Genomic DNA, 230,686 nt, shown 5'->3' on the forward strand with positions numbered 1-230,686 from the left:
GCTCCAAGCCTCACACATTCAATCAGAATTTCATAATGGCGTTCGGGTGACCGCACGAGAGCACGTAGTAGACGTAATGAAAGCCATTGGCGAAACTCGCTTCAGCATTGAAGCCGCTTTTTCATGCGGGCTGCCAGAATCGCCTATGTATGGTGCTAAAATTCGAGTGCGCAGTGGTAATTTCGTCACCGCTATGCCGCGCGGCGTACTCGATGGTATCGACTATCAGCTCACCGGAAAAGTCCGTAGTGTCGACGCCGATGCTATTCAAAAACAGCTTATCGATAGTGCACTAACGCTCGTGTCACCTCTAGGCTATTCCTTTACCGGCGAAGCGTTTAATTTAAGTTTCGCCGATGTCGCAATTCATATTGCCACTGCCTTGAAAGCCGACAAACTCATTGCCTATAACGACGACGGCCCTATTATCGATAAAGCCGACAAACAATTTCGTGAACTGACCTTACTACAATGCGAGCGTTTTTTGGTGGAGCAACAACACCACACTCGGTCCAATACCTATTTTGCTTTACGTGCTTGCCATAAGGCTTGTGACGGCGGCGTATCTCGCGCCCATGTGGTATCGTCAAATGAGGACGGAGCACTTCTCAAAGAACTCTTTACACGCGATGGCTCCGGCACCATGGTTTACCGTGATAGCTATGAAACAATACGCCGTGCCCGTATCGAAGATGTCGTCGGCATACTCAATTTAATTGAGCCACTAGAGCAAAAAGGTATTCTCGTGAAGCGCTCTAGAGAGCGCCTCGAGACTGAGATTAGCTTTTTCACCGTTATGGAAAAAGATAATTTAATTGTCGGCTGTGTTGCACTCTACCCCATAGAAAACGAAACGGCAGGTGAACTCGCCTGTGTTGCTATTCATCAGGAATACCAGAGCGGCGGTCGCGCCGCAAAGCTACTGACCCACATTGAACGGCAAGCCACAAAACTAAAGATGACACGCCTCTTCGCTCTTACTACCCAAACCGCCCATTGGTTTTTAGAGCAGGGTTTTCAAGAGAGTACACTCGACAATTTGCCTGGCGAACGTAAAGCGCTGTATAACTACCAACGCAATTCCAAAATCCTCGTTAAAAACATCTCTCCTTAGCCTTTCTAATACGGCAGTCGTGCAATCGCACTGCCGTATACTGCCTGCAGCATTCACATTCTGATCAATTACCCTCACGACGACTCAAGGCTTTCCGGCAAAGTAGAGGTTTATTGCCTAGACTTTACTCAACCTAACGTCGATTGCAGGCCTATGCACCAAAGCCCAATCGGATAAACGTCGCTTGAGCAAACTGCGCATGAACCCTTTGTTAGACCCGTCCGGCAGCCAAGAATTACGGCAGATCGATATCGTTAAGATATACAGTAATAAACGCTGTTTAGTCATTGATGACTTCCCTGAAATTCGAGGTTCTCTCACGCGCATGCTGCGTACCTTCGGCGTTCATACTGTAGATACCGCCGCCAATGGTGAAGAAGCTATAAAGGCCTGCGGCAAGCGAAAATACGATATCGTGCTGTGCGATTACAATCTTGGCGCGGGAAAAGATGGCCAGCAAATACTTGAGGAAGTCCGTTATCTTCGCGTGCTGCTTATGACCAGCCTATTTGTAATGATCACAGGCGAGTCATCACGTGAGATGGTTCTGGGCGCACTCGAGTGCCAACCCGACGATTACATCACCAAACCGTACACTCAGCAGTCCCTCAAGGTTCGCCTCAACAAAGCCATAGTTCGGCATGAATCGTTACAACATATCAAGAATTTTATTTCCGACGGACAATATCAGGACGCACTAGACAGCTGTAACGAATTAATTAGCCAAGGCAGTCGCTATGCCGGCGACTGCCTAAAAATGAAGGGCCAGTTACATTTTCTACTCAAACAACTTAAAGATGCTAAAAAACTCTACGAAAGTGTAATTTCAAAAAAACCCGTTATTTGGGCAAAACTGGGGTTAGGCAAAACCCAACTTGAGTTGGGTAATTTAGATGCAGCGGAAGAAGTGCTTAACTCCATTATTAAAGAAGATGATCGCTATATTGAAGCCCACGACCTGTTGTCTGAAGTGCATTCGCAACGAAAGGACATAGTAGGCGCACAACATGCTACGGAAAACGCGACACGGATCTCACCAAAATCGGTTTTACGGCACCGCCAATTGGCAAAACTCGCGGAATATAATCACGATGAAGAGACGGCCCTCAAGTCCCACCAACATGCCATTAAATGGGGTTTAAATTCTTGTCATGAGTCCGAACAGGATTATTTCAATTACGCACGCAAGGTATCAGAAGTTATACAGGGCGACGAGTCTACAGACGCTAAAATGCTAGGCAGGCAAGCCTCTAGTTTTCTCGATCGCGCACGAAAACGCTATGCTGACAAACCCGAAGTTGTCGCCCAAGCCCAGATGGTTGAAACGCAAGTACTTTTAGGGCTAGGCGATAAAGCAAAGGCCAAAGCTTCCGCCGACAAAGCCAAAAAATTGTTTAAGAACTTAGCCTCACCGCCCGTCGAAACCAGCCTCGAGATGGCGCGCACCTACCAAGCAATGGATGCAGAACAAGACGCTCAGAACTTATTGGTAAACCTAGCCGCACGACATGCAAAAGATACCTCCGTTATGCAACTGATCGACGGGATAAGCGCAGAACCAATCAGTGATGCTGGAAAAATAGTCGCCTCCAAACTCACCAAAGATGGTATTTCATCGTACGAAAAGAAATCGTTCGATTCCGCTATCGATGTATTTATAGAAGCGCTTTCCACCTACCCTCGACACAGCGGCTTGAATCTCAACCTTATTCAGGCGGTTATTGCGGACACTGAATCACATGGTTTTTCAGAACGTTACGAAAAATTGTGTCGACGCAGTTTGCGTGCCGTGGGCAAAATTAGTGGCGACAATAAACAATATAAACGTTATAGTTTCCTGCTAAAGCAAGTGCAAAAACACTACCCCAACGCTGTGACAAGCTAACCGAACAAAACACACCCAAAGACGAAATGTTACGGTGTTTCTGCTATCCTTCGCCCCCACACTAGCTAGTATGTTTCGAGGATAGACCTAATGCCCCAATATCGTTCTAGAACCACAACTGCCGGCCGCAATATGGCGGGCGCCCGCGCGCTTTGGCGAGCAACGGGCATGAAGGATGACGACTTTCAAAAGCCTATAATTGCTGTGGTTAATTCCTTTACTCAATTTGTGCCGGGCCACGTTCACTTAAAAGACATGGGGCAATTGGTTGCTCGAGAGATCGAAAAAGCGGGCGGCGTAGCCAAAGAATTTAATACCATCGCCGTCGATGACGGTATTGCGATGGGGCATGATGGCATGCTTTATAGCTTACCAAGCCGCGATATTATCGCAGACTCGGTAGAGTATATGGTCAATGCCCATTGCGCCGATGCGATGGTATGTATTTCTAATTGCGACAAAATCACACCGGGAATGTTAATGGCCGCCATGCGTTTAAACATCCCAGCCGTTTTTGTTTCCGGCGGGCCAATGGAAGCCGGCAAAACGAAGCTATCTGAGCACGGTTTGGATTTAGTCGACGCGATGGTTATTGCCGCTGACGACTCAGCTTCGGATGAAGACGTTGCCGAATACGAGCGTAGCGCATGCCCAACCTGTGGCTCTTGTTCAGGTATGTTTACCGCAAATTCAATGAACTGTCTCACAGAGGTTTTGGGGCTTAGCTTACCAGGTAACGGTACCATGCTAGCAACCCACGCAGACCGAAGAGCGTTATTTGAACGTGCCGGCCATTTGATTGTTGATATCACTCGCGACTTCTACGAAAACGATAACTACGCCGTACTGCCACGAAACATAGGTAGTAAAGCAGCGTTTGAAAACTGCATCGCACTCGATATCGCCATGGGCGGCTCCACCAACACCATATTACATTTGCTGGCCATAGCCCAAGAAGGAGAAATTGATTTTAATTTGGAAGACATCGACCGACTGAGCCGAGTCATACCCCAGTTATGTAAAGTCGCGCCCAATACACCCAAATACCACATCGAAGATGTCCACCGTGCAGGTGGTATAATGGCGATTATTGGTGAGCTAATGCGTGCCAACTTAATCGACACAAGCGTGCCCACTGTACACTCGAAAACTCTAAAAGACGCTATCGAAAAATGGGATATTAAATCCACCAATGACCCCGCCGTAAACAAATTTTACAGCGCAGGGCCTGCCGGTATTCCAACACAAACCGCGTTCAGTCAAGCCACTCGATGGCCAACACTCGATGGCGATCGTGCGCAAGGGTGTATACGCGATCTAGAGCATGCCTTTAGCTTGGAAGGTGGTCTAGCCGTACTTTATGGCAACATCGCACTCAATGGCTGTGTTGTAAAAACAGCGGGGGTAGACGACGAAAACCTTATATTCGAAGGCCCCGCACACATAACCGAATCCCAAGATGACGCCGTACAACATATTTTGGATGGTAAGGTTAAGGCCGGTTCCGTTGTCATCGTGCGTTACGAAGGCCCGCGCGGCGGCCCAGGCATGCAAGAAATGCTTTACCCAACCTCCTATTTAAAATCGAAGGGCTTAGGAAAATCCTGCGCCTTACTCACGGATGGCCGTTTTTCGGGTGGTACTTCTGGGCTATCCATTGGTCACGTTTCTCCTGAAGCGGCGGCCGGCGGCGCAATTGGCTTGGTAGAAACAGGCGATATCATTCACATCGATATTATTAAGCGTACCATCAACGTAAAACTCTCTGAAGAAACGCTAGCAGAACGGCGCATCCAGCGAGACAAGATTGGCTGGAAACCGGCCGAAGAGCGACCACGTAAGGTATCAGCAGCGTTAAAAGCCTACGCCATGCTCGCGACTAGTGCCGATATGGGGGCCGTACGTGATTTAAGTAAGCTTACCTAAGCGAAGTAGAAATCACTCGCATAGTCCACCGGCTGTGCGAGTCTCCATTACACTTTCTTTACCTTCTTATCCTCTTCAGTATCCCTCAATTCCCACGCCCTCCAATTCCGCTACCCAGTTTGGGCTACGTGTGTTTTATGCGACGAGTGACTTCATGCTCAGCAACAAAATACTGTCCTCAACGGTAATCGTCTCTTTAAATTCGTAAATTACACACAAAAAAAGGGAGCGATTAGGCTCCCTTTTATCGGTCAAGAAATTAAGGACTGAACGACTTTAAGTTTCTTTTTCCAACTGTTTCTGACGGTACTCCTCACGCTCAGCATGAGCCAACCAACTTTCAGCAAAACGCTTGGTGCGCTTGTCTTTTTTGGCCTTTTTGAAGTACGTAATCGCGTCAGAGAATTTGTCCAATTCCATATAGGCAACACCGATATTAAGGTTAATATCGCCTTCACGATCTAAATCACCCTTTTTCAGCGCATCTTTACCAGCCTTAATGGCATTTTCACTATCGTCAACATCCAAATAGAGCCCCATCAATACACCGTAGAGATCGCCATCATCCGATAACTTCGCTGCCTCAGCCATTACAGGAATCGCTTTACGCTTCTCTTGCGATAAGCTCCACGACTTAGCCAGAGTCTCAAGGTTTTTCTCGGTACGCTCAACAATCTTATCTTTCATGCCTTTCGCAAGGATAATGCCCGCCCGATAGGGGTAATCGTTTTGCAACATAAGATAAGCTAAGTTCAATAACTGCTGCTCTCTATTTAAACCACCTGAGATATACGACGCTTCTAAGACCGCTAACTGCTTATCAATCTGCTCCAGTATGCCGTATACACTGGCCAGCTGGTGATGATAAGAATGCTTAGGGTAATGACGAACCATTTTTAATAATACGGGTTCCGCAGCACGATAATCTTCTTTTTCGAGATGAAGCGCTCGCTGTAAGCTATACCAAGCCTCTTTAGCGATTTTGCCTTTACCCTCGACCATTTTAACAGCGGTATTAATAGCTTTCAGTGCACAAACTTTATCGTCCATCTGATAGCAAATACTGGACTTAAGGTAGTAGACATCGTCACCAATGGTTTCAGAAAGGCTCATCCATTCGTTTAGGCGTTTTAATGCATCTGGATAATTTTCCAACGAAAACTGCAGTTGTGCCAAAGTAAAACGAACCTGCAACTCTAGCCCCCAAGATATATTAGGAGACTGTGCTATAACCTTATCGTAATACTCAATAGCGTTCTCTGTTTCCTCAAGTGAGTAGTAGATCCAGCCGTAATAATTATAAACCTGAGCTAATTCGTACTGATTACACTTAGTACACCCTTTCTCAATTTTTTTAAGCTCAGCCAAAGCACCACGAAAATCGGCAGGAGGCGTAACACCGTTTTCATCCGCCTCGGGAGCAGCCAACGCTGTAACTTTGGTCAATTTCTTATAAAACGTTTCGCTTAATCCTGGCAGCTTACGCTTTTCTCGAGGCGTTGCCTGCGCTAAAGCCTCGGAGACCAGCAGGCTATCAAAGCCCGTAGAATTCAAAGCTTTATCGATAGCGACTGGCGCCAAGAAACCCGTAACAGCAACCGTAAGCAGCATTGAATTAACAGCGCGCACGGATTTGGCAAAAAATAAATTCATCATGCTAATCACCTGTTAATCGTCTTTAGCCATTTGGAAGGTAAAGCGGTTCCGAACGCCTGCAACTTCAATGGGCTCACCGTCAATAACCTTGGGCTTATACTTAAATTTCTGAGCAGCTTTTACTGAAGAGCTAGAAAAGACATTTTGTGGGCAATCCACAACTTTAACGTCTCGTGTTTCACCCGTAACCGTCACAGTGTATTCAACCGTACAGTATCCTTCCAAACCGCGATTAGCTGCTCGCGCAGGGTACTTGGGCGCTACCTTAACAATCGGTAAGTAATCACCGTCTCCAGAAAACCCGCCAATACCGGCAATTTGAACACCTGTATCAATTTGAGGGGCAAACGAAATGTTAGTTTCAACATCCGGCGTCTCAAATTCTGGCTCTGGTAAATCGGGTGGTGGCTCTTCTGGCTCGTCGGGTTTGTCAGGCTTACGGGTATCGTATTCAGTTGTGATTTCCCGATCAGGCATTGTTATTTCTGGGATTCTGAATTCCTGAACCTCTTCAGGTTCAGTCATGTTGCGTAGAATAAGAAAGTGCATCAACAGCAACAACCCGAGAGTGACAAGCGCCGCCGGAACCAAGGATGATAATAATCTCGCTATACTCATTTGGAGTCCTACTTGTTCTCTGCGGAAACCGACACATCTGCTACACCGGCTTCACGAGCCTTCTGAGCAACTTCAGTCAGTGTCTTGATGTTGGAATCGCTATCAGCTTGAATAACAACTGCGCCCTTGGGGTTTTCCGCCAAAAGCAGCTGTATCTGGGTTTTCACCTGACGCGGATCAACTTCATTTTTATTGATCCAGATTTCGTTCTCGTCGTTAATCGCTATCAGAATATTCGCATTCTTTTTATGGTTAGCGGTTGAAGCGTCGGGACGATTTACCTGAATACCGGGTTCTTTAATAAAAGACGCAGTTACAATGAAGAATATCAACATGATAAAAACCACGTCGAGCATAGGTGTTAAATCGATCCCACCTGTTTCTTCATCTGCTTTTGTATTCCTGCTCATGGCTTCTCTCTTAATTCAGGCCAAAAATATGATGTTACCTTAGTGGTCCATCGTCAGTTGGTCTTCGAGCAAATGATTTTCACGTTCAGCAATTCGATTCACCAAAGTGGTACCGAATACACCGGACAATGCTGCCACCATGCCAGCCATCGTAGGGATGGTAGCGCGAGACACGCCGGAGGCCATCGATTTAGCATCGCCACCGCCGGTTACAGCTAGAACATTAAACACTTCAATCATGCCAGTAACGGTACCCAGTAGCCCAAGAAGAGGACAAAGGGTAACCATAACGCCGAGCAAATTGAGATTTTGATTAATTTTATCTGCTGCACGAAAAATCAGTGCTTTACGAATCTGGCGGGAGTTCCAAGAATTACGCTCAGCGCGCGCTTCCCAAACATCAACAGTACGGCTTCTTACCGCACCGAGTGCTCCCTTATAAAACCAGAGACGTTCGAAGATTAAAGTCCACATGGCGAACGCCAGTGCGGCGATCCAGTACAGAATAGGTCCGCCTGACGCCACAAAGGCTTTAATGGCTGCGAGTGCTTCCATCAATGCCAGCATGTCTATCTCCTCTCGTAAATCAGTTTACTGACGGCGGCTTTAGCTACCGTCAGCACCAAGGGTAATTACTTATTTTCAGACTTTTCAGCGATTAGGCCAGCACTTTCTTCTTCAAGTACATGAACAATACGCTTCGCCTTACCGTTAAGGAATGTGTGCAGCAATACCGTAGGAATTGCGACAACTAGCCCTAATACAGTCGTAACCAATGCACCCGAAATACCACCTGCCATCGCTTTAGGATCGCCAGCACCAAATACGGTAATTGCTTGGAAGGTCACGATCATACCGGTTACGGTACCCAATAGACCCAACAAAGGAGCAACCATTGAGATAATCTTGAGCATGTTCAACCCGCTTTCAATGGGCGGAACTTCCTTCAAAATAGCCTCTTCAAGCTTTAACTCTAAGGTTTCAGTATCAGCTTTAACATTGTCTGCAGACACTTTTAATACGCGACCCAGAGGGTTATCAGTATTAGCTGTGTTGGATTTAAGCTGACGATTAACTTTGCTGCTCAAACCACTCAGTACAACAAAACGGAACAAGGCTAACAATAAGGCAAATGCACCTACACCCGAGATGATGTAACCAACCAACTTACCTTGATGCCAGCGCTCAATAATTGAAGGGCTGTTGATCAAGGCAGACATAAGTGAACCGCCTGCTGGACCAGTAGGGTCAATACCCACACGAGTAAAGCCAGATGTTGCGGCCTGCAACTCTGATGCAGCACTCAACAAGGAGCCAGCGGGCTGACGAGCCAATTCATTAAGCGTGCCGCTCTTAGTTTCGTACGTTAAATAACGACCATCAGAGACAAGGTTGTAATTACCGATACGAACAACTTCACGCTCAGACTTGTTACCTGCTGGATCCGCTACAGTTGCTGTAAATTTCACAACCTTGGCAGATTCAATGGTTTCACGTTGAAGCTCATACCAAAGGCGCTCGATCTCATCGATAGAAGGCAATTTGGTTTCGCTGTTCATCTTGTCGATCAATTCATTGATGAACACAGTACGGCCGGGTAACTGAGCACTTACGATAGAAGTATCGATAGCACTACGTAAATCGCCCGCAGTAGAGGTTAGGTGACCGAATAGCTCTTTCAAAGAACCAAGACGCTCGTCTAGCTGCTTGCGCTTAGCCAGAACCATCACTTCTTGTTCTTTATATTCGTTTTCTAAACGCTCAGAACGCTGCTCTTCAGCCAGTTTTTCGGCTTCGCTTTGCGCTAACAAATTTGCCTGATTATTTTTCTGTTTACGAAATTGCGCTTCGCGCTGGCGATGCTCTTTCGTTTCAGAAATTTGGCTATTTTTTACCATCTGCAACAGTTCTTCCAAAGAAGAAGCTTTATCAGACTGCGCAGACACACTGCCAGACAATGCTATTGCGCCTGCAGCGGCAAATGCGATTAATGTTTGTTTAAAAGTCATTTTCATTGTGCTGCCTCCGGAGCCAGTACGGGTAACGCTAGAACATCAATAGATGCCTGCTTCTTAGCGATACGTATGCCTTTCAATATGGCTGCACGGTATTCACCAGCGTCCAACTCAACAAACGCGCCCTGACTCTTGTCATAAGCACCTGAAAGCTTGGTATCAGTGGTTTGGTACATCAAAGCAACACGACCAACAACAAGCATGTTCACTTGACGCTCTTGACCACCTACTTCGAGGCTATCAACGTAAGTGTCTAACTTACGGCCATATTCAGCTTCAATATTGTAGGCTTCAAGAATTTGACGAAACTTCTCAGCAACAGAGATATCAGCACGATCCTGATTTCTACGTAAGTTGCTAACACGATCTAAACGCTCTTCCGAGTGAAAAGGCACATCTAACTGTACGAACTGCTCCAAACCATCGAGCATACGCAAGATGAGAGGTTGGATCTGACGTTCAATAACGGTGACTTGATCGATTGAAGCGTTAAGGTCGGAAATAACCTGACGCTGGCTAGCCAATTGTTTATCCAGCTGGGTGTTGTACACCTTTAAGCCAGCGATTTCTTTATTTACGATTTTATACTTCTGCAACAAGCTAGCGGCTTCTGCCTGAAGTTTATCGACACGTTTTTGAGACTGCTGGCCAGCAGTCGTTTTAACCTGGCTTACCTTAATAATGGTATTCAGGGTTTGATCTGCTTGCGCAGCGCCAACGAAAAGCGCGCTTGCAGAAAGTACTGTGGTTAACGCCACAGCCTTGATTCGCTGCTTGTTCATAAATCCCCCAACTCGGGTGCGTACAGTGAAAAGATTGCAACCAGATTAAACAATAAAAATCGTTTTTATCCAGAGTGTTTTATAAAAGGTTGAGACTTGCTGATTGTCAGAGTTGCGCATTTTAATAAGACCGCTCGTAAACATTCAAACACAAAAAAAAAACGCACAATTACGGATCAGTAAAATATAACCAAAAGTAACACTTGCAGTAATGGTTTCAAGCTAGAGGTAACACTTCGGTAACACAAGTTCACAATTTAAGCGTCACGGCAGTGACCCACTTAACAACTCGAAACCACCCTAGCGAAAAGTGTATCCTCAGTCTAGCAACTATTTGCACGCTTTAGCGTTACAAATGAATATGGGTAAGGATTCACCCCATCAGCCTCGTGATTCTCCCGTGCTTGCTCTACCCACTGCTCTTTATCAATGGGTGGAAAGTGCACATCGCCTTCGATATCGGCATGCACCTCGGTTAAAAATAAGGTAGCTACCTGAGGTAACACTTGGCGATAAAAGTCAGCGCCTCCTATCACCATTACCGTATTTACACCGGACGCCGCTGCCTTTTCACGGCCGACCGTTATCGCCTGCTCCAACGAATGCGTTACCGCAACGCCCTCTGCGCTCCAACCTTGCTGCCGTGTAACCACGATATTTGTGCGTCCCGGTAGTGGCTTACCGATAGAATCGAACGTATTTCGGCCCATAACGATCGGAAAACCCATTGTTGTGCGCTTAAAATGCTGTAGATCTTTGGGTAACCGCCAAGGCAGATCGTTATCGCGGCCAATTGTGCCATTACGCGCAACCGCAACGACAATAGCTAGATCAATAAATGGCTCTTTATTCATGTTTTTTGCCCCAATACTCCACTAAATTATCATCAGTACCGAAGACTAAACCGATATAGGCGCAGCGATATGCGGGTGCGCCTGATAATGCTGCAGCTCGAAGTCTTCGAACTTAAAGGCAAAAAGGTCTTTCACTTCTGGGTTTATAGACATTACAGGAAGAGGTTTAGGCTCACGCTGCAACTGCTCGTCTACCTGCTCGAGATGATTAAGATATAGATGGGCATCCCCAAACGTGTGCACAAAATCGCCCACATCCAAATTGCATACTTGAGCAACCATCATAGTAAAAAGTGCGTAAGACGCAATGTTAAAAGGCACCCCCAAAAAGATATCGGCACTGCGCTGATACAACTGGCAGGATAACTTCCCGTTCAATACATAGAATTGAAACAGCGTATGGCAAGGTGGTAATGCCATTTTGCCCTGCTCTACATTCGCTTGAGGCGAAATATGTTCGTCGGGCAATACCGATGGGTTCCACGCAGAGATAATGAGCCTACGAGAATCTGGATTGGTTTTAATTTGCTCTATCAATTGGGCCATCTGATCAATAGAGGTTCCATCGCCCACCGCCCAAGACCGCCACTGCGCGCCATAAACAGGCCCTAACTCTCCTTCTTCCGTGGCCCATGCATCCCATATTTTTACGCCGTTATCGCTTAAATAACGTATATTCGTTTCGCCTTTTAAAAACCAAAGGAGCTCATGAATAATGGATTTTAAATGGCATTTTTTGGTTGTGACTAAAGGAAAACCATCCGCTAAGTTGAAGCGCATCTGGTAGCCAAACACGCTAATCGTGCCAGTACCGGTTCGATCTTCCTTACGCACGCCCGTATCACGCACGTGCTTCATTAACTCTAGATATTGCTGCACTGATTACCCTCTACATCTCATCGCGCTTTTTTTGCTTTAACCAATGCCGACACGTGCGCTTCGCGGCGGTAGGCTAAGAATATAATCAAGCCGCCCACAACAATCATGGGTAGCGTCAATAATTGGCCTCGCGTAAAAACATCGAAGACATCAAAACCAATATGCGCATCAGGCTGGCGGTAGAATTCTATGAAAAAACGAAAACAACCGTACAAGACTAAAAACATCGCACCTACGGCCGCTCGCGGCCGAGGCTTGCTGGAATACCAAAACAACAAAAGAAACAAAGCCATACCTTCCAGAGAAGCTTGATACAGCTGCGACGGGTGCCGCACTAATGCCTCAGGGTCATTGGGGAATATCATTCCGATATTGGCGGTTGTTTCTCGCCCCCATAACTCTTGGCCAATAAAATTGCCGATACGACCAAAAAATAATCCTAGGGGCGCTAGCGGCACCATAAAATCCATTAGATCAAGTACGTTGACCTTTATTTTCTTGGCATACAACATCATTGCGCAGGCAACACCGAGCATGCCGCCATGAAACGACATGCCGCCTTCCCAAACGCGAAAAAGCCAAAGTGGGTCATCCAAGAACGCGCCGAAATTATAGAAAAACACATAACCTGCTCGACCACCCATTACCACGCCCATCGCACCGTAAAAGATCAAGTCTTCAACATGGCTACGCTTTAAAGCGGTATGCGGTTTGCTCGCTCGATATAACCCCAACCCCCAGGCAGCAGCAAAACCAAACAGGTACATCAATCCGTACCAATGGACATCTGGCAGTGAAACGGTTTTACCAAAAACGGTATAGGTACCGAGGGAAATTGCAACAGGGTCTATTTCGGGATAAGTCAGCATTCGTGGCCACACCAAAGGATAATAAAAAGGATGCTTTTAGGCGGCCAGATAATAACAGACCGCTGCAACCTTATGCGACCCGTTAGGTGTCTGCGTCATCATCGTTCATTGGGCGCACTATGCGGGTGAGACCTGTGCGGCGCAAATTAGCATCAATACAGCGGGTTATAGATTCGGTGTCGGGCAACAGCATCACTTCCGCTAAAAGCTTTTCAGCTTGCTGTAACGTAACGCTACGCACTACAGATTTCACCTTTAAAAGGCTCGTCGCACTCATAGATAGTACATCGTAGCCCATCGCCATTAGCAGCAACGCTGCGGCAGGCTCTCCTGCCAGCTCACCACAAATACTCACAGGCACGCCTTGGCTATGAGAATCTTTTACAATTTGTTGCAGCGCCCTCAACACCGCCGGGTGCATAGAATGGTACAAATCGGCTACACGTGGGTTATTGCGGTCAACCGCTAATAAATACTGCGTTAGGTCGTTACTGCCAACCGATAGAAAATCTACACGTGCGGCAAAATCTCTCACCTGATACACCGCACCAGGCACTTCAATCATCACCCCCAGCGGCGGCATTTCTATCCTATGCCCCTCTTCTTTTAATTCATCATAGGCGCGATAAAGTAACATTTGGGCTATCTCGAGTTCATTTATGTTGCTGACCATCGGCAACATAATACGCAAGTTATCCAGGCCTTCACTCGCTTTAAGCATTGCTCGAATTTGGACCAAAAAGATTTCGGGATGATCCAACGTAACGCGTATGCCGCGCCAGCCCAGAAAGGGATTTTCCTCTTCGATAGGGAAATAAGGCAATGATTTATCTCCACCTACATCAAGCGTTCGCATAGTGACTGTGTGTGGCGCAAATGCCGCTAACTGATCGCGATACGTTTGACGCTGCTCCTCCTCACTCGGAAAACGGTCACGCAACATAAAGGGTATTTCTGTTCGATAAAGACCAACGCCTTCCGCTCCACGCTCTAGCGAGATCATCGCATCAGCCATTAAACCGGTGTTGACCCAAAGCGCCACTCGATGGTGATCGATCGTTTCACAGGGCAAGTCCTTTAGTGATTCCAAGCCAGCAAATAGCTCAACATCCTCATCAACAATGGCTTGATACTGCGCTTTCATTCTGTCGGTAGGGTCGCAATAAACACTACCACGATAACCATCAACAATAACTTCTCGACCATCCAAACGCGTAAAGGGAAGGTCTACCGCCCCCATAACCGTTGGAATACCAATCGAACGAGCCAAAATAGCGATGTGCGAGTTACTCGAGCCTTTCGTCGACACAATGCCCGCTAACTTGCCCTCCGGCACCTCTGCCAATACGGACGCGGTGAGGTCTTCACCAACCAAAATGGTATTGTCGGGGTAAATTTGTTCAGTTTTAGAGGATTGCTGTAAGTAGGCCAGTACACGGCTACCTAAATCGCGCACATCAGACGCACGCTCGCGAAGATAAGGGTCTGGCATACTCGAAAATATTTTGACATGTTCCAGAATAACCTCGCTCCACGCATAAGGCGCGGCTAAGCCACTCATAATTTTTTCGATGACTTCGCCACCAAGCGCGGTATCGTCGAGCATGCCAATATAAGCATCAAACAATACCCGCTCTTCTTTGTTGAGCCTATTTTCGAGCTCACTGGCGAGCTTCTTAATATCCGATCGAACAGCCGTTAGCCCCTGCTGGAAGAACGCCAACTCCTCTTCGATTGCATTACAGGTTTGATAGGGTACGGAATTTAAATCGGCTAGAGGTGAGACCACAACACACTCACCAATTGCGACGCCCGATGCTCCCGGTGTACCGATAAAACGCGCTTCTGTTCGAGGGCCAATGGAACGCAGAGCGCCCGTCGCCTCGGCATGGGCGATAACAGCGGCTAACTGAGCCGACATAGTAATGAGAAATGCTTCCTCACCCTCATCGAACTTGCGTTTTAGACGCTGCTGTACAACCAGAACACCTAAAATTTGACGCCTATGAATAATAGGCACCCCTAAAAAGGCACTGAAACGCTCTTCACCCGTTTCAGGAAAATATTGAAATTTAGGGTGAGACTCAGCATCGTCAAGATTCAACGGTTCCTCACGAATAGCCACGTAACCCACAAGGCCTTCATTGAGCCCAAGCTTCACTTGGCCCACCGCGCTTTTATTAAGCCCCTCGGTGGCCATCAAAACAAAATTGTTATTCGCACTACGCAAATAAACGGAACACACTTCAGTGTGCATTGCGGCTTGTACCCGCGTCACAATAATTGCGAGAACTGACTGAAGATCAGCGGCGGCGTTGACCTCCTGTACAATGCTGCGCAGCGAATTCAGCATGCGGGTTCCTGAACAGAAAGCACTAACCGATTATGCGCTGGCGCTAGCTCTTTCAACGCGCGCCTATATACCTCACGCTTAAACGCCACCACTTTAGATAATGGGTACCAATAACTCGACCAGCGCCAATCATCAAATTCCGGCGGGCCACCGGCATTGAGTTTTACACGATCGTCCTCACCGTTGAGTTTCAGTAAAAACCATTTTTGCTTCTGCCCCACACACAAGGGCTGTTTCTGTCGAACCAACCGATGCGGTAATCGATACCGAAGCCAACCTTGTGTCACCGCAAGAATATCAACATCACTCTCTACTAGACCTACCTCTTCATAAAGCTCTCGATACAGCGCTTCTTCTGGCGACTCAGACTCGTTAATACCGCCTTGCGGAAATTGCCACGCATCCTGGCCACCGATACGGCGCGCCCATAAAACATTGCCGCTACCATTGGCAAGCACAATGCCGACATTGGGACGAAATCCATCGTTATCGATCACGTAATACCTCTCCTTTCAGGAACACATAGTGGTGGAGCGATTAAGGCGAGATCTTAGAGAAAACCAACAACGTGCCGGTAATAATTGATGTGTGTTTCCCAAGCACGCCGGCAAGAGCTGCCCGACACGCCCCACAACTATCAAAGACACTTTCAAAGATTTCGCCCAAATATTGTTATAATCGCCAGCCTATTGTTTCACAAACTAGCAATTCTCAGCAATTAACGCTCCGCCTTTGCTGGCAAGCCCTTGCTGAGTCTCCTCTTTTCCCTAAAGTGTAGTCACGGGAGCCACTTTTGAGTTTAGCAATTTTTGACCTCGACAATACCCTTATTGCTGGGGATAGCGATCACGCGTGGGGCGAATTCCTTATTGATCAAAATATCGTCGATAGCGGGCAATTTCAACGCGCTAACGACCAATTCTATGCCGACTATGTCGCAGGTACGCTCGATATCGATGCGTATCTACGTTTTGCGCTTACGCCTTTGGCTCAATTTTCATTGCCTGAACTCGCACAATTACATCAATCGTTTTTTACCGCCAAAATTGCACCAATTATGCTGCCCAAAGCCGAGGCGCTGATCACAGAACATCGTGCGAAAGGCGATAGAATACTCATCATTACGGCAACTAATCGATTTGTCACCGAACCCATCGCCAAAGCGCTCGGCATACATGAAATGCTTGCCAGTGAAGGCGAAATCGTTAACGAACGCTATACCGGCCAGCCCACAGGGACCCCCTGCTTCCAACACGGCAAGGTGACACGATTAACGCAATGGCTGAAAGATAATAACGAAGATCTTGAAGGCAGCTATTTTTACAGTGATTCAGTAAACGATTTGCCACTGCTAGAACGCGTTCAGTACCCTATAGCAGTAGACCCTGACGAACGCCTCAAGCAAATTGCCCAGCAACGTAGCTGGCCCATAGTCAGCCTCCGTTAGCATCGCAGGCCAACTCACTCGTCGATAGATACAACTCAAGGATCTCCCATAACATGGAACTTCGCCACGCTAGCCTTTTGATTCTAGGTGTTCTCACGCTGTGTTTATGCGGCTGCGAGCCCAAACAGAAAGCGGCCGAAACTCAACCTTCCGCCAGTGCCATCGACGACCCTCAAATCGCTCACATAGCGGCGACCCAGTCGCTGTGGGCGTCTGGGAGCAAAACGCTCCAAGCGGTTCTCGCGTACAGTACAACCCTGAATGAAGAACTCGACCTCTTCATCGCCAACCCCACCGAGGCGAAGCTAATCTCCGCTCGTAATGCGTGGGCAAAAGCAGAGCTCGCCTACCAACACTTTTACTTTTTTAGCCAGTTCGGCATCACCGAGCCTCAGATTTTCGCAGACCTCGCAAAATCATGCTTTGCCATAGGCGCAAGCCCTATTCAACCCGGGTACTTAGACTATTTTAGCTCCTACCCATACTCGGGATTAGTGCACGATATTAGCGTCGAACTAACGCCACAAGCCCTGCAAGAACAACACGGTATGACCGATATCGAAGATGTTGTTCTGGGTTTATACGCGATCGAATTTATATTATATGGTGAAACGAAAATGCGGCCCGTAAGTGATTTTACCCCCGATCTAGTACTCACCACCGCTCAAAAAGAAACGGGTTTTAAAGGTATTGAAGAAACACCCAATAATCGACGCCGCGCGTTACTGCAACTGCAGGCCAACCAGCTAAGCCAAGACCTTAAAACCCTCATAAGCCAATGGCAAGCCACCGATAACGGCTCCATGAAGGCGGGCTGGGAACAACTCCCCTATAGCGCCCGCAAAATGACCATTTACAAAACCTTCGAGCGCACACTCACGCAACTACTTCTACGTACCGCTATTGCCACACCGCAAAGCGATCAGGCCTATGACGAGGCTACAGCGCAAGATAATGCCCGTCATATCGCCTCGAGCATTCAATCACTGTATGCCGCCTTTCCTTGGATCGCAGAAAAGCAACGGGCAGTAATAAGCACTCACCTACACAATGCCGAAGCACTACTGCAAACCCTAAGTGAGCAGCCAACACCCGATAGTCGCCAATGGCAACAAGCCTACCAGGCACTCAAACTCACTATGGATACTCATTTGGGCGCAAGTTAAACTTTTTCGGTGAAGCCTGTGGAGGCAAGCTAGACTAAAAAAGGTACTCATATTGGCCCCTAACCCCGCCTTAAGCCTCACTTGCCCCACAGGTTTACAATGTCCGCAGAGCTTACTCAGGAACAAATACAAAAAATTCTGCAAGGAATCGCCATCCCTCCTCAGCCTCAGGTAATGGTCGATCTTCAAATGGAACAAATTAGCCCTAACTGCAGCATTAAAGAAATTGCACGGCTTATAAGCCAAGATGTTGGCCTTTCTGGCAGTATCCTTAAAACCGTGAACTCCCCGCTTTATAAGCACTCGAACACCATCACCTCCATTACTCAGGCCGTGAATTTACTCGGCGTTAACAGCGTCGTAAACCTAGTGAACGCTCTCTCAATCAAGGGCGCCTTAACCGATAACGATATTATTGCCCTCGGCCGCTTTTGGGATACAGCAATGGACATTGCCGTTACCTCCTCCGTAATTGCCAAACAAATTGGTGTCCCCAACCCAGAAGAAGCGTACACATTAGGGCTATTCCACAATTGTGGAATACCCTTGCTCATGTCGCGGTTTTCACATTATTCAGAAGTGCTTGCTCAGGCATACTCATCCAAAAATCGCGGCGTTACAGAAATAGAAAATGACCTTATTAACACTAACCATGCCGTGGTTGGCTACTACGTTGGTAAATCGTGGAACCTGCCTCGCCATCTTTGCGAAGCGATTCATGAGCATCACCAAATCACCAAAATATTTTCCGACGAACGTGCCAATAGCCGTAAAAAAACACTGCTCGCCATACTAAAAATGGCCGAACACATTTGCGGCAACTACCGGCTACTCGGCCAACAAGACGAAGATTTTGAATGGAACAGAGTCTGCGAAACCATATTGATCTATACCGGTATTAGTGAATACGAATACAACAATTTAGAAGCACATGTATCAGAACTTGGCTTAGGGGGCAGCGACTACTATAGCTAAGGATTTCGGTCGTCAAGCCGATACCCCCATACGGCAAGAAAGTACGCGACGTAAACCGACCACTAGACATAACGCTGGCATCAAAAGCCACCCAAGATTGCTTTTACTCATTGATACCCTAGACTCAAATAAAACGGCCTCTATCAATGTTTGCAGCAATCACGCCCAATTAACTCGAGGGATTTTCGCTTGGATCTTCTGCGCAACCTTTCAATTAGAACCAAAATCCTTTTAATCCCCATTGTGGGCGCTCTCGGGTTTTTCACTTACTTATTTGCCAGTATTTACCTGGTCAGTGGCTCACTGGATATTTTACGAAGCGCCTACGACAAACAGCTCCCGCTATTACAAATGGCGGAGGCAAACCGAGCACGGGTTAAAAATCTTCAAGAAACACTCGCATTTGCCGTTTCTTCAGCCGAAATGGATGTACTCGAAAACGCCGAGACCATGGCCGAAGAATTACGCTCGGATATTGAAGAATCAAAAAACATTGATATCTCCTTAGCCCCAGATTTAGTGGAAATAGGCCTACTATTTGACGACTACTACAACATCGCCTACAACATCTCACTGGGCATGATCGATGGCTCCATCGACTTCTCTACGGTTGCAGGTAAAAGCGCCAAAATGACCGATGCGCTGGAACGCCTCAAAGAGCGTCTCGACGCCTTCCACAAAGAACGTTCACACACCTTCGACCAAGCGTTTGTCACGGCACAAGAACAAGCCAGCAAAATGTACTCCATTGGTATGATTCTCGGCATAGGTACCAGCCTATTGCTCATTATTGTAGGGGTGATTATTAGCAATATGATTAAAGGCAGTATCGATAGAGTGATTGTTCGCCTTAAAGATATCGCAGAAGACAACGGCGATTTAACCGTTCGCCTTGCCACTCGCCACAACGATGAAATTGGCGAAATGGTAAAATGGTTTAATACCTTCATGGATAAACTACAAACGGTCATGCACAAAATCGTTGAAACGGCACCGCCATTAGCGAACTTGGCCACCGATGTGAATAAGCTTTCTGGCAACATTACCGAAACGCTCGCACAACAAAACCACAGCGTTGAAGAAAGTAAAAACAATATTGAGCTCATGAGCCATAGCGTTGGCAGCATCGCACAAAACGCCGCCGAAGCGGCAAACGCCGCACGCATTGCCGACGAAGAAGCTACGAAAGGGCAAACTATTGTAGCCAACACCGTTAGCGGTATTCAAAAATTATCCAAGAGTATTGGCGAAGCCTCCAATGTAATTACCAAATTAAAAGAAGATACAACCAGTGTAAATGTGGTGTTAGACGTTATTAAAGGCATCGCAGAACAAACCAACTTACTCGCACTCAATGCCGCCATTGAGGCCGCACGCGCCGGTGAGCAAGGCAGAGGTTTTGCCGTGGTGGCCGATGAAGTTCGCGGGTTAGCGTCACGCACACAAGAATCAACAGCCGAAATTAATACCATCCTTGCACAGCTTCAAACCGCCTCCCAAGCAGCGGTTGGCACAATGGAAGAAAGTACCTCCGCAGTAGAACGTTCAGTATCTGAGGCCAACCTGGCGGGCCATAGCCTGCAAACCATCACCGATACCGTCAACACTATTAACGCCATGAACGAACAAATCGCCAGTGCAACCGACGAACAACAAAGCATCTCGAATGAGCTTGTCGATGAAGCTGAACGTATCAGAGAGCAAACCGCCACTACCGCCGACTCAGCCGTGCGCTTAAATGGCGTAAGCGACGAGCTAAATTCTTTGGCATCGAACCTCGAACAGATCACCCGACAGTTCAAAGTCTAGAAGCACTAATCACTCCCCGTCCATACGCCACATAGTATTCGTACAACACGAATGCTATGTATTTTCTCGTTAACGAGTCTCGTCATTCGCGCAGACGATAAAAAACACCACAAGGCAGTGCCAGTGCGAAAAATAAGAATAAGAGTAGGGTGAATAGCCAGTTACGTGGAACTGGAACTGGAACTGGAACTGGAACTGGAACTGGAACTGGAACTGGAACTGGAACTGGAACTGGAACTGGAACTGGAACTGGAACTGGAACTGGAACTGGAACTGGAACTGGAACTGGAACTATAAGGCTAGCACTGTGCCAACCTTATACAAACGTTTTTTTAAAAAGTTGCTACAACGCGAACGTTATCGGCCACCGATCCAGCGTCCACGAAACCAATCATATTGGGATTTGTTGCTACAAGCTGAAGAATTTCACCGTCAGATTCAAACTCCTTCGGAGGCGTTCCTTTTCCGGTAAAAACCAACTTCGACCAATACGACTTTAGTTGGCTTGCCGATTTATCCAAAACTTTGCTATTAAATTCCGACGTAACTTCGGCCCCTTCCGCACGACCGAGTGGCAATACCGCCCCGCCGCTAGGAAACGTTTTTACTTTACCTAGAAATATTTTCGTCACGTCTTTATCAGCAAAAGCATCAGCGTTGCTCGGATGAACAATAACGGCAACCTCTGCCAACGTTGAATGGCTTACCATTAAAAACAACACTGAGGATAAAACTATCGATCTTTTCATTCATATTCTCCTAAAACATTTACAACCGCCAAGGGAGTTGCACAACAGTGCTAAACCCGCCATTAAAAATGGCAGCCGAGGCATAAGCTGTTTTTTACGCTATGGGTTTGGTTGTGGTTTCGGAGGCGTTACCTTTCGCAACAACAGAAACAACGGGCTGCAAGTAACGAACGGCTATGAATCCTTCATCGGCTGTTGGTTTATCTTCGAAGCTTAAAAGAAAGTGTAGTACTCAATACTCTATTCTTACACCTACTTACACGAAAAAAGCTGTTTTTATTGGCTAAACAGTATCGTTCAAACAAGCAATATCAGTACAACACCACGGCCCACTACAAAGGGGCTTATTATCGATAGCCATAGCATTGCTACAAAAAATCATTAAGCACTTAGATAAGCGCCGTTTGCCGGGCAAACAACAACCGTCAACTCGGCTAAAATAATCGTGATAAAGTGCTCCAGCACCATAGTAACAACATGCAATAAGTCCATTGATCAATTCCTTTTAAACACGGCACTACATTTAACAACATAGTTATCGACCAACAATTAAAAGGCTAAGCCTACATCCATCACTCAAACAACTATTCAAGCATTAAATTTAGGGTAGATAACGCTCTGCTTTTCCGCCAATTATTTTTCGTGAATTGTCGTTATATACAGCACTAAAACGACAAAGCCCCGTAACTATTCATTACAGGGCTTTGCTAGAAAGAGCATAATACTGATTGAAAAATAGAGTAAAAGGCTATCGACTATCACGCGCTCCGTAGAATGGCATTTAATGCCGATAACCTACTCAAGCGGCTCATACTGAAAACCCTTATACAAGACAGTAAAAATTGAGTTTATTACCATCTAAATCTCTACAATAACCGCAAAAATAGCTCCCATCTCTAAGACCAGGCTTACCTTCATCCGAGCCGCCTAACGCTAAAACTTTTGCGTGCATAGACGTTACCGTTTTTTCATTCCCAACGTTAAAAGCGATCATTGTGCCATTACCATAGGTGGCCTCCTGCTTGTTAAACGGTGTGACAACGGCAAAAAGCTGCCCTCCTTCTGGCATACTCCAACCAACAAAACGATCATATTCGTGCACTTTCTTACACCCAACGAGCCCGAATACTTCATCGTAAAATTCAACGGCTTTCGTAATGTTGTTTGTTCCAAGCGTAACGTAACCTATCACATTTAATTCCTTTTAATGGCTGCATTCTTGTATATAAAACATGAAAAACATAACGCGACGCTAATAATGCCTAACAAACACTGCATCCATTTCGCACAAAGCAGGGTTTAACCAAGGTTACCGGTAGTTCACGTTTACGAACCTGCACTACCGCATTTTCACCAAACGTCACAGGTACTCGCGCAAGTGCTATCGAATGCCCTAATGTGGGTGAAAACGTACCACTGGTAATCACGCCCGCCTGCGCCACCCCGTCGGCCACAACCCGCTGACCTTCGCGTAAAACCCCTTTTTCTGTCATCAGCAAACCAACTAATTTAAAGCCCATACCTGCTGCCTTTTCGGCTTCAAGCTTGTCACGACCAATAAAATCTCGCTCTTGAGGCTGCCACGCGACAGTCCACCCCATATTGGCCACCAATGGTGATGTTGTCTCATCCATCTCGTGGCCATATAAATTCATTCCCGCCTCCAAGCGCAGGGTATCGCGTGCACCCAAGCCACACGCCCGAACACCCACATCGGCAAGTGCTCGCCAAAACCCAACCGCTTCAGCATTAGGCAAAAGAATTTCGTAGCCATCTTCACCGGTATAGCCTGTGCGCGCAACAAACCAATCTTGACGGCCCATTTCGGTTAGAAAAGCCCCCTCAAAAAGCCCCAAGCCCTCTAGTGGGCTTTCATCCACCAACAGGTGTACTTTGGCTCTCGCTTCAGGCCCTTGCACCGCAATCATAGCCAGCTGATCACGTTCCATAATACTGACATCGTAAGTACTTGCCTGCTGCGTAATCCACGCGAGATCTTTTTCACGCGTTGCGCAATTCACCACCAAACGGTAACCAAAGGCCATGCGGTACACAATAAGGTCGTCTATCACACCACCGTCTTTATTTAGCATTCCGGTATAAAGCGCCTTGCCGTCATGCTTAAGTTTTGCAACATCGTTTGCCAAAATATACTGTAAAAACGGTGTTACCTGCCCACCCTCTATATCGACAACCGTCATATGCGATACATCAAACATACCAGCGAGTTCTCGTACCGCGTTATGCTCCTCTATTTGTGAGCCATAATTTACGGGCATATTCCACCCGCCAAAATCGACCAGCTTACCGCCCATTTCGCGGTGAACATTTACCAATGGTGTTTCTTTTAACATAGCTATCTCTCTGGCGATTAAATTATGCCACGCATTGTACAGCCTCTTTATCCACAAGTCTGAACCAGAAACCTACATTCGGGCGTAAAAAAACGCCTTTACCCTACATGAAGATACCGGCTACTACCTGAGTATTGGTACACGCATTAACAACTTTACGCCACACGTAACCTATGGCGTAAAAGAAGTGATACCTACAGAGCCCACGTTTTTAGAGGCCGTGCCCAGTGGGCTAAGCCCCCAAATAGATGGCTTAGCGGGGCTCACGCAAGCTGTCTTTAGTTCCACCGCAAGAGAAAACACCTATTACGTAATCGGCTTACGATGGGATTTTCACCCCTCCGCCGCATTCAATATTGAGTATAAATCGCAGAAAGATTCCATCCCAATCGACGAAACGAATAACCTTCTTCGTTTCTCAGTATCAACCGTTTTTTAATTTATAGGCTTTCGTACAGTGCTCAAAAAACGATTAAATAGCCTTAAGCTCTGCTGGCACCTTTCGGCACTTAGGAACCACGGCTTTCCGTAAGCAACGTTTACGCAGGCACAAAAAAGCCCAGACAATCGCTGGGCTTTTTTCATTCAGGCGGCTTAATTATGCATCGGCTTCGATAGTCTCCTTGTAACCATCGGCGGTCAATGCGCCATCAAGCTCACCTAAATCGCTGGGTTTCACCTTAAAGAACCAACCATCGTCAAAAGGCGATTCATTAACCGTTTCAGGAGCTTCTTCCAGCAAAGGATTGACCGCAACCACTTCACCACTAACAGGTGAATAAATATCGGAAGCGGCTTTAACCGACTCAACCACACCAGCTTCTTCACCGCCGTTCACTGTCGAGCCCATTTCGGGAGCTTCTACATATACAACATCACCTAACTCCGCTTGCGCGTGATCAGTAATACCAATAGTAACGGTGCCATCTTCTTCCACCCGAGCCCACTCGTGGCTGGGCAGGTACTTCAATTCGGATCGAATTTCGCTCATGCTGGTTTCCTTTAAAGGTTCAAACGTTCAATAGGCGCTATTTTAGGGCTAGACAGACCACTTTGTATAGCTGTCGGCAACAACTGTTGTAGCGCATAGCCGCAATACCTAGCGGTTTAACACCAAAACGCCATCACCCGTTGATGAGATGCCCCGCTCACAGTAATGTTGCAGCCCCTACTATCAGCCCCCTATATCACCTACTAAGTAACAACGCGCAAGCCTCTGCCCCATAGAGCAGCCACTAGCCTAGCGTTGCCCACACTCATTCGTACAACCGAAACGCCGTCGAATAAAATTGGTAAATATGGTACAACGCAGCTCCCTTAATACGCACGATGCTTATGCCTTCTTTCGCTGACAAACTCCTCACTTGGTTCGACCAATTCGGGCGCAAAAACCTCCCGTGGCAAACACCCATCCACCCCTATCGGGTATGGGTGTCTGAGATAATGCTGCAACAAACGCAAGTTGAAACCGTAATACCGTATTTCAACCGTTTTATGGAGCGCTTCCCCACTATCGAATTGCTCGCAGCAGCGCCACAAGACGACGTACTCCACCTATGGACGGGGCTCGGCTATTACGCTCGCGCACGCAACCTACACAAATGCGCACAACGCGTGGTGGAAGAATTTAACGGGCAAATGCCAAAAGACGCCACAACACTAGAAACCCTATCGGGTATTGGCCGCTCCACAGCTGGCGCCATAGCGAGCATCGCCTATAAACAACCAACCGCCATACTCGATGGCAATGTAAAACGCGTACTAGCACGTCAGTATGCCGTAGAAGGCTGGCCAGGCAAGCCCGCCGTAATGAAAGTATTATGGCAGCACGCCGAAACGCACATGCCTACACAACGCTGTAGAGATTACACCCAAGCCATTATGGATTTAGGCGCAACGCTGTGTGTTCGCAGCAAACCCTTGTGTACAAAGTGCCCTGTGAGCCAAAGCTGTGCGGCAGCACAACAAGGTAACCCGCAAGATTACCCCGGTAAAAAACCCAAAAAAACGTTACCCGTTAAAACCGTACAAATGCTCCTATTACGCAATGCCGATGGCCACATACTGCTCGAACAGCGCCCGCCTACCGGCATATGGGGAGGCCTCTGGAGCCTGCCAGAGCTAGCGTTGGACAAACCCTTCCAAGATTATACAACCGAACATGTGGGCGACATTAACACGCACACCCAATGGGCTAAAATGCGGCATACCTTTAGCCATTACCACTTAGACATTCACCCCGTTATCGTAGAGGTAGGGCCGCTGCGCAGTAAAGTAATGGAGAACAATCGTCAGCTTTGGTATAACCTGCAAAAGCCCCAATCACTAGGCTTAGCGGCACCTGTAAAGAAATTGTTAGCCCAACTTGATTCACTGCTATAACTGGTCAATCGTCATCCCAGAAGAAAACCTCGGCTTTATTGCCGGCCAGCACCCACAAGGAACCCCTATGTCACGCACCGTATATTGTCGTAAGTACAAACAAACGTTAGAAGGCTTACAGGCCCCTCCCGTGCCCGGCCCCAAAGGCCTAGACTTATTCGAAAACGTGTCGCAAAAAGCCTGGGGAGAATGGCTCAGCCATCAAACAATGCTTATCAACGAAAAACAATTAAGCCTCATGGACATGACCGCTCGCACCTATTTAGGCGAACAAATGACCAAGTTTTTAAGCGGCGATGAATACGACGCAGCCGACGGCTACGTGGCGCCAGAGTCGTCCCTAAATAAGTAACCAATAATTTCCTTCAAAACCTTGACTCAAGCCCCGCAGACAGGTTTAATACGCGGCCTTCGCAGCAGAGCTTTCTAGGTTCTAAAGCGCAAGATTTGCCCGGATAGCTCAGTCGGTAGAGCAGGGGATTGAAAATCCCCGTGTCGGTGGTTCGATTCCGCCTCCGGGCACCACATTAAAAAACCCAGCAATGTTAAGTTGCTGGGTTTTTTAATGTCTGAGTTTTCGTATTTGCTCACTTGATTAAGAATCATACTTTCGGCCACCTTGCGCATAAATTGTCAATCGCAGCCATTTTCATTGGCAAGGGTGCGCGGCACCGTAGGCTTGTCCTTGCCAATGAAAATGGCTGCGATTGATTTATATCAGCGCGAAGGGATTGAAGACATGACAGGCCGCAAACGGCCAGAAGAGGACATTGGGTGTCAACTTTTTTTGGGGAACTTGGTCATCTAATGCCTGCATTTTCGGCTGGTTTGGAATGTAGCGAAAAAGCAATCCGACAATATGTGTTTGTTAGCTGAAATAGCCTGACAAGCAGTCAACTGCATCACTCCCCTGAGACCCTTTTCTAAATCTCTTTTGCTCTTCAAAATCCATGCTAGGCAATAAGTGGATCAACCGGCTGCCAATGAATCAATAATACCCCCAATCTGCTAGCTGTACCCATAGCGAGTTCTTTGAGTCAATCTGGGAAACACTTTTGAGCTTTAATGGAAAATTGAGAGTGGTTATTTCAGCCTCTCGCGAGGGGTTTACATTTAGCACGCGGCCAACTGTAATTCGCCCTTACTTGGTGCGGTAACGCACACCAACAACATAATCGCCCCAAGTTGATGCGTTTCTTACATGCAGGCCCTATGAGCGAGACCGCACACCACCGGCAATGACGGCACACAACACGCTTATTTAAGGGCACCTTCGTAAGCCTGCGACGCTTAATCATGATCAAAACGCCGATTAGAAAACTAAGGGACAATGCGCGTGCGCAAAGAGCGGTCATTTTCAGCGTCCCTAGACCTATTCTGGTGCGCATGACAAAATAGTTACTCAGATGACAGATTGTGGTTCAATTATTGCGAGATATCTCTAGCTAGTGCCCGTACAGCGCGTATTTAGCACAAGTGTCAGCACCCTATTTGGATAAAGATTTTTATACGTCAATCAACTCGCTGATACAGGCTGGGAGTATCGCCACCTACCGAGAGTAGGTACGTTGGCCCCATAACAAACATTTATTGTATTTGGAAAAAAATATGAGCGGAAATGAATCTCGGCTTCAAGCCATACACGCCATCAATAATTCAGTCGCGGCTGAGGTAGGCATGCCAGAATCTTTACAGTCCATCTGGGCATGCGACGTTTTTAATCTTGCTTCAATGGAAGAAAAGCTTTCAAAAAGCGCCTTTAAAGCAATGAAAAAAACCGTGCAAACCGGTGCACCTCTGGACGCAGCAACCGCTGATGTCGTTGCTATGGCAATGAAAGACTGGGCGATTGAAAAAGGCGTTAAATTCTTTTCTCATATATTTTATCCCATGACGAATGCCACTGCTGAGAAGCACGATGGCTTTATCGTGACCAATTTCGACGGTAATGCCATTAACGAATTTTCTGGCAAACTACTGATTAAAGGTGAGCCGGATGGCTCCTCTTTCCCGAACGGCAGTTTACGTATGACCAATGCCGCACGTGGTTATACCGCATGGGACCCGTCAAGCCCCGCCTACATTATGCATACCGCCAATGGCGCCACCTTAATGATCCCCAGCGTATTTATGTCTTGGACAGGTGAAGCGCTAGATAAAAAAATTCCGCTGCTACGCTCTAACGCTGCCATGAACAAAGCGGCTCAAAAAGTATTAACGTTAATGGGCGAAAAAAATATTGCCACGTTAAATTCTAGCTGCGGTGCCGAGCAGGAATATTTTTTGGTAGATGAAAATTTTGCCAATGCGCGGCCTGATTTAATCCTCGCTGGACGTACATTGTTTGGTGCGCCTTCTGCAAAAGGTCAGCAATTCGACGATCATTACTTTGGTGCAATCCCTGCGCGCGTGCAGGTTTTCATGCAAGATTTTGAAGACCAACTCTATCGTCTAGGCATACCCGCCAAGACGCATCACAACGAAGTAGCACCCGGCCAATTCGAAATTGCCCCTTATTACGAAGCCGCCAACGTTGCGGCGGATCACCAACAATTATTAATGACGGTTATGAAAATGACCGCCAAAAAACACGGCTTTGTAGCCTTATTACACGAAAAGCCATTTGCAGGCCTTAACGGTTCTGGTAAGCATGTCAATTGGTCGGTGGGGAATGCTACCCAAGGTAACCTGCTCGACCCCGGCAATACTCCAGAAGAAAATCTCAATTTCTTATTGTTCTGTGGCGCCGTTATTCGCGGCGTACATTTGTACGGCCCCTTGTTACGAGCCGTAATTGCCTCTGCAGCCAACGACCATCGTCTAGGCGCTAACGAAGCACCACCAGCGATACTCTCGGTGTATCTCGGCGACCAGCTCGAAAAAGTTTTTCTGGATATTAAAGAAGGCAATCTCAAACCGACCGTCAGCGGCGGCGATATGGATTTAGGCCTTTCACAAATTCTAAGCTTTCAGCGCGACCCCGGTGATCGAAACCGCACATCACCTTTTGCGTTTACCGGTAACCGTTTTGAATTCCGCGCTGTAGGCTCTTCTCAGTCCGTCTCTGGCCCCTTGGTTGCAATGAATACCATGCTCGCCGATTCATTAGAATGGATTGCGGCCAAACTTGAATCCTCAATATCCGGCGGCATGGATCAAACTGCGGCCGTCATTCATGTATTGAAAGCCTTAATGGACGAGCACGGCAATGTTATCTTTGGTGGCGATGGTTACTCATCTGAATGGCACGAAAAGGCCGTTAACGAGCGCGGCTTAAAAAATATTCCCACCACCGCCGACGCCCTACCGGCATTTTTAGACCCTTCAGTTGTGGAACTATTCTCGAACACCGGCGTACTGACACCAGTAGAACTAAAAAGCCGATACGAAGTGTATTCCGAGCAATACATCCTCTCAATAGAGGTAGAAGCCAAGCTAGTGGTCGATATGGCAACAACCTCCATCTACCCTGCTGCCGTCAGCTACTTATCGGTGATTACGGAATCGCTTAACGCATCTGCGTCATTGGGGCTGGGTTTAGATGCTAGCGTGGCAACAAAACTTGCAGACAATATCAACGGCATGATGGCTAGCGTTGAAAAACTCTCTGCCGCAATAGCGGTTCACGATTTTGACTCTGAAAAATCACACATGGAGTATTCCGCAAAAACAATTCGTCCATTAATGGATGAAACCCGCGCGTTTGCCGATACTCTAGAAACATTGGTTGCCGACAAATTTTGGCCACTGCCTAAATATTCAGAAATGCTATTTATTAAGTAGCCGTTAAAGTAAGCATCATCCAGAGTTGGGCCGCAGAAATGCGGCCTTTTTTTGTTTTCTCTTTTCTGAAACAATGTTTTTTAGAGAATACATACCGAGCAGTTAAGGCAACTAAAATTGCCTTCGGCATTGATGTGGGAACACAAACTACCCTAAAAAACTTACCCTAAACAATGCCCTAACACCTTCTGATCAAATTCGAAAAATATTAGGTCTCTCTGTGAAAAAGTAAGCCTGTGAGGCCACGTCTCACTATTTCCCTCTGATTCCCCCCACAAAAAAGCCCCGCTATGAGCGGGGCTTTAGGGTAAGACTACATAAAATTAAGTTCTCATACAGTCTTCATGAACGGTTTATCGACCTAGATAATCCATTAACCAATCCATTGCTGGACGCTGCTGGCCATTGCTTTGAATTAAGCCTGTGCCATCACGCCATGTAGAGCCAACAACATAGCCCCACAAGGTAATGCCAACAACATCTGGGTGGTTGTAGAATACAGGGAACTGTTCTTGCATAACCTGTAGCTGTTGCTGATCACCGGTTTCTTCAATGTCGTATTCAGAGATATACATTGGCAGACCAAGCGCCGCAATTTGGTTAAGGTTGTTTTCCAATTCAGAAAGTGACATTCCCGCTAAACCGTGTGCTTGCATACCAATGGCATCCACAACACCCGCATTAACAGCCGGCTGTGCCATTTGAATAAACTCACTGGTGTTCCAGCGCAGTACGTTGTAGTCATTCAATATCAAAATGGAGTTTGGGCAATACTGTCGAGCAAGCTGGAACGATTTAATGATCCAATCATTACCAAAGGCGTCACGAGCAAAATCTGCTGGTGCATGTCCTGGTGTTGATTCGTTAACCACGTCAATCATTTCAGTGTCAGGGTAACGCTCACAGTAGTCACGAATCCATTCTTCAATTTCTTCGGCTTTTTCAGTGTTGCTTAAGTTGTTGATCCAACTTGGGAATTGACTACCCCACACCAAGGTGTGCTGCTTGAACGGAATATTGTTCTGCTTGGCGTAGTTGTAGGCTGCATCGAGACCACTCCAATTGTAGTTATCTCGTGAGCTTTCCACCGAGCCCCACTTACCCTCATTTTCTGGCGTAATTTGATCCCAGTATTGCGTAAAGTCTGAACGTACGCTGCCGCTGGTTGTAATATTACCAACAAAAAATGCTGGAAAACTTGGGTTGCCGTTAGGCGTTGAACTGCTAGAGCTGGAGCTGCTTGAACTAGAGCTGCTGGAGCTTGAAGAGCTGCTAGATGAACTAGAGCTACTAGACGAACTGCTTGAACTAGAGGATGAAGAGCTTGAGCTCGTACAACTACTAATTACGCCGCCACTGCCGCCTTGGCCTTCACAAGTGGTTCGACCGATACAGCTCTGATTATTTTCATAGCCCCAACCGGAATCTTGATTAGTGCACAATGGACGTGGGTCGTCTTGATACCATTTGCATTGCTCTTCGCATACTTCGCCACCCGTAGAGCTAGATGAAGAGCTGCTGCTTGAGGAGCTGGATGAACTGCTGCTTGAAGAGCTAGATGAACTGCTGCTTGAAGAGCTACTAGAAGAGCTACTAGAAGAACTACTAACGGAAGAACTAGACGAGCTACTGGATGAAGTGCCGCCGCAATCGCCTACGGGACCACCATCGCCATCTTGCTGACCATTACAGGTATCAAGGCCGATACAGCTCGCACTATTTTCCCAGCCCCAGCCAGAAGTTTGATCTTGACACATTGCCCATGTAGCGCCATACCAATTACATTCACAAGCGCTTTGCGCTTGTACCTGTGACGATAAGAAAAAAGGCGATACAAACATCATGGCTACTGCCAGACGTATATATTGAGTAAATGGGATATTATTCATTATTAGTACCCAGTGTTTAAAAAATTATTAGTGAAATGAAAATTTAATTACAACTAAAGAATTAATCGTATAAGGGTTCGAAAAATTCGTGTCCAGAGTATACGTCAGTCCAGTTATTGTCCAAACAAACATAAGGGATTTGATAATCTATTATCGCTCATTCAATTTTATTTGACGTGCGCCTCACTATTTTTTGCGCTTTTACAATTTCATAACAGCAACGATTTACGCTATTTTTACGGCGTATTCAACGCTTATTCGGATATTCTATTCCCCTAAGAAATTAGCCTTCAACTATAAATTTCACAAGACTCTATAGTTAGATTAAACCTAGAAAATGCTAGATTATATTTTCATGTTTTTTGTTTTTTTCATTTCAAAAAATTCACAACGTTCACGATTTGTTTTTCCGTCTCTATATTCTTTTACTCTCGATACAACACAGCCATGCTTTCATGTTGGATTTGGTGCCAAAAAAGCGCTTCGGTCACACCCCAATACCTCTGTCAGGTAAAAACACATTGCATCGAATATCACTCTCTTCATGTCGACTACATTTATATTTTATTGTTTTTTATTAGCCGTTATATTTTTTGTATGGCTAGCTCGGCTATAGAAGAAGCCACTTATCGGAGAGCGGTTACGGCATTATAAAATGCCGTATAGCCTTATTCGAATACTTATATCCACTTTTTACATGGCGACATCAGGCAACGTGTAACTTGCGACAAGTGGTATTTAAGTGTCGGTTACACAAACCCTCTCGTCGACTCGATATTAGCGCTCACGTTACTGAATAGGTATTGTATTAAAATCACGGTAGCGCGCCACTTCCTTTCCATCTCGAATCACAACAAATGTTGGCAACGCTGTTATTTGATAGCGAAAAAATAGCGCATTACTTTTATCAATCACTAAAGGGTGCTTGACGTTAAATTTATGTCGGTATTGCGCTAAGGCTTCATCATCTGTCCATAGCCGTGATAAAACGCTGTGTAGCGTTAACGTTTTAGGTAACCTGGTGTAAGCGTCGTTAATATCTAATTGATTTTGAATACACGCTTGTGATGTTTGAGGACGGGATTTTTCCAAGTACCAATGACACCACGCGGCACTAAAATACAAAATATGAGTGGCCGTTGTAGCAAAATCTATATCGATATCGCCTTCCGTTTCGTTAAAGCGTTCACTGCTCAAGAATTCTAGTGGCGTATTACTGGCAAGAAGCGCGAGCTTTCTGTCCACATCACTATTCGCACTATGGCCTGCATGCACTACGTTTAGCTCCTTATCCAGTAATAGGTGGTAAGGCGTTCCCTGAAAACGGAAATGCTTGGCTAGCGCCCCTTTGCTATCGATTGCTTGGGGCATCGTTAAACCATATGTTTTTATGGCGCTCTGTACTGTGTCTACCGTGTCTTCTAGGCCAACATTCACCGATATAAATTCAATATCGCTACCGTACTGTTCAAAAGAATGTTGGAAATGAGGCATTTCTTTCAAACAGGTTTGGCACCACGAGGCCCAAAATTTTATGTAGAGTGGCTTCTTACCACGATAATGTTCCAGTGGTACATGCTCCCGTTCAATAAAGGGAATCTCTATGATTAGTGTGCGCTCACTAATGGCTGCAGCGTTTAAAACACTGGCAGCAAGCAGTATGAGGCTTACCGCTAACACGCACAGTACCTTCATGATGCGTTCCTTTTTGTGCCCCTTAACAGGCGTTTTAGAACATCATCTTTATCGATAAAATGGTGTTTTAATGCGGCCAGAATATGCCCGGCTAACACCGCGATTAACACATAACCCAAGACGCTATGCGCCCATTGGCCCATGTCGGACAGCATTGCGTTCCTTATCACCACCTCACCGGTTTCTGCTGAGTATTCATTCGAAGGAAAGATGGGTATCGAAAATAGCCGAAAACCATGACCGCTTGCCGCCGAATAAAGCATGCCGGTAATCGGGATTAAGCAGCACAGTAATAAAATGAGCGCCTGAGCCCATTCAATTAACAATGCTTCTATTTTCGAGCGCGCCGGTTGTCGAGGCCTAGGGTAAATGAATCGAAAACATAAGCGTGCAATGATGAGCAAACTCGCAATTAAACCAAACGATTTATGTACGTTGTACATTCCCCATGCTTCCCACCTCACCATGTAAACGCCTAGTGCTAGCAGGCCCAATATTAAGACAGCATTAGCCCAATGCAAAATGCGCGTTGCAGGATGCCAATCAGCTATTTTCATGCGGTAATTCCTCAGTAATGAATAGGCTCACTACCGTACCGAGGCACACCCGTATGAACTACTGAGATAGGCTGGTTAGGCTATTACTGGGACGAACAAACCGCTTCTGGGACAGACGGTGGGACGAATTGCTTAAATGTTTGCCAATAGCTTTTGCTAATATTGACGCGTTCACCCGTATTCAGCTCCACTTGGCGCTGAGAGTTGGACTGTACGTGAATAGCCTGAATGGCTTGCTTATTGACTAAACGGCTGCGGTGTACGCGCAGGAATAATGGGGAGGGTAAGCAGGCTTCGAGCTGCTTCATGGTGGAACGCAAAAGGTAGGTAGACTCGGGCGTTATTATATCCACGTAATTGCCCGAGGCTTTAATCGACGAAATATCACTAATTTGGAGCAAGGTTTCCGTATTACCTTTGCACACCCGTAAGCTATCCGATGCCGAAAACTGCATTGAGACTTGCTTGATGTTGTCGCCATCCGTCACGCAGCCTTGGGCAGTTCTGGTGGAGTAAAGCACCCAAAAATGCCAGCTAATGATGACCACACAATAGGCATATACATGCTGAGGTAGATAATACACAAGGCTACTAACCAACGGGCCCTCGCCTTGATAAACCGCCAAGCCAGTTCTACTCACCAACGCAAGGGGTACCAGGATGACCGTTAAACCACAGTACAACGCAAAAGTTTTCTTATTGTGCCGTTCGGTTGCGGATAAATGCCAAAGGCTAAGGCTATGAGTTAACACTGGCGTGATGACCAACCATGGAAACCATTGGCTCACAGACCACAGCATCATCTGGCTTACCGTCCACGGTAAGGACGTGACAAATTCATGGTAGACAGGGCAATACACCGTTTGAATGGCTAAAAACAATGCCCATAACCCGTACGACCACTTGAGCTGCTGTAAATCAATATGCCGAAATGAAAGAATAAACCACATGGCCACTTTGCCTTGCCGTAAGAAAGAGCGGGCTATTCTAGAAGGCTATTGGAACGAGAAGAAGGCTTTTATACGGAAAATTTTAGCCGTGCACTCGCTTCCCTATCACCCACTGCGCCTTAGTAAGAATACAATCGCAATTGTTGTAACCCCCAGTATTGCTAAGGAAGGCGCAAATGGCGGCCTTGATGGCTCTGGTCACCATTCAAACGACGCCCTGCTTGCCATTCTCGGCCTATAAACACGCCTTCGTACAACGTTTCTATACCCACTCGTTGCTGTTTGGTTGGATGGCTAAACGTGATAACAACGCCACTGCCTCCAACATAAAAATCGTGTTCGCCGGTTTGAATAATGATAGCCCCTGAATGATCCCACGCCGGCGCCTTTGACGCGGCATTCCAACCAAGTGTTAAGTCATGTTTTATTGTGAACCGGTAATCACCAAAGTCTCGCGTGGTTTCGGGCTGCTCCTTCGTTAACCACACACCCGCAATAGCGTCAGAACCCTGATGCTGTGTAATGAGCGGCTGTAATTGATGAATAATGTTATAGCTGTGTGTTAGGTTTTCCGCTTTAGCGGTCGCTGTAGATTCAATAGAAAAAGGCGAAAAACCTAACGTATTGTAATGCCCAAAGGCAAATAGCGCCTTCGCACCCACCTCAGGGGTAAATCGAATTTCAGGTATCAGCAATGCATCGCCCTGCTGTGTATAGAGATCATTCCAATATTGGAACCGCGGGTTATAGAAATCGGGCACTAATAAATCAATTGCGGGTGCGCCGGCTTTCCACACATCCATTAGATGAGGCAATGGCCCACCGCTTGGGTAATCACCGGGTAACACATTTGGCCGATTAAGCGCCGCATTAACAAACATGGGTAGTGGGTAACGCTTTTTGCCTGCAGTTGCTACGACATTGGTGTAACGTGCAAAATGCCAAGCGGTAAAAATTTCTTCTGTTGCAATTCCAACCCCAAACACCTCTTCCCATCTCCCTGCCTCAGCATAGTTGGAGGATTTCCACGCGGCCAACAATGACGGGGTAAGCGTAGATTTATGCTTTAATAAATAATCCATTAACGCTGTTGGCACCGGTTGATGATAGGCTTCCGTCGCAGCAGCAGAATGGTCTCGCGCGCTAGGTAACATCCCTATTTCATTTTCCACTTGCACCATAATCACCGTACGGTGTTTGCCGTCTATTTTTTTCAGGAAAGCCATTAGATTTTCAAACGCGTTCGCATCTGCCATTGCATTGTGCGTCGATAACGCGGCAAGAATTTCTTGTGGCTTTCCTTCGTGGCTAATACTACGTTCAAATCGCGTGGTGTTGCCCTTAACCCAACTCGGTACGTAACTCGACATACTGTTTTTCCAGCTTCCGAACCACAGTAGAACCACTTTAATTTTTTCCGCGCGCGCGCGTTCAACCAATTTTTTAACCAACAAAAAATCAAACTGGCCTTCAACAGGCTCAATGCTTTCCCAATAAACGGGCGCAAGCAGGGTATTAACATTCATCGCCTTTAATTTTGGCCAAATTGGCTCCATATAAGCCATGCTAGACGCACTGGAGTTACCCAGTTCACCGCCCAAAATAAGATAAGGCTTACCCTCCACAAGTAGTTGCGTTTGCGTGTCGGTTACGACCAGCTCTGGCAAAGGCTTTGCCACAACGACACTTGAAAACATCACCGTAATTAGCCACACGTTTATTGCTAAATCTTTTATTATTCGCGTTACCGGTCGACCCAAAATAAATATCATGAGAAATAATTGCTCGATTGAATGACTGTTAGCCCAACACACAAGACTTGCTGCACCGTGACATAGCCCCGAATTGTTTTCAATACTGGCCCACTAATGTTTTACGCTACGACGGCGATACCCAGCACCCACACACCGCAAGAACCTTTCGCCTGCGAGCACTTGCGCGCGTGAAGCGTTTTCAACAGGGGAGCTGTTCAGGCTTGGTTAAGGTGTATTACGTTTTAATAGACGCTTGAATGGGAATTCCCCTTTTTTGGACGCCGATTATCGGAGATATCACCATGTTAAAGCACGTTACAGCCCTTGTAGGATTACTGCTCGCGGGGTTAATAATGCCCGTTGCAGCCACCGCTCAGCATGATGACGCGATACCCCAACCCACATTAGACCAGTTACTAGCCCCGATTGCGCTTTATCCCGATACGGTACTTTCACATATTTTAATTGCCGCAACATACCCGCTAGAAGTGGTAGAAGCCGAGCGCTGGACCCGTGCTAACGAGGGCCTAGATGGCGAGGCAGCATTATTGGCCGCCGAACAAAAAAGCTGGGACCCAAGTATTATTGCGCTGGTACCATTCCCTCACATTCTGCAGCGTATGAGCGAAGATTTAAGCTGGACCCAACAACTGGGCGACACGTTTCTACAGGCCGAAAACCGCGTATTGGATACGATCCAAACGTTGCGCCAACGCGCCTATGCCGAGGGAAATCTCAATTCTTCCGACTATCAGCAAGTTAATCACGACAATGGCAATATCATTATCGAACCCATACAACGTGAGGTTGTTTATGTCCCTTACTACGACACCCGCGTAATTTATGGCACCTGGTGGTGGCCCTCCTACCCTCCCCATTATTGGGCACATCACCCTCATCATTCTCGTTATGGGGCCCATTATTCAGGGCTAACGTTATGGACACCAAGCCTACACATTCGCCTCGGTGGATTTTATGGGGGTGTTCACTGGCACCATCGGCAAGTCATGGTGCTGCCTTCGCATACTCGCCACCGCCTTTCAACAAATCGCCAAGTGATTTACCACCAACAAGCGCGCCGCTGGCAGCACAACCCTGAGCATCGTCGCAGCGTAAGTTATCGCTCACCAACTGTCGCTCATCGCTATCGCACGTCCACGGCACAACGGTCCTCACAGATAAGGCCTTCGGGTGCTCTCACCCGCACGCCTTCACCCGTGGTACGGGTACGACAAAGCGGCATTCCATCTGAACAAAAACAGTTAGCGGTACGCGAGCAGTTACGCACCGCTACGCTTCCCGTACAAACGCATCGCGATAATTTGCGCACCTCACGCTTATCACCCGCGCGTGTGCAGGCTAGCACCACTGCGCCAACTACACGACAGAACACTCCCCGCACTCCCGCAACCACAGAGCTTCGCCAAACCGTTTCACGCAATACAGACAGAGTTCGACAAACCATGAGTAATAGTGAAAGGCTATCCCGCACGAATACAACCCTTCAACGTGCTCAGCCCACGCCAACGGCTCGACCAGCGCAACGCCAGCAGACACCCCAAAACACGCCTGTACAACGTAGTGTGACGCCACGACGAACAACACCACAACGCGCAACGCCGTCATCACAACCCTCAACACGTACCACACCTCATCGGCTACAGCGCTAAGTTATCGGTGAGTTCACATTGGTAATGATTTTTACGTAAAAAAAACGCTACGCGCACAAAGGCATAGCGTTTTTTAAATGAGCATGTCACGTATGACCGTTCGTGTGGTGTGTCGCTATAAGCCTACACGAGATGGTAATAGGGCTTCGCAATCTTGGCTATTAACCGGTAGTACCGCTGCTTGTTCAAAACCGTTTGCCGTATCCCAGTTTCTTATATCGCCGTCAAAGTCGAAACGTAGCGCAATACGCGCGTCGTCGCCAACCCCTACTGTACCACCTGGTTTTATAATGGCTTGATACGTTGCACCAAGAAAGGTGATGGTAATAAGCAGGCTGTAAGACTCGTCGCTCACACTGCTCGCCCCCAATAAACTCCAAAAACCGTCGATATATTCACCACGGGTATTGCCTTCTCCTAGGCTGCCATCAGTGCTCGCGTCCTCTATGTATTTCACGCAGGCTTGCAACCCACCTGCCAGCGCGTTCTGTTCGCCCGTAAAAAATAACGCAACCTCAATATCTTTCAAGCTGTTAGGCCCAAAGCCAAGATCGGGGTCAGATAAGCGCACGGTGGTACCTACAACGTCAGAAAACGCTTGTGCGCCTTCGGGTAAACGCACGGCTCTATCAAAATCATCTGCGGAAATAAAATCGTCCCCGGTGAAATCGTTATGCCGAAGCTCCGAAACAAACGAATCGGCGCCGCTTAAACTGCCAGTAAGGCTAACGACGGCTTCACTGTTTTCAGGTTCGGTAATAAAATTAATGGCGTTATCAAGGCTAAGGTCTGTACTGCCTATTTCATCTAGACCTTTTACCACCACCGTTTCGATTAATCTTACACCGCCGATAATCTCTTCTATTGTGGTGGCGGGAATTTCGGTATTAAAAATTTCATTTACTACAACAGGAATCGTTTGGGTAATATCAATAACACGGCTAAACCCGTTTGGCACTTCTACCGAACCCATATCGGGCGGAAGGTCAAATTCGCGTAACGTGTAAATATCGCGTATAGACGCTTCGGCGCTGTCCAAAATAGACGCCAAGCTTGCTTCACTTTGTAGTACCGTATTTAAATCGGTGTTGGGTATTACCAACTGCTCCGCTAGGCTGCGGTATACCGACTGGCTCGCATCATTAGGCGTGCCCAAATTATTGCCAATCTCGCTGTAAACATCGGTAATTCGATCCGACATTAACGATACTGATTTATGCACGGTGAGTGCCTTATTCAACAGTGAAAGATTAAAGCTGTCAGCATGCAGATAATCGATATCGAGGTCGCCATCCTCTAACCCCAAAGATAACAATAATGCTGATTGCGTTTCGGAGTCGTCCAGCACGGTAACCAACGTTGACAGGGGCGTTATGAGTATGTCGTTTTCAACACCAAAATCCACTCGACGACTCATTTGCCCAAAGAATGGCTCGCCTGTAAGAATGTCATAGCCGCTATCAATTCGAATGGTAAAATTCGCAATATCAGTTGTTAAATTAAGGCAGTATTGCTGTAAATTAGCACTCGCGCCTGCAGCACAATAGTCCGTATCGGTGTTGGGGTTATAACTGAAATAGCCTTCGTTATCCGTAAAGGCAAAGGGCTCCCACGGGTCGCGGGTACCATTATTGTTGGTATCCACAAATACCGTCGCGCGCGCAAGATACCCATCGATTACTCGGCCGGTAAGCATTGTATTGATATTCGCTTGGGTACCTTCATCTTGCCCCGAGCCGCCACACGCCACCATACCCACACACAGCCCTGATAAAGATACACACTTCAGGGCTCTAATAATTGCTACTGATTTCTGATTAGCCATTGAATACACCACTTATTTACTACCATTAAAATTTCTGTTGAAAGCCAACCGAAAAACCAAACGTTCGCGGCACGGTAACCTCATCCACCACCACACTTTCAAGCCCCCATGAGCCATCCAGTGTCAACCGACTAAAAAATGTCAGCCCAATATTGACGGTACTCAGTTCGGAACCCGCCATATTTTTACGAAATCCCGCACGCCAATCTGGCCACCAATTACTCTTGGTCTGATAGTCGGTTGCGAGGGTTAACCATTGGTTTTCATGGCCGATAATATCTTCATAAACGGCCATTTCCATTTCACCGCTAATAGACCAACGACCCGTCAAACTGTAAACACCGTCTAGCGTTGTTAGCGCATGCCGCGTGTGCTTTTCTTGCGATACAATTTCACCAATAACCTGGATAAAATAGGCCGCGGTATCGCAGTTACTACGCTCAATGCTGCCAGGATCAAAACCGTCACACTCCACGCCAATTGCGCCATAGTTATAGGTTGGTGAATTTATATCAGTAATTGTTAGGCCCGCTCGATAACGCGGAGCTTGCAGCATCAGCCCTATATCTAACCCAACATTGGTGGTACTTTCCATATTCTGATCGTAGCTGTCCTGTACAACATCTTCTATGGCTTCGCCATTAAGCTGTTGTAACGCGATAATTTGTTTACTTAACTCCATGCGAACAAAATTAATTTTCACGCCGCCATAAAGCTTAAGTTTTCCCTCCTCTCCCATCGTCGCCAGCTCTTTGCTCAAGCCCGCTGATAGTCGTGTTTCTAGCCCACTCTTAAGATAAGCCGATGTATTAGTGGCAAACTTTCCGTTTTGAGAGTCGTAGATTAGCTCATCATCTAAAATACTCATTCCAATATTTGCGCCGTAATTAAAATCTGCGAATAACGTGGCATCTAAAAATTCTGCTCGGTAATAAAAGGGCGAGAGTGGAGCGGTGAGCCCAAGGCTTGTTTTGCTATAACCGCTTTCACCCATTTCAACTAGCACGTTATTAAAGCGATCCAACACTTCCTCAATGGGTTCATCCACCGAGGCAGGGTCGTCCAGAATATCGATAAGCTCATCAAGATCATCGATAAAATTATCGACCTCGCCTAACTCATAGGTATTCCAAACTGTCGGTAAATAATTGAAGCGAAAATTGTTGTTTTCGCTTACCGCCAAAGAGGCCGCTGCTGGATTCTTGCTTGCTACATGTATAGAAAATGAGGAGGGAATATTACCCGTAGTGTGATTCGCACCAATAAAAAGACCGTTTGAACCCGCGATAACATTCTGTGCACTGCTAATAACTAATACTGTGAATAATACTTTTTTCACGCCCAATCTTCCTTTCATGTGATGAAAACATCCGTTAACAGAAAAGAGTCTAGACGGTTGACGATGATAAGCGGCGCCTCTTCTAAGGGATATGCAAAATCAATCTGGATCCTTAATAAGGCCCCTATGTTTCATATAACCCTATAACTTATCTATCTAGAGCGGTATTTTTTAGTACCATTTCCCTCTTATCTTTACACAGTGGTTTATTTCTAATCGTGATTGTAGCGTCACCCTATACCGACTTTATCAGCACTACGGCACCCGCATTACCCACACTCATCACCTAGGTCTATACTTTACGCTAAGTATACGTTTTACCGCTTCATTCTCGCCGGTCAGGAACCTCTATTAATGCCACAATTTTTTCGCAACCTTGTCGGTTTACTGGCACCTTTGTTGTCCTGCTTGAGTTTTTCAACGCCTGAACGACCACTTATTACCTTGCATACCTCGCTTGCCCCGCCCTACCAAGTACTTTCAAAGGGGGCACTCACAGGGAGCTCTGTAGAAACTATCACGTGTATTTTTGGCAAGATGAACCAGCCTTTTGACATAGAGGTGGTGCCGTGGAATAGAGGCGTAAACTATTTTAAGCGTGGTAGAACGGATGGGTTATTTATCGCAATGGAGTCAACTGAATTAAATGTTGCAGGCAAATTATCTGACCCATTGGCCCTCGAAAAATGGTATTGGTATTTTCGCGATAAAGATATTGCTCATAGGCTTAGCGCTAACCCTTCTATTGCAATCGGTGCCATTTTAAGCAGTAATCAACATTTATGGCTTACTGGCCGGCACTACGTGATTAAAAATGAGGTGACCGAAACAGAACAATTACTGCATTTACTCGCGATAAACCGTATCGATACCTTTCTAGCAGACAGTAGAACTTTTCATGAGGAGTCTATTCGCTTCGGTGTCGCACCCAACCAAATATTTTCTCGTTTTTCACGTTACATGCCGTTGGGCATTTATTTTTCAAACGATCTATTAGCAAAAGACCCACAATTTTTGGCGCTATTTAATAGCCTTATACCAGCCTGCTCTCCACTAGTGATGCACTTGGACAGCGGTGAAAAAGCACAACTGAAACAACAGTCTGAGTGGGTATTAAACCTGCTGAATCAAGACTCTACTATTTTTCGATCTCTTCACGACAGCAATAAGGCCATTTCTGCGCCTCAGTATCAACACAACGATAATTTATCTGGCTACATTCAACGACAATACGTCGATGTGTTTACGTTGGTTTCTGAGATTACAGTTTACGATTTACACGGAACAACCATAGCCTCTAGTGGGCATTCCAAGGGCCATAAAATGACACCATCGCTCACAGATCTTTCCCTTAGTACACACAGGAAGGGTGAAATCACTATAATGCCTATTCGGTTTCACCACTCCACCCATAGTTTTCAGTCTGCGGTTCACACAGGTTTGTTCGACTCACAAACAAACACGCGCATTGGCACTATTGTGTTGGGTATAAATGTAGAAAAAGCACTCACTCAAGATTAGAGAGTTAGATCATCGAACGCTACGAACAAATTTGGAAAACAATACAAACCGTACCTTTTGGCACGGTAGCCAGTTATGGTCAAATTGCCACACTGGCTAACCTGCCTGGCCGCGCAAGGTTGGTGGGGCATTGCATTAGTCAAGCACCCGCTTCATGGGCGTTACCATGGCATCGAGTTTTACGTGCATCGGGTCAACTGGCGTTTGCTGAACACTCCAAAAATGGAGTAAGGCAAAGGGATTTATTACAAAAAGAGGGCGTTGAGGTGGTCAATAATAGGGTGGCCATGAGGGCCTTTCAGTGGGCGCCCAATCTAGAAGATTTTTTTAAGCTAACACACGATAGTGAAACGACGTTTACGCCGCTTTAACACAATTTCGGCCATCGTTCTTCGCGCAATACACGGCTTCATCGGCGGCCTTAAATAGATGATCAAAATTATCGTTAATGTCTGATAGTTGCGCCACACCAAAACTAGCCGTTAACTCAAGCCCTGCTGGTTTTTCGTGTTGAATACTCGCGCGTAATTCTTCTGCTTTTCGTAGCGCATTATCTAAGTTGCAGTGGCCTAAAAATACAATAAATTCTTCGCCGCCTATACGAGCAACTATATCTTCTGTTCTGCATTTATCTTGCAGTATTTTTGAAACAATCTTTAGTACTTCGTCGCCTTTATCGTGGCCCCAAGTGTCATTGACTTTTTTAAAGTGATCAACATCCAAGACTATAATGGAGTACGGAATATTGTGCCTTCTAGCTTCCTTTATACGACCATTCACCTGCGTAGCCATATAGTGACGATTGTATAAACCTGTCAGTTGATCATGCATGGCCAAATACTGCATTTCTTCACGCTGCTGTTCGACCATATCTAGCAGGCGTTTGTATTTTATAAGGTTTTCGGTACGCACGGTTAAATCTATTGTTTCTATAGGCTTTACTAAATAATCGTTAGCACCCGCGCGTAGAAATTCATATTTTCGCGCTGGGTCATCGAGTGCTGTTGTGGCAAGTACGGGTGTACGGTGCCATGGGTGGTCAACCCTCCTCACTTCATTAATAAATTCCATTCCTGTCATTTTTCCTTCAAGAAAGAAATCAACCACAATAACTTCTGGGTCGTAGTCTTTTGCATGTTTTAACGCTTCTTCTGCGGAAGTAAAACAATCACAATGGCAATGGTGTGACTCCAATATGGCCTTCAATACTAGTTGCTGGGGAAGGTCATCCTCAATAATAATGACACTATTCTCATTTTGCTTTGAATAGGCACCTCTCGATAAAAATTGATCGATATAGGTTTTGAACTTTCCTATTTCCGCACGAGAGAATATTTGGGTAAAACCAACAGCGTAATAGCTCTTATCGGCGTCGCTATTATTGGTGGTTAGAAGCACAAGGGGAGTATGCGCGTAGTTTTTAGCTGTACGTAAGGATAACGCAAAATATTCTGGCTCGTCATTTAGCGCAGCACTGGAGACAACAATTAAAGAATAAGGTGAATCGGTAGAATTGAGTTTTTCTAACGCTTCAGTTGCGTCATTAACAAATTCTGCTTTTATATTCGCTTTCTTAAAGATATCAGACAAAATAGCCTGAGCAGTTCGTGTATTCTCGACTATTAACGCAGTATTTTTAACCAAAACTGGTTGCTCATAAGTGTAATTTCACGACCCTCGCTTTTACACGTATTGGATCGTATCCATACCATTAAGATTGGCAACACTATCAATAAGTCAGACCAACAATTGCCAACGCACTTTCTATAAAGTACTTATAGGAGATTAGTCGTCCCAGGGGAGGTTATCAAGCATCTCTCTTCGACTACTGATCATCTCCTCGTAAGTCTGTAAGGTACTTAAGTCTAACAGTTCATCCCTAATGCGTAAGCGTTCTAACTGGCGCTCTAGACAGGTTATTTCTCTTACTAGCTGCTGCTTCATTAGCGACGTATTATTATACGCCACACTGAGGTGCTGCATCTGATGTGCGCGGTTCATATCCCTTTCTTCCGTCGTTGTATTAATGAAACCTATTCAGGCTTTTTTATAGCGTGAAAAGTGATGATGCCCTGCGTCTTGCGCTGGTCAGTAAAGCATAGACAAACTACGTCGCGGGAACTGCGACGGGTTTACACTAATTAACGCTAAGAAAATTTGAAGCGCCACTTTTTTCTTCTTAGAAATTTGGCGTTAATACCCAATATCACTAAAGAGGATAGTTCTGGCATCAGTAATCACTTAACAGGCAAAACCCTGCATTACTGTGCCAGCAAGAGAGCGTGCCAATTAAAGTGCATATCCCCTATTACATAAAAATTGGGGTTTAGCATATTGGCTTTGGTGTTATACAGGAGGGGTTCTAAATCTGTAGTCATAACGGCGCCGCCTGCGGCTTCAACAATCGCTTGTGCGGCGGCGGTGTCCCATTCACAGGTGGGCGCTAACCGTGGATAAAACATCGCCTTTCCTTCGGCCACCATACACAGCTTTAGGGAGCTACCAATACTGCTAATGGCAATAGGCCCCAAGGCATACTCTATTTTTGATATAAGGTTACTGACGGCTTCCGTACCATGGCGACGGCTCGCCACCACGGTAAAATTGGCTTTGGATTGTTGCAAGGCTGCTATGGTCTCACAGTGTATCGGCTGGATATTGCCTTGCTGGCCGCTTGATTTCCATGCGCCAAGCCCCCGAATACTGCTATACACCACATTAGGCACCGGCACGTAGACCACTCCCATAACCGCAACGTGATTATCGATAAGCGCAACATTAACAGTGAATTCGCCATTACGATGAATAAATTCTTTAGTACCGTCTAACGGGTCGATCAGCCAATAACGGGACCATTGTTTGCGCTCGTCGAACGCAGGGATATTCGCTTCTTCAGACAATATTGGTATACCGGGCATTAGTTGCGCCAAGCCTTGCATTAAGATGCTGTTTGATGCGAGATCAGCACGTGTTACGGGCGAGTCGTCGCCTTTGGTTTGAATATCGTAGTTCTCGGGTGAACGGTAGATCTCAAGAATCACCTGTGCAGCGGTGCTACAGAGTTCGATAACGTTATGCAGTAATACCTTGTCAATAACCGCGGTCATTCGCCAGCCGATCTTTTCGCAAACAACGCTTTAACCATGTATAGGGCCGCAATGGACCGCGCTTCGGTTAAATCTTGTCTCGCAACCAGCGTATCTAGTTCAGACAACCGAAACGTTTCCACCTCCAACGGCTCCGGCTCATCTCCTTCAGCCGTTTCAGGGTATAGGTCTTCGGCGAGCACCACTTGAGTATGATGTTGCATATAACTTGGCGACTGGCTAAAACATTTGAGTAAACGCAGCTTTTTTGAACCGTAGCCTACTTCTTCCATTAACTCTCTATTGGCCGCCGCTATAGCCTCCTCACCGCGCTCCACACGTCCCTTGGGCAAACCGAGTTCGTAATCTTCGACGCCAACACCGTACTCTCTAATGAGCAAAACTCTATCTTCATCCAGCATTGGGACTATAATCACCGCCGCGCTACCGCTAGACGCAAGACGTTCGTAGGTACGCTCTTCTCCATTACTAAAGCGTAGTTCGACCTGCTGTACGCGAAACAAGCGGCTGCGAGCAACGTCTTCACAATTGAGTATTTCGGGTTTTACCGGCATATTAAACTTCCATTACGAAGGGTTGGGCATTATAGCAATGATTGACTGGAGCACGATCGATACCGTTTTACTTGATATGGACGGTACACTCTTAGACCTACACTTTGATAATTATTTTTGGCTCACTCATCTACCTATGCGGTATGCAGAAGCCCATAACGTGAGTGAAACCGAGGCGAATCGGTTTTTAATGGAGCATATTCGACTCTACGAGGGTAGCTTACAATGGTATTGCTTAGACCACTGGTCTGAATTGGTCGACATGGATATTCCGGCACTAAAACGCGAAATCCAAGAAAAAATTAGAATTCGCCCCTATGCGGAAGATTTCCTTATTGCCTTGCGACAGCACCATAAGAAACTTGTATTGATTACTAATGCGCACCCCAAAGGATTGGCCTTAAAGCTGGACGTCACAGAAATAGATCGACACCTTGATATTGTTATTTCGTCGCACGATTACCAGTTACCAAAAGAAGATATTCGCTTTTGGCACGCCTTACAAGCGCAGGAAAAATTCGACCCTGCTCGTACAGTTTTCATTGACGATACACCTAGAGTACTCGCTATGGCTCAAGAATACGGAATTGCACACTTAGTGTGTATCAATAAACCCGACAGCCAAAAGGCGTCGCAAAGGTCCGAGAAGTTTCTCGACATTTGTCATTTTGATGAAATAATGCCGCCTTCTCGGTTCACTGAGTTCACTTAACTGTTATGGAAAAAGTTCGTATCGACAAATGGCTATGGGCCGCTCGCTTTTTTAAAACGCGTAGCCTCGCTAAACAAGCTATAGAGGGTGGTAAGGTACATCTTAATGGTGCGCGCGTAAAACCAAGCAAAGAAGTTGAATTGGCAATGCAGCTCACTATTCGGCATGGCTGGGATGAAAAGGTCGTCGATGTTATAGCGCTTTCTGACCAACGGCGAGGCGCACCCGAAGCCGCACGTCTCTATACCGAGACTGCGGCTAGCATTACCGCAAGAACCGTTAACGCAGAGCAACGAAAAGCATCTGGCAGCCTGCGCAGCGATACAAAGCCCACCACAAAACAACGCCGGCAAATTCACCGGTTTAAACGTATTAATACCGAAGACACACCATGACCGACACAATACCGCACGACCAAACCCACCGATTTACGTTTAACAATACCGATATACGCGGCCAAATCGTAACGCTCTCGCAAAGCTATAGAGATGTTTTATTACAACAAACACTCCCAAGCGTACTGCTACCGATATTAGGCGAATTTATTTCGGCTGTTGCATTACTAAGTGAAACGCTAAAATTTGATGGGACTTTAACACTTCAAGTGCGTGGCGACGGCAACGTACCGCTCATCATGGCTGAAGCCACAAACACGGGCCATATACGCGGAATACTCAGAACAAATCAAGCGCTAAGCCCTAACAATACAGTGCCAAGTAATGATGTATTCGATACCTCGAGCCTGCGCTCTCTTGTAGGCTCTGGCGTGCTGACACTCACAGTAGATCCAACAAATGGCCAGCGATACCAAGGTATTGTGCCGCTTGAAGGGGATCATTTGGGTGACTGTTTGGCCCATTATTTTGAGCAGTCCGAGCAACTTCCCACACGTATATGGTTATTTGCAAATGACACACACTGTGGCGGCCTTATGCTTCAAAGCCTGCCTGCACAACAAATTAAAGACTTAGACGAACGCGAACAATTATGGTCAACAAGCGCGCAGCTTGCCGGTACACTTAATCAAGAAGAGCTTTTCTCGCTAAGCCATGAACAAGTGTTGTATCGGCTCTTTAACGAGTTCGAATGTCACTTTTTCCCCGCGCGAGACATAACGTTCAAATGCAGCTGCAGCCGTCAGCGCAGTGAAAACGCTATTGTATCGCTTGGCCGTGAAGAGGCGTTTCAAGTATTAAATACCCAACAAAAAATTTCAATCGACTGTCAATTTTGCGGCAAGCACTACGCCTTTAAAAAAGCGGATATTCAAACGATATTTGGAGATTCGGACGCGGCCTTACATTAGCGTAAAACACGCATAAAAAAGCGCCAGCCCAGAAAAGGGAAAGCGCTTTTTTATTTCTAAGCTTTCGCTTGCGTTAACGCTCGGAGCCAAGACAACAATTACTCTACTAATATACCAGTCTCTAGGCACGCCTTTTCAATGGCCGCAATATTTGGAAGTGTAAATTCTTCTAGCCCCAATTTTATATGCATATCATCGTATGCTTTAACCGCTTCTGAAGTATTTTCCACAATATCTTTTTCATGAATTCTCACCATTCGCGGAATACCTTGTGTCGGTATAGCCACAAAAGCAAGGCGCTCATCAACACCCGTATTATTTAAAACGGCCATGCGACCCTGCGGATTAAGCGGTGTAACAGACCCGCCATTAAGACCTTCGTAAGAAACGACAGGTACTTTGATATTTCGCCACTCGTAATAACCGAGCAACCAAGGTGGAGCGTTGTCGATTGCAGTAAGAGGATGCATGGAAGCCATCTCGGCCACGCTAACGGTTGGCAGTATTAATATATTGTCGAGCAACGGAACCAGTAAACAGGGAATTTCCGGGCCCTCAGACGCAACGGCTATAGCACCTTCACTCATAATTCTATTCCCGATTTCTCATTAAATAATGTAACAAACTCTACCCGAAACTCAACCTGTTAAAGGCTAAGCCAATGATAACGTAGCACCAATATGACGGCCATATACGAATTGCCTAGCCAGTATTTCTGGCGAACCTTGGAACGTTACAACTCCCGTTGCCAGCGCCGATGCTGGCATTGAATCTACCGTACAGCTTGCTGGGGATTGAACCCACACTACACCACCAGAGCCTTTCATAAAACTACAACTCTGCGAGCCATCATCACCCATACCTGAAAAAATGATGCAGCCACTTCGTTTCCCATAATTACGCGCCACTTTTGCCATTACTTGATTTGCAGAAGGTTGATAGGGCCCTTCCCAAGCGCCCACTAACGGCGTGATTACCCCTGTGGCATGAATACTAACTTGGTCACTGGGCGAAACCACATAAATACTTTTTTCGAGCAAAGGCTGCGATCGATCACATTTGTATACCGCCCATTGGGTATTACTTTGAATAGCTTTTTGCAGAGTGGGTGATATTTCGGGATTGATGTGCTGGACGTAGAGAAAGGCAACGCCCGTTAAATTTTCGGGCAATGTTTTCAAAAACCGACCGACGGCTTCCGGGCCACCGGTGGACGCCGCCAACACCCATATCTCACGCGCTTTTTTTGCGTCTCCAACGGGCCTATTGGACATTCCGGTGCCCGCGCACAATTGAATTTTTTCAGCGAACCGGTTGAGACGTTCGGCTACCCCTAGCTCGCTATAACTTTCAATATCGTCATATATAACGGGAACATCATACGTCTCTAATATTTCCATTAATTGTACTGATTTATCGTGCTGCAAATCTAAGCGAACAACCCACACTTCTACGGCTGAAATATTATCTAAACATCCGGTACTGGCCCGAATAGTTTCAGCGATATCATGACCTGACCCATGAACAAGATCAGTTAAATCGTCAAGCTGAGCGGTGGTTTCCGCTAGTAACCCAAATTTTAGGGCGTGGACTGCCAAGGGGTTAGGTCTTTTTTTCTAGGGCAAGCAAATCGTTAATGCCGGCTAACAACGATTCTTCTTGATACGGTTTACCCATATATCCGTTAACACCAAGCTCCATCGCACGATCGCGGTGCTTATCACCCGTTCGAGAGGTAATCATAATAATAGGTATACCTTTCCAACGACTTGAAGTGCGAATGTTTTTCGCTACTTCAAAACCATCCATACGCGGCATTTCTATATCGAGCAACATTAGATCGGGGGTTACATCTTGCAGCACTCGCAAAGCATCTACACCGTCTTTGGCGGTAATAACGTTGAAGCCTTCTCTCTCTAAAAAACGTGTCGTAACTTTACGTACCGTTACAGAGTCATCCACTACCATGACCGTTTTAGTCACATATTCCGGCGCGTCAATAAGGGCCACGGAAGGCGCGGTTTCTAATTCAATAATACTGGCCTTGGCCATTTCTTTACGTACAAGCGCATGCGGATCCAAGATAACGACCACACTACCGTCGCCCATTAAGGTTGCACCCGATAAGCCCTGTACGGCACTGAATTGAGAACCGAGGCTTTTTACAACAACTTCACGGCTACCCATTAGGTTGTCGACTTGCACTGCCATTGTATTTTCAGCAGAGCGCACCAGTAGTACGGGAAGCGGTAAGGCTTGCCCTTCTAATTTAGGTGTTACGTCTGCATTTAGCATTGCACCTAAATAACGAACTTGATAATTCTCGCCAGCGTATTCAAATCGCGCATCTTCGCTACTGTAATAATGCTCAAGTTCAAAGGGGCTAACACGTACAATACCCTCGATGGTATTAAGCGGTACTGCATAGTGATCTAAACCAATTTCAACCATAAGCGCGCGATTTACCGATACGGTAAAAGGTAAACGCACAACAATTTCGGTGCCGCGACCCCACTCAGAATTAATAACAACAGAACCACCCATTGCTTTAATTTCGGAAGACACTACATCCATGCCCACACCACGGCCTGATATTTGCGTAACTTGTTCGGCAGTACTGAAACCAGCATGCAGAATAAACTGCATAATATCAAAATCACTAAGTTCTGAATCGTTAGCCATTAGGCCACGTTCAATCGCTTTTTCTCGCACTCGACGTAGATCTACACCGCGACCATCATCCGCCAAGCGAAGCAGTACATCGCCACCTTCTCGACCAAGAGTTAAAACGATTCGACCCGTTTCATTTTTTCCGGTCTCTAGGCGTTTATCCGGCATTTCAATACCGTGATCCACGGCGTTTCGTAACATGTGCTCTAGTGGTGGAACCATTCGCTCTAGTACAGATCGGTCCAATTCACCTTCGATATTGTCTAGCTCGAAACTAACGTTTTTACCGAGTTCGCCCGCCACTTGACGAACGATTCGGCGCAGGCGTGGTACCAAACGTGAGAAGGGCACCATACGCGAACGCATTAAGCCTTCTTGCAACGTGGTATTAATACGAGACTGCTGAAGCAATAAGGTTTCTGTATCGCGAATATTGTCAGTTAACGTCATCCGTAAATCGACAAGATCGGAAGCGGACTCGATTAATGAGCGAGACAGTTGCTGTAACTGGGAGTAACGATCCATTTCAAGAGGGTCAAACTCTTCGTGAGCCGCCAACTGTTCTTGTCGAAATAATACCTGTGCTTCCGTTTCAATATCGAGCCGACGCAACTGTTCTTGCAAACGCGCTATCGTCGAATCGATATCATCGAGTGAATGCCCAAAATCACTGACTTGCTGCTCAATTCGAGCACGACTTATCGACGTTTCACCGGCCAAGTTAACAAGCTCTTCCAATAGATCGGAGTTAACTTTTACAACTTCTTGCGGCCCAGGGGGCTTTCGTAACGCGGCTTGACCACCACCCGTTTGGGCGGAAGGCATTTTAAAGCCCGATGGTTCTTCGCTGGCCTCTCGTGGCTTTGGCGCAAACGGTACAACATTCGAATCTTCAGTTTGAGGCCGAGCAATGGGCGCAGCTTCAGCCTCTCTCGGCTCAACGTCTACGCTCTCAGATATCGCATTATTACTCAGGTTTTCAGTATCAGGAATTTCGTCATTTTGAAGCGACCCTTCAGTTTCTACATCTACGCCTGCTACAACAACACGATTAAAATCGCCCGACATGAATTGCTGAATCGCGCGAACACCACTGAGCACTTGATCCTGAAAGGCGTGCATTTTAGGGAAAAACACATCATCGATATCATTTAAATCGGAGCTAATTAGAAAGGTTTCATAATCATGCGTTAACTCTCCAAGGTTGTTCATACCCGACAAGCGAGCACCACCTTTAAGCGTATGAAGAACTCGCTTAATCTGTTCTGGGCTTTCAACGTTTGACCAATCTGATTCCCAAGCGTGGACGGCTTCGTCGAGTTCTTCGATTAACTCTTCAGCTTCTTCAAGAAAGACTTCCAAAATATCTTCATCGAAATCTTCGTGGGTTGTATCGATACTATCGAGTAACCCAGGGATATGAGCGGAGGTAATTAGCGTGAGCGCTTCTGAGGCCGCGTTAATATCAGCGTCTACAGTTTGGTTAGGAGCAGGAATCTCGGCTTCGGATACGTCAGCAACAGGCTCCTGATCGAATCCCTTCTGCTCAACGGCATCCGTAGTATCACCAAGTTCGTCGTTCTCAACATTATCGAGACTGATTTCTTCTGTGATGATATCGGCATCATCTTCTACATTAGTATCGATATCGTCCAAGACCAAATCAACAGAGCGTTCAATGTCTTGCTCTGTGCTCTCTGGAATAATATCGAAAGATGTATCGTCAACGATTTTTTCAGTTTCTAGTGGTAAATTATCGTCACTAACAATTTCGTCATCGCTATGATCTTCAGCAGTCGATCGCTGCTCACTTTCGTCCAACGCGTCGTTAGATGCATGACGAATGGGCGCCATCGAGCCGGTATGAATTAACGACGCCAATGCCGACGTTATTTCCTCTGACGGAGGTACTACATTTTGACCTGCGGCGACGGCATCGACCATATCCAATAAAGCATTATGGCCTGCGCCCATAATGCCAAAGAAATCTTCATTCGCTTCTAATTGGCCCTGCTTATACTGTTCATATAAAGTACGTAACTGAGCGCTTACACCCGCCATATCACTAAGGTTCGCTTGGTGGGCACCGGCCTCCAGCGTTGTAAGCTCGCGTACAACAAGATCAATATGGCCATTACTGCTGCCACTGGCTTGCCAATCGCCAAGAAGCTGCTCTGCATCTAGTAGAAGATCCATTTCCTCTGCCATAAAAATAGAAAGTAAACGAGGGTCTACCGTTTGCTGACCATCTTTTTGCATTTCTTTTAAACGGATCAAATGCCCTACTGCAAGTTCACGTAGCTCAGCCGTACGGGCAACAAATTGCTGAAGACGCGGAATGTCCACACTTTCGTGGCTTTCAATTTGACCGAGAGCAATACGGGTATAACTTACAGCATCCCGATATAACTGAAGAATATCGGCGTTGATATCTTCTTGATAGGTAATTAACTCTTTAGCAAAAGATTCTAGTGGCTCTGCCATAGCGGCAATTGGCGTTACTTGCGCCATCTTAGCACTGCCTTTGAGCGTGTGAAGTGCCCGCTGAAAGTCATCGCTTGGAGGAGAATAAATTGGCGCTTCTGCTTCCATTTTTCCGATGAAAGCTTCCATTGTTGCTAAGTGCGTCGCAGCCTCTGATGAGAAAATTTCCCATAAAACCAAATTATCATCGTCATCATCAATACTTAGTGCTTCAACATCTCTCAGGGTTGCAGCGGTACTGTCTTCTTCATCGACAACGGAGTTTTCTACCGGAGCCTGTTGAACCTTATTAGATAAGTCTGGAAGCGGTACATCCCCGCCTTCTGGAATGCTGGATAATTCCGCTGGCACATTACCTTCCGCCATAGCGGTAGCCCAAACTCTATATTGCTCAGTAAGCGCTTTATGAGGATTTGGTTTTTTGTGTGCAAAGGCATTAATTAATTCTGGCAGAACATTTATGACCAATTCAATAATATGGCCATGTGCGGCTTCGTTACGCACTGCTTTTTCGATAACGCGGTTCAGTATATTTTCAATCGACCAAGCGAGTTCGCCAATATCGTGAGCCTCCACCATTCGACCACTACCCTTCAAGGTATGGAAGGCACGACGAACAACGACAAGCGCATCTTGATCCTGATGATTAGCTTTCCAAAGAGGGAAGTACTCGTCCAGGGTGTCTTTTACTTCTCCCGCCTCTTCGATAAAGATTTCAATAATCTCATCGTCGATATCACTGTCGGCCTCTTCATCCAAACTAATTTTATCGAGCGATACAACCGCTTCAGGAGGGCTGATGGGAGGTTCAGCGACCGTTGAGACAGGTTGCTCTTGCTCAATTTGAGGTTGTACGTCCGACACCTCAACAGTAGGCGCTGACGCCTCTATTGCCGTTTCAACTACAACGCTATCACCCACAATATTACTAGCGAAGGAGCTCGGCTTAGACGAACCTGTTTCTTCAACAGGTTCATCCAAAATACCGCTACCACTGACGGGATATCCGAGCTGAGCAACGCTATTTGCCGCTACATCTAGGAGCGTCTCTATCTCTTCGTCCATATCACCCAGCAAACGCTCAAGGTAATATTCTAAACTGGCTATGGCATCTGCAAGCGTGTCTAACTGCTCCCAGCCTGGGTTTTCATCGCTATTAAGCAACCGCTCTTTAATATATTGGCTACAAGATTCAAGTATTGCCGCAGGACGCGACAATGGGATCATCTCCAAACCGCCACGGATATTATGCAGTAGGCTACCGACATTCAATAAATGGCTTTTATCCCACTTCGATGAAATGTACTCAACAATAGCGTCTTTAGCTTGCTCTAAACCATGCTGACATTCTTTTAATACCGTAATCTTCGCTTGGTCAATTTCGATTTCTCGTTCGTTAACGTTTGCAAGATCTCGGTTTGTTCCAACAACTTTTGCGATCGCTTCTAAACGGTGTTCTATTTCAATAATTTTACCCGCAACATCTAATATCACGGCTTCATCAAAACTATTTTGCTGGCTTATTTCTTCAAGAATTTCGGCTTGTATATTGACCTTTTTACGTAAATCACCAATACCCAATACCGCCAATGTGTCAGCAACTCGCTTAACAATTGGCAGTATCTCTTTAATGTCTTCTGGCGAACCATGCCCAGAGAGCGATAAGTCTAAAACATGTTTAATAGAATTAATTTCATCGCTTAACGCAACCACAACCGAGCGAATGGCTTCCGGATCTGGTGCTGACAGTGAATCGCCCTCACCTTCTTCACCAATACTGACGCCGTCTAATAAGGCTTCGGAAAGAATATATCGCTGTTTTACCCGATTAACTTTCTTTCCACCGCTTTCGGCTTTTGCCACATAATACAAAAGGTTTTTCAGTAAACTTTCGCGCGGCATAAAATCTAAAGAGCCGGGCGCTTTCTCACCCAATACCCGCAGTTCGCGCGCGAGGTGACGAAGTAGCCCTCGTACAGCAACACTTAACGCTATATCACCACGCAACAAACCTTCAATTAATGCCGCTGAAACTTCCCATACAGGAAAGCAAGCAGTACCTTGCGTAAGCGCCTCCATGCGACTAAAAACCTTATCGAGATAATTAAGGTTTTCATCAACCTTTATGTCTCTCAATACACTGGCGGCTGCAAACTGGTACATTTCACGCAATTTCTTTAGGACTTGCGTGAGTTTTGATTTGTCTTTGGTGATGGGGTGGCGCGTGCCGTAAAGCTCTTTAACAATGCGCAAGTTCGGCGAGAACAGATTAGTCTCACTCAAATAGCTTTGGTTTCGCACCGCCCGCAAATCATTAAGCAATGGCAAGACTAAACTGGGGTGATCTTCTTTTTGAGTTTTAACATGATCGAGATAGATAGGGAGCTGTAACAAGGCTCGCATAAGCACTTCTTGTGCTTCGGGTTCGCTTGTCACTTTGTGGTCCATTAGCGATTGCGCTAAGTGTTCCATCTCCTCCGCTAAAAGCGAGGCACCATGAAACTCCACCATCTGCAAACTGCCATGCACCTGGTGAATATGGGTTAAACAAAAACGTATGCGTGTGGAATCCTTTGGGTCTTCCACAAATGCTTCTAGCGCTTGACGTGCGTCATCGAGAGTTTCACTGATCTCTCCAATCACCCAGTCTAACGCGGCAAAATTACGTTTATCTCCCATAGATGGAGCCCTGTACAACGTGTCTTATCTCAAGTAAACGCATTAGGCGTCCACCGATTTTTTAATATAGGCTTGTACTTCATCTGCCGGCGCACGGGACATTTCTGGATGAGACCAATCAACCACCTCACCTAGACCGACTACTAATACGCCGCCCGGCTTCAAACGTTCTACAAAGGCATTCATAATTTCATGACGCAACCAACGTCGAAAATATATCAGCAAGTTTTGGCAAAAAATAATGTCCTGCACCATGCTCGGCATTTCATTGATATTGAGCACATTTGCATGGTTAAAACACACGCGATCTTGCAGTTCGGGTGATATTAAATATCGTCCATTATCTTGTTGCGTAAAATAACGTTGCCTAATCGCTGGTTCCATCATTTCAACTTTACGCTGTGGAAAAATACCATTGCGCGCTATCGTTAAAGCTGCGCGGCTGATATCAGTAGCAGTTACTCCGTAGTACGGGTCTAAACCCGCAGATTCGAAGGTGTCACTAACAATCATTGAAAGCGAATAAGGCTCTTCTCCTGAAGAACACCCAACGCTCCACACTTCAAATGATTCGCTTAAGGTGTTCTCAACAATCATTCGCTTCAAGCAAGAGTGAACATAATCAATCGATGGACGATGACGAAAGAAACTAGTTTCTTTAACCACGAGCCGATCGATAAGTACAGACCATTCCATCATGCCCGACACGCCGTCGATAACACGATTGTAATACTGCGAATAGTCAGTTTGACCCAGCTCACGCATACGCATAGTCACTTGCGTTTGCAAAAAAAACACGCTGCTGATCACTGAGACAAATCCCGGCACGATCCTCCAGTAATTTGCTCCACTGCTCAAACTGCCTATCACTTAGGTCTGGTGCTGCCTGTAAAGACCAAATCATTCAAGTTAACCAATATTGGGATCAGATCTGCGCACCAGCGCTTTTTTCCTCTTCCTCTAATGCATGTAGCAAAGTAGGATCGGCGTCAACGTCGAGTACATCGTCTAGTGAAAGGTCAACGACGTCATCGTCACCCAAGGTTGCGACATCAAGGTCGGAATCCGCCTCAATATCCATTTCATAACCGTCATCACCGGCGTGTTCGTCAAGCTCATCAGGAAGCTTAAAGCCCGATACAGAACCTCGCAGCTCGACCGCCATTTCTGACAGATTACCAATCGAGGTAGCGGTAGCATTAGTACCTGCAGATGTTTGCGAGGTAATTTCCTGAATCACGTTCATCGTATTGGAGATGTGTCCGGCTGATGAAGCCTGTTGACGTGCAGCATTCGAGATATTCTGAATCAATTCTGCAAGACTCGCCGATACTGCCTCAATCTCTTCAAGTGCTACACCCGCATCTTGTGCTAGGCGAGCTCCTCGTACCACTTCCGAGGTTGTTTGCTCCATTGATATAACGGCTTCGTTAGTATCGTTCTGAATGGTTTTAACCAGCGCCTCAATCTGCTTTGTTGCCGTTGCAGAACGTTCCGCAAGACGCTGTACTTCATCCGCTACAACGGCGAAGCCTCGACCCGCATCGCCGGCCATCGATGCCTGAATAGCGGCATTAAGTGCAAGAATGTTTGTTTGGTCAGCAATGTCATTAATCAACGATACAATGTCACCAATTTCCTGGGAAGATTCACCCAGTCGCTTAATTCGTTTTGACGTATCTTGAATCTGTTCACGAATAGTATCCATACCATGAATAGTATTCTGTACCACTTTTGCACCATTATTTGCGATCGATACCGACCGCTCAGCAACACCGGCTGATTCCGCGGCGTTTGCTGATACTTGGTCAATGGTAACCGCCATTTCATTTACAGCTGCGGATGCACCGGCAATTTCTTGCGCCTGATGCTCAGAAGCCTCAGCAAGGTGCAACGCGGTTTGCTGCGTTTCTTTCGAGCCATCCACAACGCGCTCGGACGTTTCGTTAATGCGCGAAACAAGTACCCGAAGTTGGTCAATGGTGTAGTTGATGGAGTCGGCAATCGCACCGGTAAAATCCTCGGTTACTGTTGCAGTGGTCGTTAAGTCACCATCGGCCAAGTCAGCCAGCTCATCTAGTAATCGTAAAATAGCGTTCTGGTTTCTTTCGTTAGTCTCGGCTGTACCTTTCGCTCGCTGATTAGTGTTTCTAACCCATGAAAAGCCAATCAGCAGAAGAACCGCTAACCACGCAGCACTAATCCCAATTAACAGGTTGTTACTCCAAGCTCGGTTATTGGGTAGTTCAACGATGCGATCCGATAATGCGCCAAGTGACTGGAGAACAAGTGGGCCGTCATCAAGGATATTGTTAGTGGCCAATCGCGCTTTAAAGAGTGCCGGAGAGGCTTCGAAAATCTCTCGAACTGAACCACTTACAAACTCAAACAATTCTGTCACTTCATCAAGCGACGATATGGCTTCGGCATCAGTTACTTCTGAGATGCTCATGGCTACATCACCAGATTTCATGCCACCAAGCACCTTCCCGAACAAGCTCGCATCGAGGTTAAACTGATCCGCTGCTCGGTCAGCATCATCACCACCACGTAGCATTTTATCGACGTTTCGACCGATACGTTCGGCACGCCAAGACTGCATCTGGGCAACAGACACCTGATCCGCCGGCGCGCTATTTTCTAGCAGGATTTCTACAATATTATTGTGTTCAGCCTGAAGCTCAGGGAGCGATTCGTTCAGGGTTGTCGCCACATCATGTAGAAAGATAATTGTATCTTCATTTTCGGTAATCACCTGCGAGCCCTGTTTTACACGGCTCCACACACCATCAAATGCAGCAATTTCCTTCGACAACACAATACGTGTTTGAGGGTCAGCGGCTTTCAATTGTGCCCATGATTGCTCCATGGTGACCACAACATCGCGCAGCTCACTAAAAGCAGACTCATCACCTGATGTCGCCTCTCGAGACAGCGAAGCCAAACGAAACGAAGACGCACGCAAGTTACTTGCGTTCTGCAAGTAGCCTTGATCACGCTCAGCGTTGGTAAATAACTGGTAAATAGCCAGACCAATAAGGGCCGTCAAGACTATTAACCCTGCAATCAAACTCGCCAATACCGGATTGGCTTTTGTCCGAGCCAAAAGGCCCGCGGAATCACTCTTCATACGACGCTCCCAAGCGAATGTATGGTTCTATCCAGCGCGCAATAGCGCACCCCGAAAAGCAATAACACCCCCACTAACTTTAAGACCAAGAGGAGCGCCAACAATATTGTTGGGCCCGGCCACCCACTAACAGGCAACCAGGTAAATCACTAATTACTTTCTTTGCCACAGCAATCGTTAAACGACAGCTGCGTTGTTAAATCTAGAGTCAGAGGCTAGCTTCGCCATACTGAATACAGGCCAGAGGTTATCATCTGAGTCGCGATATGAACCGTCGACAAAGCCTTCCATACTTTCTGGCAGAATCGCGGTGCACTCACCATAACTGTCGGAGGTAAAGTGCTGCATACCAAACGCCATATCAACGACAATACCGCTGTATAGCTCGTCGGTTTCCAGCACTAATACGCGATGATTTTTTTTGCTACTGGTAATGACACCACCGAAAAAATGCGGCAAATCGAAAAGCGGCAACAAGCGACCACGAACATTAGAAAGGCCAATAACCCAAGAATGTACGCCCGGCAAGCGGGTAGACCCCGGAACTTCCATTAGTTCGGCGACATGACTCATGGGAGCAACAAATTTTTGCCCCATAATAGAAAAACCAATGCCACTCCAACGTGGAGCAGAATCTCTCTGAGCGGGAAGGCCACGCGCCGATTCTCGACACTTTACAACGAGCTCAGTAAGCGCTTGATAAGCCGACCTACTCACAGATCAAGCCTCCATTTGCACATGCTGGCTGGCCCGAGGCACACATAGCAGAAGCGTTAAATAACACCCTGATACGGCCTTAGCCGCCCACCTTAGTAATAGTGGAGAACAATTCTTTCTCATCGATAGGTTTGGTTAGATACGCCTTAGCGCCCTGACGCATTCCCCAAACGCGATCCGTTTCTTGATCTTTGGTGGTTACAATAATAACGGGGATATGGGACGTTTCAGCGGCTTTGCTCAACTGACGAGTCGCCTGAAACCCATTCAAGCCGGGCATTACAATATCCATTAGAATTATGTCGGGAATTTCAGCTTTCGCTGTGGCAACACCCTCTTCGCCATTAACGGCGGTAATCACGGTGTGGCCGTTTTTTTCCAGCATTCCCGTTAATTTATAAGTTTCTGTTGGCGAGTCGTCAACAATCAGTACTTTGGCCATACTTCCCCCGAAGGTTATCAAGGCATGTGCAAGAGTTAAATTTTCGATCCTTCAGCTTAGCTGGCTCGAGCCACTTTTACGTGGGTCTCGATAGCGCCAATCAGCTCACCCTTGCTGAATGGTTTTGTTAAGTATTGATCTGAACCAACGATACGACCTTTGGCTTTATCAAAAAGGCCATCTTTACTCGATAGCATTATTACGGGTGTCGATTTAAATTCGCTATTATTTTTAATTAACGCGCAAGTCTGATAGCCATCAAGGCGAGGCATCATAATATCCACAAAAATAATACTGGGCCGGGTGTCTGCGATCTTCGCTAAGGCATCGAAGCCATCAGTGGCCGTAACCACTGTACAACCGACCTTTTTCAACAATGTTTCGGCCGTTCGACGGATGGTTTTACTGTCATCAATAACCATCACTTTCAAGTGTTCAAGATTGACGTCCATAAAGTGACCTTGCTTAAATTCGTCTATAAGGATGAGGAGTATAGCGCCACACACTTACTATTACTAAAGTATGAAATAACTTTTAACATAGTTTTCCAGTGTAATCCATAACCGCTTGAAAAAAATAGAATTCTACGATTTTTGCTCGACACCTCAAAAGACACAATTGAGCTATCAACTTTCGAGCCTTACCTTTTATAATCGTCCAAGATTAATGCTTTCGCCAACCCAAGAAAATAATCCTGGAGCCTGACGTTGAACAACAAACTTGCTATCGGTGTGGTTATGGACCCCATTGCCACCATTCGCTATCACAAGGATACAACACTAGCCCTTCTATTAGCGGCGCAGGAACGGGGGCACACCCTGTATTATATGGAAATTCAAGATTTACACCTTGATCAAGGCAAAGCTTGCGCCAAAATTTCTCCGCTTACGGTACACGAAGATGCGCTCAAGTGGTACCAACTAGGTGAAAGCGTCATACGCGAGCTCAGTGAACTTGATGTTGTGCTTATGCGAAAAGACCCGCCTTTCGACAACCAATATATTTACGCTACCTACATTTTAGAGAGCGCGGAAAAGCTGGGTACTTTAATTGTTAACAAACCACGGAGCCTACGTGACTGTAACGAAAAGGTATTCGCTACTGAATTTCCACAGTGCTGTCCACCCGTTTTAGTCGCCCGAGACGCTGAACTTTTACGCAGCTTTCATGAACAGCATAGCGATGTTATCTTCAAACCGCTGGACGGAATGGGCGGAACGGGAATATTCCGCTGCCGAAAGGACGACCCGAACGTCAGTGTTATTTTAGAAATGCTCACCGAGACGGGTGAAAGCTTTATCATGGCGCAGAAATTCATTCCCGACATCAGCAATGGTGATAAGCGAGTACTCGTAGTAAACGGTGAAGCGATTCCCTACTGCCTTGCAAGAATTCCCGCAAAAGGAGAAACACGCGGTAATTTAGCCGCCGGTGGACGAGGTGTCGCTCAACCACTCAGTGATCGAGATCGCTGGATTGTCGCTCAAGTTGCGCCTGCACTGGTCGAAAGAGGCTTGATGTTTGTCGGTTTGGATATTATTGGCGATTACCTCACCGAAATTAATGTCACCAGCCCCACTTGCGTGAGAGAAATCGATAACGCTTACAACACAAATATTGGTGCCACCTTAATTGCCGCCATTGAAGCAAAACGAACCCCTTAAGGTACGCATGGCCACTTATTCAGAAACGACAAGCGGAGACCGCCTAAGTTTTACGCTATTTTTGGCCGCTGCCGTCCACGCTATGCTTATTTTTGGCATCAGCTTTACGCTCGACAGGGGTCAGAAGGTCGCGCCTACGCTCAATATCACCCTGTCTACTCACAGAGATACGGTGGCGCCAGACAAAGCCGACTTTCTAGCGCAACACAACCAACAGGGTAGCGGCACGGGCGCTGAAATCAAAGAGCTCACCACAATCGCTCCTTCAGAAATTGCTGACACCAATATTCGCGAGATCAACCCAATTGCCCAACAAAAAGCAATGACGCAGAGCCGTAGCGCCACTCAGTTGCTTGCCTCTACGCACGCACAAGAACGAAAAGTTGCACAACAGACCGACCCAGACCGAGACGTTCATAGCGAAGAAAAAACAGGAGAAACGTTCGACGCCCCTCTCGCCAATCCTGAACTTGCAAGCCTACAAGCACAGCTAGACAAGTTAAAGCAGGCTGAAGCACGCAAACCTAGGGTTAGACGGCTTATTTCGGTTGCAACCAAATCCTCTCACGATGCAGCCTATCTGAATAAATGGCAGCAAGATATCATCCAGGTGGGCAACAGTAACTTCCCAGAAGAAGCCTTGGACAAAGCGATATTTGGCTATTTGCGTATGGCGGTATTAGTCAATCGCGACGGTACTGTCGAAAATATTGAAATCCTACAGTCGTCGGGCCACAGAATACTCGACGACGCCGCCCAACAAATTGTTCGCCTCGCAGCACCTTTCAGCCGCTTCCCGCCTGAAATCCAGAAAAATGCCGATCAACTCGAAATTATTCGCACATGGAAATTTGAGATTACAGGGTTAAGCACTACCCAGTAAACCTCGTGCCAAATAGCCGACACGTGGCCTTCGATTGCGACCATCAATCGAATAATTTCACGACGATGCTTGTTTTATTCTGCGCCCACCTCATACTAAATGGATGCAAGAGAACCCTTGGAACACCTCAGAACACCCCGAAAGCTTAATCGAGAGCCCCGATAGCTTGCGCGATCACTTTTTGATAGCCATGCCCGCTCTCACAGACTCCATCTTTTCGCATTCTGTTACCTATATCTGCGATCACAGTGATCAGGGCGCAATGGGTATAGTGATCAATCACCCCCTTGAACTAAAGCTCAGCGATGTATTCGATCAGCTGGATATCGATTACCAACCCCCGCTAGGGCTCCCTCGCGTGCTAGCCGGCGGCCCAGTTAACACGCAACGTGGCTTCGTTCTCCATCGTGATGAAGGAATCTGGGAGTCAACACTGCGTATCACCTCAGAAATAAGCCTTACCGCTTCCCGCGATATCGTCACCGCTATTGCTAAGGATGAAGGCCCCAAACACGCCCAGTTTGCACTTGGCTACGCTGGCTGGGCTCCCGGACAGCTCGAAGAGGAGATTAACGATAACGCTTGGCTCGTTGTTCGTGCCGATACCGGAATAATTTTTGACACCCCCGTTGAGGAGCGATGGGGCGCTACTGCCAAGCAACTTGGTATTGATCTTAATCTCATTTCATCTACGGCAGGCCATGCTTAACACTAAACCCCAGTCAATTCTCGCCTTCGATTTTGGTACACGCAGCATAGGTGTTGCATCAGGCCAAACACTTACTCAGTCAGCGGGGGAACTTCCAGCACTGAGAGCCAAAGAAGGTATTCCCGACTGGCTAGAACTGGAAGCTCTTTTAACCGAATGGAAGCCAGATATAGTGGTGGTCGGCTTGCCGGTTAACATGGACGGCAGCGAGATGGAGATGACACGTAGAGCGAGAAAATTTGGCAACAGAATAAACGGGCGCTTTGGCTACACCGTAGCCTTTACTGATGAACGCTTATCCACGCACGAAGCCAAAGCGCAAGCAGCCAAAGCTGGCCACAAAGGCAACTACCGCGAAAAACCTATAGACTCTCTAGCGGCTCGCATTATTCTGGAGGGATGGCTAAACGAACACCCGCTGATAAGTGCCGATTAAATCTTACATTCATACTAGAAACGGCGAGAACGGCTCCCCTCATCGTCCTGAATAGTAAGCTCATCAGCCGCATTTGAGAGGTAATCTGCGTCACTTTCAGAACCTAACTTAATCATCAACCGAAGATCATTGGGCGAATCTGCGTGAGAAAGTGCATCTTCATACGTAATTTCACCCGCATCGTAGAGTTCAAACAGCGCCTGATCATATGTTTGCATCCCCAGTTCAGTCGATTTTTTCATCAACTCTTTCAACTCATGCACCTGCCCTTTACGCACTAAATCCTGCGCTAGAGGTGTATTCAAAAAGATCTCCAAACAGGCTCTTCGCCCTTGCCCGTCGGGCGTCGGTATCAGTTGCTGTGCAACAATTGCACGCAAGTTAAGCGATAAATCCATCCATAGCTGCGAATGCCTGTCCGCAGGGAAAAAATGAATAATACGATCCAACGCTTGGTTCGCATTATTCGCATGCAATGTTGCCAAACAGAGGTGCCCTGTTTCCGCAAACGCAATGGCATGATCCATCGTTTCGCGCGAACGAACCTCCCCAATTAAGATAACGTCGGGAGCCTGGCGTAGCGTATTTTTCAGCGCGACCTCAAACGAGGCGGTATCAATACCAACCTCTCGCTGGGTAATAACACACCCCTGGTGCTGATGTATAAACTCAATTGGGTCTTCGATTGAAATAATATGGCCTTTAGAGTTTCTATTTCGATGCCCAATCATGGCAGCCAAAGACGTCGACTTACCCGTCCCCGTGGCGCCCACAAATAACACCAATCCACGCTTAACCATTGCAAGTTCTTTGATAGATTCTGGCAGGCCCAAATCATCAATTTTAGGAATTTGAGTTTCAATACGCCGCAAAACCATGCCAGCCAAATTACGCTGATAAAATGCACTGGCACGAAAACGGCCCACACCGCGCGCGCTAATCGCGAAGTTGAGCTCTTTTGTTTCCATGAATTCCTTTCGTTGCTTTTCGTTCATCACGCTCAACACCGTCTCACGCGATTTTTCGGGTGACATTGGCGTTGAGGTTACCGGCAAAATTTTGCCGTGCAACTTCATTGACGGCGGCACACCTGCAGTAATAAACAAATCTGATGCGCCTTTTTCAACCATCAACGATAACAAACGATCTAAATCCATGGAGATTCCTTAATACAGCAAATAATTAACAAGTGCACTGCCATACTCTCTCAGCTCACCTCTATACACAATGCTTTTCCTGCGCATTATAGCGCTAGAAACTCTCTGGCATTTTCGCTTTTTCTTTAGCTACATCCCGATTCACAATTCGACGCTCAACGAGATCCGCCAAACACTGATCCATCGTTTGCATCCCCAATGCACTACCTGTTTGAATTGCTGAGTACATTTGAGCCACTTTATCTTCGCGAATCAGGTTTCGAATCGCCGGTGTACCGCGCATAATTTCATGCGCGGCCACTCTGCCGCCCCCAGCTCGCTTCATTAACGTCTGTGAAACAACCGCTTCCAACGATTCCGATAGCATCGAACGCACCATAGATTTCTCATTAGCAGGAAAAACATCAACAATTCGGTCGATGGTTTTTGCCGCCGAAGTAGTGTGCAATGTGCCAAAAACCAAATGCCCGGTTTCGGCTGCCGTCAGCGCCAGCCTAATCGTTTCAAGATCTCGCATCTCGCCCACAAGAATAATATCGGGATCTTCTCGTAAAGCAGAGCGCAAGGCTTCGGCGAAACCATGGGTATCACGGTGTACTTCCCGCTGGTTCACTAGGCATTTTTTACTTTCGTGCACAAATTCAATGGGATCTTCAATGGTAAGTACGTGGTGGTATTTATTCTCGTTGATATAATCAATCATGGCCGCCAGCGTTGTAGATTTACCCGAACCCGTAGGGCCTGTAACCAATACGAGACCACGCGGCACCGACGATACATCGCGAAAGACTTGCCCCATTCCTAACTCTTCCATTGTGAGAACTTTAGAGGGAATCGTACGAAACACCGCCGCAGAACCGCGATTTTGATTAAATGCATTCACTCGAAAACGCGCAACGCCAGGAACTTCGAACGAAAAGTCCGTTTCCAGAAACTCTTCGTAGTCCTTACGCTGTTTGTCGTTCATAATCTCATAGATTAATCCGTGAACCTGCTTATGCTCCATTGGCGGCAAGTTAATTCGACGTACATCCCCGTCGACACGAATCATCGGTGGAAGGCCTGCGGAAAGGTGTAAATCCGAAGCGCCCTGTTTGGCGGAAAAAGCCAGTAATTCAGTAATATCCATACACAACCCTTTATTAGCGTTACACTTCGCCGCCGGGTAGCGTTTTTACATCAGCGGGAAGACGTTGGAATTCGTTTCACTCGGAAGCCACGTTTTTCGTTCGCAAGCTTCTGAATAAGTAAGTATATGCACAACATAGTCGACAAGATAACCGAAGTTAACACACGAATTGAAAAAGCGGCATTGATTGCCAATAGAAATTCGCAAGACATCACACTATTAGCCGTAAGCAAGCGTCAGCCTGACCAGCACTTACTAGAGGCTTATAGTGCTGGTTTGCGACACTTTGGTGAAAACTACGTACAAGAGGCCATCGCTAAGATTGAACGCCTGCACTTAAAGCAGGCTATTTGGCACTTTATTGGCCCCATCCAAAGCAACAAGACCAAAGTGATCGCTGAACATTTTCATTGGGTGCACTCAGTGGACCGTTTGAAAATCGCTCAACGCCTAAACGATCAGCGCAACCCTGCTCGAGGCCCCTTAAATATATGCTTACAAATCAATATTGATAACGAAGCCAATAAGGCGGGTATCAATATTGAACACGCAAGCGAGCTTGCCCTTCAAATGACAACACTCCACAACCTACGCTTGCGCGGGCTAATGACTATTCCTCAAAATAGCGTAACACCAGCGCAGTCGTGCGATGCCTTTAACCGCATGCAAACGCTCTTTCAACAACTGAAAACACATCAGCCCCTCGCCCACATGGACACCCTCTCTATGGGGATGTCTACAGATATGGAGCCCGCTATATCGCAAGGCTCTACGATCGTACGCGTGGGTACCGCCCTGTTTGGGCCGCGATCTGGGCCATAATGACTGAGGATTAAATTATGACATATCACTTAAGCAAGCTTTGCTTACTTACCCTTACCGCGCTTGCCTTAAGCGGATGCGTGACCCTTCATAACGGCACAACAAAGGCCGAAAAACAGCAAGCCATCTTGCAAATGAAGAATGAGACCTTATCTCAACTATTCAAACTAAAACCACACACTCGGTCACAGCTAAACGCCGCCCCCGGTTACGCAGTTTTTAGCAACGCCAACGTGAACTTAGTACTAGCCAGTTTTGGCGGCGGATATGGTGTGGTTAAAAATATGTCGACGGACCAACACACCTATATGAATATGGGTGAAGTCGGTGTCGGTTTTGGCTTTGGTGCTAAAGATTTTCGTATCATCATGGTCTTTGATAGCGCAGAAGTGATGAACAAGTTTATTGAACAAGGGTGGCTCTTTGGAGGGCAAGCCGATGCAGCCGCCAAAGCATCTGATAAAGGCGCCGCCGTAGGCGGTGAAGCGGTAGTGAACGGCATCACCGTCTATCAGCTCACGGAGACAGGTCTCGCATTACAAGCTACCGTTAAAGGGACTAAATTCTGGAAGGCCAGCGACCTTAACTAAATGGCCTAACGTTCTTCTCGATACGACACACTCCATACATTACAACTAAGAGCCTATTTAAGCATTATGTCAGAATCAGCAACCGCGACAACTTCAGCCGCTCCCACCATAGCCTTTATTGGCGCCGGTAATATGGCTAGCAGCATTATTGGCGGCTTGGTAGCCAACGGTCACCCTTCGACCAATATAATCGCCAGCGACCCCACTGTGGGCGCATTGCAAACACTTGCCGACACCTACGGCATTCAAACCACCACTGACAACGCCGTAGCAGTTAAGCAATCCGACGTTGTGGTGTTATCCATCAAGCCCCAAATTATGCAAATTGTTTGCGAATCGATCGTCGATTACATTTCACCAGAAACACTGACCATCTCGATTGCGGCAGGCATTAATTGCGCAAGCCTGAAACTTTGGCTGCACAAAAAGCAAGCTATTGTGCGGTGTATGCCCAATACACCCGCTCTTGTCCAAGCCGGCGCAAGTGCACTATTTGCCAACAAGCGTGTGAGCGAAGCACAAAAGACTATAGCCGAGCATATTCTGGCCGCAGTAGGTACCGTAAACTGGGTTGCAGCTGAAACCGATATTGACGCCGTTACGGCAGTTTCAGGTAGCGGCCCTGCTTACTTCTTCTTGCTCATCGAAGCGATGATTGACGCCGGCGTAAAGCAAGGGCTTAGCCGAGAAACAGCCACAACCCTTGCAAGCCAAACCGCTTTTGGTGCGGCCAAACTCGCTTTAAACAGTGAGGTTGATGTTGCTGAACTGCGCCGCAGGGTAACGTCACCAAACGGTACTACTGCCGAGGCAATTGCCTCTTTTGAAGAAAACGACTTCCGCTCAATTGTCGAAAACGCCATGCTCGCTTGCGCTGACCGCTCACGCGAACTCGCCAAAGAATTAGGTTAAGCTCATTATGAATCCTTGGATCGAAATAGTGGTTCTTGTCATCGATACGCTTGCGTCACTGTACCTATCTTTTGTGGTCTTACGCTTTCTATTGCAAGTTGCGCGGGCCGATTTTTATAATCAATTTTCACAGGCTATTGTGAAAGTCACCAATCCATTGCTTATTCCGTTACGCAAGGTTATTCCCGGCGCGGGAGGCATAGACATAGCCTCTATAGTGCTCGCACTGTTACTGCAGCTGGTAATCGGAGAATTACTGGCCATTATTGTTGCGCAACAATGGATCAACCCGCTCCAGATGACCCTTTGGGGGCTGATAGGGCTACTAAAATTATCAACCTATATTGCCTACATTTGCCTTATTGTTTTAGTTGTCACCAGCTTTATTGCTCCCCACAGCAGCCACCCCGCTCTAGTATTGGTTCGCCAACTCATGGACCCTATACTGAACCCCGTTAAACGGATTATTCCGCCTATGGGTGGGCTTGATTTCTCCGTGCTTTTTGTATTTTTGGGCCTCACCGTGCTGCAAAAAATGCTCGATATTTTTGCCAGCAATGTTGGCCTGGTACCACTTGTAGTAATCGGATACTAACGAAGCTTAGGACCCAACAATTACCATCACTCTAATTAATTTGTGCCGGATCATTACCGGCATGAATAAGATAGCGTAAGCTAGCACCTTCTATTGTGCAGGGTTCGCTCTGCCTTCACCTAGACTATACGACACATCTAAGCCAGACAAATGCCAGAATCACTGCCAGAAAACTCCGTCGGACTTGTAGAACCCCACACCTATCACTTTGACGAACCACTGTCTTTAGCCTGTGGCCGAGATCTCGACAGCTATGATCTCGTGGTCGAAATGTACGGCACACTCAACGCAAACAAATCAAATGCCATTCTTATTTGTCACGCACTTTCCGGCCATCACCACGCTGCTGGCTACCACAGCATGGAAGACCGCAAAGCCGGTTGGTGGGACCACTATATTGGCCCCAACAAACCTTTAGATACGAATAAATTTTGTATTGTTTCGCTAAACAACCTCGGCGGCTGCCATGGCTCCACCGGCCCTACATCCCCAAACCCTGCAACGGGTAAACCCTGGGGTGCAGACTTCCCCAATTTACGCGTACGCGACTGGGTAAATTCTCAAGCACGACTCGCCGACCGCATGGGCATCCAAAAATGGGCCGCAGTTGTCGGTGGCAGCATGGGGGGAATGCAAGCCATGCGCTGGGCGCTAGAGTTTCCAGAGCGGCTCGACCATTGTGTTGTGATAGCCGCGGCAATGAAACTTACCGCTCAAAACATTGCCTTTAACCATGCCGCACGGCAAGCTATTTTGACAGACCCTGAGTATCATCAGGGCAATTACATTACCGAAGACACCGTACCCACTCGTGGCCTATCGATTGCCCGAATGATTGCTCACCTTACCTACTTATCCGACGACGGCATGGGTAAAAAATTCGGTCGAGATTTACGCTCCGGCTCGTTTGAGCAAGGCATAGAAGCACCTGTCGAATTTCAAATTGAAAGTTATTTACGATACCAAGGTGAAACTTTCTCCAAAGTTTTTGATGCAAACACTTACGTTTTAATGACACGCGCGCTGGATTATTTTGATCTAGCCCGTGAATACGACGACAACCCCGTCACAGCCTTCAAAAATGCACTGTGCAAATTTTTAATTATTTCATTCACCTCGGACTGGCGTTTTTCGCCAGAAAGATCAAAAGAAATGGTAAATGCTTTAATACGCGCTGACCGCGACGTGGTTTACGGTGAAGTAGAATCCTCTTTTGGGCACGACGCTTTTTTAGTCCCCGATCAACCGCGATATTGGGATTTGTTTACCCGGTATATGGAAAAAATTGAGGTGACTCAATAATGCGTATCGACCATGATATTATAGAAGGCTGGATAGAACCTAACTCTCGCGTACTAGATCTTGGCTGCGGCGATGGTTCCCTCTTAAAAAAATTAGCTGCACAAAAAAACATACACGGCTATGGTATTGAAATAAACTCCGAGAATATTTTACGCTGCATAGCGAATGGCGTTAACGTCATTGAACAAAACCTCGACGAAGGCTTAAGTGATTTCGACGACCAAAGTTTCGACACCGTTATTATGTCGCAAACGATCCAAACCATGCAGTACCCCGACAAAGTACTACAAGAAATGCTACGCGTCGGCCGCCAATGTATTGTCACGTTCCCTAATTTCGGCCACTGGAAAGCCCGATTCCACTTAGGTATTAACGGCCGTATGCCCGTATCAGATTTATTGCCCTACGAATGGTATAACACGCCTAACATCCATTTTTGCACATTTACCGACTTCGAAATACTCTGCGAAGCCCATAATGCAAAGCGCTTAAACAGAGAAGTTATTGGTGGCAATAAACAAGGTTCACTACTGCAAAAATTTCATCCTAATTTATTTGGCGTTACCGCCCTTTACCGACTAACACAATAACCTTATGACACATTACTTTTATTCTATTATTTTTGCGATAACATGCTTCATTAGCAGCGCCAGTATCGCTGAAACAAATCTCCAAGGCAGCCAAGTTTCCGGCGATTACGAAATCCACTACAGTGTTTTTCCTAGTAATTTTTTACTGCCCGACGTCGCAGCTGCGTACAAGATTAAACGCAGCCAATACGAAGCACTGCTTAATATTTCAATCACCCCTCGAGGCGAACACGGTGGCCACGCAGCCAACATTACCGGCACTGTCACCAACCTATTACAGCAACAAAAAATACTGGAATTTACCGAAATTAAAGAAGCCACGGCAACTTATTATCTAGCGCCCGTAAGAATTTCAGGCAAAGAAGTGGTGAATTTTACTATAGACGCACGTTTAATTGAGGGTGACGTGCCGTTAAACGCCCGCTTTAGCAGCGAGCTTGTTTCACAATGAAACAGCAAGTTGTTTTAGCCAGCGGCAATGCGGGAAAATTACGCGAATTTTCTAGGCTGCTCTTCCAGTGTGATTTTGAAGTACTCCCACAATCCGCTTTTAATGTACCCGAAGCCGAAGAAACGGGCCTCACGTTTGTGGAAAACGCAATATTAAAAGCACGTAATGCTTGCGCACATACCGGGTTACCCTCTATTGCAGACGACTCAGGCATTGAGGTTGATGCACTGCTAGGTAAACCAGGCATTTACTCTGCTCGATTTTCGGCCAATTGGCTTGGCGAACCTGCGAGCGACACACGCAACAACCTCTATTTACTAGACCAACTAAACACCATCACCGAACGTAAAAATCGAAGCGCGCGCTATCAATGCGTATTAGTTTACCTGCGCCATAAAGAAGACCCCACGCCCATTATTTGTCAGGGTAGCTGGGAGGGGTTTATCTTGGATGCGCCAACAGGCGCTGAAGGCTTCGGCTACGATCCATTATTTTATGTGCCCGAATTTGATTGCAGCTCGGCCGAGCTGGATAAAGACTTAAAAAATAAAATTAGCCATCGTGGCAAGGCATTACAAACGCTATTAGAAGCCATTAAAACGGAAAAAATTTAAATTCCATAAGCTTACTTAAGAACAAAAAGACTCAAACCAAGAGGTGCACGAGTCATTCAGTTCTCGCGCAGGGGAAATTATAGTCTGTTCTTCGTTGCCTGATCTACAATAGGCATAAATAATAACGGACAAGTCTAAAAGGGATTTTAAAATGAACTTACCTCTTACCAGTAAAGTTTAAATTACTAGCCAGCGCACTGTTTATAGTCAGTATTTCCTCACTAGCCTCGCCATTACTCGCATCCGAGCCCGAAGAGGGTCCCTCATCAATAGGATATAAAACGATAGAAGAGAGCGTATTGAGTGCTCTAGCAAGAGAACAATTACGTCAACAATTTGCTGCCGCCGCCTATGCCGAAACGCAAAGAGGAATAGGCGGCGGCAAACGCGGCATCTCAGCAAACGCAAGAGAATGAGAATAAACTTTCAATCTGCTTAAATTCAGCCAACGGTAGCTTACAAGGGTGCAAGTACAACGCAAAGACAAGATTGGTTAAGGACTTAAGGTCATGCTCAAGTTTGGCCGCAGGTTTTAGTGGCACCCTAGTTCTCAGTAGCGGTCCAATATCAATCAGTGTCGAAGGAAGCGTACAACCTTACGTCAATCAATGTAACCTCGTTGCCCAACCGACCGAAGAGGCCAATACAGCAAACTGTACGTATATGGGCCTTCCCCTATTCGGGTGGCTAGATTTCTGGCATCAGGTCCAGCCCGCCGAGATGAAATAAAATTGCAGCCTTAAAACGGGCCTTATGCCTAAAACCTTTCGCTTTTACTTTTAGCATTTTTATTCTGCTATTTATACTTTCTGCACCAGCATTATTCTTTTTATTTACGATGGCGTTTATTATCCCCCATAGATTCTTCTTTATGCTTTTAGCTACCGATTTTATAGGATTGAGGCGGCTTCTTATCGCCCAGCTGTACCATTGCTTCCAAGCTTCTTCAGCCCATATACGATCATCATAATTCCAGAGCTCCATGGCATACTCCTTTATCGCCCATGCGCGTGCAGTCTTCTTTGCTACAACGCTTAATGTTGAAATCTGTACAGAATGAATATCCTTTAGATTTTCACGTGATCTCAGCCATGCAAATTTCGATCTATGGAGCTCTAGCTTGTGTTGTTGCGCGACCATATTGGCTTCACTTTTACGAACACTATTTAGAGCCTTATTTAAGTCCATCGCAACATGGAACCTATCAAAACATATCGCTCTTTCCCAGTGAGGAATATACTCTTTGGTGGCATAAATATAGGACGGACTCATATCCATACTAATCGTTTCAACTGATTGGATTTGCTTGTCACTTAATCCTGTAAAAAATGCGTTTAAACTCGATTTTTTGCGATCTTCTTGGACATCTATTGCATGCCCATGATCATTGGAAACAATGGTCACATATTCATGTCCCTTTTTGCTGCAGACCTCATCGACAGCTAGGTTTTGAATATGTAGATGAGACCGTCTTTTTAGGCCTCGCTCTACAGCCCGCTTCATTATTCCATCGGCAGCATTCCAGCTAAGCGCCAGCTTCTTACTGACGGCATTAATACTCGCCTCTTGAAGCCAGGAGATTACATAAGCCTCAAACATCAAGGTGAAACTTGATCGCTTATCAGCCCAGGGGATATCAGCTTGCAATACACCGTGCGTGCGACATTTAGAGCGAGGGATATTCGCGTGAACGAGAGTGCGAAATTGACAGCTATCGAGATGGCGCCATGTTCTTGTTCTGGTGTCATGGCGACTACATCTGGATTCACACAAAGGGCAGGTTAAATGTTTGTCGCAATCGTATTCAACGTGGACGTGAACGGTGTTGTCACGCTCATCTAGCTGAACTGATTCGACAAACCAAGGAGAAGAGATTGATAATATTTTTTCGTAAAGAGAAAGCTCGTCCATCACTGAAAACCAAGAAATAAAAGGCTGGGATTCTAGGGGAGTTTATTAGGAAAGGCTAGAAAGCCACCCGAATAGGGGAAGGCCCACGTATATGCATGCTTTAGCAGAAAACAATTGCCTAGCAGCCTGGGAGTAAAGGTGCACTTAATGGGTATGACGGTAAACCTGTGTATTTATAGAGAAAATTTAAACTAATCATACCCATTAATTATCTTTCCAATAATGCATAACCATTTCATTAGCCGGCTTTAGGGAAAGTTTAACAGTGAAAAAAATTTTCAAAGTAAGCGTTCTTTTACTTATCGTAACGTGTGGGTTATCTCTAGTTATAATTCAAGACCGAGCCCTTAAGGGCGGCTCCGTCGAAGTAAAAGAACAGAACAGTTCCCTACAAAATACAATAGCCAACAACTCAACTATCTCCGATAACCAAAGCTTAATTTCCAGCACACCTAAAACGACCAGCCACCAAGACTCCCAAATCGGTTCAGCTGAGGTTCTACTCAGCGACGAAGATATTGAAAGAGATTTAGCGGGTCTACCAACAACCGCACAAATTCAAGCGGGAGCGGAATACAACCGAGAGCATGGCTGGGTCGATCAAGACGCAAGTGAAATTTACACACACTATTCGACCACAGAGCTGAATGCTCTCGCCAATGCTGGCGACCTAATTGCGATCGATACCTTAGCCCTTAGGTATGGCGCCGAAGGAAAAACAAAAGAAATGCTGGCCATGTGGCGCAAGGGGGTACTTTTGGCTCAAGTGCAAACGCCGTTGCCTTAGGCGGCGGCTCCCTTATAAGTTACAAACATTTAAAGACCAACCCAGAAGCAGCACAAGAATTACTCATTGATGGTCTAGCGTGGTACAAAATAGCGATGGTCAGGGGAGACTCCGTTGCAGAGATGCTTCTTAAAAGCGATATTAAGCGCTATGGCATCGACCTATTCACTGTTCCACAAGAAGAAGTCGACCGAAAAGCAGCTGAGCTTTATCACGCATTGAGCAAGGAGCGAGAAGAGCTGGGGCTAGGAACTTACGACAATAACGTGCCCGAACATTTAGAAACGTTCTTTTACTATATGTCTGGAAAGTGGGCTAAAGAGTATCGCCAATAATAAATTAAAACACCCAACCCAATTGTAAACCCGCACCCGTACTGGTTGAACCCGTAGCGTAAGAAAGCTCAAACGCCATACCTTTAAATTGGTAGGCCACACCACCGGCAATAACATCGTCACGCAAGCCTGTCATATCTTGGCGATAGCCTAAGCACAACTCTAGCGCTTCAAACGGTGATATTGCCAAACCCAAACTGGTTTCTTGTGTGGGGGCTTCTGCCGCCATCGCTTCATTCTCTATAACATCCACATCCAACCCTAGGGTTAACCAATCGTTCACATACGCAAAGCCCATACGTGGCCGTGGATTTAGCTTCAGCAGCAAACCATCATCCGTTTCAAATTCTTCAGGAATAATATCTTTTACGGCAAAACCTATACGGTAATGGCCGAACATTTCCAAAGCGATGCCCACATCTGCGTTAAGGCCTACATAGGTGCGCTGGCTGCCGAGAAAATCTAATTCGTCTGTATCGAAATTGGTGGTTTCTCGAAACACATCCACACGAATAACTTTGGGGGTAACACCAATAGCCAAGGCTTGGTCGAACACGTCAAACTGTTTGGCTACCGCTACAGCCCATTCACTAATAACAACCCCACCCACATCAACAGTGGACGTTAACTGTTCGGTGGGATCAATTAAATTACCATTGGCATCAAGGAGTTCGGCAGGAATATCAGTGGGCGCGCCACCGTCAGCAACAGTATCCAGCGCTAGAATATAACGTTCGAGCAAAGCACTGTCCTCTGGTGGAATAGTCGACGTACCCAGCCCTAACGTTCGCACACCAAAATAGAAGGCGCCCCCTTCAAGTAAGCTCGGCTCACTCACAGAAAAGCTCACCACCGCATCCATGTTCACATCTTCATTCGCCAAATCATCCAGCAAGGCATCCAGTTCGCGCGCTAAGTCAGCGGTTTGAGCAGCTGTTGCTGCCGAAGGCGCGGCATTAAAGGTACTCACGGCTCCACCAAGGCGCTGGTCCAAATCATCGTTGGCGGCATTAACAACATCTTCCACAACGTTGTCGGCTTGAATCACAACGTTGGGAAACACCACCCTTCCGTGCCGAGTATCTTCTTCTCGCTCATCATGAAACGCTAACAATGCCGCGTTGTAATACTGCGCCGAATGCCAGCTTGCTGTGGCAACGGTCGCACCTCCCATTGCCAAGCCGCGTGCATCATAAATTCCATAATTCACAGCTAGTGCAGACATCGGTAAACACCCACCGCTCCACACAATGGCTACGGCCATCAATTTAAGAGGAAATCTCACCCACGACTGGCTCAAAGAGCACTCCTTCTTTTTGTTTTGATTAAATCGAGCATTATCTTCGCTATAGTGTAATCGCAACCGACTTCCACCGTTTGTTTCATTTTGTAATCATAGATCTCTGCACGTTCACTGAGTTAAAGTAACGCCCAACCCATAGCTAAACAACACTCATGCCGTCATCGCTTACCTTAAACTCACTGCCACCACTCTCGCTCTATATACACATACCGTGGTGTGTCCGTAAATGTCCCTATTGCGATTTCAACTCGCATCAAGCCAACGGTGAGCTACCTATACAGCGCTATATCGATGCTCTCGAGCAAGATTTAAAAACCGATGCATTCCTTGCGCAAGGCCGAAAACTTGAAAGCATTTTTTTCGGCGGTGGCACCCCAAGTTTACTGCCGGCTAAAGCCGTCGGTCGAATACTAGACGCCGCCGCGACCACCATTGGCCTATCACCCACCTGCGAGATTACCTTAGAAGCCAACCCCGGCACGGCCGAATACGATAGTTTCAACGGGTATCGCAGCGCTGGAGTAAACCGTCTTTCCATGGGCGTACAAAGCTTCGATGCCCAGCAACTCAAAACGCTGGGCCGTATTCACTCACCAAATGATGTTATTCACGCATTCGAACTGGCCCGCAAAGCTGGCTTCGACAACATGAATCTCGATTTGATGTTCGCCTTGCCGCAGCAAACACGACAAGGCGCCGCACAAGACCTTAAGAAAGCCATCGCATTAGCCCCAGAGCACCTTTCTTGGTACCAACTCACCATTGAGCCGAATACCGAGTTTTACAGCCGCCCCCCGCAACAACCAGAAGACGATACCGTGTGGGATATCCAACAACATGGGCAACAACAGCTCGCCGAGGCAGGCTACCACCAATATGAAATTTCGGCGTATGCCCAACCTCATTTGCGCGCCGCCCACAATATGAATTATTGGCAGTTTGGCGATTACCTCGCCATTGGCGCTGGTGCCCACGGTAAAATTACCCAATTCGACACGCAACACATTATGCGTTTTCGGAAAACGCGCATGCCAGAACACTACTTAGGCGCCATGCAAAAGCAAGTTTTACAGGGCAACCCCTTCAATGCCGATAGCCATCACGTCGACACAACAGCACTGCCCTTTGAGTTTATGATGAATGCTCTGCGACTCGTTCATGGTGTTCCAACAAGGCTTTACAGCGAACGCACAGGGCTTTCAATAGACAATATTCAGAACCTGTTGCAGCAGCAACAAAACAAAGCCCTACTTGCCCCTTGGCAATCGCACCTGCAAGCAACGCCCTTAGGGCATCAATACTTAAACAACCTACTGGAAGCCTTTCTGGCAGAGACATAACAACCACCGTATACCGAGTAAGCTAATGGCTGCTACACTCATTGAGGACCTTGCCAAATAAAGCTAAGCATGACCGTGGCCAACTATTCATTCGATGCGTACATCTAATAAAACTCCACAAACCCGCAGCATTGCACAGCGCCTATCTTTGCTGGCACTCATTATCGGGCTCATTATAATCTTTTTGGCTATCGGTGAACGATTGCTGCTTGAGCGCAACTACACCCAACACCTGTCACTCGAACTCGACGCCTCCGCTCAGGCCATTACACCTTGGATCGCTCGGGCTCTCGCCCGTAACAGTGAGCAACAAGTTAATAAAGTACTCAACGAACACCACGTACTCCACCCAGCATTAACTCTGACGCTAACACAACAATTTGGCAGCCGAGTTGAGCAGCTCACGTCTATCGCGGGTACAGAACAATCCGGATGGCGACGCCACCTTAGCCAAAACTACCCCCTCGCTACAGAACACGGCAATTACAACTTAACGCTAGAAAGTTCAGATGCGTTCTTTAACCGTGAGTTTTTAAACGCGTTTTTATATAACTTAATGCTCGAAAGCGCCGTTATGTTAATGATGGCCATCGCTATTCTAAATTTGGTACACCGACTCGTCATTCGCCACCTTCACAGTATTGCCGACCAAGCCAAAACGGTATCGCTGAATAACCTTGAAGCACCCATCGCGCTAGACCGCCCGCCCTCAACGAAAGGGAAAGACGAGCTAGACTCGATCGTTGAAGCGCTCGAAACCATGCGAAACACCATTCAAGACGATCTGTGGCAACGCAACGAAATTGAAAAAGCCCTACTAACGGAAAAAGAAGAAAAACTCGAAACTCGAAAATTAATCCAACAATTTGAAGCCGCACATCAAGCCAAGAGTCAATTTATCGCGACGATGAGTCACGAAATACGCACCCCCATGAACGGGGTCATTGGCATGATAGAAATGCTTCGTGATACCCCCTTAAACGATACTCAGAAACACTATTTAGATGTTATTTTTCGATCAGGGGAATCGCTGCTTGATATTATTAATGACATCCTCGACTACTCCAAAATCGAAGCCGGCAAGATGCACCTGGAAGATGTCGAATTCGATCTTAACCAATTAATTAACGATTGCCTGCAACTATTCAGCGCCACAACGCACAAACGCGACATAGAACTGCTATGCAATGTTCATCCCTCTGCCCCCATTTACCTCAAAGGTGACCCAACCCGTTTACGGCAGATTTTAGTGAATCTAATCGGCAACGCCTTCAAATTCACATCGTCAGGCTACGTGTTTGTTGAAGTACTACCCATGAAGCAGACTGCCAGTGAAACGCCCGTACTAAAATTCTCAGTCTCCGATAGCGGAATTGGTATAGAGCGGCAAAAACTTAACCATTTATTTGACGCCTTCAGTCAAGCCGATAGCACAACCAGCCGCCGCTTTGGTGGAACAGGGCTTGGGCTCGCAATATGCAAGCAGCTCGCCGAACTCATGAACGGCAAGATTGGGGTGAACAGCAAGCCCAACGAGGGCTCCACGTTTTGGTTTACCAGTGAATTCCATTTGCCCGATGATTCTTCAAACCGCCAAGCACCCAGCTCCAGCTTAGCGCTTTCTGGGAAGCGCGTTCTCGCGATACATAACACCCCCATACTCAATCGGGCATTTGGTGAACATACCGCCAGCTGGAACGTAACCTGTCACACCCTCGATAATGCCGACAAGGCCTTGGAACGCTTAAAAATACTGCCCAACAGCAAGAAATACGACTTTATTTTCATCGACCAAACCGTTGACGGTAAGGATGGTTTTATGGTCGCCAAAGCCATTCGCAAATTAGAACTTTACGCTGAAACCCCTATTATTATTCTTACCCGGGAACGCACCACAAACTTCAGCATGGAGCAACTAATGCCAGTCACCTCCGTGCTACCACGACCTCTCACCATTAGCGCAATAAAAAACACACTCCTTGCGCAAGCGACAGGCGTGATGCTTGACGAGCTCATATCCATGGAAAGTAAAAGTATTGCACCACAACGAAAACTCAACGTATTAGTTGCCGAAGACAACGCCGTAAACCGAATGGTAATAGAAGGCCTATTGAGTAAAATTGAAATAGAACCTATATTTGCGGAAGATGGCAAACAAGCACTGGATGCCTTTATTGAAGCAGACCCTCGATTCGACTTAATTTTTATGGATTGCGAAATGCCGGAAATGGACGGCTTTGAATCTACCGAAAAAATTCGTGAACAGGAACACAATAAAGCGCACACGCCCATCCCCATAATCGCCCTCACGGCACACGTAGAAGCCGAACATCGCCAACGCGTCTTCAATGTAGGCATGAGCTACTACCTCACAAAACCCGTGACAATGGAAAAGCTCCGAGAATCATTAGTCTCGGTTGGCGTACTGCAAGATTAAGCGTATTGTAACCAAGGCTTTACTATTCATACTTATGATATGAGAACCATTTAAACGCAATACAAGCGCTATATTGTATATACTGTTTTGCTCAACTATCAGGACAGACGTACATGCCCGAACTCGACACTGCCGCAACCCCCCCAGAAACTGCCGAAACTATTTCGCTCGACAACAATGCGTATTATCTCAATCGAGAGTTAAGCCACCTCGCATTCAATCAACGCGTTCTCGCGCAAGCATTAGACGAAAGCCACCCCATACTCGAGCGTCTTAAATTTTTGTTAATTTTTAGCTCCAACCTCGACGAATTTTTTGAAATTCGCGTCGCAGGGTTAATGCAAAGCATAAAGTTTGAACGAGAAACCACTGGCCCTGACGGCATGCCGCCTAGCGAAACCTTGCGGAAAATTAGCGAAATTTGTCACAAAACGGTAGATCAACAATATAAAACGCTAAACGATATTTTAATACCGGCAATGGCAACCGAAGGGATTCGCTTTTTACGTCGAAAACAATGGACGACAGCCCAAACTGAATGGGTTGAAAATTTTATAGAGCATGAAGTACTACCCATCATAAGCCCGATAGGTATCGACCCCGCTCACCCATTTCCTCGGCTCGTCAATAAAAGCCTTAATTTCATTGTAAAGCTCGAGGGAAAAGACGCCTTCGGACGCGACCTCAATTACGCCGTTGTTCCAGCACCTCGAACACTACCCCGCGTGATCAAACTACCCGATGAATTAGGCGAACCCGGCCATAACTTTATTTTTCTCTCCTCTATGATTCACGCCAATGCCGACAAAATGTTCCCCGGCATGAAGGCATTAGGCTGTTATCAATTCCGCATCACCCGCAATGCCGACTTAGATGTCGACATGGAAGGTATTGCCGACCTCGCCCGTGCCCTAAGAGGTGAATTACATTCACGGCGTTTCGGCACAGCCGTAAGATTAGAAGTCGCCGATAACTGCCCAGAAGAGCTCACCCAATTTTTACTTCAAGAAACAGGCTTAACCGAAAGCGAACTCTATCGCGTGCATGGGCCGGTAAACCTTAAGCGCCTTATGAAGGTGCCAACACAAGTCGGTCGACCCGACTTGCTCTACCCTCCTTTTACGCCAACTATGCCCAAAGGCCTTGCTCGAAAAGACAATATTTTTGACGCCGTTGCCCGCAAAGACTATTTACTGCAACACCCCTTCGAGTCGTTTGCGCCCGTCATTCAATTATTGCGGCAAGCAGCAAAAGACCCTCACGTGGTGGCCATAAAGCAAACACTGTATCGCTCGGGTGGCCTCAAATCATCGATCGTAGACGCACTCATAGATGCGGCGCGCAACGGCAAAGAAGTTACGGCCATTGTTGAATTACGAGCCCGCTTTGACGAAGAAGAGAATCTCGAGCTAGCCAGCCGCTTACAAGAAGCTGGAGCCGTGGTGGTTTACGGTGTAGTCGGATACAAAACGCACTCGAAAATGGTGCTCGTGGTTCGCCGGGAAGGCGGCGAATTAAAGCGGTATGTACACTTAGGCACGGGCAACTACCACAGCGGTAACGCACGCCTGTACACCGATTACTCCCTTCTCACCGCCGATCCCGTACTGTGCGGCGACGTACACCGAATATTCCAACAGCTCACCGGCATGGGTAAAACAGAACGCATGGATAAACTGCTCCACGCGCCTTTTACCTTAAAACGGCAGCTCATACGGCTTATCGATGGCGAAGTAAAAGCACATCGCGATGGCAAACCGGCTCATATTATTCTTAAGTGCAATGGGCTCACCGAACCCAAAATCATTCAAGCGCTCTACAAAGCGTCACAGGCCGGCGTCTCTATCGACCTGATTATTCGGGGTATGTGTTGTTTACGGCCGGGAATTCCCGGCGTTTCGGACAATATCCGTGTTCGCTCTGTTGTCGGCCGATTTTTAGAACACACACGAACGTATTATTTTGCCAATAGCGAGCCCACCGTATTTTGTGCCAGTGCTGACCTAATGGAACGCAACCTCACCCATCGCGTGGAAACCTGCTTTCCGGTACAACAACCAGAACTCGCCCAACGTATTTATCGGGAATTGTTACTGTATATCAACGATAATATGCGCAGCTGGCAGCTCGACAATTCCGGCCATTACACCGAAAACCAGTGCGCTCAAGATGAGAGCCCACAAGGAGCACAAGAAGAACTCCTCCACTTGCTATCAAAATAATCATGCCCTATTAGGGTTGTAATTCCTTATCAGTGACCTAATTTACAAGATCAATGGCGCTGATAGGGCATAAACCGTCTTCAGGCTCTTATTTGGCCTTGTATCGAATACGGGCTATCCTTATCATTACCGCCTCTTCCCCTATACCCCCTTTTGGAGAATCTAAATATGAGTGACGCGATCGTTCACACTAGCGATGCAAACTTTGAACAAGACGTTTTGTCTGCTCAAGGCCCCGTTCTGGTTGACTTTTGGGCAGCATGGTGTGGTCCTTGCAAAATGATCGCGCCCGTTCTCGACGAACTTTCTCAGGAATACGGCGACAAGATCAAGATTTGTAAAATGGATGTAGACGCCAATAAGGCCACACCGGCCAAATTCAATATTCGCGGCATTCCAACATTGATTATTTTCAAGAACGGCAGCGCAGAAGGCACTAAAGTGGGTGCTTTATCGAAAGCGCAGTTAAAAGAATTTATTGAAAGCAATCTTTAAGAAATACCCTCGATATGGGCAGGGTCAAAAAATGCGACCCTATCCATATCAAGTTCTTGCGTATTAGGACTTTGCACTGAGTTATTTTTGTGGCTATACTGCAGATGTCTCGCATTTAAGCATTTCCGCTCATTTCTCCTGCAGTCACCATTACCTCGACTTTCAGCAACCCGATGACTGGATCTACGCAGACACAGCTGCCCAATCGGATAATCTTTATCACCTACTCGCGTTATCGATAGCAACACCAAGCCTGACCTACGGCTAACTAAAATGTCGAAGCGCCAACCGAATTCCGACACTCATTATAAAATGCAGCAAATAAGACTCCCGATTTCGAATCAGAAAATTTTGAACTGACTGAGCGTGGCCTTTTATGAATACTCGTCATTTGTACCTCAGTTTATTAACAGATTACTAATATCGACACTATTATTAACCCAATCATCTGGCAATTGCCGACAAGCCCTCCTACCGTATTAATCTTATGAATCTCACTGACCTCAAGAAAAAACCAATAGAAGAACTCATCGATATTGCTAAAGAGATGGGTATGGAAAGCCTAGCCCGCTCTCGCAAACAAGATGTCATTTTTAATATCCTAAAACGCCACGCCCGCAGCGGCGAAGATATTTACGGTGATGGGGTACTCGAAATTCTGCAGGACGGCTTCGGCTTTTTACGTTCAGCGGGCGCCAGCTACCTCGCTGGCCCAGATGACATCTATGTATCACCTAGCCAAATTCGACGCTTCAATTTACGTACTGGCGATACTATCTCCGGTAAAATTCGCCCCCCAAAAGAAGGCGAACGCTATTTTGCGCTACTAAAAGTTAATCAAATTAACTTTGACAAGCCCGAGAATTCACGCAATAAAATTCTGTTTGAAAACCTCACCCCCTTATTTCCTACAGAACGTCTAACACTCGAAACGGGTAATGGGTCTACCGAAGACTTAACCGGCCGCATCATTGATTTAATATCTCCAATTGGTAAAGGCCAGCGAGGCCTTATTGTCGCGCCACCAAAGGCCGGTAAAACCATCATGATGCAAAATATGGCACAAGCTATTACCCGCAATAACCCCGAATGCCACCTTATTGTACTGCTAATTGACGAGCGTCCGGAAGAAGTTACCGAGATGCAACGCTCTGTTCTGGGTGAGGTGGTTGCATCCACCTTCGACGAACCCCCCTCACGCCATGTTCAAGTTGCCGAAATGGTTATTGAACGTGCAAAACGGTTGGTAGAGCATAAAAAAGACGTAGTCATATTGCTCGACTCCGTTACGCGTTTAGCGCGTGCGTACAACACCGTTATACCCTCATCCGGTAAAGTGCTAACCGGTGGTGTCGATGCTCACGCCCTTGAACGCCCCAAACGTTTCTTTGGTGCCGCACGAAATATTGAAGAAGGCGGTAGCCTTTCCATCGTTGCCACAGCGCTGATCGATACCGGCTCTAAAATGGACGAAGTTATCTATGAAGAGTTTAAAGGTACAGGAAACCTAGAATTACACCTCGACCGTAAAATCGCCGAGAAACGCGTTTACCCTGCCATCAATATTCGTCGCTCCGGTACCCGCCGCGAAGACTTACTTATGAAAGAAGATGAACTGGCACGCGTATGGATTCTTCGTAAATTACTCCATGACATGGAAGATATCTCCGCAACTGAATTTTTAGTCGATCGACTTAAAGGCTTTAAGTCGAACAAAGAATTTTTCTTATCCATGAAATCTAAATAGCGACTGTTTAACGCGTTGCCTTCGCAGTGTCGGTTTACGGCACACCTTGTGCGAAGGCAACGCTGCTCATGGCAGCATTAAAAACAACCCAATCATCACTCACAACAACATCCCAAAGGGAGCTTGCAACCGCTCCGTATTCTCGTTGCCCCTCTTTTGGGCTCACTCGAAACGAAGCGCTCTGCACAACGCGCATCTATGTTTAAAGACCTCCGCGATTTTATCCAGCTGCTTGAGAAAAAGGGCCAGCTCAAACGCATCACACACCCGGTAAGCTGCCACCTCGAAATAACAGAGATTTGCGATCGAACGTTACGCGCGGGAGGGCCTGCACTGCTATTTGAAAATATCGAAGGCCACACCATACCGTTACTCGGCAATTTATTTGGCACGCCCGAACGCGTAGCTCTAGGAATGGGCCAAGAATCGGTTGAAGCACTGCGAGATGTTGGCGAACTCCTTGCGTTTTTAAAAGAGCCAGAACCACCAAAAGGCTTGAGAGATGCGTGGCAGAAAATGCCAATATTTAAGCAAGTGCTCAATATGTCGCCCAAAGAAGTGACGAAGGCACCCTGCCAACACAACGTAATGGAAGGCAGCGATGTCGACCTAACCAAAATCCCCATCCAAACGTGTTGGCCCGGAGATGTTGCACCGTTGGTTACGTGGCCCCTTGTCATTACCCGCGGCCCCCACAAAGAAAGACAGAACCTCGGCATCTACCGCATGCAACTCATCGGTAAAAACCGGTTGATTATGCGTTGGCTAAGCCATCGTGGCGGCGCGTTAGACTTTAGAGAATGGCAAAAAAAATATCCCGGTGAGAACTTCCCTGTATCTGTTGCACTTGGCGCAGACCCCGCAACTATTCTCGGCGCCGTTACCCCGGTACCCGATACACTGAGCGAATACGGTTTTGCCGGCTTACTGCGTGGCAGTAAGACTGAAGTTGTAAAAAGCAGGGGCAATAACTTACAAGTACCCGCATCGGCTGAATTCATTTTGGAAGGCTTTATTCGCCCAGATGACATGGCCGATGAAGGCCCTTTTGGTGACCACACTGGTTACTACAACGAGGTCGATCGTTTCCCCGTTTTTACGGTAGAACGCATAACGCATCGCAAAGACCCCATTTATCACAGTACCTATACCGGCCGACCACCCGATGAACCCGCTATTCTCGGTGTTGCCCTAAATGAAGTATTTGTACCTTTGCTCAAAAAACAATTCCCCGAAATTGTTGATTTTTATTTACCGCCAGAAGGCTGTTCTTATCGCATGGCGGTGGTGACCATTACAAAACAATATCCAGGACACGCTAAACGCGTCATGCTCGGCGTTTGGTCTTTCTTGCGTCAGTTTATGTACACAAAATTTGTCATAGTCACAGATGACGATATTAATGCGCGCAACTGGGAGGACGTAATTTGGGCGCTAACCACACGTGTAGACCCCAGCCGAGACACCACTTTAATTGATAATACGCCCATCGATTATTTGGATTTTGCATCGCCGGTATCTGGTTTAGGCTCAAAAATGGGCATTGATGCCACCAACAAATGGCCAGGTGAAACAGACCGAGAATGGGGCGAACCCATCGAGATGGATCAAAACACCAAAACTAAAATAGACGATATATGGTCGAAACTCGGAATAGACGACTGATACAAAAAAGCCGGTGCTTATCACACCGGCTTTTTTTCGTAATACCACCCTTTATAACGTATCGATTTCTGTATCCAACCACAACATCCTATTCATTAACCATTCACGTAAATAGGTCACTTCTTGGTCATGAGTATCGCCAATATAATCGTTCGGCCAAATATAAGTCCCTAAAATATTCCATCGACTAAAATTACGATCAACGGCACCAGCGCTTGTGATAGACAAGACTAACGCTGTAATTTTTTCTGTGAGCGCCACATTGGAAAGTTCACCCACCCTAAGGTTTTCCCAGCGCAGCTTAACAAGGCTGACAAAGTAATCGTCTTCGAGTAAACGGTACCACCAAAAGGGAATAGCAAATGGGCTACCGGGAAAATTCTCTTCTCCTCGATGCAGCCAATAGTCATAACGAGCGCCATCATTGTAATCGGCATTGCCCAAGGCTAAGTTGTAATCCCATAAAGGCCCCATTGCAAGTTTCTCATTTTTATTTTTCACGAGAAAAGTGCTCAACCTATAGCCGTCAACATTTCCCGAAATTTCTGTCGCAATAAAGTAATCGACGAAGCTATCCACATCAATATACGCCCTATAACCCAAGTTTTCATCGGCAAAATCAGGGCCGGCTAAGGCATCTTCAAAGTCTCTCATATAATTCTGTATATACGTTTTTTGAGGCTCAGTGATATTTTCAGACTTAGGGTAGTTATAGATAAAATAATGATCACTCGCACTCAGCTTTGCGCCGTGCTCAGAAATAAAGCTCATATCGTCGGTAAACACATTATATGCACTCGGATTGCCTTCGTGCTCACCGTTAGTTTTATCCAGTTTTATCCAGTTTTATCCAGTTTTATCCAGTTTTATAATATAGCCGCCGGTTAGATCCTCACCTTCATTTTCATCATCTTTAAGCTTGTTTATATCAACACGATTCGCATCACGTTTTACTTTTTCAAACAACACATACAAGCCTTCGTACGCATTGTCCCGATAGAGTTCAACATAGTGCCACCGCGATACGTATCGATCAAAAGCAGCACCAATTTCAAACATTAGCGGGTTTCGCACTAAACTTTTGTCGCCATATGGGCCGTATAAAACCCAATCTTCCTCCTCCGGAAAACCCAACAGCGACACCGTTAAATCTTCGCCCGCTGCATCACGAGTTTCGATGCCATAATTTTTCTTCGGATAAAAATACTGTGAACTCGACCCCCGGTACTCCACGCCAATATGCCCATCATAATCAATAGCGGGTATCTCTCCAACACGATAATCGATAACCCTCATTTGTGCCGTTACTTTCGGCTCGTCTTGAATCGCGCCAACAACGCTATGAATATCAACGCGCGGCAAAGTAATGCTTGTAACAAGATTAGGTTCGGGTGTGGGTACAATCGTTGGGACAGCAGTAGGCGCCTCTGTAGGGTCGACAATCACCCTATTATTATTCGTAGGCGCAGTATCACTCGCGCCACCGCACCCCGTTATAGCTATCACCAATGTCAAATAAAACCCTATGTGCATATCCCTCATTCTTCGCTCCTTTTTTATTTAATAGTCGGCACGCTCTCATCACGCATCACGATTTTTCACTGATGCGTTACCTGCATTTTTCGAACGATGAAATAAGACTATAACAGTCTCTCTCAGCCTTCAAAAAAATAGAATGGCAATAGGGGAGGATTTTAAATGCGTGGTCAATACAGCCTTTAGGGCTAACTAAATGAGGGAATCTATAATCATTCGCTTAACGACGCCAACCTTTAGCAATAGGCTTTGTTCTTATTTCTTATTATGTGTATTCCGCCGCTCAAGACGTTTACTCGACATACTCTACTAGACATTATTAGCCGTTTCCAGCCTAAGCTAGGACAATTTCGTGAGCGTCTGCACGTAGACTACAACCTCACAAGGCAGAAGTGGCCAGGGATGAAGACACACAAGGGAAGGTTGGGCACACGTTAACAACGTGTGCCCAAAAACGAGGGGTAAAAGGAAGGTATTAATCGAAAAACTTATAGTCTTGTGCGCGAAAATATTCGCCATTAGGACCACTGTCCGCAATGATTACAGGCGCCATCATGCCCGGCAATGTCGACTCTACGGTATCCCATGCGTCAGGCCCACCGAGGTCGGTTTGAATCCAACCAGGATCGATACAGTTTACGCGTACGTTAGTGTCTTTAAATTCAAACGCTAAATCTTTCGTGAATTTATCGACGGCTGCTTTTGACACACTATATGGTGCCAAGTTGGGTTGGTCAGCTATACCCGACGACAAATTAATAATGCGCCCCCAGTTTCGAGCCTTCATACCGGGGCCAAAGGCATTACACAGCTGAGCCAACGCTAGTACGTTCACCTGCATTAGCTGTTTCCAGGTTGCCATACTAAACTCAAAGATAGGCGTAGAGGGGCAGCTAATCGCGGCGTTGTTATACAAAATATCTACGTCCGCTGTTACTGCCTGTGTTTGGCTAATTACCTGGTTAACGCCTTCCTCGCTGTCCAACTCGCCAAAAACACTTTTAACCTCTACATTGGTATCGCTCAGTAGCGCTAAAGTTTCAGCGGTATTCCCTTCCTTTCGACCATGCACAATCACATTGCACCCTAACTGCGCCAAACCCAAGGCAACCTGCTGGCCAATACCTCTAGCGGACCCTGTCACCAATGCCCATTTGTTATCTAATCGTTTTTTCATATGTTTTGTCGCTATCGTTTATAGTCAATGTTAGGTGCTTAACAGCAAGCCTTTTTGATAAAGCGATGTACTCAACTGATGATCACCAAGCTGGGCAATTAACGCAGCCAATTCGGCATAAGCAGCAGGGCAAGGGGTTAGCGCAATACTTTGTTCAAAGTAGCCGCGCGCTTTACCCCATAATTGATTACGCATAGCCAGCCGGGCGGCCGCTAACAACAAAGCTGCATCATTGCCATGGTTCAACAACCACTTTTCTATTTGACTCAATTGCTCGGCCGGTTTACTCGACGCTAAGAGGCCATAATGGGCCACCAGTTCGGGGCTCCAATGTTTATTCAGCGCCTGGCGAACCACTATCTCTGCTTTATCGGTCAGAGCTTCTCGCTGTAGCATTATGCTGTAACGCTCGATAATACTAGGTGAATGTTGCAGTGTTTTAGGTAGACTTTTCCAAAAATCGGTTGGCGCTTTGTCACCGCCTTTTAATGTTGTTTCTTCAAATAATGCGGTATACACCCTTTCTTCAAGCATCACGTGTTGCGCTTCGTTAAACTGTTTCGTGGCCTTTTCGCTCGCTTTTATTGTCGGTAGCAACGTCACTAACGCTTGCCATTGCTTTGTTTCACAATAGACATGTTTTAACAACTGCAATACTGCAATATTTTTTGCGTCTTGCGCCAACGCCAGCTGAAGCGTTTCGAGACAAGCGTCATAATTTTTCTGAGCCAACTGTAGCTTCGCCCGCGCCACCCATACACTCATTTGATTATAAGGTGCCTTAATTTCGGCTTCTGAAAGCAAGTGTTCGCAAGCCTCAAAGTCCCCTAGTTTTCGGGCACTTTCTGCTGCGGCTAATAAAAAGATAAAAGGTTGATCGCTCTGTTTTGCAACTGCCTCTAGATCTTTTTTTGCGACGGCCCAATTTTCTTCTACAAAATGCAATAAACCTCGGTGTGTTTTTTTAATAATCTGTTTACTGCGGTGGCCGGAAAAAATTCGAGCGCTAAAACCTAACGAATATAAAATACGAAGCAACCCTTTATAAATAGCTCTCGCAACGATTACGGCGAGTGGTAACGCTAGCAGCCAAAAACTTGTTTCAATGGTTGTATTTCCAACACTAATCAGAATATAACCTGAGTCTTTACGTACCAACTCAACAAGCACGGGACCGGCTAATAAAAACAGTAGGCTCAATAGCCCTACCGTCACAAGCTTATTCATTGTGAAACACTCCCGTTGGACGGCTCAGCACCTTTAAGACTATGGAGCTGCTCTATGTAGCTGTGGAGTAATTCTAACGAGGGCGTGATATCGGGTAGGGTAATGACAATGCTTTCACTGGCTAAGCGCTGAAGCTGTGCCCGAAAAGCACTGGCCGGCTTAGATTCTGGGTAATAGCGCAGAATATAAGCGTCCGCTTGCTGTAAGCTTTGCGTATAGATTTTCGGTTGCTCTCGCAACAAAGCGAGTTGAGCGCGTTCCAGTATTAACCGAATATTATGCTGTAAATATTCTGCTGTGTCCGGTGCTAACAGCGCTTTGGCTTCAACGCTATGGTCACGTACTCGGACATACTCACCCATCGCGCTAATAAATTGCGCAAAACTCGCTTGCAACTTTAACCACCAAGTATCAAGCGATTCCTCTACCAAAGGCGGTAAAATAACTGTATCGCTATCAGTGATGGTGTCACCGATTACTCGCGCTAATACGTCTTGACGACTTGGCTGTAACGGCAATAAACCCAACTGGTTAATTAATCCGTTTAGCGAAAGGTAAAGGCCTTCGAGATCAATTTTTTGCGTAAGCCGTAGTGCGGCTAAATCATTATTGACCGCTTTACGTAGTGGGTATAAATCAGGATCGGCAAGATCACGTAATATTCTATCGGCTTCGCTCAATAGCGCATCGGCGCCATCTACGCTACGTTCAATTAAAATACGTTGATTCGCAAGTTTTAATAAATATTCCGCTTCCGCCAACAACCAATCTTCACGCGTAATTGTCGACATAGACAACAAGCGACGATTTTGCGCAACTACTCGCTGCTCTAGCACGGCGATACGTTCTTTTGCAGAGCGTAGTTCCTGATTCGCCTCCGCCATCATTTGCACTCTCTGCTGCCCAATAGCAGCAACCCGCTGGTCTTGCGCGGCTATACTGTTTTCTAGATGCGTTATGCGCTCAGACTTTCCACTCTCCAATTGAAGATAGCGATAACCTTCCCAGCCTATCGTGCTCACCGCGGCCATAGTAACGAGCACTAGAACCGTTAAAATAACCAAGCCCCACGGAAAAGACGTTTTCGCTTTTAGGGGCGGAGTATGCTCGCTCTGAGGGTGAATGTTGTCCGTGGGCGAGGCGTGGTTTTCGATACCCTCAGGCTCGGTTTCTGTGAGGCGTTTCTTTACAGTGCTTGAGCTGCTCTCACCCATTGGTTTATCGGACTCGTTTTGGTCTACGGTCGACGTTATGTCTTTTGGCGATTCATCTGTCATGAATGTATCTCTGGAAATTCCTTAAGTAGCGTCTCTAGCATTTTAGACTCGGAAGCATTGGGCGATACCAAACAATAGTGAAAGCCTGCGGCCGCCGCATCGTCAGCGACCCTTTTACTCGGTAACAAAAGAGGTAGCGTTCTAATTTTTTCTCGTAAATGACGATCAGACGACGCGTCGGCCAGTTGAATTAGATGCTTAAGTGTCTCACCACTGAAGATACTAATAACGTCATTTTCCGTTAGGGCTGCTCGTTCGAGTTCTGAATAAGCGGTTGCCGGTATTTGCCGATGATACAGCTCACAGTAATCAACAATTGCGCCTCTTTGCTGCAGTACTTCAGCTAACTTTCCTCGCCCACCCACGCCTCGACAGATCAAGATTTTTTGCTGTTTCACGTCTAATAATAACGCGTGTTGTAATAACTCTTCGCTGGTCATGGTATTTTTGGCTATCGCAATATCCGTGAGCCCGCGCCCCAAACACGCTTGAGCTCTTTCGGCCGTCTTGGCGCCAACGGCAAAATATTGAATACCTTCTGGAAACTGCGGCCAATATTGATCTAGCCAAGTATAGGTGTGGTCAACAGCATTTTGGCTAACAAATATGACCGCATTATATTGGTCAAAATTCATTATTTTTTGCTTTACCGCGTTCTGCTGCGCTTTATCTCCTACGGCCGAGATTGCCAACAGCGGTAAGCCCAAAGTCGCAAACCCTTCGGATTCAAGTCGCGCACACCAACTTGTATTCTGCGCCAGAGGGCGAGTAGCAATCACTCGCCTGGGGCACTTACTCTTGACCATAAACGCCTTTTAAAATTCTGTCGGCTCCTGCCGCTAAAAGTTCTGCCGCAAGCGCTTCGCCCATGGATTCGCCGCTTTCCGGCGAGCCCATAACCTCCTTATAAATAACCTCGCTGCCATCAGGCTCTGCAACTAAGCCTCGCAGCCACAATTGCCCCTGCTGATGCAATGCGAAACTGCCGATGGGTACTTGGCAACCACCTTCTAACGCTCGGTTCATTGCGCGCTCAGCGAGGACAGTTTGCGCAGAGGGAAGATGATGTAGAGGTTTGATTAAATCGAGTGTCACTGTGTCGTGAACACGACACTCAATACCAACAGCGCCTTGTCCACCGGCAGGTAATATTACCTCTGGGGCGATACCTGTTCGGATTCGATCGCGCATGCCTAGACGCTTTAACCCTGCAGAAGCAAGAATAATGACATCGTATTCACCAGCATCGAGTTTCGCTAATCGCGTATTCACGTTACCCCGAAGAAACGTCACTTCAAGATCTGGCCTTAACGCTAACAACTGACTTTGTCGACGTAGGCTCGAGGTGCCAACAATTGCACCGGAGGGTACATCCTCAAGTTGTACGTACTTATTGGACACGAATGCATCACGAGGATCTTCTCGCTCGCATATGACAGCAAGCCCTAAACCCTCCGGAAACTCCATTGGGACATCTTTCATTGAGTGCACCGCTATATCGGCGTCATGCGCCAAAAGGGCGTGTTCCAGTTCTTTGACGAACAAGCCCTTGCCGCCCACCTTTGCCAGCGGTACATCCAGTATTTTGTCGCCGCGACTGACCATAGGTACGAGTTCAACAGACAATTCTGGATGATGTTTAATGAGTTCAGCTTTTACAAATTCAGCCTGCCAAAGCGCTAAGGCGCTTTTGCGAGTGGCGATACGAAGGGTGTGGGTCACGGTTGAGGATCCTCTCTTATTTCGCCGTTATAATAGCAGACACTTTCGCCTGCTGGCTGCTTAGAGATCCGTTAAGTCAGTCATTCTATAGTCGCGATAAGATCTCACGCACATTCGCTACGTGGCGCCGGCTAACGGTTGGCCGATAATCTGTTGATTTTAATCGTAATTCAAATTGGCCCGCACCACTTCGCTCCATCGCTTCTATCTCTTTTATGGCCACCAAAGCGTTGCGATGTACACGTAAAAATACACTCGGAAATTCTTGCTCCAACTCCTTGAGCGTATCGTCTACAAGCGTCTCGCCCGCTTCGTGCTTTACCGTCACGTATTTTTGGTCGGCGATAAAGGAATGAACACTCGTAATAGGGATGAGTTCTACTCCCTTGCGGGTTTTCGCCGCAATATTTTGCCGCTGCCCTTCGGGCACAGAAGCAGCCTCGGCAACATTGCGCTGCACCTTATTGAGCTTTTGCGCTTTATCTAACGCGTCAATTAGCTGCTGCTGCTGCACGGGCTTGAGCAAATAACCCACAGCCAAAGTATTAAACGCCTCCAACGCATATTGGTCATATGCCGTACAAAATATAACCGCTGGCGGCTCGGGCATTAGCGAAATTTTTCTAGCGGCTTCTAAACCATCTTCACCAGGCATTCTTACATCTAACAATACAATATCAGGGTCAAACCGATCAATTGCAGTAATGGCTTCAATCCCATTGGCCGCTTCACCGACCACTTCGTACCCCTCTAGCTTCTCAACCATGCGGACAAGACGCTGACGAGCTAAGGGCTCATCGTCGACGATTAACATGTGCATGCCATACTCCTTCTAGCTTTTATTACTATTATTTTAGCGTACGCCCTAGAGCGCCTATATCAATGCCTATACTGGCCTCTTCAACGGATAACGAATACAGGTTGTAAATTCTTTTTGCCCTGTTGTAACTTTTAATGAACCCGCGCCGAGGTAATAGGCCGCTAGCCGGTGACGAATATTATCTAACGCAATACCATTTCCCGTGCGCCTCGTGCCATCAAGCTGCAGCGTTTTATCCTCTTCTTCCGTAATGGGGTTGCGGATACAAATCTCGACCGCGCGCTTAGTAAGCACTAACTCAATGGTGATGGTACCGCCTTCGGGTAATGGCTGGACACCATGATAGATGGCATTTTCGACTAACGGTTGAAGTAGAAAGCTGGGGATCTGTAATGCGCGGTATTCTGGGTCATGTTCACTCAATACTTCACCCGATTCTTGATGTAAGTGCCACTCGACTTTTAATCGTTCCGCTAAGCGCATTTGCTCTATATCGATATAGTAACGGCAAAGATCAATTTCTTGATGCAGCGGTATTAAGCCAGGTTCGCTCAAGCTCGCCCGAAATAATTGTGAGAGTTCAACCACCATACGCTCGGCGGTATCCTGGTCAACCGCAATTAAGCTGGCGATGGAATTCATGCTATTAAACAGAAAATGCGGCCTAATGCGGGATTGTAACGCTTGTATACGAGACTGCATTTCGGCTTTTTGTTGGTTCCGCAATTGCTGCTGTAAATAGAGGTATCTCAACCCTATTCCCGCCAAGACCGCAGCGACCATTAAATTACCGACTATTTGGCTCTGAACGCCCTCCAAATTACCGTTATTGATCCAAAAAACCAGTACAGTAAAGGCCAAGGTATAAAATAACGAAAGACAGTAACTCCCCATTCCCGCCACAACAGGATGCAGCTTTCTGAGTAATGGCCGCAACACGCACAAGCTGCCGGCACACGTAAGCACCACCCATAACACCAAGATGGATACTAAACCAAAACGCGCCCAGTCAAATCGCTCTACACCAAAAGACGCCACCACTAGCGAACCCACTAGCAGCTCACTCACAAGAATCAAGCTGAGCACCGCCTGCGGCCCACAAAGATCCGGCAGAAAATCGCCATCTTCGGCACTTATACGAGAAAGGAGATATTTATCGGTCACTCAGTGTCCTGCTATTGTCAATGAGGCCCTTAAGGGTTTCGCGCATGATGCACCGCTCGGGTATAATGTTCCGTTAAAATTTAGCCGACGAAAACCTGCATATCGGGAAAGTGTTTGGCGCAACAGGATTTAAATGACTATGAGCCAAGATGACAACTCTGTAAAACCCTGGGGTGGGCGCTTTAGCGAACCTACCGATGCTTTTGTTGAACGCTTTACCGCCTCGGTCGATTTCGACCAACGTCTTTACCATCATGATATTAACGGTTCAATCGCTCACGCTACAATGCTGGCCTCTGTCGGTGTGCTCACCGATGCTGAAAAAAACGACATAATCACGGGCTTAGAAACCATCCGCGTGGATATCGAACAGGGCCGTTTCGAATGGTCCGTTGCACTTGAAGATGTTCATATGAACATCGAAGCTGAACTGACCAAACGTATTGGTATTACCGGCAAAAAGCTGCATACCGGCCGCTCGCGCAACGATCAGGTAGCAACCGATATTCGACTCTATTTGCGTGATGAGATAGATGTTATCGCCAAAGAGTTAACACGACTGCAAGAAGGGCTGCTTTTCATCGCTGAACGCGAAGCCTCCACTATTATGCCCGGGTTTACACACTTACAAACCGCTCAACCCGTCACTTTTGGACATCACTTGCTTGCATGGTACGAAATGTTAAGTCGCGATTACAGCCGATTGATGGATTGCCGTACGCGGCTCAATCAATCGCCACTAGGTGCCGCAGCACTCGCAGGCACCACTTATCCGATCAACCGAGAGCAAACCGCCGCGCTATTGGGCTTCACTCAACCTACCCGAAATTCGCTAGACTCAGTAAGTGATCGAGATTTCGCTATCGAATTTACAGCATTTGCCGCATTGGTTATGACTCACCTCTCGCGCGCCAGCGAAGAACTCGTTTTATGGGCTTCAGCTCAATTCAACTTTATAGACCTGCCTGATCGCTTCTGCACAGGGTCATCTATTATGCCGCAGAAAAAAAATCCGGATGTCCCTGAACTCGTACGTGGTAAAACAGGTCGCGTAACAGGCCACTTAATCAGCTTGTTAACGCTTATGAAATCTCAACCTCTTGCGTATAACAAAGACAACCAAGAAGACAAAGAACCCTTATTCGACACTATCGATACCATTAAAGATTGCCTCCGCGCTTTTGGCGATATGATCCCAGCTTTACAGGCCAATAAAGAACCTATGTACGAATCAGCCAAGCGTGGTTTTTCTACGGCTACAGACCTCGCCGATTATTTGGTTCGTCGAGGTATTCCTTTCCGTGATTCGCATGAAATTGTTGGAAAGTCAGTTGCCTACGGCATTGCGGAAAACAAAGATTTATCAGACATGACATTGACCGAATTACAGGCTTTTTCGAGTACAATTGAGCAAGATGTGTTTGAGGTGCTCACACTTGAAGGCTCCGTTGCCGCCCGCAACCATATAGGCGGCACCGCACCCGAACAGGTACTAAAGGCCATTTCAACAGCCAAGAAAGAGCTAAGCGAACGCTAATCCAACACGCACAACAAAAAAGGCGAGCTCATGGAGTTCGCCTTTTTTTATTTACTGTAGAGCACAGTGCTCTCTTATTTACGTGCGGAGATTTATAGATCATCAATATCGTAATCTACTATCACCGGTAAATGACTCGAAAAATGCCGTGTTTTATAGAGCGCGGCGTATTCCACTTTCTTAGCCAATGAGTCCGAAATAACGTGATAGTCTATTCGCCAGCCGTCACCCACACCAATTTCACCCGTCGGCCACCATGAATACTCACCACCTTCCGGTACCGCTAGACGAAAAGCATCGGAATAACCTAGCTGTTTAAATAGCTGGTTCATCCACTGCTGTTCGTGTGTTAAAAACCCAGATTGATCAATATTCCCCTGCCAATTTTGAACATCTTTTTTGGTATGAGCCATAGCCCAATTACCACAAAAAATAAAATGGCGACGCTTACGCGTGACCTTATGTAGCAACGCTTGGAAATCTTCAAAAAATTTGATTTTAACTTCCTGAGACTCGGCTTCTGAAAACGCCGGTGGCGCCAACAGCGAACCAATAGAGTAACGTTCAAAATCAACTTGAAGATAGCGGCCTTCCATATCAACACCGCTAGAGAATCCCAAACCATAAATAAGCGCTTTGGGCTGATGACGACTGTATATGGCCACGCCATTATAATGCTTAATACCCGAGTCGAAAAAATAGGCGAAATAACCTTCGGGGTGAAAAATCTCATCGTCTAATTCGTACTCAAGTGCACGAATATCTTGCAAGCAAATGATGTCGGCATCTTGCTCTTCTATCCAGTCGTATAAACCTCGTGCCGCTGCCTGGTGAATACCGTCGACGCACAGACTGATAACTCTCATACTAACCCCTTTATAACTCGAGGGTATGATACAGAGAGAAGTAATTCTTTGTCATTAATTATTGCTAAATTCATCCAGTGTTCAGCTTCATTGATTTATTGTTAGGATTACAACAGCGTATTTTCTTATAATAGACGGATATCAGATATTTGGTGCGTTACAAACTCTACTCGCGCATTTCACACGCCATTTCAGTGCCAATCCAACTATTTTGCTTATACTTGTACGTACAGTTCGGCTGTAGATAACGCTAGTTTTACCCCCTCGGAGATACAATGAAACCCTACCAGAAAGACTTTATCGAAATGGCACTTGCCAGCGAAGCACTGAAATTTGGCGAATTTACACTAAAGTCAGGTAGAACAAGCCCCTATTTTTTTAATGCAGGCTGCTTTCAAAATGGCGCCGATATCGCTCGACTCGGACGCGCATACGCACAAGCAATGGTAGATGCAAAACTCGATTTCGATATGCTATTTGGCCCAGCCTACAAGGGCATCCCACTCGCAGCTGCAACGGCTATTGCCTTGGCTGACGAGCATCAACGCAACCTCCCATGGTGTTACAACCGCAAGGAAGCAAAAAATCATGGCGAAGGTGGCAGCCTTGTGGGCGCTCCTCTCGTCGGCAAAGTTGCCGTTATTGACGATGTGATCACAGCAGGAACCGCCGTGCGTGAGGTACTGTCTATAATCGAAGCAGCGGAAGCGAAACCCGCGGCCGTTGTGATAGGGCTTAACCGACAGGAGCGCGGCCAAGGTGAGCGCTCAGCAATTGATGAACTACATGAATCTACTGGCATACCTGTCGTCAGTATTATCGACTTAAGCGACATTATGGCCTATCTTGAAGCTAAAGATGACCTCAACACGCTTAACCGTATTTCCGATTACCGCAACCAATACGGCACTTAGACAATGAAGCACTACCCGATAACGCACCACCGCAGCGCTCGCAGCATACGCTTTGCGCTAATTGGTGGCTGCCTTCTAAGTATTCTCAGCGTAAGCGCCAACGCTCAGCATGTGTATTACCGATACATCAATAAAGACGGCGTAAAGGTACTCGATCACTCTATTCCACCCGAATACGCCCAGTCGGGCTATGAAGTTATCAATGCTTCGGGAAAGGTTGTAAAAGTTGTAGCTCCAGCTCCCTCCGCCGAAGAAATATCTCGCAACGCCAAAGAGCGTGAAATTTTAGAAACCTATGCTCGCCTAAAGCGTCGTTATTCTTCTACCGACGCAATGGAGGCCTATAAACAACGGCAACTAAAAAGCATCAACAACAACATATCAACATTAAAGGGTATTATTCGAGGCCTACAAGAACAAATTAACACCACCACCAGTAAGGCCGCCGATTACGAACGCAGAGGTGTCGATGTACCCAGCCTCATTCTAAGCAAGCTCAATGACTTACATGCCGAGCTAGCAATATCAAATGAGCTGCTGGCCTATCGACAAAAAGAATATCAAGATGTTACCCACAAATTTGATTCCGACATTTTGGCGTACTTACGAGGGGAAGCCCTAGAAGAAATGTCGAGGGAGAAAATCAACTAACACGGGCGCCGGAACAAGAAAAATCTGGGGAAACAGGACACAACAGTACTAACGCCACTAAGCACTAACTTAACTGGGGTTCTCCAGCCAGAATGCCGTGCACCATATGGTGCCAATGTTGCGGCCAATTCTCGGTCGGAATGCGTTTAAATTCGCTACGCACATAAAGCGACATTTTCCCATCAACGAATGCCATTAAAAGCCCTGTTGTATCAAGAATAGACATCCCAAAATGCAAGCCCTCTTTGAGTTCAGCTTCTCGGAAAATCTGACGCAAGTGGGTTTCTAATCTCTCAAATAATTGAACCACTCGCAACCGCAGCCGGTCAGTTTCACCCGCTAGTGCATCGCCCGTTAGAATACGGGTAATGCCTGGGTTACGCTCCGAAAAAGCTAACACCAGGTGCAACATTTTTTCGCAACGCTTTAGCGCATCATCACCCTCGGCATTAATAATCGAGATTCGTGAAAACAGCGTGTCTTCAATAAACTCAATTAAACCTTCGTACATTTTTGACTTGCTTGGAAAGTGACGGTACAACGCGGCTTCCGAGACACCCACTTCTTTTGCCAATGCAGCTGTCGTAATTCTAGCGCCGGGACTCACTTCTAGCATATGCGCTAGTGCTTCTAAAATTTGCTGTTGACGAGGCTTTTTATTATTTGTATTCATGCAAAATATATTTTCTTAAAAGACCTTGGAGTAGCCAAGCAATAATCAGCCCCTTTTTATACGCCGTTCAAAGCGGTCAAAAAAAGCGTTACGTCTTTGTGGCAATTTCATAGGCAATCCTGGCCCCTCGATAAGAAGTGGTATTAACCACTCTTCGGCCAAATGAATCGACTCGCGTGAAAGACTTATCCTAGCTGCTAGTCAATGCCGCTTCAACTGTAGAATGACCTAAAAACGGAAATACTCAGCGACCTTGGTCGCTAATCAAGGTTCCAACACCCGCATCTGTAAAAATTTCCAACAATACGGCATGTGGAACACGCCCATCAACAATATGCGCGCTAGCCACTCCCGATTTTACAGCATCAAGCGCACAGCGAATTTTCGGCAACATACCACCGTGAATGGTGCCATCTTCGATTAGTTCATCAACCTTTTCGGTACTCAAACCGGTCAAAACCTGACCCTGCTTATCTTGTAAACCGGCAACATTGGTCAATAGCATTAGTTTTTCAGCCATCAGCACCTCAGCCACTTTACCCGCTACTAGATCGGCATTTATATTGTAAGAAACACCATCACGACCAACACCAATCGGAGCGATTACGGGAATAAAGTCGCTCTGTACAAGCAAGTCAATTACAGCTCGATTAATCGACTCAACCTCACCAACATGACCTATATCGATAATCTCCGGCGCGTCCATATTCGCTTTTTGCTCTTCCGTCAGGCGTCGGCTAATCACCATTTTTTTTGCCTGAATTAAATGGCCATCTTTTCCTGTCAATCCAATTGCTTGACCACCCGCACCATTAATTAAACTTACAATCTGTTTATTAACAGTTGCACCTAAAACCATTTCGACAACATCCATGGTTTCGCTATCGGTAACACGCATACCATCAACAAATTCAGATTGAATATTAAGTTTTTTTAATAGTTCGCCGATTTGAGGGCCTCCGCCATGTACAATTATGGGGTTCATCCCTACAAGTTTCATTAACACAACATCGCGTGCAAAACTTTGTTGCAAGGACTCGTCCGTCATGGCGTTTCCACCATATTTAACAACAATAGTTTTACCCGTAAATTGTTGTATATAAGGAAGCGCTTCGGTTAATACTTCTGCGACTTGGGTAGGATTATATTGCGAAGGGGTATCAGTTAAATTATTGGAGCCTAACATTAGGTATATTTTTTCCAGTCAACGTTTAAAGTGGAATCCACAGCTCTAAGCTGTTTTACAAACAACGATTTTAATTGATGCAGCGCGTTGTCATCATCTGCTTCGAAACGTAAGGTTAAGTGAGCGGAGGTATTCGATGCACGCACCAAGCCCCAGCCATTCGAGTAATCCACACGAATACCATCCAGCGTTGTTACTTTGCCACTACCAAATTCACCCGATTCAATTAACTGACGAACAATGTCGAATTTTTTCTCTTCTGGCACATCTACACGTATCTCGGGTGTATGAGGAGACTCAGGAAACTCTTTAAACATTTGATCTAAAGATTCTCCCTGCAAACTCATTATTTCAATTAAGCGAGCAGCCGCGTATAACCCGTCATCAAACCCATACCATCGGTCTTTAATAAAAATATGCCCTGAATACTCACCGCCAACCAATGCGCCCGTCTCTCGCATTTTGGCTTTCATTGGCGAGTGCCCTGTTTTCCACATAATAGGTCGTCCACCCACTTCCGTTATGCAGTTATTGAGGTGACGCGTACTTTTTACATCAAAAACAACATCTGCTCCTGGGTTGCGGGAAACAATATCTTTCGCAAAAAGCATCAACAGCCTATCCGGCCAAATAATTTTTCCGCTTGAGGTTACAACGACTATTCGGTCGCCATCACCATCCAAGGCAACGCCCAAATCAGCCTTAACTTCTTTGACTTTTTCTACTAGGGCGATTAGATTTTTTTCAATGGTAGGATCAGGCTCGTGATTGGGAAAACTTCCATCCAAATCGCAATATAATGGCGTCACTTGGCAACCTAGCTCTTCAAATAATTTCGGCGCAACTATACCGGGCACCGCATTAGCCGCGTCAACGACAATAGAGACATCCCCCGCCAACGCCACATCGGAAAAAATTGCATCAATGTAGCCCGGTACAATATCAAATCGCGACTCTTCGCCCTTCCCTTGATAAACGTTATTTGCCAGTATGCGCGAACGAACTGCTTTAATATCTTGCTCTGACCGGCACTTACCACCCATAACAATTTTAAAACCATTTTGACTCGCCGCATTGTGACTAGCCGTGACCATGACACCACTAGAACCCGCATCGAGCGTTTCCGTTGCAAAATACAGTAACGGGGTTGGCACCGTACCAAGGTTCAGAACATGACAACCACTATTAAGAATACCTCGAATAAGGTATTCCGTTAATGTCGGGCTATGAGTGCGAGCATCGCGCGCAACGATTAATGTATCGTCTCCGGTATCTAGCGCTTCACTGCCTAAGGCTTGCCCTAGCAGCATGGCAAAGTTTTCGTCTATGCCGCCCTTACCGTAAGGGCCACGAATATCGTAGGCTCGAAATACAAACTCAGGAATATCAGGTATTCCATCTTCGTTACTGCCCTCAGAATCATCTGGCGTCTCTATTCGACGTTTTGAGGCTTCACGTTCTCGTTCTTGCAAGCCCAGTAATGTTTCATCTTCATCGGCAACTGCAACATCCAGAATATCGGCTTTGCGAGCCCGCCCGTCTTTGGCCTCAACAGTAGGTTCTGCTCCCGTTGCAACAGCCGTTATTGTTTGCCACGTATTTTTAGTATTGCCCCTATCTAGAACAGACTGTAAACGCTCCCCTATCCGACTACCTAGCCATAAGGAAAATACGATAAGCGCCAACGAAAATAACACAAGCCCCGTAAGAATAAACGGTATGTTAACTTCGGCTTGCTCCGACAAACGATAACTTGGTGAGAATTTAACAATCCACGGGCTATTCGCCACTGGCGCTAATTTAGCTTCGCCAACAGCATTTACACTGTATTGCGCTACCGTTTGGGCGCTTCCACTGCCCTTACCGAAATGCTGAGCGAGTACAATATTACCCATACCAATATTGTTTAGCTCTAGCGCCTTGGTAACACCTTCAACCGATAGGCTCACCATCATTGATCCAACCACGGGAATGCCCGGCTCGCTTGGAATAGGGCTAACAAAGGTGAGGAGTCGTTTATCTTGCAGTATGAGTGCTTCTGGTTGGGTAGGCTGACGGTTTTCCGCAAAACGGATTAATTCTAATTCGGCAAAACGAATGGGAGGAAACGTTTTGGCATCATGCTGCGCTTCGCCAATACGAAAAAAGCGGACAGCTTCAATATGTGCCAACTGGCTTTTTAATACCTTTTCGAACTCTAACAACGCCGTAATATTGTTATTTTCTATCGCTGCTGACAATTGCGGCTTACCAGTAAATTGCGCCACCGATCGCTCAATATTTTGCACATAAAATTCAACATTCTGCGCCGTTAGCTCGGCACGCTGTTGCGATAATTCCTGTAGTTGGTTTTGTTCTTTTTCATTTACTTCAATGCGGTGAACTTCATGCGCAAGATACCCACTCAGCACTCCCGCTAAAACAATCGCGACTATACGACAAACCGCAACAAGCGAAAGATTACTATTACGCCCAGATTTGCCCATGCCATCCGTGCTTGCCTGCTTTGTATCCGGGTCTGAAAATTTCTCGAAGTTATCAGCCACCAATAGTTCCTTGTATCATCGTCGCTTCGTTAAATAGGTATTCTTGTGATTAAAGGCTATGCAGTTGTCCCGCAACCCAATCTATCAAATCTCGGCCCAATTGCGCCTTGCTCCGTTTAGTATAGTGCTCGACATGGCCTGTACTGGAAATGACCTTCACACTATTGTGATCGCTATCAAAGCCTATGCCTGCCTGCGAAACATCGTTAGCTACAATAGCATTCAAGCCCTTTCGCTTAAGCTTATCAATAGCGTGATCGTCAAGTCGCTCGGTTTCAGCTGCAAACCCCATCACAAAACGCGAACCGGGACTTGCTGCTGCTGCTGCCACAATATCTGGGTTTTTCACCAAATCTAACCGCAATTCATTGCTCGGCCCTTTTTTCATTTTTTGGGGCGCCATAGCGAGAGGTCGATAGTCCGCGACGGCCGCAGCAGCAATTACTATATCCACAGTAGGCACTTCAGCCATCACTGCTTCGTGCATTTGTTGCGCCGTCTCGACCGATACGACACGAACATGAGACGGTACCTGAAGGTGTGTAGGGCCACTCACTAAAATTACGCTCGCGCCGGCTTCCATCGCCGCATCGGCAAGTGCATAACCCATTTTACCGGAACTACGATTACTGATAAAACGAACGGGATCGATAGGCTCCACCGTTGGGCCTGCTGTAATTAATACCTTCTTTCCCGCAAGACTACCGACCGAAAATAGCGCGGCAACCTGATGCACCAATCGCTCGACATCAAGCATACGACCTGGGCCAATATCCCCACAGGCTTGCTCTCCCTCATCGGGGCCTGCGAACACGACCCCGCCGGCCTTTAATAAATTGATATTGCGCTGAGTCGCCGAGCTAGACCACATCACCTGATTCATAGCCGGTGCCACCAACTTCGGAGCATGCGTAGCCAAATAAAGGGTACTCAACAGATCAGAACCCTCTCCGTGGGCCAGCTTTGCGATAACATTAGCCGTAGCGGGGGCTATCAACACGACATCAGCCCAACGAGCCAGCTCAATGTGGCCCATACCAGCTTCTGCATCCGCATCCAATAACGCTGTATGAACAGGGTTACCCGATAGCGCCTGCAAGGTTAAGGGTGTTACAAACTCTTGTGCTGCACGGGTCATTACCACTCGTACATCAGCCCCTATCGACGTTAATCGTCGCACTAACTCTGCACACTTATACGCCGCAATACCGCCCGACACCCCAAGCAAAATATTTTTGTTCGCCAGAGAATAGATATCGGTAGTGAAGGATTCAGATGTCATGTGATGACTCGAAGACGTGGGAAGCAAGAAGGCGCCTTACTTGGCAAGCCTCAATTAGGCGGCTAAGATACCATTTTCACGGACATGAATGAACTCATCTGGCAAAGGAACTCGCCATGGCAATTACCGACTGGCCCGCTGCAGAGCGGCCAAGAGAAAAACTATTATCCAAAGGTGCTAACGCACTTTCTGACGCCGAGCTACTGGCCATTTTTTTGCGTACCGGCGTCACAGGCAAAACGGCCGTTGATCTCGCACGTGAACTGCTTTCACACTTTGGGGGCCTCAGGCCATTGTTGGACGCCAGCCAAAAGGAGTTTTGTCGAGCATTAGGCTTAGGGACGGCAAAATTTGCTCAATTACAAGCCGTGCTCGAAATGTCGCGTCGACATATTAGCGAGCAACTACAGCGAGACATTCAATTTAGCAGCAGCCGCGCCGTTAAAGACTACTTGCAGTTGCAGCTACGAGAGAAAACCTCAGAAGTATTTGCCGCACTCTTCCTTGATAGCCAGCACCGGCTCATCGCCTTTGAGGAACTCTTTCAGGGCACCATCGACGGAGCCGCCGTCTACCCCCGTGAAGTTGTCAAACGGGCGCTTAGCCACAACGCAGCTGCGGTAATCTTCGCTCACAATCACCCCTCAGGTATCGCCGAGCCGAGCAATGCGGACCATAACATTACTCGCCGGCTAAAAGATGCCCTGAGCCTATTAGATATCAGAACATTAGACCACCTCGTTGTAGGCGACGCAGACGTTGTCTCTTTTGCCGATAATGGCTGGCTGTAAATAACTGACGCCAAACTAACTTATGTATCGTTATAATAAAATATTTGCCACTTGCGGCTATCCGTCAGGACACCTATACAACACTATAATTACAACGCATTAGCGAGATCAGCTATGAAAACTCTATATACCCAGCTATCGGCAACTCTTCGAGTTACTGTCTCTACCCTTTTACTTCTATTCGTCGCCCAACTCACTACTGCAAGCCCCAGCACGCCTGCGGCGGCCGGCGAATGGTGGAACCAACCCTACCCATCACGATTTGACTCAAGCACGCTTAACAACCCAATGAGCTTGATTCGCGTTGAAGGCAATGCATTTGTTAACGAAGCTGGCGAGACGGTTGTTTTTCGTGGCGTAAACATTTCCGACCCCGACAAGCTAGAGCAAAAGGGCAAATGGAGCAAAGCTCACTTTGAAGCGGTAAAAGCCTATGGCGCAAACGTTATACGCGTACCCGTTCATCCTGTTGCTTGGCAAAAACGAGGCAATAACGATTATTTCACCCTTCTCGATCAAGCGGTTCACTGGGCAAACGAGCTCGGCATGTACCTTATTATCGACTGGCATTCTATCGGTAATTTAAAGACTGAGATGTACCAACACCCTATGTACAATACAACGCTGAAGGAAACACGGGAGTTTTGGCGTCAGGTGTCATTTAGATACAAGGGCGTTCCGACTATTGCCGTATATGAACTCTTCAATGAGCCCACGCTATACAGCGGCCAGCTTGGAGAAGCCTCATGGGACGAATGGAGAGAAATTAACGAAAGCCTGATTAAGATCATCTATTCCCATGACACCGACGTTATCCCCTTAGTGGCCGGCTTTAACTGGGCCTACGATTTAAGTGAAGTACGTAAAAAACCAATACGCGCCAAAGGCATTGCCTATGCCGCTCACCCCTACCCCACAAAATCCAAAAAGCCTGCCGCCGAAAAGCCTAAAGACTGGGAAAAAACGTGGGGCTATGTCGCTAACAAATACCCTATGATCGCCACTGAACTTGGCTGGATGCGCGCAGGATTGCCCGGCGCGCATATTCCCGTTATCGATGATGGAAGTTACGGCCCCGTAATCGTCGATTACCTTACACAGAAGAATATTAGCTGGACCGTATGGTGTTTTGACCCTGACTGGCCACCTCAAATGATCTCGGATTGGGACTACACGCCCACCGAACAAGGAGAATTTTTCCGTAAGGTCATGTTAGAACAAAATCAGTAGCCTTTAGCCAAATCGCCCCACAAGCCTTGCCAGTCGCGGGGCGATTTAAGTATTGGCTCGCAAATTCAAGCATACAAATTCAATTCCCAGTTGCTATTGCGGGTTCAGTTTGGTATAAAACGCGCCTCTTTTCGGCCAGCCACCGCTTCCAGCGTGATTTTTAGCCGATCAGGTCGAATATAATCCAATTTATTTTTTGACTACCGGCGTCACATGCCGTGGTCCTACACCTACTAAATTTAAGAGGTAAGACAATGGCTAAGGTTTGTCAGGTTACCGGAAAACGTCCGATAACAGGCCACAACGTATCTCACGCAAAAAACCACACTAAGCGTCGTTTTTTGCCAAACCTGCACTCTCACCGTTTTTGGCTTGAGTCAGAGAAGCGTTTTGTAAAATTGCGTGTTTCCAGCAAGGGTATGCGTATCATCGATAAAAACGGTATTGAGTCTGTATTGGCTGATATCCGTGCCCGCGGCGAAAAAGTTTAATCGCGGAATTTCTGGAGAATTATCATGCGTGAAAAAATCCGTTTGAACTCAAGCGCCGGTACTGGTCACTTTTACACTACCGACAAGAACAAGCGCACCATGCCGGGCAAAATGGAGATCAAAAAGTACGATCCCGTTGTTCGCAAGCATGTTATGTATAAAGAAGGCAAAATTAAGTAAGCTGCCCTCTCTCTGTAAAAAACCCGGCTCTTGCTGGGTTTTTTTGTATATGCTCGTCCATTTTCGATAAAATTCACACCAGCACACTCTCTCTTCACCTCATCGCCACCCTATACTCACTCCACCACAACACAGCCCCCCTAATAGACCAAACGATGCCAGAACTACCGGAAGTTGAAACCACCCGCGCAGGAATACTCGCTCACTTAGCCGGCCAGCACATCAAAACGCTTGTTATCCGTAACCCAAACCTGCGATGGCCTGTGCCGCTAGACATCAGCGCGCTCACGAAAGGCACCCGCATAGAAAACATAGCGCGCAGAGGAAAGTACCTACTTTTCCAGCTATCGAACCAAGGCACGCTTATTTGGCACCTAGGCATGTCCGGCAGCATGCGTATAGACACGAACACTGTACCGCCCGGTAAACACGACCACATCGACCTGGTTACACGAAACGGCACCACACTGCGGTATAACGATCCCCGTCGATTTGGCTCATTACATTACACTGAGGAGCCCGCTGACACACACCCGCTTCTCTCGCATCTTGGCCCAGAGCCACTCACGTTAGACTTCAACAGCGATTATCTATTTAAACGATCACGCAAACGCTCCCTTGTAATCAAAACATTGATCATGGATAGCAAGGTAGTTGTAGGCGTAGGCAATATTTATGCGAACGAAGCGCTATTTAACGCAGGAATTCATCCTTTAAAGCCGGCGGGAAAAATATCCAAGCTCGCCTGTGAAAAACTCACAAAAGAAATCAAGTACGTTCTTACAACGGCGATAAAACAAGGCGGCACCACGCTGCGCGACTTTACCAATAGCGACGGCAAGCCGGGTTATTTTTCTCAACAATTAAAAGTGTATGGAAGAGCAGGAGAGCCCTGCATAGTGTGCGGAAAATCACTTATCGAAAAACGTGTGTCACAGCGGGCAACCGTTTACTGCACTCGTTGCCAGCGCTAATTAGCGCCTAGTTAACAGGCACTGCACTAAGGTTAGTTACCGCTAGCCTATCACTCTGAGGCTTAACCATTCTAGGCACTGGCGTCGTAACATTAATATAAACCGTATCGCTGAACGAAAAGCCTTCTAGGGGCTGACGACTATCAATGCTAACCCAACGCGCGCGATAACCATAAGTACCGTTTTCACGCACAAGCTCAGAAAGTGCCGTAAAACGGGGGCCAGTCAAAATTCGCTGAAAGTCACCGCCATCTTTGTTACGGTAGACCTCCAACTGACGCCCTTCACTCTCGGATTGAAACGCACTCACCTCAGATTCTATTCGTAGCACATAGCTACCATCGTCCGATTTCTCTGGTGCGCTTAATAATATCGGTTCTGCGCGTACTGCTCCTGCCCCCAGAATGCAGCACAGAACGGTCAAAGATACTGACAGTTTCATACTTTCTCTCGATGTTTCACTCGTTAACCTGCCTACATAAAAACGATACAAGCCATCCCCTGCTCATAGCGGCAATTATGTAAACAGAACATAGAACGCCTTAAAGTATCTCACCCCCAACGCAAATGAGTGTTGGTGGTACTATTCCCCCATAAAACGTCCCATCTTTAATCGCGTAATCCGCGCGACCTAATTGTCGCAGGAAACAGCACTCAGTAGTGCTTCACAGATCGCATTTCAACCGAAAATACGCCCTTTCTGTTAATTAAACCGGCACCCAATCCCCTGCTAATTATGCCAACAGCAGAACCGCTGTGTATTCCTTGCACTATTCTACGCTTCAATTAGGCCGCCGCCTTATAAAATTCTGTACCCATTTGTAACAAAATAATTGATTAGTGTCCTACTCGGCCAACGCCTTTTTCTGCAACTCATTTAGTTCCACAATGCCTTTTTTTGCGAGGGCAAACATCGCGCCAAACTGCTCTTCTGAAAAAGGCGCTTTTTCGGCAGTACCTTGAATTTCAATAAGACCACCCGCTTCAGTCATCACTATATTCATATCAGTATCCGCAGACGAATCTTCAGGGTAATCCAAATCGAGAACCGGCTGTCCGTTCACAATGCCTACCGATACAGAAGCCACCATATGCAGTAACGGATCGCAGCTTATCTTTTTCGAGCGCTGCAGATACCGTAACGCATCAACCAAAGCCACACTCGCACCAGTAATTGCTGCCGTGCGCGTGCCGCCATCAGCCTGAATAACATCACAATCCAATACAATGGTGTACTCGCCCAACGCCGACAAATCCACAGCCGCGCGCAAAGACCGACCAATTAATCGCTGAATTTCAACCGTGCGACCGCCCTGCTTGCCTCGAGCCGCTTCACGCCCCATTCTGGAGCCCGTAGAGCGCGGTAACATGCCATATTCCGCCGTTATCCACCCTCGGCCTTCGCCTTTCATAAAACGAGGCACGCCTTCTTCTACTGTTGCCGTACAAATCACTTTAGTATTTCCAAAAGACACTAAAACCGAACCCTCGGCATGGCATGTAAAATTGCGCTGAATAGAAATATCGCGAAGTTGATCAACTGCTCTGCCGCTAGGTCTTGTCATTACTGCTTACCTTTTGTAGGGAATTTTTTAGAGGGCGGCTATTATGCTATTGTCCGCCGGAATTTAATATCGCTGTGTTACTATTAGTGATCAAGATTATACTCACCAAAATACCTTAAAAATCATCAAGGAAGCATCTATGCCGCGCAGTATGACTGGCTTTGCTCGACAGCAAATCCAATACCCATGGGGCAGCCTGAGCTGTGAAATTCGTAGCGTTAATCATCGCTATCTAGAGCCAACCATCCGCTTGCCCGATGCTTTACGCGCCTCTGAAACTCCGTTACGCGAACAATTACGTAAAAGCCTAAGCCGGGGGAAAATTGAAGTTGGCATCTATTTGAAAACCGAAGAATCAAGCGACAATAATCTTGGTTTAAATAAAAAACTCGCAGAACAAATTGCGAGCCTTGCCGCAGAAGTGAGCCAGCACATTGCCCACCCCGCGCACATTAACCCGCTCGACATTTTACGCTGGCCGGGCGTTCTTCAAGCCGCCGATTTAGATCCTGAAATACTCGCCGCCGCCACGACCGATATTTTTTCGCAGACGCTAAGCTTACTCATAGCCAATCGCGAGCGAGAAGGTGTCGAGTTACAAGGCTTTATATTACAACGTCTCGACACTATTGGTGAACACGTTAAAGTTGTGCATAAGTATTTACCCGAGATGCAAAGTGCCTACAAAGAAAAACTGCGCGCGAAAATTGAAGCCCTGCAAACCGATGTAGACGAAGAGCGTTTCGCCCAAGAAGTGGTCTATGTTTGTCAGAAATCGGATGTTGCAGAAGAGCTAGACCGGCTCAATGCTCACATACAAGAGGTCACGCTCACACTTCAGCAAAAAGGCCCTGTTGGCCGCCGCCTAGATTTTCTAATGCAGGAATTGAATCGAGAGGCCAATACGCTTTCCTCTAAATCAATGTCCAGTGAGACCTCACAAATTGCTGTGGACTTAAAAGTCCTTATTGAGCAGATGCGCGAACAAGTACAGAATATTGAGTAAAACCGTTTAGTTATTGCAGGCTATAATTTTATTTCATTGCCCCTAAGTTTGGAGTTACATCTTTTACATGAGTTACCAAGGCACCCTCTACACTGTTTCTGCCCCATCTGGCGCGGGTAAAACCAGTCTCGTTAAAGCGCTCGCCGATTCTACCGACGGTATTTGCGTATCCGTTTCCCACACCACTCGGCCTATACGCCCAGGGGAAGAAAACGGTGTTAACTACCATTTTGTCAGCCACGAACAGTTCGCCTCAATGGTTGAGCAAAGCTCGTTTCTTGAGCACGCGCAAGTCTTTACCAATTATTACGGTACCTCTACGAAATGGGTGGAGGAAAGTTTGGCCTCAGGCGTTGATGTGATACTCGAAATTGACTGGCAAGGTGCCCAGCAGGTGCGCAAGCATATTCCCGGCACAGTAGGAGTGTTTATTCTACCCCCGTCTCGGCCAGCGCTTCTGGAGCGACTAACCGGCAGAGGGCAAGATGGCGAAGCGGTAATTGCAGCGCGCATGGCCGAAGCCGAAAACGAGATATCGCACTTTGTAGAGGCCGATTACCTCGTTATAAACGACGATTTCGATGTCGCCCTTACCGAGTTTCGATCAATAGTGGTCGCTCAGCGGCAAAAGCTTGAAAAACAGCAACAAAAGCACCAAGACTTACTCCAAGAGCTCTTGTCGTAACTGCGCAATTTGCGTACACTTCCTGCCCTTTTCAGAGCCGCCCAAAAGGCTCTAGCGGGATTTTTTAATTACCTTCGGAAATAGACTAATGGCACGTATCACTGTAGAAGATTGTTTGGATCACGTTGATAACCGTTTTGAACTCGTTATTGTGGGTAGCAAGCGCGCTCGTCAACTTGCCGTGCAGGGCAAAGAGCCTTTGGTTGCACCAGAAAACGACAAGCCAACGGTTATCGCTTTGCGTGAAATAGAAGAAGGTCTAATCGACGCAAGTATTCTCACTCAAGAAGATGACGATGCATCCGATGAACTCATTCTTCCCGAAACCATGCTTGAAGATTCAGGCATGAACCCCGCCGCCGATAGCTAATCGGAGGCCCTAGGAGGAACGCCTTGCTCACCATAGATTCGCTCAGCCATAGGCTTTCCTCCTATCTCGAACCCACGCAGATAAACCGCGTTAAGCGCGCCTACTACTACGCCGAGCAAGCCCATGCGGGACAATATCGGCGCAGCGGCGAGGCTTATATTACCCACCCCTTGGCGGTGGCCAATATTCTTGCCTCCATTCACATGGACCACCAAAGCTTAATGGCGGCCATGTTACACGACGTTATCGAAGATACTGGTATAGGCAAAGCGGCCATCAGCCATCAATTTGGCGAGCAGGTCGCCAACATTGTTGATGGTGTCAGTAAACTCGCCAAAATTGAATACGAAACTCAAGCCGAAAAACAGGCCAAAAACTTTCAAAAAATGGCCATGGCTATGGCGCGGGACCTACGCGTAATCGTCGTTAAACTGTCCGATCGACTACACAATATGCGCACCCTCGGCGCGCTACCCGCGGAAAAAAAACGCCGAATTGCCAAAGAAACATTGGAAATTTACGCCCCCATTGCCCATAGACTAGGCATGAACGACTGGCGAATCGAATTTGAAGATCGCGGCTTTGCAGCCATGCACCCTTTACGGGCAACACGCCTACATGCCTCACTGCAACAAGTAAGAGGTAACCGTAAAACACTCGTTGAAAAAATTCAGGCGGCTATAGAGTTACGCTTACAGCGAGAAAGCATAGACGGCCTTGTCATTGGTCGAGAAAAACACCTCTTTAGCATTTACAATAAAATGCGCAGTAAACATAAATCCTTTAAAGAAATAATGGATGTTTATGCGTTCCGTATTATTGTGGAAGACATCGACACCTGCTACCGCGCTCTCGGCGCCATTCATAATTTATACAAACCCAAACCCGGCGAATTTAAAGATTACATCGCCATCTCCAAAGAAAACGGCTACCAATCACTCCATACGGTTATCATTGGTACACAAGGTGTCCCCATTGAAGTGCAAATTCGCACCAAGGAAATGGACGAACTTGCCAGCCGAGGCGTTGCCGCTCATTGGCTTTACAAGTCGTCGGGGGACGATGACTCGGCCTCAGCTGGCAGCTATGACCGCGCTAATCGCTGGATAAAACGTTTACTCGAAATTCAACAGCACACTAACAGTTCCGTTGAATTTGTTGAAAACGTTAAAATCGATTTGTTTCGCGATGAGGTCTATGTATTTACACCCAAGGGCGAGATCATTGAATTGCCCGCTGGCTCGACACCTGTCGATTTTGCCTATGCCGTACACACACAAGTCGGCAACACCTGTGTAGCATGCCGTATTAATGACCGCCCTGCACCGCTATCTCAACAGCTCGAAAGCGGTCAAAAAATAAAGATTATTTCGTCCGAAAAATCGCAGCCCAACCCCAATTGGTTAAATTTTGTGATTACCGCAAAAGCACGCGCGGCCATTCGACATTATTTAAAAAATCAGCGTCATACCGAATCTGTTGAACTTGGCAAACGCATGTTCATGCGAGCACTCACCAATAACAACCTGCAATTTGACCAACTGAATCACGATCAAATTACCGGATTACTCGAAAAAACCACAAGCGAATCGCTGGACGAAATGTATGAAAGTGTTGGCTTAGGCCGAATTACCGCCCTCACCATTACCAGTATTTTATTGCCCGATTCCGACGAAAATCGCGATGGCACGGGTATTACACCCATATCCATCGAATCACCCGACAGCCTACTCATAAGCTTTGCCCGATGTTGCCGCCCGATACCTGGAGACCCTGTCGTTGCGCACTTAAGTACAGGGAAAGGCGTTGTTGTTCATCGCGAACCTTGTAAAAACGTGAGTGATTTGCGCAGTAAAAAAGAAAGCCTCTCCGACATTAGTTGGTCTCCGAATGTTACCGGTGAATTTTTAACGATTATTCGAGTAGAAGTAAAATCCGAGCGCGGAATTATTGCCTCGCTTGCCACACGCATTGCCAATACCGGAACGAGTATTGAAGGTATCCAAGTAGATGAGCGCGATGCAGAAAATAGTGTTATCACTTTAACCGTCGCCGTTACTAGCCGAGTACATTTAGCCAATGTGATGCGCTCTATTCGTAATATGCGTTCCGTTACCAGTGTCGGTCGACCTAAAACCTAAGGAAACCTCATGCCCAACAAAGCGATTATTCATTCAGACAATGCCCCCAAAGCGATTGGCACTTATTCTCAGGCCGTAAAAGTAAGCAATACGGTTTATTTGTCGGGGCAAATTCCGCTGATTCCAGACACAATGGAAATGATTGAAGGTGATTTCGAAGCACAAGCAGAGCAAGTGTTTATCAACCTAAGCGCCGTATGTGAAGCAGCAGGCGGCACACTGCAAAATATTGTGAAGCTCAATCTATTCTTAACGGACCTCAGCCACTTTCCCACCGTGAACGAGGTAATGAGTAGGTACTTTAAGGAGCCTTACCCAGCCCGAGCTGCTATCGGTGTTAAAGAACTACCGAAGGGCGCGTTGGTAGAAGCCGATGGAATAATGGTAATTTAAGGCGTTAACTTTGGAAAACCGTCAATTCCCAAACGAATTGACGGTACTCTCATCTAAAGGCCCTGTAGCCGCCATCCATTATTGCGCGGGCCACTTATCCTGTTTAGCTCGACTCTTTTAAGCTCCAACGTAATACCCAGTAGCCGCCAACCGCCGATAAAAGCGAACCTGCAATTACGCCCAAGCGTTCATCAAATAACAATAAGGTGTCGGCACCAGGGAAGGCCAAAGAACCTACAAATAAGCTCATCGTAAAACCAATACCGCACAACAGCGAAACACCGTAGAGCCCCATGTAATTCATATTTTTCGGTAAACGGCAAAGCCCCAGCTGTATTGCTGCACAACCGAACAGAAAAACACCAATCTGCTTACCCACAAAGAGCCCTGCCGCGATGCCTACCGGCACGGTGTGAAAAATAGTATCGCTACTCATGTTCATAAAGTTAACCCCTGCATTCGCAAAAGCAAATACGGGTAAGACAAAAAATGCGACGGGCGAATGTAATTCATGTTCGAGGAATTTTAAGGGCGAATGAATAGTGGGTCGCGCGGCCGACGCCGATTGACTAGTCGTCGACGCTCGCATTGGAATAAAAAACGCGAGCAGCACCCCCGCCAAGGTTGCGTGTACACTGGACTTCAACAGTGCAACCCACATTATCACCCCAATAATCATGTACACACGTAAGCTGGTGACGCCACGCCAGTTCAAAAAACCCAAAATAACGCAGCATGCACCGGCAAAACCTAGCGCCATAAACGATATGTCTTGGGTATAAAACAACGCAATGATAATAATTGCACCCACATCATCAAAAATTGCGACTGACGTTAAAAATATCTTAATAGCCAGCGGTACTCTCGAGCCTAATAAACTCAGTATGCCCAAGGCGAATGCGATATCGGTTGCCGCAGGTATTGCCCAACCTTGTAGCGCAACAGGATCATTCCAATTGATGTAAGCGTAGATACCCGCTGGTACAACCATGCCACCAAACGCCGCGACAGCGGGCAATATAATATTGTGAAAATCTGAAAGCTCTCCCTCTATGAACTCTCGTTTTAGCTCTAACCCCACCATTAAAAAGAAAACGGCCATCAAGCCATCGTTCACCCATAGCAATAAGGGTTTGGCTATTTCTAGTGTTCCTATAGCCACAACAATGGGCGTATCCAACAGTAGGTCGTAAATTCCGCCTAAGGGAGTATTGGCCATCACAATGGCTAATACTGCCGCCATTATTAATATAACGCCGCCAGCTGCGTCATGCTTAAATACGTCGGTCCACTTCGTTGTTTTCACAAATATTACTCCATGTGAGGCAGTACACTTAATTTACAAGCGTCGTCATTAATACGATCAGCCTGTAAAACAAAATTAAATTTATTAAAGTTCAAGCAACAATCAAAATCCGCTTCGGGGCTCCATGGCTGCGCCGAATCAAAAAATCGTGCCGCGAAAGGGGAGCGTCGTAGTTCTGCTTCAACCGCGTCATCACTCACCGATTCACCACGTAACAAAGCGGCCAAGTAATCGGCATATAGCCAATCCTCATCACTAGGCGTATTCGCATTCAACCCCATTCGTACCAATGTAACCTGCTCCGGTCTCCGACTTACAATATAGTCTGCCGTGGCTCGTGCGTTTACAAAAGCTCCGGTTAACACCTGAGCCGCTTCAACGGCATTGACTAATCCCTGAGTCCCAGCGTGGGTCGTATGTATTATCGTTTTTCCTTCAAGGTTTTCTTTCTCGATAACACTTGGAGAATTTCCAAAATCAAAGCCTGGGAGGCATTTGCCGAATCGCTCTCCCAGCAATACGATATTGGGTAATTGATGCCGATAATCAAGTGCGCGTTCACTATCACCCACCGCTATAATCTCTTTAGCCCCTGCCTGCACGCAGTAACACGCCGTAGTAAATGCCCTAAACACATCAATAACTACAGCTACACCACGCGCCGATTGGGCTCCTTCAACAAAATCAACGAACTTTAACTCCATTAAAAATACTCTCTCTATTCGCGCAACAACCCCATGGGCGCTACACACCTCTTACGATTTACCCGTTTTGTACAATCTAGTCTAACGGCTGATTTACCCAACACGAGAGGTAGTGTAGGCTTATTAAAAACCTCTAACCAATAGATTTAACCATGACTTTAACAGAATTGCGTTACATCGTTACCCTCGCACAAGAGCAGCATTTCGGCCGCGCCGCCGATCGCTGTCATGTCTCTCAACCCACTTTAAGCATTGCCGTAAAGAAATTAGAAGAAGAACTTAAAGTCTCTATTTTTGAGCGCTCCAAAACGCGTGTTTCTGCCACACCCTTAGGTGAGACTATTATTAAGCAGGCCCAAAAAGTTTTGGAACAGGCCGCTGCGATAAAAGATATCGCCAGCTCCGGCCAGAACCAACTTACAAACCCCTTTCATATTGGGGCTATTTTTACCATTGGCCCATACTTATTTCCTCGACTAATTCCCTCGCTACAAACGTTAGCCCCCGACATGCCGCTGTATGTAGAAGAAAGCTACACAGCAACATTGCGCCGACGTATTCGCCACGGCGACCTGGACGCAATCGTAGTAGCCTTACCATTTACGGAGGCCGACGTTGTGACTCAACCGCTCTACGAAGAACCTTTTGTCGTGCTGATGAGCAAGGGCCACCCGTTATCGAAGGACGCCACTATTGATCCTGCTTCTCTAAGCCAATACAACGTATTGCTATTGGGAGAAGGGCATTGCTTTCGTGACCAAGTATTAGCGGCCTGCCCCAATTTAAAGCCTTCTATCGACGACCCCAGAGGTAATATTCGTACCGCCGCGGAAGGAAGTTCACTCGAGACACTAAAATATATGGTGGCGTCCGGCTTGGGGATTACCATTTTACCTCAGTCTGCCGCAATTATTGGCCATTACTCTGCTGACCAACTCGATATTCGGCCGTTTGCCGACCCCGTACCTACGCGCACTGTCGCACTCGCATGGCGGGCGAGCTTTCCGCGCCTGCAAGCGATTGACGCAATACGCGATTCGATTACCGATTGTAAGGTAGGGGAAAATTTTAACGCGTAAACTGGGCTTCAGCCCTCTCCGTATTTACCGCCAGAAAGAGATCAGCTATGGATGTTCGCCAAGCCTTACAAGAACGAAAATCCGTCCGAGCCTTTTTAGACAAGCCGGTCGACAGCGATATTGTGTCACGAATTCTCAGCGCTGCGGCACACGCACCTTCTGGTACTAATGCACAACCGTGGCAGGTGGCAGTGGTCTCTGGCGAGCACAAACGTACACTGGATAACGCACTAGTCGCGGCGTTCGGGCGCGGAGATGAAGAGAAAATGGATTATTTGTACTACCCGCTCGAATGGGTAGAGCCCTACAAGTCGCGCCGCCGTGCCTGCGGCCTACAAATGTATACCACGCTTAACATTACACGCGAAGATCGCGATCGCCAGCGCGCGCAATGGCAGGCTAACTACACTGCTTTTGATGCGCCCATCTCGCTGTATTTCTTTATCGATCCCGTGATGAAAACTGGCTCGTTTATGGACTACGGCATGTTCTTACAATCCATAATGCTAGCAGCCGTAGAAGAAGGCTTGGCCACTTGCGCTCAAGCGGCGCTCGGGCAGTACCCCGCCATCGTAAAAGAATCACTCGGCTACGACGCCTCTTTAACCTTGGTATGCGGTATGGCGCTCGGTTATGAAGACACTGCAGCCCCCGTCAATCAGTACCGTACTCCGCGTGAACCCATCGATAATTTCGTTCGCGTGTTTACTTAAGCTCGCCACGCGGAGACGCTAAATGTGTAAAGACCTCTCGCTTACCGTCTTTACGTAATAGCCATACATCGTAAGCATCAAATCGATCGCCCATTTCCATGCCCGGGCTGCCAACGGGCATACCAGGCACCGCTAACCCAATAGCATTAGCAGGGCGCTCCGCCAGAAACCGCTGTATCACATGCGCAGGAATATGGCCTTCAAACACATAGCCCTCCTTTGTTACGGCGGTATGGCATGATTGCGACTCGCGCGGAATATTCAGCGATTGCTTAACGGTATTAAGATCGTCCGGGTGGACTGTCTGGGTTGTAAAACCGGCATCATTCACGTGGGCAATCCAATCGGCACAACACCCACACGTAGGGCTTTTATACACAGTAAAGTCTGACGACGACATGGCAGGTGTAGCGGCATCACTTAGCGGCGTAGACGGTACCGGCTTCTCTGAGCACGCCAATACAGTAAATGCGATAAGACTGTATAAAAAACGAGACATTAGATTAATCATGGTTCATTCATCATTGAGGCTGGCCACACAGCATAATCAGAATTTCAACGAGAGAACACCGAAATCCAAAGTGGGGTGTTTTTAACGGTTAAGCCTGCAAACGTTGCATCGCCAAAAAATGTAATCTCGCGGCAACGCTTCCACAAAAGTGGCCGCCAAGGCATTCCGTTAACTCGCTAAACGTCCCGCTTGATAATCTGCAATAGCCTGCTGTATTTCTTTAGATGAGTTCATCACAAATGGCCCGTGTTGCACAATGGGTTCTTTTAACGGCTTACCCGACAACATCAATACTCTCGCAACGTTCTTGCCCTTATTCTGGATAACCACATTGCCGTTACCACTGAAACGCGTCAATGTTTGCGCGCGAGTCACCACCTGTTTTTCGCCCAAGGTTACGCCGCCGTCATACACATACGCCAAAGCGTTGTGACCATTGGTTAAGGCGATATCGGCAACAGCCCCTGGCTGTAAATGAATATCAACAAACAATGCTTCTGTATCTTTTACCGATAAATAACCGGTAACGGCATTAGCATTTATCTCCGTTTTACCCGAAAAAGCCTTTAATTGTAATCCATCCCAGGCATACATCGGAATGGCAGCGCCATCTATATCGTTGTAATTTGCCGGTATCAATTTACGTTTAGCGGGGAGGTTAACCCACAACTGAAAACCGCGCATTTTACCTTCCGTTTGTTTCGGCATTTCCGAATGAATAATGCCTTTTCCTGCAGTCATCCACTGCACATCACCATCATTGATGAGGCCAACATTGCCCATGTGATCACGATGTTCCATTTTCCCTTCTAGCATATAGGTTACCGTTTCAAACCCTCTGTGAGGGTGGGGGGGGAAGCCACCAATATAATCGGCGGCCTCATCCGAACCAAACTCATCCAGCATTAGAAACGGATCAAAACGTTCTGGGCGTTCCCCACCAAACACTCGTTTAAGCTTTACGCCGTCGCCATCAGACGCTGCACGCGCGCGAATCTGCTCGACGATATCGCGTTGTTTCACTGCGGTATTTTTTACTGTTGTCATACAACCTCCTGCTCGCTCACTAACGCATCAACGTGAGCCTTTATTGTCTCTTCGGCTTTTGCGATAGCCGTTTCACGCACGCCACCAGACATGTTTAAACCCTCTGCATAAATAAATTCAACATCATTCAGGCCTAAAAAACCTAACAATGTTTTCATAAAGCGGGTTAAAGAATCTGCCTCGGTACCCTGATACTGCCCACCACGCGTCATAAGAACGAACACTTTCTTTTTGCCCGCTAAACCCACTGGGCCGTTCTCCGTATATTCGAACGTTGTGCCCGCTCGCGTTATATGGTCAAACCACGCCTTTAACACCGAGGGTACGCCAAAGTTGTACATGGGCACACCCAGAATCAATATATCGGCAGCACTGAACTCGGCTATCAACGTATCCGCTAAAACCGCCTTACCCTCACCAATAGCGCCGAGTGTTGAGGCATCCAAATGGGGTATAGGGTCAGAAGCGATATCGCGGTGGGTCACCGTGAGGTCATCAAGCTCCTCGGCTAACAATGTCATTAACCGTTGCCCTAATTGATGGGAAACGCCAGCCTCAGAAAAAATGCTCGAATCAATCGTTAAAACATGTGTGCTCATAGTAACCTCTCTTTTATGCCGCTGACGTTTATGCGCAGGGCCGCCTTAGTAGGGTTACCATCTTATGCTTTCATTTCCGATTAAATGTACGCTATATTTGCACTTATTAATCGAAAATATTGATACATCATGAAAATAACACTTGAGCAGTGGCAAACCTTTAAAACCGTTATCGATGAAGGCTCCTTCGCTAGGGCGGCCGAAGCATTGAACAAAAGCCAATCTAGCGTTAGTTACATTATTGCTCGCCTACAAGAACAGCTACCTATCGCACCGCTCGTGCAACGCGGGCGCAAGGCGGAATTAACAGAAGCGGGGAAGGTACTGTATCGCCACGCGGCCAGCCTATTAACTGAAGCCGAACAACTGGAAAAGACTGCAACGTATCTTGCGAGCGGCTGGGAAACTGAAGTCGCCATAGCTGCAGACGCTCTCACGCCCCTCAAACAACTCCTGTGCGGCTTACAAGATTTTTCATCACAAAGCCCCAGCACGCGTATTCGGCTTTACGAAACCACGCTTTCCGGTACAGACGAAGCGCTCATAACGCGCCAAGCCGACATCGCCATTAGCGGTAATATACCACCGGGATTTCTCAGTACGCCGCTCCAACATATCACCATGGTGCCCGTCGCTGGCAGTCATCATCCGCTGGTGCGCCGGTCACATGTAAGTGAAAAAGATCTCAAAAACCATCGACAAATAGTTGTTCGTGATTCCGGCCTAAAACGAGAACAAGATGCGGGCTGGCTCGGCGCAGACCAGCGCTGGACAGTGTCCTCTTTTGCCACCAGTATTGAAGCCGTTAAATCAGACTTAGGTTTTGCGTTTTTACCGCTTCATATCGTTCAATCTAGCCTAGACAATGGCGAGCTCATTCGCCTGAATATGCGCACCGGCGGTGAACGACATATCCCGCTGTATTTAATTGTGGGTGATCAAAGTAACGCGGGGCCAGCCGTGCAAGCGGTTGCCGAAAAATTAGTGCTGCATTTAACGAACGCACATCCAACGTGAGGAAAACACAATGCACATTAACCTTACACACTGGCTAGGGGTCATTACTTTAAGTGGTTTAATCGCAACGCATTGCTTTGGCAAACCCTTTGGCGAACGCCTATCTGAGGCTGCACTTGAACGGACACAACACGCCATTACTTACGACGGCAGTTACCAAAAAATCGATTACCCCGGTGGTGATGTTGCGCCAAACATTGGCGTTTGTACCGATGTTGTAATTCGCAGCTACCGCCAACTCGGTATCGATTTACAACAAGTATTACACAACGACATTCGCGAAAACTTCGCACAATACCCTTCGAATACCCTCTGGGGGCATACTCGCCCCGATACCAATATCGACCACCGTCGCGTTCCCAACTTAGAAACTTTTTTTGCGCGCAATGGGTCTTCATTACCCTTATCAAACGACCCAAACGATTATTTACCTGGTGATATTGTGAGTTGGCGTCTAAGCGGCAATCTGCCTCATATCGGTATTGTCACGCATAAAAAAGACCGTGTTTCTGGTCGCCCTTTAGTGGTACACAATATTGGCATGGGGCCGCAACTGCAGGACCGTATTTTTAGCTACACACCCACTGGGCACTACCGTTTTAATCCACAAGGAAGTACGCCATGAATAAAACCACTCGCTGGCTATTCAATGAATTAGCGCTCTGGCAAACCCAAGGCATTATCGATAACGCTCAAGCGCAGCGTATCCAATCGCTTTACCGTGAACACGATGAACCGGTATGGGGGAAAATAATATTTGCCGCTATAGGCTCTATTATTTTTGGCTTGGGCATTATTTTACTCTTTGCTTACAATTGGGCAGACATGCACCGGTTTAGTAAAATGGCGGTTGTACTACTGTCACTCATAACCGCACATGCTCTCGGTTATTATTACAGTGGCCAACATAGCAATCACCCTAAAGTTGGTGAAAGCTTACATGTATTAGGCACCATGCTGTTTGGCGCAGGTATTTGGCTAGTCGCCCAAATCTACCATATAGACGAGCATTACCCCAATGCGCTCTTAGTGTGGGCGCTAGGCGCACTCGCGATCGCTTGGACACTACCGTCACTCGTTCACACGCTGCTATCGCTAACCTTAATTGCCCTATGGCATTCCTTCGAAGTATTTAACTTTCAAACGGTAAACCATTGGGCGAACTGGATTGTATTAGTGGGCATTATCCCTCTTGCGTGGTTTCAACGATCACGCAGTGCACTGTTTATGTCACTGTCGCTATTTATTTTCACTTTTTCGTTATCTTACGGCCAAACTGCCGATTCGCACGAAGCGACCGTGCTTACGCTTCTACTTCTGTTAAGCGGAGGCTGTATTCTTACCAGTTTCGTCGTAACAACCAGTAGCTTCCCCGAAAGCCACGGAATTTTTCGCACCATTGGCGTTAGTGTTTTTGTTATAACGCTCTATATTTTCACATTTTCAGCGGTTGATAACGTCTACTTTAGGGGCGATTTACAAGCACTTTCAATACAAACTGCCAGCTATTTTTTACTGCCTATTGTGTACAGTGTTAGCATTACCACGCTGCTGCTAACGCGTTACCGACACTCTATTAATAACGTTATTTTTACGGCTGAAATTGCACTCATATTAGGTACACTAACGCTGTCACTACTCTCTGTATTCAAACCGTTTAATCTTTATGAATTTAACTGGATTTTATACAACGTTTTATTTCTGTCTTACAGTATATTGCTTATCTATCGCGGCACTCATCAACTCGTATGGCAAGCCGCAACGGTGGGCACTATCATGCTATCGGCCTTCACGTTTGCCCGTTTTATCGATCTATTTGACAGTTTATTAATAAGAGCTGCGGCCTTTTTAGTGATTGGTGCACTCTTGTTTTTCGTGGGTATTTATTACTCCCGACAAAAACTAAAACAGCGCGAACAATTTGCCACGGAGGCCCGCCCTCATGTTCAATAAAAACGTATTACGTAAAGGGGTAATCGTCGCCATTATTGCGCAAGTATTTATTTTGGCGTTTATGGCGGGCAAGCGAGAAATGATAGTTGCAACAGGTAAAACGTTATATTTACGCTCGGCACCCATTGACCCTCGCGATCCATTCAGAGGTGATTTTGTGCGATTGCGTTATGGTATTAACAGCATCCATCAATCCCAGTACCAAGGTGTTCGCCCATTCGAAGAGTTAAACGCAGGCCAAGTACTTTACACCGCTCTTAAACACGGCGCAGACGACGTTTATTCGTTTGATTATCTAACCGATCAACAACCTAAAAATGCCACTTTTATTAGAGCACGCGTCAATACAACATGGTCTTTTATGCGCTCGCGTAACGGTTTTATTAATTTAAAATACGGTATCGAACAGTATTTTGTTGAGCAGGGTAAAGGCAAAGCAATGGAGGACACGCTTGGCACGCGCGACGCCCTTCAAATACCGGTTGAAATGCGTTTAGCCGTAGGAGGCGATGGAACAGCCGTAATTACTGATCACCGTTGGAGCAAGCTTGGAATACAGCTGGCTTTTATTCAACCGGCACCCGAACGTAGAGACCCAAACGATGCCATTGTTAGCCCCATTATTAGCATTACAATGCAGAACGTTTCGCAACAGCCTCTTACCCTCGCGCACTTGGCGGATGACTGTTCCTTTTCTCTTGTTCACTACAATAATTCTAGCTACAAAGAAAATGCTGATCGTGGTTGCACCATCAACACACAGCTCCCCGACACCACAATACTCCAACCCGACGAATCAAAAACCATTCAAATCGATTTTAGTGAAACACGCTGGCATGTTGACACTGAAGGAGAGCATGTCGAAACCGGTTCACTACTCGGCTGGCATCAATTTCGAATTGTTTATACCGCACCGAGCGTAGACGGAACGTGGCAAGGCACGATGCAGACACCACTCTTTAGTGGCAATGGGCGTGTCGATTAATACGTTTTCGCGCGCAAAATTAAAGCGCCTTTGGCGATTTAGGGACTTCCAATAACATATCATCATCCATCAGAGTGTGCCCATCTTTAAAGGGCACATAAGTGCGTGCATCCGTGCAGTAAGCGTGATTTTGTTGTAATTCTTCACCAACGAATGTTTCCACGGCTTGATGAAATTGTTTGTTTACGAGGTAATGGTAAGAGCACGTTTTAACGGGGGTAAAACCCCGCTGAATTTTATGTTCGCCTTGCGCGCCCGGGTCGAATCGTTGTAGGCCCTGTGCAATAGCATAATCTATTCCTTGGTAATAGCAGGTTTCGAAGTGCAACCCATCAACTTCTTCGCGCGCGCCCCAGTAACGACCATACAACGTTGTGTCATCTCTGAAGTATAGCGCTGCCGCTAACATAGGGTTCTCTAACGACTCGCCATGTGCGCTGCACAGTACTATTGATTCAGGCATAGCCTTTGCAATTCTGCAGAAAAAATCTTCGTTAAGATAACCCGCATGGCCACTACGTTTTAAATACGTGGTTTGATATAGCATCGAAAAAATTCGCCAGTCACTCGCACTCACATCACCGCCTTTACGCATGGCAAACTGAATATTCTGGGCGCACACTTTTTGGCGTTCTCGTTTAATGTTTTTACGTTTTCTCGAACTAAAACTTTCTAAAAACTGATCGAAACAGGTGAAGCCTTGATTAAACCAATGAAACTGCGTGCCCTGACGTTGAGCATAACGCGTCGGGGAAAACAATGATCTGTTGCTTGCCGACGGGAATAAACAATGAAAGCCCGAACCGTTAAGATCACAAAGACGCTGTGCGATGGCCTCTTCTATTACCGCCATACACTCGCTATATTGCAGGGTATTAAGGTCGCTAGAAAACGCCATTCGCGGGCCGGTTGCGGGCGTAAAAGGTATGGCGTTCAATAACTTTGGGTAATACTCTAAACCGGCACGCTGGTAGGCATCCGCCCACCCCCAATCAAACACATACTCTCCGTAGGAATGTGTTTTTTCATAGAGAGGCAATGCCGCAATGAGTGTTTGATTGTTGTGTATAAGTAAGTGGCAAGGCTGCCAGCCGCTTTCAGCGGTCGTACTTCCCGACGTTTCTAAAGCGGCTAAAAAACCGTAGCGAGTAAATGGGTGGGCCTCAGGCCAGAGCGCAGCCCAAGTATGTTCATTAATATCGGTTATTGAGTTTATAAATGTAGCCTGCATTTTTTACCTCGCTAAGGACTCTAAACAGGCTCGACAAAGCACAAACAACTAGGATGTTTAAGAAATTAGTGTTCGCCTACATTTTTGACAAAACGTTTTATCGGAAAATGACACGCAAAAACGCTGCCTTTTTTGAGCTTACTACGAATTCGCAGGTCTGCATCATGTCGCAATAAAATGTGCTTAACAATGGATAAACCTAGGCCTGTTCCGCCGGTTTCTCGAGAACGACCGTGATCCACCCGATAAAAACGCTCCGTTAAGCGCGGCAAATGCCGTGGGTCTATACCGTCACCGTTGTCTTTAACTTTCACAATAACTTCGACAGGCTTAAGCTCTACCACAACGGATATTTTGCGGCCGCTACCCGTATAATTTACCGCGTTGTAAATTAAGTTGGCAAAAGCGCTACGGAGTTCATTTTCTAACCCTAATAGTTCCACACGAGGTTCACACTTAATCTCAAAAATATGTGCTCGTTCCCCGCTCAGTACTTTTGCCTCAGCGACAATTTGTTCGAGTAAAGGCCGCAATGCAACTGGCGACTGGCCAGCCTCTCGATCTTCTGTTTCGAGCCTAGACAAGGTGAGCAAGTCGGTAATCAAACCGGTCATTCGACGCGTTTGACCTTGCATTTGATCGAGCGGTTTATTCCACGCGGGCGACAATTCAGCTGAATCGACCAAGGTCTCGAGGTAACCATTAATGACCGTCAGTGGCGTGCGCAATTCGTGCGATACGTTGGCAACAAAATCTTTTCGCATGCGCTCTAAGTTGGCAATATGCGTGATATCGCGCGCAATAACTAGCCGGTCGCCGTCACCAAACCGATGAATATGAAACTGGAGAGTTTGCCCCTCTTGCCGCATTGACACCAGCTCAAGCGGTTCGTCGTAGCAGTCGCTTTCGTAATAGTCGACGAAACGAGGGTGGCGAATATAGTTAGTTAGCTTGCGGCCCAAATCCTGAGGCGTGAAATCAAATTGGCGCTCAGCGGAACGATTCCACCACTCGATATTATCGCGCTTATCAACAATAACTACGCCATCGGCCAATGCCGAGGTCATATCTTGCACTCGAGCCACGACACCCCGTAGCCGCTGTTTATCTTTTTCTGCTCGTTTAAGCATTAATTCGATATCTTCGGCAATTTCCCCCCAGATACCGCGTAATTCGTAATCGTGCACGCCTTGCAACCGCGTATCGTTAACCCACGACTCTAAACAGCGCACTTGATAGAACGTCCAACCGACATAAGCCAAAGCACCCAACAACATTGTGGGCCAGATAGCCTTGATAAGAATGCCAATTGCAAAGGCAACAGACAAATACACCAGAAGCCACTTAATCTCAGTGGCTATACCTTTTCGAAACATAAAGAATTAGCTTGTTGGTTATTCGGCTGTAGCCAAAAACTTGTTGGAGAAACGATAACCTGCTCCACGAACGGTTTGGACAAGCCTATCATGGCCATCCGCCTTCAGGGCCTTGCGCAGACGGCGGATATGAACGTCCACTGTGCGCTCTTCTACATACACGTTGCCGCCCCAAACATAGTCGAGCAGTTGATTGCGCGAGTATACCCTTTCTTGATGCGTTAGAAAGAATTCCAGTAAGCGGTATTCGGTAGGGCCCAGTTGAATGGGGCTTCCACTGATGGTAACTCGGTGACTACTTGGGTCTAGACAGAGCCCTTCAACGATAATGGGGTCGCCACTGGACAGCGTATCGGCTCGGCGCAGCACCGCCCGTAAACGCGCCACAAGCTCCCGTGGAGAGAATGGCTTGGTAATGTAATCATCAGCGCCCAATTCCAAGCCCTGAATTTTATTGTCTTCTTCGCCTTTGGCCGTGAGCAAAATGAGCGGAATTTCGCGGGTAACTTCATCGTTTTTCAATCGACGGGCCAACTCTATACCGCTAATCCCGGGCATCATCCAATCGAGTAACACTAAGTCTGGCCGCACATCCACAATAATTTGATGGGCCTCTTGTGCATCGCACGCTTCCAAAACGCCATATTCTGCCATTTCCAGCGCCACTCGCAACATATCTCGAATCGCGCGTTCGTCGTCTACAATCAGTATTTTTTTCTCAACCATGGAGATTTCATCCTGCTAAAAAGCGTGTTGATCGCTGACTTACAGTAAGCTCTTAGCCCTGTCTATGACAATGACATTAAGAATAGGAGCAGTACCGAACCAGACAGGATTAAATAAAGGTTTTATTACGCTTTTATGACATTACGAATAAAGTGCCGAAATGGGTGAAATAAAACTAGAAACGCCCTAATTTAATGCGTTAATACGGCGTAATCGAGTAAAATACCTAAAAACACAATCATGCCAACCCAGTTGTTGTTAAGAAACGCCTGAAAACACGCCTCTCGCTTACGATCCCGAATTAAATACTGCTGATACACCATAAAACCGCCCGCAACGAGAACAGATAAGTTGTAAATCCAGCCAAGCTGAAACTTCTGACCAACCAGCCCGAGTGCAAAAATCACCATGCATTGCAGCACCGCTGTCATCAGCTTATCCTGATCACCAAACAAAATAGCCGTCGATTTCACGCCGATTTTAATGTCGTCATCACGATCAACCATCGCATAAAACGTGTCATACGCTACCGTCCACAAAACCACCGCCGTGTAAAGCACCCACATATCTGGCGATAGTTCGCCCGTTTGCGCGGCAAACGCCATAGGCACGGCCCACGCAAAAGCGGCCCCTAGTACGACTTGAGGTAAGTGGGTATACCGCTTCATGAAGGGATAGCAAAACGCCAACACTATGCCTCCAAACGACAGGTAAACCGTGAGGGCATTCGTCATTAACACCAACAAAAATGCAAGGCCACTTAATGCCGCAAAAAGCGCTATCGCCTCTTTAACGCTCACAGCTCCCGTTACCAGAGGCCGTTGCTGCGTGCGGGCCACATGGCCGTCCACCTTACGATCGGCTAGATCATTGATAACACAACCCGCCGATCGCATGAGCACCACACCCACTACAAAAATGAACAATACGTCTAGCCGCGGAATACCTTCGGCAGATAACCACAAAGCCCAAAGCGTTGGCCACAGCACAAGATAGATACCAATTGGACGGTCAAGCCGCATTAAGCGAGCGACATTTTTAAGTTTAGCGGGAATCTGCGGCACAGTTGTCTTCATGGTGTGTGATCAATTAGGGAAAGGAGTCGCTCAACGTATTGGCGAAGTGTGTTTCGATGATGAATCGGCGAATTCATCTAAAATCAAACTAACCGGTATTTTAACCGTGTTTATAGCAACTGTTCACACTAATTTAAACGCTACCACCGGAGACACCCATGCGTAAACCTGAACTAATTCAAACCGTAGCGCACGTTACCGGCTTAAATACTCGCCAAGCCGATGACGCCGTTGCGGCATTAATCGAACAAATGACAAATGCCCTCGCACGTGGCGAAAGTGTCAATCTCATGGGTTTTGGTGCGTTTTCGGTTAAAACGCGTGCCGAACGTAACGGTAAACACCCTAAAACCGGCGCGCCCATCCATATTAGCCCCAAAAATTACATTAGCTTTAAACCTAGCAGCGCGTTACGCTCACTGTCACAACCGCCTAATATCGACCAATAATAACGGAAGAATCCATGTTAAAAATGCCTCTCCACCTGCAAATTCTAGTCGCCATTGTCGCTGCTATTTTAACCGGTTTACTCGTTAACGAATTAAACCAAAAAGGTATTGCCGCAGGTGAATATATTCAAGATACGATGGTGTTCGTAGGCAAAATGTTTATGAACGGGCTGAAAATGATTATTGTCCCTCTCATTTTATCGTCGATTATTACCGGTATTGCCACCTTGGGCCAAGGCAGCGATCTAGGCCGGCTCGGCGGTAAAACTATTGGGTTTTATATGGCCTCGAGCCTTATGGCTATTCTCACGGGCCTACTCGTCGTCAACTTATTAACGCCCGGTATTATCGACGGGCAACCCGCCAAAGATATTTTAAATTTGAGTAGCCCTGAAGACTTAAATTCAACATTGAGTAAAATTGAAGGCCGAGGCACCGGCGATATTGCCGCTGTTTTCCATCGCATGCTGCCGCCTAACGTTGTCGCTGCCGCTGCGAACGGACAAATGCTTGGGCTCATATGCTTTGGCTTGTTGTTCGGTTTTTACATGACACGCATTGAAAGCCGCTACAAAGAAACGTTGCTTAATTTCTGGCAGGGCGTGTTCGATACTATGATGGGTATTACCCTTTTTATTATGAAATTTACGCCCATTGGTGTATTCGGGCTTGTGGGCAATACTGTTGCCACCACGGGGCTCGCTTCGTTCGGCCCGCTCATGATTTTCTTCCTATGCGTGGTGTTAGCGCTCGCTATTCATGTGTTAATCACCTTGCCGCTAGCCTTAAAATTCATTGCTCGGGTTCACCCAACAGGCCAATACAAAAGCATGGCACCTGCGCTACTCACGGCATTTTCTACCGCCTCATCATCCGGCACCTTGCCCATCACAATGGAATGTATGGAAAAAAAGGTGGGCGTGTCCAATCGAACGACCTCTTTCGTACTCCCCTTAGGCGCTACCATAAATATGGATGGCACAGCGCTATACGAATGTGTGGCGGCTATGTTTATAGCACAAGCCTACGGGTTAGATCTAACCTTCACTACACAGTTTACGATTGTACTTATTGCCCTGCTAACCTCAGTCGGTGTCGCCGGTATTCCCGCCGCTAGTCTAGTTGCCATATCTGTAATTCTGGCGGCCGTTGGTTTACCCGCAGAAGGTATAGGGCTACTTCTTGTCACCGACCGTGTGCTGGATATGCTTCGTACGGCAGTGAACGTTTTCAGCGATAGTTGCTGTGCCACGATTGTTGCGCGTACCGAAGGTGAAAAAACACGCATCGATGGCGGGTGACGCTGTGCAGGGGAAATTAAATTAAACGTTTATTTGATTTCTTGTATACTAGCGAACTCATTTGTTAGATAACGATCACTCCATGCTGCTAATAAGACATCAAACGTTGCACCGGGTAATCGTGCTGATCGCGATCATGCACTTGCTGGGTTGCGTAAGCCCTTTCACGGCCTCGCCCGTGCCCGCAGTTAGCGAGCAATGGCAAACCGCGCCCGTATTCTCTTCACCGGAATCGGTGGTATTCGACCCCCAGCGCGAGCTACTGTATGTCTCCAATATGCGCAACAGCGCAGTTCCCGACTCTTACACGCCAGACGATGTTGTCTCCAAGGTTTCGCTCAACGGCGATGTGATTCAACTCGCGTGGGTGACAGGCCTAATTGAGCCCTCGGGCATTACCCTCTTTAACGATAAACTTTACATTGTAGAACGCACCGGGATTGCCATTGCATCGCTAGATTCTGGCGAAATTATTCAGCGTATCCCCATTCACACCACCCGTTTTTTAAACGATATTACCATTAACCAAAACGGCGATATTTACGTTTCCGCCAGTGATGACAATCGTATTATTTTAATCAGGAACGGTAGTGTTTCTGAATGGCTTGAACACGAAACGCTCGCTCACACCAACGGCTTATTTGTTAGCGGTAACATTCTCTATGCTGCCACCATTAAACACTCCGCATTACAAGCCATTAACATCGACACACATAACATTACTACTTTGGCGCTTTTTCCCAATGGCATGTTAGATGGCGTGCAAGTGGTAGGCGACAATTACTGGGTATCACTCTATGAGGGCGAGCTTATAAGCGTATCGCCAAAAGGCGAAAAACAAACCCTTTTGAACCTACGTGGTAGCGGTAACACTATCGCCGATTTTATTTTTATCGAAACGAAGCGTTTACTCATAGTACCCTCTCTTTCGCACAATAAACTTATTAGCTTTCATATAGAAAACTGACGTTTATAGCAGCTCTCTCATTGATCAAAATCATCTAAAAAAACGCACGAATTCATCTAAAAATGCCCGATTTTTTGTCACGCTGTCGTCTAAAGTAAACTATGCTTTTTTAATCCAGCACTACTATGACACGTTTAAATGTCAGTGATAATTCGCTATTTCAATCAATTTACACACGTCTGCTACCTCTTTGGCGCCTCCACTTTATTGACGCTGCATACGGGTTATTTACACGCAAACGCACTCGCAGCAGAATCACCACGTGTCGTCCGTTATCCCATTGTTAATACCTCTCGTGAATTTTTTCATCGCAATACCTATGCGCTAAGCCTGTTTCGACTCGCTATTGAGAAATCCGCGAGTGACTACACCATCATGCACGTTCCTGCGGACATGAGTATTGGCTTAAGAAACGCAAAACTATTAGGCGAAGGCCAGCATGATGTTAATTGGATGCATACCAATACAGCACTTGAAGAATCGCTACTGCCGGTACGCATTCCAATATTCAAAGGATTAATTGGCTGGCGTTTAGCGTTCATAAGAGAAGAAGATCAAGGGTTATTTGATCACGTAAAATCGCCTTCTGATTTAGGTGAATATTTCGCAGGTCAAGGTTTTGATTGGCCAGACATTAAAATTCTGGAAGCCAACTCGTTACGTGTGCGGCCGGGATTTGATAGCCCCGCAATTATTAGCCTCATGCGTAACAAGCGTATCGACTATTTCCCGCGTTCAATCAACGAAATTTGGGATGAACGATCACGCTATGCAACAGGTGGAATTAGCATCGAAAAAACCGTAGCTCTTCGTTACGCTTCTGCCGTTTATTTTTTTGTAACACCATCAAAACCTGAACTCGCCAAAGTGCTTGAACAAGGGCTAGAAATCGCTATTGCAGACGGCTCCTTCGACGCTCTTTTCTTCGAGTTTTTTCACGCTATTATTGAAAAGTCTGCGCTAGCGGAGCGCAAAATTTTCCGGCTTTCCAACCCTTTACTGCCTCCTTCCACCCCCATCAATCGCAAAGAATTATGGTACTCAATCGACGAAAAAACTGCACAATAACCTGTGTAGGCACGTAAATTCAGCCACAAATTGCTTAACTCTAAAAATGCAAAAACACGTTTATACGCTTGTACGGCCACCCTTATAGGGCGCATCATAGCCACCAACAAAAAGTCTATGTGCAGTTTTTACTGTACGACCACGCTGCCTACACGAGCCTCTATCATGCCTAATAACCCGCTAATTTCACGCCCCAGCGTTATCGGAAATTTAACTAAAACCTTTATTGCAGGGCTCCTTGCGGCACTACCTTTAGCCGTAACAGCAGCTGTTATTGTGTGGCTAGCCGAATTGGTGCACCGATATCTTGGGCCAGATAGTTACATCGGAGTCATGCTTGGCCGTATAGGCCTTAACTTTGTTCCCACCGAAATATCTGCATACGCCATTGGTGTGGGCTGTGTCTTACTCGTGGTGTATTTACTCGGTGTGGCGGTTGAAGCGGGCTTAAAAAATCATTGGAGGGTATTCACGTCTAGCTTACTTAATCGCGTTCCACTTGTACGCTCCGTCTATCAAACCGTATCGCGTTTAATAACGCTGTTTGATAAGCCCGAGAAAGAAGAATACAAAGGAATGTCGGCTGTGATGTGCTACTTTGGGGGAGACCGCGCAGGCACTGCGGTACTGGCATTATTAACAAACCCTAAGCCAGTCGAGATAAAGCAGCAGCAGTATTACACCATTGTTATTCCAACCGCCCCTGTGCCTTTTGGCGGCGCCATTTTATATATGCCCATCGACTGGGTTGACAACGTAGACTTTGGTTTTGATGGGCTCGTTAATATTTATATGTCCATGGGTGTAACTTCTAGTGATTACTTTACTAAAACAGATATACCGCAAAAAAAACCCTAGAAACAAATCGCCTGTACCTTTCAGTTATGCGCTTACGTTTTAAACGTTACCAGCCGCCCCATACAAATGAGCTTTCGGCAAAATAATATAAGCACTAACACCCAACGCCCAAAAACACCCGCTCATGACTATATAGTACATTTCAAAGCTCGTGAAATTTAATACGAAAAAACCGATTGGTGTGGCCATTAGCCAGGCACTTGCCATACAGAGGCGCATACTGTTTTTAAATTTTTTCTGATTATTATTCGCCAAATACTGCGCTGAATAGTCGCCGGCTAGCGCCAATATTTGTGCAACGGCTGCAAAAGATAAACTTAAGAGTACGATGGCCACTAACAAAACAAGTGAATAAATTCGAACATAAGCAAAACTTATGCAAGCACAGCCACCTATCACTAAACCGGCCGCAATGAGTGTTCGCCCATCAAACGTTTCATGGCGCCATAGAGCGAAAGTTTGTACGTATACAATAGAGGTTAACGCTAACGCAACAAAAAATAAACCTACAAGCAATGGCCGAACATGCAACTCTTCTGAAAGAAAAATACTGAGTGTTGGCACCACCAATCCATACATGAGCGCCGCTAAAATTGCGACACTATAAAGGGTGAGGGACGGTACAGAAAATAACGATAACTTTTGCACTCAAGGCTCATCCGCGTTTGTTCAATCAATAAACCATTGTACGCGGGTGGCTGTGAGTGCAAGCTCAAGACCTAATGTATAAGGTTATGTATTGGCCCTTAACCACGCATTTTTTCCGCAATGGCGTCTAGATCTTCGCCGGACTCTAAAATATTGTCGATGGTGACCTTGGCGGTTTCTCTGTCGAGTTGCAGCTCTTCAAATAAACGTTCGGGTATTGGGCGCGCGAGGGTTTTTCCAAACCCTGCTCCGGCCAGTAAGTTTTGGGCGATATGCACGAGTTTGGCATACACAGCATATTCATCGACGTATTCAGCATTGTGCTGCTGGCGTAATGCAACCACAACTTCTTGCGGCATATTCCAATTATCCATGAGCCAAGAAGCCACTTGATTGCCCGTAACACCGAGTAAATGTTGTTCGACCGATGCCATAGGTACATGGGGGTTGGCTTTACACACCCGCTCAATGTTACTCCAATAAGGTGGGAATATTTCAGCCATGACTAAATAACCAAAATTATTCAGCAGGCCCGAAAGGTACGCCATTCCAAAACTTGGACGGCTCTCTCGGCCTATACTGGTAACCAAGCCTTCAACCGCCGCCGCCGTATAGACCGCGCCGCGCCAATACTCATCAATATGAGCGGGCGTTAAGCTTCGCATCGACATTGTTCGCCCTAAAGCTAAACCCAGTGCGAGATTTAAAACCATATCAAAACCTAACACCCGCACGATGGCATCATGGACTGATTTAATTTTTCCTGGAGCAGAATAGTAGGGTGAAGCCGCCCAACTCACCACCTGCGCAGCAAGGCTGGGATCAATTTCAACAATGTTGGCTAGATCATTAATGTCAGCGTTGGGATCGGCGCGTAATTTAATAATGCGTTGAGCCGTTTCGGGAAGCGGTGGCAATTCCAAGGTTTCGTCTAACCGTTGTCGAATACGTTTCTGCGTGAAACGTTTGACCGAATCCAATATTTTTTCTTCATCGCCACGCGCATCGGTTACGAATTGTGGAATAGGCGTCGCGCAATCCACTACATCCGAAGAGGTGATAATACTCGCAAAATCTTGTTGCGCAATTTCTAACATCGAGCCGTCTGTACCGGCATACAACCATAATTTTTTCTGCTTCAGTAACGCTGCGTCTACAATGGTGGGCATACCTTGCCAACGCGGTAGCGCCGGAACACAGCTCAGCTCACCTTCTTTCATTAACGGCTTTAGCTCTTCGATATTCACACCTTCAAAATGACGGCCAGTTTGTTGCTGAAGCGCATCTAGATCGACCATGGAACCACCAGGCAGTAAAACTTGTACACGTCCCTGCGCATCTTGAAGCAGTATTGACTGAACAAGACAGGCTTGCTGTTGCTGCTGCACTAGCGCAAGGCTTGTTATGCGATCATCCATTTGAGCAATGTTGTAAGTCACTTTTTGGGTATCGAGTAACTCTTGAATACTGGCGGGTAATGGCACTTAAAATCTCCTACTATATAGGTCGCATATACGAACGGTCATCCATTCAATATAGTCGGGGATAGGCTATTTTCTAGTCGGTGAGGAGATCTTTTACCGCGTCGTTAGATCTAAGAAGCGCGAACATAGAAGCACGCGCCAGCAATACGGCCCATGGCTATAACAGCGCTGCTCGCAATAGTGGCCGGCGTGTAACGTTTAGACCTGCGCATAGATTTTACGCTGGCCTACCCAACGCTGTACGAGCTTATCCGCGATACTGGGTTGGTTTTCGAGTAGATGTTCGCCAAGCGCATTTACACGCTCGAGAAGGTGTTCGTCGCGAACCAGATCGGCCACGCGGTATTGTGCCTCCCCAGTTTGGCGGGTACCCAAAAGTTCCCCTGGGCCGCGCAATTGTAAATCTCGCTCGGCAACAACAAAGCCATCGTTCGTATCACGCAATACTTGTAACCGCGAACGCGCTTGCTCAGATAACTTTGCGCCGTATAACAACACGCAATGGCTCGCAACGCGACCACGCCCTACGCGTCCCCTTAGCTGGTGAAGCTGGGCCAGCCCAAGCCGCTCGGGATTTTCGATAATCATCAAGCTCGCGTTCGGTACGTCTACGCCCACTTCAATAACCGTGGTGGCCACCAATAGCTGTAGGTCGCCACACTTAAACGATGCCATTACGGCTTCTTTTTCACGGGACTTTAACCGACCGTGTACCAAGCCAATAGAGAGCCCCGAAAGCGCTTCTCTTAGCAAACACACGGTCTCTTCTGCATTGGCTGCGGCAAGTGTTTCGGAATCTTCAACGAGGGTACACACCCAGTAAGCTTGTTTGCCATCGATACACGCCAGCCGAATACGCTCGATCACCTGTTCACGGCGAGATTGACTAATAAGAACAGTGTTAATGGGTGTACGCCCAGGTGGCAGCTCGTCGATAACGCTATAGTCCAGCTCGGCATAGGCGGTCATCGCTAATGTGCGCGGTATGGGTGTCGCGGTCATCACAAGTTGATGCGCTATGGCGCCTGCGGGGGATTTTTGTCGAAGACTTAAACGTTGGTCCACCCCAAACCGGTGCTGTTCATCAATGACCGCTAGGCCCAATTGACTGAACGTAACGTCCTCTTGGAAAAGTGCGTGGGTACCCACCACAATGTGCGCTTCACCGCTCGCGATACGGACTAACGCATCTCGACGTTTGGCTGCCGTTAATTTACCCACCAACCATTCCACGTTAAAACCCAGAACACGCATCCAATCACTAAAGTTATAAAAATGTTGCTCCGCTAAAATTTCAGTTGGCGCAACCACGGCTACCTGTCGGCCACTGGACACTCCCGCCAAAGCCGCCATTGCCGCAACTAAGGTTTTGCCCGACCCAACATCGCCCTGCACCATGCGAAGCATTGGCTTGCCGGCAATAAGGTCTCGCGCTATATCAGCGATTACCCGCTCTTGTGCGCCCGTTAAGGAAAACGGTAACTGCGCTAAAAACCGTTCTCGCAGGTCAGACGCAAGCACAAGCACGGGTGCTGATTCGATGGCCGCCAGCGCATGTATTTTTCGACGCGCTAAGAAATTCGCTAATAGCTCTTCGAACGCCAAACGCTGTTGATTCGGATGCAAGCCTTCCATCAAGGTCGCTACCGGCGCATCGTGCGGTGGGTGGTGCATATAGGTGAGCGCGTGCGTTAAGGATTCGCATTGAAAGTTGTGATTAACCTCGACCGGTAACATCTCGTCCGGCGGGTACTGATGAATCATTGCCACCGCTTGCTCCACAATCCCGCGCATTCGCGTCTGTGAAATACCCTCGGTGAGGCCATAAATAGGGGTTAAATTTTCGTCGACAGGGGTTGGCTGTCGCTCATCCACAAAGTCATATTCGGGGTGATAAAACTCCATGCCAGAGGTGCCCAAACGCGGCTCGCCATAACACCGAAGTAACGCTCCCTGCTGAAACTTATCTTTTTGGTAGCCACTAAAATGATAAAACCGCAAACAAACGGTTCCAGTATCGTCTTCTACAATCACCACTAAGCTGCGCTTGCGACCCATTGCGACTTGTACACGCAATACGCGCGCCTGAATCATCACCGTGGTATTCAGCTGTAATTGCGCGATAGCGGTAATGTGTGTGCGATCGAGATAACGAATAGGGAGATGAAAAAGAATATCTTGTAGGGTTTTTAACCCAATTTTTTCCAGCGTCACGGCGAGTCTTTCACCCACACCTTTTATTACCGTCACGGGCAAATTTTCCAACGGAATTTTTTGATTTTTCGGAACGGTTTTAGGCGTAATCTCAGACGTGGTCACGACAGTTTAGCGGTGCCTTTTATGATTAATGCGCGGCGAATATATTCGGCTAGCGTTTATTCCGTTTTACGGCGTAGCCGAATACCCTACGGTTATTGAACCAAGCTCTGCACGTGATTTCAAACAGTATTTTTTTTCGCCGACAATAGGTGCGCGTTACCCCTTTTTCAACTCGACTCTCTCACCACCCGCGGCATGGGATTTTAACGCCGCCTCCACTACGCGGATATCTGCCAATCCTTCTTCTCCTGGCGCCAATACGCGCGAGTTATGGAAAATGGCTATAGCATCGTCATCCATTTGCTTTGCTTGCTGATTCACTACGGTCTTATTTAGGAATGTTCCGTCACTCGTTTTTCCCTTTACACCTGTATACGACTGCATAGGTGAAAGCTCGTACCAACCTTCGGCGCACGTTGCCCGTAAGATATTCATATTTTTACCGACACTGGTGGCACATTTTGCGATAGCGCCGCTCGGAAATTCCAATGTAAGCTCTGCGGATTCGTCCACCTCTTTAAATATCTCTTTTCGCTCTACAGATAAGCGTGCGCTCACGGCGATGGGGTCTTCACCTAGCGCATAACGCGCGGCATTAATGGGGTACACACCCATATCATAGAGAGCTCCACCACCCATTGAACGTTTTAATCGCCAGTGATCTGCCGCAGGTGCTTCCCCCTCATAACCCGCTTGCGCAACGATGGATTCGATCGCCCCAAAGGGTTTGGTGCGCGCATATTCCATCACGGTTTGAGTGTTCGGTTCGTGGTGTAAACGATATCCCACGGTTAGCTGCACCTGATTCTTTGTACACGCGGCAATAATAGTCTCGCATTCACTTGCGGTCATAGCCATGGGTTTTTCACACCACACGTGCTTACCCGCATTCGCCGCTATCACAGAATATTTCATATGTAACGCGGTAGGGACCACAATGTAAATAACATCAATTTCGTGGTTGTCGGCAATTTCGTGCATATTTTCATAAGAATAAACATTTCGGTCGGCGATACCGTATTGCTTTTGCCATACCGGCACTTTTTCCGGGCTACCGGTAACAATACCTTTTAGTTCGCAATATTTAGTTAACTGCAATGCTGGAGCCAATAGGTCTTGACTGTAATAACCCAGCCCTACGAGCGCTACGCCAATTTTACGTTTTACCGGCAACGAAAATACGCGGCTACTATAAGCACTCGAAGCCGCTGCAATAGCGCCTGCTACTTGGATTAAGTGCCGCCTAGAAAATTTTGAATGCATCATCAAGCCCTCCTATTATTATGTTTTAGAACTTTCGTAAACCACCACCGTAGGCCCACAAAGAGAAAGCGCCAACCGTGGAAAAACTCCGGCCATTTGCGTTCAAAAGCATGGCCTACGAACTGCAGTATCCAGCCCACAACAAATAGACTAAACGCGAGCCTGATCAGCGCTGGCCACAGCATACCAAAAGGAAAGAGAGCAATAGATAAAATTATGAGGGGTATACCAACGCAATGACATCGCTGGTTGATGACATTTTGGTGGCACTGGGAATATTCCGTCAGCCACTGTAAGCGCCATAACACTTACCCGTTTAGTAAAGGCGCTTACGACTCTCCCGCACCGGCAATGCCCGACTGCTTTACCCATACCAACAATCGATTATTGGCTGGCATAGTATTGTCTTCAAAAATAGAAAGGCCTACCTTTTCGGCCAGTGCATTCATTTTCTCAAAATCTCGAATACCTTGCGCCGGGTGCTGCTGCCTAAGCCACGCATCAAAATTTGCATTACTTTCGCTGGTAAACTTTCCCTCGTAATTAAACGGGCCATACAAGGCAAATACACCCCCTGTTGGCAGTTTTTCGCCTACTCGCTCTATCATTCGCACGGTAATATCCCAAGGCATTATATGCGCGGTGTTCGCGCTGAAAACCGCATCAACACCCTCTACCGGCCAATTATCGTCTAGCACATCAAACGGTTTCGGCGGGTTTAATCGATTGTGCTCCACGTCGCTACACCACATTTCTATGCCGGGTAGGTTTTCTGCTCTATCTGTTGGCTGCCATTCAAGATGCGTTAATTGGGTTGAAAAATGCACGGCATGCTGTCCAGTGCCGCTACCAATTTCGAGCACTTTTGACGAAATATCAAATACGCGCTCTAGTACTTCTACAATAGGGGTTTTGTTGTTTTCACTGGCTTGAGAAAAAGGCTTGGTCATTGGAAAGCTTCGTCGTTATGCCGTTCAGGCAATGATTGTTTGGTTACGGCCGTTATTTTTTGCGCGGTAAAGCGCCTCATCGGCTCTATTCAGTACATCACTGTATTCTTCATCCTGTAAAAGTTCTGCGCAGCCAATGCTGATACTCAACTTTAACTTGTCTGATGAAAATACATTAGTTAACACTGCCATACGAATCCGTTCAGCTAATCGCTCACTTTCCTTAATATCTGAATTAGGTAATACAATTAAAAACTCTTCTCCTCCATGACGGCTCACTTGATCACTCGCCCTAACATTGAATGTCAATATGGAGGACACTTCTACTAATACCTTATCGCCTACGGCATGGCCAAATTCATCATTCACTTTTTTAAAATGATCAATATCCAATAGCATAAAGCTCATATGCTGATGATAGCGACTATTGTAGGTTATCATTGAATCCACAATGCGTGTCATAGCACGTCGATTCATCAATTTTGTCAGCGGATCAGTGTCTGCTAATCGCTCAATTTTACGCATAAGCTGATTTTGATGAAACACCATATAAATAAGTGCCAAAGCAAAGACTATTACCACCAAGCGTGCAGCGGACGCTCGCAACGACAATTCTAATAGAACTTTCTGAGGTACTTTATGCAACAACATGACTTGTTGCTCCATAATTATTTGTAAATACATTAAATTACCGGGACGCTGCTCGATTGCGCTCGACTCCATGAGTGCATCTTTCAAGATTACCTGGTGCTTTTCGTCAATAAGCGCCGAATAACCGGCAATGTTCGATCCTCTTATTTCCTTTGCCAAACTATCAAGGCCGATATCAAGCGATACAACGCCTCGAAAAGTGTGTGCGTGCATGACGGGCAAAGAAAGGCTTATCATCATGCCTTTTCCGCCAGCATCTTCATAGACATCTGTAACCACTAACTCTAGCGTTGGGTTATTGTGTGGTATCGCCTGCTGCCAAAATGCTTTAGCCAAATGTTTTTCCTCAAAATGAAATTGATCCAACCCAACAGATGGCGCTAGGAAAAAGAATTTTTTGGCCGACGTATAATACGCCCACTTTAAATCTGGCTGTGCATCGATCACGCTTTCCAACATTGAATTTAACGATAATGCGGCATTTAATTCCGCGTAATGATGAATATCCGTATCTTCTAACCGACCAGCACCCGAAAGCGAGCCCACAAGCCTTAACTTAGGCTCTCCATAATAGCGATTATCGCGACCATAAATTCCCTTAGATGGAATATCGCGCAGCTCCGTAATTTCGGGGAAATGTAATAAACCCGCTTCCGCCAGCTCTAAATTAGATTCCATCGTATTCCGTAAACTAAACAGTAGATGTTTACTTAATACAAAATATTCTCGCAATGCACGTGCACGCGATTCAACATCACGCTCGATAGCCGTTTCTTGTCTAATCATTTCGCGACTTATAATACTGTAGGCTCCCAGCACAAGCGTCGTTACTAGTATTATCAGCACCAGTAACGTCCGCATAAATGTGTTGTTCAATACTGTCATGGCCTAAAGCCTATCTCTTCTTTTTATTAACCATGGTTAATACCGTCTAGTCCCGCAAGCCTCTGCTTCAGACGCTGCCCATCGATAGCGCTTCGCTTTCTACGCAATGGCTTTTGACAAAATTTCGAATTTCTCAGGATCATTATCAACAAAGCGAATCACTATTTTCAGTTTGCTGGTATTGGGGTTGTTTTCAACCGCTTGAATACTATGAACATAGCCATTCAAGCGCGCCAATGCTTCGCCGCTTTTGCTTTCAAGATCGACTACAGCTTGATCGAATACGGTGGGTAATGTTTCAGGACGAACAATAAATCCTTGTAGGGCTTGCAATGAAAGGTCTCGTACGACGCATTGACAGGTGAGTGCGGGAAAGCGCAACTGGGCCTTTCCTTCAAACCGGCCACCGGCCACTTCGGTAGCCGCTTTCGCGGGCTTACCCTCTCGCTTTGTCTGTGGTGTCGCGCGCCCTTTTTCCACCGTCCGTGCTTCTGTCTTACCGCCCGTAAGTACATCAATGGAACCAAAGCCCGTGTCTCGCTGCGCCGAACGAGCGCTGTCTTTATAGCCAATTTTGCGCAGTTGTTTATTCACCTTTCGGCGCAACTCGTCTGCAGTAAACGGCTTGCTCAAGTAGTCGCTCACGCCTGTTTCAATAGCTTTAACAATATGATCTCGGTCACCCCGACTACTGATCATAATAAAAGGCACTTTAGGCGTGTTCGATTCTGTTCTCACCCAATGCAGTAATTCTGCTCCTGACATCTCGGGCATTTCCCAGTCGGAGAGTACGAGGTCAATCTTGTTGAGTTTCATCACCGACACCGCTCGCCTCCCGTCAACCGCGTCGTGTATTTCAATATTGGCCAAAAACTGGCGCAAGGTACGCTTAACGGTGTCACGAACAAAACTCGCATCATCCACGACTAAAACTTTAAGTGCCATTATGCTCCCTAATCGGTCGATCAGTCGGCGAGATGAATGATGGGGAGCAGGCCATAGGCCCGTTGGGCCTACTCCATATTGCGAGTAAACACTAACTCACTACCATCAGACATTGCGCTATTAAAGCGATAACCATCCCAATCAAAGCCTTTTAACCGTTCAGGATCAGTAATGCCATTGCTTATAATATAGGCGCTCATTCGGCCTCTCGCCTTTTTCGCAAAGAAGCTAATAATTTTGTACTGGCCGTTTTTCCAATCTTTAAAAACGGGTGTAATAACTTCGGCGTTTAAAGCCTCTTTTTTAACCGATTTAAAGTATTCGTTAGAGGCTAGATTGACTATCGTTTCACTGCCTAGCTGCTTCAATTGTTTGTTCAAGGCATCGGTTATTTTATTGCCCCAAAAGCTATACAAATCTTTGCCCCGAGCCGTCGGAAAGCGGGTACCCATTTCTAACCGATACGCTTGCATAAGGTCTAAGGGTTTTAATAGCCCATATAAGCCCGAAAGAATGCGTAAATGCTGTTGGGCAAACGCAAAGTCATCATCAGAGAACGCGTACGCATCGAGCCCTACATACACATCCCCTTTAAACGCAAGTACTGCAGGCCGGGCATTATTGGGTTTGAAGGGGAGGTTCCACTGCTGAAAGCGATCGTAATTAAGTACTCCGAGCTTGTCGCTAATATGCATAAGTTCAGAAACATGTTGAGGCGACAGTTTTTTGAGGTCGACCATCAGTTCATTGGCGTCATCCAACAGCGCAGCTTTAGTGTGCTTACGTGTAGGTAAGGCCGTTTCATAATCTAAGTTTTTAGCAGGTGAAATAACAATTAGCATAACGATTGAGTTCTAGTGAGAAGAAGGATTGCACAACAAACAGCAGGCTGATCGTCTTGTTTACGGAATTTACAAGCAGGGCTAAACAACTTACATCAGCCCCCGCTGTTATTCTGGTTTTAAGAGTTCTTGCCACCAATTGAGTGGTACTAACTCGTCATTTTCGACGTGGTAGACGTTGCCATACATCCATCCGCTTTCGCTTTTTTCGCCGACATATTGGTCTAACAAGGCCTCTATCGCCTGAAATCCGCAGCTGACATGTATGCTCAGTACAACCATTCGCTCATTTCTAAAATCCGTAACACCACCCAGTTTTTCGAAAGGTGGTATTAAGCGATCGGCGATTAACGCAATATCATTTTTACTGATCACACGGATACAGAGGTTGCCCGCGCGCTTGATGAGCGTGTGCGTGCCTCTCTCTTTTTCAACCGCGATAACGTCGCCACGGGCAATACCTCGTACAAAGGCTGGCGATTTTTCCAGCTGAAACTGATTAGGTTCAATTTCGATAGCCGCGAGGGTTTCGATAACGGGTTTGCCATCTGGCTTCGCACCAGCAAATAAAGCTATATCTTGAACGGGTAGGTCATTACTCATGGAAAAATCACTGTGATAGGAGAAGCGTTATTTTTTAAGGGGCGTTATTATAATGCCCACTCGCCCCGAAAAGGAAAAAAGGACGCTTTTATGTTACATCCATTACGCCATGCCTCTTTGTTAGCCCGCTTAAGCCTGTTTATCGCCTGCACTATGGCCGTATTGAGTGGCTGTACGGTCAACCAAGTAACGGGGCAACGTCAGTTTACAATGCCTTTTGCGGAACAGGTAAAGATCGGCAACGCACAATACGGTCCCTCACAACAACAGCAAGGTGGCCGTTATGTTATTGACCCTGATCTCAACGTGTATGTCAGCGAAGTAGGGAAGGCCGTCGCCGCGCCAAGCCCTGTAAAGCTCCCTTTTGAGTTTGTCGTACTCAACAACGATGAGCCCAACGCTTGGGCCCTGCCTGGCGGCAAAATTGCCATTAATCGTGGTTTACTCGTATTGCTTGAAGACGAAGCCCAGCTGGCAGCAGTGCTGGGCCATGAAGTCGTGCATGCGGCAGCCGAACATTCCGCAAGCCAAATGCGTACCGCGCAGATAGTGGGCATAGGCATCTTGGTTGCAGGGGTTGCGGCCACTCAGATGGAGGGAGAAAATGCCGCGCTACTGGGCCTAGGTGCTGCCGTTGGCGGTAAGATGTTTCAGGCCCGCTACGGCCGCAACCAAGAACTCCAAGCCGACGATTACGGTATTAATTATATGGTGGCAGCCGGCTATAACCCTCAAGCGGCGGTGGAGTTACAACAAAAATTTGTTGAGCTTTCAGCGGGAAGGCAAAGCGATTTGCTCAGCAATTTATTTGCCAGCCATCCTCCCTCGCAAGAGCGCGTGAATAAAAATAGAGCAAAGGCGGCAAGTCTTCCTAGCGGCAAGCGCAATGCGTTGGCCTTTCAGCGTGCCATTGCACAACTCAAAAAGGATCAACCCGCTTACGACACACACCAAAAAGCACTCGCTGCCGTCGCAGAAAAACAATACGATCAAGCGTTGTCGCTCACCAATAGCGCGCTAAAAAAACAACCCAACGAAGCTCTGTTTTACATCACAAAAGGCAAGGTACTGACGGCACAAAATAACGTGGCAGGTGCCCGCAATGCTTTCGATAAGGCTGCGCGCTTAAACCCCGATTATTTTATGGGTCAACTTGGATTGGGCTTAAGTGAGGCTAGCTTAAAACATTATAGTCAAGCGAAAGCAGCGTTATTGAAAAGCCAAAAATTACTGCCCACAAGCATTGCACTCTACAATTTAGGTGAAGTAGAACAGCAACAAGGCAATCGCCAGCAGGCGATAGAGTATTACCAAGCGGCGGCTAAAGATACTGGCGATATTGGGCGAGCGGCAAAACAAAAACTGTTGGATTTAAACGTAGAAGGCTAACGCAACGGCAATGTTGTAATCGCTGTTAATTAGCACGCAAAGTTGCCGTCTTTTCGACGGCTTTCGCATTCTTTTCTTATATTTTCGCAGGCTGTTACTTTGCCTGGCGAAGAAGGGCTTCGAGTAACACATTCATCATTTTTCGCGGCTAGCTCTTGGTTGCTCATACTGCTCATTCCGCCTTCACACCCGGTAATTAGTGCAGCTGTTAGCAATAGTGTAGGTAATTTCATTGGGGTTCTTGTCCTCGCGGTAGGGGCAAAATTTCAGGAAGCACTGACGAAAATGAGGGTTAAACAGGACAATACGTGCAGAAACACCTGTTCTCGCTCTTTTTGAGTGTAGCGCATAACCCACAGTAAGCAGCCAAAATGTCAGCTGTTTTCAAGCCGATAAGCACGCAAAAGGGCGCCTCTATGGGCGCCCTTTTGCGTAAACCGCGGTTAATAGTGCACGCACTATTTCAAAGAAAAATCGCTTACCGTGTAGGGTAAAGCTCTACCCCCCTACCCAGCACTAATGCGTTTAAAACTTGAGTACAGCACCCACGCCGATGAAGGTATCGTCCAAGACTTCATCAGATTCTTCTTGGGAAATATAGCTAAGGAGCGAAAGGGATTTACTCACGGTGTAGTCAACACCGACGCTAAGCGTTGTTGCTCCCATCTCTTTAATATCGGATTCGCCATATTGAAACTTGAGCGTAGTTGCATCGATTTTATATTTGGCCGAAATCAATACAGCATTCGCGCTGTCACCTTCAGCCGGTTCGAACGTTTCATACAAGCCACCCAGTTGGAGGTTAGAAAAATTATAGACTGCGGTTAGCCGTAAGCCGGTAGAGTCTGTTTCTTCCACGCCATTATCGTAACCGACAGAGACATAAAGGGCGTCTGCTTTATAGGTTGCAGAGGCCGATACGCCAGAATCTTCACCGTCTTCTTCACTCGCTATATAGTGAACCGATGCAGACATAGCGCCCATTGATGGCGTAGTGTATGCCACCGAGTTGGACATACGATTATCATTGGGTGTCAGGGCACTTCCCATATCACCTTCGAGATCACCAAATACATCAACTTTGCCTTGCGAGGTTTTAAACGCTGTATCAAAGACGCCCGCTCGCACAAAACCAAAATCGCCTTTTACACCTAAAAATGCATTTCGTTGCGTCCACGTGTCTTTGTCATCGGGATCTATGCCCAGCTCGTATTGATAGACCGCCGTTAAACCACCTTCAACATCTTCAGAACCTTTAAAACCGATACGAGACGAATTGTTTTTAACTTCAAATACCGAGGCACCAGCTCTGTCAGCACTTTGAAGTGATAGGTTAAATTTACCGTATACGTCTACCTCTGCGTTCACGGTTGTAGCCATAGTTACAGCCATTATTGCCGCTAACAATTTCTTATTCATAGGTTTTCCCCCATTAATGATCGATAGACCGCCCACACCCAAATCACTACTGCGCGGCTCCATTATTTCAATACGATTAAATATTTGTTGCAACTATATGTCCATAATATGACAAATACGTGACAGGCGACGCGAATTTTAACCGCTATCCCCTTTTTCACAATGGCCCATATCAAACAAATCCAGATTACGTATTTTTTACCGTACAGCCTAAACGTAGTGCTTTTGTTTTGTGAAAATATAGATCAATTTCAGTCAGTTGGTGAGATTTGCATCAATGGGAAGACAATATACGGGAAACACAGCGCGTGTTAGTGATTATCGAAAAAGGAGTTTACCCCTTTAAGCCAATTTTCGTGCAAAAAAAAGCCTGATTTAACAACGGTATATTGGCGTGTTAAAACACCTTTTTAGCGTCGTTAATTCAAGCTTTGGCTTTGTTGCGCTGCGCGATACGGCCGCCGGAGCCGGTTAGGTCGATTCGCCTAGCTGTTTTTCAATATCTTTAAAAGACACGTGGCGCACATCGGTTCCGCGAACCAAATAAATGACGTGTTCGGCAATATTACGTGAGTGATCACCAATACGCTCCAACGAACGCAGTGCCCACATAATATTCAATACACGCGAAATACTCCGAGGGTCTTCCATCATCTGGGTAACCATTTCACGCATAGCCGATTTATATTCGCGGTCTATGTGGCCGTCATCACGCATTACTTTAATAGCCGCGCGTACATCGAAATGCGCAAACGCATCTAAAGCGGCATTTAACATTTTTTGTACGTTGGTAGACAAATGGCGAATTTCGATAAAGCCCTGTGGTACGAAATCGGTATCGCTAAGCTCTTGAGCCATACGCGCAATTTTTACGGCTTCGTCGCCCACCCGCTCTAAATCTCGAATGGCTTTGGTAACAATTAGGACTAAGCGTAAATCGGAAGCCGCAGGCTGGCGACGTGCCAGTAAATCGGTACATTCTGCATCGATTGAAACTTCTAGTCGGTTGACTTCTTTTTCGGCTTGTAGAACTTTATCGGCAATCGCCGCATCAGCATCTTGTAATGCTTGTACAGCGTCGGTCAATTGACCTTCCACTAAACCACCCATTTTCAGAAGAGCCGTACGCAACTGCTCTAAATCAGCATTAAACTGCCGAGAAATATGCTGGTCGAGATTCATGGTATCCATAGTTTCGTCCCACTAGCCGAATCGGCCGGTAATATAGGCTTCTGTTAATGCGTGATCCGGAGTCGTAAACACTTTTTTAGTGTCGTTCACTTCTATTAATTTTCCAAGATGGAAATACGCCGTTCGATGTGAAACACGAGCAGCTTGCTGCATGGAATGTGTCACAATGGCTATAGTAAAGTTTTGGCTCAACTCCGCAATCAACTCTTCAATTTTAGCGGTAGCAATAGGGTCCAATGCCGAACAAGGTTCATCCATTAAAATAACCTCTGGGCTAATCGCTATGGTACGCGCAATACAAAGACGTTGCTGTTGACCACCCGACAATCCAGTACCCGGCTGGTGCAATCGATCTTTTACTTCATCCCATAAGCTCGCTCGACGCAAACTGGTTTCTACAATTTCGTCCATTTCGGTACGCCGCCGAACCAAACCATGAATTTTAGGCCCATAGGCCACATTCTCATAAATCGATTTGGGAAAAGGATTGGGCTTTTGAAACACCATGCCCACTCGCGCTCGCAACGGCACCACATCCAGTTTTGGATCGTATATATTCATACCGTCCAAAGACAATTCACCCTCTACCCGGCACGTTTCAATGGTGTCGTTCATGCGGTTCAGGCAACGAAGAAAGGTCGATTTACCGCAGCCAGAAGGGCCAATCATGGCAATAACTTCATTTTCTGCAATGTCGAGATTTACATCAAATACAGCCTGCTTCTCCCCATAGAAAACATCAACGCCACGCATGGTGAACTTTGGGTTGTCTACTAATGGAATACCCACCGTTTTCGACTTCGCGGCCACATCAACCATTTCCGCAATTGCGGTTTGCTCATTCATTGTGTTTGTCTCTTGCTGCTTTGCTGTACCAAAGGGTTTTGCTGCTTGCGCATTAGCCATAGTGTTAGGTTTTTCGGTGGTAATGTCCATAGAATCAATCCCATCAATAGCGCGTTTACCAGCGACGCTCGAGGCGCTTTCGCAACCATATAGCGAGTGTATTCATGGTGATTAAGAAGGCTAATAGCACCATGATGGCGGCAGACGTTCGCTCTACAAATGCACGCTCTGGGCTATCGGCCCATAAGAAAATTTGAACGGGCAATACGGTCGCTGGGTCGCCTATGCTGCCAGGTACATCGGCGATAAATGCAACCATACCAATCATTAATAATGGCGCGGTTTCACCGAGCGCCTGAGCCATACCGATAATAGCACCCGTCAACATACCCGGCATCGCAAGCGGCATAACGTGCTGCAAAATCATTTGCATTTTGGAAGCCCCCATACCCAATGCTGCCTCTCTAATAGAAGGTGGCACCGCTTTAATGGCTGCTCGGCTCGAAATAATAACCGTGGGTAATGTCATGAGCGTTAGCACTAACCCTCCCACCAGAGGAATTGAGCGCGGCATGCCGAAAAAATTAAGGAATATAGCCAAGCCTAACAAGCCAAAAATAACCGACGGTACCGCCGCTAGGTTGTTAATGTTCACTTCAATAAAATCAGTGAAACGATTTCGCTTCGCGTACTCTTCCAAATAAATAGCCGCAGCAACACCAATAGGAAACGACAACATACCCGTTACTAACAATGTAAACAGGCTTCCTAATAACGCGCCCAATATTCCCGCTTGTTCTGGCTCAGCAGAATCACCCGACGTAAAAAATTGGGTATTGAACTGCATATCAATTTGATCAGATTCGACAAACGCTTCAATCCATTCCAACTGTTTTTTATTCAAACGACCAATAAATGGCTCACCTTCATCTCGACTTTTTACATAGGTGTCGACATCGTCGTCGGCTAGAATATCGAGCGTGCGTGTTTCGCCTAACAGACGGGGGTTGGCGGCCACTAAATCTCGAAGATAAAACGAAGCACCGTAACTGGTTAGCGCATACAATTTACGTTTGTCTTTTCGGGCTTTAACCTCCGGAAATTGCTTTAACAGCGATTGGCGAATAATGCCGGTAAAGTTTGCCAGCGCTAGCTGTTCTTCGGTGACGTCGCTAATGCCTAGTGTTTCAGCATCAAAATGAATCTCCATTTTAATGTAGGTTTGACGAAAAGCGCCGCTACCGTTACTAATAATATCGGTAAATAATATGATTAACGCCAGTATGCCAACGCCAACCGACATCATGCCAAATAAACGAAACCGTTTTTCCGCTGCGTAGCGTTTTTTTAAGCTTCGATTGACAAGCTCAGCAGTCGTCGGCTTAGACTTTTTTACCTTCTCTGAACTATTCATATTGTTCACGGTATTTTCTCACCACATATAGAGCAATGTAATTTAAGATTAACGTCACGACAAACAGCATAAGGCCTAAAGCAAAAGCGGCTAGCGTTTTAGGGCTATCAAATTCTTGATCGCCAACGAGTAAAGTGACAATTTGTACAGTAACGGTAGTCACTGAATCTAAAGGGTTTGCGGTTAATTTAGCCGCTAAACCGGCGGCCATTACAACAATCATGGTTTCGCCAATTGCACGACTCACCGCAAGTAGAACGCCACCGACTATACCGGGCAGTGCTGCGGGAATGACTACTTGGCGAATAACTTCTGAGCGGGTAGCCCCCAAACCAAATGCACCGTCACGCAAGGATTGTGGTACAGCGTTAATCACATCATCAGACAGGGAGGATATAAACGGAATAATCATTACCCCCATCACCAAGCCCGCAGCCAAAGCACTCTCAGACGTAACCGTAACAAAGTTATCCAGCCCCATTGCAAGAGCCACATCACGAATAAAAGGTGCAACGGTAATGGCGGCAAAGAATCCATAAACGACCGTAGGTATACCCGCGAGAATTTCAAGCAACGGTTTAACAATAGAGCGTACATTACGCGGCGCATATTCCGACAAATAGATAGCAGACATTAAACCGGTCGGTACGGCGAGCAGCATAGCGATACCGGCAATTAATAAGGTACCGGCAAATAGTGGAACCGCTCCGAAACTACTAGAACCTGCTACTTGATCTTTACGGATAGCCGTTTGCGGGCTCCACTCTAAGCCGAAGAGAAATTCACTAATGGGAACCGCATGAAAAAACCGAAGAGATTCGATAAGCACCGACATGACAATGCCAACCGTCGTTAGAATAGCGAGCGATGCACACCCCAACAACACGATGCGAAACATTTTTTCCACTTTCGATCGAGCCCGCAATTGCGGGTTAATTCTCCACCAACAATATCCACCGGTTAACGCCATTAATGACAAGGTGAAGGACGCAATAATCCAACGGCTAAGATTAGTAAGGCTTTGAATACGCTCAACAGCTACCGTCATATAAGCCGGTATTTCGCTGCTAATCTTTTGCCCGGCGGCCAAATTATATATTTGATTAAGAATTAACCCTCGCTTGGCGTTATCGCTGAAGTCTATAGTCGCGGGCAATTCACTTAAGACGATACCTTCGATCACGCGTGTATCGAACATTTCCCATAATGCCAGTAGCACGATTGCAGGTACCGCCGCCCAGAGTGCGGCCAGTACCCCGTAGTAGTAAGGCAGAGAATTCAAATAACGGGTACCGCCTACCGAGCTGGCCACGGAAAGCGACCGGCCGCGGCCAAGATAGAAGACCGCCATAAACACGGCGCCCATCAATATGATTAGTACCCAGGTATCCATTACAGCATTCTGCCTCTGTATCTAAAGTAGAAGAAGCCCGACACATGGCCGAGCTTCGTATGTAGTATTGCCAAGCGTAACGCGCAATTGTTAAGAATTTCTTTCGTTATGCCAAGTAGTATTTTCGCTTAGCGTGGTTTAACGGCACGTTAGGGCGATTAAAGTGATTCCAAGGCCTTCAGCGATTTAACCGCTGCACCAATTTCCGCTCGCTCATCACTCGAGAGTGGGATCATTCCTTTGTCCGTTAAATACCCTTCTTCGCCCCAGGATTTAGCACTGGTGAATTCAGCCAAATACTCCGGAATACCCGGGATCAAACCTACATGCGCCTTCTTGACATAGAAATACAAAGGACGCGAAACGGGGTAGCTGCCATCAGCAATGGTGTCAAACGTAGGTTCTTCGCCATCGATAGTAGAGGCCTGTACCTTATCGCTATTTTGATCGAGGAAGCTAAAGCCAAAAATACCCAATGCATTTTTGTTCGCGTTTAGCTTTTGCACAATTAAGTTATCGTTCTCGCCTGCTTCAATAAAGGCACCATCTTCACGGATGATATGGCAAATTTCCTTATAGCGAGATTTGTCAGTTTTTTTCAGGGCTTTAATCCACGCAAATGACGTACAACCACCTTCCATCGCCAGCTCAACAAAAGCATCGCGTGTACCGGAGGTGGGTGGGGGGCCCAACACTTCAATTTTACTCACGGGTAACTCAGGATTAACGTCGCTCCACATTACATACGGGTTTTCAATCAACACAGCGGAACCATCTGGATTGGGCACATGTTTGGCCAAAGCCAAAAATAAATCACGACGCGTTAATTCAATCAGTGGGGACTTGTTAGAATTCGCAATAACAATTCCGTCATAGCCAATTAATACCTCAATTACATCTTTTACGTTATTCGCCTGACAATTATCAAACTCAGCCTGTTTAATACGGCGGGAGGCATTCGAGATATCGGGAAAATTCACGCCCACACCACCACAAAACTGCTTAAAGCCGCCACCAGTGCCGGTAGATTCAACCGTTGGCGATTTAAACGCCGTGGATTTACCGAATCGCTCTGCAACCACTTTAGAGAATGGAAAAACCGTTGAAGAACCCACAATGCTGATGGAATCTCGCGCTGCGAATGCAGATGAAACCGATACTGCGGTAATCGCAGCCAAAGTCCAAACCAGTAAATTTTTCACGAATATCTCCTCAAGAGATTGAGCTTATTGAACATCGCTTCGCATAGCGCAGGTAACCCAAACGCTCAATAACACGAAGTGCTTGCCGGCAGACGTTACATCGCCTACCCGCTTGGTATGGGGTGCATACTAAGTCATATTTGTGACAAATTTGTGACAGGCAGCGACAGTCGTTAAACAAAGACCATTGATACGCGGGAGAAACCGTTTAATAAGGGTATAATCGCGAGCATCTTTATAACACTATTGATAAGACCCATGATTCCAACGGACGTATCGACATTTTTGCTCCACACGACGAAACGCTTGGACGCGTTTAGCTTGCACATTGGCCGCTCGCTAGCCTGGCTAACGGCATTAATGGTCGCACTTGTCGCGCTAATCGTCGCCTTACGCGCGGCCGGTATTGGCTCCATCGCGCTTCAGGAATCGGTCACCTACCTACATGCTACGGTGCTTATGCTCTGTCTTGGGTACAATCTTCAACAGGGTGGCCATGTCCGTGTGGATGTCTTCTACGGTCGTTTTAACCCCGCTCAAAAAGCTTGGGTCGACGCCTTAGGTGGTGTTTTCTTTCTATTGCCTTTTTCACTCTTTCTCGTCTTCACTAGCCTTAATTTCGTGAGCGGTGCGTGGCAAATAGGCGAAACCTCTGCCGACCCCGGTGGCCTTCCGCTAGTTTTTCTATTGAAAACGTTAATCCCCATCAGCGGTATTTTATTAGCCCTACAAGGCCTCAGTGAAGTGCTGCGTGCGCTCAGCGTAATAACATGGCTGCCCGCCAACCACTCACCCAAAAAAGATTAAAACGTGATTGAACTCTTACCCCTATTGATGTTTCTCGCCGTATGTGCGGCGTTAATGCTCGGCTACCCCGTCGCGTTTACTTTGGCCGGTACGGCTTTGCTGTTTGCCGGGCTAGGCGCATTACTACACGTATTCGACCCCAATCTGCTGCACCTTTATCCAGACCGTATCTACAGCGGCACCATGACGAACACCACTCTTATCGCCGTGCCCCTCTTTGTATTTATGGGCGTAATGCTCGAACGTTCACGCATCGCAGAAGAGTTGCTCGAACGTATGTCACATGCCTGCGCCCGCTTTCCGGCCGGCTTGGGGCTGTCCGTTGTTTTTGTCGGTGTTCTCATGGCCGCAAGCACCGGAATTGTAGGTGCAACAGTTGTTACCATGGGGCTTATGTCGCTGCCCACAATGCTAAAGAAACAGTACGATCCGGCACTTGCGGCCGGCACTATTTGTGCAACCGGCACCCTCGGGCAGATTATTCCACCTTCCATTGCGCTCGTTCTGCTTGGCGACGTGCTTTCTAGTGCCTATCAACAAGCACAGTTAAAATTGGGTGTATTCAACGCCGCACCGGTATCCGTGGGCGACTTATTTATTGGTGCGATTATTCCAGGGCTTCTACTCGTAGCGCTCTATCTCGGGTATTTGCTGGCAATGGGTATTTTCAAACCTGAACGAGCGCCCCCCGTTGAAGATGATGAAACCGTTACCGTCGGCCAACTCATTATGAGTATCGCACCACCGATACTGCTCATTCTATTGGTTCTTGGTTCTATCATTGGCGGTGCCGCCACGCCTACAGAAGCCGCTGGCGTGGGCGCTCTGGCCGCTTGCGTGCTCGCGGCAATAAAAAAGCAACTTAATTGGGCAACACTCCGCGAAGTGGTGCGCTCTACCACCAAAGTTACGGCCATGGTGTTTGCTATTTTACTTGGCGCCTCATTATTTTCTTTGGTGTTTCAGGGCTTAGGCGGGGATCATCTAGTCTCTGGTTTTTTCGCCGACTTACCCGGCGGCACCTTTATGGCACTACTCATCGTGATGGTCGCCATCTTCCTGCTCGGCTTTATACTGGACTTTATCGAGATCACGTTTGTTGTCATTCCAATTGTAGGGCCGGTTTTACTGGGTATGGGCGTGGACCCTGTATGGCTTGGTATAATGATTGCTATTAATTTGCAAACGTCATTTTTAACGCCGCCATTTGGCTTCGCCTTGTTTTACTTACGGGGTGTTGCTCCGGCGTCCGTTACAACAAGCGCAATCTATCGCGGCGTAATGCCCTTTATTGCCATACAGTTATTTGTATTGGTATTGCTGGCTATTTGGCCTCAGCTCGCCACATGGTTGCCCAGCCTCTTAATATAGGCCAACCTAAAGCAACAATCGCACAATCAGTAACATTACTTTGAGACACTTCAGGCATGCTAAAACCGATAAAACTTAGGAAACCGGATATGGCTAATATCGACGAAGATCCCACCCCGAATGGGGAATTGACGTTACAGACCCTTGCTCTCCCACGAGACACCAATTCTAATGGTGATATTTTTGGCGGGTGGTTAATGTCTCAAATGGATTTGGGTGGTGCTATTGCAGCACGCGAAGTTGCCCGAGGCCGCGTAACAACAGTTGCCGTAGGCAGTATGGCCTTTTTACGCCCAGTGCCCGTAGGCGCCACAGTAAGCTGCTACAGCGAAATTATTGAGGTAGGTCGCGCCTCCGTTAAAACCCTTGTTGAAGTCTGGGTAAAACAGTACGACAAGCGAGAACAGCAAAAAGTAACAGAAGGTGAATTTGTCTACGTTGCGATAGACGATACAGGCCGAACCAGACCCATCCCGCGAGACTAGAACACACCGTTTCCGTACGCACCACCCATAAAAAAAGCTCGGAGGTAAAACCAAGCTTTTTTTATGGGTGGTGCTATAACGTGCTTAACGGGCCTGAAAGTACGCCTCTTCACTTAGCGTATGGTAATTGCGAACGCCGTCTAAATATTTTTTATACGCAGCGTACACTTTAGCAAACGCTGGGTCAGACTCGGAGAGTTCATCGTATAAATCTAGCGAAACCAACTTAAATTCCTCCAGCACATCCCTTGGAAAGGCGCGCAACTGTACACCGTGTTCGTCCACCAACTCCACTAAAGCCGCATTATTACGGGCGGTGTATTCATCCAACATGTCTTGATTCACCATTCGAGCGGCGGCCTCAATTATCGCCTGTAAATCTGGTGGCAAAGTTTCATAGGCCTGTTTATTCACGGTGATTTCAAGCGTAGGACCAGGCTCATGCCAACCCGGATAATAGTAGTACTTCGCTATTTGATGAAAACCGAACGCTAGGTCGTTGTACGGCCCCACCCATTCGGTGGCATCGATTACGCCCGATTGTAACGACGTATATAATTCGCCACCGGGAATATTAATAGCCTCTCCACCGGCACGTGTAAAAACTTCTCCACCAATACCGGGAATACGCATTTTTAAACCGCGAATATCCTCAATAGAGTTTATTTCGCGATTAAACCACCCACCCATTTGCACCCCGGTATTACCCGCAGCAAATGGAATTAAATTAAAAGGCTCGTAGAGCTCGCGCCACAATTCAAGCCCTCCACCGTAATGTAACCAACCATTAAGCTCCTGCGCATTCATGCCGAACGGAACTGATGTAAAAAACACTGCCGCCGGAATTTTACCTTTCCAATAATAAGCCGCGCTGTGGCCCATCTGTACGCTACCAGAAGAAACCGCGCCAAACACACCCATAGCCGGTACAATTTCATTAGCACCATGTACTTGTATACGTAAGCGGCCATCGCTCATGTCATTAACCATTCGCGCAAAATTTTCGGGCGCAAGCCCAAGGCCGGGAAAGTTTTTGGGCCATGTGGTGACCATTTTCCATTCAAAAAGCGTAGCGTCTACTGCGATGCTAGTCGTATCAATCTGCGCAGATTTTTTACCTTTATCCATCACCAGAAGCGCAAACAATAGAATGCACAAAGCCAGTAAACTCAACAAAGCAGTCGGCAGCCACCAAGGATTGTATCGTGCGTTCATATTATTTTTTTATCCATTTTTATTTTAAAGTGCTTCGAGTTTTGCATACTGCAGTACTAGCCACTTACATCCTTCAGAGTTAAAATTAACCTGTACGCGCGCGCTCGCGCCTCGCCCTTCAAACTGCAAAACAATTCCTTCACCAAAAACAGGGTGATTCACCGACGCGCCCAACGACAGCCCAGGATAATCATCAACGGAATGTTGGCTGATAGGAGACGAGTAACTCGGTGCGTAAGCCGCAGGCCGTTTTACCGTCGATTTAATGCGAACTTCCTGCAGGTATTTAGTCGGAATTTCTCGTACGAAGCGGGACATCGCATTAAAGTTTTCACTACCGTGTAAACGCCGGCTTTCCGCATAACTAACAACTAATTTTTTCATCGCGCGCGTAATTCCCACATAGCAGAGACGCCGCTCTTCTTCTAATCGACCGGGCTCTTCTATCGACATTTTGTGTGGAAATAAATTTTCTTCCATACCCACCAAAAATACGAGTGGAAACTCCAAGCCCTTTGCACTGTGGAGTGTCATCATCTGTACAGCATCTTCAAACTCATCGGCTTGTGCATCACCAGCGTCCAGTGCTGCATTATCGACAAACTCTTGCAAAGGGGTTAGATTTTCGTCTTGCGGTTCGAACACGCGACAGGCATTGATAAGCTCCTGCAAGTTTTCAACACGCGCCTGGCCTTTTTCACCTTTTTCTTTTTGATGAAATTCTAGTAGCCCGCTTTGTGATATCACTTGATCGACCGAATCACCCAAAACTGTGCTGGCCGTACTCTCTACCAACGCCTCTACAAGTGTTACAAAACTCTTAAGTGCATTCGCCGCCCTTGCGGTAAATACATTGTTTTGAATCGCACCTTGCATGGCGTTAAAAAGGGAGCACCCTTGCTCTCGTGCCAATAAGCGAATGGTCTCGATGGTTTTTGCGCCAATACCCCGAGTGGGCGTATTAATGATTCGTTCCCATGCCGCGTCATCATGACGGTTAGCGAGTATTCTAAGATACGCCAGCGCATTTTTAATTTCTAACCGGTCGTAGAAACGTTGGCCGCCGTAAATGCGATAGGGCACGTTATCACGGATAAATGCTTCTTCAAGAACCCGCGATTGTGCATTTGAACGGTAAAGTATGGCGCAATCACTTTTTTTATGGTCGCTTTTCTCGATAAAGTCTTTTACGCGTTCTACAACATAGCGTGCTTCATCTTGCTCATTAAAAGCGGCATACAGGTCAATTTGTTCGCCATCACCATCGCTCGTCCACAAAGATTTCCCAAGACGTTCGGCATTATTTTGAATTACGGCATTGGCTGCATTTAGAATATTCGCCGTGGAGCGATAATTTTGCTCTAGCCGTGTAATGGCGACAGGAGCAAAATCTGTTTCGAACTGCTGTATGTTTTCTATCTTCGCGCCACGCCAGCCGTAAATCGATTGGTCATCATCCCCTACCGCCGTAATATTGGACGTTTTTCCTGCAAGCATACGCAACCACGCATATTGCACAGCGTTGGTATCTTGAAATTCGTCAACGAGTATTGCGCGAAAACGCGACTGATAGTGCTTTAATAACTCGGGACTTTTTAACCAAAGCTCGTGAGAACGCAACAATAACTCGGCAAAATCGACTAAGCCTCCTCTCGAGCAAGCTTCTTCGTAGGCGAAATAGACGTTTTTCATCATCGCGAGAAATGGATCTCGCCCTTCATCGATATGAGCAGGCCGAAGGCCTTCATCTTTTTGGCCGCTAATAAACCATTGCGCCTGTTTAGGCGGCCAGCGGCTATCATCGAGATTTAGTTCTTGGTACACCCGCTTTACCAAACGGAGTTGGTCGTCGCTATCCAGAATTTGAAAATTTTGGGAGAGACCCGCTTCCTTCCAGTGGGTTTTTAACAGACGGTGCGCAATACCGTGGAATGTTCCAACCCACATGCTTCGAGTGCTGAACGGTCCTACATTATCCTCCATGATACTACTAAGGCGCTCCCGCATCTCACGTGCGGCTTTATTCGTAAACGTCACCGCGAGGATTTGATGCGGGGAATAACCGTGAGTTTGAATCAGCCACGCGATACGGTGAACAAGCACGCGCGTTTTCCCGCTACCAGCCCCCGCTAGTACGAGTTGGTTTATAGGGTCAGCAGCAACAGCGTCTCGTTGCGCACGATTTAAAGAGTCTATTAAGGAATGTGTTTGCATGGCGGCAGATTGTATCAGATTGCCAGCAACGGTCTGAAAGCATTTTGTCTAAAAGTGGGCAAGAGGGTATTACACTGCCTGTAAATACTACCGTGCTTCAATTAGCCTAAGGCGTTAGTTGCTCTGTGCGTCTAACCAATGCACACGCTCGCCGTCAGCCAGTATTCTTATCGCCCCAATCTCATTTTCACGCGGTTTATTTAATGTACGATTTTCTATGTCGACAATGTTTAACGCAATTCCTAGCACACGGCTCTCTACCGGCAGTTGCTCTATTGGCTCAACAGCACGGGTATTGGACGCTGGCAACGACCAGATCTCGGCGGTGAATGCCACCATGGTACTGGCTTGAGCCAACGCCATTAACGCTACGGAAAATTCCAGCGACGGTGTTCCACCCTCAAATACCCACTCGTTTTGGACGCCTACATTTTCAAAAAAATCTGAGCCATGCAATGTTAACTTAACCCGCTGAGCGGACAATGGGACCATAAACTTTACTGAAAACGTACGCTTTTCATAGGGTTTTAGCGTAATCAATTGAGGCTGCAATAACCGAATGGCTGCACCGGGTTTTTGGTAAGTATTAACTTTCTCAGCACTTACACAAAGCGGTATAGCCATTATTAGCCACAGACAAAGACCAACCGAATTCGTCCAAATATTTTTCTGTAATGCTCTTCGTTTTTCGTAGACGTTCATGCGCTAATTTACCCTTACGGAAAAACACGACGTGTTACGGGCAAGCTCATCGTCGTCGGTATTGAAAGCATCGTAGACTTCCAGTACATACTGCCCGGCGGTAAGCGTATAGCCATTCGTTTCCACATTATTGTCTGCCGAATTTAGGTACGCGATAACCGCACCGTTACGATACAGTTTTGCATCTGGATCCGTTTCTTCCGGCCCACTTATACGCTCGATAACAATGTTCCGTATCGCCGTAGATGTTACTGTGAGCCGAAAAAATGTATTTACACCGAGCCCATTAACTTCGCCGTTTTCGTTGGTACTGCAGGCGGTTTCTTCTAAATCTTCGCTAAGTATGCGATACACCGGTAAGACATGATCGGTTGCACCAGAATTCATTTCACCACTGCCGTATTCATCAGATCCACTAATGATTTCTCTATCGATCAGTTCGTCCAGCGCAGCATTGACTAGCGAACCTTGTTGGCTTTTGAAAATGTTATTAAAAAGAAAAATACTTGAGAACGCGTCACTCTGCGTATAGGCAACACTTGTAAGCACATTATAAATTGGCGTAAATCCTAAACTAATACTATCGCCGGTTTCATTTTCACTGTCGCTAATATCGTACAAAATATTACCGATAGAGTTTTCGCTGTACCAACCTCTATTGCCATAACTATTATTCTCTAAGCTAAACGAGAAGCCAAACATACCAGCAGGCCCCGCGGAATCCATGTAAAAAGGCTGTCCAGATACAATGGCCGTGAACGCGTTCGAAAAGCCTTCACTAAACGCCACTCTAAGATCAATTTTTGATGCGAGCCCGTGCGCACCGCCAATGCTATCCACGCGAGATAAAGTATCTTCTAAAAAATGACCAAATTCGTGCTGTATAACACTGAAGTCGTATTCGTCACTATCGCTATTAACATCGCCAAGTACATATATTTTCCCCTCGGATACGGAATAATACGAGGTTCCAATAAAGCCATCTTCAATCTCACCAGGCGCGGCTTTATTGCGATAGCTCCAAAAAACATCACAGCGAGGTAAACTCACGGTATTATCAACATCTACGAGCAACATTACTGCTTCGTAGAGAGCATCAAGAATTGCAAAAGGTGCAGCAGGCCGTACACTTTCATCGATGATGGTACCCGTAGCCGCTTCCCATCCCGATACTGCATGTAAATGCCTTACCGACGCGACATCGCCGCTACTCAGCAGATCGCCCGCAAGTATATAAGCGATGTCTGCTTCCGTATTATCGAGCACGTTAAATTGCCATTGTGCCTCGGCCACACTTTCCATTTGCGCACGAACCGCAATTCGTACCAGCGTATTCACTGGGCTCCCCACTTCATAGAAACCGAGGTCATCCGTTTTTGTCTGACGAATGAGTGTATTGCCTTCATCAAGTAATATAACTGTTACACCTCTAGCGGGCGAAACCGTAGGGCTGTCATAATTTAGTCCGCCACCGGCTATATGAGGAATTTTATCGAACGTAACAGTGCCGCTTATAATCGTATCCGTATCTAAACCGGTAGGGAGTGAGGTGGGCTGGGCTGTAGGTACAGCTGTAGGTACGGTTGTAGGTTCTATGCTGGGCGCTAACGTTGGGACTACTGTTGGCCTAGCGGAAGGGGTGAGCCCGTTAGACGATAAATCTGAACCACCTCCGTCGCAACCTAAAGCACTCAACAACAATAGTACTAATGGAAAAACTCGTTTCAAAGGTAACTCCGAGAACTATTGCGCGAGGCAAATCAACAGCATGTGTCTAAATGTAGCAATAGAACAACCTTTTAGCACTTGCACTACGAGGATTTTTTATACTGAGAAAGCATAGATTTAGGATAATCTAGTCGATGACACCATTAGTCAATCTTTGAGAAACCGGGCTATCGCGATAAATTCCCGGTTACCATCGCCACCTGTAATAGGGCTTTCGATGTAATCAAGCACCTCAAACTTCAAGGTTTGTAGTTTCTCAATAATACTTTTTTTCACAGCATCGTAGCCACTTGCATTTTTGACCAAACCATTTTTCCCAATATTTTCGCGCCCGACCTCAAATTGCGGTTTCACTAAACTGATCAAGATAGCCCCAGCTTTCATTACTGCTGGTAGCCTCGGCAAGATTAAATGTTGAGAAATAAACGAAACGTCCATCACAACAAAATCAACGCCCTGTTTTACCCTTTCGGGTAAATCGTCTATGTGGAGATTGCGGGCATTATAATTTTCCAGCGCTGTTACTCGCTCATTTTCTTTAAGTGCCGCCACCAACTGACTATGGCCTACATCAACTCCTACCACATGGCCGATACCGTGTTGTAACAAACAATCGGTAAAACCTCCCGTAGACTGGCCCACATCTAACGCTAGCTTTCCTGCCAAGGGCTCAGCTATTAATGGAAGGGCGGCCTCCAATTTTAGCGCGGCACGCGAAACAAAATGTTGCTCTGGCGAATCTTTAACGGTAATTAAACAGGTATCCGCATATTTCTCGGACGGTTTTTTTACCGGTTGCCATAAACCTGCAACGCTAACGAAGACAAGGCCTTGCTGGATAAAACTCTGTGCTTGCGCGCGAGATTTTATGTTGGCGTGGCTAACTAATAGCACATCAATTCTTTTCACTCAAAACCCTAGAATAGCTACGTTACGCGCGGCAATTTTTTTGGATATAATCGGCGTGATCCGGCATGTAATCCACCGCGTTTTTTATCACAGTTTCCACACTATTCAAACGTTCAGTAATATCGTGCTCTGACATAGCATCAACCAGTGGGTGATAACTTTCTGCCACTATACCTTGGCCGTGCATCACTTCCAGCCAGCTCGTTTCATTAAATAATTCTTGGCCTTCGCGTAAAACACGGCCACTACTTTTGTATAATTCAATTTTATTCTGAAGTGCTGGAGAAACATCCATTGTTCTACAGCGATCCCAAAATGGCGAATCGGATCGCGTAGTAGCTTTATAGTGCAAGACAATAAAGTCACGTATTTTTTCGTACTCAAAGTCCATATGCCGATTGAATTCATCAATCTCTAACTGGCCAAAACTTTTATTTGGAAAAAATATCATGAGCTTTGCTAATGCCGCCTGCACCAAATACAGGGCTGTACTCTCTAGAGGCTCGATAAATCCACTCGACAAACCAATTGCAATACAATTTTTATTCCAAACTTTTTTACGCTTTCCCGTTTTAAACTTAATTACGCGTGGGTCTGCGAGGGGTTCACCATCCAAATTATTCATCAATAATGAGGTAGCTTCATCATCACTCATATAGCGGCTACTATATACATGGCCATTACCCATGCGGTGCTGCAAAGGAATACGCCACTGCCAACCGGCTGAGTGTGCGGTTGAACGAGTGTAAGGCGTAAGTTTACCTGCATTTTCGCAGGGTACGGCAATCGCAGAGTCACATAAAAGCTGGTCTGACCAATCCTCGTAACCGGTTTTTAAGGTATCTTCGATTAAAAGGGCGCGAAAACCGGAACAATCGATAAATAAGTCGCCCGCAATCTTTTCACCATTTTCAAGCTGAAGCGCTTCTATAAAGCCATTCGTATCGCGCACATGGGCTTGACTCACCTTACCCTCAATACGCTTTACGCCCAGCGCTTCAGCGTATTCACGTAAATAACGCGCGTAGAGTGTTGCATCCAAATGGTAAGCATAAGCAATATGCGAGAGGGGAGAGTTGCCAGCGTTGACCGAGCGCATAAATTTATTCTCGCGCGCGGCTCGAGCATTTAAGGTGTACTGCGATAAAGCCGCAGCCTTACCTTTCTGGTGCATTTTTAGCCAGAAGTAATAAAACGGTAGAGCCTGCATGTTTTTACCAACATCCCCGAACGCATGGATATAGCGATCGCCTAGCGCACCCCAATCAACAAATTCAATACCTAATTTGAACGTTGCTTGGGTTTTTTTAACGAAATCATCTTCGTTTATACCCAATGTATCGTTGAATACTTTCATTTGCGGAATAGTAGCTTCGCCTACCCCGACAATGCCAATCTCTTCAGATTCCACAAGCGTAATAGACGCATATTCATTTTTTAGGAAACGCGCGAGTGTAGCGGCAGTCATCCAACCAGACGAACCACCACCGAGGATAACGATATTTTGGATATTGGTATTTTTCATCAGCTTAGTTTAAGGCAAGCCGAGGAAAACCACAAAGTGATGGGTAATCGAGTCTCCATATCCTTTGAATCGCTCAAACCTAGGAATATATACAAAAGTGTATTACGCATTTATGGGCTTCAGCGTCACATGCTAGCAACTAAAAAGGGTACTTTAAATCGATGTTTGGCTTCCCATAACAAAAAAATCCTCGCCGCAAACCGACGAGGATTTAATATGGACATTAACGCCCAATCAAAACTGAGCGTTAAAAATAAGCGCTATTATTGAAGCGTGTACTTAACATCTGTAATGATGAGCATGCCATCAACAATAAAGGCTGGATCCGCAGGTACGCGGTCGCCAGAAGCGATAGGATCTTTTACAAGTACACCAACACGCGCAAATTCACCTTCTGCCATATCGTATACATCCTCCGTACCGACTAAACAGCTGTACTCGGCAACACCCAATACGAGATCGACGTTATTAACACCACAACCCCATACTCCACTCCAGTCTCCAAACGTTTGCTGAAGATAGGGCTGAATATTCGCGGTACTGGCTATAAAGTCTTCATCAACCATAATTGTGAACACAACTTCAGCACCACGAAGATCTACAGGCCCCTCTAAAAGGTAAAACGCTGCATCATCTGCATTTGCAGGTGTCAAGGCGACTTGCTCAAAGTAATCGTTATCGCTATCGGTACCTACCCAACGACCGGTCAAAGGAATAGTAGGGCCAGCAACATCATCGGCTAACATCACGTCTACATCATGAACAGATAAGACGCCTGAAGGCTCACTATCTTTTGGCTGGACTGCAATACGCATTACGGCATCTTCAGGCGCAGCTAGCGTACCAAGAACGACACAGTCATAACGAACACCAGTAAGCAGGGCCACAGTATTGGAAATACTACAATCCCACTCTCCACCCCAAGTACCCGTTTCTTGCGCGAAGGGTTGCACACGTGCACCACTGTCTACGAAATCCTGATCAGCGCTAACATAAAAGCTAACTTTACCCCCAGTAAGATCAAGCGGCCCTGGAATCTCGTAATAGAGCAGGTCATCTGTTGCTTCTGGCGTATAGCGAACACCGCCGTAGCTTAGATCTGCATCATCGCCCAAAGTAGACCAACTACTTGCTAACGGTAAATGAACCGTTTTCAAACCAATGTCAACACTCAACAGAGACAACAAGCCTTCTATAGGATTATTTACATTTTCTTCGGTCTGCTTAGCAATAACACCTACTTTAATGCGCTCACCTGCAGGCACTTCGAAACCAGTATCTGCGATTACACACGAATATTGGTTGATACCCACAACTAAGTCATTAGCAGAACAACCCCAATGCCCAAGCCAACTACCAAACATAGACTGTACAAATGGCTGCACGTAAGCGCCGCTGTCGATATAAGCCTGCGAAACCACAAACTCAAAATCAATGCTTGCACCATTAAGGTCAACTAACCCATTAACAGGGACATACAGCGATTCGTTGTCTGAAGTGGGGCGAACCGACACACGTTCTGAGTATATAGGCTCTATATCATCGCCTTCCGGCACCCAACTTTTAGTCATAGACACAGGAAGATGAGTAGGTGGCGTAGTTGCCAGCATTACATCCATTCGGGTAATAGTAACTGTACCGGCTGCATCTTGCTCTGGTTCGGCTTGAGGCTTAGTAATTACACCAACTCGTATACTTTCGCCCTCAGCAAGTTCAAAGCCGTCACCAAATACACAGGTGTGATCGGTACCACCAAGCGTTAGCTGATCTGCACTCATAGCACAGTTCCACTCGCCATCCCAGTTACCAAACATCTCCTGACCATAAGGCTGTACTGTCGCACCGCTGTCGATAAACTCTTGCGAGGTCGCTACAGTGAAAGTTACAGTCGCACCACTGAAGTCAGCTGGACCTTCAAATACATAGCTAACCTTATCGCCGTCTATAGCGGGGCTAAAGCTTACTGCGCCATAAGTAACTGCCAACTCAGAAGCGGTTGGCTCCGTAACCCAAGAATGGGTTAATGCAAGCGGCCCGCCTGGGGCATCTGGCACCCGATCAAAACCCATGTTATCAATATAGAACGTTGCTGCATCAGCGCCGCGATATAATATGCGAATAGCGCTTAAGCTAGTATCGGTGAAGTCTGCAACAGGAATACTTATATCCGTCCATTCGCCCTCTACAGTTTCGATAGCTATAAAGTTATCGTCACAGTCACACAACGATATTTCCAACGTGCTAGTGCCACTACCTTCGTCACCATAAACTGAAAACTGGAAGTTGGTATAACCTGTAACGTCTGGGATATTGGCAGCATCACCGAAGCCAATTTGCATCCCGCCGCCGCCAGCACCAAACGCAGCCTCTATAGATTCAGCCCAAGCCCAAGTACCACCCCAACCGCTCCAAGAGGTAACAAAACCCGATAGAGCCTCGTCAACATATACAGGTAAGGCAAATTCTGCCGGAAGCTGCGTTGGATTAATGACAGGTGGCGGAACCCAACCATCCGCTGCAGGGCTAACTGCAACATTGGAGACAAACACATACTGCATGTTGTCTGGCCATGGCAGATCAGTATTAGTGTCGCGGAGGGTAATCATAAACCCCACATACGCAACAGCGGCGGGGTCAAAGTCGCCATCTGCACCACTGTAGGAGCTACCGTTAAATGCAAGATCGAACCAACGGCCAAGCACTTCGCCCGCTGCAGGGTCCGCGGTACGCTGCTGATAACCGATACCTTGATCGTTGAAGCTCGAGCCGAGCAACTCATATGCGTTTCGCCATGCGCCTGCAACCGCTCGGTTGCCGTCGACATCTTCAATGAGCACTTGCAAACCGAAGTTAAAACGGTCGTCCTCGGTATTATCGTCATCATCAGTATTCCATGGGTTGGAATCTGTGAAATAAGCGGGAAGGTAAATAGACATCTCGACTTTGCCGCCATTGATATCTACCGGTTCCGGCAACATACCTAGAGCACACATATCATCGAAATCGTTCAACCAGCCCAATGTTGGAGAAACCACTAACGACGGAGTTTGATAATGTAAACTCAACTCGCTGTCTAAATTACAGCGGTTGGTATCTTCTTGAGTGGGCGTATCTTCAGACAAATCAGTTGTCCAAGCTGCCACATCAGCAGGATCTGTAAAATCCCACGTATAGGTTTTTTCAACAGGGTCCGGAGTATCCTCAATGGGCGGTGATGCGCCGAAATTTGGATTATTGGGACCCAAATCGAGATCGCCACCCGAACACGCGCCAAGTGCGAATCCCAAGCAACAGAATAGCAGGGGTTTAATGTGCATTTCAAAGCCTCTTATTTATTATATTCTTCAGATTTATCATGCGTGTAATCGCCAGAAAAACTAAAAGAAGTTCCAATCAAATACGCGCTAACAACGTTCACAACGCACCGTCTAATAGAGATTCCTAACGATAGGCAATTTAATCACGCGCCGTTTCAAAGTTTATTTGAAACGCGAATTTATCTCCTATAGCACCACGCACTTTATACAACTGTGAAACACTTTGGAAGTGATTTGGCAAAGCGAATTTAGAAAAAGCGGTAAGTCGAAATAAAAGACGCTCAAAAATCTAAGTATCTCAACCCCACTAGGGAAACACTTTAAACTGCACCCAACAAACACCTATTAATAGGTGAAATGTATTAATACCTATATATAGTACAAGGCCGTTTCATTCACACCTTACGTGCAAGCTTGAGCTCTTTGAGCGTTATCGACGCACCAACCCTTTCGGCAACAAGAACAGAATTGTTTCTTTCCATTTTTTTCGGCCCACGAAAATCTACCGTTTTAATTCACTTCTAACACTAGAAATAGCCGTGACATTTCATTTCATTTGATTATTAACATGAATTCATGCAACATTGGCGAATTCGTGCGTTATAAAACTAACGTAGATCCCTGTTTTTTATTCTAGGATCAGGCTTTCGAATACTGCAATGGTGGAGGCCAGAATTTAAAAAGAATAAGCTATTTATAACTAATTAAAATAAATAAAAGCGTTTAACCAAACCCAAGAGAATTTCATATGACTATCTTAACTCACAAATATGGGTCGAAAGCGGGGATCGTGACCCTCGCATCGTCTCTCTTGTTAACCAGCCTCGTTGCGCAAAACACCGCGGCACAAGAAGCTGCTGAGAGCGATCCAGAAGGCCGAGAAATTGAAGAAGTATTCGTAAGCGGCGTACGCCAGAGCTTGAAGAACGCTCAGGATATCAAACGTGATGCGAGCACTTTCGTTGATGCAATTTCCGCGTCTGATATTGGCGCCTTACCCGATCGAAGCGTGCTTGAAGCTATCAGCCGAATTCCTGGTGTTTCGATAGAGCGTTTTGCCTCCCCTGACGACCCCGATAGATTTAGCTCCGAAGGTAGCGGTGCAGTAGTTCGAGGCATGACAGCCACTCGTACAGAGTTCAACGGTCGAGATTCTTTTACCGCAAGTTCAGGCCGAGGCTTAAGCTTCCAGGATATTTCACCAGAATTAATGGGTTCGGTTGAATTAGCAAAAAACCAAACAGCTGACATGATTGAAGGCGGTATTGGCGGTACAGTTACCATGTACACGCGCAAGCCATTTGATCAAGATGATCGTCTTGTCGCCTTGTCTGCAGATTATACTTATTTTGACCTTAGCGGCCTTTACGCCCCGGCGTTTTCCGGCTTATACAGTGATCGCTGGTCCACTGGCATTGGCGAATTTGGTCTTTTAGTGGGTATGGCCCATAGCAAATCAAAAGGACGATCGGACGGTATTCAGTCGGCCTATTACAATTCAAACGACAATACTGACGGCACATTTAATAGCCAACAAGACAATGTCCGCTACCCTAGCGGTGCGAGCCTAGGCACTAAACTCGATTTACGCGAGCGAATTGGTACGAGTATCTCGATGCAATTCGAAAACCTAGATAACACCTTTATCGCAACAAGTGACATTATTCGCTCGGACTCAACCCTTCGCTGGGAAGAGCAAAAAATCAATATCGGCACATGGGACAGCAACTACGGCACACACACTCGCCCTGCAGAAGGCACCTCTTGGGGCTTTGATGACGGCGGCATTTTCAACGAAGGTATTATTGGTCACGGTGCTGATGGATGGCGTGGCGATCGCTGGGAAGATCCAAATGATGGCTTAGGTACCGGTTACGACAACCTCCGCGTGCCCGATGGCCCCACCAATAACGGTAATTGCTACGGCCTTGCCGAAGGTGAACTCCCTTCAGAAGATGATAACTGTAATTTGCGGTCTGCTACCTTTGGTATGCAATCGGGTACATCCACATATTCACGCGTTCAGCATCAGAACACGCTCGTTACCGATTATTCGTTAAACTTCAAGTTTATGCCGAATGACCAGTGGGAATTCACGGCTGATTTCCAGTATGTTGATGCACTGAGTTCAACAGACGACATAACGCTAAACACCGGATTTTGGGGCCTAGTCTATTCTAATAACACTGGCGATACCCCTCAAATGGCGGTAGTTAACCCATGGGACGTAGTGCCTGACGGCACATACTACCAAGGCGCTGATGAGGCAGGCAGTGCCCTTTACAACACAAAAGGTAACCTCGCTCAGCTGGAACAAACAGAGATTGATAATGGCGGTTACACTAACGCCATCGACCGTAACGCCTCTGATTACTACGCACAACCTTCTTCATACTGGTGGGATTCTGCTAGTGATACCTATATGCGCGCCTCCGGTGAAGAATTCGCCGGCAGACTGGATGCAACCTACTTTATTGAAGACAGCTTCTTTACCGAAGTTAAAGCCGGTGTTCGCCGCTCCAGCCGCCACCAAGAAGTTCGTGACGTAAATTACTCCAACTGGGGTGCCTTGTCGGGCATGCGCGACCTCGACACCGTTAACGGTGAGCAAGGTCACGCCGCTGCGTGGTTAGACCTTAATAATACAGCCTATGAAATGGTTGATTGGAGTGAGTTCTACCGAGGCGACGGCACCTACTTAGGTAACGCGACTATCTCGGGTAATGGTGTTTCGCCTACCAGCGGCGAGTCTGACTTCCTGACGATTCACCCCGCCATGTCACTGGTTAATCGGTACGATCTTTGGGGCTCGCTATTGCATGATGTTACCTACCAAGGGAACGATCGCGCATGGCGACCAGCGCAATATCGTGATACAAACCGTGATGGCATCATAGATACTCAGGGTTACTTCTTACCAGAAGAGTTAAGTGATATTGAAGAGGTCAACAAGGCCGCGTATGTTCGCGTTGACTTTGGCGACGATGATGCTCGTTTCCGTTACACGGGTAACATCGGCCTTCGCTATTATCAGGTAGACCTCGAGTCAACCGGCTATGTTCGCTTCCCCGATTTGCGGCCTTCTTACCCTGATCCAGCCGACCCTCAGTACGGTGGCGATCTTAACAACTATTTGCCAACCAGCGATCGTCAATTCGGTAATGCTGGCACGCAAATAACGTTTGCCGAGAACAGTTACGGCCATCTGTTACCGAGCTTTAACTTAAAGGTTGAGTTTACCTCTGACCTGTTAGCCCGATTCGCGATTTCTAAAGCCGTATCGCTTCCTGATATTGGCGACCTACGCAGCTACATTAATATCGGCGCGTTAACAAATGCGGACTATCAAGAGAATGATCCAAACGATACACTCGAGTACCAGCAGGTAGAAGAGGGAACAGCTGAAGTTCTAGCCTATACCGCTTCTGGCGGTAACCCTTACCTCGTACCTATGGAATCTATCCAGTACGATGCGTCTTTGGAGTGGTATTTTGATGACGTTGGCTCGCTAACGGCCTCCATCTTCTACAAAGACCTTGAAAACTTCTTTGTCGACGGCGCCTTTGCACGCCCCGTTACCAACCCAGACAACGATGTAGTTAAAGACGTAAACGTTTCCGGTGTCGTAAACGGTGGTAGCGGTAGCCTCCAAGGTTTTGAGGTGGCGTATCAACAGTACTACGATATGCTCCCAGAACCGTTCGACGGATTTGGTACCCAAATAAACTACAGCTGGATTGACGTTGATGGTGTACCTAACCCCGCACTTGAAGGCGCTGAAGACAACCGCGGTGAAGCTATCACCCAAGACCTACCGCTACAGTCTCAGTCGGAACATACCGCAAACGCTACCTTGATGTATGAGAAAGGCGAGTTCGACTTCCGGATGGCTTACAACTGGCGTTCTGAGTATTTGGTTACAGCACGAGATGGCGCGAACTTACCCTTCCCTCCCACTTGGGCAGGCGCCTCCGGCTTCCTTGATGCCTCGTTGTTCTATAATATCTCTGACGAGATAAAGATTGGTATTCAGGGTAACAACCTTACTGATACTGTTTCTACAACGGAATATCAGAACACTAACGGGTTAGAGCGTGAAGGTCGATCGTGGTTCTTGAACGATCGTCGTTACACATTAGTACTACGTGCTTCATTCTAATGACGTAATGCTTTACCAGCATTAAACATAATGCGCACCACGCAAGTGGTGCGCATTTTTTGTATCTAGCCTAAGAGTTTTATGGAAACCAACGCAGTAAAAGAAATAATTATCGCTGGCGGTGGCACTGCTGGCTGGATGACAGCTGCGGCGCTCGTACGAGCGTTACCCTCAGCCCAATTTTCGATCGTATTAGTAGAATCCAGTGACATTGGAACCGTTGGCGTAGGAGAAGCAACAATCCCTCATCTGCGAAATTTCAATCAGTTCCTCGGCCTTGACGAACACGAATTTTTACAAAGAACCAAAGGCACCTATAAACTTGGTATCGAATTTATAGATTGGTCAACTATTGGTGCGCACTATATGCACCCTTTTAGCGAACATGGCCGCCCACTGGAGGGTATTTCTTTCCACCATTTGTGGCGTCGTCACTTCAATGGCGATAACACCCCTTCTATCGATCGTTTTTGCCTCCCAATACAAGCTGCACACCAGAATAAATTTGCGCCCCCCAATAAAAGCCATACACCTGAACTACCCGACTATTCCTACGCCTATCATCTAGACGCCACACTCTATGCCGAATACCTCCAGCAATACGCTGTGGCGCGTGGTGTTACGCGTATTGAAGGCACAATAGCGCAAATATCCCAGTCACCACACACTGGCGATATAACAGCCTTAACGTTAGCTAATGGAGCAACCATTAGCGGTGACTTTTTTATTGATTGCACAGGCTTTCGAGGCCTACTTATAGAGGGTACGTTAAAGGCAGGCTACGAAGATTGGAGCCATTGGTTGCGTTGTGACCGAGCGGTAGCCGTAGCATCTACAGGCAATGCGTGTACACGACCCACCACAAAATCGACGGCGAGAGCATTTGGCTGGCAATGGAATATTCCGTTACGGCATAGAACCGGCAACGGCTACGTGTACTGCAGCGATTATTGTGATGACGCGCAGGCAGAACAAACGTTATTGAATAATATTGACGGCGACATTCTCAATACACCTAAGATATTACGGTTTACTGCGGGAAAACGAAAAGTAAGCTGGAAAAATAATTGTGTCGCAATAGGATTATCCAGCGGTTTTTTGGAACCACTTGAATCCACGAGTATTTATTTAATTCAATTTTCTATATTTAAATTACTCGACTTTTTTCCTAACATTAACAACAATACCGACAACCGTTTTTTACGGCACGCATTCAATAACGAGCATGCGGCTGAACTTGATCGAATACGTGACTTCCTTATTTTGCATTATCACGCAACGCAGAGAAACGATTCCGAGTTCTGGAATTACTGCAGGACAATGACCATTCCGGCCTCACTCGAAAATGCCCTTGAACTCTTTAAACAGCAAGGCTATACGCCGCCAGCCAGCCGACATTTATTTGCTGAACCCAGTTGGGTAGCCGTTCTGTTAGGACAAGGTATTGTTCCATCTGGCTACGCTAAAAATACCGACGCTATAGCACCAGCTCGGCTTAAGCATTATTTTGAGGCCCACATCGCAGCCGTCGAAAAAGGCGTGAAGAAAATGTCAGCGCACGCGGAGCATCTAAAGTGAACCCGATTACATTTGTGATTATCGGCAAGGGCGTAGAAGCCGCTTTCACCGCTGCGATGCTCGTCGATACATTGGGCTCAGAGATTGCACACTGTTATGTGGTGGCGCCGAACGACACTCACAATACCGGTCGAGCCTATGAAACACTATCACCTGATACCCAAGTACTCCACGAACGCTTAGGTATCGATGAAGCAGACCTCTTAAAGCGTACGAATGGCACCTTTACTTTCGGTCTTAAATTCAATAATTGGCTTAGAGCCGATCAACACTTTATTCAAACCTACGACAAAATAGGCGTAAACTTCGACGGTGTAGATTTTGACAATTATTTTTTACGCTCAAAATCCAAACAATACCGCTATGATCACTTCAGCCTATCGGCAATGGCAGCATACCAGCAGCGGTTCACCCACCCTGTAACGAATCAGCAGTCGGTATTGTCAACGTTAAACTATGGATTGACAGTTGATAGCGCTTTATACGCGCAGTATCTGAAGGATATTGCAGTACGAAAAGGCGTTCGTTATTTGGACGATACTCTCACTGGCGTGAACCTTGATCCTACTGGCGCTATCTCTGAAGCTGTACTCTCTCACTCGACGTTAATCGGCGATATTTATATAGACTGTAGTGAGGAAAACTTATCTCCATTGCCAACAAGTGATGTTGTAAAGCATGCACCAATAGCCAATAGAAAAATAAGCGTGCGCCGACCACACAACAATCGAACACCGAATATACAGTCTATTAGCACAGATAAAAGCGCAACGTTAGTTAGTATAGCGCTAAGTCATCAACGCATTGATGAGTATTATTTATCCAGCCGCCACGAAGACCAAGCGGCACAAATACCCAGCCTTACACACGGCAAAGCAAGGGACGAAGACCTTAACTTTGGTTATGCTACAAAGCCGTGGGAACAAAACCGGCTATCCATAGGTTGCACGGCGTGCTCTTTTTTCCCAACGCTCATGTCGCCCATTGATTTACTCTATTTCGACCTGCAAAGGTTTACAGCGTTACTGCCGTCGCAGGGGGAATTTACCAGCGCTTCAAACGAATATAATCGACAAGCCATCACACAGTACGAAAACGTGCACAATTATAGCGACGGCCATTTAGCCCTGAACGCTTTGACAACCAGCTCTCTAACCTCCGAGCCCCTTTTGTTCGATACATGTAGTGAACCTTTACAACAAGTTTTTTCGCTTTTTCAAGAAAGAGGTATTGTGGCGACGAAGGATAGCGATATTATTCCCGCACACTATTGGAGCGCGATTTTAATGGGGTCTGCAATACATCCGCAGTATTACAATCCACTAGCGGAAAAAATGAATACTGAAAAGTTTCAATCGCTTCTAGAGCGCATGCAAAGCGTTATAGCGCAGGCCGCCACCAGAATACCGTTTCATGATGATTATTTAGTACGGTATACCACGCAACAAAAATGAAAAGGTGTAGGCGTAAAAAAACCCACTGAATACTTCCGTAAACAGTGGGTTTTGACTAACGCTTACCGGTAACGTATTAGTTAACGAATGTAACGATTAATAATGTTTTCGTATAACTCTTGCTGTCCACTCGTCACGGGCGGCTCACCATTGGCGTTACCAATTTCAGCTAGCTGTTCCAACGTTAAAGTACCCATTTCAAACGCCGAACCCTTACCGCTATCAAACGTTGCGTAACGTTCTTCACGCATTTTTTCGATGGGCGATTTTTGCAACAAATCATCGGCAATCAATAACGCACGCGCAAAAACATCCATGCCACCAATATGGCCATAGAAAAGATCCGCTAGGTCAGTAGAGTTACGACGTGCTTTTGCATCAAAGTTAACACCACCACCTTGTAAACCTCCCGACCGAAGGATTACTAGCATCAACTCAACCGTTTCATTGATGTTATACGGGAACTGATCAGTATCCCAAGAGTTTTGGTAGTCTCCACGGTTAGCGTCAATACTGCCTAACATGCCAGCATCTGCTGCTGCCTGTAGCTCGTGGTCCATCGAATGCTGGGCCAACGTTGCGTGGTTAGTTTCGATATTAAGTTTAAAATCTTTCTCCAAACCATGCTCTTTAAGAAAACCAATAACGGTTTCACTATCAACATCGTATTGATGTTTGGAGGGTTCCATCGGCTTTGGCTCGATAAAAAAGTTACCCGTAAAGCCTTGTCCACGAGCATAATCGCGCGCCATGGTTAAGAAACGCGCCATGTGAGCTTTCTCGCGCTTCATATCGGTGTTGAGCAGGCTCATGTAGCCTTCACGACCACCCCAAAATACGTAGTTTTCGCCGTCTAACGCAATGGTTGCATCAAGCGCATCTTTCAATTGCGCACCAGCATAAGCCAATACATTGAAATCGGGGTTAGTAGACGCACCGTTCATAAAACGAGGGTTTGTAAACAGATTGGAGGTGCCCCATAACAATTTAACGCCAGACGCTTTCTGCTTTTCCTTCAAGACGTCAACCATTGTTGATACACGGCGACTATATTCTGCACGGTCAGCTCCGGCTTCCTCAACAACATCTACATCGTGAAAACAGTAGTAAGGCGTACCCAGTTTGGTGATAAATTCAAACGCTGCGTCCGCCTTCTGTTTGGCACGTGTAATCGCGTCTGGCCCATCGAACCAAGGATGACGGCGAGTACCAGGGCCAAACGGGTCGGCACTCGTATCACAGAAGGTATGCCAATAGCAGGTGGCAAATTTAAACCAATCTTTCATTGCCTTGCCAGCAACTACGCGGTTTTCGTCATAATAACGAAACGCTAGTAGGTTATCCGACTCGGGGCCTTCAAAGGCTATTTTGCCTATGCCTGGGAAGTATTCTTTATCGCCAATTAAAACGCTCATAGCTTTCTACCTTTTAAATAAGTCATAAATAATCAGTTGAACAACCGAACACCACAGTGGGCGACCAGCTCTTCACCCGGCGATAGCTCAACTAGACCATCGCCGGTATTAAATGCATTGATGCCGCAGGTCATGGGCTCAACAGCTACGGATTTACGATCTGGCGGAATGTATAGCTGGATAAAATTGTAGCCACGTGGGCCACTGCGCTGCCATACATCCAGACGCAAATTATCTTCGGGTGAAAATAAACTCACCCGAGTTTCGTCTTCTGAGCCTTGCTCATTAAGACGATAACAGTCATCGAAGGGTTTCGCGCCTATAGCCTTCGGTTCCTGAAATTCGGTAAAGGGTTCGACGTCGCCCGTAGGCAACATTCGATCATCGATTAATGTGTGCACGGTAGAGGGGACGGTAAGATGCAACTCGTCAGCACTGCGCCCCGGCAACTGAAAGTATGGGTGCCACCCTAATCCAACCGGTATAGCCTGCTTATCAACATTTTTAACCTTGAAAATTTGGGTAAGCCCTGCAGCGCTACTTAATCGGTATTCAATACGTACCTCAGTTTGAAAAGGAAAGCCATCTGTTTGCGTTTCAACGGCGTATAGCAGCTCAATAACACTTTCCGTTTCGCCTTCCTCTAAAGTGATAACACGCGCGGGCGTGCGGTAAAGAGAACCGTGCAACGCATTATTAAAGCCTGTTTCATTCACGGGAAACTGCTGAGTTTTACCCAGCCAGTGATACTGGCCTGCATCTAAACGATTGGGAAACGGGTACAAAACCGTCCCACGAAAACCCGCGTTTACCGCTAGCTCCGCTTTGTCTTCAATTCCAGCAATTACACTCACAAGAGCCTTATCGCCAGCACTTAACCATAATCCATTCAGTAAACCACCTAACTCGGGTACCACTTCAAGCTTGGCTAACCCATCTCGTGTACGAAGAAGCACAGGGGTAAATTGTTGTTGTGAACTCATTAACTATAAACCTTGTCAGTGGCGCCGAAGCGTCATCCCTTATAGATGATTATTGTGGTAATGCTGCAACCCACTCGCCATACGCCTGCTCATATTGACCAACCTTGCCGGCATTTGGCTCGATAACGTTGACGCGAGTTAAACTACTAAACGCTTCTTTCGCAGAACCAAAATAACCACAACCCAGAGCAGCGGCGCGAGCGGCGCCTTCAGCACCGTCAGTTTCGAAGATTTCAACAGCCGCTTGGGTAGTATTAGCAAATGCAGTGGCAAACACATCGCTCAGAAACATATTGCCTTGTGCAACACGCACAACATCACAGCTACCACCCAACGACTTCAATACGTCAAATCCTTGATTCAGAGCGAATACAATTCCCTCCTGAACCGACCGCACCATATGCCCAAGGCCATGTCGGTTCAAGTCTATATTGCGTAATTGCGCGCCCATATTACGATTCTGAAAAATTCGCTCTGCACCATTACCAAAGGGATGGAAGATTAAGCCCTCACTCCCAATAGGTGTAGCCTCTGCCTGAGCATTCAATAGCCTATAATCTACCGGTTTTCCGTCAACACTTAACAATTGACGTAGCCAACTATAAGATCGACCAGCACCGTTCACGCAAACAAGAACACCGTTACGAGGCGCTTCAGGCTCGCTGGTGACATGTAAAAAAGTGTTTACGCGTGACTCAACATCGGCTGCGGGTTTGTCCGTAACCCCATAAATGACGCCAGAGGTGCCCGCCGTTGCCGCAACTTCACCAGGCTCTAAAACATTTAAACTCAAAGCGTTATTGGGCTGATCTCCACCGCGATAGCTTATTTTTACGCCTGCGCGTATACCGAGCTGAGCGGCAGCTTTAGCAGACACTTCAGATTGCTCACCAATGCTCGGCACTATAGAGGGAATTAAGTCTGCACTTACGCCCCAATGCTCAAGCAATGAATGTGCTATATCCTGCTCTTTAAAGTCCCACAACGTGCCTTCAGATAAGCCCGAAGCTGTCGTGTTAATTACGCCCGATAATTTCATAGCGACAAAATCACCCGGTAACATTACTTTGTGAATTTTCTCGAAAGTTTCTGGCTCTTTATCCTGCACCCAACGTAATTTCGCCGCAGTAAAATTACCGGGCGAATTTAGGAGGTGCTCAAAACAATAATCGCGGCCCAATGCTTCTAATGCGGCATCCCCGTAGGGTACAGCACGGCTATCGCACCAAATAATGGCAGGGCGTAAGACGTTTTGCGCATTATCGACCAAGACCAAACCATGCATTTGGTAGGAGATTCCAATAGCCTCAATTTTAAGCGGGTCGACACCTTCTTTAGCGAAAAGCTGCTCACAGCCTTTCGTAATGCAATCCCACCACAAGTCAGGATGCTGCTCTGCCCAGCCTGGTTGCGGGCTACTAATAGCCAGCTCCGTTTCTGGGTATTGGGTGGCCGCCAGTGGCTTACCGGAAGTTCCATCCAGAATTGAGAGTTTTACCGAAGAACTGCCTACGTCGATTCCAAGAAAAAGCATTGTTTACCTGCCAAGCGATTAATATCATTAATAGAGTATGCACTGGATCTTTTGGCCTTTGTCTAGCCCTCCAGCATCATAGGTGAAGTATAGCCTTATTGTCGTTTTGACCACAAGAGGTATTAATGCTACGATCAAGCCACTTCTGTTCTAACCGACAAGCGGTAGCCTTTTTTACACAAATTGGGCTTCACACAGCAGAGGATATACAGCCGTCTGCCACAACCGTTTACACAATTTTAGTCAACAGATCAGCAGTATTTTAGTGTCCGCATGGCTTTTTACAGGGCCGTTGTTTCGCGCCTACGCCTTATATTATAAGGTTTCTCGCCGAAAAATACGTTTCGAATTCATTCGGACACACATCAAATCGGCTGTTAGCGATTGCGTCTCACAGGCAACAAATACACCTGCATGGAGCGCAATACCCTAATATGAATAACCTCGGCAAACTATGGAGCCCAATCAACGTGGCAGAAGTAACCTCAGTAAGTCCAACCCGTGAACCCTATCCCTTACCAGAGGGTGTCATGCGCGGCTTATCCATCGACAACTTAATATTCGGCCTAGACGGCAGCGAATTGAAAATTTTGTTGATTAAGCATGGCGAAGGTATTCGTATGGGCGAATGGGCACTCCCTGGGGGCTGGATCAAGCACGAAGAAGACCTTAAAGATGCAGCCAAACGTCTTCTCAAAGACCTTACCGGTGTCGAACACCCCTATTTGGATCAGTTAAAAACCTTCGGCAAGGTGAATCGCTATCCCGCCGAACGAGTTGTTACTGTTGCCTATTACGCCCTCGTAAGTGCTGATGATTACGCGTTACTAGCCGGTTTTAGTGCAGCGGATGCCGGCTGGTTTAATGTGCACGACACCCCACAGCTTGTTTTTGACCACCAGAACATTCTCGACTTCGGTATTCAACACTTACAACACCAAGTTCGACACTACCCCATTGGTTTCAATTTATTACCCGAAAAATTTACACTGCTGCAACTTCAGGAATTGTACGAAGCCATACTCAACATTAAATTAGATAAACCCAATTTCCGCCGAAAAATAATGAAAATGGATTTACTTACCCCGTGCAATGAAAAACAAACAGGCGTGGCACACCGAGCAGCAAACCTCTATCGTTTCGATAAAGCCGCTTACGAGCAGTTAACACGGCAAGGCTTTACCTTCGAGGTTTAAAGCCTCGCTTACTTCGGCGTTTTCAGCCGTGTGTCTGCATTAATACCTTCAAGTATTTCAATATGAATGCCATTTGAAAGCCCCGTTTTTACTTTCTGCTTTTGAAATACTTGGGGTGTAGACTCAACCTCTACCAATATTTCGTCCCCTTCAAAAATCAACAAGCGTTCATTAATCGCTAACACCTGCTCACGCTTGTCCAACACGATATCGGCATTAGCGCTATAGCCCGCCCGTAAAAAACGATCATTCTGAAGGCTCACCGCGGCGCGAATCTGAAATTTAATGGTGCCTTGATCATCCCACCCCTTCGGTGAAATGTATTCCAACTCGGCAATAAAAGGCTCTTCCTCCATTGCACCAATATTTAACAAAAGCGCCATTCCAACATGAATTTTACCCACTTCGGCCTCGTCGACAGTGCCCTGAAAAATCATATCTTGCATATTGGCAATAGACGCAATGCTCGTACCCGCATTGAACGTATTCGTCTCGGTTACAAATGTTCCTTCCTTAACGGGTATATCTAAAATTAACCCTGTTAAAGTGGCGTGCACAAGATTCGATACCTTCCCTGCTTTTTTCGAAGCGCCCTCACGAATAATGGCCAAGTTACTTTCAGAAGATTGTAATGTTTCGGCCTGCAAATCAAACTCATGTAGGTACTTATTGTATTCGAATTCGGATATTAATCTATCTTCAAAAAGTTGTGTCTGTCGTTCCAATTCACGCTTAGCATTTTCATAGCGAAGGCGTGCGGTTTCCATTTTCGATTCAGCCGCGTTCAACCGTTCCATATTGGGAATTATTTGAATTCTCGCAATTAAATCACCCTTATTAATCGCTTGCCCAGCCTCTACAAATATTCTTTCCACCACACCCGAGACTTGTGATTTTATCTCGACTTCTTTGCGCGGAATAATTTTACCAGTAGCGACTGTTTTTTTCACAATATCGGTACGCATTGGCTTTTCTGTGGCATAGATAACCGGCTTCTCTTGAGATTTAAGGTAGAGAAAAACACCCGTCCCAATAAACACTGCCGCTATCACGATGGAAATCACAATGGCGAAAAACTTCTTCATTTAGACCAATCCTTATTATTTATTCATCTTGTAAAGCGACAACAGGGTTAACATTTGCGGCACGTCTAGCAGGTAATATTGAGGCCACGGCACCCGCAAAAAGCAGCACCAAAATGGCCCATATTGCGGTGGAAAAACTTATTTCCGGATTTAAAAAAGTCGTATTGGGATCGCTAGCAAACGTATCGACCAGTTCAACAACCAGCACTCCGGCTACCAAACCCGCGTAGCCTGCTAAAAATGTAATCGCCAGTGATTCCTGTACAATTGCACTGATTATGGATGCAGGTGTTGCACCAAGCGCTTTTCGAATACCAATTTCCTTCGTACGTTCTTTCACGGTAATAAGCATAATATTTCCTACGCCCACAACGCCCGCAATAATTGTCCCTATCGCGACAAACCAACTAAAAAATGCAATACCGGTAAATAGACTTTGCACGCGATCATATTGCGCCTGTGAATTCCAGCTGCCTATTACCCCTTTATCGTCCGGGTGTACCCGATGACGACGCAGTAAAAGATTTGTTACGTTCTTTTCAACAATGGCGGCATCCACACCACTAACGGGAGTAACGCTAAAGCTGTGCACTTGGCTACCTTGGTTAAAAGCTTTACGCAACGTATATTGAGGCATGTAAATACGCGTTAATTCACGTTGCGCCCAATTATTAAGGGCCGAAGGCTCAACCACACCGACCACCTGAAACTGTACGCCTAAAATCTTTATTCTCTGGCCAATGGGCGACTCGTCTTCTTCAAAGAGCAATTCTTTTACTCTTCGGCCAATGACAACAGATTTTCGCTCTTCCATTAAATCGAAACGGTTAAGATAGCGCCCCTCCAATAAGTGAAAATTTCCGCCTATAAATTTTTCTGGCCAGACACCGTTAATCTGAAAAGTATCGCCTTTCGTTTTTCGTGCAACAAATTGATCACCGATGCCATTACTGGGCGAAACAATCGCAACCTCATTCGACAACTTGCGGATAGCGGCCATATCGTCGTCATTCATATGAATGTACCGACCTTTTGTTAAACCTTTGTATGGAATACTGGTGGGGCGGCCGGACCACATCGCGACCGACGTTCTCACCCCACCCATACTGGCGTTGGCGCCGTTGCGTAACCCATTACCTGCTGCCAGCAGGTTAACCAACATAAATATTCCCCAGAACACGCCAAAGGCGGTTAAGGTTGCACGCATCTTGTGGCGACGCACACTGTCAAAAATTTCTTGCCAAATATCGCCGTCGAGTAAATGCATTCTATTCTTCCCGCATCGCTTCAATGGGTAATATTTTCGCTGCGCGTAGCGCTGGCGCTAGGCCCGCTAAAGCCCCTGCAACAATCAACACTATCACGGCCTGAATGGCGGTGGACAACTCTATATCGGGCGCGCCAAAGAAACCTAAACTTCCACCCGCATTTTTAACGACAAGACTAACGCCTTCCAGTATGGCGACGCCCAGTACCAGGCCACAATAACCAGCCGTCGCCGTAACGAGTACCGATTCACTTAAAATCATTGTCACTATCGATAGGGGTGTAGCGCCCAGTGCTTTTCGTACGCCAATTTCCCGCGTACGATCTTTCACCGTAATAATCATAATATTACTGATACCCACAATACCGGCAGCGAGCGTCCCCAACCCTACAAACCATACAAACATGGTAATGGCGGCGAATGTTTTCGTGGTGCTTTCAAGCTGGCGAGCCGTATTGTAAATGGAGATTGCACGTTCATCGGTAGGCGCTACGCCATGGCGTTGCCGAAGGAATGTTTTCAGATTTTCTTCTAACGTGTAAGAATCGGTGCTCGATTTAGGTGTTAACGCTAGCGTGCCTACTTTATTCGCACTACCAAACGTTTTTTGAAACGTTGTTAACGGTATATAGATACGCTCGGACATTCTCCCCTGCCGGCCCGAATCATAGAATACCCCTACCACTTGAAGCACAATACCGTGAAAAGTGATTTGCTCGCCGGTGGGGTCTACATTCTCACCAAATAAGCGATCTCTCACGGCGCTGCCAATTAACGCGACTTTGCGTGTATCGGCGGTATCGAGAACATTCAGCGTTCGCCCAGCACGATACTCCAGAAATCGTTTTATCGAGAAATAGTCATCTGCCACACCGAACACCCCGAACGCACCCGATTTATTTTTGTAGGTTACGTTTATTGTTCGCCGCCAACGTATGCCCGCACGATTCTCGGCAGATACATATTGAACCTCACCAAACTGTTCACGTAGCGCGGTTAAATCATCTTCGGTAAAATTAATTTGTCTTCCATTGGGAGTCCCTTGGTAGGGAATAGCGGTACGCCCAGCGCTTATCCACATACTACTTCGATCGTCACTACCAAAGCCTTGCGTTATGCCATTTTCAAGCCCTTTACCCGCACCGAGCAATAGAATTAGAATTAATATGCCCCAGAAAACACCAAACGCGGTTAAAAACGTTCGCAGTTTATTTTTGCGAATGGTGAATAGGATTTCTTGTAAGTTATCAAATTCCATGGCGTTTAGGTATCAACGATTAAGCCATCTTTTATGTGAATAACGCGTTCCGTTTGCGCCGCTATTTCATCTTCGTGCGTAACAATTACAACTGTTTTACCGCTGTCGTTTACCTCACGAAAAAGTGTCATCACGTCTTTTGACGTTACGCTATCGAGCGCGCCTGTAGGTTCATCGGCAAGTATTACTTTTGGGTTGGTTATTAGTGCACGTGCGACAGCAACGCGCTGTTTCTGTCCACCTGACAGCTCACCCGGCAGGTGCAATGCGCGGTCGCCCAAGCCCACACGATCTAAATATTCTTGTGCGCGACGATTGCGCTCTTTACGCCCCACTTTTTGGTAATACAAGGGCAGTGCGACATTTTCCATGGCGTTTTTAAACGGTAATAAATTAAAGGATTGAAAAACAAACCCCAAATGCTGATTACGCAAAGCCGCTGCTTTTCGTTCCGAGAGATGTCGAATGGCAATATCAGCAAGGCGATATTCGCCTTCATCATAACTGTCTAAAATGCCTAAAATATTCAATAGCGTCGACTTTCCAGAACCAGAAGAACCCATAATGGCAACCAGCTCGCCTTCGGCTATTGTGACATTCACACCTTTCAGTACGTGTAGCCGCTGCGTGTCGTTGCCATAATATTTATGTACATTCGAAATTTGAATCATGTCGATTTATTGTAGCTCTCGTATCGTTTGGGTTGTGACTGAATCCGTAATTGTTTGCAGAAGGTACCTGTAATGATTCTCTCAGCGTTTTGCCCACATCCGTCTGCGCCAAAGATTTTAAGGGTATAAAAACGACGTCACCGTAAATCGGCCAGTACGCGGGTTAAGGTCAAACGGGTAAGTATCGGGAATATTACCGGAATGCAGGCTCGAGCAACGGTAGATAAGTGCCCGATTAAACGTTGCTTCATAGCTGGCTACCCGCTCAAATAATGGTGTATCGCCGCTAATGTAGCCTTTGTAGCGCCCAATACCTTCAGTGCGCACTTCTTTATCAAGTTGCGTCATGTAACCTTCTACACGTGCTTGGTCGATATATTCGTAGCCCGTTTTTCTATGCCGGTAAAACGAGGTGCCACCGTAGGGCGCACCACACAAGTAATGAATAACCGCGAGGCTTTCGGGTTCTGGCCGATCGAAATGAGGCACTCGCTGCGGAGGGCTCAGTTGTTCGAACGGCGTTGCCACTATGGAAAAAAAACTTTCGCTCGACACTAACGCCGTGGCAGGTTGCCCAAAGGCCTCTTCAATAGCATCACCAGCGACGCTTAGCAGAGTATCAATATAGCGAGGCGGGGAGGGCGAGCGCATGCCCGGATAAAAACCTTTAGCCGGCGCCACATTTTGCTGAGTAAGTGCGTAATCAATAAGCGAATCGGCCTGCGAAAACACATTATCAATCACCAAAAGCGGCTGCTTCTCGTCACCAATACTGTTCACGCTATAGCGGTAGTTGGGGTGCTGCAGGGTGTTAGTCAATTCCACTCACTCATTATTTATTGTTAACGTGTGTAACCCTGCCTACTCGGTACAGAGGTGCACTTCACTCGTCTAGCGTTCGGGCAAATAACCCAACGTAAACACCAACAAACCCACCTGCACGTTGGGTGCTGAGATCACGGACATCCACACTTACCTCTAACCATTCAATGGGAGCCTGCTCGCCCCACTGATACGCAAAACGGTAGGCCTGCTCGTCACCTTCAACAATAAGCGTGAGCTTATCACGGTTTGCCTCAGTGAGAGGGTGTGTAGCGAGTCGCTTAAACCCACTTTTATCCTGATGATATAACACCAACTGCTGCTCTAATTGTTGATGTTCAACCGCCAATAGAACATGTGCTTGCTCACTTTGAAAAACCGTTATTCCGGCCTGATGCTCTGCTGGTACGGGAAGCTGAAGCTCAGTACGTGCTGTAAACGATTGGTGTTGCTGACGCCGCCCAACAAATGCAGGCTGCTTTAAATCGGCAAGCTGCACGCCGCTCGGTTTAAGTTGCAAACCGCCCTCCGGCAAAAATGAATACCACTCGCTGTCGCCACTGCGTAAAGTATTCCACTGCCAATTTAAGCTTGGCCCAGAGAAACGCTCGGTTACCGTAAAATTACCGTTTAATGGCTGTGCATTTTTTGTAACGGCTAAACCTTTAGGGGCCGGGGCGGTGTAAGGTAAAGCTTCCGTGCCACCTGCTATCACTGGCCATTCATCGTTCCATTGCACGGGCATAAGAAACGTTTCGCGCCCCGTATTAAAATAATCTTGCTGATAATTACGTGTTGCGAGAAAAACGGCCCACCAATCGCCATTGGGCGTTTGCACCATATCCACGTGACCTGCGGTCGCAACAGGGTTCACCCGTGTTGGATCTAAATGTCGCTGCGAGAGAATAGGGTTGTGTTCGTAAGGTACAAACGGTTCATTAAGGCTTCGCGCCCGAAAGACAACCTCTGAATGATTCTCAGCCGTGCCTCCCTCTGCGCATAGCAAGTAATACCATCCGTTTACTTTATAAAGGTGGGGGCCCTCTATCCAAATAGGCTTCTTGGTAATATCAGCTCCACCATTCACTATTACCTTGCCGGTGTCTGGAATAATCTGCAGCGTTTCAAGGTCTAGCTCCCATTTCCATATCGCTCGATGCCCTTCGTATAGGGGGGGCTCTAGAGGAGGGCCGTTGTGCGTTACATACACTTTGCCATCATCATTAAAAAATAGTGAAGGGTCTATACCGTCGATTTCAGGTAAATAGTAAGGGTCCGACCATTCACCAGCAGGGTCTTTTGCGGTGACAATAAAATTACCGCCTGCGCCATCTACGCCGGTTGTTATCACATAGAACACACCGTCGTGATAGCGAATAGTAGGAGCGAAAATACCTCTTGAAACGCCTGCTCCGTCCAGGTTTTTTAATTGACTCGATCGAGTAAGTACATGCCCAAGCGGCTGCCAATGCACTAAATCGTTACTGCGTAAAAGTGGTATGCCAGGGAAATAGCTAAACGACGAATGAACCATATAGTAGCTATCACCCGCTCGCGTAATGCTTGGATCCGGGTAAAAGCCTGCCACAATAGGGTTACGGTACTCGTTGGGCCCCAGCGGGTTACTAAAAACAGCATCATGCCCAGTGTAATCGAACCACTTAAAAGTTACCGGTAGAGAAGGCGGAACAAGCGCTGACTCCGCGGGAACTGGGTTGCTGTCTGCGCAGCCGGTGAATAGCGCAACGGTTGCCGCCAGAATAAAACCTTTTACTTTAATCACATCTTCCCCTACTTATTTTTTTTGCATTATGTAGTGGATACCAAAAAGGCGCTACATCAATAGCGCCTTGCGTACCTTAGGTCTTTCAGTTTCCACGTTTATCAGGGACTACTCAAACCGTCCGCGACACCTTGCAACGCTTGCTTCGGTGAAAAATTATCGTTGAACAAAAGGCCCCATTCATCACGCCCTTTAAAATTTGGCAGCCAGCTGTCGCCGTCCGTTATACCCCAAACGCTCACACCACCACGCAAATGTGCAGGCACAACATCGCGATAAGCCTCAACAATTTGCTGGTAACGTGCTGCCTGTGCAATTTCCGCTTCAAGCGTTAACTCCGTTAGATTTTCGTTGTCATTAACCGTTACATCTAATTCGGTAATTTTAACTCTCAAACCCATATCCACAACACGCTGGAAAGCCCCTCGAATATCGCTGTTTGTTGGCCAGCCAGAAGAAACATGCATTTGAAAACCGATGCCATCAATAGGTACATCGTCATCGAGTAAATTTTGCACCATAGCCAACGCACCCGTTAATTTGGTGCCATTGCCGGACAGGTTGTAGTCATTATAAAACAGCAAAGCGTCATCGTCGGCTGCACGCGCTGCGGTGTAGGCCATCGCAAGGTAGTCTTCACCCAAGTTCTCGTACCACACACTTTCTCGTAGTGCACCGTTACTGTCAGAAATAGCTTCGTTCACCACATCCCAACTCACGACTACATCATCGTCCGCAAAATGCCCCACAATGTTCGTAATATGAGATTCCATCATGGTTTGCCACTGCGCAGGCGTTCCAGAGTAGTTGGTCATCCATGAGGCGATCTGGCTGTGCCACACCAATGTATGGCCGTGTACCGCAAGCCCATTGGCCGCCGCATAGTTAACTAACTCATCGGCTTGGCCGTAGCTATACGTAGACTCGGCTGGGTGCATATAGGCCGGCTTCATAATATTCTCGGCCGTAACCTGATCAAAGTGAGCACTTACAATTGCTTGGCGACCCGTACTGGTAATGATGCTATTACCCGCACCTCCAGCGGCTACCGCAACCCCGATGGGGAAATCCGCCAATTCGGATAGGCTTGTAACGGTAATTTCGGGTGTAGGCTCCGGCGTTGGCTCCGCTGTGGGTTCTGGAGTCGGCGTAGGCGCTGGAGTGGCCGCGGGCTCTGGCGTAGGGCTAGGTTCAGCAGTTGGCTGCGGTGTAAACACCGGTACGCTATTATCGCCAGAACCGCCGCCACAAGCACTCAACACTAAAAAAGATGCCGCTAACGCGACGGAGGCAAATATTCGAACAACCATCATCTATTTCTCACTCAAAGCTTAAAGGGTTTTACAGCAACTATGTACAACAGTCATTGCAGCCATACATTCGCGTAACGCTATTCAAACAGTCAATTCATTCCCTCATAACACATGGGAAACCTGCCGAGCCTGTCGGCACGCAGAACTACACTATTGTGCATTCGTCCTATATTTGAATCGTTTCTCAGTATTCGATTATACTGCGCCAACGTCATCTTATAGTCAATAAAACCATATCAAAACTTATTGGGATGTACATTTCAATACGGGCCCTTAGCTACTCCGCATCCCATGCGTTTACCTTTCAATATCAGTCGCTCGTACCAATGGTCGCTTGCTGGCATTTCTCCCAGTCACAACGCGCGATGTAATATACTTGTATACTTATATCTATTAATCTGAGGGGTAAGCAAGCGCCCCGTATTATTAACGACGAACTACAATACGCTAACCGTATATAAAACATGGCTATCGGCACGTTCTACGGCCAGCGCCACCGTGGCTTCAATCGCCCCAACTTTCGAAAGGTACCCTTCATGCACCTGGCTAGAATTCGTAATTGCTTCGCACAATTCACACTATTACTGTGTGCTGCATGCATTGCACTCACCTCCGCACAGGCTTTGGCCGCTCTTGGCGATGCCCGTTACATTAGCGAGAAAGCCCTCAGAGGGTCTGTTGCTCTGGTGAGCAAAGATACAACCGCCACTCTCTATGTCGACAGCAACGACCATAAGGGCGTCATTCGTGCTACGCGCAATTTACAGACCGACATCAAACGGGTAAGTGGCCAGCACGCCGTTATCGTAAATACGCAGAATGCACTGGGCGCACACGCAGTGATTATCGGTACCATAGGCAAGAGCCCACTAATTGACACATTAATTGCCGAGCGCAAAATTGATGTAAAGAGCACCGTCGGAAAATGGGATGGCTACCATCTTCAAACCGTTAACAACCCGTTACCCGGTGTAGAACGTGCTCTTGTTATTGCCGGTGCAGACAAACGTGGCACCACCTACGGCATTTACGACCTCTCCGAACAAATAGGTGTTTCCCCTTGGTATTACTGGGCCGACGTCCCGCCACAGAAAAAAAATACGCTGTATGTTTTGGCGAAAACACTGCGCCAAGAATCCCCAAAAATACAATATCGCGGTATTTTTCTTAACGACGAAGCACCTGCACTGTCAAGCTGGGTGGCCGAAAATCACGGCAACTACACACACGAATTTTACGAAAAAGTATTTGAATTATTACTGCGATTGAAAGCAAATTTTTTATGGCCAGCCATGTGGAACAATGCCTTTGCGGATGACGATATTCAAAATATGATTCTTGCCGACGAATACGGCATTGTCATGAGCACCTCACACCACGAACCTATGATGCGAGCCGACAAAGAATGGAACCGCCACGGCGTGGGCGCGTGGGAGTTTTCCACCAACCCCGATAACCTTGCCAATTTTTGGCAAGATGGCGCCACACGCAATCGCGACTATGAAAGCATTTACACGATGGGCATGCGCGGTCAAGAAGACGAGCCTATGAGTGAAGGCGAAAATATTGAATTGCTCGAAAGCGTTGTAAAACGACAACGCACTATCTTGGCCGACGTGTTTGATGATCGCCCCATAAGTGATGTGCCACAGGTATGGTGCCTATACAAAGAAGTACAAGCCTATTACGAAAAAGGTATGCGCGTTCCCGACGACGTCATTTTATTATGGAGCGATGACAACTGGGGCAATATTCGTCGCCTACCCACACCACAAGAACGCGAACGTGCGGGCGGAGCGGGTGTTTATTATCATTTTGATTATGTTGGCGGCCCACGCTCATACCGTTGGATTAATAGCACCCCCATTGCCAAAATATGGGAACAAATGAATTTAGCTTATGCCTTTGAAGCCAACCAAATATGGATAACCAATGTAGGCGATTTAAAACCTATGGAATATCCCATTGAGTTTTTCTTGCGCATGGCATGGGACCCGGAACGCTGGCCCCACACCCGTTTAAAAACCTTTGGTGAATTATGGGCGACGCGAGAATTTGGTGCAGAATACGCATCAGAAATAGAAGCCTTAATGACCGGCTACACCCGCCACAATGGCCGACGAAAACCTGAACTCATGGCGCCCGACACCTACAGTATCGAACATTATAACGAGGCAGAACGCATCGACGCAGAATTAACCGATCTCGTCGCCCGCGCAGAAACCTTGTATAAAAAAATGCCTGAAGAAAGAAAGAATGCTTTTTTTCAACTCGTATTACACCCCGTGAAAGCTTCAGCCATAGTGACCCAACTTAATATCGCCATCGGTAAAAATCGACAATACGCTATGCAAAGGCGCGCCGACGCCAATCGTTACGCTGAAAAAGCAAAAGCACTTTTCGCTGCCGATGCCGCGCTTAAAGCCCAGTACCACAGCCTTAATGATGGCAAGTGGAATCACTTTATGAATCAATCGCACATTGGCTACACTAACTGGAACAACCCAGAAGGTGACCAAATGCCGGTAACCTACGATTACGCCCCCGGTAACTACGCCGAAATGAGCGTTGTAATAGAAGGTGGGATACACGCATGGCCCGACGCCGGTGGACACGTATTGGCCTTTGATCAAGCCGGTGAAAAGGAGCACTGGCTAGATCTCAATAATCGCGGTACCCAACCCTTTGACTACACCTTAACGCCCAGCGAAAACTGGATTACATTAAGCGAACCCACAGGAACCGTCACCGCCTCCAAACGCGTATTCGTTAGCATTGACTGGAAAGCCTTACCAGAAGGAACCTCGACAGCTCGCATTCAAGCAAAAGGCCCAAGCTGGAATCGGGCACACATTACCGTCTCGGCATTTAAACCTAACCAAAAAGTGCTTAAAAACGCGAAAGGATTTATCGATGCGGACGGCTACCTCTCCATAGAAGCCGCCAGTGTTGACCGCACAAAAAGTGTAGAGGGCATTCAGTGGGAGGAAATACCAACGCACGGCCGAACGTACAGCAGCATGACACCATTACCCGTTGGCGATAGAAGTTTTGAAGATCCACAATCAGCTCCCTACCTTGAGTACGACGTAACGTTTTTACGCACAGGAGAGTTTGAGATTCAAACGTTACTCGCCCCGAGCTGGCCGTTTGTACCCGGCAGAGGGTTACGCTATGCCATTGCGATTGGCGACGCAAAACCACAGGTAGTGGATTTTCTAGAGGGCTTTAGTGGCACCGATTGGAAATGGGAACCCTCAGTTAAAGATGGTATACGTATTGGCAAAAGCACCCATACGGTCACCCGCGCTGGGCGCTCCAAAATTCGACTTTATATGGTAGACCCCGGTGTAACGCTACAAAAAATACTCGTGAATACGGGTGGACTAAAAGACAGCTATTTAGGGCCAATTGAAAGCGCAAGGCGATAGCCTTCACTCAGTTTGAGTCGCGGTTAACAGCAACCCAAACGCTTAAAACCAAACACAGATTTACAAAACTGGGACGCTAGAACTTAAACAAACTTTAAGCCGCCTATAATAACCGCTGCAGGATATCCCGCGCGGTTATTACTCCCACCAACTTCCCATGTTCAGTAATAAACAAACGGTGAATATGCTGATTAACGATAACCGCACACGCATCCAACACCGACGTCTCAATATCAACGGCGAGCACCTCAGGGGTCATAATGGCGTTAACCGTACAATGTTCAATAGCCTTTTCTTGCAAATGCCGAAGATCTTTATCACTCAGCTCACCACCAAAAGGACCGCAGTAAAACCGAACCAATTTTTTCAATTCATCTTCGGTCTGCGTTCGAGACTCAAATGCCATTACATCCGATTGGGTGACGACGCCAACCAGCTCATCGTCTGCCGCAATGACCGGTGCACCGGAAATACTATGCTTGACGAAAAACCCCGCCAATCGCTTTACCGACCAACCCTCATAAACAGTGAGTACTTGCTTCGTCATCAACGTAGCAAGCGCGTTATCGTTTAGGGTATTGGCTAAAAGTGCATGGACCATATTGGTATCCTCGGGTTTACGTTGGCGTAATCACACACGGTGTACAATCTATCGATCAATAGTGCAGGGCTATGCACTGCTAATAGAGTATAGCCCTAATACAGAGGCTGCCAGCATCGCTACTAACATCGCCTGTGCACCGCCAACACCCCTTAATAGCCTTAAAAGTGAAGACGTAACCTCAATATCCGATTAAAATGGCGCAAATAATAGAAGATGCCCGAATCAATCTTAAACGACAACTAAAGTGCCAAACACGTCCTTTAGGCTAAACTTAACATTTTGTTGGATACAAGAATGCAAGATTGCGGCAAGCACGGTAAACTACCGCCTGATCATTCTATAATGACTAAATAGAGCCACATTTGGCGGCAACGCAAAAAGCAGCCATAGCGGCCCTAAGCGTCTCAAGACTGAACCTCGGATAGACGCCAGGTTCACAATCAACACCAATTAAATACTGTTGCGCTTACTAGAAGCTTCCTCACAGTATTTAGCCATTATGAGTAAAAGTGGAGATCCACCGTTGAAGATTACCGAAGCGAAAGTCATTGTTTGTTGTCCTGGACGCAATTTCGTGACGCTAAAAATCATGACCGATGAAGGCGTATACGGGGTAGGTGATGCCACACTTAACGGCCGTGAAAAAGCAGTAGTGTCCTTCCTGGAAGACTACCTATGCCCTTCACTGATTGGTCGTGACCCCTCTCAAATAGAAGATATTTGGCAGTTTTTCTACCGCGGCGCCTATTGGCGTCGTGGCCCCGTGGGCATGACAGCCATAGCCGCAATTGATACAGCGCTTTGGGACATTAAAGGAAAAGTTGCCGGAATGCCCCTATACCAACTACTCGGTGGGCGCAGCCGTGACAAAATCATGGTTTATAGCCATGCCAACGGCAATGACATAGACACTACCCTGGCAGAAGTCGCGAAGTCCGTCGACAAAGGCTATAAAGCCGTTCGTGTTCAATGTGGTATTCCGGGCGTCGCCAGTACCTATGGCGTGTCTAAAGGCGGCAAAAGCTACGAACCCGCCGACGCCGACCTTCCAACAGAATCCGTATGGTCAACTGAAAAATACCTCAATCATGTTCCTAAGCTTTTTGAAGCCGTACGTAACGAATTCGGGGAAGATCTACACATTTTACACGATGTTCATCACCGGCTAACGCCCATCGAAGCCGCTCGACTCGGCAAAGAAGTCGAGCAATATCACTTGTTTTGGCTCGAAGACTGCGTGCCCGCCGAAAATCAGGACGCCTGGAAACTAATTCGCCAACACACCACAACGCCTTTAGCGGTCGGCGAAGTTTTCAATAGTATCCACGACTGTCGTGAACTGATCCAAAACCAATTAATCGACTACATTCGCTCAACCGTTGTTCATGCAGGTGGCATCACGCAATTACGTCGCATCGCCGACTTAGCTGCGCTCTACCACGTACGTACTGGCTTTCATGGTGCTACCGACCTTTCGCCCATTTGTATGGGTACCGCCTTGCACTTCGATTATTGGGTGCCTAATTTTGGTATTCAGGAACACATGGCTCACAGTGAAGAAATGATGGCCGTATTCTCGACCTCTTACGAATTTAAAGACGGCTACTTTACCCCAGGTGAAACACCCGGCCACGGGGTCGATATTGACGAGGCACTTGCCGCACAATACCCTTATAAACGCGCGTGTTTACCCGTTAACCGGTTGGAAGATGGCACCCTCTGGAACTGGTAGTAACCCGCGATTAACCGCAAAGACACCGTCCACAAACATTTCGCCCCGCGCGGGCAAGCGGGTTTTCGAATGTTAACCCCATAAATATGGCCGGCCCCCTCTCCACAAATTTGCAAGAACCAGCGAATGGGGCCAAGCACCGTGGCCGCCCCTAACCGTATACTGGGCATACGTTGCTCAAGCAGCATTCTTCGGCAAGCTGCAACGCCACTCCACACATTGACGACCAGCGAATACAGGACACCACCATGAAACCTTTTATGGGTGAAGACTTTTTACTCTCCACAGACACCGCCCGCGAGCTGTATCACGCTCACGCCGCGCCGCAGCCAATTATTGATTACCACTGCCACCTTCCTCCTATAGAAATAGCCGAGAACCGCCAGTTTGAAAACATGGCGCAAGTATGGCTCGAAGGTGACCACTACAAGTGGCGTGCAATGCGTGCCGCAGGTGTAAACGAAACCCTCATTACAGGGAAGGGTAGTGATTACGAGAAGTACAGTGCATGGGCCGAGACTGTTCCAAAATGTATCGGTAACCCTCTCTACACGTGGACACACCTCGAATTACAGCGACCGTTTGGCCTATTCGACCTGCAGTTTGGCCCAGCTACCGCCAAAACCACATGGCAACACTGCAATGATTTATTAGTCACGCCCGAATTTTCGGCCCGCGGTATTATGCAGAAGATGAACGTAAAAATGGTTGGCACCACTGATGACCCCATCGATTCATTACGCCATCACGCCGCCATCGCCAACGACAATATTGGCGTTAAAGTACTACCTAGCTTTAGACCTGACCGCAGCTATAAAATCGAATTAGACGGGTTCAGCGCCTACCTGGAAAAGCTTGGCGCTAGCTGTGATATTAACATTACACGTTTTGAGGATTTGCGCTCTGCGCTCGCACAACGCCTGGATCATTTCGAGGCACACGGCTGCTCGTTAGCCGACCACGGTATAGACATAGTCCGCTTCGCGCCCATACCCGATGACATCACCCTCAATACCATTCTGACGCGACGCTTAAACAACCAAGTGCTCAGCGACATAGAAATTGCTCAATTCTCAACAGCTGTACAAGTATGGCTAGGGCGTGAATACGCCAAGCGGGGCTGGGTAATGCAATACCATATGGGCGCACAACGGGACAACAATAGCCGCTTACACACGCTTCTGGGCCCCAACACCGGCTTCGACTCTATTGGTGATCACCCCGTTGCCGCACCCTTGGCGGGTTTACTTAACGCCATGGATATTCACAACGAACTACCGAAAACGGTTTTGTATTGTATAAATCCAAGTGACAACGAAGTTATAGGCACCATGATTGGCAATTTCCAAGATGGCAGCATCGCAGGCAAAGTTCAGTTTGGTTCCGGCTGGTGGTTCAACGATCAAAAAGACGGCATGATGAGGCAGTTAATGCAGCTTTCCCAGCTGGGCTTGTTAAGCCAGTTTGTAGGTATGCTCACCGATTCGCGAAGCTTCCTCTCCTACACTCGCCACGAATACTTCCGCCGTATCTTGTGTGAATTGCTCGGAAACTGGGTAGAAAGCGGTGAATTACCCAAGGATTTAAATCTACTAGGTGGCATCGTTAAAGATATTTGTTTTAATAACGCCAACCGGTATTTTAATTTAAACCTTTAGGGCACACCCTATAGCGTTTTAAAAAGCAGAGCTCAGGTAACACCGCTCTGCTTTTTTTGTAGCCGACACAACCAAGAATAATAACGGATACTGACTCATGAAAACCCGTCACATCACCGCAATAGGCTGCGCTGCATTGGTGCTCGCATTGGTATCGGGCTGCGGCCCAATGGACCCCTCAAAATCGCACTACGGTGCCGAACGCGCGCAACCTTACCCAGAAAAAGACTTACCACCCGAACACTTCCCGCAGGCCCCTTTAGTCACCCATATTTATACGGCCGACCCCTCTGCACACGTCTTTGACGGTAAGCTATACCTTTACCCATCACACGACATAGAAACCAACACCGAAGCCGACCGCACGGGCGCCAGCTTCAATATGGTCGACTACCACGTACTGTCACTCACAGACGTTGGCGGCGCAGTAACCGACCACGGGCCAGCCCTGCACATTGGCGAAGTCCCTTGGGCCGTACAACAATTATGGGCGCCGGACGCGGCCGAAAAAGACGGTCAATATTATTTGTATTTCCCAGCAAAAGATCAGCACGGTATTTTTCGCATTGGCGTGGCCACATCCGACAAACCCCAAGGGCCGTTTACGCCTGAACCCATTCCGATGGCCGGTACTTACAGTATCGACCCTGCGGTTTTTAAAGATGACGACGGTACACAGTATTTATACTTGGGCGGTATTCGAGGCGGGCAATTGCAGCGCTGGCAAACAGGCCAATACGTAGAAGAGGATAGCTATCCCGCGGACAATCAACCCACACTGCTGCCACGTATGGCGCGGCTCAGCGACGATATGCTGACAATTGCCCACCCACTCACCAGTATTCCGTTACTGGATGACAGCGGTAACCTCATTAACCAAGGCGATAAAGAACGACGTTTTTTTGAAGCACCTTGGATACACAAAAAAAACGGTATCTACTACCTCAGCTGGTCAACCGGTGACAGTCATTTAATTCAATATGCCACTGGCGATAATCCCTATGGGCCGTTTCAATGGCAAGGCAAAATACTCGAGCCCGTAGCCGGCTGGACAAACCATCATTCAATTGCTGAATTTAAAGGGAAGTGGTATTTGTTTTATCACGATACTTCGCTCTCGGGCGGCACCATTCATTTGCGTACCGTAAAAATGGCCGAGCTCGTCCATAATGAAGACGGCACAATTCAAACCATCGACGCCTATCTTGGCGACTAAGCGCCTAACGCCCGAATTAAAGCGTCACCCGAAACCGTCAACTCACGGATGAATTGACGGTGCAATGTAGGCACCAAGCGTATTAATAATGAAAACACCCGCAGAAAGCCGGCGTAAATTCAACCGAATAAACGTTTTCTACCACGGCAACAACTCACCAGAAGAATGCCAAAACGTACCGCTGTTATCTAAGGAAAGCTCATCCATTCGCGCCACTAATCGGTTAGCGGCCGTTTCGCTAGAGATATCACCTGCAAAACCCACCATGCCCGTTTGAACAAAACCCGGGTGCAAAATTGCGACCGCAATACCTGTAGAATGAAGGTCTTTTGCCAACGACATACCAGCCGCATTAAGTGCAGCCTTCGACATACGATACCCGTAATATCCACCCGAACCATTATCCGTAATAGAGCCCATGCGGCTGGTAATAAGGCCCACCTTACTGCCACGGCTCATACTAGGTAGCAGCGCCGCTGTCACACGCAACGGGCCCATAGCATTAACCTCAAACTGACGCGTTATGGTGTCAAAATTCAGTTTGTCTAACGTTTCACTTTCCAATAAGCCGGCATTATTAATAAGCACCGCAACCGCAACCCCCTCAAAGCGCTGCTGAAGTGTAACCATACTCTCGCCTGAAGTGACATCTACGCCCTCAACAACAATGGCGCCAGACGCTTCAAGCTCAGGGGTTGTCGTGCGGCATACGCCATAAACCGTTGCACCTCGCGCACGATACGCCCGCACAAAGGCCAACCCGATACCGCGATTTGCACCTGTAATCACAACGCTTTGACCACTCATTTCTTCGCTATTCATTCTCACAAAACTCCCTTTAAAAGCTATTTATTCGCACGTAAAACATTATCACGGCATTACGCACGGCATGTTAGCGCAATGATATTGCAGCTGATAGGGCCTTTCATTTGAGAGGAGGTCTTAACAAAAAAAGGGGGAAACGAAAACACGAGAGGCAAAAATAAAAAAGCGGCCACCGGGGCCGCTAAAACTGACTTGGCGAGTCCAGAGGACTGCCGAAAACCAAAATGAAAATCACCTGAAACAGGCTTACTGCTTGTTCATATATTTACAATCAATTATCGGGCCAAGATAACCAAAATGTCATTTATTAGAGTATAGCGCCCAAAAACCCGACTAAATGACGCTTATATCTACAAGATGCTCTAGATACAATGTAACGGGTTTCTTTCCCGCTATACGCCAGTAAAATAAATCGACGCTCACTCTTTAAACGCATGCGTGTTAAGGCGCCCCATCAAAAGGCTAACTTACCACCTCAGCCCTATATATGTAGCGACTTAAGCGTCATCCTTAACCACGAGCGGGCGTGCAAAAAGAGGGCCGCTGGAAACAAATTGAGGGGGAATAAACGGGTTTTTCAAGACGAAAAAACGGTTATTCGCATCGCGTAACACCGCCATTTCTTGGCTGAAGTGTTTTTCGCGTAACGCGTCTAAACTACCGTCCTCGCGAGCAAGTATCAAACCCTGCTCCAGCCTCTCGGCAAGCTCAGGGCGCTTATTGCTCACGTAGAAAATCACGGGCAAGGGATAATAAATCACAATGTTGGGCGCAATCATAAGGTCCTGCCCACAAAGAGACGATTCCGCCATGATAAGCTCAATTTCAATCACGCTAAGCGGTAAATAGTCGAACCGACGGTTATGCAGCATCGGCAACAGCGCCGTTAATTGGCCTTCGGCCGCCACTTTATAATCGTTAGCTTCATAAATGTCGACATCCTGCCAGCCTCGCCCTTGCCCAGCGACCAACTGTTGCAACTGATCTAAACTACGCACCTCATTAAACACGGCCAAATCGTTTTGTCGAATCACCAGCTGGCGATAACCCAAAAGATTCTCAAGAATAGGCAGCGGAATACGGCGATTGTCTTCTGTTGCACTCAACTCATTTGGCAACCAAGGGCCAGCGCGCACGTTCACGAACTGATCGCGATTCACCTCTCGCCGTGATCGTAATGTCGAAAACTCTTTTTTAATTCGAACAGCCGAAAAGGCCCCGTGCGACGCAATGGTTTTATCAAGCGCAAGCTGCAACGCTGCAAACTGAAAATCATCTCTTCGGGGTGTTTTCCCCCAATCCCAATAGCGATAACTGTAATCGTTTGAATCAGATAGAGTGATCTGTGAGAGCGACATTAGCCAGACGATTATTATCACTATTATTGTTTGTCTGATCATGGTTTAACCCGCTTACCGAAATAACGGCTCCTCCTATAATGTAAAACCTCAAACTACCACATTTTAATGGCGTAGCGCTGCTCTTACGCACAAGCTGACAGCCCACACCAAAAGCTGACGCCGCCTACACCTAACCTCATTGACGTATATCAATCACGCCGTTCTCCGCCAATACCCGCTACGCCGTCCATTTAGCTCCAGCACAAGCACTTAATCGGTGTAACCGATACGCATCCGTAAGCGTTAACCAAACCGAGACTTAACTCAGCGGCCATTTACCGTCATAATCCCTATTATTTTCACTGTAAAACGAGCCTAGTTATGGGAAGAACCTACGAAAACCGCAAAGCCTCTATGGCCAAGACCGGCGCCGCCAAAACAAAGCTGTACTCCAAGTACGGAAAAGAAATCTACGTGTGCGCTAAAAACGGCGGTACCGAAACCGACGCCAACCTCAGTTTACGTAGACTGATAGAAAAGGCCAAAAAAGACCAAGTACCGGGCAACATCATTGAAAAAGCCTTGGATAAAGCACGCGGCGGCGGCGGCGAAGATTTTGTAACGGTGCGGTTTGAAGGGTTCGGCCCAGGCAATTGCATGGTTATCGTGGATTGCTTAACCGACAACAACAATCGCACCTTCGGTGAAGTAAGAACCTGCTTCAACAAAGTTAAAGCAAAACTAGGCGCGCAGGGTGCCGTTGCCCATATGTTCGACCACCGCGCAGTATTCGCATTTAAACATGACGACGAAGAAACCGTTCTTGACGCGCTAATGGAAGACGATGTTGATATAGCCGATATCGAAAATGAAGACGGGGTACTCACAGTACTTGCACCACAAACCGAATTTTTTAAAACCAAAACAGCGCTGGCTAAATCATTTGGTGAGTTAGATTTTGAGATGGAAGAAATTACTTTTATTCCACAAACCTATACCGAACTTAGCGCTGAAGACGCGGAGCAATTGGAGCGTTTTATAGATCTATTGAATGACTGTGATGATGTGCAAGAGGTTTATCATAACGCTGAACTTCCATAAAAATAACTCAACGCACTATTCATTTTATTTCCTCGACAGCTCACGTAAATTCTTTACGGATTGGCGTGAGCCCCGCCTATTTATTACCCCCTTTTTACTGCCAATTATTTATTTTCGCCTATTTACTTTTTATTTTTACATACAAACGTTTTATTTAACCAAACTATTTTACTAACCAAAATTAATTTATGTATTTAAAAATAAGCACACAATACTTGTTAAAAATTCAACATGACTATTAGAAATTAAACAGACTCATTTGATTTCAACTGCACGACGCATTTAATAATCCATTTATTAAATTTGATTTAAACCGACAAAAAAAACATTTTTACGATAAATATCCGTTTTTGGCACGAAAAACACTAGCACGCCAACCCGAATTTTATTTAGATTGTGCGCCGAAGATTGGTGCGAAATAATTTTAATAAAATTGCGCCTATCTCCTGCTTTTTTCCGTCAAGCGACCTGCGCAATGTATTTTCTGCGTCGTCTAGATCGAGTTTGGTATACAAGCGTCCCGATTTATACGCCTGTCTTTCTCTCTATAACAATTAAAATGGAGCGCAGAATTCATCATCTGCGTAGGCTAATGAAATTATTTCTCAGCACTTTTTGGATCCTAACGACCCTACTGTCTTCCGCCCTTGCCTATTCCGCAACGGCTATTGAAAATCGTACGGCTTCCACTGCAACCTCTCAACCTTTTCCGCCACACCGTGCCACCACTACCACCGGAAAAGAAATTGACCACAAAAATTTCGACGACGCTCAAGTATGCGGCAGCTGTCACGGTGAAATTTACGAAGAATGGCAAACCTCTATGATGGCACGCGCATGGGAAGACCCTCTTTATCGCGCCTTATTAAACAAAGCCAGCATCGCAACGGATGGCGCCGTTGATAATTTTTGTACCGGTTGTCACACGCCCATTGGCTTACTCTCCGGACAAATTAATTCAGACGTAAACCGACAAGCCCCCGGTACTGAAAACGAGTTGCACCTGCCCGGTGTTGACTGTGAAGCGTGTCATAACATGAGTGCCATTAATGGCTTAGAAAATGGCGCCTACGTGTTAAACGCCCAAATAGGTGATCGCCCCTTAAAACTTGGCTCACGTTCCGACGCGGTATCACCGTATCACGACACCGAATATTCAGATTTACATACTCGTTCGGAGTTTTGCGGCACCTGCCACAACGTGTCTCATCCGTTTAACCAGGTGCCCATCGAGCGCACCTACGACGAGTGGTACGAAAGCACGTATCGTACTGATGGGGTAGAGTGCCAAGATTGCCATATGAAACCCGTGAAGGGCAAAGCCGCCATAATGGGGCCGGAGCGAGAAGATCGTGCCAGCCATCATTTTGCATCCGCTAACACCACCATCATGCAGTATTTTGGTGATCACAAGCAGGCCGATAGGGCGCGTAGCCTGCTCGCCACAGCAGCCGAACTAGAACTACTCGAAGCCCCTAGCAACCCTATTCCAGGCGAACGAACACACTTTAGCCTTCGCGTTAAAAACACGGGTGCAGGCCATAAGCTACCGACCGGTTTTCCCGAAGGCCGTGAAGTATGGCTTGATATCACCCTCACCGACGCTAGCGGCAAAATTGTCTATAGTTCGGGTAAAATAACAAAGGGTAAAACAGAGCCTGGTACCCGTAATTACAAAGTACATTTAGGTGATGACGACGGAAAAGAAGTTGATATTGAAGTGTGGACAGTAAGCCGCATTCTGTCCGATAACCGATTACTACCAAAAGGCTATGCCGATGAGCGGTATGAATTTGTCGTTCCGGAATGGGCCAGCGCACCTTTAACGCTCGATGCGAAATTACGCTACTGGCCGTTTTCTCAAGCAATTGCCGACCACTTGCTCGGTGAAGGCGAAATAGAAGTGCAAATTGAAACGATAGCCGAGTTAACCAAAGAAATTGCGTTAGCGACCGTGCAATCCCCCCCTGTTGCTATGCGGGACTAACATCCATTCCCACGCATCACACCAAAAACCCTAGCCGTACCGGCCAATATGCTCAATACGGCTAGGGTTTCTCCCTCGCAATACAACACTCACACACAACACTAAACAGCCGCCAGCGGTAAATGGCCCAGTTTAAGCGTACCCACATCTCCGGTATAAGCCATTTGCGCCAATAGCAATTCCGCTGTCGCTCTCGCGTCGGCCAGTGCATTGTGCTGATTAACCGGTGCAAGCCCATAACGCTTCCGGCATTCACTTAAACGCAGGCTATGGTGCTTCCCTTGCAATTGCATACGCCGTTTTTCGAGAACCATTGTATCTAACGAGGTAAAAAATAACGGGCAACGAAAAACCTCTAAGGTCGCTTTTTGAATAAAACGAATATCGATAGGCGCATGATGAAACACCACTATGCAATCCTGCATTTGCTTCATCAATAACATCAACACGGCTGCAACACTTTTCGCGCCGGCAATATTGCTATCGTGAAGCCCATGAATTTTAATGCTGTCACCCGCGCCTTTATCGGTATGAATAAGTAGATGCTTGGCGCTCGCATTAACAATTCTGCCGTTTTCAATCAACACCCAACCAATACTTAAAAGATCGCACTTTTTTGGGTCTAAACCACTCATTTCGCAATCAACCACTAAAAATCGCGTATCACAAAAAAGCTGAGTGCGAGAAAAAGGGTGTTGCTCATATAGACCCGACAACGCTGTACCTTGGGCTTTATCTTTTCGAGCCCACCGTTTAAAACGATGGCTAATATTATAAAATACCACCACCAAACCTCGCTTTCATTGCCGCTTGCGCCTGCCGCACCAAATGAAACGCTTCTTTAAGTTGATGGCGCATTAACGGTGATAATGTTTTCGGGTCGAGATGATTGTCCACGTCCTGTCCAGCGCGAAATTGCGCACCCTGAGACTCCAATCGGATTCCTGCAATAAATTCATGCGCATCAATTAAGCTGGACGCAAGTGCCTTGGACATAACACCCCCCGCTTCGATGGCTTTCAAACGTTCAAACGTTGTGACGGGCCACACTCCTGCACTCAAACTGTAATTACGTGCAATATCAACAATTGGAATGGTGCCGCGTTTTTTTAAATCTAACGTACGATTATGATCACCGTCCTTTTCCAGTACGAAGGTTTTAAAAAAACCTAAAGGCGGCGAATGGCTAAGGGAGTTTTCACTCATTAACGCCAAAAATATAGTATTTTTTTGTGCTTTGTCTAATACCGTTTGACGTAATTGTTGGGTGAGTGACGCATCGCCAGCAATATGACGCATATCGAAAAATATACTAGCGTGCATTAGCGCTTTGGGTGATGGCTGTTCTATCCAGACACTAAAGCACCGCCTCCATTCACTTAAGGTTAAACGCCATTTGGGATTGCGAGCCATAATATCGCCGGGACACAGCACCACACCACATTGATGTAAGCCATCATTCACGATTTCCGCTAGCTGCTTAAAATATTCGCTTTGCGTCGGTAACCCCTTATCCGCAATAATTAACGCGTTATCCTGATCCGAGCCCAACACTTGTTCTTGCCGCGCTTGTGAACCAAATGCGAGCCACGCGAATGGGCAGGGTGCCTCGCCGAGTTGTTGCTGCGCTATCTCGATTAAGCGTTTCGTTATGCCATCCGTAAGTGATGTAATAATTTCCCCCACATCAACGGCCCGTGTATCGCGTTCGATTAAAGCTGCCACTAAATTCGGGAATTGTTTAGAAATATCGCGCAGTGCGGTAACAGAATTCGCATGCTTTATCGACCCGGTTAGCGATACGGGCTCTATATTATTCGCACGCACTATATCGCTTAAGCCAATTAGGCCAATCGGCGATTGGTTTTCTATCACCGGCAGGTGATGGATATTCGCCGACATCATCGTTAATTGCGCTTGATGTAGAACCGCATTTTTCTCGATGCTAACAGGGCTTTCAGTCATCACCGTTGCTATTTCTATGCTATCGGCAATACCCTCTGCCAATACTCGCGTACGTAAATCACGGTCGGTAACAATGCCTACAAGCCGACTATTATCGGTTATCAATAACGATGAAATATTACGTTCTTTCATTATTGTTGCCGCTTCGCGAATGCTGATCGAAGGCAAGGCCGAGATGGCGGGGCTGGTCATAAAATCTTGCACACGCTGATCCAAAAAACTTTCACGTTCTGTATCACGAAAGGGTTGTATGCGTGTTTCTGTTTGAACATCATCGCGCTTGAACTGTAATGAGAAGCTGTCGCATAGATACGCGAAGTAGCGGTCTACGTTATAAAGCCCTTGATAAGCATTCGAAGAAAGTTCGTAATACAAACAATCTTCAAGAACCGTTACACAAAAATTTTCGTCGCCCAATTCTATTAAGCACTGAGGAATTAAAAAATCACCTTCACTTAGCCGGTCTATCAACTCTTTTTTGGCGGTGCGAATTTCTAGGCTTCCGCTACGCACAATAAGCATGCCCGGTATTGTATCGGGTATGCCATTGGCAAAAGTTAGTACATTGCCCGATTTATTAAAGGCGGTGTAGCTACTATCACAAACAGATTCGAGTGCCGCTTCGCTTAAATGACCGAAGAGCGCTTGTCGCGAGAGGAAGCTTTGCACATCACTCGTTTCACTGACCATTGCTCGTTACTCTTATTGTGTTCTGCGCTCTTATTTTATTACAGATTTTATGTAATGATTTTGAGCACCTTTAATTATTATTCGTTAGCAAAATTTTCGCGTGAAAAACTAGTTTTATAGTCCACAAATAGTGCGGGTACTTCCGCATAAAAATAGACATCGTCAATATGCACGACTAGCCTAAGCTGGCTAATCGCAGGGTCTGCTACCGTAATATTGGCATGCCAGGCCGTACTATCATTAACGGTTGCCATTGGTTGTGGCTGAATTTCGGTTTGCCCGTCGAATTCGGCAATGTGCGCGCTCGTCAACGGGCGGCTACTGTCCAAGCTAAGATTAATCACGCTTGCACTCGCCCGCTCAGCCGTAAGCGTAATTTCAAGGTCGACATTTTTTAAGGTACACGCACCGCTTTGGTAACGGCAATTAGATTTTGCAGCCAACTTATACGTACTGCCCGACGTTGCCGCTTGAGGTTTTTCTGAAACATGATTATCGACAGCTAAATACGCTATTACCGCTAAAATCGGTGCTATAAGCATCGCAATAATCATATGCTTGTTAGTGAAATGTTTTAGCATGCGAATTCTCTTTTTGCATTTTATTGTACGTTGAACGGATATTGCATCACGGCGTTTGGACCTTTCCAAGCGTTTCCATCAGCCAAAAACGATTCCTCACTTTATTATGCTACGAAAACACCTCTCTCAAAACCGAAAAAACACAGAGAACAAATGCTCCCTGTGTTTTTAGGTACTCACTTAAGTGTAAACCGTAGAATCAATGCCCGGTCACTTCTCCGGCACCCGCAGGGATTCGAATATCCTCAACGAGATGCTGAATATGCTCAGGCGGCTCAGCGGTTACCCGTGAAACAGCAAAAGCAATAATAAAGTTAACCAATGCGCCGACTGCGCCAAAAGCATTTGGCTCAATACCGAAGAACCAATTCGCTGGCATATCGCCCAAGAACGAAGTACTCGCAATAAACATTACGCCTTTATGCTGGAATACATACAGCAACGTAACGGTTATACCCGCAATCATGCCGCTAATCGCCCCTTCCTTATTAATGCGCTTACTAAAGATACCCATCATAAGCGCTGGAAATATAGACGACGCCGCAAGCCCAAAGGCTAGTGCCACCGTTCCAGCAGCGAAATCGGGTGGATTAAAGCCAAGGTAACCCGCTACACCAATAGCACCGGCCATTGCGATTCGGCTGGCGAGAAGCTCTTGCTTCTCATTAATGTCAGGCCGAAATACGCCTTTCAATAAATCGTGTGATATCGCTGACGCAATTGCCAACAGCAGGCCAGCCGCTGTAGAAAGTGCCGCCGCCAAACCACCGGCCGCCACTAACGCAATCACCCAATTCGGTAAGCGTGCAATTTCAGGATTCGCCAACACCATAATATCGCGATCGACTTTCACCATTTCGTTCGTGGCTTTGTCTGCGGTATATGAAATTCGGCCATCACCGTTTTTATCTTCGAACGCGAGTAAGCCGGTTTTTTCCCAATTCTTAAACCATGCTGGCCGCTCTTCGTACATCAAATTTTGACCTTGAGCAGGTTCAATAGTCTGATGCAGGTTAAGACGCGCCATTGCCGCAACAGCGGGAGCAGTAGTATAGAGGATGGTAATAAACACTAAAGCCCAGCCCGCAGATTTACGTGCATCACTCACTTTAGACACGGTGAAAAAGCGGATAATCACATGAGGCAAGCCCGCCGTACCGATCATAAGCGATAGGGTATAGACGAACGTATTCAAACCGCTCAGCCGTTTGGAGGTGGTGTATTCAGCAAAGCCCAGCTCCGTCACCACTTGGTCAAGCCTGTCGAGCAAGAAAGTATCGGTGCCCAATAGCGTACTGCCTAAGCCAATTTGTGGAATGGGGTTACCGGTTAGCTGTAACGAAATGAAAATAGCCGGAATGGTGTAGGCGAAGATCAAAACGCAATACTGTGCTATTTGCGTATAGGTAATGCCTTTCATACCGCCCATAACGGCGTAGATAAATACAATCGTCATACCCACTAATAGACCAACGTCGTAACTCACCTCTAGGAAACGCGAAAATGCAACGCCAACGCCTTTCATTTGACCAATTACGTAGGTTACCGACGCAACAATCAGACACACTACCGCAACAATACGCGCAGCTTTCGAGTAAAAGCGATCGCCAATAAATTCGGGTACGGTAAATTTGCCATATTTGCGTAAATAGGGCGCTAAAAGCATCGCAAGCAGTACATAACCGCCGGTCCAGCCCATTAAAAATACGCTACCGCCGTAGCCGAAAAAGGCAATAAGGCCTGCCATCGAAATAAAGGAGGCTGCAGACATCCAATCGGCGGCAGTCGCCATGCCGTTGGCCACCGGGTGAATACCGCCACCGGCAACGTAGAATTCACTCGTAGTACCCGCTCGAGCCCAGAAGGCGATTCCTATATAAACAGCGAAGGTTATACCTACGATGATAAAGGTTAGTGTTTGTAATTCCATGGTTCTCTCCTTAGTCGTTTACGCCGTATTTACGGTCAAGTGCCGCCATGCGGTGTGAATAGAAGAAAACGATGGCTACAAAACCATACATTGACCCTTGTTGAGCAAACCAAAACCCCAGCTTGTAGCCGCCGAGACGTATTGCATTGAGCTGGTCGACAAAAACAATGCCTGCCAGGTAGGAAATTGTGAACCATATTACTAACAAGATAACCATCAATTTAAGGTTGGCTTGCCAATAGGCTTTTCTCATTTCTGTATTATTATCTGCCATGTCGTTCTCCGAGAATATTGTCCCAGCGAGAGAGTAACAGGAGTTATAAACAGTCGCAGCCCTACTTTAGTCTAATTTTATTTTGGGCAGTGGCATGAGGTAGTGTATGCAAAGTAGACTTACCTTTCGCCCTACAGGACCTAAACCGTGTCACCCATTATTTTACTTATTGCGCTAGCGAGCTATCTCGCCATCTTATTTTGGGTGGCCCGCCTCGCCGATAGGCGCCGATTCAGCCACACAGGTTGGTTTCGACACCCTTTGGTGTACACCCTTGCAATTGGCGTTTACTGTACATCGTGGACTTTTTACGGGCTAGTGGGCACCGCAGCCTCGCGTGGCTGGTATTACCTTCCCATACTGCTGGGGCCGATTTTATTATTCACCTTCGGCTTTCCTTTATTACAGCGTATTGCGAGTATTTGCCGACAAGAACACATCCACTCAATTGCTGATTTTTTATCTTCACGTTACGGCAAACGCCAATCCGTGGCGGTTGTGGTTACCTTGCTCGTCTTGGTTGCAACCGTGCCCTATATAGCGCTACAGCTAAAGGCCGTGACAGATGCAATTATCGTTAGCGTGAATACCACCGCTTTCGCCAGCGAAGACATCACGCTAATTGCGGCCGCTAGCATGGTGTTATTTACGCTGGTATTCGGGGCTAATCGTTTGGATGTGTCCAGTTATCATGCGGGTATTATGGTGGCTATTGCCTTCGAGTCCGTTGTTAAGTTGATCGCTCTGTGTGCTATTGCGGTGTTTTCGTTAGTGTTGTCCGATGGTTTTGATCCATCACAAATCAACAACGACGCGAACGTCGTATTTACTGAATCGACATTTACGCCATCATTTTGGGTTCTTACACTCGTATCAGCCTGCTCTATTCTCTGCTTGCCCCGTATGTTTCAGGTGACCTTTGTAGAATGCTTAAGTGATCGCCATCTGCGCTTTGCACGAAAAGGCGTTACGCTCTATATGATTGCTATCGCTGCTGCCGTGTTCGCCATTGCTTGGGTGGGCAATCAACTCCTCGCCAATACGAACGTTAACAGCGACACTTATGTTCTGGCGTTGCCCTTTTTGCACAACAATAAAGCGTTAGGGTTACTGGGGTTTATCGGCGGATTTTCTGCCGCAACGGCCATGATTATTGTCGCAACTCTCAGCCTAAGCCAAATGTTAAGCAACGATGTTATTTTGCCGCTGCTAATAAAAGCACAACGAAAACGCGGCCCTGTAAACGACTATTCCCGCTCGCTCAAAAGTACGCGTCGCATAACGGTAGCGGCGATTATTGGCTTAGCATGGCTCTACCAACACAGCTTGGCTGAAAATGCAGCACTTACCGAAATAGGCTTGATAGCCTTTGCCTTGGTCGTACAACTTGCCCCCGCGATGATTTTTGGCTTGTACTGGCAGCGCAGCAACGCCATTGGCGTATTTGCAGGATTAATTACCGGCACCACTATTTGGTTTTATACGCTAATGCTGCCACTGCTGGCGAACGCGGATTTCATTTCTGCGTATATTATAACTGAAGGGTTATTCGGCCTCGATTTTTTACGGCCACAAGCGCTGTTCGGCATTCATTTTGAAGACCCTTATACGCAAGGCGTAGTGCTTAGCCTACTGTCCAATATTGCCGCACTCATATGGGGTTCACGCCTCGACCGCATTCGCCTTGCCGACCGCATTCAGGCAGGCGCATTTATTCATAGAGAAAAAGTTAAACAAGATTCTGCCGTACAAAACTTGCATATTAATCGCGAAGATCTTACGGCGTTGCTCTATCAATTTTTAGGCGAATCGGCCGGAAGGCGCCTACTCGAGAGCGAGCACGAAGAAGAAAACCTAACGGTAAGTGCAGAATTACTCGCCAATGCGGAACAAGCGCTCGCGGGCGTTATCGGCGTGGCCTCTACTCGTGCAATGTTGGTAAGTTTAAGCAGTGGCGATAGCTTAGGTGTTGCCGATGTAGTGAATATTTTTGAGGAGACAACCCGCACTCTGCAGTTTAACCAAAACATGCTCTTCGCTTCGTTCGAAAGTATTTCGTCGGCCATCAGCGTTGTAAATGCAGATTTAAAAATGGTGGCGTGGAACCGCCGCTACGAACAAATGTTTAACTACCCCGAGGGCATGTTAACGGTAGGTCGACCCGTCGCCGACCTTGTTCGTTTAAACGCTGCACGCGGCATGTTAGGCTCAGGTTCCGTGGAGCAACACGTACAAACCCGGCTTCGACATTTACTCGCCGGCAACCCCTACCGCGTGGTGCGCAATCACAACCAAGGAGTTATTGAAATTAAAGGTCGCCCGCTGCCAAAAGGTGGCTACGTGACGACCTACGACGACATTAGCGAATTTATCGATGCGCAAAATGAACTTGAAAAAGCCAACTTAAATCTTGAGCATCGCGTACAAGAACGTACTGAGCAAATTGAAAAAATAAATCAATCACTGCGCGATGAAATACTCAAGCGAGAACAAACAGAGGCGGAGTTAATAGACGCAAAATTCGCAGCTGAATCGGCAAGTGCGAACAAAACACAGTTTCTTGCCATTGCTAGCCACGATATTTTACAACCACTGAACGCCGCCAATCTCTATGCCAGTGCGCTACTTGAACGGCCAGGGCAAGATAACGCGCTTATGGAAAACCTTCAGCATATTCATAACGCTATTGGCTCTGCTGAATTTATTATTTCTAATTTGCTCGAGATTTCTCGATTAGACAAAGGTGCATTAAAGCCTCAAACCCGCATCTTTGCTCTGCGCGAAATAATAGAACCATTGGCCAACGAATTTCGTGTGCAAGTACGTGACGGTGTAACATTTAGGTGGCTGAGCACCCATTTATGGACAGAATCCGACCCGAAATATTTGCGTCGAATTTTGCAGAATTTTTTATCTAACGCCGTCAAATATACCGCATCGGGTAAAATACTACTCGGGTGCAAACGGCGAGGCGATACTATAGAGGTGTGTATTTACGATAATGGGCCGGGTATTTCCGAAGCCCATCGCCAACGTATTTTCGATGATTTTTACCGGGTCGATTCTCAAATAGAGGGCGCGGGATTAGGGCTTGGCATAGCGCAACGCTTTGCACTACTGCTAAAACATTCGCTTTATGTTGAGTCCACACCCAAGCATGGCAGTTTATTTTCTGTTTCTGTACCTCTGCGCGCGCGCGACATGACGGTTTCACCGGTATTCTATACTCAGGGTATTACCTCGGGCTTAGAAGGCCTGTCCATTTTTTACGTGGACGATGACGACAATAATATTCATGCACTCAGTACACTAATGGACAATTGGGGTTGTGCTATGCGTAGTGCCATTAGCACCACGGCAGCTATTGTTTACGCACAAGAAAACCCTGCGCCAGATGTAATGCTTATGGATTACCAGCTAGGGAAGGGCATGGACGGTATAGCATTAGCCAACGCACTACGCAATGTGTGGGGCCCCATTCCGGTATGTATTGTGTCAGCGGCGCCCGACGATATGCTGGCGCGAGGAGTAGAAACCTCGGGTTACGATTTTTTACGCAAACCCATTAAACCCAATAAACTTCGCGCACTGCTCGAACGCTATCGACAAAAACTGTAGCCATCCCCGCTCACAACAACCGCTCACAACGCTTCTACGACCTTAATCATCAAACAAAAAAACCCGCTAACTAAGAGCGGGTTTTTTTGGGCTATAAGCGCTGTTTAAGGTAATGGAACGTCACCGATTATGACGGCGTCTATAACGTGAATAATGCCGTTGCTCGTGTAGATATCGGCCATAGTAACGTGCGCACCACCGACCATAAGCGCTCCACCTGTAATCGCTACCGCTATAGTCGCGCCGCTCGCCGTTTCTACCGCGGTGCCGTTGGCCGCATAAGCCGCTATGGAGTTCACTGCTGCGCCGGCAACCACATGCTGTAACAATACAGCTTCTAGTGCATCGGGGTCACCCAATAAGGCCGCAATGTTATCGGTACCTAACACGTCAAACGCGGCATCTGTGGGCGCGAATACGGTAAAGCTGGTGGACTCATCAGCCAACGTGCCGTCTAGACCCGCAGCCTGTAACGCAGTAACCAACGTGGTAAAGCTGCCCGCCGCTATTGCCGTTTCGACGATATTGGAACTCGGCTCTGTATTGTCTGCCGGCGGTAATAGCACCGCATCAATCACGTGAATAACGCCGTTATCGGCTTCAATGTCGGTCAGAATTACCGTCGCTGTATTGATCAGTAGTGATTCGCCGCTTAACGACAAACCCACACTATCGGTGTTGGCCATTTCAACCGTCATCCCTGCGCTGGCAACCGCCGCGGTCGCGTCTACTGCTGCTCCGCTAATGACGTGATATAACAAAATATCGGATAAGGTTTCGGTGTCTGCAAGCAAGCTATTAATGGTGTCCTCGCCGAGCAATGCGAAAGCTGCATCTGTGGGCGCAAATACCGTAAACGTTCCATTCGGGTCATCCAGTACAACATCTAATTGTGTTGCCTGGAGTGCCGCGACCAGAGTCGTAAAACCACCGTTCTCAACGGCAACATCAACAATGGTGGTAGCTTCAGGAGTGGGGGTTGGAACCGCCGTGGGAGTTGAACTAGGAGAACCGTTATCGTCTCCTCCACAGGCAGCCAAGCCGATAGTGAGTGTGAATACCGCTAAGGATTTAAATGGAGTGACCATAGTCTTCTTCCTCTCTCTACGTATTAAGTACGTGTAACCATGTGAATGTGATTGGGTTTACGTAGAGAGATTTTTTAAGGATGACTAAAAAGGCAATTCATTAAAGGATTCAATCCATTCGATCGAATGTTTAGATCTATTTTTTCTTTTCGTTCGTAAAAAGGTTATACGCTTATGTTGCGCATGCCCATAGCATCTAGAAATTTTTCATCATAATAACCGCCTGCGTTCGATTAGAAATGCCTAGCTTGCGAAAAATTGCGGTAATGTGGGCTTTTACGGTCGCTTCTGTAACCCCCATTTCAAACCCTATTTGTTTATTCAACCAACCTTCGCGCATATACGCCAACACGCGATATTGCTGGGGAGTAAGCGTAGCAATTTTAGCGGCTAAATCTTTTTCTTCTACATCAACCGGCGAGAGACTACCTTTAAATTCTTCAGGCACCCAGCGATCGCCCGCCATAATGGCTTGTATTGCTTGTTGAATCATTTGCGGCGAACAGGATTTGGGAATATAACCACTCGCGCCATGCCCCATAGCCCGGCTAATGGTGCCCACTTCTTCAACGGCAGAAATTATTGACACAGGTATGCTCGGAAATTTTTCACGCACCATTATTAAACCAAATAAATCGGTACTACCCGGCATGTGCAAATCGAGGAGCAACAAATCAATATCGTCATTTTTTTCCAGCTCTTGAATCGTGCTGTCTAAATTAACCGATTGACTCACCGCTGCATCAGGGTAGTGTCGTTGTATAACCCCGAGAATAGCATTACGAAAAAGTGGGTGATCATCAGCCACATGAAAATGATACATTTATTTATTATTCTCCTAAGCACATCCGGTGCAGTTTTCCTGTTAGAAAATTTAAGCCTTATCAAACTTTTCTGCAATTAGACCTTGGGCTAAGAACCCCTCACGGATTGTGGCGTGTCAATCAGCAACTTTTCGACTTTGGTAGAACATAGACTAATGGCTAATTGTTCCGTTAACAAAATAGATCGACTCTCTCTCTCAAATTATAACGGAGAGTTCATCAATGAAAGCCATCAATAAAACCGCTTTGGCTGCAAGTATTGCCGCTGCGTCCTTATTCTCATCGTCTTTAGCGCAAGCACTCGAATTAGCGACCATTGATAACACCACGATTAAAATCGGTGGCTATATAAAATTGGATGCTATCGCCAGCAGTTACAGCGATGGCTCACTTGGTGCTGGTAATTTGGGCCGAGATTTTTATGTGCCATCACTCACGCCTGTAGGCGGAAACAGTGCAAATAGCACATTAGATTTTCATACAAAACAAACGCGTTTTAATATTGGCACCACCACCAAACTCGATGGCCACACGTTAAAAACATTTATCGAAATGGATTTTCAAGCAACGCCAAACGGTAACGAGCGCGTGTCCAACTCCTATACGCCACGATTACGGCATGCCTTTCTAACCTACGACAAATGGTTGTTTGGCCAAACATGGTCAACCTTTCAGAATGTAGGCGCGCTTCCAGAAACGGTCGACTTTATTGGCAATACTGATTTTGGGATTTTTGTTCGACAACCCCAAATCCGCTATACCAGTGGCAATTTTCAGTTTTCAGTCGAAAACCCCGAAACAACAGTGACGCCTAATGGCGGCGGAACACGCATTGTAACCGATCAGAACCCTTTACCGGATGTTGTTGCGCGGTATAACTATAGCGCAGACGGCCTTTCAATCACCGCAGCCGCCCTCATGCGCCAATTGTCATACAACAATGGGGCCGATGACAGCAACGCCAGCTCTCTCGGCTTTAGCTTTTCGGGCAAATACGCCATCGGTGATGATGATATTCGTTTTGGTTTTAATACCGGTTCCGGCATGGGGCGCTATATAGGGCTTAATGTTGCTAACGGTGCGGTGATGGAATCCAATGGTGACTTAACCGCGATAGATTCAACGGCTTATTATCTCGCCTACCGGCACCCATGGAACGCCCAATGGCGCAGTAATATCACTTATTCGGCTATCTCCATTGACAACGACACACGCCTTACAGGCACAGGCGTTACCCATGCTACCGATAGCCTACGGGTAAATCTTTTTTATAGCCCCGTCAAGAATCTATCCTTTGGCGGTGAAGTCGCTTTGGCCAACCGAGAGCTGGAATCCGGTGCAGACGGCAGCATGAACCGTCTTCAGTTTTCCGCGAAGCTTGCGTTCTAGGCGTTTAGTTTTGTTATTGACTACCCCCAAGTAAAGCAAGGCCTTGATAGCGAGAACCGACTAGGGTTTCTCGCTTTTTTTCTGGCCCTTCACAGTACGCCCGCCATAAAACCCCCATCGTCGAGAGCATCATTTCGATACGCTTTGCGCACTAACACTCTTTCGCTTTACAGATTTTCTCTCATCACGCATCTACATAGGCTTTAAGCTACCGAAAAAGCACGCTGTCATTCCAAGTAAGCATAATTGATCGAGTTCAAATTAAGTAAGCTAATCACAATCGTTCTCATTGCTATCTTATTGAAAATTAAAGATATTTTTCTTTTTTCCCATTATCGATTACACTTATGCAATCTTAAAACAGCATAAGGAAGAGGGGCATCCAATCACGAGCCTTTCACCTACACCGGAGGCACTGCGCATGCAATCAAGCCCACTCATTATTAGTACGCTAAACGACGTGTTGGCAACCGAACTTACTTCCATTAATCATTACTTTTTACACGCTCGTATGTACAAGAACTGGGGTTTCGAGAATCTCAATCACGTGAGCTTCAAAAAGTCGATAAAAGACATGAAGCAAGCCGACGAATTGATCGAACGTATTTTAATGCTTGACGGTTTGCCCAATTTACAAAAATTAAACCCTCTGCAAATAGGTGAGCATACAGAAGAGATGCTTGGCTGCGATTTAAGTTTTCAACAACACGCTATCGCGCAATTAAAGGCGGCCATTGCCACCTGTGAACAAGAGCAAGATTACGTTAGTCGCTCGATGCTCGATGAATTATTAGAAAGCGAAGAAACGTATTTAGACTGGATAGAAACACAACAACATCTTGTGAGTACGACCGGTATTCAGAATTATCTGCAATCACAATTATCAGAAGGCGAATAGCATGAAAGGCAACACAACCATCATCAGTACGCTCAACGGTCTACTCGCCTTCGAATTGGCCGCAATGGATCAATATTTTGTTCATTCCGAAATGTATGCAGACTGGGGCCTTACGAAATTACATGAACGTATCGCTCATGAATTTGAAGATGAAAAAGGGCACGCTAAAAAGTTAATTGAGCGTATTTTGTTTTTAGAAGGTGTGCCCGATATGGTGACACGGGACGGCTTAAGCATTGGAAGTGATGTACCTTCAATGCTGCAAAGTGATTTGAACGTGGAGTATGCGGTAGCGAACGGATTAAAAAACGCCATTAAATTATGCGAAACTGAAAAAGATTACGTTACACGCGAAATATTAGAAATACTCTTAGATGATACCGAGCGTGACCACGCTTATTGGCTAGAACAGCAACTTGGCTTAATTGATAGAATTGGCCTACAAAATTACCTGCAATCACAAATGTAACCCAGTTTCGGTGGCCACTGTAATTTAATTTTCGTACCGGCTTCAGCTAGGCCGGTATGCTAATTAAGTGCCTGCCACAGTACCACCAACCAATAAATTAATTTGTCTACTGTATCGCCTTTATGAAGACCTTCAACGGACCACTCCAACCCACCCGCTAAACATTGCTTCACATAGCGACGATCGAATTCTGGATGACCCAAGCCAGCGTATTCCCAGTCGAGCAACACTAGGCCGTTGTCCGTCTCAATAATATTTTCTGGGATGAGGTCATGGTGGCACAGCACCGGCTGCCAGCTGGTACGCATAAAATCATCCAGCTCGGTTAAATAATGATTAAGCTCTGAGCGCTTCGCCTCTGAAAGTGAAGTTTGGCGCTTATCGAGCTCTTCGATATAACCGTTAATATGCGCCAAATAATTAAAACGCGAGATATTAACCGAGACACGTTGAAACTGTTCTATTGCCGAAAAAAGCCGTTCTCGCTGGCTTAAACGTGTAAGGTCATGACGTGACCAAGTTCTACCTTCTGCATATTCAAACAACGAGAAATCTAACGCCCTATCAAAATGAAGAAGCTTGGGAACAAGGTTTGACGATTGCAAAACGTGGAGAATATCCAGCTCGCGATTGCGATTGATTCCTAGCGCTTGGGATTGTTCAGTGTTAACGCGCAAACAAAATAAACGGCGTTGATTCGGGCTAAACGATGCGCGATGTTCTGGGCTATATTTATCGTGTTTTGCTTCAATGAGATAGCTACGATTAGTGCCACCACTATCTAACACTTTAACTAAACGAGGGGCTTGCCTTAGATTCAATGGCCAGGATTGCCAGGTGTTCAACGCTGCATTCACGCGTGTCTGCATTACTACTGCCATTTGCGTCATGCTAGCGCACTCTCATCTATCGGCGGTCTTCGTATTTGTCGAGACCAAGTATAAATTCCCACCACAACTAACACTAAATACAGCATCATTAATAATGCGGTGGCATAAAGCTCTCGATCCCAATATAGATACAAAGCAACGGAATCAATGACGAGCCAGTATAGCCAGTTTTCAAAAATTTTGCGTGCAACCATGTACGTGGTAACAACAGCACCCCAAGTTGTAAATGAATCGAGATAGGGCCACGCAGCCTGCGTATGTTCGCTCAAAAAATAGCCGCTAACCAACGTTAATACGGCAATTAATGTTATCGCGTAAAGATGTTGTGAAAATGACAAGAAACTTATCGACAAGTTTGCTTGCTTCTCTTTAGCCGCCCCATTGTGTTTTTGCCAACACCAGTAACCATACACCGCCATAACCATATAATAAACATTTAGTAGCGATTCCATTACCAGCGACACATCAAAAAAGACCCAACTAAAAATTGCAGTGCTAAAGAAAGCACACGGCCAGCACCAACGGCTCTCACGTATCACAAGTACTAAATAGGCAATTGCTAATGCTACGGCGATCAATTCCCATCCCGATTGTTGCATTAAGCCGCTGAAGCCTTGCTGAAAAAGCTCTAACATTTATAGCGCCTCATAGCCCGGCAAGAATTTCGCGACAAAAACGCATTTCCCATAGCGGTTAAAACTCCACGCAATTACATCATTGATAGCGAACATAACCGCGCTGTATTCACCCGCGAGAATGGTTGCCGTGGGTACGGTGTTAACATCAACACCTTCGTATGTATTCAGTTTTTCGATGGTTTCGACAATGATAGGAAGGTAATCATTTTGGAGAGGATAGAGGGTAAGTTCTACGCTTAATTTCATTTTGGTACCTTTTAGCTGACTTTAATTGGCCGCCTCTGTTGTTAGAAGCGGCCCCTTGTACAGGCTAGAAGCGATAGCTTGCGCTTACACCATAAGTTAATGGAGCACCTTTTTGCGTATAAGGTTCAGGCGCATAACCTTTGCGCGGGTCGTTGCCACCGGCATGGCTAAAATAGAAACCCCGCGTTTCAATGGTTTCATCTGTCAAGTTTTTGCCCCACAACGATACGGACACCGCGTCACGATCATATGTCAGGCGAATATTCAGCAGGTTATACGGTTCACTTTTCTCATTGTGGCTTTCAGAAAAATAGAAGCTGTCTTTACCTTCAAGTTCGACACGAACATTAATGGGCAATGAGAAATCATATTGTGCAGCAACGAAATATTGATAGTTAGGCGCATGAGCCTGATCTCGCTGGCTCATATCATATCCATCACCAGTCTCTTCATTCCTGTCAACGTGGCTGCGGTTTTCAAAGCCGTCATAATTCGTATTCAATAGCCCAACGGTGCTGAATATCGTCAAAGATTCGTTCGCACGCCAGTTCACCTCAGCTTCGAGACCTGCATTCGACCCAGCTTCAGCATTCGAGAGATACTCTACAAAGTCTACATAGGCTTCGCCTTCAATAGGATAGGCCCTCGATTGCTTCGCTTGAATATCGGTACGCTCTTGGTAGAAACCTGCGAGCTGAGCCGTTAGCGTGTTATCTAACCAGTTGCCTTTCACACCTACTTCGTAGTTCACCATAGATTCGGGCTCAAATAGACGCAAATCATCGTCCAACAGTGGATCGGCGTTAAAGCCGCCCGCTTTGTAACCACGTGACACTAATCCATACACTAATGTAGATTCAGCAACTTTTGCTTCAAGTGCGAGCTTCCCACCCCAAAAATTATCGCTTGGTTTAAACGCTACGGCTTCGCTATCGTTAAAGTTCGCATCGAAAACTTCGTTGCGTAATCCACCGATAAGCGTCAACACGTCGGATAACTGATAGTCGACCTGTCCGTAGATTGCGGTGCTGTCTGTAGTGTATCGGCTCGAGTAGTCTCCGAAATAAGTACGCAATAAATCCACTTGCTGATTTCTATCATAGACACCCACGGCCCATTTCAACGGCCCTTGCGTGGCTTTTGATACAAAGCGTACATCAACCGAGCGATTACTGTTGTCACGCTCATAGTTATCGGCAGAAGAATAAGAACCATAGATACACGTTGGAAAATCGGTACACAGGTTGAGGTTGGCCCAATCTTCATCGTAGCCATACTCAACGTCTGAAGAAGCATAACTCACTACCGCATTCACGTCGGCAAAGCTTAAACCTTCGTAGCCTGCGCTAAGGGCATGGGCAACGGTAGTTTGGCGGTCATGGCCCGGTTCGTCTGAGAAGGTTGTACGGTTGTTGTCCAAACTAAACGCATCATAGCCATTGTCGACATCGATATAGTAACTCGTCAGATCTACGCTCAACGTTTCTAACACCTGGAAACTAAGATGATTACGTAGGCTTAACTCGTCGAGGTTGTTGGTGTCGTCCCGGTTTAAGAAATCATTTTGAATATAGCCATTACTGACATTTTTTTGGACTGCCACTCTCCACCCAGCGTTTTCGCTCAAGGGCGTGGTAAACATGCCACTCACATCAAATGTTCCATGACTGCCAGCGCCGGCCGCTATTGCCCCTGCGGTGGTCTCTTCTGGGCGGTTACCCACGACATTGATCATGCCAGCAAGTGCATTGGCGCCGTAGAGTGTTCCCTGTGGGCCTCGAAAAACTTCAACTTGAGCGGTATCCAACGCGGTTACACCTGTTGCCAAACCGGTAAAATCTATCCCGTCAACAATAACGCCTACCGATGGATTAATGGGTGCAACAAATTGGCTGCGCTCGCCAATACCCCGAATCTGAATATAGCGGCCGCGAGAGGCACCTGTGGAGTAGTTGACGTTTGGTGCGATATTTAACAAATCTTCTAGATTTTTCGCATTACGCGCTTTAATAACGGTTTCATCAATTACCGAAACGCTGTTAGCAAGCTCTAGCGGACGGGTCGACCGGATTTCACCGGTGATCAACACCTCTTCTACAACCTCTTCGGTGTTTTGACCCAGCGCTACACCACTGAGGGACAGCACGAGCAAGGAAGAAAGGGTGGCTAATGGTTGGAACTTGGAGAACATATCAGGCCTTCTATAGACAAAAATAGGAGAGCCGGAGTAGTGCTTTGGCAGGGAATGGTATACAAGCCAATAGTTGGCCGAAGTGAACGCTCGCCTACGCGAGATTCCTATTCCTACGCCGGTACTAACCGGATCAGGTTCATAGGGTTTGGGAAGATCCCATCTCAGACTATCGCTATAAAACCACAGTCACCCCTCAGGAGAGCGCGCATTCTAACGTATTGTACCCGTTAACGAAACTGAGCCCCAAAAGGGGCTCAGTAGAGGTCTAACCATTCAGTCTTACGACAAATGTTTAGTTACAAGAGTTACTCACGTCGTTTAGAAAACCACGGTCAACACCTGAACGAGAAGTTATCGCCGATGGACAAGCCACTTCACGATATTTCAAGCTGGGGTTATCGGCCGCTTCAAACCAGTCAACATACCACTGACAACCTTGTTGTAGATCCGTCAGGCCACGTGAGCCAAACACATTGTCGCAACGCTGAGACAAGCAGCTTTTATACTGTGACAAGCTAGCGTTATAACCCAGCTCATCTTTACAAGCCGCGAGGAAACCGCCGTATTGCGCGCCTAGCTCGTCGTTTGATACGCCCCACTGAGAAGAACACGCATTAAATTGACCAACGCCGCCGCCAGGTACGAGTATGTCAAACTGACCGCCCGCCACATCGGAACCAATATTAGTTGCCTGAACAATCATACGCTTGCCGCTTAATGCCGCAGAACCCGGATCATTGCCACCGTTGTGTGAGCTACCCGTAAATTGGATTTCGAAACAACGACCGCACACGTCACCGCTAGACGTTGCCGCATAACCATAAGACAACGTATTGCTCACAGCCCATGGCGATAGACCCTGACACATATGAGCGTTACCGCCATCACAAGCACTGCCCGCGTTAATGTCACCAATGGGCTGATCATTCACACCACAAGCACCTAAAGGCTCAGCACCATCAGGTACATTTCCAGACCAGCTACAGTGTGCTTTACAGCAATCCCAATAACGAGTTGCATAACCATCACAACCCGCAATGCTACTTGAACTTGAGGAGCTAGAAGAACTTGAGGAAGAGCTACTGCTAGAACTACTAGAAGAGCTAGAAGAACTGCTAGAGGAGCTAGACGAACTTGAAGAAGAGCTGGAAGAATTTCCACAGCTGCTAATCACGCCGCCACTGCCACCTTGGCCTTCACACGTAGTGCGACCAATACAACTTTGACCATTTTCCCAACCCCAACCGGTATCTTGATTCGCACACAACGCTCGTGGCTCATCTTGATACCACTGACATTGCTCGTCACATTGGCCGGTAGACGATGAGCTTTGGCTGCTGCTTGAAGAAGAAACCGAGCTGCTGCTCGATGAAGAAACAGAACTGCTTACCGAACTGCTCACAGAACTACTGCTAGAAGACACCGAGCTGCTCACCGATGAAGAGCTAGAACTGCTGGAGGAAACAGACGATGAAGAACTAGAAGATGCAGTACCACCGCCTGTCACAGAAAGTGACGCAATAGAAGGCGTGCCGCTGCCGTTAGCACAATAGCCAAATGTAACGCTGCTACCCGATGCAATAGAGGCATTATGGCTTTGCGGTGTAACGGTACTACCGCTATTACTACCGTTCCACAAGTTATTGATATTCGCGCCGTTTAGATCTAACTCTAGAGTCCAATCCGTAATGGTGCTACCACCATTATTCGCAACGGTCACATCGGCACAGTAACCACTGCCCCAGTTATTGTTCATAGAAATAGTGGCTTCGCCTGCGCCAGATACCAAGCCGTGAGCAGCATAGGCAAATAATAATGCGGCAGCAGGAATAAATTTTAGTTGGCTAATGTTCATACCGAACCCTCTTAGGTGTCCATAAGCGTTCAGGTGCAAACAATACAAGGCACCACGCTCTTTGTTGTATTAAGGAAAGGAAAGATTGATGATTACTGAAAAATTCGCGCTTTTTTATTTTTATTAGCGACGGCGTAAGGTACCTTGAAAAGGACGCAGAATAAACGGCTAGTTTTGAATCAAAACAGGATTCAGAACAAAGTTAATGTAATATGCCGCTTAATAAATGCGTTACGCTACATTCCTATCAAAACGTTTTATCCATCCAGAAAAAATTATCGCGGCGAAGGGATCATAATCAAAAGCTGGCGCTCTAAATACCCATGTAGTATTACAGGACGCGCGCAAAAACAAAGTGTAAAAACACGATCCCCACATTATGATTCAGTTAATGACGGATCGATAACCGCCCTGCACAAACGTTTTATGGCTTAATTCAGGTCAAACACAAAAAAAGGAAACATAGATGCGCGACGACACCCGTGACTTAGGGGATGGTAATTTAGACGGACCACCAGAAGCCATTCACTCTAAACGTTCTTCTACAACCTTTGTGATTGTACTCATCGTAGTTGCATTGCTCGCTGCCGGTGTTTACCTGCTATCCAACCGTAGCTCGGCACCCATTATTCCCGTTGTAGCGCCCACAACACCTATTCCCACACCGGTCAGCACGCCGGCGCCAACGGCAACACCCGCGCCGGATACCGACCTGCTACAACCCACTGCTCAACCAGCGCCAACCGCCGAACCATTACCGACGCTAGACAATAGCGATGAGCCCCTGCGAACAACACTTCTAGAAACTCAGGGTTTAACATCACTGGTGGCGTTACTCACCCCCGACGATATTATTCGAAAATTTGTTCGCGCCGTTTTTAATCTAAACCAAGGTAAAGTTGTACCGCAATACCGCCCCCTGAACGGACCAACATCAGCCTTTAAAGCACAAGCTATAGGCCGTATGGCTGAAATCCCATCGCCCGAAAATAGCAATGAAACCATTCAAACAGCGCTCTTTCGTAACCCCCCGCAAAACCAGCAACGCTATAGCGTTTACGTGAGCCTTGCCGAACAACTTAATCTTTCCGCTATAACGCAGCTGTACCGGCTTTACTACCCATTATTACAACGCGCTTACGAAGAATTGGGAGAAGGGCCAGCCGAATTTCACACCCTTGTACTGGGGGCGTTGCGCAGTTTTTCCGCCACACCACACATAGAAAGAGAACCCGAACTCATTTTGATTCGCGCCCAATATCAGTTCTTAGACCCTACGTTAGAAGCATTGCCCAACACTCAAAAATTAATCTTGCGCATGGGAATTGAAAACCGAGAATCTCTACAGAAAACGTTAACAATGCTCGAAAAATCGCTTTCGTCGCTCACTCTTTAACTATCCGCTTCGTTAAACGCGTAAGGCACCATTGTTCACGCAATGCGTCTTGAGCGTTTAGCGTAGGAAACATCTTACCTCTCGCTTTAAGTACCATTAAAACCCAGGCCTCAGGCTCATTTTTAACGCCAATTTTCCATTAACGTATAAAAACTACTTGCAACTACGATAAGCGTCGTACAAACTTAACTACGACATCACTCGTAGTTAGCTAAAGGAAACATCGTGTCCAACCCCACACAAGCAGAACTTGAAATACTGAATATTCTCTGGGAATCGGGAGAGTTGCGTGTGCAGGACGTTCACGAAAAGTTAAGTAGCATTCGTACCATTGGTTACACCACCACACTGAAGTCGATGCAGGTTATGGTTCAAAAAGGTTTATTAGATAGACGCCTCGACGGGCGCAGCCATATCTATTTTACCGCTATTCAAGAAACAACCACTAAAAATAAGCTTCTCTCACGTTTCGTCGACAATACCTTTCGTGGCTCCTCAAGCAAGCTTGTGATGCAACTTTTTGGCAACAACTCCGTCAGCAAAAAAGAAGTCGATGAAATTAGATCCTTTCTAGATAATTTAGAGGATAAAGAATAATGAAACTCGCAACATTTTTAAGCGGCGATATCGCCTACGCTTTCAGCTGGACGATGATTCACTCCTTTTGGCAAGCAGGGCTAATTGCACTCGTGCTTGCACTCTCACTGTCCATTAACCGAAACCTTAGTGCGCGCGTACGTTACTTACACGGTATTTTTGCGCTCATTATGTGCGTTGTGGCCAGCGGTGCAACTTTCTCCTATTTATATAAAAGTATAGGAGAAGCGCATTATATTGTTCAGACTAGCGGCGTAACCATTCACTATTTTGGTGGTTTCTGGGAACAAACCTATGGCGTACTTAATAACAACATCGAGTACATTTTAGCGGTGTGGTTAATTGGTTTTAGCGTTCAATTCATACGCTTTACCCGCGATTTTGTTCTTGCTTTACGTTTGCGCCATCAGAACTGTTCGCCCGTCAGTGGATTATGGTCGCAACGCTGCGCGCAACTAGCCAAACGCATGGGAATTTCAAAGCGTATATTTATCCGAAATTCTAGCCGTGTCTCCAGCATTTGCGTTATTGGCCACCTAAAACCCGTTATCTTATTGCCCATTGGCCTTTTAACATCGTTAGATGTTGAGCAAGTTGAAGCTCTTCTGCTGCATGAATTAGCGCACATTCAACGCAACGACTATGTTGTAAATGCCATTCAAAGTTTCGTTCGTTTGCTGTACTTTTTTAACCCAGCCGTTCTGTGGATTTCCCGTAATATTGACATCGAACGAGAGAATGCCTGTGACGATACCGCAGTTAAGCATTGTGGTAGCCCAACACTCTATGCCAATAGTTTGGCCAATATCTCCGAGCTGCAGCTCCGCTTAGCCACCGTGCTTGCGGCTAAAAAAACAGGTGAAAATATGTTACCTCGCGTTAAACGTTTGTTTTCAGATTCATCGGGTATGGCAAAAAGTATGGAGCAGTTCGTGTCTGCGTTAATCGCGGGGTTATTGGTGGTAGCGATGAATGCAAGTGCCAATGACATTCGCATACCATCGTTTGCAGCTGAACCCGTAACATTACCTGCGCAGTCTCAGGGGTCGCAAGATGTTGTTCCCGCTCAACAGGTTACAACCAATCCCGCCGCCGAAACCAACATGCAGCACGCGCCGAGCGCCAATACATTGCCTACTGTTGTTTCAGGTTCTATCGAAGGCGCTGAGACGCCCGATAATGCCCTGCCAACATTAACGTTTAGCGAAGATACGCACATGGAGCTGGCGTCTCCTTCGCTGGATTTTGCGCTTAAAAAAGCAACGAGCGAACCCGTTCAACTTGCCGCTACTGAACCCGTTACGAATATCCGCAATACCGACGCGGAGCCTATTCTCTCGCCAATGGATTCACCTGATTTTGATCGTTTCTATTTAGCCGAAGACTTTAGCGTACCGCTAAAACGCAAAATTTATGTTGAAGATGTGCACGCTCAATTTGCAGACGTGTGGTTAAAACGTTTTCGAAGCAAAACGTCAGATAAATATCAGGCGTCCATTAAACAAAATTATAGTGAAGCCTATAAAGCCCAGATAGTTAAAGCCCTAACAGAAGGCGGTTGGTCAGTAGAGAATACAAAAGACGAAGAAACCTTAATATTCTCTGCCAAACTTTTCGATCTTTATATTTTTGCTCCCGATTCCAGCGGTATTAAACAAACACTAGTCGCATTGGCTGGCCAAGCCGCCACCGACATTCACATTACTAACCCAAACGGCCAGTCTTTTATCCATATAACCGACTACCGTAATACAGATTCCAGCGCGAAAGGCCCTTTACTGGCCAACAAAGCAACCAATTTTTATTACTTCAAACGCTTGATGGGCTCTTGGGCAGAAACCACCACCTCGTATTTGGATAACATTATTAAGATCGCTGAACAGCAGTAATCACCTCCGCGATTACCGCCAGAACGCTTTAAAAGAAAACGAATATTCGGGTTTGAAATGGTAGTAACCTAACCACTGCCCCCCTAAAATTTCAGCCCGAATATTCGCTCTAATACCCTTTAGATTCATTCGCAAGCTCGATATGGCTATAGGCCATCTTATTGCTCGCCTGCTTACTCGGGAGGTAACAGGCGAGTTTTTTTCTCTTCTTTTATCTCATTTCATCCTTGCCAGCACCATCGCAGTGAAGAGCACCACACGCTCAATGCCGCTTATCTCGCCACTGCCCATGATCACTATTTAGTCTCCTGCGACAATTCGCCACATCCCTTCTTTCGGCGCGCTTATTTACAATTACCCCTATTGAGACCACAGAGATAAGATCATGAAAAAATGCGCATTAGGCGTCGCTATAGCGATGATAACCATGCCCGCCATTGCCGGCAGCGATTTACCTATTGAAGTTGTCGAAGTGGTGGGTGATACCACTATGTCCGAAGAGCAACAGTTACACAGCAAATCGACGTTGAGCAAACCCGTACAAGACGCTGGCGAATTGTTACGCTCCGTCAATGGCATGACCGCTACTCGCCGTGGTGGACGAGGCTTCGAGCCTATCATTCGTGGGCAGTCCCAAAATCAATTAAATGTGATGACCGATGGCGCTTACACGTTCGGCGCGTGTCCTGGGCGCATGGATCCACCTACGGTCTATACCGCAATGGATAACTTTGACCAACTCACCATTATTAAGGGCAATCGCTCCGTAATCTATGGTTCTGGCGGTAGTGGCGGAACGCTGTTGTTCGAACACAAGCGCCCCGAATTCACGGACAAAGCCTACCAAGGTTCCATAAACCTTGGCCATACGACTAATTCTGAACTCAACGACGCTTCAGCTAACCTAGCCTTTGGCACCGAACGCGCGTTCGGCCGTGTATTCGGTGACATAAAATCTGGCTCTAATTATGAAGACGGCGATGGCGAAGTAACTTCTTCAGCCTTCGAGTCATCCAGCTTTGGCTTCATTACTGGTGTTGATCTAAACCAGAACCACTACCTTCAGCTGTCCTACGAGGGCGTAAGTGAAGACGACGCGTGGTTTCCTGGGAACGGTATGGATTCCCCCTGGACAGATTCCGCCACCACCCGCGTAAAGTGGCACTACACAGGCGGTAGCGTGATTGATGAAATCGAGATGACCGCTTACCAAAGTAACGTTGACCACTTGATGGACAACTACAGTTTGCGCAATCGCATGCCTATGAACGACGCCGGCATGGTAGCGAATAGTACATCCGATACACAGGGTGCTCGCTTACTCGCAACCGTCTCGCAAGCCTCACTCGAATGGCGTTTTGGTTTCGATCATCGTGCCAACGATAGAGCCTCTACTTTACACATGGATATGGGCAAAGATGGCACTTATGACATGCTCGCCTCGCTTATGTGGCCTGGAGTAGAGCTACAACAAACGGGCATATTTGCTGAAGTTGATTACACGCTTAACGACAAACACCTTCTCCGGTTGGGTTCACGTATTGATCAGTTTGAATCCGACGCTACCCGTGCCGACGAGATGGTTGGTATGATGGGCGCAGCAACCCCCAATACGCTCTACCAAAACGCTTATGGTGTTTCGGCAAGCGCACAGAGCAACAGTGACTTTGGTTTGGTATTCGGGTGGGACTACACGCTTTCAGACAATACCGTTTTCAGTAGCAACCTGAGCCGCAGCATTCGTGCGCCCGACGCCACTGAGCAATACATGGCGCGCAATGCCATGGGACGCACTTGGGTAGGTAACCCCGATATAAATGCAGAAACACACCATCAATTGGACTTTACCTTAGTCGCCGACAAAGACACTTATCGGTGGAGTACAACCGTATTCTGGGATGAAGTAAGCGATTACATACAACGCTACAATGACAATTCAGCAACGCTGTACCGCAATGTGGACGCGCGCCTTTATGGGTTTGAAATTGACGGCAGCCGTACCCTAAGTGATCATCTATCGACAAAAGCCGCGCTCAGCTATACACGTGGTGAAAGTGACACCAGCGACCTCGCTCAAATTGCACCTTTAGAAGGGCGAATTAGCCTCGATTATGATCACACCAATTGGTCATTGGGCGGTGAGATGATTGTCTCGGCCGAGCAAGACGCATTTGATCCCAATGTGGACGCTGGCCCATCTGACGGTTTCACAACCTTCAACCTCTACAGCCGCTGGCAACCAAACGACAGCATTCAACTACAAGCGGGTATAGAAAACATTTTGGATACGGCTTACGCCTACCACGTAAATGCTGCCAATTCCGACCCCTTCAACCCAGACCCCGTCCGAGTCAACGAGCCAGGACGGCAGCTTTGGTTAAAGGCGCGGTATAGCTTTTAACCAAAAGTGCCCGCCGTGTGTAAAAAACAATCCAACCACCGCCTTAAGTTTATTGAGGCGGTGGTTGGATCGGCCGCTTTACACAACCTCCTTTCGTTTTTTCTGCTCTGAAATTACGCAACATTCTATTTATGCATTTAAATATGCATAAAATTTCTGTCATGTTCTCGTCTTCTACCCTCGCTATGCTAAGATCGGTAAAAATATCCCTATAAAATTAACAACTCTCGATCTAGCATTATGGACGCCTCAACCCCGAGTACTTGCCCGCGCTGCAGTGGCAACTTTATTTGCCGCTCAGATGCAATTAGCGAATGTCATTGCACAGCATTACAACTAACACCGCAAACGGCAGACGAAATTGCGCAACAATGGCGAGACTGCCTGTGCGAAAAATGTTTAAAACAGGTCGCTCTGCAGCAAAACGGCCTTATGCATTAGGCTTTATTCGTTTAGCGATTGCCGTAGTCCTCATAAATTTTTACGCTTTTCCTACAACGCTCACGTCACTGTACTGTTAATAGAATAGATTCGTCTAATACGGCCCGCACGGCATAACGCCCCACCATAAATTAGCCAATATTAGCCCTTCATTCACCGTCTCTCGCCTCCCTGACGTGTAAATTAATAAAAGCGCTTTACCGTTATTCTTTCGTGCACTAGCGGTTGTCAGTAATGCTTACATTGGCGCGCTCCCAGCCAAACTAACACCTTGATCTTCTGTCACTTAATTCAACTAAAATAAGGATTACTCTGTTCCGCCCGACACTTTCGTGTCTTATTTCACGGATTCAAGTCGCGCGCATTATCACGTGTGTTAACTACACAGCATTGTGAAATACCACCATGTGCTTATGCCTACCGTCGCATCACTCATACCCCTAACGCCTTTATCTAGACCGAAGCGTTGACGTCTTATTTAACAGAGTCCTATTTAACAGCACCACCGTGAACGAACCAAAAACCTTCACGATACTCTTGATAGGTATTTTAAGCTTAGGAATAATTAAACGCCTCCAGCACAAAACTGAAAACGTTCTACAGACGAGCATAAAAATTCCCTCGGTGATAACACGACGAACACAACGTTCTCACTAGATTCTCCAGCGGTGTTCGGCCTCGAGTGAGGTCAATAATGGGCGGGGGATTACAGTATTAAGAGGGCTTTAACGAAAAAAGAGCACTTGAGTGCTCTTTTTGATAGGTAAAATTAGAAGAGGACATTGACCATAAAACCATTGGTCATATCGCCACTTAAAAACGTCATCGCTGCTATTTCAACGTCAACAGTTTCGCCATGAAAAACAATCGCAGGGCGCAAATAACCGCCACCGGCAAGGTTCAATCCTTCCGACATACAGTTTGAACAACTGGCAATTTCACGATCGGCACTCAAAGTACGAAAACCTGCGCTCAACGAGAACGATGTTTTTTCATTTAAGGCGTGCTGATAACCCAATTCACCTAAAACACCCATTGCACTAATATCAGAAGACTCAGTACTACGGCTACCAAATTGGTCTTCTACACGCTGATTGAACGAATCATCATCCGATAAAAAGGGCAGGTAAAAACCCACACTATAACGGAAATTATTGTTCACAATACCGGTGTAGCCCATATCCAAAACAAAACCGCCACTACCAACACCTTGAGGGTCCGTCACTTCAGAATCTAACCCAAGGTAGCCCCCGCCGATAAACCAACTACCATCATGCTGTGTAGCCTGCGTTGCCTCTTCTTGTGCAACAACGGATACCGCTCCGCAAAAAACCATCGCTAATAAAAATTTACTCACCCATGTTCTAATGCTCATTTAACACTCCTTTTAGTTTACTGACTAAGTTCGCTCTAAGGCGATTTCAGAGTGTATTTTAACGACAATAAGGCGAGCACCGCAATTAATCAAAAACCGATCGGTAATACCTTTGAGGCCATAGGCCATAGCCAATAACAATTGCGGCGAATCATGCTTTATTAAACGCTTTTGCTCGGGCGGCACTTATTGCCGATGCACGCCTCTCTTTAACACCCTCTAAATAGGACTGTCGGCGCGCATCCTTAATGGCTTCATGATCAAAACCCTGTTTATACTGGGATTTTCGTAATTGCTCCAGTTCATCCGCTGACGACGACTGAAACAAAGTTTCACCCTGTACGAATTCAATGGGTTTCCCCACTGGCGACTCAAATTGTATTTTATGGACGGCATTGGTTTCTAAGGAGTCGTAC

Annotated in this window: 199 protein-coding genes, 1 tRNA gene, 1 pseudogene and 1 riboswitch (2 of these 202 running past the window's edge); of the genes and pseudogenes, 86 read left to right on the forward strand and 115 right to left on the reverse strand. The window is 46.8% G+C overall.

Going from position 1 to position 230,686, the window contains the following annotated elements; all coding sequences use genetic code 11:
• The 3 genes from argA to ilvD all read left to right on the forward strand — a co-directional run.
• On the forward strand, positions 1-1,114 hold the 3' portion of the coding sequence (gene argA / locus H5647_RS02155) for an amino-acid N-acetyltransferase (RefSeq protein WP_045855957.1). Its footprint begins 212 nt before the window's first position; 1,114 of the gene's 1,326 nt are visible here — the last part of the coding sequence; the start codon falls outside the window, past its left edge; it ends in the stop codon at positions 1,112-1,114.
• Between the two features lie 199 nt (positions 1,115-1,313).
• Positions 1,314-2,999: a response regulator gene (locus tag H5647_RS02160; protein WP_045855959.1), complete on the forward strand. Its 1,686-nt coding sequence runs from the start codon at positions 1,314-1,316 to the stop codon at positions 2,997-2,999.
• A 90-nt stretch (positions 3,000-3,089) separates the two neighbouring features.
• Complete coding sequence (ilvD, locus tag H5647_RS02165) at positions 3,090-4,925, forward strand: dihydroxy-acid dehydratase (RefSeq protein ID WP_045855961.1); 1,836 nt, start codon at positions 3,090-3,092, stop codon at positions 4,923-4,925.
• Positions 4,926-5,201: 276 nt separating this feature from the next.
• Here ilvD and H5647_RS02170 read toward each other — a convergent pair whose 3' ends face one another.
• From H5647_RS02170 to H5647_RS02220, 11 genes are all read right to left on the reverse strand, one after another.
• Positions 5,202-6,581 carry a tetratricopeptide repeat protein gene (locus H5647_RS02170; RefSeq protein WP_236074742.1) on the reverse strand — a complete coding sequence of 460 codons (1,380 nt, stop codon included), beginning with the start codon at positions 6,579-6,581 and terminating at the stop codon, positions 5,202-5,204.
• Between the two features lie 12 nt (positions 6,582-6,593).
• On the reverse strand, positions 6,594-7,199 hold the full coding sequence (locus H5647_RS02175; RefSeq protein WP_045855963.1) for an energy transducer TonB: 606 nt from the start codon (positions 7,197-7,199) through the stop codon (positions 6,594-6,596).
• Positions 7,200-7,207: 8 nt separating this feature from the next.
• Positions 7,208-7,609, reverse strand: coding sequence for an ExbD/TolR family protein (locus tag H5647_RS02180; protein ID WP_045855965.1), 402 nt, complete (start codon positions 7,607-7,609; stop codon positions 7,208-7,210).
• 39 nt (positions 7,610-7,648) lie between these two features.
• Complete coding sequence (locus H5647_RS02185) at positions 7,649-8,176, reverse strand: MotA/TolQ/ExbB proton channel family protein (RefSeq protein ID WP_045855967.1); 528 nt, start codon at positions 8,174-8,176, stop codon at positions 7,649-7,651.
• 65 nt (positions 8,177-8,241) lie between these two features.
• On the reverse strand, positions 8,242-9,624 hold the full coding sequence (locus H5647_RS02190; RefSeq protein WP_045855970.1) for a MotA/TolQ/ExbB proton channel family protein: 1,383 nt from the start codon (positions 9,622-9,624) through the stop codon (positions 8,242-8,244).
• Positions 9,621-10,406 carry a DUF3450 domain-containing protein gene (locus tag H5647_RS02195; protein ID WP_045855972.1) on the reverse strand — a complete coding sequence of 262 codons (786 nt, stop codon included), beginning with the start codon at positions 10,404-10,406 and terminating at the stop codon, positions 9,621-9,623. The genes H5647_RS02190 and H5647_RS02195 overlap by 4 nt, the downstream gene beginning before the upstream one ends.
• A gap of 323 nt (positions 10,407-10,729) precedes the next feature.
• Positions 10,730-11,260, reverse strand: coding sequence for a dihydrofolate reductase (locus tag H5647_RS02200; protein WP_045855974.1), 531 nt, complete (start codon positions 11,258-11,260; stop codon positions 10,730-10,732).
• Positions 11,261-11,305: 45 nt separating this feature from the next.
• Positions 11,306-12,139: a thymidylate synthase gene (locus tag H5647_RS02205; protein WP_045855976.1), complete on the reverse strand. Its 834-nt coding sequence runs from the start codon at positions 12,137-12,139 to the stop codon at positions 11,306-11,308.
• Positions 12,140-12,156: 17 nt separating this feature from the next.
• Positions 12,157-13,008: a prolipoprotein diacylglyceryl transferase gene (lgt, locus tag H5647_RS02210; protein ID WP_045855977.1), complete on the reverse strand. Its 852-nt coding sequence runs from the start codon at positions 13,006-13,008 to the stop codon at positions 12,157-12,159.
• Between the two features lie 82 nt (positions 13,009-13,090).
• Complete coding sequence (ptsP, locus tag H5647_RS02215) at positions 13,091-15,361, reverse strand: phosphoenolpyruvate--protein phosphotransferase (protein ID WP_045855985.1); 2,271 nt, start codon at positions 15,359-15,361, stop codon at positions 13,091-13,093.
• Positions 15,355-15,858: an RNA pyrophosphohydrolase gene (locus tag H5647_RS02220; RefSeq protein WP_045855986.1), complete on the reverse strand. Its 504-nt coding sequence runs from the start codon at positions 15,856-15,858 to the stop codon at positions 15,355-15,357. Before H5647_RS02220 ends, ptsP begins: the two co-directional genes overlap by 7 nt.
• A gap of 296 nt (positions 15,859-16,154) precedes the next feature.
• On the opposite strand from H5647_RS02220, the gene H5647_RS02225 reads away from it, so the two are divergent.
• From H5647_RS02225 to H5647_RS22295, 5 genes are all read left to right on the forward strand, one after another.
• On the forward strand, positions 16,155-16,808 hold the full coding sequence (locus H5647_RS02225; RefSeq protein WP_045855988.1) for a histidinol-phosphatase: 654 nt from the start codon (positions 16,155-16,157) through the stop codon (positions 16,806-16,808).
• A 53-nt stretch (positions 16,809-16,861) separates the two neighbouring features.
• Positions 16,862-17,974: an imelysin family protein gene (locus H5647_RS02230; RefSeq protein ID WP_052691820.1), complete on the forward strand. Its 1,113-nt coding sequence runs from the start codon at positions 16,862-16,864 to the stop codon at positions 17,972-17,974.
• 99 nt (positions 17,975-18,073) lie between these two features.
• Positions 18,074-18,949 carry an HDOD domain-containing protein gene (locus H5647_RS02235; RefSeq protein WP_045855989.1) on the forward strand — a complete coding sequence of 292 codons (876 nt, stop codon included), beginning with the start codon at positions 18,074-18,076 and terminating at the stop codon, positions 18,947-18,949.
• Between the two features lie 189 nt (positions 18,950-19,138).
• Positions 19,139-20,758 (forward strand): methyl-accepting chemotaxis protein, encoded by a 1,620-nt coding sequence (locus H5647_RS02240; RefSeq protein ID WP_045855991.1) that lies wholly within the window; start codon positions 19,139-19,141, stop codon positions 20,756-20,758.
• Positions 20,759-20,923: 165 nt separating this feature from the next.
• Positions 20,924-21,055: a hypothetical protein gene (locus H5647_RS22295; protein ID WP_268871337.1), complete on the forward strand. Its 132-nt coding sequence runs from the start codon at positions 20,924-20,926 to the stop codon at positions 21,053-21,055.
• Between the two features lie 35 nt (positions 21,056-21,090).
• Here H5647_RS22295 and H5647_RS02245 read toward each other — a convergent pair whose 3' ends face one another.
• The 3 genes from H5647_RS02245 to gcvT form a co-directional block, all read right to left on the reverse strand.
• Complete coding sequence (locus H5647_RS02245) at positions 21,091-21,507, reverse strand: type 2 periplasmic-binding domain-containing protein (protein ID WP_045855993.1); 417 nt, start codon at positions 21,505-21,507, stop codon at positions 21,091-21,093.
• Positions 21,508-22,330: 823 nt separating this feature from the next.
• Positions 22,331-22,699: a VOC family protein gene (locus H5647_RS02250; protein WP_045855994.1), complete on the reverse strand. Its 369-nt coding sequence runs from the start codon at positions 22,697-22,699 to the stop codon at positions 22,331-22,333.
• A 70-nt stretch (positions 22,700-22,769) separates the two neighbouring features.
• Positions 22,770-23,861 carry a glycine cleavage system aminomethyltransferase GcvT gene (gcvT, locus tag H5647_RS02255; protein ID WP_045855996.1) on the reverse strand — a complete coding sequence of 364 codons (1,092 nt, stop codon included), beginning with the start codon at positions 23,859-23,861 and terminating at the stop codon, positions 22,770-22,772.
• 187 nt (positions 23,862-24,048) lie between these two features.
• Here gcvT and H5647_RS02260 point away from each other — a divergent pair, with 187 nt between their 5' ends.
• Positions 24,049-24,300, forward strand: a complete 252-nt coding sequence (locus H5647_RS02260) for a hypothetical protein (protein WP_045855998.1) — start codon at positions 24,049-24,051, stop codon at positions 24,298-24,300.
• Between the two features lie 159 nt (positions 24,301-24,459).
• Here the strand turns inward: H5647_RS02260 and gcvH are convergent, their stop codons facing one another.
• On the reverse strand, positions 24,460-24,852 hold the full coding sequence (gene gcvH / locus H5647_RS02265) for a glycine cleavage system protein GcvH (RefSeq protein WP_045856000.1): 393 nt from the start codon (positions 24,850-24,852) through the stop codon (positions 24,460-24,462).
• Positions 24,853-25,196: 344 nt separating this feature from the next.
• On the opposite strand from gcvH, the gene mutY reads away from it, so the two are divergent.
• From mutY to H5647_RS02285, 4 genes are all read left to right on the forward strand, one after another.
• A complete protein-coding gene (gene mutY, locus H5647_RS02270) occupies positions 25,197-26,243 on the forward strand; it encodes an A/G-specific adenine glycosylase (RefSeq protein ID WP_045860991.1) in 1,047 nt (348 codons plus the stop codon).
• A 67-nt stretch (positions 26,244-26,310) separates the two neighbouring features.
• Positions 26,311-26,595, forward strand: a complete 285-nt coding sequence (locus H5647_RS02275) for an oxidative damage protection protein (RefSeq protein WP_045860992.1) — start codon at positions 26,311-26,313, stop codon at positions 26,593-26,595.
• Between the two features lie 97 nt (positions 26,596-26,692).
• Positions 26,693-26,768: transfer RNA gene (locus H5647_RS02280), tRNA-Phe, on the forward strand.
• A gap of 1,083 nt (positions 26,769-27,851) precedes the next feature.
• Complete coding sequence (locus H5647_RS02285) at positions 27,852-30,026, forward strand: glutamine synthetase III family protein (RefSeq protein ID WP_045856002.1); 2,175 nt, start codon at positions 27,852-27,854, stop codon at positions 30,024-30,026.
• A gap of 353 nt (positions 30,027-30,379) precedes the next feature.
• Here H5647_RS02285 and H5647_RS02290 read toward each other — a convergent pair whose 3' ends face one another.
• The 5 genes from H5647_RS02290 to H5647_RS02310 all read right to left on the reverse strand — a co-directional run bounded on the left by H5647_RS02290 (position 30,380) and on the right by H5647_RS02310 (position 36,889).
• Complete coding sequence (locus H5647_RS02290; RefSeq protein ID WP_082086930.1) at positions 30,380-31,915, reverse strand: endo-1,4-beta-xylanase; 1,536 nt, start codon at positions 31,913-31,915, stop codon at positions 30,380-30,382.
• 789 nt (positions 31,916-32,704) lie between these two features.
• The gene (locus H5647_RS02295) at positions 32,705-33,610 is read right to left on the reverse strand and encodes a redoxin domain-containing protein (protein ID WP_045856004.1); all 906 of its coding nucleotides are present in this window, start codon (positions 33,608-33,610) and stop codon (positions 32,705-32,707) included.
• Positions 33,607-34,167, reverse strand: coding sequence for a cytochrome b (locus H5647_RS02300; RefSeq protein ID WP_045856006.1), 561 nt, complete (start codon positions 34,165-34,167; stop codon positions 33,607-33,609). Before H5647_RS02300 ends, H5647_RS02295 begins: the two co-directional genes overlap by 4 nt.
• An 83-nt stretch (positions 34,168-34,250) precedes the next feature.
• On the reverse strand, positions 34,251-35,117 hold the full coding sequence (locus H5647_RS02305) for a LytR/AlgR family response regulator transcription factor (RefSeq protein WP_045856008.1): 867 nt from the start codon (positions 35,115-35,117) through the stop codon (positions 34,251-34,253).
• A 161-nt stretch (positions 35,118-35,278) separates the two neighbouring features.
• On the reverse strand, positions 35,279-36,889 hold the full coding sequence (locus H5647_RS02310; protein WP_200911621.1) for a GH35 family beta-galactosidase: 1,611 nt from the start codon (positions 36,887-36,889) through the stop codon (positions 35,279-35,281).
• Between the two features lie 284 nt (positions 36,890-37,173).
• Here H5647_RS02310 and H5647_RS02315 point away from each other — a divergent pair, with 284 nt between their 5' ends.
• Complete coding sequence (locus H5647_RS02315; protein WP_052691821.1) at positions 37,174-38,541, forward strand: DUF3300 domain-containing protein; 1,368 nt, start codon at positions 37,174-37,176, stop codon at positions 38,539-38,541.
• A gap of 115 nt (positions 38,542-38,656) precedes the next feature.
• On the opposite strand, the gene H5647_RS02320 is transcribed toward H5647_RS02315, so the two are convergent.
• Together H5647_RS02320 and H5647_RS02325 are read right to left on the reverse strand one after the other, a co-directional pair.
• On the reverse strand, positions 38,657-40,366 hold the full coding sequence (locus H5647_RS02320; protein ID WP_236074743.1) for a hypothetical protein: 1,710 nt from the start codon (positions 40,364-40,366) through the stop codon (positions 38,657-38,659).
• A 25-nt stretch (positions 40,367-40,391) separates the two neighbouring features.
• The gene (locus tag H5647_RS02325; protein WP_045860997.1) at positions 40,392-41,705 is read right to left on the reverse strand and encodes a conjugal transfer protein TraF; all 1,314 of its coding nucleotides are present in this window, start codon (positions 41,703-41,705) and stop codon (positions 40,392-40,394) included.
• Between the two features lie 354 nt (positions 41,706-42,059).
• Here H5647_RS02325 and H5647_RS02330 point away from each other — a divergent pair, with 354 nt between their 5' ends.
• Positions 42,060-43,226, forward strand: coding sequence for a hypothetical protein (locus H5647_RS02330; protein WP_045856010.1), 1,167 nt, complete (start codon positions 42,060-42,062; stop codon positions 43,224-43,226).
• 29 nt (positions 43,227-43,255) lie between these two features.
• Positions 43,256-43,597 carry an MGMT family protein gene (locus tag H5647_RS22385; protein WP_408034018.1) on the forward strand — a complete coding sequence of 114 codons (342 nt, stop codon included), beginning with the start codon at positions 43,256-43,258 and terminating at the stop codon, positions 43,595-43,597.
• Here the strand turns inward: H5647_RS22385 and H5647_RS02340 are convergent.
• The 4 genes from H5647_RS02340 to nudE form a co-directional block, all read right to left on the reverse strand.
• On the reverse strand, positions 43,584-44,870 hold the full coding sequence (locus tag H5647_RS02340) for a diguanylate cyclase (protein WP_052691822.1): 1,287 nt from the start codon (positions 44,868-44,870) through the stop codon (positions 43,584-43,586). The two genes, H5647_RS22385 and H5647_RS02340, sit on opposite strands and share 14 nt — an antisense overlap.
• Before the next feature lie 141 nt (positions 44,871-45,011).
• Positions 45,012-45,227, reverse strand: coding sequence for a hypothetical protein (locus tag H5647_RS02345; RefSeq protein ID WP_045856014.1), 216 nt, complete (start codon positions 45,225-45,227; stop codon positions 45,012-45,014).
• A gap of 260 nt (positions 45,228-45,487) precedes the next feature.
• Positions 45,488-46,333: a 3'(2'),5'-bisphosphate nucleotidase CysQ gene (gene cysQ, locus H5647_RS02350; RefSeq protein ID WP_052691823.1), complete on the reverse strand. Its 846-nt coding sequence runs from the start codon at positions 46,331-46,333 to the stop codon at positions 45,488-45,490.
• The gene (gene nudE / locus H5647_RS02355) at positions 46,330-46,887 is read right to left on the reverse strand and encodes an ADP compounds hydrolase NudE (protein ID WP_045856015.1); all 558 of its coding nucleotides are present in this window, start codon (positions 46,885-46,887) and stop codon (positions 46,330-46,332) included. The genes cysQ and nudE overlap by 4 nt, the downstream gene beginning before the upstream one ends.
• Positions 46,888-46,924: 37 nt before the next feature.
• Here nudE and yrfG point away from each other — a divergent pair, with 37 nt between their 5' ends.
• Genes yrfG through hslO form a run of 3 tightly spaced genes read left to right on the forward strand, consistent with a single transcriptional unit; the run spans position 46,925 to position 48,905 of the window.
• Positions 46,925-47,599, forward strand: coding sequence for a GMP/IMP nucleotidase (gene yrfG / locus H5647_RS02360; RefSeq protein ID WP_045861000.1), 675 nt, complete (start codon positions 46,925-46,927; stop codon positions 47,597-47,599).
• A 5-nt stretch (positions 47,600-47,604) separates the two neighbouring features.
• Positions 47,605-47,994, forward strand: coding sequence for an RNA-binding S4 domain-containing protein (locus tag H5647_RS02365; RefSeq protein ID WP_045856016.1), 390 nt, complete (start codon positions 47,605-47,607; stop codon positions 47,992-47,994).
• The gene (hslO, locus tag H5647_RS02370; RefSeq protein ID WP_045856018.1) at positions 47,991-48,905 is read left to right on the forward strand and encodes an Hsp33 family molecular chaperone HslO; all 915 of its coding nucleotides are present in this window, start codon (positions 47,991-47,993) and stop codon (positions 48,903-48,905) included. The genes H5647_RS02365 and hslO overlap by 4 nt, the downstream gene beginning before the upstream one ends.
• Before the next feature lie 98 nt (positions 48,906-49,003).
• On the opposite strand, the gene H5647_RS02375 is transcribed toward hslO, so the two are convergent.
• The 9 genes from H5647_RS02375 to pilG form a co-directional block, all read right to left on the reverse strand.
• Positions 49,004-49,492 carry a chemotaxis protein CheW gene (locus H5647_RS02375; protein ID WP_045856019.1) on the reverse strand — a complete coding sequence of 163 codons (489 nt, stop codon included), beginning with the start codon at positions 49,490-49,492 and terminating at the stop codon, positions 49,004-49,006.
• 66 nt (positions 49,493-49,558) lie between these two features.
• Positions 49,559-50,503, reverse strand: a complete 945-nt coding sequence (locus H5647_RS02380; RefSeq protein WP_045856020.1) for a chemotaxis protein CheB — start codon at positions 50,501-50,503, stop codon at positions 49,559-49,561.
• Positions 50,504-50,507: 4 nt separating this feature from the next.
• Positions 50,508-56,738: an Hpt domain-containing protein gene (locus H5647_RS02385; protein ID WP_045856021.1), complete on the reverse strand. Its 6,231-nt coding sequence runs from the start codon at positions 56,736-56,738 to the stop codon at positions 50,508-50,510.
• 42 nt (positions 56,739-56,780) lie between these two features.
• The gene (locus H5647_RS02390) at positions 56,781-57,503 is read right to left on the reverse strand and encodes a CheR family methyltransferase (protein ID WP_236074745.1); all 723 of its coding nucleotides are present in this window, start codon (positions 57,501-57,503) and stop codon (positions 56,781-56,783) included.
• Positions 57,496-57,642 carry a hypothetical protein gene (locus H5647_RS22050; RefSeq protein ID WP_236074747.1) on the reverse strand — a complete coding sequence of 49 codons (147 nt, stop codon included), beginning with the start codon at positions 57,640-57,642 and terminating at the stop codon, positions 57,496-57,498. The genes H5647_RS02390 and H5647_RS22050 overlap by 8 nt, the downstream gene beginning before the upstream one ends.
• Positions 57,643-57,663: 21 nt before the next feature.
• Positions 57,664-59,868, reverse strand: coding sequence for a methyl-accepting chemotaxis protein (locus H5647_RS02395; protein ID WP_045856022.1), 2,205 nt, complete (start codon positions 59,866-59,868; stop codon positions 57,664-57,666).
• A gap of 177 nt (positions 59,869-60,045) precedes the next feature.
• Positions 60,046-60,585, reverse strand: coding sequence for a chemotaxis protein CheW (locus H5647_RS02400; protein ID WP_045856023.1), 540 nt, complete (start codon positions 60,583-60,585; stop codon positions 60,046-60,048).
• Between the two features lie 79 nt (positions 60,586-60,664).
• On the reverse strand, positions 60,665-61,027 hold the full coding sequence (gene pilH / locus H5647_RS02405; protein WP_045856024.1) for a twitching motility response regulator PilH: 363 nt from the start codon (positions 61,025-61,027) through the stop codon (positions 60,665-60,667).
• A gap of 56 nt (positions 61,028-61,083) precedes the next feature.
• Positions 61,084-61,479, reverse strand: coding sequence for a twitching motility response regulator PilG (pilG, locus tag H5647_RS02410; RefSeq protein WP_045856025.1), 396 nt, complete (start codon positions 61,477-61,479; stop codon positions 61,084-61,086).
• Between the two features lie 285 nt (positions 61,480-61,764).
• Between pilG and gshB the strand changes: the two genes are divergently transcribed.
• The 4 genes from gshB to ruvX all read left to right on the forward strand — a co-directional run bounded on the left by gshB (position 61,765) and on the right by ruvX (position 64,719).
• Complete coding sequence (gene gshB, locus H5647_RS02415; RefSeq protein ID WP_408034019.1) at positions 61,765-62,691, forward strand: glutathione synthase; 927 nt, start codon at positions 61,765-61,767, stop codon at positions 62,689-62,691.
• Positions 62,692-62,698: 7 nt separating this feature from the next.
• Positions 62,699-63,574 (forward strand): energy transducer TonB, encoded by an 876-nt coding sequence (locus H5647_RS02420; RefSeq protein ID WP_045856027.1) that lies wholly within the window; start codon positions 62,699-62,701, stop codon positions 63,572-63,574.
• 103 nt (positions 63,575-63,677) lie between these two features.
• Positions 63,678-64,283 (forward strand): YqgE/AlgH family protein, encoded by a 606-nt coding sequence (locus H5647_RS02425; RefSeq protein WP_045856028.1) that lies wholly within the window; start codon positions 63,678-63,680, stop codon positions 64,281-64,283.
• Positions 64,276-64,719 carry a Holliday junction resolvase RuvX gene (ruvX, locus tag H5647_RS02430; protein WP_045856029.1) on the forward strand — a complete coding sequence of 148 codons (444 nt, stop codon included), beginning with the start codon at positions 64,276-64,278 and terminating at the stop codon, positions 64,717-64,719. The genes H5647_RS02425 and ruvX overlap by 8 nt, the downstream gene beginning before the upstream one ends.
• Before the next feature lie 14 nt (positions 64,720-64,733).
• Here ruvX and H5647_RS02435 read toward each other — a convergent pair whose 3' ends face one another.
• Both H5647_RS02435 and H5647_RS02440 read right to left on the reverse strand, forming a co-directional pair.
• Entirely contained in the window at positions 64,734-65,876 is a 1,143-nt protein-coding gene (locus tag H5647_RS02435; protein WP_045856030.1) for a PilT/PilU family type 4a pilus ATPase, read from the reverse strand.
• A gap of 94 nt (positions 65,877-65,970) precedes the next feature.
• Complete coding sequence (locus H5647_RS02440) at positions 65,971-67,005, reverse strand: type IV pilus twitching motility protein PilT (protein ID WP_045856031.1); 1,035 nt, start codon at positions 67,003-67,005, stop codon at positions 65,971-65,973.
• Positions 67,006-67,131: 126 nt separating this feature from the next.
• Here H5647_RS02440 and H5647_RS02445 point away from each other — a divergent pair, with 126 nt between their 5' ends.
• The 8 genes from H5647_RS02445 (at position 67,132) to rdgB (ending at position 72,881) form a co-directional block, all read left to right on the forward strand.
• On the forward strand, positions 67,132-67,827 hold the full coding sequence (locus tag H5647_RS02445) for a YggS family pyridoxal phosphate-dependent enzyme (RefSeq protein WP_045856032.1): 696 nt from the start codon (positions 67,132-67,134) through the stop codon (positions 67,825-67,827).
• Positions 67,828-67,844: 17 nt separating this feature from the next.
• Entirely contained in the window at positions 67,845-68,417 is a 573-nt protein-coding gene (locus H5647_RS02450) for a lipid-binding SYLF domain-containing protein (protein ID WP_045856033.1), read from the forward strand.
• A 66-nt stretch (positions 68,418-68,483) separates the two neighbouring features.
• On the forward strand, positions 68,484-69,329 hold the full coding sequence (gene proC / locus H5647_RS02455; protein ID WP_045856034.1) for a pyrroline-5-carboxylate reductase: 846 nt from the start codon (positions 68,484-68,486) through the stop codon (positions 69,327-69,329).
• Positions 69,330-69,336: 7 nt separating this feature from the next.
• Positions 69,337-69,924: a YggT family protein gene (locus H5647_RS02460; RefSeq protein WP_045856035.1), complete on the forward strand. Its 588-nt coding sequence runs from the start codon at positions 69,337-69,339 to the stop codon at positions 69,922-69,924.
• Between the two features lie 150 nt (positions 69,925-70,074).
• Complete coding sequence (gene metX, locus H5647_RS02465; RefSeq protein ID WP_045856036.1) at positions 70,075-71,226, forward strand: homoserine O-succinyltransferase MetX; 1,152 nt, start codon at positions 70,075-70,077, stop codon at positions 71,224-71,226.
• Positions 71,226-71,816 (forward strand): methionine biosynthesis protein MetW, encoded by a 591-nt coding sequence (gene metW, locus H5647_RS02470; protein WP_045856037.1) that lies wholly within the window; start codon positions 71,226-71,228, stop codon positions 71,814-71,816. The genes metX and metW overlap by 1 nt, the downstream gene beginning before the upstream one ends.
• Before the next feature lie 4 nt (positions 71,817-71,820).
• Positions 71,821-72,267 carry a DUF4426 domain-containing protein gene (locus H5647_RS02475; RefSeq protein ID WP_045856038.1) on the forward strand — a complete coding sequence of 149 codons (447 nt, stop codon included), beginning with the start codon at positions 71,821-71,823 and terminating at the stop codon, positions 72,265-72,267.
• Entirely contained in the window at positions 72,264-72,881 is a 618-nt protein-coding gene (gene rdgB, locus H5647_RS02480; RefSeq protein WP_045856039.1) for an RdgB/HAM1 family non-canonical purine NTP pyrophosphatase, read from the forward strand. The genes H5647_RS02475 and rdgB overlap by 4 nt, the downstream gene beginning before the upstream one ends.
• A gap of 687 nt (positions 72,882-73,568) precedes the next feature.
• On the opposite strand, the gene H5647_RS02485 is transcribed toward rdgB, so the two are convergent.
• Positions 73,569-74,792 (reverse strand): ISL3 family transposase, encoded by a 1,224-nt coding sequence (locus tag H5647_RS02485; protein WP_045856040.1) that lies wholly within the window; start codon positions 74,790-74,792, stop codon positions 73,569-73,571.
• 265 nt (positions 74,793-75,057) lie between these two features.
• Between H5647_RS02485 and H5647_RS02490 the strand changes: the two genes are divergently transcribed.
• Positions 75,058-75,579, forward strand: coding sequence for a hypothetical protein (locus H5647_RS02490; RefSeq protein WP_045856042.1), 522 nt, complete (start codon positions 75,058-75,060; stop codon positions 75,577-75,579).
• Positions 75,531-75,914, forward strand: a complete 384-nt coding sequence (locus tag H5647_RS02495; protein WP_045856044.1) for a hypothetical protein — start codon at positions 75,531-75,533, stop codon at positions 75,912-75,914. Before H5647_RS02490 ends, H5647_RS02495 begins: the two co-directional genes overlap by 49 nt.
• A 4-nt stretch (positions 75,915-75,918) precedes the next feature.
• Here H5647_RS02495 and traF read toward each other — a convergent pair whose 3' ends face one another.
• Positions 75,919-77,214, reverse strand: coding sequence for a conjugal transfer protein TraF (traF, locus tag H5647_RS02500; RefSeq protein ID WP_052691825.1), 1,296 nt, complete (start codon positions 77,212-77,214; stop codon positions 75,919-75,921).
• 155 nt (positions 77,215-77,369) lie between these two features.
• Between traF and hemW the strand changes: the two genes are divergently transcribed.
• The 5 genes from hemW to rho all read left to right on the forward strand — a co-directional run bounded on the left by hemW (position 77,370) and on the right by rho (position 85,458).
• Entirely contained in the window at positions 77,370-78,557 is a 1,188-nt protein-coding gene (gene hemW / locus H5647_RS02505) for a radical SAM family heme chaperone HemW (RefSeq protein ID WP_045856045.1), read from the forward strand.
• 94 nt (positions 78,558-78,651) lie between these two features.
• Complete coding sequence (locus H5647_RS02510; protein WP_045856047.1) at positions 78,652-80,994, forward strand: hybrid sensor histidine kinase/response regulator; 2,343 nt, start codon at positions 78,652-78,654, stop codon at positions 80,992-80,994.
• Positions 80,995-81,107: 113 nt separating this feature from the next.
• The gene (ppk1, locus tag H5647_RS02515) at positions 81,108-83,216 is read left to right on the forward strand and encodes a polyphosphate kinase 1 (RefSeq protein WP_045856049.1); all 2,109 of its coding nucleotides are present in this window, start codon (positions 81,108-81,110) and stop codon (positions 83,214-83,216) included.
• 168 nt (positions 83,217-83,384) lie between these two features.
• On the forward strand, positions 83,385-83,711 hold the full coding sequence (trxA, locus tag H5647_RS02520) for a thioredoxin TrxA (RefSeq protein ID WP_045856050.1): 327 nt from the start codon (positions 83,385-83,387) through the stop codon (positions 83,709-83,711).
• Between the two features lie 487 nt (positions 83,712-84,198).
• The gene (gene rho, locus H5647_RS02525) at positions 84,199-85,458 is read left to right on the forward strand and encodes a transcription termination factor Rho (protein ID WP_045856052.1); all 1,260 of its coding nucleotides are present in this window, start codon (positions 84,199-84,201) and stop codon (positions 85,456-85,458) included.
• A gap of 34 nt (positions 85,459-85,492) precedes the next feature.
• Here the strand turns inward: rho and H5647_RS02530 are convergent, their stop codons facing one another.
• Positions 85,493-85,654, reverse strand: a complete 162-nt coding sequence (locus tag H5647_RS02530; RefSeq protein ID WP_162926263.1) for a hypothetical protein — start codon at positions 85,652-85,654, stop codon at positions 85,493-85,495.
• 2 nt (positions 85,655-85,656) lie between these two features.
• Between H5647_RS02530 and ubiD the strand changes: the two genes are divergently transcribed.
• Positions 85,657-87,123 carry a 4-hydroxy-3-polyprenylbenzoate decarboxylase gene (ubiD, locus tag H5647_RS02535; protein WP_045856055.1) on the forward strand — a complete coding sequence of 489 codons (1,467 nt, stop codon included), beginning with the start codon at positions 85,657-85,659 and terminating at the stop codon, positions 87,121-87,123.
• A 51-nt stretch (positions 87,124-87,174) separates the two neighbouring features.
• Here the strand turns inward: ubiD and H5647_RS22390 are convergent.
• The 8 genes and pseudogenes from H5647_RS22390 to H5647_RS02580 form a co-directional block, all read right to left on the reverse strand.
• Positions 87,175-88,665 (reverse strand): annotated as a pseudogene (locus H5647_RS22390) (CotH kinase family protein).
• 469 nt (positions 88,666-89,134) lie between these two features.
• Positions 89,135-89,836, reverse strand: coding sequence for an SDR family NAD(P)-dependent oxidoreductase (locus tag H5647_RS02550; protein WP_045856057.1), 702 nt, complete (start codon positions 89,834-89,836; stop codon positions 89,135-89,137).
• A gap of 30 nt (positions 89,837-89,866) precedes the next feature.
• Positions 89,867-91,063: a heme biosynthesis HemY N-terminal domain-containing protein gene (locus H5647_RS02555; protein ID WP_045856059.1), complete on the reverse strand. Its 1,197-nt coding sequence runs from the start codon at positions 91,061-91,063 to the stop codon at positions 89,867-89,869.
• Complete coding sequence (locus tag H5647_RS02560; RefSeq protein WP_045856061.1) at positions 91,060-92,340, reverse strand: uroporphyrinogen-III C-methyltransferase; 1,281 nt, start codon at positions 92,338-92,340, stop codon at positions 91,060-91,062. Before H5647_RS02560 ends, H5647_RS02555 begins: the two co-directional genes overlap by 4 nt.
• Complete coding sequence (locus tag H5647_RS02565; RefSeq protein WP_045856063.1) at positions 92,337-93,146, reverse strand: uroporphyrinogen-III synthase; 810 nt, start codon at positions 93,144-93,146, stop codon at positions 92,337-92,339. Before H5647_RS02565 ends, H5647_RS02560 begins: the two co-directional genes overlap by 4 nt.
• The gene (gene hemC / locus H5647_RS02570; protein WP_045856065.1) at positions 93,133-94,062 is read right to left on the reverse strand and encodes a hydroxymethylbilane synthase; all 930 of its coding nucleotides are present in this window, start codon (positions 94,060-94,062) and stop codon (positions 93,133-93,135) included. Before hemC ends, H5647_RS02565 begins: the two co-directional genes overlap by 14 nt.
• An 85-nt stretch (positions 94,063-94,147) precedes the next feature.
• Complete coding sequence (locus tag H5647_RS02575) at positions 94,148-94,882, reverse strand: LytR/AlgR family response regulator transcription factor (protein ID WP_045856067.1); 735 nt, start codon at positions 94,880-94,882, stop codon at positions 94,148-94,150.
• 66 nt (positions 94,883-94,948) lie between these two features.
• Entirely contained in the window at positions 94,949-96,046 is a 1,098-nt protein-coding gene (locus tag H5647_RS02580; RefSeq protein WP_052691829.1) for a sensor histidine kinase, read from the reverse strand.
• A 139-nt stretch (positions 96,047-96,185) separates the two neighbouring features.
• On the opposite strand from H5647_RS02580, the gene argH reads away from it, so the two are divergent.
• Positions 96,186-97,583, forward strand: a complete 1,398-nt coding sequence (gene argH, locus H5647_RS02585) for an argininosuccinate lyase (RefSeq protein WP_045856069.1) — start codon at positions 96,186-96,188, stop codon at positions 97,581-97,583.
• A gap of 92 nt (positions 97,584-97,675) precedes the next feature.
• Here argH and H5647_RS02590 read toward each other — a convergent pair whose 3' ends face one another.
• Positions 97,676-98,449 (reverse strand): exodeoxyribonuclease III, encoded by a 774-nt coding sequence (locus H5647_RS02590; protein WP_045856071.1) that lies wholly within the window; start codon positions 98,447-98,449, stop codon positions 97,676-97,678.
• Positions 98,450-98,724: 275 nt separating this feature from the next.
• Here H5647_RS02590 and pyrE point away from each other — a divergent pair, with 275 nt between their 5' ends.
• On the forward strand, positions 98,725-99,363 hold the full coding sequence (gene pyrE, locus H5647_RS02595; protein WP_045856073.1) for an orotate phosphoribosyltransferase: 639 nt from the start codon (positions 98,725-98,727) through the stop codon (positions 99,361-99,363).
• A gap of 3 nt (positions 99,364-99,366) precedes the next feature.
• Positions 99,367-100,014 (forward strand): hypothetical protein, encoded by a 648-nt coding sequence (locus H5647_RS02600; RefSeq protein ID WP_121495346.1) that lies wholly within the window; start codon positions 99,367-99,369, stop codon positions 100,012-100,014.
• 64 nt (positions 100,015-100,078) lie between these two features.
• Here the strand turns inward: H5647_RS02600 and slmA are convergent, their stop codons facing one another.
• From slmA to coaBC, 4 genes are all read right to left on the reverse strand, one after another.
• Positions 100,079-100,687: a nucleoid occlusion factor SlmA gene (gene slmA, locus H5647_RS02605; RefSeq protein ID WP_045856075.1), complete on the reverse strand. Its 609-nt coding sequence runs from the start codon at positions 100,685-100,687 to the stop codon at positions 100,079-100,081.
• Positions 100,688-100,931: 244 nt separating this feature from the next.
• Positions 100,932-101,873 (reverse strand): acetylglutamate kinase, encoded by a 942-nt coding sequence (gene argB / locus H5647_RS02610; protein ID WP_045856077.1) that lies wholly within the window; start codon positions 101,871-101,873, stop codon positions 100,932-100,934.
• Complete coding sequence (locus tag H5647_RS02615; protein WP_045856079.1) at positions 101,873-104,419, reverse strand: phosphomannomutase/phosphoglucomutase; 2,547 nt, start codon at positions 104,417-104,419, stop codon at positions 101,873-101,875. Before H5647_RS02615 ends, argB begins: the two co-directional genes overlap by 1 nt.
• Before the next feature lie 49 nt (positions 104,420-104,468).
• On the reverse strand, positions 104,469-105,701 hold the full coding sequence (coaBC, locus tag H5647_RS02620) for a bifunctional phosphopantothenoylcysteine decarboxylase/phosphopantothenate--cysteine ligase CoaBC (protein ID WP_045856082.1): 1,233 nt from the start codon (positions 105,699-105,701) through the stop codon (positions 104,469-104,471).
• Between the two features lie 116 nt (positions 105,702-105,817).
• On the opposite strand from coaBC, the gene radC reads away from it, so the two are divergent.
• The 5 genes from radC to mutM all read left to right on the forward strand — a co-directional run bounded on the left by radC (position 105,818) and on the right by mutM (position 109,367).
• Complete coding sequence (gene radC / locus H5647_RS02625; protein WP_045856084.1) at positions 105,818-106,492, forward strand: RadC family protein; 675 nt, start codon at positions 105,818-105,820, stop codon at positions 106,490-106,492.
• A 114-nt stretch (positions 106,493-106,606) separates the two neighbouring features.
• Positions 106,607-107,722: a glycoside hydrolase family 5 protein gene (locus H5647_RS02630; protein ID WP_045856086.1), complete on the forward strand. Its 1,116-nt coding sequence runs from the start codon at positions 106,607-106,609 to the stop codon at positions 107,720-107,722.
• Positions 107,723-107,976: 254 nt separating this feature from the next.
• Positions 107,977-108,213 (forward strand): 50S ribosomal protein L28, encoded by a 237-nt coding sequence (rpmB, locus tag H5647_RS02635; protein ID WP_045856088.1) that lies wholly within the window; start codon positions 107,977-107,979, stop codon positions 108,211-108,213.
• Between the two features lie 24 nt (positions 108,214-108,237).
• Entirely contained in the window at positions 108,238-108,393 is a 156-nt protein-coding gene (gene rpmG, locus H5647_RS02640; RefSeq protein ID WP_045856089.1) for a 50S ribosomal protein L33, read from the forward strand.
• Positions 108,394-108,548: 155 nt separating this feature from the next.
• Complete coding sequence (gene mutM / locus H5647_RS02645) at positions 108,549-109,367, forward strand: bifunctional DNA-formamidopyrimidine glycosylase/DNA-(apurinic or apyrimidinic site) lyase (protein WP_045856091.1); 819 nt, start codon at positions 108,549-108,551, stop codon at positions 109,365-109,367.
• A 7-nt stretch (positions 109,368-109,374) separates the two neighbouring features.
• Here the strand turns inward: mutM and H5647_RS02650 are convergent, their stop codons facing one another.
• A complete protein-coding gene (locus H5647_RS02650) occupies positions 109,375-109,809 on the reverse strand; it encodes a hypothetical protein (protein ID WP_045856093.1) in 435 nt (144 codons plus the stop codon).
• Positions 109,810-110,212: 403 nt separating this feature from the next.
• Positions 110,213-110,932 (reverse strand): ribonuclease PH, encoded by a 720-nt coding sequence (rph, locus tag H5647_RS02655; protein WP_045856094.1) that lies wholly within the window; start codon positions 110,930-110,932, stop codon positions 110,213-110,215.
• Positions 110,933-111,071: 139 nt separating this feature from the next.
• Here rph and H5647_RS02660 point away from each other — a divergent pair, with 139 nt between their 5' ends.
• From H5647_RS02660 to H5647_RS02680, 5 genes are all read left to right on the forward strand, one after another.
• The gene (locus tag H5647_RS02660) at positions 111,072-111,938 is read left to right on the forward strand and encodes a YicC/YloC family endoribonuclease (protein ID WP_045856096.1); all 867 of its coding nucleotides are present in this window, start codon (positions 111,072-111,074) and stop codon (positions 111,936-111,938) included.
• A gap of 67 nt (positions 111,939-112,005) precedes the next feature.
• Positions 112,006-112,623, forward strand: coding sequence for a guanylate kinase (gene gmk, locus H5647_RS02665; protein WP_045856098.1), 618 nt, complete (start codon positions 112,006-112,008; stop codon positions 112,621-112,623).
• Between the two features lie 88 nt (positions 112,624-112,711).
• Positions 112,712-112,993: a DNA-directed RNA polymerase subunit omega gene (rpoZ, locus tag H5647_RS02670; RefSeq protein WP_045856099.1), complete on the forward strand. Its 282-nt coding sequence runs from the start codon at positions 112,712-112,714 to the stop codon at positions 112,991-112,993.
• Positions 112,994-113,016: 23 nt separating this feature from the next.
• A complete protein-coding gene (locus H5647_RS02675; protein WP_045856101.1) occupies positions 113,017-115,134 on the forward strand; it encodes a RelA/SpoT family protein in 2,118 nt (705 codons plus the stop codon).
• 9 nt (positions 115,135-115,143) lie between these two features.
• Entirely contained in the window at positions 115,144-115,527 is a 384-nt protein-coding gene (locus H5647_RS02680; RefSeq protein WP_045856103.1) for a RidA family protein, read from the forward strand.
• Between the two features lie 103 nt (positions 115,528-115,630).
• Here H5647_RS02680 and nhaA read toward each other — a convergent pair whose 3' ends face one another.
• On the reverse strand, positions 115,631-116,833 hold the full coding sequence (nhaA, locus tag H5647_RS02685) for a Na+/H+ antiporter NhaA (protein ID WP_045856105.1): 1,203 nt from the start codon (positions 116,831-116,833) through the stop codon (positions 115,631-115,633).
• Positions 116,834-116,838: 5 nt separating this feature from the next.
• Positions 116,839-117,537, reverse strand: coding sequence for a 2-phosphosulfolactate phosphatase (locus H5647_RS02690; RefSeq protein WP_045856107.1), 699 nt, complete (start codon positions 117,535-117,537; stop codon positions 116,839-116,841).
• Positions 117,538-117,689: 152 nt separating this feature from the next.
• On the opposite strand from H5647_RS02690, the gene H5647_RS02695 reads away from it, so the two are divergent.
• Positions 117,690-118,616: a hydrogen peroxide-inducible genes activator gene (locus H5647_RS02695; protein WP_045856109.1), complete on the forward strand. Its 927-nt coding sequence runs from the start codon at positions 117,690-117,692 to the stop codon at positions 118,614-118,616.
• A gap of 47 nt (positions 118,617-118,663) precedes the next feature.
• The gene (locus H5647_RS02700; RefSeq protein ID WP_045856111.1) at positions 118,664-119,329 is read left to right on the forward strand and encodes a nitroreductase; all 666 of its coding nucleotides are present in this window, start codon (positions 118,664-118,666) and stop codon (positions 119,327-119,329) included.
• On the opposite strand, the gene H5647_RS02705 is transcribed toward H5647_RS02700, so the two are convergent.
• The 3 genes from H5647_RS02705 to H5647_RS02715 all read right to left on the reverse strand — a co-directional run bounded on the left by H5647_RS02705 (position 119,322) and on the right by H5647_RS02715 (position 121,486).
• On the reverse strand, positions 119,322-119,840 hold the full coding sequence (locus H5647_RS02705; protein WP_045856113.1) for a DUF411 domain-containing protein: 519 nt from the start codon (positions 119,838-119,840) through the stop codon (positions 119,322-119,324). The two genes, H5647_RS02700 and H5647_RS02705, sit on opposite strands and share 8 nt — an antisense overlap.
• 168 nt (positions 119,841-120,008) lie before the next feature.
• Positions 120,009-120,887, reverse strand: a complete 879-nt coding sequence (locus H5647_RS02710) for a pirin family protein (protein ID WP_045856115.1) — start codon at positions 120,885-120,887, stop codon at positions 120,009-120,011.
• Positions 120,884-121,486, reverse strand: coding sequence for an FMN-dependent NADH-azoreductase (locus H5647_RS02715; RefSeq protein ID WP_045856117.1), 603 nt, complete (start codon positions 121,484-121,486; stop codon positions 120,884-120,886). The genes H5647_RS02710 and H5647_RS02715 overlap by 4 nt, the downstream gene beginning before the upstream one ends.
• 129 nt (positions 121,487-121,615) lie before the next feature.
• Between H5647_RS02715 and H5647_RS02720 the strand changes: the two genes are divergently transcribed.
• The 4 genes from H5647_RS02720 to H5647_RS02735 are packed head-to-tail and all read left to right on the forward strand — an operon-like array spanning position 121,616 to position 125,441.
• Positions 121,616-122,503, forward strand: a complete 888-nt coding sequence (locus tag H5647_RS02720; protein ID WP_045856119.1) for a LysR family transcriptional regulator — start codon at positions 121,616-121,618, stop codon at positions 122,501-122,503.
• A 10-nt stretch (positions 122,504-122,513) separates the two neighbouring features.
• Positions 122,514-123,128: a DUF1287 domain-containing protein gene (locus H5647_RS02725; protein ID WP_052691830.1), complete on the forward strand. Its 615-nt coding sequence runs from the start codon at positions 122,514-122,516 to the stop codon at positions 123,126-123,128.
• Entirely contained in the window at positions 123,125-124,456 is a 1,332-nt protein-coding gene (locus H5647_RS02730; protein WP_045856122.1) for a DUF2157 domain-containing protein, read from the forward strand. Before H5647_RS02725 ends, H5647_RS02730 begins: the two co-directional genes overlap by 4 nt.
• Positions 124,446-125,441 carry a GDYXXLXY domain-containing protein gene (locus tag H5647_RS02735; protein ID WP_045856124.1) on the forward strand — a complete coding sequence of 332 codons (996 nt, stop codon included), beginning with the start codon at positions 124,446-124,448 and terminating at the stop codon, positions 125,439-125,441. Before H5647_RS02730 ends, H5647_RS02735 begins: the two co-directional genes overlap by 11 nt.
• Before the next feature lie 19 nt (positions 125,442-125,460).
• Here the strand turns inward: H5647_RS02735 and H5647_RS02740 are convergent, their stop codons facing one another.
• The 4 genes from H5647_RS02740 to ubiA all read right to left on the reverse strand — a co-directional run bounded on the left by H5647_RS02740 (position 125,461) and on the right by ubiA (position 129,850).
• Positions 125,461-126,672: a GNAT family N-acetyltransferase gene (locus tag H5647_RS02740; protein ID WP_045856125.1), complete on the reverse strand. Its 1,212-nt coding sequence runs from the start codon at positions 126,670-126,672 to the stop codon at positions 125,461-125,463.
• 65 nt (positions 126,673-126,737) lie between these two features.
• Positions 126,738-128,048 carry a phosphate regulon sensor histidine kinase PhoR gene (gene phoR, locus H5647_RS02745; protein WP_045856127.1) on the reverse strand — a complete coding sequence of 437 codons (1,311 nt, stop codon included), beginning with the start codon at positions 128,046-128,048 and terminating at the stop codon, positions 126,738-126,740.
• A gap of 18 nt (positions 128,049-128,066) precedes the next feature.
• The gene (gene phoB, locus H5647_RS02750; RefSeq protein WP_045856129.1) at positions 128,067-128,774 is read right to left on the reverse strand and encodes a phosphate regulon transcriptional regulator PhoB; all 708 of its coding nucleotides are present in this window, start codon (positions 128,772-128,774) and stop codon (positions 128,067-128,069) included.
• A gap of 191 nt (positions 128,775-128,965) precedes the next feature.
• Positions 128,966-129,850: a 4-hydroxybenzoate octaprenyltransferase gene (gene ubiA / locus H5647_RS02755; protein WP_045856131.1), complete on the reverse strand. Its 885-nt coding sequence runs from the start codon at positions 129,848-129,850 to the stop codon at positions 128,966-128,968.
• A 158-nt stretch (positions 129,851-130,008) separates the two neighbouring features.
• On the opposite strand from ubiA, the gene H5647_RS02760 reads away from it, so the two are divergent.
• The 5 genes from H5647_RS02760 (at position 130,009) to H5647_RS02780 (ending at position 134,493) form a co-directional block, all read left to right on the forward strand.
• Positions 130,009-130,299 (forward strand): HU family DNA-binding protein, encoded by a 291-nt coding sequence (locus H5647_RS02760; protein ID WP_045856134.1) that lies wholly within the window; start codon positions 130,009-130,011, stop codon positions 130,297-130,299.
• A gap of 14 nt (positions 130,300-130,313) precedes the next feature.
• The gene (locus H5647_RS02765; RefSeq protein ID WP_045856137.1) at positions 130,314-131,600 is read left to right on the forward strand and encodes a dicarboxylate/amino acid:cation symporter; all 1,287 of its coding nucleotides are present in this window, start codon (positions 130,314-130,316) and stop codon (positions 131,598-131,600) included.
• A gap of 82 nt (positions 131,601-131,682) precedes the next feature.
• Positions 131,683-132,567, forward strand: a complete 885-nt coding sequence (locus tag H5647_RS02770; protein ID WP_162926265.1) for an SMP-30/gluconolactonase/LRE family protein — start codon at positions 131,683-131,685, stop codon at positions 132,565-132,567.
• Between the two features lie 138 nt (positions 132,568-132,705).
• A complete protein-coding gene (locus H5647_RS02775; RefSeq protein ID WP_162926266.1) occupies positions 132,706-133,635 on the forward strand; it encodes a diguanylate cyclase in 930 nt (309 codons plus the stop codon).
• 165 nt (positions 133,636-133,800) lie between these two features.
• Complete coding sequence (locus H5647_RS02780) at positions 133,801-134,493, forward strand: DUF502 domain-containing protein (protein WP_045856140.1); 693 nt, start codon at positions 133,801-133,803, stop codon at positions 134,491-134,493.
• Positions 134,494-134,532: 39 nt separating this feature from the next.
• On the opposite strand, the gene H5647_RS02785 is transcribed toward H5647_RS02780, so the two are convergent.
• The 10 genes from H5647_RS02785 to H5647_RS02830 all read right to left on the reverse strand — a co-directional run bounded on the left by H5647_RS02785 (position 134,533) and on the right by H5647_RS02830 (position 145,083).
• Complete coding sequence (locus H5647_RS02785; RefSeq protein WP_162926267.1) at positions 134,533-135,141, reverse strand: MFS transporter; 609 nt, start codon at positions 135,139-135,141, stop codon at positions 134,533-134,535.
• Between the two features lie 98 nt (positions 135,142-135,239).
• Entirely contained in the window at positions 135,240-136,625 is a 1,386-nt protein-coding gene (locus H5647_RS02790; RefSeq protein ID WP_045856144.1) for an HDOD domain-containing protein, read from the reverse strand.
• Between the two features lie 198 nt (positions 136,626-136,823).
• Positions 136,824-138,896: an ATP-dependent DNA helicase RecG gene (gene recG, locus H5647_RS02795; protein ID WP_268871368.1), complete on the reverse strand. Its 2,073-nt coding sequence runs from the start codon at positions 138,894-138,896 to the stop codon at positions 136,824-136,826.
• A gap of 204 nt (positions 138,897-139,100) precedes the next feature.
• Positions 139,101-140,210: a Gfo/Idh/MocA family protein gene (locus tag H5647_RS02800; protein WP_236074748.1), complete on the reverse strand. Its 1,110-nt coding sequence runs from the start codon at positions 140,208-140,210 to the stop codon at positions 139,101-139,103.
• A complete protein-coding gene (locus H5647_RS22395) occupies positions 140,210-140,515 on the reverse strand; it encodes an Mpo1-like protein (RefSeq protein WP_045856145.1) in 306 nt (101 codons plus the stop codon). The genes H5647_RS02800 and H5647_RS22395 overlap by 1 nt, the downstream gene beginning before the upstream one ends.
• Positions 140,516-140,536: 21 nt before the next feature.
• On the reverse strand, positions 140,537-141,157 hold the full coding sequence (locus H5647_RS02810; protein ID WP_045856148.1) for a DUF938 domain-containing protein: 621 nt from the start codon (positions 141,155-141,157) through the stop codon (positions 140,537-140,539).
• A 24-nt stretch (positions 141,158-141,181) separates the two neighbouring features.
• Positions 141,182-142,693: a sensor domain-containing diguanylate cyclase gene (locus H5647_RS02815; protein WP_045856149.1), complete on the reverse strand. Its 1,512-nt coding sequence runs from the start codon at positions 142,691-142,693 to the stop codon at positions 141,182-141,184.
• Positions 142,694-142,792: 99 nt separating this feature from the next.
• Positions 142,793-143,638 (reverse strand): response regulator, encoded by an 846-nt coding sequence (locus H5647_RS02820; RefSeq protein ID WP_045856151.1) that lies wholly within the window; start codon positions 143,636-143,638, stop codon positions 142,793-142,795.
• Between the two features lie 68 nt (positions 143,639-143,706).
• On the reverse strand, positions 143,707-144,480 hold the full coding sequence (gene yaaA / locus H5647_RS02825) for a peroxide stress protein YaaA (RefSeq protein ID WP_045856154.1): 774 nt from the start codon (positions 144,478-144,480) through the stop codon (positions 143,707-143,709).
• A 108-nt stretch (positions 144,481-144,588) separates the two neighbouring features.
• Positions 144,589-145,083, reverse strand: a complete 495-nt coding sequence (locus H5647_RS02830; RefSeq protein ID WP_045856156.1) for a DUF4265 domain-containing protein — start codon at positions 145,081-145,083, stop codon at positions 144,589-144,591.
• A 90-nt stretch (positions 145,084-145,173) separates the two neighbouring features.
• Between H5647_RS02830 and H5647_RS02835 the strand changes: the two genes are divergently transcribed.
• On the forward strand, positions 145,174-146,472 hold the full coding sequence (locus H5647_RS02835) for a M48 family metalloprotease (RefSeq protein ID WP_045861008.1): 1,299 nt from the start codon (positions 145,174-145,176) through the stop codon (positions 146,470-146,472).
• Between the two features lie 29 nt (positions 146,473-146,501).
• On the opposite strand, the gene H5647_RS02840 is transcribed toward H5647_RS02835, so the two are convergent.
• From H5647_RS02840 to H5647_RS02870, 7 genes are all read right to left on the reverse strand, one after another.
• Complete coding sequence (locus H5647_RS02840; protein WP_045856158.1) at positions 146,502-146,705, reverse strand: hypothetical protein; 204 nt, start codon at positions 146,703-146,705, stop codon at positions 146,502-146,504.
• Between the two features lie 292 nt (positions 146,706-146,997).
• Positions 146,998-147,984, reverse strand: coding sequence for a porin (locus H5647_RS02845; RefSeq protein ID WP_052691831.1), 987 nt, complete (start codon positions 147,982-147,984; stop codon positions 146,998-147,000).
• A gap of 378 nt (positions 147,985-148,362) precedes the next feature.
• Positions 148,363-149,082, reverse strand: coding sequence for a phosphate signaling complex protein PhoU (phoU, locus tag H5647_RS02850; RefSeq protein WP_045856160.1), 720 nt, complete (start codon positions 149,080-149,082; stop codon positions 148,363-148,365).
• Between the two features lie 12 nt (positions 149,083-149,094).
• On the reverse strand, positions 149,095-149,928 hold the full coding sequence (pstB, locus tag H5647_RS02855; RefSeq protein WP_045861010.1) for a phosphate ABC transporter ATP-binding protein PstB: 834 nt from the start codon (positions 149,926-149,928) through the stop codon (positions 149,095-149,097).
• 115 nt (positions 149,929-150,043) lie between these two features.
• On the reverse strand, positions 150,044-151,342 hold the full coding sequence (pstA, locus tag H5647_RS02860) for a phosphate ABC transporter permease PstA (protein WP_045856162.1): 1,299 nt from the start codon (positions 151,340-151,342) through the stop codon (positions 150,044-150,046).
• The gene (gene pstC / locus H5647_RS02865) at positions 151,335-152,735 is read right to left on the reverse strand and encodes a phosphate ABC transporter permease subunit PstC (protein WP_045856164.1); all 1,401 of its coding nucleotides are present in this window, start codon (positions 152,733-152,735) and stop codon (positions 151,335-151,337) included. The genes pstA and pstC overlap by 8 nt, the downstream gene beginning before the upstream one ends.
• Before the next feature lie 158 nt (positions 152,736-152,893).
• Complete coding sequence (locus tag H5647_RS02870) at positions 152,894-153,937, reverse strand: PstS family phosphate ABC transporter substrate-binding protein (RefSeq protein ID WP_045856166.1); 1,044 nt, start codon at positions 153,935-153,937, stop codon at positions 152,894-152,896.
• 258 nt (positions 153,938-154,195) lie between these two features.
• Between H5647_RS02870 and H5647_RS02875 the strand changes: the two genes are divergently transcribed.
• The 3 genes from H5647_RS02875 to H5647_RS02885 all read left to right on the forward strand — a co-directional run bounded on the left by H5647_RS02875 (position 154,196) and on the right by H5647_RS02885 (position 156,600).
• Entirely contained in the window at positions 154,196-154,744 is a 549-nt protein-coding gene (locus H5647_RS02875; RefSeq protein ID WP_045856167.1) for a TRAP transporter small permease subunit, read from the forward strand.
• Positions 154,745-154,798: 54 nt separating this feature from the next.
• Complete coding sequence (locus tag H5647_RS02880) at positions 154,799-156,115, forward strand: TRAP transporter large permease (protein WP_045861011.1); 1,317 nt, start codon at positions 154,799-154,801, stop codon at positions 156,113-156,115.
• Positions 156,116-156,204: 89 nt separating this feature from the next.
• Positions 156,205-156,600 carry an acyl-CoA thioesterase gene (locus H5647_RS02885; RefSeq protein ID WP_045856169.1) on the forward strand — a complete coding sequence of 132 codons (396 nt, stop codon included), beginning with the start codon at positions 156,205-156,207 and terminating at the stop codon, positions 156,598-156,600.
• Positions 156,601-156,684: 84 nt separating this feature from the next.
• Here the strand turns inward: H5647_RS02885 and H5647_RS02890 are convergent, their stop codons facing one another.
• From H5647_RS02890 to H5647_RS02920, 7 genes are all read right to left on the reverse strand, one after another.
• Positions 156,685-157,815 (reverse strand): TRAP transporter substrate-binding protein, encoded by a 1,131-nt coding sequence (locus tag H5647_RS02890; RefSeq protein WP_045856171.1) that lies wholly within the window; start codon positions 157,813-157,815, stop codon positions 156,685-156,687.
• 24 nt (positions 157,816-157,839) lie between these two features.
• Complete coding sequence (gene uvrD, locus H5647_RS02895; protein ID WP_045856172.1) at positions 157,840-160,029, reverse strand: DNA helicase II; 2,190 nt, start codon at positions 160,027-160,029, stop codon at positions 157,840-157,842.
• 114 nt (positions 160,030-160,143) lie between these two features.
• Positions 160,144-160,731: a hypothetical protein gene (locus H5647_RS02900; RefSeq protein WP_045856174.1), complete on the reverse strand. Its 588-nt coding sequence runs from the start codon at positions 160,729-160,731 to the stop codon at positions 160,144-160,146.
• 3 nt (positions 160,732-160,734) lie between these two features.
• Positions 160,735-162,459 carry a PT domain-containing protein gene (locus H5647_RS02905; protein WP_052691832.1) on the reverse strand — a complete coding sequence of 575 codons (1,725 nt, stop codon included), beginning with the start codon at positions 162,457-162,459 and terminating at the stop codon, positions 160,735-160,737.
• A 147-nt stretch (positions 162,460-162,606) separates the two neighbouring features.
• Positions 162,607-163,368 carry a TlyA family RNA methyltransferase gene (locus H5647_RS02910; protein ID WP_045856176.1) on the reverse strand — a complete coding sequence of 254 codons (762 nt, stop codon included), beginning with the start codon at positions 163,366-163,368 and terminating at the stop codon, positions 162,607-162,609.
• A gap of 22 nt (positions 163,369-163,390) precedes the next feature.
• On the reverse strand, positions 163,391-164,893 hold the full coding sequence (locus tag H5647_RS02915; RefSeq protein WP_045856177.1) for a tryptophan halogenase family protein: 1,503 nt from the start codon (positions 164,891-164,893) through the stop codon (positions 163,391-163,393).
• A gap of 263 nt (positions 164,894-165,156) precedes the next feature.
• On the reverse strand, positions 165,157-168,210 hold the full coding sequence (locus H5647_RS02920) for a family 15 carbohydrate-binding domain-containing protein (RefSeq protein WP_045856182.1): 3,054 nt from the start codon (positions 168,208-168,210) through the stop codon (positions 165,157-165,159).
• Positions 168,211-168,958: 748 nt separating this feature from the next.
• Here H5647_RS02920 and H5647_RS02925 point away from each other — a divergent pair.
• From H5647_RS02925 to H5647_RS02935, 3 genes are all read left to right on the forward strand, one after another.
• On the forward strand, positions 168,959-172,369 hold the full coding sequence (locus H5647_RS02925) for a TonB-dependent receptor (protein ID WP_052691833.1): 3,411 nt from the start codon (positions 168,959-168,961) through the stop codon (positions 172,367-172,369).
• Positions 172,370-172,450: 81 nt separating this feature from the next.
• Positions 172,451-173,947 carry a tryptophan halogenase family protein gene (locus H5647_RS02930; RefSeq protein WP_045856184.1) on the forward strand — a complete coding sequence of 499 codons (1,497 nt, stop codon included), beginning with the start codon at positions 172,451-172,453 and terminating at the stop codon, positions 173,945-173,947.
• Positions 173,944-175,401, forward strand: coding sequence for a tryptophan 7-halogenase (locus H5647_RS02935; protein WP_045856186.1), 1,458 nt, complete (start codon positions 173,944-173,946; stop codon positions 175,399-175,401). The genes H5647_RS02930 and H5647_RS02935 overlap by 4 nt, the downstream gene beginning before the upstream one ends.
• 80 nt (positions 175,402-175,481) lie before the next feature.
• Here the strand turns inward: H5647_RS02935 and xylA are convergent, their stop codons facing one another.
• The 3 genes from xylA to H5647_RS02950 are packed head-to-tail and all read right to left on the reverse strand — an operon-like array spanning position 175,482 to position 179,333.
• Positions 175,482-176,816, reverse strand: coding sequence for a xylose isomerase (gene xylA / locus H5647_RS02940; RefSeq protein ID WP_045856188.1), 1,335 nt, complete (start codon positions 176,814-176,816; stop codon positions 175,482-175,484).
• A 32-nt stretch (positions 176,817-176,848) separates the two neighbouring features.
• A complete protein-coding gene (locus H5647_RS02945; RefSeq protein WP_045856189.1) occupies positions 176,849-177,799 on the reverse strand; it encodes an aldose epimerase family protein in 951 nt (316 codons plus the stop codon).
• A 49-nt stretch (positions 177,800-177,848) separates the two neighbouring features.
• Positions 177,849-179,333 (reverse strand): xylulokinase, encoded by a 1,485-nt coding sequence (locus H5647_RS02950; protein ID WP_045856190.1) that lies wholly within the window; start codon positions 179,331-179,333, stop codon positions 177,849-177,851.
• Between the two features lie 530 nt (positions 179,334-179,863).
• On the opposite strand from H5647_RS02950, the gene H5647_RS02955 reads away from it, so the two are divergent.
• Positions 179,864-180,529, forward strand: coding sequence for an NUDIX hydrolase (locus tag H5647_RS02955; protein WP_236075019.1), 666 nt, complete (start codon positions 179,864-179,866; stop codon positions 180,527-180,529).
• 8 nt (positions 180,530-180,537) lie between these two features.
• On the opposite strand, the gene H5647_RS02960 is transcribed toward H5647_RS02955, so the two are convergent.
• The 7 genes from H5647_RS02960 to H5647_RS02990 form a co-directional block, all read right to left on the reverse strand.
• The gene (locus tag H5647_RS02960) at positions 180,538-181,614 is read right to left on the reverse strand and encodes an efflux RND transporter periplasmic adaptor subunit (RefSeq protein ID WP_045856192.1); all 1,077 of its coding nucleotides are present in this window, start codon (positions 181,612-181,614) and stop codon (positions 180,538-180,540) included.
• A gap of 19 nt (positions 181,615-181,633) precedes the next feature.
• Positions 181,634-182,881, reverse strand: coding sequence for an ABC transporter permease (locus H5647_RS02965; protein WP_045856193.1), 1,248 nt, complete (start codon positions 182,879-182,881; stop codon positions 181,634-181,636).
• Position 182,882: 1 nt separating this feature from the next.
• Positions 182,883-184,139, reverse strand: a complete 1,257-nt coding sequence (locus H5647_RS02970; RefSeq protein ID WP_045856195.1) for an ABC transporter permease — start codon at positions 184,137-184,139, stop codon at positions 182,883-182,885.
• Positions 184,140-184,144: 5 nt separating this feature from the next.
• Positions 184,145-184,810 (reverse strand): ABC transporter ATP-binding protein, encoded by a 666-nt coding sequence (locus H5647_RS02975; RefSeq protein WP_045856197.1) that lies wholly within the window; start codon positions 184,808-184,810, stop codon positions 184,145-184,147.
• Between the two features lie 117 nt (positions 184,811-184,927).
• Complete coding sequence (locus H5647_RS02980) at positions 184,928-185,629, reverse strand: DUF6445 family protein (RefSeq protein ID WP_045861015.1); 702 nt, start codon at positions 185,627-185,629, stop codon at positions 184,928-184,930.
• A gap of 64 nt (positions 185,630-185,693) precedes the next feature.
• A complete protein-coding gene (locus H5647_RS02985) occupies positions 185,694-187,415 on the reverse strand; it encodes a glycoside hydrolase family 43 protein (protein WP_052691835.1) in 1,722 nt (573 codons plus the stop codon).
• A gap of 101 nt (positions 187,416-187,516) precedes the next feature.
• A complete protein-coding gene (locus H5647_RS02990) occupies positions 187,517-188,728 on the reverse strand; it encodes an endo-1,4-beta-xylanase (RefSeq protein ID WP_052691836.1) in 1,212 nt (403 codons plus the stop codon).
• A gap of 536 nt (positions 188,729-189,264) precedes the next feature.
• On the opposite strand from H5647_RS02990, the gene H5647_RS02995 reads away from it, so the two are divergent.
• Positions 189,265-192,159, forward strand: coding sequence for a glycosyl hydrolase 115 family protein (locus H5647_RS02995; RefSeq protein ID WP_082087151.1), 2,895 nt, complete (start codon positions 189,265-189,267; stop codon positions 192,157-192,159).
• Between the two features lie 103 nt (positions 192,160-192,262).
• On the opposite strand, the gene H5647_RS03000 is transcribed toward H5647_RS02995, so the two are convergent.
• Positions 192,263-192,760, reverse strand: a complete 498-nt coding sequence (locus H5647_RS03000; RefSeq protein WP_045856200.1) for a CBS domain-containing protein — start codon at positions 192,758-192,760, stop codon at positions 192,263-192,265.
• Between the two features lie 526 nt (positions 192,761-193,286).
• Here H5647_RS03000 and manD point away from each other — a divergent pair.
• The 3 genes from manD to H5647_RS03015 all read left to right on the forward strand — a co-directional run bounded on the left by manD (position 193,287) and on the right by H5647_RS03015 (position 197,369).
• Complete coding sequence (gene manD / locus H5647_RS03005; RefSeq protein WP_045856203.1) at positions 193,287-194,495, forward strand: D-mannonate dehydratase ManD; 1,209 nt, start codon at positions 193,287-193,289, stop codon at positions 194,493-194,495.
• A 248-nt stretch (positions 194,496-194,743) separates the two neighbouring features.
• Positions 194,744-196,153, forward strand: coding sequence for a glucuronate isomerase (gene uxaC, locus H5647_RS03010; protein ID WP_045856205.1), 1,410 nt, complete (start codon positions 194,744-194,746; stop codon positions 196,151-196,153).
• A 97-nt stretch (positions 196,154-196,250) separates the two neighbouring features.
• Positions 196,251-197,369, forward strand: coding sequence for a glycoside hydrolase family 43 protein (locus H5647_RS03015; protein ID WP_045856207.1), 1,119 nt, complete (start codon positions 196,251-196,253; stop codon positions 197,367-197,369).
• A 138-nt stretch (positions 197,370-197,507) separates the two neighbouring features.
• Here the strand turns inward: H5647_RS03015 and H5647_RS03020 are convergent, their stop codons facing one another.
• Both H5647_RS03020 and H5647_RS03025 read right to left on the reverse strand, forming a co-directional pair.
• The gene (locus H5647_RS03020) at positions 197,508-198,191 is read right to left on the reverse strand and encodes an SDR family oxidoreductase (RefSeq protein WP_045856210.1); all 684 of its coding nucleotides are present in this window, start codon (positions 198,189-198,191) and stop codon (positions 197,508-197,510) included.
• Between the two features lie 500 nt (positions 198,192-198,691).
• Positions 198,692-199,594: a hypothetical protein gene (locus H5647_RS03025; protein ID WP_045856212.1), complete on the reverse strand. Its 903-nt coding sequence runs from the start codon at positions 199,592-199,594 to the stop codon at positions 198,692-198,694.
• A 321-nt stretch (positions 199,595-199,915) separates the two neighbouring features.
• On the opposite strand from H5647_RS03025, the gene H5647_RS03030 reads away from it, so the two are divergent.
• Together H5647_RS03030 and H5647_RS03035 are read left to right on the forward strand one after the other, a co-directional pair.
• The gene (locus tag H5647_RS03030) at positions 199,916-200,635 is read left to right on the forward strand and encodes a YebC/PmpR family DNA-binding transcriptional regulator (protein WP_045856214.1); all 720 of its coding nucleotides are present in this window, start codon (positions 199,916-199,918) and stop codon (positions 200,633-200,635) included.
• A gap of 592 nt (positions 200,636-201,227) precedes the next feature.
• A complete protein-coding gene (locus tag H5647_RS03035) occupies positions 201,228-202,622 on the forward strand; it encodes a multiheme c-type cytochrome (protein WP_045856216.1) in 1,395 nt (464 codons plus the stop codon).
• Positions 202,623-202,723: 101 nt separating this feature from the next.
• On the opposite strand, the gene H5647_RS03040 is transcribed toward H5647_RS03035, so the two are convergent.
• The 5 genes from H5647_RS03040 to H5647_RS03060 all read right to left on the reverse strand — a co-directional run bounded on the left by H5647_RS03040 (position 202,724) and on the right by H5647_RS03060 (position 208,062).
• Positions 202,724-203,410 (reverse strand): 3'-5' exonuclease, encoded by a 687-nt coding sequence (locus H5647_RS03040; RefSeq protein WP_045856218.1) that lies wholly within the window; start codon positions 203,408-203,410, stop codon positions 202,724-202,726.
• A complete protein-coding gene (locus H5647_RS03045; RefSeq protein WP_045856219.1) occupies positions 203,394-205,277 on the reverse strand; it encodes a DUF294 nucleotidyltransferase-like domain-containing protein in 1,884 nt (627 codons plus the stop codon). The genes H5647_RS03040 and H5647_RS03045 overlap by 17 nt, the downstream gene beginning before the upstream one ends.
• Positions 205,278-205,354: 77 nt before the next feature.
• Positions 205,355-205,858: a hypothetical protein gene (locus tag H5647_RS03050; protein WP_045856221.1), complete on the reverse strand. Its 504-nt coding sequence runs from the start codon at positions 205,856-205,858 to the stop codon at positions 205,355-205,357.
• Between the two features lie 199 nt (positions 205,859-206,057).
• A complete protein-coding gene (locus H5647_RS03055) occupies positions 206,058-207,788 on the reverse strand; it encodes a sodium:solute symporter family protein (protein WP_045856223.1) in 1,731 nt (576 codons plus the stop codon).
• Positions 207,789-207,798: 10 nt separating this feature from the next.
• Entirely contained in the window at positions 207,799-208,062 is a 264-nt protein-coding gene (locus H5647_RS03060; protein ID WP_045856224.1) for a DUF4212 domain-containing protein, read from the reverse strand.
• 147 nt (positions 208,063-208,209) lie between these two features.
• Here H5647_RS03060 and H5647_RS03065 point away from each other — a divergent pair, with 147 nt between their 5' ends.
• Positions 208,210-211,680, forward strand: a complete 3,471-nt coding sequence (locus H5647_RS03065; RefSeq protein WP_045856225.1) for a hybrid sensor histidine kinase/response regulator — start codon at positions 208,210-208,212, stop codon at positions 211,678-211,680.
• A gap of 104 nt (positions 211,681-211,784) precedes the next feature.
• Here H5647_RS03065 and H5647_RS03070 read toward each other — a convergent pair whose 3' ends face one another.
• Both H5647_RS03070 and H5647_RS03075 read right to left on the reverse strand, forming a co-directional pair.
• Positions 211,785-212,768 (reverse strand): fasciclin domain-containing protein, encoded by a 984-nt coding sequence (locus H5647_RS03070; RefSeq protein WP_052691837.1) that lies wholly within the window; start codon positions 212,766-212,768, stop codon positions 211,785-211,787.
• A gap of 196 nt (positions 212,769-212,964) precedes the next feature.
• A complete protein-coding gene (locus tag H5647_RS03075) occupies positions 212,965-213,591 on the reverse strand; it encodes a LuxR C-terminal-related transcriptional regulator (RefSeq protein WP_045856227.1) in 627 nt (208 codons plus the stop codon).
• A 223-nt stretch (positions 213,592-213,814) separates the two neighbouring features.
• Here H5647_RS03075 and H5647_RS03080 point away from each other — a divergent pair, with 223 nt between their 5' ends.
• The 3 genes from H5647_RS03080 (at position 213,815) to bfr (H5647_RS03090) (ending at position 216,348) form a co-directional block, all read left to right on the forward strand.
• Positions 213,815-214,981, forward strand: coding sequence for a DcaP family trimeric outer membrane transporter (locus H5647_RS03080; RefSeq protein WP_045856228.1), 1,167 nt, complete (start codon positions 213,815-213,817; stop codon positions 214,979-214,981).
• A 421-nt stretch (positions 214,982-215,402) separates the two neighbouring features.
• Complete coding sequence (bfr, locus tag H5647_RS03085; protein WP_045856229.1) at positions 215,403-215,879, forward strand: bacterioferritin; 477 nt, start codon at positions 215,403-215,405, stop codon at positions 215,877-215,879.
• A 1-nt stretch (position 215,880) separates the two neighbouring features.
• Positions 215,881-216,348, forward strand: coding sequence for a bacterioferritin (bfr, locus tag H5647_RS03090; protein ID WP_045856231.1), 468 nt, complete (start codon positions 215,881-215,883; stop codon positions 216,346-216,348).
• A 59-nt stretch (positions 216,349-216,407) separates the two neighbouring features.
• Here bfr (H5647_RS03090) and H5647_RS03095 read toward each other — a convergent pair whose 3' ends face one another.
• From H5647_RS03095 to H5647_RS03115, 5 genes are all read right to left on the reverse strand, one after another.
• Positions 216,408-217,238 carry a phosphotransferase gene (locus tag H5647_RS03095; RefSeq protein WP_045856232.1) on the reverse strand — a complete coding sequence of 277 codons (831 nt, stop codon included), beginning with the start codon at positions 217,236-217,238 and terminating at the stop codon, positions 216,408-216,410.
• Positions 217,235-217,873, reverse strand: coding sequence for a nicotinamide riboside transporter PnuC (gene pnuC / locus H5647_RS03100; protein ID WP_045856234.1), 639 nt, complete (start codon positions 217,871-217,873; stop codon positions 217,235-217,237). Before pnuC ends, H5647_RS03095 begins: the two co-directional genes overlap by 4 nt.
• Entirely contained in the window at positions 217,874-218,122 is a 249-nt protein-coding gene (locus tag H5647_RS03105) for a YkoF family thiamine/hydroxymethylpyrimidine-binding protein (RefSeq protein WP_045856236.1), read from the reverse strand. It lies immediately after the preceding gene.
• A 64-nt stretch (positions 218,123-218,186) separates the two neighbouring features.
• Positions 218,187-220,313: a TonB-dependent receptor gene (locus tag H5647_RS03110; RefSeq protein ID WP_052691838.1), complete on the reverse strand. Its 2,127-nt coding sequence runs from the start codon at positions 220,311-220,313 to the stop codon at positions 218,187-218,189.
• Positions 220,314-220,406: 93 nt separating this feature from the next.
• Positions 220,407-220,520: riboswitch (TPP riboswitch) on the reverse strand.
• A gap of 88 nt (positions 220,521-220,608) precedes the next feature.
• Entirely contained in the window at positions 220,609-222,171 is a 1,563-nt protein-coding gene (locus H5647_RS03115) for a cellulose binding domain-containing protein (protein WP_082086936.1), read from the reverse strand.
• Between the two features lie 466 nt (positions 222,172-222,637).
• Here H5647_RS03115 and H5647_RS03120 point away from each other — a divergent pair, with 466 nt between their 5' ends.
• From H5647_RS03120 to H5647_RS22400, 5 genes are all read left to right on the forward strand, one after another.
• The gene (locus H5647_RS03120) at positions 222,638-223,567 is read left to right on the forward strand and encodes a DUF3014 domain-containing protein (RefSeq protein WP_052691839.1); all 930 of its coding nucleotides are present in this window, start codon (positions 222,638-222,640) and stop codon (positions 223,565-223,567) included.
• A gap of 225 nt (positions 223,568-223,792) precedes the next feature.
• On the forward strand, positions 223,793-224,164 hold the full coding sequence (locus H5647_RS03125) for a BlaI/MecI/CopY family transcriptional regulator (protein WP_045856238.1): 372 nt from the start codon (positions 223,793-223,795) through the stop codon (positions 224,162-224,164).
• Positions 224,164-226,053 carry a M56 family metallopeptidase gene (locus H5647_RS03130; RefSeq protein ID WP_045856240.1) on the forward strand — a complete coding sequence of 630 codons (1,890 nt, stop codon included), beginning with the start codon at positions 224,164-224,166 and terminating at the stop codon, positions 226,051-226,053. The genes H5647_RS03125 and H5647_RS03130 overlap by 1 nt, the downstream gene beginning before the upstream one ends.
• 385 nt (positions 226,054-226,438) lie before the next feature.
• Positions 226,439-228,454 carry a TonB-dependent receptor domain-containing protein gene (locus tag H5647_RS03135; protein ID WP_082086938.1) on the forward strand — a complete coding sequence of 672 codons (2,016 nt, stop codon included), beginning with the start codon at positions 226,439-226,441 and terminating at the stop codon, positions 228,452-228,454.
• Between the two features lie 240 nt (positions 228,455-228,694).
• Positions 228,695-228,895, forward strand: coding sequence for a cysteine-rich CWC family protein (locus tag H5647_RS22400; RefSeq protein WP_082086939.1), 201 nt, complete (start codon positions 228,695-228,697; stop codon positions 228,893-228,895).
• Between the two features lie 769 nt (positions 228,896-229,664).
• On the opposite strand, the gene H5647_RS03145 is transcribed toward H5647_RS22400, so the two are convergent.
• Both H5647_RS03145 and H5647_RS03150 read right to left on the reverse strand, forming a co-directional pair.
• Complete coding sequence (locus H5647_RS03145; protein WP_045856243.1) at positions 229,665-230,270, reverse strand: hypothetical protein; 606 nt, start codon at positions 230,268-230,270, stop codon at positions 229,665-229,667.
• 151 nt (positions 230,271-230,421) lie between these two features.
• Positions 230,422-230,686: the 3' portion of an eCIS core domain-containing protein gene (locus tag H5647_RS03150; protein WP_082086940.1), read on the reverse strand. The gene runs 1,262 nt beyond the window's last position; only the last 265 of its 1,527 coding nucleotides appear in the window; its start codon lies beyond the right edge, outside the window; its stop codon occupies positions 230,422-230,424.

Origin of the sequence: Teredinibacter purpureus (assembly GCF_014217335.1) — a bacterium.
GTDB lineage: Bacteria > Pseudomonadota > Gammaproteobacteria > Pseudomonadales > Cellvibrionaceae > Teredinibacter > Teredinibacter purpureus.

Bases quoted from the DNA above. Each gene is read 5' to 3' on its own strand.
- H5647_RS02160 (WP_045855959.1), top strand. From the start codon at position 1,314: ATGAACCCTTTGTTAGACCCGTCCGGCAGCCAAGAATTACGGCAGATC.
- ilvD (WP_045855961.1), top strand. From the start codon at position 3,090: ATGCCCCAATATCGTTCTAGAACCACAACTGCCGGCCGCAATATGGCG.
- H5647_RS02170 (WP_236074742.1), bottom strand. From the start codon at position 6,581: ATGATGAATTTATTTTTTGCCAAATCCGTGCGCGCTGTTAATTCAATG.
- H5647_RS02175 (WP_045855963.1), bottom strand. From the start codon at position 7,199: ATGAGTATAGCGAGATTATTATCATCCTTGGTTCCGGCGGCGCTTGTC.
- H5647_RS02180 (WP_045855965.1), bottom strand. From the start codon at position 7,609: ATGAGCAGGAATACAAAAGCAGATGAAGAAACAGGTGGGATCGATTTA.
- H5647_RS02185 (WP_045855967.1), bottom strand. From the start codon at position 8,176: ATGCTGGCATTGATGGAAGCACTCGCAGCCATTAAAGCCTTTGTGGCG.
- H5647_RS02190 (WP_045855970.1), bottom strand. From the start codon at position 9,624: ATGAAAATGACTTTTAAACAAACATTAATCGCATTTGCCGCTGCAGGC.
- H5647_RS02195 (WP_045855972.1), bottom strand. From the start codon at position 10,406: ATGAACAAGCAGCGAATCAAGGCTGTGGCGTTAACCACAGTACTTTCT.
- H5647_RS02200 (WP_045855974.1), bottom strand. From the start codon at position 11,260: ATGAATAAAGAGCCATTTATTGATCTAGCTATTGTCGTTGCGGTTGCG.
- lgt (WP_045855977.1), bottom strand. From the start codon at position 13,008: ATGCTGACTTATCCCGAAATAGACCCTGTTGCAATTTCCCTCGGTACC.
- ptsP (WP_045855985.1), bottom strand. From the start codon at position 15,361: ATGCTGAATTCGCTGCGCAGCATTGTACAGGAGGTCAACGCCGCCGCT.
- H5647_RS02230 (WP_052691820.1), top strand. From the start codon at position 16,862: ATGGAACTTCGCCACGCTAGCCTTTTGATTCTAGGTGTTCTCACGCTG.
- H5647_RS02235 (WP_045855989.1), top strand. From the start codon at position 18,074: ATGTCCGCAGAGCTTACTCAGGAACAAATACAAAAAATTCTGCAAGGA.
- H5647_RS02245 (WP_045855993.1), bottom strand. From the start codon at position 21,507: ATGAAAAGATCGATAGTTTTATCCTCAGTGTTGTTTTTAATGGTAAGC.
- gcvT (WP_045855996.1), bottom strand. From the start codon at position 23,861: ATGTTAAAAGAAACACCATTGGTAAATGTTCACCGCGAAATGGGCGGT.
- gcvH (WP_045856000.1), bottom strand. From the start codon at position 24,852: ATGAGCGAAATTCGATCCGAATTGAAGTACCTGCCCAGCCACGAGTGG.
- mutY (WP_045860991.1), top strand. From the start codon at position 25,197: ATGCCTTCTTTCGCTGACAAACTCCTCACTTGGTTCGACCAATTCGGG.
- H5647_RS02275 (WP_045860992.1), top strand. From the start codon at position 26,311: ATGTCACGCACCGTATATTGTCGTAAGTACAAACAAACGTTAGAAGGC.
- H5647_RS02285 (WP_045856002.1), top strand. From the start codon at position 27,852: ATGAGCGGAAATGAATCTCGGCTTCAAGCCATACACGCCATCAATAAT.
- H5647_RS02290 (WP_082086930.1), bottom strand. From the start codon at position 31,915: ATGAATAATATCCCATTTACTCAATATATACGTCTGGCAGTAGCCATG.
- H5647_RS02295 (WP_045856004.1), bottom strand. From the start codon at position 33,610: ATGAAGGTACTGTGCGTGTTAGCGGTAAGCCTCATACTGCTTGCTGCC.
- H5647_RS02300 (WP_045856006.1), bottom strand. From the start codon at position 34,167: ATGAAAATAGCTGATTGGCATCCTGCAACGCGCATTTTGCATTGGGCT.
- H5647_RS02305 (WP_045856008.1), bottom strand. From the start codon at position 35,117: ATGTGGTTTATTCTTTCATTTCGGCATATTGATTTACAGCAGCTCAAG.
- H5647_RS02310 (WP_200911621.1), bottom strand. From the start codon at position 36,889: ATGATATTTATTTTGGGTCGACCGGTAACGCGAATAATAAAAGATTTA.
- H5647_RS02315 (WP_052691821.1), top strand. From the start codon at position 37,174: ATGTTAAAGCACGTTACAGCCCTTGTAGGATTACTGCTCGCGGGGTTA.
- H5647_RS02320 (WP_236074743.1), bottom strand. From the start codon at position 40,366: ATGGCTAATCAGAAATCAGTAGCAATTATTAGAGCCCTGAAGTGTGTA.
- H5647_RS02330 (WP_045856010.1), top strand. From the start codon at position 42,060: ATGCCACAATTTTTTCGCAACCTTGTCGGTTTACTGGCACCTTTGTTG.
- H5647_RS02345 (WP_045856014.1), bottom strand. From the start codon at position 45,227: ATGAACCGCGCACATCAGATGCAGCACCTCAGTGTGGCGTATAATAAT.
- cysQ (WP_052691823.1), bottom strand. From the start codon at position 46,333: ATGACCGCGGTTATTGACAAGGTATTACTGCATAACGTTATCGAACTC.
- nudE (WP_045856015.1), bottom strand. From the start codon at position 46,887: ATGCCGGTAAAACCCGAAATACTCAATTGTGAAGACGTTGCTCGCAGC.
- yrfG (WP_045861000.1), top strand. From the start codon at position 46,925: ATGATTGACTGGAGCACGATCGATACCGTTTTACTTGATATGGACGGT.
- H5647_RS02365 (WP_045856016.1), top strand. From the start codon at position 47,605: ATGGAAAAAGTTCGTATCGACAAATGGCTATGGGCCGCTCGCTTTTTT.
- hslO (WP_045856018.1), top strand. From the start codon at position 47,991: ATGACCGACACAATACCGCACGACCAAACCCACCGATTTACGTTTAAC.
- H5647_RS02375 (WP_045856019.1), bottom strand. From the start codon at position 49,492: ATGAGTGAAGGTGCTATAGCCGTTGCGTCTGAGGGCCCGGAAATTCCC.
- H5647_RS02385 (WP_045856021.1), bottom strand. From the start codon at position 56,738: ATGGGAGATAAACGTAATTTTGCCGCGTTAGACTGGGTGATTGGAGAG.
- H5647_RS02390 (WP_236074745.1), bottom strand. From the start codon at position 57,503: ATGCGTGAGCTGGGTCAAACTGACTATTCGCAGTATTACAATCGTGTT.
- H5647_RS22050 (WP_236074747.1), bottom strand. From the start codon at position 57,642: ATGATTTGGTCTTTACAGGCAGCACCAGACCTAAGTGATAGGCAGTTT.
- H5647_RS02395 (WP_045856022.1), bottom strand. From the start codon at position 59,868: ATGAAGAGTGATTCCGCGGGCCTTTTGGCTCGGACAAAAGCCAATCCG.
- pilH (WP_045856024.1), bottom strand. From the start codon at position 61,027: ATGGCCAAAGTACTGATTGTTGACGACTCGCCAACAGAAACTTATAAA.
- pilG (WP_045856025.1), bottom strand. From the start codon at position 61,479: ATGGACGTCAATCTTGAACACTTGAAAGTGATGGTTATTGATGACAGT.
- gshB (WP_408034019.1), top strand. From the start codon at position 61,765: ATGGACCCCATTGCCACCATTCGCTATCACAAGGATACAACACTAGCC.
- H5647_RS02420 (WP_045856027.1), top strand. From the start codon at position 62,699: ATGGCCACTTATTCAGAAACGACAAGCGGAGACCGCCTAAGTTTTACG.
- H5647_RS02425 (WP_045856028.1), top strand. From the start codon at position 63,678: ATGCAAGAGAACCCTTGGAACACCTCAGAACACCCCGAAAGCTTAATC.
- ruvX (WP_045856029.1), top strand. From the start codon at position 64,276: ATGCTTAACACTAAACCCCAGTCAATTCTCGCCTTCGATTTTGGTACA.
- H5647_RS02435 (WP_045856030.1), bottom strand. From the start codon at position 65,876: ATGGATTTAGATCGTTTGTTATCGTTGATGGTTGAAAAAGGCGCATCA.
- H5647_RS02440 (WP_045856031.1), bottom strand. From the start codon at position 67,005: ATGGATATTACTGAATTACTGGCTTTTTCCGCCAAACAGGGCGCTTCG.
- H5647_RS02445 (WP_045856032.1), top strand. From the start codon at position 67,132: ATGCACAACATAGTCGACAAGATAACCGAAGTTAACACACGAATTGAA.
- H5647_RS02450 (WP_045856033.1), top strand. From the start codon at position 67,845: ATGACATATCACTTAAGCAAGCTTTGCTTACTTACCCTTACCGCGCTT.
- proC (WP_045856034.1), top strand. From the start codon at position 68,484: ATGTCAGAATCAGCAACCGCGACAACTTCAGCCGCTCCCACCATAGCC.
- H5647_RS02460 (WP_045856035.1), top strand. From the start codon at position 69,337: ATGAATCCTTGGATCGAAATAGTGGTTCTTGTCATCGATACGCTTGCG.
- metX (WP_045856036.1), top strand. From the start codon at position 70,075: ATGCCAGAATCACTGCCAGAAAACTCCGTCGGACTTGTAGAACCCCAC.
- metW (WP_045856037.1), top strand. From the start codon at position 71,226: ATGCGTATCGACCATGATATTATAGAAGGCTGGATAGAACCTAACTCT.
- H5647_RS02475 (WP_045856038.1), top strand. From the start codon at position 71,821: ATGACACATTACTTTTATTCTATTATTTTTGCGATAACATGCTTCATT.
- rdgB (WP_045856039.1), top strand. From the start codon at position 72,264: ATGAAACAGCAAGTTGTTTTAGCCAGCGGCAATGCGGGAAAATTACGC.
- H5647_RS02485 (WP_045856040.1), bottom strand. From the start codon at position 74,792: ATGGACGAGCTTTCTCTTTACGAAAAAATATTATCAATCTCTTCTCCT.
- hemW (WP_045856045.1), top strand. From the start codon at position 77,370: ATGCCGTCATCGCTTACCTTAAACTCACTGCCACCACTCTCGCTCTAT.
- H5647_RS02510 (WP_045856047.1), top strand. From the start codon at position 78,652: ATGCGTACATCTAATAAAACTCCACAAACCCGCAGCATTGCACAGCGC.
- ppk1 (WP_045856049.1), top strand. From the start codon at position 81,108: ATGCCCGAACTCGACACTGCCGCAACCCCCCCAGAAACTGCCGAAACT.
- trxA (WP_045856050.1), top strand. From the start codon at position 83,385: ATGAGTGACGCGATCGTTCACACTAGCGATGCAAACTTTGAACAAGAC.
- rho (WP_045856052.1), top strand. From the start codon at position 84,199: ATGAATCTCACTGACCTCAAGAAAAAACCAATAGAAGAACTCATCGAT.
- H5647_RS02530 (WP_162926263.1), bottom strand. From the start codon at position 85,654: ATGCGCGTTGTGCAGAGCGCTTCGTTTCGAGTGAGCCCAAAAGAGGGG.
- ubiD (WP_045856055.1), top strand. From the start codon at position 85,657: ATGTTTAAAGACCTCCGCGATTTTATCCAGCTGCTTGAGAAAAAGGGC.
- H5647_RS02550 (WP_045856057.1), bottom strand. From the start codon at position 89,836: ATGAAAAAACGATTAGATAACAAATGGGCATTGGTGACAGGGTCCGCT.
- H5647_RS02555 (WP_045856059.1), bottom strand. From the start codon at position 91,063: ATGAATAAGCTTGTGACGGTAGGGCTATTGAGCCTACTGTTTTTATTA.
- H5647_RS02560 (WP_045856061.1), bottom strand. From the start codon at position 92,340: ATGACAGATGAATCGCCAAAAGACATAACGTCGACCGTAGACCAAAAC.
- H5647_RS02565 (WP_045856063.1), bottom strand. From the start codon at position 93,146: ATGGTCAAGAGTAAGTGCCCCAGGCGAGTGATTGCTACTCGCCCTCTG.
- H5647_RS02575 (WP_045856067.1), bottom strand. From the start codon at position 94,882: ATGCACATGTTAATCGTCGACGATGAGCCCTTAGCTCGTCAGCGTCTT.
- argH (WP_045856069.1), top strand. From the start codon at position 96,186: ATGAGCCAAGATGACAACTCTGTAAAACCCTGGGGTGGGCGCTTTAGC.
- H5647_RS02590 (WP_045856071.1), bottom strand. From the start codon at position 98,449: ATGAGAGTTATCAGTCTGTGCGTCGACGGTATTCACCAGGCAGCGGCA.
- pyrE (WP_045856073.1), top strand. From the start codon at position 98,725: ATGAAACCCTACCAGAAAGACTTTATCGAAATGGCACTTGCCAGCGAA.
- H5647_RS02600 (WP_121495346.1), top strand. From the start codon at position 99,367: ATGAAGCACTACCCGATAACGCACCACCGCAGCGCTCGCAGCATACGC.
- slmA (WP_045856075.1), bottom strand. From the start codon at position 100,687: ATGAATACAAATAATAAAAAGCCTCGTCAACAGCAAATTTTAGAAGCA.
- argB (WP_045856077.1), bottom strand. From the start codon at position 101,873: ATGTTAGGCTCCAATAATTTAACTGATACCCCTTCGCAATATAATCCT.
- coaBC (WP_045856082.1), bottom strand. From the start codon at position 105,701: ATGACATCTGAATCCTTCACTACCGATATCTATTCTCTGGCGAACAAA.
- radC (WP_045856084.1), top strand. From the start codon at position 105,818: ATGGCAATTACCGACTGGCCCGCTGCAGAGCGGCCAAGAGAAAAACTA.
- H5647_RS02630 (WP_045856086.1), top strand. From the start codon at position 106,607: ATGAAAACTCTATATACCCAGCTATCGGCAACTCTTCGAGTTACTGTC.
- rpmB (WP_045856088.1), top strand. From the start codon at position 107,977: ATGGCTAAGGTTTGTCAGGTTACCGGAAAACGTCCGATAACAGGCCAC.
- rpmG (WP_045856089.1), top strand. From the start codon at position 108,238: ATGCGTGAAAAAATCCGTTTGAACTCAAGCGCCGGTACTGGTCACTTT.
- mutM (WP_045856091.1), top strand. From the start codon at position 108,549: ATGCCAGAACTACCGGAAGTTGAAACCACCCGCGCAGGAATACTCGCT.
- H5647_RS02650 (WP_045856093.1), bottom strand. From the start codon at position 109,809: ATGAAACTGTCAGTATCTTTGACCGTTCTGTGCTGCATTCTGGGGGCA.
- rph (WP_045856094.1), bottom strand. From the start codon at position 110,932: ATGACAAGACCTAGCGGCAGAGCAGTTGATCAACTTCGCGATATTTCT.
- H5647_RS02660 (WP_045856096.1), top strand. From the start codon at position 111,072: ATGCCGCGCAGTATGACTGGCTTTGCTCGACAGCAAATCCAATACCCA.
- gmk (WP_045856098.1), top strand. From the start codon at position 112,006: ATGAGTTACCAAGGCACCCTCTACACTGTTTCTGCCCCATCTGGCGCG.
- rpoZ (WP_045856099.1), top strand. From the start codon at position 112,712: ATGGCACGTATCACTGTAGAAGATTGTTTGGATCACGTTGATAACCGT.
- H5647_RS02680 (WP_045856103.1), top strand. From the start codon at position 115,144: ATGCCCAACAAAGCGATTATTCATTCAGACAATGCCCCCAAAGCGATT.
- H5647_RS02690 (WP_045856107.1), bottom strand. From the start codon at position 117,537: ATGGAGTTAAAGTTCGTTGATTTTGTTGAAGGAGCCCAATCGGCGCGT.
- H5647_RS02695 (WP_045856109.1), top strand. From the start codon at position 117,690: ATGACTTTAACAGAATTGCGTTACATCGTTACCCTCGCACAAGAGCAG.
- H5647_RS02700 (WP_045856111.1), top strand. From the start codon at position 118,664: ATGGATGTTCGCCAAGCCTTACAAGAACGAAAATCCGTCCGAGCCTTT.
- H5647_RS02705 (WP_045856113.1), bottom strand. From the start codon at position 119,840: ATGATTAATCTAATGTCTCGTTTTTTATACAGTCTTATCGCATTTACT.
- H5647_RS02710 (WP_045856115.1), bottom strand. From the start codon at position 120,887: ATGACAACAGTAAAAAATACCGCAGTGAAACAACGCGATATCGTCGAG.
- H5647_RS02715 (WP_045856117.1), bottom strand. From the start codon at position 121,486: ATGAGCACACATGTTTTAACGATTGATTCGAGCATTTTTTCTGAGGCT.
- H5647_RS02720 (WP_045856119.1), top strand. From the start codon at position 121,616: ATGAAAATAACACTTGAGCAGTGGCAAACCTTTAAAACCGTTATCGAT.
- H5647_RS02725 (WP_052691830.1), top strand. From the start codon at position 122,514: ATGCACATTAACCTTACACACTGGCTAGGGGTCATTACTTTAAGTGGT.
- H5647_RS02730 (WP_045856122.1), top strand. From the start codon at position 123,125: ATGAATAAAACCACTCGCTGGCTATTCAATGAATTAGCGCTCTGGCAA.
- H5647_RS02735 (WP_045856124.1), top strand. From the start codon at position 124,446: ATGTTCAATAAAAACGTATTACGTAAAGGGGTAATCGTCGCCATTATT.
- H5647_RS02740 (WP_045856125.1), bottom strand. From the start codon at position 126,672: ATGCAGGCTACATTTATAAACTCAATAACCGATATTAATGAACATACT.
- phoR (WP_045856127.1), bottom strand. From the start codon at position 128,048: ATGTTTCGAAAAGGTATAGCCACTGAGATTAAGTGGCTTCTGGTGTAT.
- phoB (WP_045856129.1), bottom strand. From the start codon at position 128,774: ATGGTTGAGAAAAAAATACTGATTGTAGACGACGAACGCGCGATTCGA.
- ubiA (WP_045856131.1), bottom strand. From the start codon at position 129,850: ATGAAGACAACTGTGCCGCAGATTCCCGCTAAACTTAAAAATGTCGCT.
- H5647_RS02760 (WP_045856134.1), top strand. From the start codon at position 130,009: ATGCGTAAACCTGAACTAATTCAAACCGTAGCGCACGTTACCGGCTTA.
- H5647_RS02765 (WP_045856137.1), top strand. From the start codon at position 130,314: ATGTTAAAAATGCCTCTCCACCTGCAAATTCTAGTCGCCATTGTCGCT.
- H5647_RS02770 (WP_162926265.1), top strand. From the start codon at position 131,683: ATGCTGCTAATAAGACATCAAACGTTGCACCGGGTAATCGTGCTGATC.
- H5647_RS02775 (WP_162926266.1), top strand. From the start codon at position 132,706: ATGTCAGTGATAATTCGCTATTTCAATCAATTTACACACGTCTGCTAC.
- H5647_RS02780 (WP_045856140.1), top strand. From the start codon at position 133,801: ATGCCTAATAACCCGCTAATTTCACGCCCCAGCGTTATCGGAAATTTA.
- H5647_RS02800 (WP_236074748.1), bottom strand. From the start codon at position 140,210: ATGATGCATTCAAAATTTTCTAGGCGGCACTTAATCCAAGTAGCAGGC.
- H5647_RS02810 (WP_045856148.1), bottom strand. From the start codon at position 141,157: ATGACCAAGCCTTTTTCTCAAGCCAGTGAAAACAACAAAACCCCTATT.
- H5647_RS02815 (WP_045856149.1), bottom strand. From the start codon at position 142,693: ATGACAGTATTGAACAACACATTTATGCGGACGTTACTGGTGCTGATA.
- H5647_RS02820 (WP_045856151.1), bottom strand. From the start codon at position 143,638: ATGGCACTTAAAGTTTTAGTCGTGGATGATGCGAGTTTTGTTCGTGAC.
- yaaA (WP_045856154.1), bottom strand. From the start codon at position 144,480: ATGCTAATTGTTATTTCACCTGCTAAAAACTTAGATTATGAAACGGCC.
- H5647_RS02830 (WP_045856156.1), bottom strand. From the start codon at position 145,083: ATGAGTAATGACCTACCCGTTCAAGATATAGCTTTATTTGCTGGTGCG.
- H5647_RS02835 (WP_045861008.1), top strand. From the start codon at position 145,174: ATGTTACATCCATTACGCCATGCCTCTTTGTTAGCCCGCTTAAGCCTG.
- H5647_RS02840 (WP_045856158.1), bottom strand. From the start codon at position 146,705: ATGAAATTACCTACACTATTGCTAACAGCTGCACTAATTACCGGGTGT.
- phoU (WP_045856160.1), bottom strand. From the start codon at position 149,082: ATGGATACCATGAATCTCGACCAGCATATTTCTCGGCAGTTTAATGCT.
- pstB (WP_045861010.1), bottom strand. From the start codon at position 149,928: ATGAATGAGCAAACCGCAATTGCGGAAATGGTTGATGTGGCCGCGAAG.
- pstA (WP_045856162.1), bottom strand. From the start codon at position 151,342: ATGAATAGTTCAGAGAAGGTAAAAAAGTCTAAGCCGACGACTGCTGAG.
- pstC (WP_045856164.1), bottom strand. From the start codon at position 152,735: ATGGATACCTGGGTACTAATCATATTGATGGGCGCCGTGTTTATGGCG.
- H5647_RS02875 (WP_045856167.1), top strand. From the start codon at position 154,196: ATGATTCCAACGGACGTATCGACATTTTTGCTCCACACGACGAAACGC.
- H5647_RS02880 (WP_045861011.1), top strand. From the start codon at position 154,799: ATGCTCGGCTACCCCGTCGCGTTTACTTTGGCCGGTACGGCTTTGCTG.
- H5647_RS02885 (WP_045856169.1), top strand. From the start codon at position 156,205: ATGGCTAATATCGACGAAGATCCCACCCCGAATGGGGAATTGACGTTA.
- H5647_RS02890 (WP_045856171.1), bottom strand. From the start codon at position 157,815: ATGAACGCACGATACAATCCTTGGTGGCTGCCGACTGCTTTGTTGAGT.
- uvrD (WP_045856172.1), bottom strand. From the start codon at position 160,029: ATGCAAACACATTCCTTAATAGACTCTTTAAATCGTGCGCAACGAGAC.
- H5647_RS02900 (WP_045856174.1), bottom strand. From the start codon at position 160,731: ATGAACGTCTACGAAAAACGAAGAGCATTACAGAAAAATATTTGGACG.
- H5647_RS02915 (WP_045856177.1), bottom strand. From the start codon at position 164,893: ATGAAAAATACCAATATCCAAAATATCGTTATCCTCGGTGGTGGTTCG.
- H5647_RS02920 (WP_045856182.1), bottom strand. From the start codon at position 168,210: ATGCACATTAAACCCCTGCTATTCTGTTGCTTGGGATTCGCACTTGGC.
- H5647_RS02925 (WP_052691833.1), top strand. From the start codon at position 168,959: ATGACTATCTTAACTCACAAATATGGGTCGAAAGCGGGGATCGTGACC.
- H5647_RS02930 (WP_045856184.1), top strand. From the start codon at position 172,451: ATGGAAACCAACGCAGTAAAAGAAATAATTATCGCTGGCGGTGGCACT.
- xylA (WP_045856188.1), bottom strand. From the start codon at position 176,816: ATGAGCGTTTTAATTGGCGATAAAGAATACTTCCCAGGCATAGGCAAA.
- H5647_RS02945 (WP_045856189.1), bottom strand. From the start codon at position 177,799: ATGAGTTCACAACAACAATTTACCCCTGTGCTTCTTCGTACACGAGAT.
- H5647_RS02950 (WP_045856190.1), bottom strand. From the start codon at position 179,333: ATGCTTTTTCTTGGAATCGACGTAGGCAGTTCTTCGGTAAAACTCTCA.
- H5647_RS02955 (WP_236075019.1), top strand. From the start codon at position 179,864: ATGCGCGGCTTATCCATCGACAACTTAATATTCGGCCTAGACGGCAGC.
- H5647_RS02960 (WP_045856192.1), bottom strand. From the start codon at position 181,614: ATGAAGAAGTTTTTCGCCATTGTGATTTCCATCGTGATAGCGGCAGTG.
- H5647_RS02965 (WP_045856193.1), bottom strand. From the start codon at position 182,881: ATGCATTTACTCGACGGCGATATTTGGCAAGAAATTTTTGACAGTGTG.
- H5647_RS02970 (WP_045856195.1), bottom strand. From the start codon at position 184,139: ATGGAATTTGATAACTTACAAGAAATCCTATTCACCATTCGCAAAAAT.
- H5647_RS02975 (WP_045856197.1), bottom strand. From the start codon at position 184,810: ATGATTCAAATTTCGAATGTACATAAATATTATGGCAACGACACGCAG.
- H5647_RS02990 (WP_052691836.1), bottom strand. From the start codon at position 188,728: ATGATGGTTGTTCGAATATTTGCCTCCGTCGCGTTAGCGGCATCTTTT.
- H5647_RS02995 (WP_082087151.1), top strand. From the start codon at position 189,265: ATGCACCTGGCTAGAATTCGTAATTGCTTCGCACAATTCACACTATTA.
- H5647_RS03000 (WP_045856200.1), bottom strand. From the start codon at position 192,760: ATGGTCCATGCACTTTTAGCCAATACCCTAAACGATAACGCGCTTGCT.
- uxaC (WP_045856205.1), top strand. From the start codon at position 194,744: ATGAAACCTTTTATGGGTGAAGACTTTTTACTCTCCACAGACACCGCC.
- H5647_RS03015 (WP_045856207.1), top strand. From the start codon at position 196,251: ATGAAAACCCGTCACATCACCGCAATAGGCTGCGCTGCATTGGTGCTC.
- H5647_RS03020 (WP_045856210.1), bottom strand. From the start codon at position 198,191: ATGAATAGCGAAGAAATGAGTGGTCAAAGCGTTGTGATTACAGGTGCA.
- H5647_RS03025 (WP_045856212.1), bottom strand. From the start codon at position 199,594: ATGATCAGACAAACAATAATAGTGATAATAATCGTCTGGCTAATGTCG.
- H5647_RS03030 (WP_045856214.1), top strand. From the start codon at position 199,916: ATGGGAAGAACCTACGAAAACCGCAAAGCCTCTATGGCCAAGACCGGC.
- H5647_RS03035 (WP_045856216.1), top strand. From the start codon at position 201,228: ATGAAATTATTTCTCAGCACTTTTTGGATCCTAACGACCCTACTGTCT.
- H5647_RS03045 (WP_045856219.1), bottom strand. From the start codon at position 205,277: ATGGTCAGTGAAACGAGTGATGTGCAAAGCTTCCTCTCGCGACAAGCG.
- H5647_RS03050 (WP_045856221.1), bottom strand. From the start codon at position 205,858: ATGCTAAAACATTTCACTAACAAGCATATGATTATTGCGATGCTTATA.
- H5647_RS03055 (WP_045856223.1), bottom strand. From the start codon at position 207,788: ATGGAATTACAAACACTAACCTTTATCATCGTAGGTATAACCTTCGCT.
- H5647_RS03060 (WP_045856224.1), bottom strand. From the start codon at position 208,062: ATGGCAGATAATAATACAGAAATGAGAAAAGCCTATTGGCAAGCCAAC.
- H5647_RS03070 (WP_052691837.1), bottom strand. From the start codon at position 212,768: ATGGTCACTCCATTTAAATCCTTAGCGGTATTCACACTCACTATCGGC.
- H5647_RS03075 (WP_045856227.1), bottom strand. From the start codon at position 213,591: ATGTATCATTTTCATGTGGCTGATGATCACCCACTTTTTCGTAATGCT.
- H5647_RS03080 (WP_045856228.1), top strand. From the start codon at position 213,815: ATGAAAGCCATCAATAAAACCGCTTTGGCTGCAAGTATTGCCGCTGCG.
- bfr (WP_045856229.1), top strand. From the start codon at position 215,403: ATGCAATCAAGCCCACTCATTATTAGTACGCTAAACGACGTGTTGGCA.
- bfr (WP_045856231.1), top strand. From the start codon at position 215,881: ATGAAAGGCAACACAACCATCATCAGTACGCTCAACGGTCTACTCGCC.
- H5647_RS03095 (WP_045856232.1), bottom strand. From the start codon at position 217,238: ATGACGCAAATGGCAGTAGTAATGCAGACACGCGTGAATGCAGCGTTG.
- pnuC (WP_045856234.1), bottom strand. From the start codon at position 217,873: ATGTTAGAGCTTTTTCAGCAAGGCTTCAGCGGCTTAATGCAACAATCG.
- H5647_RS03105 (WP_045856236.1), bottom strand. From the start codon at position 218,122: ATGAAATTAAGCGTAGAACTTACCCTCTATCCTCTCCAAAATGATTAC.
- H5647_RS03110 (WP_052691838.1), bottom strand. From the start codon at position 220,313: ATGTTCTCCAAGTTCCAACCATTAGCCACCCTTTCTTCCTTGCTCGTG.
- H5647_RS03115 (WP_082086936.1), bottom strand. From the start codon at position 222,171: ATGAACATTAGCCAACTAAAATTTATTCCTGCTGCCGCATTATTATTT.
- H5647_RS03120 (WP_052691839.1), top strand. From the start codon at position 222,638: ATGCGCGACGACACCCGTGACTTAGGGGATGGTAATTTAGACGGACCA.
- H5647_RS03130 (WP_045856240.1), top strand. From the start codon at position 224,164: ATGAAACTCGCAACATTTTTAAGCGGCGATATCGCCTACGCTTTCAGC.
- H5647_RS03135 (WP_082086938.1), top strand. From the start codon at position 226,439: ATGAAAAAATGCGCATTAGGCGTCGCTATAGCGATGATAACCATGCCC.
- H5647_RS22400 (WP_082086939.1), top strand. From the start codon at position 228,695: ATGGACGCCTCAACCCCGAGTACTTGCCCGCGCTGCAGTGGCAACTTT.
- H5647_RS03145 (WP_045856243.1), bottom strand. From the start codon at position 230,270: ATGAGCATTAGAACATGGGTGAGTAAATTTTTATTAGCGATGGTTTTT.